The following is a 203721-nucleotide window of genomic DNA, read 5'->3' as shown; positions in this document are numbered from 1 at the left end:
GTGGATCACCTCCGCACCCTGCGACTGGATGATGCGGCGCATGATGTTGATGGCCGCGTCGTGGCCGTCGAACAGGCTCGCGGCGGTGACGAAACGCAGGGGGCGGGTTTCCGCCTGGGCGGCGCTGGCGGGAACGTGCTGGGCGGGGGAACTCATGGGGACTCCAAGACTGCGTATGCGTCGAGTTCCCGATTTTAGTGGATGGTTACGTTCGGAACATGTTGCGGCGCAGAGCAGCCCTGGTTCACGACGGTTTGGGGGCCGTTGCCGCAGCGACCGTGCGCACGAGTATCGTGCGCGCCTCAGGCGTCGCCGAATGGCAGGTTCGGCGACGACACCACCCGTTCGCCCACCGTCTCGCCACGCAGGAAAGCGAGCGAGGCGTCGATCACTTCCGGCGCGTCCAGCACATGGTGATGTCCCAGCCCCTGCGTGGTGAGCAGGCGCGCGCCGTGCCAGTGGCGCGCGTAACGTTCGCCTTCGGCCCAGGGCACGTCGCGGTCGTCCAGGTCGTGCACGATCAGCGCCGGCTGGCCGAGCGAATGCAGGTGGCGGTGTACCTGCAGGTCGTGGATGTTGGTGCCGGTCATGCTTTCGAGGCTGTCGTGCAGGCGCTCCCGCAGATGCTCGCCCAGGTGCACGAATCGCGTGAAGCGTTGCGTGGCCGCCACCGGATCGGCCGCCGGTGCGATCAGGATGAGTTTGTCCGCACGCCACGCATCGCCCTGTGCCAGCGTCACGGCGGCGCCGCCCAGCGAGTGGGCAATGGTCAACGCGGCATTGCCGAAATGCCGCCCGACATCGCGCACCGTGTTGACGAAATCCGGCAGCGAACAATAGCGGCCGCCACTCTTGCCATGCCCCGGCTGGTCAAACGCCACCAGCGCATAGCCCTGCGCGCGCAGCGACGCCACCCACGGCAGGTAGCGCAGGCCAAAGCTCGACCAGCCGTGCACCAACAAGGCGTAGGGCTGGCGTGCGGGGTCGCCCCATACATAGGTGGCAATGCGCTGGCCGCCGATGTCCAGCTCACCCTGCAGCATGTCCTGGCTGGGCTGGGCGCGCTGGGCACGCGCACGGCTGCTGGCAAACGGCGTGACGAACAGGCGCACCGCCTGATCCACCGTGCGCGCCGGCGCCAAGCGGCTGCCGAGCGCAAAACCGACGCGCACGGCCCCCAATTTCAACGCTTGCGAGGCCGGATGGCGTTTGGCGGCGTTGGGCGTGGCGTGGCGATTCATGGCGCAGTGCTCTTGACGGGTGGGATGCCATAGCTGGCAAGCAATCGCTCGAAGCCCACCTGCGCGTGACGGCTGGCTTCGTCATAGCCGAACAGGCCGGCGTCGTGATGCAGGCACAGCATCAGCGCATAGATCTCGAAAGCGAGCTGGGGCGCATCGGTGTCGGCGCCGAGTTCGCCGTTCTCCACCGCATGGCCGATGGCGCGGCACAGCTCATCACGCCAACCGTGCTGCTGCTGTACCACGGCGTCGTGCAGCGGGCCTTCGCGGCCGTCGTATTCACCGGTGGCGGTGAGCAGCACGCAGCCGCTGGCATAGTCGTGCCCCCACTTGATCCAGTTGGCCACCATGGCCCGCAGTCGTGGCAGCCCTCGCGGCAACGTCAGCGCCGGCCACTTCACGTTCTGCAGGAAGCGCAGCTGGGCCGCCTTGAGCACGGCCAACTGCAGATCCTCGCGGGAGCCGAAGTGGGCAAACACGCCGCTCTTGGACATGCCCACCCGCTGCGCGATGACGCCGATGGAAAGCCCCTCCAGCCCCTCGACGCGGGCCAGTTCGAAGGCGTGGTCAAGAATCAGCTCGCGCGTGGTGGCGCGCTTGCCCTGGGGCGCGATGGTGCTCATGGCGCATAAATAGCACGACCGTTCGTTCTTTTCCAGGAGCGTCGATTTATGAACGAGAAGCGCAACTTCCCCCGCCCGAACCTGAACAAGCCTGCCCCTTGGGGTCAACTGAGCGTGAAAACTCTCGTTTCCCGCCATGAGGCCGCAGCGTGCGGCAACCACCAGGAGAACGTCATGCAGAGCATTACCCGCAAACTCGCCCTGCTTGCTGCACTGGGTATCGTCAGTGCCGGCGCCGTGTATGCCCCGACCGCCGCGGCCGGCGTTTCGGTGGCGGTGGGCATCAACGTCGCGCCGCCCGAGCCGCCATACGAAGCCGTGCCGCCGCCGCGCCCGGGCTATGTGTGGGCGCCGGGCTATTGGCGCTGGGAAGGCCATCGCCATGTATGGGTGAGCGGCTACTGGATTCCCGCCCGTCCGGGCTTCGTCTATCACCACGCCCGCTGGGAACAGGCCCATGACGGCTGGCATTTCCACGAAGGTTATTGGGGCCACTGAGCCGGCAGCGACTTGCGGCCGTCGCCCGGCCTCCCATCGCCTGCCGGGCCAGGCACATAGCGCAAGCGGACCGGCCGGCGGCGCGCAAGTGACTCGACCGGCATTCGCAAGTCCTTGCTAGTCCTGCCAAAAGGGGGACATCGCGGCACGCTCCAGGAAAGGTAAGCCTCAGCAAGTCACGGCATCTTCTCGCGGTACTACTCTCTCTTTCACAAAGGCAGCTTCCCCTATGTCGATTCGTCTAGTCGCCCTTTGCGCGATCACCTTGATGGCCAGCGGTTGTGTCGTCGAGCAGCCCGCCCCGCGCCCCCGCCCGGTAGTGGTGGAGCGCGAGCCCGCCCCGCGCGAATACGTGGAGGTGGTCGCGCCGCAGCCGCCGCCGGTCGAGATCGTGGAAACCGAACCGGCGCCGCGCCCGGGCTATATCTGGGCCCGCGGTTACTGGCACTGGAACGGCCGCCAGTACGTGGCTGCGCGTGGTCACTGGGAAGCCGTGCGTCCGGGCTACCACTACGTGCACCCGCACTATGAGCACCGCAGCGATGGCTGGCACCTCAATGTCGGCGTGTGGGTGGCTGGCTAAAACCACCACCCGTCGCCATGGACGCCCCGCACTGCGGGGCGTTTTTTTGCCCGGGCGGCCGCCATACGGAAGCGACTTGCTGCGCCGCGGCAGCAGTTTGCCCCGGCGCGTATTAGAATTGCCGACTTGATTCATCGCCCCAGCCCCGCTGGGGCGTTTGAGTTTCAGGCCGTTTCAAGCCTTGGCGGGACCGCGCTGGACCGTTCCCGCCTCCATTCCAAAGCGCCGTCCCCAAGGCGCTCAAAACGTGGAGTCACCGTTCCAATGATTTTCGAAACCATCGCCAAAACGGGTCACGAAGAAGTCGTCTTCTGCCACAACCAGGACGCCGGCCTGAAGGCCATCATCGCGATCCACAACACGGTGCTGGGCCCTGCGCTCGGCGGCCTGCGCATGTGGCCGTACAAGAGCGAGCAGGACGCGGTGAACGACGTGCTGCGCCTGTCACGCGGCATGACCTACAAGAACGCCGTGGCCGGCCTGAACCTGGGCGGCGGCAAGGCCGTGATCATCGGCGATCCGAGCAAGGACAAGTCCGAGGCGCTGTTCCGCGCATTCGGTCGCTTCGTCAACTCGCTCAACGGCCGCTATATCACTGCCGAAGACGTGGGCATCGACGTCAACGACATGGAATACGTGTTCCGTGAAACCGAATACGTCACCGGCGTGCACCAGGTGCACGGCGGCTCGGGCGACCCGTCGCCGTTCACCGCGTTCGGCACGCTGCAGGGCCTGATGGCCGCGCTGCAGGTCAAGCACGGCAACGAAGACGTGGGCAAGTACAGCTACGCCGTGCAGGGTGCCGGCCACGTGGGCAGCGAGTTCATCAAGCTGCTGCGCGAACAGGGCGCCAAGGTGTTCGTCACCGACATCAACAAGGATGCCGTGCAGCGCTGCGTGGATGAGCTGGGCTGCGAAGCCGTGGGCCTGGACGAGATCTACGACGTCGACGCCGACGTGTACTCGCCGTGCGCGCTGGGTGGCACGCTCAACGAGCACACCATCGACCGCATCAAGGCCAAGATCATCTGCGGCGCGGCCAACAACCAGCTGGCCACCGACGCCATCGGCGACGAACTGCAGCGTCGTGGCGTGCTGTACGCACCCGACTATGCGGTCAATGCGGGCGGCGTGATGAACGTGTCGCTGGAAATCGACGGCTACAACCGCGAGCGCGCGATGCGCATGATGCGCACCATCTACTACAACCTGGGCCGCATCTTCGAGATCTCCAAGACCCAGGGCGTGCCGACCTACAAGGCGGCCGACCGCCTGGCCGAAGAGCGCATCGAAGCCATCGGCAAGATCAAGCTGCCGACCATGGGCAACCATGGCCCCCGCTTCGCCGGTCGCATGCGCGGCCAGTAAGCGGCAACAGCTTCACCTGGAAGCGCCGGCCCTGTGGCCGGCGTTTTCTTTTGGCGGGTATTGGCTCCCACTGGAGCGCGACAGCGCTTATGCTGGCGCGCATGTCTGCTGCCTCCCTCGCCGACCGCTGGCGCCACCTGCGCGGCTCTGACCGCTACCCCGAATGCCTGCGCGTATTGCTTGCGCTGGGTGGCGTGGTGACCTGGTGTTTCGCCACCGGCCATATCGATACGGTGATTTCCGCACTGCTTGGCGTGATCGCCTGCGCGCTGGCGGAAACCGAGGATCACTGGCGCAGCCGCCTGGGCACCCTGCTGGTGACGCTGGCCTGCTTCGCGGTGTCGTCGTTCGCGGTGCAGTGGCTGTTTCCCTACCCGCTGCTGTTCGCCATCGGCCTGCCGCTGTCCACCTTCGTACTGGTGATGCTTGGCGCCATCAGCGAGCGCTACGCCACGGTGGCGGGCGCCACGCTGCTGCTGGCGGTGTACACCATGATCGGCGCCGACCAAGGCGGCGCGACGCTCCATCCATGGCACCAGCCCTTGCTCCTGCTGGCGGGCGCCGCCTGGTATGGCGTGCTGTCGCTGCTGTGGAGCGTATTGGCGCCGCAACAGGCGGTTCGGCATGCGCTGGCGCGCCTGTTCGACGCACTGGCTGCGTATCTCGAAGGCAAGGCGGCGCTGTTCACCCCGGTGCATGGCGTGGATCGCGAAGCGCTGCAGCTGTCCCTGGCGATGCAAAACGAGCGCGTGGTGGAAGCGCTCAACGAAACGCGCCTGATGCTGATCGACCGCATCGGCTCGCGGCGTCCTCGCGGCGCCACCGCCGCTCGGCTGCGCTTGTATTTCATGGCGCAGGATATCCATGAGCGCATCAGCTCTGCGCATTATCCCTACGACGTGCTGGCCGAGGTGCTGTTTCATAGCGACCTGCTGTTTCGCTGCGAGCACCTGTTGCGCCTGGAGGCGCAAGCCTGTCGCCAGCATGCCGATGTGCTGCGCCTGCGCCGCGAAACACCGGTCACCAGCGACTCCCATGCGGCGGTGGAAGACCTGCGTGGTGCGCTGGCCGCGTTGCGCGAGCTGACGCAACCACCCGCCGCCCATCTGCTGCGTACGCTCGATGCCCTGGTGAGCAACCTGTCTGCCATCCAGGCGCAGCTGGCGGGCGAACCGCGCGCCGGCATGCCCGCCGCCGGCGCGGAAAGCGCGCTGCAAAACCCCGCCCCCCTGTCGCTCGGCGAGGCCTGGGGGCGTATTCGCATACAGCTGACGCCGCGCTCGTTCCGCTTCCGTCACGCGGTGCGGCTGGCCATCGCGCTGCTGGTCGGCTACGCCGTGCTGCATCTGGTCCATCCGCGCAACGGCTACTGGATTCTGCTGACCACACTGCTGGTTTGCCAACCCAGCTACGGAGCCACGCGATTACGGCTGTTGCAGCGGGTGAGCGGCACGGTGATCGGACTGCTGCTCGGCTGGATAACGCTGCGCCTGCTGCCATTCGGGCCATGGCAGATGCCGCTGATCGTGGCGTCGGGCGTGATGTTCTTCGCCACGCGCCTGCGCCGCTACCCCACGGCCACCGCCGCCATCACGCTGTTCGTAGTGCTTTGCTTCAACCAGGTAGGCAATGGTTACGACGTGATGCGGCCACGGCTGCTCGACACGCTGATCGGCGCCACCATTGCCGCGCTGGCGATGCATTTCGTGCTGCCCGACTGGCAGGGCCGCCGCTTCGATGAGGTGCTGGCCGACATGGTGCGCAGCGATGCGCGCTATCTGTCCCGCATCATCGCGCAGTACCTCGACGGCCGACGCGATGACCTGGACTACCGCGTGGCCCGCCGCGACGCGCACAACGCCAACGCGACACTGAGCACCGTGCTGGCCAACATGCTGCGCGAACCGGGGCAGCATCGGCGGGGCAGTGAAGTGCTGCTGCGTTTTCTGGCCGCCGCCCACACGCTGCTGGGCCAGCTCTCGGCGTTGGGCGTGAACCGGCAGGCCATCACGGCCGTCGCCGCGCGCGAGGCGGTGACACAGGCCGGGACGCTGGCCGTCGACGCACTTGAGCAACTCGCCGATGCGTTGGCCAACGGGCTCGACGCCATGCCGGTGGCCGGCAATGCCTCGCTCACCGGGGTGCTCGCCACCCAAGATGGTGACGACACCACCCGACTGGTGCTGGGCCAACTCGCCCAGGTGCTTGCCCAGCGCGACCGGCTGGCCGAGCTGGCGAACGACTTGCACGGCGGTTGAACTCGCGCGCCGCTTGGTGCGACGCGCAAAGGGTTGTCACGTCGGGCGCGTTACCATTCGCCCGATTCGTTTCTCTGGAGTACAAGGCATGCGTCCGTTCCCGCTGGGTGAAGAGCTCGATATGTTGCGCGAGAGCGTGCACGCATTCGCCGAAAAGGAGATCGCCCCGCGCGCGCATCACATCGATCGCGAAAACCAGTTCCCGCCCGACCTGTGGCGCAAGCTTGGCGAGATGGGCCTGCTCGGCATCACCATTCCCGAGGCCTACGGCGGCAGCGGCATGGGCTTTCTCGCCCACCTGGTGGCGATGGAAGAGATCTCGCGCGCGTCCGGCTCGGTGGGCCTGTCCTATGGCGCGCATTCGAACCTGTGCGTGCAGAACATCTTCCACAACGGCAACGAGGCGCAGCGCCGCAAGTACATCCCCAAGCTGTGCTCGGGCGACTACGTGGGCGCGCTGGCGATGAGCGAACCGGGCGCCGGTTCCGACGTGGTCGGCTCGATGAGCTGCAGGGCCGAGAAGAAAGGCGACGTGTGGGTCGCCAATGGCTCGAAGATGTGGATCACCAACGGCCCGGATGCCGACGTGCTGCTGGTGTACATGCGCACCGCCCCGCGCGCGGCCGGCAGCCGCTGCATGACCGCCTTCATCGTCGAGAAGGGCATGCCGGGTTTCAGTACCGCGCAGAAGCTCGACAAGCTCGGCATGCGCGGCTCCAACACCTGCGAACTGGTGTTCGAGGATTGCGAGATTCCCGCCGAGAACATCGTCGGCGAAGTGAACGAAGGCGTGCGCGTGCTGATGAGCGGCCTGGATACCGAGCGCCTGGTGCTCTCGGGCGGCCCCATCGGCATCATGCAGTCGGCCATGGATATCACCCTGCCCTACGTGCGCGAGCGCAAGCAGTTCAACGCGCCCATCGGCACGTTCGGGCTGATGCAGGGCAAGGTGGCGGACATGTACACCGCGCTGCAGTCGTCGCGCGGCTTTGCCTACATGGTCGCGCAGCAGTTCGACAGCAACGTGAGGTCGCGCATCGATCCCGCCGCGTGCCTGCTCAATGCCTCGCAGAATGCGGTGAAGGTGGCGCTGGAAGCCATCCAGGCGCTGGGCGGCAACGGCTACATCAACGAGTACCCCGCGGGCCGACTGCTGCGCGACGCGAAGCTCTACGAGATCGGCGCCGGCACCAATGAAATCCGCCGCATGCTGATCGGGCGCGAGTTGTTTCACGGCAAGGCGTAAGACCTTTTCCCCTCCCCCGAAAGGGAGAGGGGAAAAGCGGCGCGCCTAGAAATTCAGCCGGTAGTTGAGCATGCCCATCATGCCGTCGCCGCGTTGTCCGAAGTACTGGTCCATGCCGAATTGCAGGCTGGAGCGGGCCGACATGGTCCAGTCCAGGGTGAGTCCCGCCTGGCTCTGGTAACGCGAGAGGCCAATGCCGCCGACCGGTGCCCACTGGTCAACCCCGGTGAAGCTGGCGTCGAACACATCGCCATGCGTGGCAAACGCCTGCTGCCACTGCAACCGACCCTGCAGGCTCAGGCTGCCGCCACCGGCCAGCGACCAGGTATGTCCGGCACGCACGCCCACGCCAGCCTGCCAGCGCTCCACCGTCTGCGAGGCCGACTTCAGGCCAAATCCGTCGCCGCCGAACTCGTTGAAGCCATCGCGCTCGATGCGGGCGTACTGCAGATTGGCGAAGGGTGTGAACTGCACGCCACCGAGCGCAGCGTGGTAACCGCTTTCGCCATAGGCCACGTCATAGCGACCGTTGGTGTCGCTGGCGACACCCGCCACGTCGCTGCCCAGTTCGAGGTGGCGGCGCATGTCTTCGCGGTAGGTGCCCACACCAAGGCGTCCCATGGTGTACCAGGCATCCTGCACGAAGCCGGCATAGAGCATGCCTTCGACGGCGCGACTTTGCCCCTGGTCGGCGTATTCGGCCAGACGACCCAACCCCTGGCTTTGGCTGACCGCAAAACCGAACACGCCGTTGCTGCCGAAGCGGCGATCCTGGCCGACCATCCAGCCACTGAGGTCATAGCCCACATCGCCATAGCCGCTGCGGCTCATGCTGCCGTGATAGCCCAGGGTCTGCGCCCAGCCTCCCGTGGCGCGCGTGGTCACGAGATCATCGAAATGATCGGACAGCGCACGCGTGCCCGCGTCGATGGCCTCGAAGGTCATCTCCGCACTGGCGGCGTGTAACTGGCCCGAGAGGCTTTCCAGCGAGCGCTGCAATGCTGCGGTGGATGCGGTCTGTTGCAGGCTGGCAGCACTGTTGACGAAGCCGGTGGGCACGGGACCACCAACTCCGCCACCGCCGGCCTGCGCGACCTGCGCATTGATCTGGCTGAAGGCATTGTCCACGCGCTGGGCCGCGCCGAACGAGGCCGCGGTGTAGTTCATGCCGGCGACGGCGCTGGCCTGCACCTGGCTCACATTGAGCCACGCGCTGCTGCTGTTGTAGTTGAGCGTGGCGCTAAGCAGCACGCCCTGGGCAACATCGAGGCCCGAAAATTGCCCGGTCAATCCACCAGTAGCCGTCAGCACCTCGGTGTGCGCGTTGGCCACGTAGCCCTGCTTGGCGCCGATCACGTAGAGATCGCCACCGGCGAGGAACGCGTTGCCATCGACGCGCAAGGCCGAGCCCAATTCCAGCGCCAGTCGCCCATTCTGCGCATTGGTCGGGGCCAGTCCCTGGTAGTAACTGCCACTGACATGCACGTCACCACCGGCCACGACCAGCGTGCCGGTGTTCTGCACATCGGCGCCGAAGCTGTGCGCATCACGCATCACGGCGTCGACGTTGTCGATATACAACGGCCCGGGAATGGCCGGTGCCGACAGCGTGCCGTGCACGACGCGCGTGGTGCCCTGGTAGGTAAGCGTGTTGGTCAGCGTCAGCGTGCCGGTGCCATCCTTGATCAGGCCGCCCGCGCCGCTGATGGGGTTACTCCAGGTGGAGTTGGTATTGAGGATGACATCGAAGTCGCCCCAGTCGAACCGGCCCGGCCCCTTCACCGCCTTGCCCACGTCAAGCAGGCCATAGCCATACACCGGATCCACGCCGGGCGCGCCGAGATCGTCGGCGGTGCCCAGCAGGGTCTGACGAACCTGGTCGTTGGTGAAATACGGGAACGCCTGCCATACCAGCGCCGCCGCGCCCGATACCTGGGGGGCCGCCAGCGAAGTGCCTTCCACGATCCAATAGGTTTGCTTGCTGGCCGTGTCGTCCTTGCCGCTCACGATCACGTCGCCCGGCGCTGCCAGGCAGTAGTTCATGGCGACGCCGCACTGGTTGGAATAGCTCTCCAACTGGGTTGGATTGTTGCTGTTGACCGCCACCACGGTGAGCCAGCCTTTCTCGAGGTCGGCGGCGCCCTGGAGGCTGGGCAAGGCAGCGATCGTGCTGGGGTTGGCCTGCGAGTCATTGCCCGCGGCGAATACCACCAGCCCACCCCAGCTATTGATGTAGGTGCTGTAGGCGTCGTGGAAGCTTTGGGTGGTGGCCGTATCGGACGCACTCCAGGTGATGCCGCCCCAGGAGTTGTTCATGACCTTCACGCCGTTCTTGATGAGGTCGGCATTGATGGACTTGAACGGGGATGCATCGATGCTGGTAACCGTGGACGGCGGCGTCTTGCCATCATCATCGGGCGCCTTGTCCGAAATGATACGCGCCGACACCAGGCTGGCACCGGAGGCGATGCCGCCGGCGAACTTGTCGAAGGGCTTGCCCGCAGCGATTTCCGACACCCAGGTGCCATGGCCGATAACGTCGTCGATGGCCGTGTTGTTGGTGGACGGATCGATGTAGATCAGCTCTTTCGTCACCCGTCCGGCCAGCGCCGGATGGGTGCGCATGACGCCCGTGTCGACGATGCCGATGGTGATGCCCGTGCCATCGAAGCCTGCGGCATGCGCCGCATAAGTATGGGTGATCGACAGCTGCGCATCCGCCGGCGGCTGGTTTGCCGGCGGGGTGGTGGGTGGGCTGGTGGGTGGCGTGGTCGGAGGTGTAGTGGGTGGTGTTGTCGGCGGACTGGTCGGGGGCGTATAGCCGGATCCAGGGGGCGTATAGCCAGGGCTTGGCGGCGTATAAGGTTGCGACGGCTTGACGTTGCCGTTACCACCTCCACCGCAAGCGCTCAATCCCAGCGCCATCCATACCAACACGGAAACCTGGCGGTACCGCAGTCCGCCCAAGCTACTATCCATAGCCTTCCCCTGCGCCCATCCGGGCGATCCATTGCATCCTGGCGTGGCGTTTCCCTTCCGGGCTCCGCCCGCGCCTCCTGAGGATATGTTCGCACAACCTTGCGGGGAAAGTTTCCACGCCGGTTCGTATGGATTGAAGGGCAACAGGGGCCCGTACAACAGGAGCACTCGCCAGCCTGGGGCAGCCCAAGCCGGCCTATCGGGGCTTTATCGCGAGCCCTCCACGCTCCCCGTCGGGACGTGGAAGCAAGGCGTGTGGTGCCGTGTCAGAACGACAGGCGATAGTTCAGCGTGTCCATCTTGCCGTGGTCATGCTGGGCCACGTATTGGTCGAGGCCGAGTGACAGGGTGGAACGCCGCGACATGATCCAGTCCAGGCTCATGCCGGCATCGCCGCCATAGCGCGACAGGCCGATGCCGCTCACCGGCGCCCATTGGTTGAGCACGGCAAAGCTGGCATCGAGCACGTCGCCACGCATGCTGAAGGCGCGTTGCCACAGCAGATGCGTTTGCACGCTCAGGCTGCCGCCACCGGCCAGCGACCAGTCATGGCCGGCGCGCAGGCCGGCACCCGCCTGCCAGCGCTGCACTGTTTGCGAGGCTGCCTTGAGGCCAAAGCCGTCGCCACCCAGCTCATCGAAGCCATCGGTCTGGATATTCGCGTACTGCAGGTTGAGGTATGGGGTGACCTGCAGGCCACCCAGCGACAGGCGGTAGCCACTCTCGCCATAGGCGATGTCATAGCGCCCGTTGGTGTCGCTGGCCACGCTTTCCACATCGCTGCCCAGCTCGAGGTGGCGGCGCATGTCCTCGCGATAGCTGCCAACACCAAGGCGCCCCAGCGCGTACCACTGGTTCTCCACCAGGCCGCCGTAGAGCATGCCCTCGACGGCACGGCTCTGGCCCTGGTCGGCAAACTCATCGAGGCGCCCCAGGTTCTGGCTCTGGCTGACCGCAAAACCAAGCACGGCATTGCTGCCGAAGCGGCGGTCCTGTCCCACCATCCAGCCGCTCAGGTCGTAGCCGACATGGTCGTAGCCGCTGCGACTCATGCTGCCGTAGTCGCCGAGTGTCTGGGTCCAGCCGCCCACGGTCGATGCATCGCCGAGCTGGTCGAAACGGCTGGAAAGCGCGCGCGTGCCGGCATCCATGGCGTCGAAGGTCATGGCGGCGCTGGCTGCGTGCAATTGTCCCGAGAGGCTCGACAGCGACTGCTGCAGCGCGCTGGCCGTGGCGGTCTGCTGCAGGCTCGCCGCGCCGTTGACGAACGATGTCGGCACCGCTCCGCTGGTGGTGCCACCCTGCCCCGTCTGGGCATTGATCTGGCTGAAGGCCGCATCCACGCGTTGGGCTGCCGCGAAGGAGGCCGGGGTGTAGGTCGCCCCGGTCACCGCCGTGGCCTGTACCTGGCTGACGTTCAACCAGGCATCGTTGGCGTCGTAATTGAGCGACGCGGTGAGCAACACCCCCGTGGCCTCGTTGAGCGCGGAGAACGTACCGGTGAGGCCGCCTTTGGCCGTCAATACATCGGTATGTGCGTTGGCCTGGTATCCCTGGTTCGCGCCGGTGACGTACAGATCGCCCCCGGCAAGACTCGCCGTGCCGGTGACCTGCAACGCCGAACCCAACGACACGGCCAGGCGCCCCGCGCCCTGCTGGAGGTAATTGCCGCCCACGGTGACATTGGTACTGCCCACCGCCAGCACGCCCGCATTGGTGACCGAGCCACCGATCGTTGGCGTGCTGCTCAACACGCCTTGTGCGCCGATGCTCACGCTGGAAGCCAGCGAGTTGGCCACCAGCATGCCGCCCTGTACCTGGGTGAGGCCGGTGTAAGTGGAGGGCTGGGTGAGGGTCAACGTGCCGGTGCCTTGCTTGATCAGGCCACCCGCGCCGGAGATGGGGTTGTTCCAGTTGGACGTCCCGCTGAAGCTGACCGTGACATCGCCCCAATTGAATTGCTCGGGACCGTTCACCGCCTTGGCCACATCCAGTTCGCCATAACCGAAGGTGGGGTTGGGCTGCGAACCACCCAGCGGGTCGGCCGTGCCCAACAGGGTCTGTCGTACAAGGTCGTTGGTGAAGTAGGGATAGGCCTGCCACACCAGTGCGGCGGCACCGGAAACCTGTGGCGCGGCCAGCGACGTGCCTTCGACAATCCAGTAGGTCTCGTTGGCGGTGCTGGTGTCGCTCTTGCCACTGACGATGACGTCGCCGGGAGCCCCCAAGCAATAGTTCATCGCGACGCCGCACTGGTTGGAATAGCTATCCAGTTGCGTGGGGTTGTTGCTGTTGATCGCCACCACGGTCAGCCAGCCCTTCTCCAGGTCCGGCGCCAGGCTGGGCAGCGAGGCCAGCGTATTGGGATTGGCCTGCGAATCGTTGCCCGCGGCAAACACCACCAGGCCGCCCCACGAGTTGATGAAAGTGTTGTAGGCGTCGTGATAGCTCTGCGTGGTGGCGGTGTCGGTCGAACTCCAGTTCGCCACGCTCCAGGAGTTGTTCATCACCTTCACGCCATTGGCGATCAGGTCGGCGTTGACCTGGCTCAGTGAGATGTTGTCCGAGCTGGTCACCGTGGTCGTGGTGGTGGAGCCGTTATCGTCGGGCGCGTTGTCGTCGATGATGCGTGCCGAGACGATGTCCGCCCCCGGCGCGATGCCACCGACGAACTGCCCGAACGACGCACCCGCGGCGATTTCCGCCACATAGGTGCCATGTCCGTTCGCGTCGTCGACAGCGAGGTTGTTGGTCGTCGAATTGACGTAGGTCAATTCCTTGATCACCCGGCCCGCCAGCGCTGGCTGGGTGGCCATGACGCCGGTATCGACCACGCCGATGGTGACCCCGGCGCCGGTATAGCCGGCCGCATGCGCCGCACTGGCATGGGTGAGGGTCAGCTGGGCATCCACGGGAGGCTGGGCCACGCTGGACGACGAGGGTGGCGTCGACGGCGGCGTTGATGGCGGCGTCACCGGTGGTGTCGGCGGCGTCTGGGTCGATTTGACGTTGCCGCCACCGCCACCGCACGCGCCCAAGCCCAGCGCCAGCCACACCAGCACCGCCGCGCGGCGGTACCGCAAGCCCTGCATACCCATATTCATGGAGTCCCCCACCCCTCACCACGTAGCGTGGCAACCGTTCAAAAGCTCGCCCCTGGCCCTGCGACCCGGGCAGGCAAATAGTCGCACAACGAAATCGCAACTAAATGTCGGCAAGATCGCGCTGCTATCGCAAACAGCCCCGGTTTGCCCCTCCCGCGGGGGCACTGCGATAATTGACCGGTTATCAGCCGGGCAGCCCCTGCCCCATCAAGTACTTGCGGAGATCCCCATGTCGGACGTCAGCGTTGTCATCGTTGGTGCCAAGCGCACAGCCATCGGCTCCTTCCTCGGCCAGTTCACCGGCGTGCCCACTCCCACCCTGGGTGCCACCGCCATCCGTGCCGCACTGGAGCAGTCGGGCCTGGCACCGGCGGAGGTGGGCGAGGTCATCATGGGCTGCGTGCTGCCCGCCAACCTCGGCCAGGCCCCTGCCCGCCAGGCGTCGCTGGGCGCCGGCCTGCCGGTCGGCACCGGCTGCACCACCATCAACAAGGTGTGCGGCTCGGGCATGAAGGCGATCATGCTGGGCCATGACCTGATCAAGGCCGGTTCGGCCGCCATCGTGGTGGCCGGCGGTATGGAGTCCATGACCAATGCGCCGCACATGGTCAACGCGCGTACCGGCATCCGCTATGGCGATGGCACGCTGGTCGACCACATGGCCTGGGATGGCCTGACCAATCCCTATGACGGCAAGGCCATGGGCGTGTTTGGCGAGCTGTGCGCGGACAAGTACCACTTCACCCGTGAAGAGCAGGACAAGTTCTCCACCGAGTCGGTGGAACGTGCCAAGGCCGCGCAGCAGTCCGGCGCCTTCGCCGATGAGATCGTCCCGGTCACCGTCTCCAGCCGCAAGGGCGACGTGCAAGTGGACACGGACGAGCAGCCGGGCCGCTCCGACACCAGCAAGATCCCGACGCTGAAGCCGGCCTTCCGCAAGGAAAACGGCACCATCACCGCGGCAAGCTCGTCCAGCATCTCCGACGGCGCCGCAGCCGTCGTGCTGCTGTCGGCGGACGACGCCAAGGCCCGTGGGCTCAAGCCGCTGGCCCGCATCGTGGCGCATGCCACCCATTCGCAGGAACCGGAATGGTTCACCACCGCCCCGGTCGGCGCCCTGCACAAGGTGCTGGAGAAGGCCGGCTGGAAGGTGGGCGACGTCGACCTGTTCGAGATCAATGAGGCCTTCGCCGTGGTGGCCATGGCCGCCATGCGCGAGCTGGACATCCCCCGCGACAAGATCAACGTCAACGGCGGCGCCTGCGCACTTGGCCATCCGATCGGCGCCAGCGGCGCCCGTCTGGTGGTCACCCTGCTCAATGCACTGAAGACCCGCGGCCTCAAGCGTGGCGTGGCATCGCTGTGCATCGGCGGCGGCGAAGCCACGGCCGTCGCGGTGGAGCGTCTGGACTGATACGCTGTCACCGCGGCTGGTTGGCCATCCGCCCATGAAAGCGGGTTAACCGGTTTCGTCGCTTTACATACAAAGATGTGGCGCATTTTCCACGAAAGCGCTATTAATACGCCCGCCAAACGGCATTCCACGGCAAAGGAGATTCAACATGAAGTTCACGCGTACCCTACTCGCCTCCGCGCTCGTCGCGCTGCTGGCGGCTTGCAGCAACGGCGCGCAGGATTCCGCGCAGGATGCTCAGAAGTCCGCTGACCAGGCTCAGCAGGCTGCTGACCAGGCTCATCAGGCTGCTGCAGCTGCGACCGCTGCTGCCCCGGCTGCTGCTCCGGCCTCGACCGCTGCGGCTCCGGCTGCGGCTCCGGCCGAACAGCCGGCTCCGGCACCGGCTTCGACCGCCGCTGCACCGGCTGCTGCTTCGACCGCTGGTCACTAAGCAGTTCCGTGTACTTCCGAAAACCGGCCGCCTTGTGCGGCCGGTTTTTTTTGTGCGGCCGCCATGCTGCGTTGCCGATTTAGCCCGCGCACGCCGACCGCTATCATCCCGTTTTCTTTCGAACGGCAGCCCCCATGAGCGTCATCGCCTCGCAGATCGACCCGCGGTCACCCGATTTCCAGGCCAGCAGCACGCAATTGCGCGGCCTGGTGGAGGACCTGCAGCGCGAGCTGGCGCGTAGCGCCGAGGGCGGCGGCGACAAGGCCCGCGAGAAGCACACCGCCCGCGGCAAGCTGCTGCCGCGCGAGCGCATCCGGGCCTTGCTCGATCCGGGTTCGCCGTTCCTGGAGCTGTCGCCGCTGGCCGCCCATGGCATGTACGACGACGCCGCACCCGCCGCCGGCATCATCACCGGTATCGGCCGGGTGAACGGCCTCGAAGTGGTGGTGGTGGCCAACGACGCCACCGTAAAGGGCGGCACCTATTTCCCGATGACGGTGAAGAAGCATCTGCGGGCGCAGGAAGTCGCGCTGGAAAACCGCCTGCCGTGCATCTACCTGGTCGATTCCGGCGGCGCCTTCCTGCCGCTGCAGGACGAGGTGTTTCCGGACAAGGAGCATTTCGGCCGCATTTTCTACAACCAGGCACGCATGTCGGGCCTGGGCATTCCGCAGATCGCCGTGGTGATGGGTTCGTGCACGGCCGGCGGCGCCTATGTGCCGGCGATGAGCGACGAAACCATCATCGTGCGCGAGCAAGGCACCATTTTCCTTGGCGGCCCGCCGCTGGTGAAGGCGGCCACCGGCGAGGTGGTGGATGCCGAGGCACTGGGCGGTGCGGACGTCCATACGTCCGTCTCCGGTGTGGCCGACCATTTCGCCGAGAACGACGCCCACGCGTTGTCGATTGCCCGCGACATCGTCGCCAGCCTCAACCGCAAGAAAGCGATGCCCTTGGCGCTGCGCCCGCCCGTCGAGCCGCTGTATGCACCGGAAGAACTCTACGGCGTGATTCCGCAGGATACGCGCCGCCCGTTCGATATCCGCGAGGTGATCGCGCGCGTCGTCGACGGCTCGGAGTTCCATGAATTCAAGGCGCGCTACGGCAAGACGCTGGTGTGCGGCTTCGCGCATATCCACGGTTACCCGGTGGGCATCATTGCCAATAACGGCATCCTGTTTTCCGAATCGGCGCTCAAGGGCGCGCACTTCATCGAGCTGTGCAACCAGCGCAACGTGCCCTTGGTGTTCCTGCAGAACATCACCGGCTTCATGGTCGGCAAGAAGTACGAGAACGCAGGCATCGCCAAGGACGGCGCCAAGATGGTCACGGCGGTGGCCTGCTCGCATGTGCCCAAGTTCACCGTGGTGATCGGCGGCAGCTTCGGCGCGGGGAACTACGCCATGTGCGGCCGCGCCTATGGCGCGCGCTTCCTGTGGATGTGGCCCAACGCGCGCATCAGCGTGATGGGCGGCGAACAGGCCGCCTCCGTGTTGGCCACGGTGCGTCGCGACGGCATCGAGGCCAGCGGCAAGAGTTGGAGCGCGGAAGATGAGGAAGCCTTCAAGGCCCCCATCCGCGACCAATACGAACGCCAGGGCCATCCCTACTACGCCAGCGCTCGCCTGTGGGACGACGGCATCATCGACCCGGCGGATACGCGGCGGGTGCTCGGCCTGGCCATCTCGGCGTCGCTCAACGCGCCGATCGAGCTGCAGCGCTACGGCGTGTTCCGCATGTAAGCGCGTGGCCTAGGCAAGACTTTGCGCACTACCTATCACCGTCGCCTCGATACGGTGCAAGTCGAGCACCACGATGTCGTTATGCCCCTTGCGCAACCACGCGGCAGGGCAATACAGGCGTTGCTGCGGGCCGATGCGCCAGTAGCGTCCCAGCAACTGGCGATTGACCCAGACATAGCCTTTGTCCCAAGCGCTCATGTCCAGATAGCAATCGCCGACCTCGGCCAGCTCAAAGCCGACCCGGAAGAACAGGCCGGGTTGGCCGGTCGGCTCACGCAATGGGCGAAGCGCGGATAGACAATCCGGCGCCAGCGGCAAGCTGTGGACATCCCAGCCCTGCACGGCCTGCCCATCCACGCGGATGGCGCCGAGGATGCCCTTGCGGTCGGCCATCGCGGCGCCATAGCCCACGTGTCCGAAGCTATCCACCAGGATATCGAGCATGGCCTCGTCGCCAGGTGGCAGCGCGATCGGCGCCTGGGCCCGCAACCCCGGCTTCTGTACGCGCGACAGATAACCCAGATAGCGGCCACCATGGCTGATGGTCGCGTAGTCACGCACCCCGTCGACCTCCAACGTGGCGCCGCCACGCAAGCGGCGGCGATACAGCACCATGCCGTGGTCCTGCCCGAACAGCAGCTCGTTCGCCTCGGGCTGCTCGACATGGCGCGCCGCGGGCAGGTTGCCCCACAGCGAGGCCCATGGCTGCGCCTTCAACTCGGGTAGCTCGATGGCGGGTGGGGTCGAGGGAGGCTCGGGCAGGCGCTGGCCCAATGCCGCGCCGATCATCTTGCGGAATCGATGATAGTCGGCCGTGGCCGCGCCACGCTCATCGATCGGTGCGCCATAGTCATAGCTGGTGATCACCGGTTCGAAGTTGCCGTAGTCGCGATGGGCGTTGGCGCCGGCGCCGAAACCGAAGTTGGTGCCGCCGTGCACCACGTACAGATTGAACGAACGCCCCTGCTTGAGCAGTTGCTGCAACGTATCGACATAGTCGCCGCGCTGGAACGTGGCATCGCCCCAATGCGTCAGCCAGCCGGGATAACCCTCGCCCACCCACACGGGCGCATCGCCAGCGAAGTGCTGGGCCTGGGCGAAGTCGGTATCACCATCCAACCCTAACGCCGTGCCGGGCAGGTAGGTGCGTTCCTGGTTCAACTGGCTGAGGCCATCGGAGATGGCGAATGGACCTTCGATACCGCGCTCGCGCCACATCGAGCGCAGCTGCTCCAGATAGGCCAGGTCATGCCCGAACGAGGCGTACTCGTTCTCGATCTGCACCATCAGGATGGGGCCGCCGCGACTGGCCATCAGTGGCGCGATACGCGGAGCGATGGCATCGAAATAGCGCGTCACCGCCTGCATGTAGCGCGCGTCGTTGCGATCGCGCACACGCATATCCGGCTCGCGCAGCAGATAGGGCGGCAACCCGCCGTAGTCCCACTCGCCGCAGATATACGGCCCCGGCCGCAGGTAGACCCACATGCCGTGCGCGGCGCAGCGCTGAATGAAATGGGCGAAATGGCGGTTGCCGCTATCGAGATCGAACACGCCCGGCTGCGATTCCAGCGCGTTCCACATCAGGTAGATGGCGATGGTGTTGAGGCCCATGGCCTTGGCCATCTGGATGCGATGATCCCAGTAGTCGACCGGGATGCGGATCGGATGCATCTCGCCGCTGCGGATCTGGAACGGCTGGCCATCGAGCAGGAAATGCTGCCGGGACAACGCGAAGCGGTGTGGCCGTCCATCCGGCCTTGCATCGCTGACGGGGCCCAGCGGGGCCGTAGCGGCCATAAGGCGTTGCCCCATCGCCGCGAACGGCATCAAGGCGGTCAGGCGTAGAAAGTCCCGTCGCTGCACGGCTCGCTCCTTTTTCCGGCAGGTGTTGTCGTCTGAGTGGGGCAGCCACGCGTCTGCGCAACCGCCCCACTCCGTTCCCTTAGCTTCCCGAATCCGGCGTCAGCTCCAGGGTCATCACCTGGAACGGCGCCAGCGTCAGCGTGCTGGGTTGGTCCGCGTCCAGCTGCAACACCGGCTTGCCCGCTTCGTCCTGCCATGGACTGCGTGCGCTGAAGCGACGCGCGGTACCCGGCGGCAACTCCAGCTGGCGCGCAAGGTCCACCACCACCAATTGCGCCTTTGCGTCGGGGTTGCGCATGGTGATGATCGCCTTCTTCGGCGTCCATGATGCCCAACCATAGACATCCAGCCGCGCCGGATCGCCGCCGATCCAGTGAGTGTCGCGCAAGACATCCGCGTTGGCCCGTGACCAGCGCGCCGCCTCCGCCAGCACATCCCAGTCCTGCGTGCTGAGCAGGTCGGGCGTGATGTACATCTCCTGCAGCTGCGTGCCGCTGCCGAAATACGAGCGCACCTCGTTGGCGAAGTCATGACCCGGATCGGTGTTGAGCCGGCGATTCTCCTTCGCGTAGATGATGCCGTGGAGCATCAGCGAGTTCAGCGGATACAGCGGCCCCTTCACCACGATGTTGTGGTACGTCTCGCGGTCGCGATAGGTGATCCAGCGCTCGCGCTTGCTGCCCACGCCGGTGAGGTCATCGTCCTCGCCATCGCGCCAGATCGAGTCCGCATAGCGCAGCCAGAACGGCGAGGCGGTGGTGCCGGTGGTGAGGTTGATGAAGAGATCGGGCTTGGCGTCACGCAGGTCATCGATCAGCTGGATCGCCGCGTCGAAATCGCTGCTGAAGCGGCTGCCCGGAAATACCTTGTCGGCATTGCCGGTGCCGTCGAACTTGAACTGGTTGATGCCGTCGTTCTTCACCAGCTCCATGGTGGCGTCGTGGAAGCGCTGGTAGTACTTCGGCCCCGACAGGGCCAGGCCACCGTCGATGATTTCGTAGCCGGCCGCCTGCCCGTTCCTGACACGCTCCTGTTTGGGCGGCCCGTAACCGCCCCAGGGTGACAACCACATGCCCGGGGCGGCGCCGTACCTGGCCGCCGCGTCGCGCAGCGGGGCGAAGCCATGCGGAAAATCCTTGCTGAAGTGCCAGCTGCCGCTGCGATCGTCCCAGCCATCGTCGAACAGGTAGGAATCGAGCTTCACCCCGCGCTTGACGCTCAGCTCCTCGCCGAAGGCATGGATGCGATCCAGTGCCTGCGCCTCGGTATACGGCGTGAAGTAGCCAATGTCGTACCACGAGTTGTAGTGCAGGAAGGTGCGGTACGGATGAGCGCGCTCGCGCTCGATATAGGTAAGAAAGTCACGCCGCAGCTGGTTGTCGTGGGTCACGCCGACCACCGCCGAATAGGTGATCGATTGCCCCTTGAGCAGCGGCAGGCCGCGCTCGATCCACAGCCGCACCTGCCTGCCGTGCACTTCGCTCGACGAAAGCGGATGCTCGAAACCGAAGTAGTCATGCCCCGCCACCACCGGCGAGCCCTGCACGGTGCCCACCACCTCGGCATCGTCGGCCTGCGCCTGCAGCAGGGAAACCTTGCTGATGTTCTCGTCCTGCTTGAGCGCCGTGACGGTCACGATGGCGCGCAGATAGTCGGAACCCTCGCGCTGCACCCACTGCCAGTCGATACGGAAGCGCCCGTCGGCATCGCCGAAGGTCGCCTGCACGGCCCGGCCAGGTAGGCGTTCAGCCAGGCGCGAGGCCTTGGGATCGGCCTTCAATTTGATTTCTTTCGGTGGTGTCAGTACCCGCAGATCAGCCATGCCCAGCTTGCTGCCATCGGCCATGGTCAGCTCGATCGGCGCGGTCAGCGGCAGGGTCTGCCGATTGATGCGGTCTGTCACCGTCATATCGGCCACGCGACCGTCACTGAGCTTCCAGCTTGCCGCGATCGCGGCATTGCCGAATTGCCCGTCGGCGGCAAACGCCGGCGACATCGACGCCATGCATCCCGCGAGCAGTGCTGCTGTCAACGCGCGGCGCATGGGAGCATCAACGGCGCGCTGGAAAGAAACAGAAAACATGCCAGGACAACCTCTCGGGCAAGTCCGGTCGGATACGAAACACCCTAACCAACCGGAGTGGACATACACCGCAACCGACGGTCGCGGCCATGGAGTGCGGCGCCCGGGCGGGCGCCGCAGGGGGATTTACTGGAACGTATAGCGCAATACCAGCTGGGTCGTACGCGGCACCTGCCATGTGGCCGCCCCATAGCTCGGGTTGAGCGCCCAGACGCCATTGGTCGGCAGGCTGCCGGTGTCATAGATCTGGTTGGCGTCGATCTTGCCCTGGCGGTTGGTGATGTTCTGCACCTGCAGGTCCAGGCTCAGGTGATTGTCCGCATTGATCGCCCAATCGTAGCCAACGCCCAGGTTCCATTGCCAGAAGAGCGGCAGCCGGCCGGCGCTGCCCAGCGGCGCGGGCACGCCGTTGCAATAGTGGCTGGCCGCGCCATAAAGCTCGGCCGGATTATTGATGTCGGGATAGGTGCCCAGGCAGCTCAACGGCTCGCCGGTATGCATGTCGAGCGTGCTGCCCACGCGCAAACCGGAGCGGAAGTAATACACGCCGTTGATGTTGAGCGAGTGGCGGATATCGCCGGCCAGATCGCCGCTGCCGTACTCCATCAAGCCCGGAAAATCCCAATAGATCTGCTCGCCGGGGCCGGTGCCGGTACGCGTGCCCAGGTTCAACAGGCCATCGTCGTTGCCGTACAAATGCGCCCACGTATAGCTCACGTCGAGAAAGTAAGGCTCGTCGCTGGTGCGTTGATGGGTCAGCTCCAGCGTGAGGTGTCCATACTTGCGCTTGGGCGCGGGACCGAACACGTTGCCGGGAATGGTGAGCTGCTCGAGCTTGCCGTCACCGTTGTAGTCGCGGGTAAACACCTGGGCGATGCCCGGATTGAAGATGGGGCAGCCGCTCACATCGACGTAGTTGGGAAATCCATGGGCGTTGGCATAATCGGTGATGCCCTGGTCATAGCAGGTGTCGTCGATGATGCGCTTGAGCGAACTGAAGCCGACCTCGGCCTCGCCCGACCATGCACCGGCCAGCTGCTGCTGCAGGTACACCTGCAGCTCGTACTGGTAAGGCGCCTTGATGTTGGAGGTGGCCACGTTGTAGTAGGTCGGCGCCTGGCCGTTGATCAAGGTGGACTGCGGCCCGATCTGGGTCAGTCCGGTGGGCGCCATGGTGACCGGGTCCATGCCCGTGTAGGTGTAGTAACGATGCCATTCGTATACCGCACCGGCGGCACCGTTGTTGACGCTGGAGGGAATGGCCAGCGCGTACTTGCCCAGGTTCACGCCCAGCTTGGTCGAGCTGTCGCCGTGCACGTCCCACGCCAGGCCCAGGCGCGGCGAGGTGATCGGCATGCGCAGGAAGTTCTGTCCGTCGACGTTCTTGTTGATGAACGTGTCGAAGCGCGCGCCCAGGTAGATCACCCAGCGCTCGGCGACCTGCCAGTAGTCGTCGATGTAGGCCGCCTTGTTGACCGTTGAGAATGCACCGCCCGTGCGCTCGTAGAACTGGTCCACGTAGCTGCCGTTGGCGGGTGCGGGCGAACCGTTGGGCAGGATCGAACCGGGCCGGTCGTAGTAAGTCCACTCGCCGCCATCGGTGGTGGTGATGGTGTTGTTGATGTAGTGCTTGTAGTGCTCGGCACCGATGGTGATCTTGTGGTCGCCCAGGTTCCAGCTGAAGTCGCCCTTGAAGCCACGGCGGTAGTACTGGAACGGGAACAGCTGGTTCGGCGTGCTGGTGACGCCGATGTTGCGCGAGATGTTGGTGACCGGATCCACCTCGGTGACATAGGGCAAGCCGGTGCCGGAGTCCGACGTGGGGCTCAACGAAGACTGGCTGAGATAGCCGCCCATCAGGCGCAGGCTCATGTCCTCGTTGATCTGCCAGTGGTAGTTGCCGATCAGGAACTGGTTCTTGACCTTGGTCTGGTTCCAGCCGAAGTAGTCGCCCACCGAACTCGGGTCGTAATCGGTATCGAGCTTGTACTGGTTGCTGAAACTATTGTTCCAGTCCTTGTAGCCGGCAATGTTCAACGACTGGTTGTTGGTGATGTTCCAGGTCAGGTTGAGCAACGCATTCTTGTCGCGGTCGGTGGTAAGCGACTGGAAGTTCTGCGAGTACGTCGTGAACTGGTTGTTCGGGCTATTGCCCAGCATGGCGAAGAAGAACAGCTTGTCCTTCACTATCGCACCTGACGCCCACAGGTACTGGCCCGATGTGGCGGCCTGGCCCGAGGGCGTGCCCGGCGCCGGGCCCTGATAGCCGGGCGGCAGGCCCGTGACATTGGCGCCGTGCGTATTGGCCGAATCAAATTCGTAATAGCTGCCATCGGAGGCGAACGAATCGTGCCGGCGCGGATTCAGCAGGCGCGAGGTGGGCGGCGTGAAATACAGCGAGTAGCCCGCCTGGAAATCATTGCTGCCTTGCCGGATGGTTGCCGACATGATGCCGCCGGTGGCATTGGTCCAGCCGACGGAGCCATTGCTGCTGAGCACCTGCACCGAGCTCAATGCTTCGGACGGCAGCGACGTCGCCCCCAAGCCGTTGTAGTCGTAGGTGGTATCGAATTCGTTGAAGTAGTAGCGGTTCTCGGCCGGGCTGGCGCCGCCCATCTGCACCAGTCCGGTGGTCTGGTCGTCATAGCGCACGTTCGATTTCAGTCGCGCAATGCTTTCCAGGCTGCGGCCGGTCGGCAGCTGGTTGACCGTATTCATGCTGTAGATATTGGAAACTTCCGGCGTGCTGACGTCGATCGGCAACACCTCGGTATCGTGCGAGGTGGCACTGACCGTCACGCCGGAGAGATTGGTCGCGTTGGCACTGGCGGCTGCCGTGGCGGCGGCGGATATGGCCGGTACCGGCGACTGCACATTCGGATTCACTGTGACGGTACGCGTTCCTACGGCCTGACCGCCCTCGCTCACTGTCACCACGTACTTGCCGGGGTTGAGGCCGCCAAGACTGTAGCGGCCGTCATCGTCCGGCTGGATCTGCTTGCGATAACCCGTGGCGGGATTGCTCACCTCCACGGTAACGCCCTTGCCGGTTGGCTCCTTGCCGTAAAGGCCGCCCGTGATCGATTGCGCCTGGACCACCCCACCGAGCGCCAGCGCCAGCCCCAATGCCAGCACGGTCTTCCTGATACAGCGAGACTTGCTCCCCACTCCAGCTGCGTACATGCCTTGACCCTCATTTGTGTGTACTGGGCCACGCTGTCCGATGACTCTCCCCGACAGCGAAGCCCGCTACGAAAACGCCACGGATCACTCCTTCCCCGCGACCCCACATGGTTCCCGCCCGCCACGCGCCCGCTCCCGGCGCGCGACGTCCTGCTCACGCTCCCTGGCGTGTCACTTGCACACGTGCGCCGAGTGCCTCGACATCGGCCCGTCGTACGAATCCGGTTTCCTCGTTCATCGCATTGGCCGCGCCGCAGGCCACCGCCAGGCGCAGGGCCTGGTCGAACGGCAGGCCGCGCTGTTGTGCTACTGCGAGCCCGGCCAGGAAGCAGTCCCCCGAGCCCACCGCGTTTTCGCTATGCCGCAACGGCAGCGATGCATGCCACACCGCGTCGCCGTCGAAGCCCACGGCGCCCAGCGCACCCAGCGTCACCACCGGTCGCTCGGTGCCGCGCCCGTGCAGCGCGCGGACCAGCTCGGCAGCCTGTGCCACCGTGTCCACCGCCTTCCCGGCGAGCTGTGCGGCCTCGTCGCGGTTGGGCTTGATAAGCCATGCGCCGGCATCGGCCACATGGCGCAAAGCCTCGCCGCTGGCGTCGACCAGGCAGGGCAGCCCGTTGCCGCCGGCCTGGCGCACGATCTGCGCATAGGTATCGGCGTCGAAGCCGCGTGGAAGGCTGCCGGAAAGCACCACGGCATCACTACCATCGATGGCTCGCCACAAGGTATGCAGCAGTTGCCTGCACACGGCATCGGAAAGCAGCGGGCCCGGGTCGAGCACTTCGCTGATGCGCCCATCGCGCTCGCGCAGCGCCAGGCATTGGCGCAATTCACCGGTGGCCTCCACGCCGTGGAACAGCACGCCGCGCTCGCTCATGCGACGTGCGATGAAATTGCGATGCATGCTGTCGACCAGGCCCACCAGTTGCACCGGCTCACCGAGCGCGGCGATGGTCTGCGCCACATGCACGCCTTTGCCACCCGGGTAGCTGCGTACGGCGGTCGCGCGCTGCACGCTGCCCGGCTCCAGCACGTCGAGCGTCACCAGACGATCGATCGCCGTATTGAAGCCGCCCACGGTGATCACGGCGCGCCCCCGAGCAACTCGCGTACCTCGGCCTCGCTGCCCTGGCGAGCGGTGCCGCCGATGCCACGCGTGGAGAGCGAGCCACAGGCGCTACCCCAGCGCAGGCTGTCATGCAGCGACCTGCCGTGCCGCCACGCATGCAGGAAACCGGCATCGAACGAATCGCCCGCGCCGGTGCTGTCCACCACCTGCACCGCATGCGCGGGCACCGCCAGCAAGCTGTCGTCGTCCTGCAGGGTGATGCAGCCCTCGCTGCCGAGCTTCACCACGGTGCGGGTGTGACCGTTGGCCAGGGCACGCAGCGCATCCCGCGGATCGGACTTGCCGCTGATCGCGCAGGCCTCGCGTTCGTTGGGCAGGAACACGTCGACCAGCGGCAGCAGCGCAAGCAGTTCATCGCCCCAGCGCTGTCGCGGGTCGAAGCCAGGGTCCAGCGAGATGGTCAGTCCGAGCCCACGCGCACGGGCAAACAGCGCGTACAACCCGTCGCGCAAATGCTCTTGCAGGTAATACGACGACACATGCAGGTGACCGGCGCGCGCCAGCAGTTCGTCGCCCATGTGCTCGGCGCGCAATGCGCCGATGGCGCCGGCATAGGTCACCAGCGCGCGATCCTGGCGTGACGACAGCGCCACGGTGACGCCCGTCTGCAACGCGGCGTCCCGCGCGATGGGCGAGACGTCGATGCCCACGTCGCGCATCGCATCGACGCAGTAATCGCCCCAGCCATCCTGCCCCGTGACACCGGTGAAGACCACCGGATGACCCAGCCGCGCCAGGCCCATGGCACAGATCATCGACGAGCTGCCAGGCCCCTGCCGGAAACCCGTTGCGAGCACTTCACCGCCGAACTCGGGCAAGCGATCGCAACCGGTGAACACCAGGTCCACATTGATCTCGCCGGCCACCAGCATCGGCTTCACGCGCCCTGCTCCCCGCCATGGATGGCGAACGCCTGCACCACGCGGGTGAGCACGCCCTGCGCCGGTGCATCCGGTTGCTGCCCCAGCGCGAGACAGCGGAACAAGGCCAGCAACTGGCCCACCACCACATGCACCATCGCCTGCTGCACGTCATCCACGCGGGAAAGGCCGGGCAACTCGATGGCCAGGTCGCCAGCACCGATGACATCGGCGGGAATGCCGTCACCCACCACGATGCGCATGCCGCCCAGCCGCTTGCGCGAAATCTCGCGCAGCAAGTCGAGCTCATAAGCGCGCACGGCCGGCGTGCCGGAAAGGAACGCCACCACCGGGCATGGCCGGTCGAGCCACGACATCGGCCCGTGACGCAGGCCCAGATAGGTTTCGCACATCGCGCTGACTGCGCCGCCGGACATTTCCAGCATCTTCAGCGCCGCCTCGCGCGCGGCGCCGAACGAGCAGCCGCTGCCGAGATACAGCGCCGCATCGAAATCCGCCGCACCGGCCACGGCCAGCGCATTGCCGTAGCGTTCGAACACGGAGCTGGCGATATTGGCCGAAAGATCCGCCAACTCGACTGGCGTCTCGTCGGCAGCGACATGCAACAGGCCGGTGCCGGCCAGCAACAGGTTGGTGAAACTGCTGGTCATCACCAGGCTGCGATCGTTGGTGCGCGGCGACAACTGCAGCACGCGCACGCGCGGCTCGTGGCGATAGCGCGTCGCCAGCTGTCCCTGCGCGTTGCAGGTGATCACCAGGTGCCGGTAGTCCGGCTCCGCTTCCAATACCTGATCGACCACGCCCGCGCTTTCCGGGCTGTCGCCGGAGCGCGCGATCGACACCAGCAGGCCCGGTCCGCCCGGCAGCGTGCCGCGGCGATGCGTGAGCAAGCTGCCTGCGGCAATCGCCTGACTGGGAATGCCCAGCCCAGCCTGCAGCGCCGGTGCCAGGCATTCGCCCACATAGACCGAGCTGCCGGAGCCGGTCAGCACGAGATGCCGGGGCGGTGTCGCCAACAGCTCGCGCAGCATGCCGCGCGATGACGCGTCGGCCAGCCGCGACGCGGTATCGCGCCAGGTTTCGGGCTGCTGCAGCACCTCGCGCAGAGTGTCGGCATAGCCAAGCCGCTGCTGCTCGGCGGCCGGAGCGGCCTTGAGCGAATCGAGGGTTGGAACGATCACGGCGGGTTTGACAGGCATGGTCATCTGATGAAATATGATGTAAAACGAAATAACACGAAAGCTCACTACCAAGGTATTCGAAATGAAACACAACTTGCAAGCGCCTTCGTTTTCTTCCACCAAGCTGGCTTCGCTGGCCCTTTCGCATGGCAAGCGCACCCGCCTGTGGCGCCTGCTGTACGGCAGTGGCCCGCGCAACGGCTCGCTGCTGGTGCTGCCGCTGGACCAGGGTCTGGAACATGGCCCGACCGACTTTTTCCCCCACCCGCCGGCCGTCGATCCGAGCTATCAGTTCGAGCTCGCCGAGGCCGGTGGTTTTTCTGCCATCGCGCTGGGCATCGGCCTGGCCGAGAAGTACATGACCGAGTACTGCGGCCGCGTGCCGCTGATCCTCAAGCTCAACGGCAAGACCAATATCCCCAGCGATGCGGAAGCCACCTCGCCGCTGTTCGCCTCGGTGGAGGACGCCGTGCGCCTGGGCGCCGATGCGGTGGGCTACACCATGTACGTGGGCTCGCCGCGCCAGCACGACGAGTTCCGCCAGTTCGAAAAAGTGCGCCAGGACTGCGAGCGCTACGGCATGCCGCTGGTGCTGTGGTCATACCCGCGCGGCAGCGCGATCAACGGCAAGGGCGGCACCAACACGCTGTATGCGCAGGACTACGCGGCGCGCGTGGCGCTGGAGCTGGGCGCCGACATCGTGAAGCTGCACGAGCCCAACGACAGCGTGGCCAACGTGCCCACGCCCTACGACAAGCTGCATGAAGACGCCGCCGCCCGCTGCGCCCGCGTGGTGCGTTCGGCCGGCCGCACCATGGTGCTGTTCTCCGGCGGCGAGAAGAACGACGACGACGCGGCGGTGCTGCGCAAGGTGGAGTTCTACCTGCAGAGCGGCGCCAGCGGCGTGATGTTCGGCCGCAACATGTGGCTGCGCCCGTTCGACCAGGCGGTGGCTCTCACCCGCCAGGTGCACGCCATCATGGCGCGTTATCCGCGCTGAGCGGAGGGCCTGCGATGCTTCACGCAAGCCCACGTGACCGGCGTCGATTCGACCCGGAGCACCGCCATGCCCTCACCGTCACGCGTAGCGGCTGCGGCTGCTGCGCGCCGCCGATGCTGGCGGGCGGCAGTGGCAAGAATCCGCTGCAGACCGCATCGACGCCGCATGGCGAGGATCTGCGCCTCGCCGATTTCCAGCCGCGCAGCATGCTGCACCTGCCGGTGACGCGGGTGGAGAAGCCGGCCTTCCCGGTGATCGACGTGCACACGCACCTGAGCTGGATGAGCGAGACGCGCAGCGGCGTCTCGCTGGGCGAGGCCATGACCTATTTCGCCGATCCCGCCGAGCTGTTGCCGCTGATGGACCGCAAGGGCATCCGCACCATGGTCAACCTCACCGGCGGCACCGGTCGCGGGCTGGAGCAAACCATCGCCCGCTTCGACGCGGTGGCGCCGGGGCGTTTCCGCACCATGACGGAGCCGTCGTTCGCGCTGTTCGCGGAACCCGACTATCCGCGCCTGCAAGCCGAAGCGATCGAACACGCGCAGCGCATCGGCGCCGCCGGCCTGAAACTGCTGAAGACGCTGGGCCTGTACCTGCGCGAAGGCATCGACCAGGGTGCACTGGTGGGCGTGGACGATGCGCGCTTCGCCCCCATGTGGGAAACCTGCGCCGCGCTGAAGCTGCCGGTGTTCATCCACACCTCCGACCCGGAGGCCTTCTTCCTGCCGGGCGACAGCACCAACGAGCGCTACGAGGAACTGGCGCGGCATCCGGACTGGTCGTTCTATGGCCCCGAGTACCCGAGCCATCGCGACCTGCTGGCCGCGCGCGACCGGGTGATCGCGCGCCACCCGCAGACCACCTTCGTGCTGATGCACGTGGGCAACCAGGCCGAGGACCTGGCGACCATCGCGCAATGCATGGAGCGTTACCCGAACGTGCACGTGGACATCAGCGCACGCATCAGCGAACTGGGCCGCCAGCCCCGCGCGGCTCGGCGCTTTTTCGAGCGCTACCAGGACCGCATCCTGTTCGGCACCGACGCCGTGCCGGCGCCCTACGGCAACAACGTGCCGCAACAATTGCTCGGCGACGAGCTGTACGAGATCTACTATCGGTTCCTGGAGACAGAGGACGAATATTTCGATTACGCTCCAGCGGCCGTGCCGCCGCAGGGGCGCTGGTCGATCTACGGCGTCGGCTTGTCGCAAGAAATCCTGCGCAAGATCTATCACGATAACGCCGCCCGCTTGCTTGGAATGGACCCATGACGACACGACGCAAGGCTGCCCCGCCCCCGCCGAAACTGCTGGTGGAAGAGCGCCGGCGCCGGATCGTCGACATGGTTGCGCAGCACGGGCGTGTCACCGTCGATGAACTGGTGGCGCTGTTCGATATCTCGGCGGTCACCATTCGCGCCGACCTGGAGGCGCTGGACCGCGCCGGCGCCATCAGCCGCTCGCACGGCGGCGCCCTGCCCGCGGTGCCTGCGCAGCTGGATACGCCGCTCAACATCAAGGAAACGCGCCATCACGCGCAGAAGCGCCGCATCGGCCAGGCCGCCGCCCGGCTGATCGAGGACGGCGACACCATCATCCTCGACTCCGGCTCCACCACGGTGGAAATCGCGCGGCAGATCCGCCAGCAGAAATGGAGTTCGCTGACGGTGATCACCAACGCGCTGAACATCGCGATGGAACTGTCCGCGCTGCCCGCGGTGCGGGTGATGATGCTGGGCGGCCTGCTGCGCCAGACCTCCTACTCGCTGGCCGGCCCCGATGCGGAACAGGCGCTGTCGCGGCTTTCGGCCGACCGTTTGTTCCTGGGCGTGGACGGCCTCGATCCGGAGGTGGGCGTGACTACGCCCGACCCGCTGGAGGCCTCGCTCAATGCGCTGATGATCCGCGTGTCGCGACAGACCGTCGCCGTGCTCGACGCCAGCAAGTTCGGCCAGCGCAGCCTGTCGGTGATCGCGCCGGTAAGCAGCCTGGGGCTGGTGATCAGCGATACCGCCGCGCCCGCCGAATACGTGCAGGCGCTGGAGTCCCAGGGCGTCAAGACCCTGCTGGTGTAACCCAGCTCAGCGGGGCGGGCGCAACGCCGAATCGCGCAGCGCCGCCTCGTGCTCCACCTCGTCGTGCGCGGCGATGTCGAGGTTGTCCATCAGGCCGTGGCCCGGTGGATGGCGCGAGACAGTGGGAGGCACGGTGACCTCCGTACTGTCACCGTTCGACAACGAATCGTCCTCATGGGGCGTGGTGCGCATGGTCGGCTCCGACTGGGTCGGTGGATTTTAGCCAGCCCGCCGGCACCGTGCACAGCTTCCGCCGCGCAGCGCAGGCGGCATACACTGCACCTCTGACCTACAGGGGACCCGTCAAGGATGATCGTCGGTATCGATCTTGGCACTACGCATTCGCTGGTCGGCATGTACGGGGACGAGGGCCCCGTGCTGTTTCCCAATGCGCTCGGCGACTACCTGACGCCGTCGGTGGTCAGCGTGGACGACGACGGGCACGTCATCGTCGGCCAGGCCGCCCGCGACCGCATGGTGAGCCACCCCGGCGCCAGCGTCGCCACCTTCAAGCGCTGGATGGGCACCCCGCGCGAGACCCGCCTGGGTACGCGCAACTTCCGCCCGGAAGAACTCTCCGCGCTGATCCTGCGCTCCCTGATCGCGGATGCCGAGGCCGCCACCGGCCAGAAGGTCACCGAGGCCGTGATCAGCGTACCGGCGTATTTCTCCGACGCCCAGCGCAAGGCCACGCGCGCGGCCGGCGAGCTGGCCGGCATCCGGGTGGAACGGCTGATCAACGAACCCACCGCCGCCGCACTCGCCTATGGCTTGCAGGAGAAGCACGACGGCGCCCGTTTCCTGGTGTTCGACCTCGGCGGCGGCACGTTCGACGTGTCGGTGCTGGAAATGTTCGACGGCGTGGTCGAAGTCCACGCCAGCGCGGGCGACAACTTCCTGGGCGGCGAGGATTTCCTCGACGTGCTGGAGACGGCCTTCTGCGCCGAACAGCAGCTGGCCGTGGACGATCTTTCGCCGCAGGAGCGGGGCCAGCTGCGTCGCCGCCTGGAGCTGGCCAAGCGCGAATTGGGTGCGGGCAGCGAAGCACGCGTGGAATGGAAGCGCGGCGAGCAGGTGTTCGACTGGCGCATCGATGAAGAACGTTTCGCCAGGCTCAGCGAAAACCTGGTGCAACGCATGCGTACCCCGCTGGAACGCGCCATGCGCGATGCGCGGCTGCAGCCCACGCAGCTGGACGAGATCGTATTGGTCGGCGGCGCCAGCCGCATGCCGCTGGTGGCGCGGCTGGTATCGCGCATGTTCGGCCGGCTGCCGCTGCGCCACGTCAATCCCGACCAGGCGATTGCCCTGGGCGCCTGCGTCGCCGCCGGCCTGAAGGCGCGCGACACGCGCCTGGACGAAGTGATCCTTACCGATGTATGTCCCTACACGCTGGGCACCAAGGTGTCGCGCTGGGACGAAAACGGCAAGGAGCAACAAGGCTTTTTCGCGCCGATCATCCATCGCAACAGCACCGTGCCGGTGAGCCGCGAGCAGGTGTTCCAGCCCGTGCGCGATCACCAGACCAAGCTCACGCTCGAGGTGTACCAGGGCGAGAACCCGATGGTCGAACGCAACATCAAGCTGGGCGAGCTGGACATTCCACTGCCGCCCAAGCGCAGCGTGGCGGACAACGCCATGAACGTGCGCTTCACCTACGACATCAACGGCGTGCTGCAGGTGGAAGCCGTGCTGATCGCCACGCAGCAGCGCTATGAACTGGTGCTGGAACAGAACCCGGGCGTGCTCGCGCCGGCGGAGATCCGCGCACGCCTGCAAGCGCTGGAGAACATCAAGATCCACCCGCGCAACAAGCAGGAAAACGTGGCCATCATGGCGCGCGCCGAGCGCCTGTACGAGGAATACGTGGTCGCCCGCACCCAGCTGCAGCAATGGATCGCCCATTTCCGCGCCATCCTGGAGAGCCAGGACGACCAGTTGATCCGCGAGCATCGGCGGCAGTTCGGCGAGGCGATGGATGCGCTGGAGGCCAGCGTATGACCTCGCCGCTGGAGTGGTTTGGACTGCCCAGCGATGCGGACGAACGCGAGATCAAGCGGGCCTATGCGAAACGACTGAAGACCGTGCGGCCGGATACCGATCCGGCAGGCTTCCAGCAGTTGCACGACATGTACCAGCACGCGCTGGTTTGGCGGCAGCATGTGGTGGAGCGGGCTACCGCGGAGCCCATCCGCACCGAGCCGGAAGCGCCATCGCCGCCGCCGCAACCCGTCGCCCCGCCGACCGAGGCGCCCAGCCAACCGCGCGCGCCGTTGCCGCCCCAGCCTGCCCCACCCTCGGTGCCGCACCTGCCGCAAGCGCCCCAGGGCCAACGCCCTTCCCAGAGTTCACCTGTGCCGCCGCAGCCGTCGCCGGCGCCGCCATCGCTACCGCACGCGCCACGGCCGCCGCAGGCACCCGTGCAGCCATCCCCGCCGCCACGCGTGCCGGCGCCAGCTCCGCTGCCTCCCAAGACACCTGCGCCACCACGCGGCCAGTGGCATCCCGTGCAGTTCACCCAACCGGTGGCCGCCGAGCCGCCCGCGCCGCGTTTCGATCCGGATGCCTTCGTGGCGGACTATCTCGACGCCGCCGTCTGCGCCGATGCGGCGAACGTGCAGGGCTGGCTGCAACAACGCCAGGAGCTATGGTCGCTGCGCACCAAGCACGAAGCTGGCCGTGCCGTGTTGCAGCGGCTGTTCCGCGACCCGCCGCCGATCAGCATGAGCACCTTCGAGGCGACGCTGCAGTTCTTCGACCTCGACCACGCGCTCGCCGGCATCGATCCGCTGCAGCTACAGAAGCTTCGGGTCGCCATGCAGGAACGCCATGCGCTGGTAAAGAACATCGGGCCAGGCACTCAATCCTGGGGCGCCAGCCGGCAACGGCTGGACGTGACGCAGTTCTTCCACTGGTTCTGTGAAGTAGCGGAAGCGGGGCATCATGATGTACTGGCCGCCAACCTGTATGCGCAGCCCGCACTGCGTTCGCTGACGGTGCGGCAACAGGCGGCGCCACGCCTGCTCGAACGCCTGTTGCGCGAACGCCCGCCGATGCCGCAGGACTGCGCCAGCCTGCTGCTGAACGTATTCGGCCTGGGCCCGTTGCTGACGCAGCGCGGGCAGCACCCGGGCGAGCTGGTCGCCCACCTGCATATGCAATGGCTGACGCTGCCGCGCAATATCGGCAAGCTCACCCTGCAGGTGAAGGAGCCCGGTGAGCGCTTTGGCGATCCGGCCAAAGCCACTCGACGCCTGCGCTGGCTGCAGCGACCGTTCCAGTGGTGGTGGATCACGCTGGCCGCGCTCGTGCCCAAACTGCTCCACTCGATGGGACTGTTCGCGTGGCGGTTCAGTGGCGGCGTGCCGTCGCGGCTGGACGAGTTCTTCGATCCCAGGCTCACTCGCTTCTGCATCGCCACCGCCGACCGCAACCGCGTGACCCGGCAACGTGTATGGGTGGGCGCAGTGCGCTGCGCGCTGCTGCTACTGATAGGCGCAGGCATCACGGCGTGGATGCTCGCCTCCGGCGCCCCGACCGGCGACAGCGACGCGTGGATGCCGCTGATCATCGGCGGCGGCATCACGGCATGCTGGCTTTACTACCTGAGTTTCACCGCGCTATTGCTGTGGCAGCAACGCCCCGAGCAACCCGTGCAGCCGCGTCCACTGCTACGCCTGGGCTTGATCCCGGCGCTCGTGGCCGCAGGCCTCGCGCTGAGCCTGCTGGCCGACCAGCTCGTTGCCGCACAGGCCTTGCTGTTGTCGGTGGCCGCGCTCTCGTACCTGCGCTACCAGCGCCGCAATCCGCGGCAACGGCAGTTCAGTCCCATCACCAACGTGGTGGTGCTGATTTATATCGTCGGCATGGCCGCCTGGGTCGTGCTCCGCTTTCCCGTGGTATCGGCCGGCCTCGCGCTTGGATACTGGCTGGCCGACCTGGCGCGGCAACGCAAGCAACTGCAATTGCGTTATCGCCCACCGGCGGCCGCCTTGCCGGTTCCCGCCGACGCCGGCTAGGCGCTGATCCGCGAGGCTTGCCGCGGCACGGGTCAATGCATGGAGCAACTCATTGTCAGCCTCCCCCATTCGGACGTCCGGCGCTGCATTGCCCAGCGCATGCGATGGGAGTAGCGTGATTGCGCTGCATTTCCACGCAGACGATCGAGGTGCCGCCATGACGACGCGAAGGCTTTGGACGCTCTGTTTACGCGGTCTCCCGCTATCGCTGGGCATGGCCTTGGGGTCAGTCCACGCCAGCACGGATGTACCCCTGCCGACCATCCCCCTGGATACCCCCGTGGTGTCTGGCAAGGTGGTGAGCTATAGCGCCACGCCCGATGTCCCCAATAGCCGGAGCGACACCTTCAACACGCCCGAGGACGATGGCCGTCCCGGCGAGTACTTCTTCTATCTGGGCGCCCTGGCCAACCAGCGTCACGATTACGAGCACGCCATTGCCATGTACAAGGTTGCTGCCTCGTGGGCGTACAAGCCGGCCGAGTACAACCTGGGCGTGCTCTATCTCAACGGCCACGGCTCGCCGGTGGATCTGCCAAGGGCCATGGCGTGGTTCGCGCTGGCCGCCGAACGCGGTGAAAAGCAGTACGTGTACGCCAAGCAGCTGCTGTACGCACACCTGACACCGGAGCAGTTTGCGCAGGCCAATGAGATATGGCGCGAGCTGCTGCCTACCTACGGCGATGCAACGGCGCTGGTTCGCGCCAAGGCGCGTTGGCGCGAAGTGCGCTACTCCGCCACCGGCTCACGCGTGGGCTCGGCAGCCACCCATCTGGTTGTCGGCGGCATGGTAGGCATGGCCAACCATCAGGCACCGACCAACTATGACGTCGGCACCGGCGGCATGATTGCCACCACGCCAGGCGAAGTCACCGGCGTGCACCAGACCGATGGCGTCATCGCCTATCAGCAGCTGCGCGCGAGCGATGATCCATACGACCCGAAGTTCCAGAGCTACCTGTACTCGGGCACGGTTACCGTCGGCATCCTCACGCCAGTCAAGGTGAAGGACGCCGAGCTTCTCAGGGACAACGGCACCCCACCGCCGGATCATCCGTGAACGCCTGAAGCGTCATCGATGCCCCTTAACGGATGCATCGGACACGCCGTGGAGACGCCACGCCGGTGTACAAGACCGCTATCGCCATGACGCCGCGCCATGCAGCGCGATCGGCGCCTTGGCTTGCGCGCCCCGCGTTTGGTGACAACCATCACGCTTTGTCCGGCTGAAGCTGCATCGGATCTAAACGCAAGAACTTGCCGCCTCCAGCCGAAAAGTCGCTGTCATGCAACGACGCTTAGATCACGGCGGGTTACGGCGCAGGCATCGGGGAAAGCGTCGGCTCCATCACGCTCGTCCACCTCGCCGCTAACCAGGCTACGACGCATGCCAGCGGGCATGCGCGTCATTGATGGCACTCCAACGACAAGGGAATTCGTTTTATGGACATCCGCAACAGTTGGTCGGCAATTGCGCGAAACACCGCTTCCGCGGCTTTGCTCTGCATGAGCCTGTTCGGCGTCGCCGCCGGCGCACAGGCCGCCACGGCAACCACCACGCAGACGCTGATCGTCGAGCCCGACCAGGGGCTGACACCCATCTACAACCTGATCCAGTCGGCCACCAGCAGCATCGACATGACCATGTACGAACTGGTCGATACGCAGGCGCAGAGCCTGCTTTGCCAGGCCGCCGAGAACGGCATCGCGGTGCGCGTGATACTCGACCAGAACGATGAGTACTCCAACAACCTCAGCGCCTACAACCAGCTGCAAGACTGTGGCGCGAACGTGGTCTGGGCGTGGACGAAATACGAAGCCACGCACCAGAAGACCATCGTGGTCGACGGTAGCAAGGCGGCGATCCTGACGCTGAACCTGACCAGCCGCTACTACAGCACCTCGCGGGATTTCGCGGTCATCGATGTCGACGCCAACGACGTCGCCGCCATCGAGAGCACCTTCAATGCGGATTTCCAGGCCCAGAAGATCACCCCGCCAGTGGGCGACGACCTGGTCTGGAGCCCCACCAACGCCAAGACCCAGTTGCTGTCCGTGATCAACTCCGCCCAGACCAGCCTGCTGGTCGAAAACGAGGAGATGAGCTACAGCACCATCGTCAGCGCGCTGGAGAGCGCTGCCAAGCGTGGCGTCAAGGTGACCATCTGCATGACCAACGACGACAACGACTACAAGAGCGAATTCAACGCGCTCAAGAAAGCCGGCGCGCACATCAGCACCTATGCGGAGACGGCATCGCTGTACATCCATGCCAAGGCGATCGTGGCCGACTACGGCACCTCGACCGCGCGTGCGTTCGTCGGCTCGGAGAATTTCTCCTCGGCCTCGATCAACGACAATCGCGAACTCGGGCTGATCACCACCGATCCGACCATCCTCGCGCAGCTCAATACCACGCTCAGCAGCGACTACGCGGGCGGCACGGCCTGGTAAGACATGAGGTACGGCAGCCGGGGCGTGCAGAAACACGCCCCGGCTGTTTCGCGTACGGGATTCACTTGGCGCGCGGGCGGAATTCCAGCGGCTGGGCGTCATGCGCCGCAGCGGGGGGCTTGGGACCGCATGCACCACAGGTACTGCAGCCATCGCTGCAATTGCCGGTCGCCTGCTTCGGCTGCAGTCGACGACCCAGCGCGCGCTGCCAGGCCGCATGCGCGGGTTGATCCAGATGCAGCGCCATGGCCGCCAGCCAGCGATTGGTGAGCTGCGGCGCCAGCTTGCGGAAAGTGATCAGCGCGCTGACCAGCACCAGCACGCCGATGACCACGTATTGCGCGAGCAGCCCGGTACTCATGTCAGCAGGTTCGCGATCTGATAGGTGAGGAACGAGGCCACGTAGGCCACCGCGAACATGTAGCCGAACGAGATGGCCACGTTGCGCCAGGAGTTGGTCTCGCGACGGATCACCGCCAGCGTCGACATGCACTGCGGCGCGAACGCAAACCACACCAGCAGCGACAACGCGCTGGCCAGCGGGATATTGGCCGCCAGCGCCTGGGCCAGGCCGGCGCCGTCGGCGCCATCACCACCCACCGCATAGACCGTGGCCAGCGCCGCCACCGCCGTCTCGCGCGCGGCAAACGCGGGAATCAGCGACACGCTGATCTGCCAGTTGAAGCCCAGCGGCGCAAAGAGGTATTGCAGGCCACGCCCCATGTAACCGGCGAAGCTGTAGTCGATGGCGGGGCCGGTGGCGCCAGCCGGCGGCGACGGGAAGGTGGAGAGGAACCACATCAGCACGGTCAGCCCCAGGATCACGCCGGTGAGGCGCTTGAGGAAGATCATGCCGCGCTCCCACAGGCCGATCATCACGTCGCGCGGCTTGGGCAGGCGGTAGGACGGCAGCTCCATCAGCAGCGCATGCTCGCTGCGATCGCGCCGCAGGCGCTTCATCACCCAGCCCACCGCCATCGCGCCAAGCACGCCAGCCGCATACAGCGCAAACAGCACCAGGCCCTGCATATTGAAGATGCCGAACACGCGCCGGGTGGGAATGAACGCGCCGATCAGCAGCGCATACACCGGCAGCCGCGCCGAGCAGGTCATCAACGGCGCCACCAGGATGGTGGCGAGACGGTCGCGCGGATCGGTGATGCTGCGCGTGCCCATGATGCCGGGAATGGCGCAGGCGAAGCTGGAGAGCAGCGGGATGAACGAACGCCCGGTCAGGCCCACCGACACCATCAGCCGGTCGAGCAGGAAGGCCGCGCGCGGCAGGTAGCCGGATTCCTCCAGCACCAGGATGAAGAAGAACAGCACCAGGATTTCCGGCAGGAAGCCGATCACCGTGCCCAGGCCGCCGAACACGCCATCGACGATAAGACTCTGCAGCGGTCCGGCCGGCATCCAGGCCGTGGCCTGCGCGCCCAGCCAGCCGAAACCGTCGCCGATCAGGTCGGTCATCGGCTTGCCGGCGGCGTACACCGCCTGGAACACCAGGAACATCACCACCGACAAGATCGCCAGCCCGAACAACGGGTGCAGCGCCCAGCGATCCAGCGCATCATCCAGTTCGGCCGTGGCGCGCGGCATGCTTACCGTGGCCGCCAGCAGTTCGCGCACCTGCCCATGCAGGTCAGCGCGGCTGGCCGCATCGTCCGCCTGCACCGGCGCGGCCACCGGCATCTCGCCATCCACGCGCTCGATCAGCGCCTTCACGCCGTCACGGCGCACGGCTACGGTTTCCACCACCGGCATGCCCAGCCGGCGCGACAACTCGGGCACATCGATGACGATGCCGCGCCGCCGTGCCGCGTCCATCATGTTCAGCGCAAGCACCACCGGACGCCCGAGGCGTTTCACCTCGAGCACGAAACGCAGGTGCAGGCGCAGGTTGGTGGCGTCGGCCACGCAGACGATCAGGTCCGGTGCCGCCTCGCCGGGATAATTGCCTTCCAGCACATCGCGGGTGATCTGCTCGTCCGGGCTGTTGGCGTCAAAACTGTAGGTGCCCGGCAGATCCAGCAACTGCAGCACACGGCCGGACGGCGCCGTGAAGCGGCCCTCCTTGCGCTCGACGGTGACGCCAGCGTAGTTGGCCACCTTCTGGCGGCCGCCGGTGAGCTGGTTGAACAGCGCCGTCTTGCCGCAGTTGGGGTTGCCCACCAGGGCGATGCGCACGGTGCCCGCGCTCATGCCGCCAGCTCCGCACGCACGATCACCCGGGCCGCCTCGGCGCGTCGCAGCGCAAAGCGGGTCGAGCCGATCTGGATCAGCAACGGGTCGGCGCCCAGCGGCCCCACAGCCACCAGGCGAACCGGCTCGCCCGCCACAAAACCCAGGTCGCGCAAGCGCTGCGCGATCAGGTCGGAAGCATGAGCATCGTCCACTCGGTCCACCACGGCAGTTGCCCCTTTCGGCAGGTCGGACAGGCGCACTGGTCACCAACTCAAATAAGAATGGTTCGCATTGTACAGCAGTCTCACCGGGCCTGCAGCGCTCCCGGTGGGAAACAGGCTGTTTATGATGTGCGTCTTTTCCCGGGAGCCCCGCATGACCGACACCATCCACATCGCCGACCACGCCGGGGTCCGCCGCATCACGCTTGACCGTCCGCAAGTTCATAACGCCTTCGACGACGCGTTGATCGCGCAGCTGACCGCCGCGCTGGACCAGGCCGGCCAGGACGCCGGCGTGCGTGCCGTGGTGCTCAGCGGCGAAGGCGCAAGTTTCTCCGCCGGCGCCGACCTGAACTGGATGCGCGGCATGGCCCAGGCCAGCGAAGCCGACAATCGCGAGGATTCGCGCCGCCTGGCCCGGCTGATGCGCACGCTGCAATACCTGCCCAAGCCCACCATTGCCCGCGTCAACGGGGCGGCCTACGGCGGCGGCGTGGGGCTGATCGCCTGCTGCGACATTGCCATCGGCGTGGACAGCGCGCGGTTCGGCCTGACCGAGGTGAAGCTCGGCCTGGTGCCGGCGGTGATCTCGCCCTATGTCATTCACGCGATCGGCCTGCGCCACGCGCGGCGGCTGTTTCTTACCGGCGAACTGTTCGACGCGGCCACCGCCTTGCAGATCGGCCTGCTGCATCAATGCGTGACGGCCGGGCAGCTCGATGACGCCGTCGACGCCACGCTCAAGCTGCTGTCGAAAGCCGGCCCGTTGGCGCAGGCCGAAGCCAAGCAGCTGGCGCTGCGCGTGGCCGGTGCGGATGAAGCGAGTGCCGCGCAGCTGGATGAAGCCAACGCGGCGTTGATCGCGCGCCTGCGCGTGTCGGCGGAGGGCCAGGAAGGGCTCGCCGCCTTCCTCGGCAAGCGCGCGCCCGCCTGGTGCACGCAGGGCTAACCTCGGCCGCGACATACTCGACACGTTTCCGCCCATCGCCCAAGGAGCGAGGCCATGCTGGACCACGTGGGATTGCAGGTTTCCGGCTACGAACGCAGCCGCGAGTTCTATCGCCAGGTGTTGGCGCCGCTGGGTGGCGCGCTGGTGATGGAAGTCACCGCCGAGCAGACCGGCGACGGCGACCACGCCGGCTTCGGCATCGACGGCAGGCCTACTTTCTGGATCGGCACCTCGCAGCACGGCCATTCGGTGGGGCCGGTGCACATCGCCTTCAGCGCCGCCAACCGCGCCGCCGTCGATGCCTTCCACAAGGCCGCGCTCGCGGCCGGCGCCAAGGACAACGGCGCGCCCGGCCTGCGGCCGCACTACCACCAGCATTACTACGGCGCCTTCGTGCTCGATCCGGACGGGCACAACATCGAAGCGGTCTGTCACCAGCCGGCGTAACGGCAAGGCCAGGCCATCCTGTATGGGCAACCACGGCAGCCACCACCGACACCATGCCATATCCCATCATCAACATCGCCGACGTCGAACTGCAGCCCTTCCCGCCGGGCTTCGGCCCCAGCGGCGAGACCGCCGAGCGGTTCGAGGCGCGCATGGGGCGCTTCTCCGCCCAGTTGGGTGCGCAGAAGCTGGGCTACAACATCACCGCCGTGCCGCCGGGCAAGCGCGCGTTCCCGTTTCACTGCCATCGGGTTAACGAGGAGATGTTCTTCGTGCTCGAGGGCGACGGTGAAATCCGTATCGGCAAGGAGCGCTATCCGATCCGCGCGGGTGACGTCATCGCCTGTCCGCCCGGCGGTCCGGAGCATGCCCACCAGATCATCAACACGGGTACCCGCGAGCTGCGTTATCTCGGGGTGAGCACCAGGCAGTCGCCGGAAATCTGCGAGTACCCCGATACGGGCAAATATGGCGTGGCGGCGGACTATCCGCCGGCAGCCGATGGCACTCCACAGGGTTTTCGCATCATCAGCAAACCCGATATGACGGTGGATTACTGGGAAGGCGAGTAGCGCCAGCCCAGGCGGCTTTGCTGCGCCGCGCATCGGCTGCGGCGCGGCAATCTGCTAGGTTTAGCGACTTCGCACCGTCCCCGGAAGCCGCATGTTCGAGCGCGTACTCATTGCCAACCGCGGCGAGATCGCCTGCCGCGTGATCCGCACCTGCCGGCGCCTGGGCATACACACCATTGCCGTGTATTCGGAAGCCGACGCCAACGCCCAGCATGTGCGACTGGCCGATGAAGCCTGGCCGATCGGCGGCCCCCGCCCCACCGACTCCTACCTGCGCGGCGAGGTCATCCTCGACGTGGCGCGCAAGAGTGGCGCGCAGGCCATCCACCCCGGTTATGGCTTTCTCTCCGAGAACACCGCCTTTGCGCGTGCCTGCATCGAAGCCGGCATCGCCTTTATCGGCCCGCGCCCGGAAAGCATCGACGCGATGGGTTCCAAGGCGGCCGCCAAGGCGCTGATGGAACGGCACCAGGTGCCGCTGGTGCCGGGTTACCACGGCGCGGACCAGTCGCCCGACGTGCTCGCCGGGGAAGCGCGCCGCACCGGTTTCCCGCTGATGATCAAGGCGGCCGCCGGTGGTGGCGGCAAGGGCATGCGCATCGTGCGCAGCGAGAGCGAATTCGCCGACGCGCTCGCCTCGGCCCAGCGCGAGGCGGCCAGTGCGTTCGGCGATACGCGCGTGATCCTTGAACGCTACGTGGAGCATCCGCGCCACATCGAATTCCAGGTGTTCGGCGACACGCACGGCCACGTCATCCACCTCAACGAACGCGAGTGCTCGGCGCAGCGCCGTTACCAGAAGGTGCTGGAGGAAACGCCCTCGCCCTTCCTCGACGACGCGCGCCGCGCCGCCATGGGCGCCGCCGCGGTGGCCGCCGCCAAGGCGGTGAACTATGTCGGTGCCGGCACGGTGGAATTCATCGTCGGCCAGGACGGCGAGTTCTTCTTCATGGAAATGAACACGCGCCTGCAGGTGGAACATCCCGTCACCGAAGAAACGCTGGGACTGGACCTGGTGGAGTGGCAACTGCGCGTTGCCAGTGGCGAAGCGTTGCCGTTGACGCAGGCACAGGTCCATGCGCGCGGCCACGCCATCGAGGTGCGCCTGTACGCCGAAGACCCCGACCAGAACTTCCTGCCCGGCTCGGGCAAGCTGCTCAAGCTGCGCCTGCCGTCGCCATCGCGCCACGTGCGCCTCGATGGCGGCGTGATCGAAGGCGATACGGTGACAATCTTCTACGACCCGATGATCGCCAAGCTCATCGTATGGGATGAAAACCGCCCGCAAGCCCTGCAGCGCCTGCGCGACGCCTTGATGGCCAGCGAGATCGTCGGCCCCAAATCCAATATCGCCTTCCTCGAACGACTAGCGCGCCATCCGGTGGTGGTCGAAGGTCGCATCGATACCGGTTATCTGGATCGCCATCTCGATGAATTCCTCGCTGGCGACGCCACCCCGGACGCCGAGGTGTTGTTCGCCGCCACCGTCGCCGCGCTGCTGCACGATGAGCGCAGCGCGATCGCCAGCACCCGATCCGGCGCCGATCCGTTCTCGCCCTGGTCACGCGCCGACGCGTGGCGCGTGGGACATGCGGGCAAGCGCATCGTCGCGCTCTCGCTGCAAGGCCAGCGCCATGAAGTGGAAGCATACGGCCACGATGGCGACTACCGCCTGCGCCATGGCGATGCCCATGCCGAAGTGCACGGCGCGCGCCACGATGGCGACTGTCTCAGCGCACGCTTCAACGATGAGGCCCTGCGCCTGCCCGTGCGTGCCGACGCCGCGCGCGTCACCGTGCACGATGCCGCCGGCAACCGTTACGCTTTCGAACGCGCGGCCGCGTTTGCCTGGCAGTCGAAGGAAACCGGCGGCGGCAACCAGGTCACCGCGCCCATGCCCGGCCGCATCGTGCTGGTGAAGGCCGGCGCGGGCGATACGGTGGAAGCAGGCCAGGAGCTGCTGGTGATGGAAGCCATGAAGATGGAGCTGGCATTGAAAGCACCGCGTGCCGGCACCATCGAAAGCATCAGCGCCGCGCAAGGCGACTTCGTGGAAGCCGATGCGGTGCTGGTGCGCTTCGTCAGCTGACGCCCACCGCCATGTCAGCAGCGACCGGCTTGTTCGGCCTGGCGCTGGTTTGTGAAATGGGCTTCCATCCCTGGCCCCGGACACACCGACATGGCGCACGACGAGAATGACGAACGCTTCAAGCACTGCGAATCCTTGCACGCGAACATCCTGCCGTTCGAGGAACGCGTCCGGCAATTGAAGCGGCGGCGCCCCGAGTTGGCAGACAAGGACATGAGCTGCCTCGACCATATCGACATCGATGCCTTCCGGCAGCTGTTTCCGTTGCCCCCGACGCCGCCCATGGAGGACCTGATCGAGGCCGAGCACCGGGAAATGATGCGCCGCCTCAGCCTGCTTTCCGCCGAGGAACGCGAACGCTTGCTGTCCAGCGGCAAAGGGTTCATGTTGTGGGACTGACCTCAACCGCACCTAGCCAAAGCTCATGAATACCGACCATGTCCGCATCGTCGAAGTCGGCGCCCGCGACGGCCTGCAGAACGAAAAGACCCTGTTGCCGACCGACGTGAAGATCGCCCTGATCGACCGTCTCTCCAGCACCGGCCTGCAGAGCATCGAAGCCACCAGCTTCGTCAGTCCCAAGTGGGTGCCGCAGATGGCCGACGCGGCACAGGTCTATCAGGGCATCCGCAAGGTGCCGGGGGTGAGTTACCCGGTGCTGGTGCCCAATGAGCAGGGCTATGAGCGCGCACGCGCGGTGGGCGTCAACGAAATCGCCGTGTTCACCGCCGCCTCCGAGGCGTTCAACCGCAAGAACATCAATGCCTCCATCGACGAGTCGATCGAGCGTTTCATGCCGGTGCTGGCGCGCGCGAAGGCCGATGGCGTGAAGGTGCGCGGCTATGTCTCCACCGTGCTCGGCTGCCCCTACCAGGGCGAGGTGCCGGTGAGCGATGTGGTGCGCGTGGCGCGTCGCCTGCACGAGTTGGGTTGCTACGAAGTGTCGCTGGGCGACACCATCGGGGTGGGCACGCCGGCCAAGGCGCGCGCCATGCTGCATGCCGTGGCGCAGGAAGTGCCGATGGCGGCATTGGCCGTGCATTTCCACGATACCTACGGGCAGGCGCTGGCCAATATCCTCAGTTGCCTGGAAGAAGGCGTGCGTGTGGTCGACAGCGCCGTCTCCGGTACCGGCGGTTGCCCGTATGCCAAGGGCGCCACCGGCAATGTCGCCAGCGAGGACGTGGTCTACATGCTGCACGGCATGGGCCTGCACACCGGCATCGATCTGGACATCCTTATCGCCACCGGCGCCTGGCTGGCCGCGCAGCTGCACAAGGAAACCGCCAGCCGCGTCACGCGAGCGCGCACGGCCGCATAGCCCGCGCGGGCTGCCACGCGCCTGGATTCATCCCCTGCCCAGGCCATTTCGTCGCCGCCATCGCCGTTCCGTCGACGGGATGCCCACGGGCGCCGTGGGGCTGGCTATGCTCCTGCCCTGTCCAACGCATCCGGGGATCTGCACGTGATCAAGAGCCTGTTCTTCGTCGCCCGACTGGTGCTGGCGTGGTTCCTCGCCCTGCTGTTTGTGGCGCTGCTGGTCACCAACAGCGAGCCGCTTCGCGACAGCGATAGCGGCCCGATGGCGACGCTGCTGATCTTTATCGCCTTGATGCTGGTGGTGACCAGCGCGGTGTCGCATCTGCGCCGGGTGCGGTTGATCGCCGGCCATATCGACAGCGACACGCTGGGCAACCGGCAGCGGCGGCGGGTGGAGATTCCGTTCGAGGCCGACGAGGCCTTCGACCTGCTCGATGCCGCCATCCGCGAACTGCCGCGCACCGAGGACGTCGAAAGCGCGCGTGACAGCCTGCAGGTCCGCGCCAAGGTGGCGCGGCCCATACCCTACGGACGCAGCGCGTGGGGGCGGCTCAATCCGGGCACCTGGTTCGGCCATCTGCGCAACCAGATTTACGCCACGGTGACGCCGGGCGATGGCACCGGCAGCGTCACCCTGATCTGCGAACCGGAGGCTGCCGCATGGAGCGACTGGTTTCGCGTGGACGACGGCACCAACCTGGAGAATGCCGAGGCGATCACCCGCGCCATCACCCGCCGCGTGGCCGAGAAGCGGCGCCTGGAAAAGCTCCGCGCGACGCAGTCGGAGAGCGAGAAAGAGCGCACCGTGGCGCGCCTCAACCTGCTGCATGCGCAGGTCGAGCCGCACTTCCTCTACAACACGCTGGCCAGCGCGCAGTACCTCACGCGCACCGACCCGGTCCAGGCCGATCATATGCTCGGCCACCTGATCCACTACCTGCGCCACGCCCTACCGCTGACCGACGACGCGCTGTCGACGCTCGGCGACGAGCTGGAACGCACGCGCGCCTACCTGGAAATCATGCGGCTGCGCATGGGCCCGCGCCTGTCGCTGCAACTGGATGTGCCCGATGCCCTGCGCGCCGTGCCGCTGCCGCCGATGATGCTGCAAACGCTGGTGGAGAACGCGATCAAGCACGGACTGGAACCCAAGCCCGGCGGCGGCACGGTATGGATCAGTGCGCGCCGCGATGACGACGCCGTCGCCATCACCGTGGCCGATGATGGCCGTGGCTTCAGCGACGCCAGCAGCGGTACCGGCATCGGCCTGAAGAATGTGCGCGAACGCCTGCGCCTGATCTATGGCGCCGCCGCCTCGCTGTCGGTGGTAAGCAACGCGCCCGAAGGCGTGGCCAGCACCATCACCGTGCCGGTACGCGCCGCGTCCAGCCAGACGGGAAGCGCGCCATGACCACCGCGATCCTCGCCGAAGACGAGGCCCTGCTGCTCACCGCCCTGCGCGAGGCGCTGTCGCAGGCGTGGCCCGAGCTGGACATCGTGGCCGAGTGCGAGGACGGCGCCGGCGCGCTGGAAGCCATCGCCGAACGACGGCCGGACGTCGCCTTCCTGGACATCCGCATGCCCGGCCTCAGCGGCCTGGAAGTGGCCGCTGCCGCGGCCGAGGCCAGCCCGGCGACGCAGGTGGTGTTCATCACCGCGTATGACCAGTACGCCATCGACGCCTTCGAACGCGGCGCGGTGGATTACCTGCTCAAGCCCATTCGTGCCGAGCGGCTGGCCGCCACCGTGCAGCGGATCAAGACCCGCAGCGCGCCATCCACGGCCGATGCGGAAACGCTTGCGTCCCTGCTGCGGGAGCTGGCGCTGGAGCGGAACCAGAGCGCATCGCCGCTCACTTGGATCACCGCCAGCCATGGCCGCGAAACGCGCCTGATCATGGTGGACGACGTTGCCTACTTCCGCGCCGACAACAAGTACACGGTGGCCATGACGGCCGATGGCGAAGTGCTGCTGCGCACGCCGATCCGTGAACTGGCGGCGCGGCTCGATCCCACGCTGTTCAAGCAGATCCATCGTTCGACCATCGTCAACCTCAAGGCCGTCGCGTCCGTGGTGCGCGACGACACCGGCAAGGGCACGCTGCGCCTCAGGCAGCGCCCCGAGACGCTGGTGGTAAGCCAGCCCTTCATGGCCTTGTTCCGCAACATGTGAACCCCGCGAAACCGCTGCGCCTCGCGCAGCGCCGGAGACCGTCATGGAAAAACTGATCCTGCTGTTTTACCTGCTGCTGGCCGTTGCCGGCGGCGAACCTGGACGGACCGTGGTCACCCACGCCATCGTCGACGGCGAGGACGTGATCGACAGCCAGATCCAGATCATCGGCGAACTGGCCTCGTTTCACTGCCTGCGCAGCAAGACCGGCGTCTGCCACTACACCGTGTTGCCCAGCCGTTGCGCCACCACCGGCAACGGCTGCAAGCCGGCGCTCACCACGTTCAGCATGCGCGAAGGCGACACCCTGGTGGTCACCACCCTGCCAGCCGACTTCCGCAGCTGCGTGACGGCAAGCCCGGCCGCTCCCAGCGAATGCGCGCAACAGATGGCGAGCCTCACCCGCGCCACGCCCTGACCTGCGCCCTCGCCGCAGGACGCCCCGCCTCGCTAGAATCGAGGTTCGAGCAGGTGGGGAGCAGGCCATGCGGCAACATCGATGGATGAAGGGGGCGGGCGCGCTGGCGGCGTTGCTGCTGGCAGTGACGTCCAGCGCAATGACCGCCTCGCCCAAGGGCAATGTGCTGTTGCTCCCTGATCGCGTATGGACGGCCGACGGCGATACGTCCCACCCCGGCTGGGCCGTGCTGGTGCACGAGGACGTCATTGCCGCGGTGGGGCCGGAGGCCAGTCTCCATGCACCCGCCGGCACCCAGCGCATCGCCCTGCCCGGCACCACGCTGACGCCCGGCTTGATCGACCTGCACTCGCACCTGTTCCTGCACCCGTACAACGAAACCTTGTGGAACGACCAGGTGTTGAAGGAAGCGCAGGATTACCGCACGCTGGAAGCCGCCGCGCATGCGCGCGCCACCTTGCTCGCAGGCTTCACCACACTGCGCGACCTGGGCACCGAGGGTGCCGGCTTCGCCGACGTCTCGGTCAAGCGCGCCATCGACGAAGGCATGATTCCGGGGCCACGCCTGTTCGTGGCCACCCGCGCCATTGTCGCCACCGCCAGTTACGGGCCGGGGCCGCGCGGCTTTCGTCCGGACCTGGACCTGCCCGGCGGCGCGCAGGAAATCAGCGGCGTGGACGAGGCGATCCGCGCCACCCGCGAACAGGCCGGCCGCGGCGCCGACTGGATCAAGCTGTACGCGGACTACCGCGTCGGTGCCGACGGCAGCACCCAGCCCACGCTGTCACTCACGGAGATGAAGGCCATCGTCGATACCGCACACCTGTCGGGACGCCCCGTCGCGGCGCATGCCTCCAGCGACGAAGGCGTGCGGCTGGCGGCGGAGGCCGGCGTGGACAGTATCGAACACGGCTACGGCGCCAGCGAAGCCACCTTCCGCCTGCTCAAGCAGCATGGCGTGGCCTACGAACCCACCCTGACCGCCGTGGAATCGACCGCCGAATACTTCGAGCACTACGTACCCGGCCAGAGCGAACCCACCGCGCGCATGCGTGATGCCGAGCGTGCGTTCCGCACCGCGCTCAAGCTCGGCGTCATCATCGGCAACGGCAGCGACGTGGGCGTGTTCACCCATGGCGACAACTGGCGCGAACCGGCCAACATGGTGCGCGACGGCATGACGCCGACCCAGGCCCTGCACGCCGCCACCGACGTGGCCGCGCGCATCCTGCGCCAGCAGGACAGGTTCGGACGCATCACCCCGGGCCTGCGCGCCGACCTCGTCGCCTTCAACGGCGACCCGAGCACGCATATCGACGACCTGCAGCACCCCGCCTTCGTGATGAAGGACGGCACCATCTACCGCGCACCGCAAGCCACCCCATGACCGACGTCCTGATTCGCCCCATCGAAGCATGCGACAACCCCGCCGTCGCCTACATCATCCGCACCGTCATGCCGGAGTTCGGCGCCGATGGCCCGGGCTTCGCCATCCACGATGCCGAAGTGGACCGCATGTACGACGCGTACGCCCGGCCACGCAGCGCGTACTTCGTGGTGGAGCGTGATGGCATCGTGCTCGGTGGCGGCGGCATTGCGCCGCTGGAAGGCGGCGATGCGGACGTATGCGAACTGCGCAAGATGTATTTCCTGCCGGAAGCGCGCGGCATCGGCGCCGGCAGCGCGCTGATGCAACGCTGCCTGGACGCGGCTCGCGCACACGGCTTTGCACGCTGCTATCTCGAAACGCTGACCGGCATGGACGCCGCGCAATCGTTGTATCGTCGACATGGATTCACCACGCTGGATGCCCCCATGGGGGGCACCGGTCACTTCAGCTGCGACAAGTTTTTCATCCTGAACTTGTAAGAGGCACGGCATGGCCAGCCACGACGCTCGCATCGACGCTTACATCGCCAGGTCGGCGCCCTTCGCCCAACCGATTCTCGAGCATCTGCGGGCCGTGATCCACGAGGCCTGCCCGCAGGTCGAGGAAGACATCAAATGGGGCATGCCGTTCTTTGGTTACAAGGGCGCCCTGCTGTGCAACATGGCGGCATTCAAGCAGCACTGCAGCTTTGGCTTTTGGCAGCGCCGGGGCGTACTGGGCGAGACGGCCGAAAAAGGCATGGGCCAGTTCGGTCAGCTGACTTCGCTGAAGGACCTTCCGCCGAAGAAAACCCTCGTCGCCCACCTGAAGAAGGCCATGGCGTTGAACGAAGCCGGCATAAAGCCGAAACGCCCTTCGAGTGCGCCCAAACCTCCCGCCGTACTTCCCGAAGAAGTGGCGAGCCTGTTCGCACTGCGCGAGCATGCCGCCGCCCGCAAAACCTACGAGAACTTTCCACCCAGCGCCCAGCGCGAGTACGTGGAGTGGATCACCGAGGCCAAGACCGCAGCCACGCGACAGAAACGCATCGCCACCATGCTGGAGTGGCTGGCCGAAGGCAAGCGCCGCCATTGGAAATACACATCATGCTGAAAGCGCCGGTACTCCGTTTCGAGATCGACGACCCCGCCTCACCCGACGTCATACCGCTGATCCACGAGTTGGACGGCTATCTGTCCGAGCTTTATCCCACCGGCAATATCCAGCCGGTGGCGGTGGAAGCACTGCGCCAGCCCAACGTCACCTTCCTCACGGCGCGCGTGGACGATACGCCGGTCGCCTGCGGCGCCTGTGTGCAGCACGAGGACTATGTGGAAGTAAAGCGCATGTACGTACTGCCGGCCTGCCGGGGGCTGGGCCTGGGCAAGCAATTGCTGGAAGCGCTGGAATCACAAGTGGTCCGCACCGGTGGCAAGGTGGTTCGGCTGGAGACCGGCACAGCCCAGACCGAGGCGCTGGAACTGTACGAACGTGCCGGCTACCGTCGCTGCCCACCGTTCGGCGAACATCGCGCCAACCCGCGCAGCATCTGCATGGAAAAAAACCTCGCATGATCCGCATCGCCCATGCTGACGACGCCGCCGCCGTCCACGACATCTACGTACCGTCCGTGATCGAGGGCGTGGCCACGTTCGAGACCGAGCTGCCGGGTATCGAGGCGATGCGCGAGCGCATCGTCGGGCGCCTGCGCCAATATCCCTGGCTGGTCTGGGAAGAGCACGGCCGCGTGCTGGCCTACGCCTATGCCAGCCGCTTCCGCGAGCGTGCCGCCTATGACTGGATCGCCGAGACCTCGATCTACGTGCACGCCGATGCGCGCCGCCGCGGCATCGCACGCCGGCTCTACGCCGTGCTGCTGGATGCCATGACCCTGCAGGGCCTGAACCAGGCAGTGGGCGTGATCACCCTGCCCGGCGACGGCAGCGTCGCCATGCACGAAGCCATGGGCTTCGCCCCCGCCGGCGTCTGGCGCAGCGCCGGCTACAAGCTGGGCCAATGGTGGGACGTGGGCGTGTGGCAAAAGCAGCTGCAGGCGCCGGAAAACCCGCCCCGGCCCGTGCGTGCCTTCGAAAGCCTGCGCCAGGCCGGCGACTGGGCCGAGCTGCTGCGGCGCGTCAACGCCTGATCCCGCGCCAGCGACGGGGCGCCCGAGCGGCGCCCGGGGCTCCTCGGCTACCATTCCACTTTTGACTTACCCGGAAACTCCCCATGCAGCTCAATCAGGTCAAGGCGATCATCACCGGCGGCGCCTCCGGTCTCGGCCACGCCGTGGCGCAATTTGTCGTCGCCAACGGTGGCAAGGTCGCGCTGTTCGACGTCAACGAGGAGAAGGGCCAGGCCGCGGCCAAGGCGCTGGGCGGCCACTTCTTCCGTACCGACGTGACCTCCGAGGAAGGCGTCTACGCCAATGTCGCCGCGGCGCGCGATGCGCTGGGCGGCTTGAACGTGGTGGTGAACTGCGCCGGCATCCTGGGCGCCGGCCGCATGCTGGGCAAGGAAGGCCCAATGCCGCTCACCACCTTCGCCACCACCGTGATGGTGAACCTGGTGGGCAGCTTCAACGTGGCCAAGGCCGGCGCCAACCTGATGCAGGCCAACGAGGCCGGCGAAGACGGCGAGCGCGGCGTGATCATCAACACCGCCTCGGTGGCTGCCTTCGAAGGCCAGATCGGGCAGGCGGCGTACTCGGCCTCCAAGGGCGGCGTGGTCGGCATGACGCTGCCGATGGCGCGCGAGCTGTCGCGCTTCGGCATCCGCGTGGCGACCATCGCGCCGGGCATCTTCTGGACCCCGATGGTGGACGGCATGCCGCCGCAGGTGCAGGAGTCGCTGTCGGCCTCGATCCCGTTCCCGTCGCGCCTGGGCAAGCCCGAGGAGTTCGCCAGCACGGTGGGTTTCATCCTGGGCAACCGCTACATCAACGGCGAAACCATCCGCCTGGATGGCGCGGTGCGCTTGCAGCCGAAGTAATTCCTCCATCCACCTCATCGTCATGCCGGCGCGGGCCGGAATCCAGCACCTTTGCTTCGCCATTGAAGACACTGGATCCCTGCTTTCGCGGGGATGACGGCAACGAGACATCCCAACCATCCGGTCAGACATCCCATGAAAGCTTCCGACGTCAAGAAAGGCAATGTGGTCGAACACGAAGGCACCGTGTACCAGGTGCGCGACATCGAGCGCAGCGCGCCCACCGCGCGTGGCGGCAATGTCACGTTCCGCTTCACCATGTATTCGATCCCCGGCGGCCGCAAGTTCGACCTGAGCCTGCGCGCCGACGATGACCTCAAGGAAATGGACCTGGTGCGCCGCGAGGCGAACTTCTCGTATATGGACGGCGACGTGTTCGTGTTCATGGACAAGGAGGACTACACGCAATACCTGCTTTCGCCGGAACTGGTGGGCGACAACGCCGGCTATATCGTCGAGGACGTCGAGGGTTACTACGTGCAGCTGATCGACGACGCGCCGGTGGGCCTGCAGGTGCCGACCAGCGTGACGCTGACCGTGGTGGACACCGCGCCGGAACTGAAGGGCGCCAGCGCCACCAAGCGCACCAAGCCGGCCAAGCTCAACACCGGCGTCGAGATCCAGGTGCCCGAGTACATCACCAACGAAGAAAAGGTGTGGGTGAACACGCTCACCGGCGAGTTCGCCGGCCGCGCCTGATCCGCGCGCCTTCCGCAGCTTCCAGCGGCGCCCGTCCAAGGGCGCCGTTTTTTTTGCTTGACCATGGCGCGCCACTGCGGCAGCTTCGCGACATCATCCCCGCGCCATGACCGCCATGCCCTCCCTCACCCCACGGCGTGCGCTGCTGCCGTTGCTGCTGGCCCTGCTGGCCGGTTGCGCCCCGGTGCCGGTGCACAATCCAATCGCCCAATGGGTGCCCTCGCCGAACTTCGACCAGCGCCGACCGGTGCTGATCGTGCTGCACTTCACCAACGACGACTCGGCCGAACAGGCCCTGCAAACGCTGCGCACCCACAACAGCGGCGGTCCGGTCAGCTCGCACTACCTGATCGGCAACGATGGCCATATCTACCAATTGGTGGATGACAGCCAACGCGCCTGGCATGCCGGCGCCGGGCGCTGGGGCACCATCACCGACGTCAATTCGGCATCGATCGGCATCGAGCTGGACAACAATGGCGACTCGCCGTTTACCCAGGTGCAGATCGACAGCCTGCTGCGCCTGCTCGCCGACCTGACCGACCGGCTGCGCATCCCGCGCACGCAGATCATCGGGCACGAGGATCTCGCCCCTGGGCGCAAGGACGATCCCGGCCCGCTCTTCCCCTGGCGACAGCTGGCCAATGCGGGCTTCGGCTTGTGGCCGCGCGGGCCGCTGATCGATCCGCCGGCGGACTTCGACCCGTGGATGGCGCTGGGCCTGATCGGCTACCCCCTGGACAACCGCACCGCCGCGGTGCGCTCGTTCCACCACCATTTCCGCGGCATGGACGGCGATTCGCTCGATGCGCAGGACCTGCGCGTGCTGTATGCCCTGGCCCGCCAGTTGGGCGCAAGCTCGTAGCGGGTCATCCCATCGCGTTTCGTCGCATCCGCTTCAGCACGGCTGAGGCAAAATCAGCGAAACGTTTAGGAGCGAACGAAGCACCATGCCTGCCAGCGGCTACTCGCTACGCGCCACTGTCGTCGACAGCCTGATCACGGCCAAGCGTCCGGACGTGCCCGTGCGCGTGGTCGTGCGCAACACCGCTGCGGTGATCCTGCCGCTGGCCATCGGCATCGCCAGCGGCCATCCGGGCATCGGCCTGGGTATCGGCGCCGGCGCGCTGGACACCATGTTTTCGGACCAGCCCGGCCCGTATCGCCAGCGCATGACCCGACTGCTGCTGGCCTCGCTGGCGGCCGGCCTGGCCTCGCTGATCGGCTTCCTGATCGGCGACCAGTTGATCCCCATGCTGATTGCCACGGCCGCGTTCGGTTTCTGCGGCGGCCTGCTGGTGGTGTTCGGTGCCGACATGACCCGGGTGGGCATGACCAGCATGATCCTGCTGGTGGTCACGGCCGCCACCCCTCGCCCGCTGGGCGAAGCCCTGGGCGCGGCCAGCCTGATCTTTGCCGGCGGGCTGCTGCTCACGGTGTTCTCGGTGGCGGCGTGGCCACTGCAGCGCTACCGCCCCGAGCGCCACGCGCTGGCCGCGGTCTATCGCGGGCTGTCCATGCTGGCCCGGCAACAGGCGCACGACGATGCGGACGTGCCCGCGCTTACCGATGCCATGACCACGCTGCAGCACACCCTGCTGGGCCGGCACCATGCTCGTGGCCGCGCCATGGAAGCGTTCGGCGTGCTGCTGGAACTGGCCGAGCGCATCCGCCTGGAACTCACCGCCATGGCCGAGCTGCGGGCCAACCCCACCATCCACGCCATGTTCCGCGGCGACGCCGCGCGCGTGCTCGCCGCCGTGGCCGACGCCCTGGAAGCCGGCGACTCGCCCCAGCAGGCCGAGCACGCCCTGCAGACCCTGCAGGCCAGCGAGAACGCCCTGCTCGGCAACGGCGGCGACGCCGACGGCCTGGCCACGCACATCCATGCGCTCTCCGGCCAGCTCGCCGCTGCCGTGCGTAACGCCAACTGGGCCGGCAGCCGCGGCGAACTGCGCGCCGCCGCCGCCGAGACGCCGCTGCCGGCAGCCCTGCGCAGCAACTCGGCGCGGGCCACCTTGCGTGCCAATCTCACGCCGCACTCGGTAGCCTTCCGCCATGCGGTGCGTAGCGCGGTCACCCTTACCGCCACGCTGTTCGTGGCGCGCGAGCTGCAACTGCCGCATGGCTACTGGCTGCCGATGACCGCCGCCATCGTGCTGCGGCCGGACTTTGCCGCCACCTTCAATTTCGGCCTGCTGCGTGTGGTCGGCACCGTGCTCGGGTTGGTGCTCACCACCTTGCTGCTGCACATCACGCCACACGATGCCTGGGCGCATCTGGCCCTGATGGCGGTGCTGTGCATGGCGTTCCGATACCTCGCCACCGCCCACTACGGCGTCGCCGTGGCCGCGCTGACCGGTACGGTGGTGATCCTGCTGTCCTTCGAAGGCGTCAACTCCAGCGACGCGGTGATGGATCGCGTGATCAACACCGCCCTGGGCAGCGGCATGGCCCTGCTCGCCTATGTGTTGTGGCCGACCTGGGAACGGGGCCGCGCCCGCGCCGCGTTGTCGGACATGCTGGATGCCTATGCCGATTACCTGCACGCCCTGGCGCGCCCCGAGCGCCGCGACGGCCGGCGCGAAGCACGCACGGCCGCCCGCACCGCCCGCAGCAACGCCCAGGCCTCGCTGGACCGCATGCGTGCCGAACCGGCCACTCCGCCGGCCCTGCTGGAACTGGCCAACGCGCTGTTCGCCAACGGCAACCGCCTCGCCCGCACGGCAATGACGCTGGAAGCGCTGATCGACGACCACGACAGCCTGCCGGAGACGGCGGAGATGTGCGCGTTCGTCGATCATGCCGCCACCGCACTGCACGAAATCGCCGCGGCGCTACGCGCACAGCGCGCACCGGAACGGCTGCCCGATTTGCGCAGCCTGCAGCGTACCTATGCGGCGTTGCTCGGCATGGCGGAGGACCGCCAGGCGGCGGAGCTGCTCACCCGCATCAGCGATCGCCTAGTCGACAACGTCAACACGCTGGCGCATGTGACGGGACGCAATCCTCATCGGTCGACGGCGATGGTGTGATGCTTTGTGCGCCTGCTGCTTTTCGGCTGGCGACCACGCCCAAGAAGAAACGAAAGTCCCTGGTTCCCCGCTTTCGCGCGGATGACCAGCTAAAGCGCCCTCCGCGCCCAACGCGAATCAATCGCGCCGAGACGGCCAAGCCCCCCTTCCACCACATCGTGCCCCCCGCGACGCCCACGCGCACAAGACTTACACTCGGCGACATGCTGAAGATCGATACCCACGCGCACATCCTGCCTCGTGACTGGCCGAACCTTGCCGCCAAGTACGGGGACGACCGCTTTCCGGTGATGATCCATAACGATGGGCGGCATCGTATCTACAAGGACGGCAAGTTCTTCCGCGAGGTATGGGAATCGGCCTTCGATGCGCAGCAGCGCATCGACGATTACGCGCGTTTCGGCGTCGGCGTGCAGGTGGTTTCCACGGTGCCGGTGCTGTTCTCGTACTGGGCCCCCGGCTACCAGGCGCTGGAGCTGCATCGCCACCTGAACGACGAAACCGCGCGGCTGTGCGCCGATCATCCGCGCCATTACGCCGGCATCGGCACCGTGCCGCTGCAGTCACCCGACCTGGCCATCCGCGAGCTGGAGCGCTGCATCGACGAGCTGGGCCTGCAGGGCGTGCAGGTGGGCTCGCACTGCAATGACTGGAACCTGGACGCGCCGGAGCTGTTTCCATTCTTCGAGGCCGCCGCGGACCTGGGCGCCGCCGTGATGGTGCACCCGTGGGACATGATGGGCACGCCCAGCATGCCCAAGTACTGGCTGCCATGGCTGGTGGGTATGCCTGCCGAGCAGTCGCGCGCGGCCTGCTGCCTGGTGTTTGGGGGCGTGCTGGAACGGCTGCCCCGGTTGCGGGTGATGCTGGCGCATGGCGGCGGCAGTTTTCCCTGGACCATCGGCCGCATCGAGCATGGCTTCCGCATGCGCCCCGACCTGGTCGCCACCGACAACCCGCGCAACCCGCGCGAATACCTCAAGCGCCTGTATTTCGATTCCTGCGTGCACGACCCCCAGGCCCTGCGCTATCTCCTGGATGTGACCGGGGTCGAGCGCGTGATGCTGGGTACCGACTATCCTTTCCCGCTGGGGGAGCAACATCCGGGCAGTGGCATCGAGGCGCTAGGCCTGGATGACACCGACCGTGCGCAGCTCTTCCACGGTACCGCCCTGGAATGGCTGGGGCTGCCACGACACCGATTCGAACCCATCGCCCAGGAGCAGGCATGAGCTTCTTCCGCAACATGATCGTCGCCAGCGCCCTCGTGCTGGCTGGCGCGGCCCACGCCACCGACATCAGCATGGCCGGCGGCAGCGTCACCTTCAGCACGCCCGACCAATGGGTCGGCATCATGGAAACCCAGGGCGACCCGGAAGTACGCGTGTTCCAGGTGCCCGACCCCTCGCCCACCGCCAGCAGCAGTCTCGCCCGCGTCACCGTGACGGTGAAGCAGGTGGCCGATGCCAGTGGCTACCAGCAGTACGTGAACGGCGCCATGGGCAAGGCCAAGGGCCTTACCGGTTACCAGGCCGGGGCCGGCCAGGGCCCGGGCAACTTCACCTATACCGCGCAGGAAAACGGCGCCGACTACACCTATAGCGAGCGCTACTGGCTCAAGGACAACCATGCCATCCAGCTGCGCTGCGTGCGTCCGTCGCAAAGCCAGGCCGGCGCGGCCTGGAAGGCCAGCTTCGACAAGGGCTGCGATGCCATCGCGGCACGCCTGAAGTAACCTGTCGCACCGCGTCGCGCCCTCTGCGGGCGCGACTTCCCGCACGAGAGTCCCCGATGTCCGCACCGTACGAAGCCACCCTTGCCTGGGCGCAGGCCCAGGATGCCGCCGATCCGCTGGGCGGCTTCCGCGACCAGTTCCTGATCCCCCCGCACGAAGAGCGTGACAGCCATTATTTCTGCGGCAACTCGCTGGGCCTGCAGCCGCGCGCCGTGCGCCCCGCGATCAGCGCCGAGCTGGATTACTGGGGCGAACTGGGGGTGGAAGGCCACTTCAAGGGCCGCCTGCCGTGGATGGACTATCACGAGTTCGTGCGCGACGACCTCGCCGCCGTGGTGGGCGCACAGCCTTCCGAAGTGGTGGCGATGAACACCCTGGGCGTGAACCTGCACTTGATGATGGTGAGCTTCTATCGCCCGACGCCGGAACGCCACGCGATCCTGATCGAAGCGGGCTCGTTTCCCACCGATCGCTACGCGGTGGAGTCGCAGGTGCGCTTCCACGGCTTCAACCCGGCCAGTGCGCTGATCGAGCTGGAGAGCGACGAACCGAACGGCACGATCTCGCTGGATGCGATCGAGCGGACACTCGCCGAACATGGTTCGCGCATTGCCCTGGTGATGCTGCCGGGCATCCAGTACCGCACCGGCCAGGCCTTCGACCTGGCCGCCATCACCCGCCTGGCCAACCGCCATGGCTGCATGGTCGGCTTCGACCTCGCGCACGCGGTGGGCAACCTGCCCTTGCAGTTGCACGACAGCGGCGCGGACTTCGCCATCTGGTGCAGCTACAAATACCTCAACGGCGGCCCGGGCGCGGTGGGCGGCGCGTTCGTGCATGAGCGCCATGCGCGTACCGAGCTGCCACGCTTTGCCGGCTGGTGGGGCCACGACAAGACCACGCGCTTCCAGATGGGCCCACGCTTCGTGCCCACCTATGGCGCCGATGGCTGGCAGCTGAGCAACCCGCCCATCCTCGCCCTCGCCCCGCTGCGGGTGTCGCTGGAGATCTTCCGCCGCGCCGGCATGTCGCGTCTGCGCGAAAAGTCGCTGCGGCTCACCGGTTACCTGGAGTGGCTGGTGCAGAGGCAGCTCAACCACGTGCTGGAAGTAGTGACGCCCACCGACCCCGCGCGGCGCGGCGCGCAGCTTTCCATCCGCGTACTGGGCGGCCGGGAGCGGGGACGCGCGCTGTTCGAGTACCTGATGGAGCACGGCATCATCGGTGACTGGCGCGAGCCCGACGTCATCCGTATTTCTCCCACGCCGCTATACAACCGGTTTGCCGACTGCCTGGCGTTTGCCGAGGCCGTGAAAGCCTGGGCCGCCCTCGGCGCTTAAGCCGCCGACAGCCTGGCAGGAGCACGACCAGACGCGGACACGTGCCTGTCCGTCATCTGTCCGCGGACAGCCATCCCGCCAGAGGCTGGCGGTGTCTTATCTCGATAGATCAAGCGTCTGGCCGAATCCAGGCTGCTGGCACGCCGCTTGCTGCCAATTTCCGCGACACCCCAGACAAGGAACAGCCATGCACACGTCCACCCTGCAACGACTGGCCCTGATGATCACGCCGCTGCTGGCGATCTCCATGGCCCGGGCCGCAACGCCTGAGGACACCATCCCCACCGGCGATGAGCTGGTGCTCACCATCACCGCCCTCGACACCAAGGTGTTCGACGCCTACAACCACTGTGACCTGAAGACCTTCGGCGACTACTTCAGCACCGACGTGGAGTTTTTCCACGACAAGGCCGGACTGATGAACTCACGCGACGCCGTGGTGAATGCCACTCGCCAGTACATCTGCAACAAGGTGCGACGCGAGCTGGTCGGCACGCTCGAGGTGTATCCGATCAAGGGCTATGGCGCGATGGAAGTGGGCACGCATCGCTTCTGCCAGATCAGCACCGACAAGTGCGAAGGCGTGGGCAAGTTCCTCAACATCTGGCGCTACCAGGACGGCAAGTGGGAAATGACGCGAGTGATCAGCTATGACCACCGTGAGGTTGCCAGCACGCAAGGCAAATAGGCCAGCGGCGAACCGAAGTGCCGCGTCACCATCGTGACTGCGGCCCCCTCATGGCGAGGACGCCACGGCCTGCACGTTCCCGGACTCGCGCTTCCCTTCGTCGATGCGGATGGGAGTTCTCAGGTAGCGCTTGAGGTCAAGCGCAGGTCGTTCGACCAGACGCCATGAGGCGAAGGCACAGGCCAGCGTGATCGCCATCGAAACGGACAACGACAGCGCATACGCGTGGCGTATGCCGATAACGGCAATGACCGCCTGCTGGACCATATAGGCGTAGATATAAATGCCGTAGGACACATCGCCGTAACGGCCAGCCTCCCTGAGCAGGGGCGTGGAAAGGCTACCGAAGCCGATGACCACGAAGGGCAGCAGCACATAGACCGCGGCGTATTGGCGATCCAACACAACCAGTGCAGCTGCAAGCAGGGTCAGGCATGCCAGCGTCAGGAGGGGATGCCGTTCCCATACCTGCCGCCAGCGTTGCAGCAGCACGCCGTAACAGAAAAAGCAGCCGTACTCGCATCCGAAAGCGGGCAGCGGAAAGTTCGCGAGCGGATTGTGCTGCACGTCGAACACCCCAAAGATGTAGATGGCATACAGCAACACACCGGCCAGCAACACGTAGCGGGCGCGCCTGAGCAACAGTCCGCAAACGCAGGCAACGATCAGGATGGCGTACCACTTCACCTCGATGGGTATGGTCCAGAGCGAGCCATTGACTACATGCCAGGGATTGCTCTCGAACACGCCCGGCAAATAAAGCTCGACCCGAAGGCATAGCTGCAGCAGGTATTTCCACGTCATCTCCGACCGGAAGTACTCGCCCAGGGACAGCCGGGAAAAAACCGGCCCCACGCAAAACACCGTCAGCATCACCACAACGGCCAGGCCAGGCCAGATGCGCAGGAAGCGTCTCGCGGCGAAACGCCACGCATGCGGATCGCGGTCCCAGCTCTGCGCGACGAGATAGCCGCTGACCGAGAAAAATATCAGTACGCCGAGCGTACCCAGCGTAAACAGCCCGAAAGGGCGCGGCTCTGGCCTGAAGAGCAGCGCATACTGGTGCGAACAAAGCACCATCGCCGCCGCAGCAAGACGAACGAAATCGAAATTGTTTGCCGTATGCCGCGACGCCATATATCCGGATTGCCCCTGGACCATCCCAGCGTTATCGGGCATAGGCCCGATGGAAGTCAAATCCCCATGACCGGTGCTTTCCTACTGCTGGCCCAGACTGGTGGCGTGCCGTACCTGCCCCTCTCCGCGCACCACATAGCGCTCGATGGTGAGCGACTCCGCCCCCATCGGGCCATAGGCATGCAGGCGCGTGGTGGAGATGCCGATCTCGGCGCCCAGCCCCAGCTCGCCGCCATCGGAAAACCGCGAGGAGGCGTTGACCATCACCACGGCCGAGCGCAGCGACTGCACGAAGCGTTGCGCGGCGGCAGCGTCCCGGGTCGCGATGACTTCGGTGTGATCCGAGCCGTAGCGGCGGATATGGGCGATCGCAGCGTCCATGTCAGCCACCACGCGGGCCGCAAGAATCAGGTCGAGGAACTCGGCGGCGTAGTCATCTTCACTGGCGGCCTTGGCCTGCGGCACCAATGCACGCGTGCGCTCGTCGCCGCGCCATTCCACGCCACGCGCCAGCAACGCCTGCGCCGCCTGGGGCAGAAAATCCGCAGCGACATCCTGATGCACCAGCAGGGTTTCCAGTGCGTTGCACACGCCCGGACGCGAGGTCTTGCCATCGATCAGCAGGTTGAGCGCGAGCGCCAGGTCCGCCTCGCGGTCCACGTAAAGGTGGCACACCCCCTTGTAGTGCTTGATCACCGGTACGCGCGCGTGTTCGGTGACGAAGCGGATCAGGCCTTCACCGCCGCGCGGAATGGCCAGGTCGATGACGTCGGTGAGCTGCAGCAGCTCGACCATGCTCTCGCGCCGCAAGTCTTCGACCAGCGTGACCGCCGCCTCCGGCAGGCCATGCGCGCGCAATGCCTCGTGCAACGCCGCGGCAATGGCCGTATTGGAATGAATGGCCTCCGAGCCGCCGCGCAGGATCACTGCATTGCCCGCCTTGAGGCACAGCGCCGCGGCATCGGCCGTGACGTTGGGGCGTGCCTCGTAGATCATCGCCACCACTCCCAGCGGAATGCGCACGCGCTCTACCGCGATGCCATTGGGCATTGTCTCGCGGCGAGTGACCACGCCTACGGGGTCGGGTAGTTCGGCCACCTGACGCAAGGCCTGGGCGACGCCCGAAACTCGCGCCGCATCGAGGCGCAGGCGATCGAGCATCGCGCCCTGCACGCCTTTGTCGGCAGCCAGCTGCATGTCACGCGCATTGGCGGCAAGGATGGCCTCGACATGCCTTTCCAGCGCGGCTGCCATGTCGTTCAACAATTGGCGCTTGCCAGCCGTGTCGAGGGAGGCGATGCGCGGCGCCGCATCACGACAGGCGAGCGCCAGTGAATGAATGTCGCTCATGCGTTGACCTCTCCCGCCGTCTCGCTGTCGCCCAAGGTGACCAGGTCGTCACGGTGCACCACCTCGGCCCCGTAGCTGTAGCCGAGTGCTTGCTCGATCTCGCGGCTGTGCCGCCCGACCAGCCGTCGTGCCTCGCCGGCGCCGTACTGGCAAAGGCCGCGCGCCACCGGCATGCCGTCGACGTCGACAATCTCCACCAGGTCGCCGCGATGGAAGTCGCCATGGATCTCGACCATGCCACCGGGCAGCAACGAAGCGCGGCCGCCGGCCAGCGCACGCACCGCGCCGGCATCCACACGGATGCAACCGCCGGCAGCTGGCGCATGGCGCAGCCAGTACTTGCGCGCCTGCATGCGGCTTCGCCCCGCCGCTACCAGCGTGCCGCGCAGGACACCCTGCGCAAGCGCATCGACGGTGGCGGCCTCGCGGCCACTGAACAACGCGGTGGGAATGCCGGCCGCCGCCGCCTTGATCGCCGCCTCCAGCTTGGTACGCATGCCGCCGGTGCCCACGGCGCTGCCGCTGCCACCGGCCATCGCCAGCACGTCGGCGGTCAATGTCTCTACGTTGGCTATCGGCGTGGCGAGCGGATCGCGCCGGGGATCGGCGCTGTACAAGGCATCGATATCGGAGGCGATCAACAACACGTCCGCGTCCACCAGCGCCGCCACGATGGCAGCCAGGTTATCGTTGTCGCCCAGCTTGAGTTCGTCTACCGCCACCGTGTCGTTTTCGTTCACCACCGGCAGCACATCGAGGGCTAGCAGCTCGCGCAGCGTGGCGCGCGCATTGAGATAGCGTCGGCGGTTGCGCAGGTCGTCATGCGTCAACAGCACCTGCGCGACCGGACCGGGACTGAGCGACTGCCACAACGCGATCATCGGCGCCTGGCCCAGCGCCGCCAGCGCCTGGCGCGCCGCCAGGTCGCCGCCTGCTGGCACATGCTGCCTCAGCAGCGCGCGGCCGGCGGCCACCGCACCCGACGACACCAGCACCACCTGCCGCCCCGCCGCGCGACTGGCCGCGATAAAGCCGGCAAGCGCCTGGGCATAGCGGGTGGTCAAGCCGCCGCCATCGGCCGCCAGCAGGCTGCTGCCGACCTTCAGCACAGCCCGCCGCCAGGCGGGCAGCGCCTGCGCTTGCAGTGCGCGTGACGACACGCCGGCGCTCATGCAGTCACATCCAACGGTCTGGCCATATAGGGCGTGGAGACAACCATCATGCGAACGCCGCTACCTTGACCCCAACGGCCATGTTTGGCATTTCCCGCACTGATGGCTCCCACGCCTTTCACCGTTCAGCCATCCAGCTGGCTGAGTCTGGCGCGCAACTCATCCAGGCGCAGGTCATGCCCCGAACCGGGCGAGACGCGCGCCGCCAGGCTGGCTTCGGGCGTGCGGCCCGCGCCAGCGGAAGCCGCCGCATCCGCCGCGGCACGATAGGCATCGCGGAACGGCACGCCGGCCGCCGCCTGCTCGATCGCCACGTCGGTGGCGTACATGGCCGGCTCGATCGCCGCGCGCATGGCCGGCTCGTTCCACGCCATGCGCGCCAACAGGTCGGGCACCAGTTCCAGCGCGGCCAGGCCATGACGGCAACCGTGGAACAGCGAGCCCTTGGAGAACTGCAGGTCGCGCTGATAACCCGACGGCAGTGACAGCAACTGCTCGATCTCGGTGCGCGCGGCCGCCACGCTGGCGTAGCTGGCACGCAGCAACTCGACTACATCCGGATTGCGCTTGTTCGGCATGATGGAGCTGCCGGTGGTGTATTCGGACGGCAACTTCACGAAGTCGAACTCGGCCGTGGTGAACAGCGACAAGTCCCAGGCCAGCCGGCGCACATCCAGCAGCGCACCGGCAATGGCTTCCAGCACCGCCATTTCGAATTTGCCGCGCGACAACTGGGCATAGATCGGCGAGATCTGCATGCGCGCAAACCCCAATGCCGCGGTGGTGTGCTCGCGGTCGAGCTTGAGATTGACGCCGTAGCCGGCAGCCGTGCCCAGCGGATTGGCGTCGATCAACGCAACGGTCTGCCGTGCACGTAGAGCGTTGTCGATAAAGCCCTCGGCGAAACCGGCGAACCACATGGCCGTGGAAGACACCACCGCACGCTGCAGATGGGTATAGCCCGGCAGCGGGATAGCCGGCTGGGCGGCGCGATCGAGGCAGACGGCCGCAATGGCGCGGCAATGGTGCTCCAGCGCCGCCAGTTGGTCCTTCAGCCACAGGCGGGTCGCCACCAGGATCTGGTCATTGCGACTGCGGCCGGTGTGCACGCGACGGCCGGCATCGCCTAGGCGCTCGGTCAGGCGTGCCTCGATGGCCGAATGGCCGTCCTCGTAACGCTCGTCGAGCACGAACTTGCCGGCCTGGAAATCCTGGGCCAGCACGTCGAGCTCGCGCTTCAGCGCAGCCGCCTCATCGGCGCTGACCACGCCAATATGGGCCAGCCCTTCCACATGCGCCTTGCTGGCGGTGATGTCGTGCAGGAAGAACTCGCGGTCGAGCAGCACGTCGTCGCCGGCAAGAAACTTCATGATGCGGGCGTCGATCTTGATGTTGGATTTCTGCCACAGCGGCTGGGTCATGGGGTTGTGTCCTGCAAATGGAATGGTGCGCAAGTCTTTTGACCGTCATCCCCGCGAAGGCCGGGATGACGGTCAAGTGAGCGGGATGGCGGTGTATTCGTCCATGCCGATCGCCCGGTTGATGTTCTGCATGGCCTGGGTCGCCGCCCCCTTGAGCAGGTTGTCCAGCGTCGCCACCACCACCACGCGCTTGCCATCGGTCGAGACGGCAAAGCCGCCGATCTCCACGTGGTGCTTGTTGGCGATCTGGCTGACCCACGGCGCCTCGTCCAGCACGCGCACCAACTTCTCGCCTGCGTAGGCGCCCTGGAAGCGCGCCACGATGTCATCGCGCTTGACCGGGCGCGCCAGGTAGAGGTTGGTGGTGACGGTAAGCCCACGGAAATGCGGCGCTACATGCGGCATGAACTCCACCGGCAGGCCGAGATGGCGGCTGGCTTCCTTCTCGTGCATATGGCCGGTCAATGAGTACGGCATCAGGTTGTCGCGCAGCTTCTCGGGGTCGTTACGATCCGAGGGCGTGGTACCCGCGCCGGAATAGCCGGACACACCGAAGCTTACCGGCGGCGCCGCCAGCAGATCCTTCAGCGGCGCGATGGAAAGCTGGATGGCCGTGGCGTAGCAGCCCGGGTTGCTGATGCGCTTCTCGCCGCGCCAGCGCTGGCGGGTCAGCTCGGGCAGGCCGTAATACCAGCGCTCGTCGAAACGATAATCGGCGGACAGGTCGACGATGAGCGTCTCGGGCTTGGCCTGGTCGATCGCCTCCACGTAGGGCGCCGCCTTGCCATTGGGCAGCGCCAGCACCACCACGTCCGCGCCCTGCGCCGCCACCGCGGCGGGGTCGAGGTTCACGTAACGCAGTTCACCGCTAAAGCCGTCCACGTGATCGGCCACGCGCTGGCCATCCAGCTCGCGCGAGGATACGAAGGCCAGCTCCAGCGCCGGATGGGACGCCACCAGGCGGATCAGTTCGGCGCCGGTGTGGCCGCGCGCGCCCACGATGCCGATGCGTTGCTTGGCTATGCTCATGGCCTTAGTCCACCAGGGTCGGTTGCCGCGTGGCGCAGTGCGCGACGCAACGGGCAATCGTGTCGAAGTCGTCGATGCCGTACCAGAACACTTTCCAGCGCGGCTGCTTGAGGCAACCATCCGATTCGGCGTAATAGAAATGGTTGACCGAGTTGCCGTGGCGCGAACGCCAGAACAGCTGCGGATTTTCCTCTCGCATCACCTGCCACACGGCGCGCCCCAGGCCTTCGCCCTGGGCATCATCCAGCACCGCGAACTTGTCCAGATACGGCAGGCCGTCTTCCATGGTGAGGATCATCGCGGTGCGATAGTTCTCGCTCACGTAGATGCGGAACGGCCGGGTGCGCTCGAAGTAATCGGGCACCAGCGCGCGGCCGAAGCTCGACTCGATCAGCTCGCGCATGCGCGCCAGGTCGATGCCGTCCCACGACTCGAAACGCCGCACCTTCTCGCCGCGACGCACCAGCGTGCCCGAACCCTTGTGGGTGAACAGCTCCTTGGCCAGTTCGGACGGCTTGGTGATCGACACCGACGACGTCAACGGCAGGTCGGCCAGCAAATCGGCGATCTGCTCGATCTTCAAACGCATGCCGCCATTGATCCACGGCTGCGCCATCAGGTGCTCGAACTCGGTGCTGAGGTTGATCGAGTCGATGATCTTGCCTTGGTCGTCCAGCAGCCCGCCGGTACCGGTGAGGAACACGATCTTGTACGGCTGCAGCACACGCACCAGTTCGTTGGCGGCGAAGTCGGCATTGACGTTGAGGATCTGCCCTTCTTCCGTCTCGCCCAGGCTGGCGATCACCGGAATGGAGCCGGCACGCAGGCTCGCCTCGATCGGTGCCAGGTTGATGTGGCTGACCTTGCCGACCAGGCCGTAGGTGTCGCGATCCAGATAGGTAGAGGTAAAGACACCGGACGGTACCGAGGTGGCACGCGTATCCATGGTCTGCAGCGCCTCGACCAGGCGCAGGTTCTGCTGCTGGAACACCTTGCGCACGATCGCCAGCGCCTTGGGCGTGGTCACGCGCAGGCCGTTGACGGTCTGCTTCTCGATGCCGGCGGCCGCCAGCTCCTCATCCAGCTGCGGGCCGGCGCCGTGCAACACGATCGGCGTAAGACCCACCTGCTGCAGGAAGGTGAGCGACGAGGTGAGCGCCGGCAGGTCGTCGCGCAGCACTGCGCCACCGACCTTGACCACGGCGAAACGCTTGGCGTCGAGCTGGGAAAAGCGCTTGAGGTATTGCTGGATCTCCTTCGCGCTGCCCATGCTCGAAAGCAGGCGCACGATGGTTTTCCGGGTGTGCTTGTGGGCTTCCACGATGACTTAACTCTTGTCGATGATGCGGTAGATGGTTTCGGCGTAATGCTGCAGTTGGTCCAGCGCGACCCATTCGTCGGCGGTATGCGCCTGCGCGATGTCGCCGGGGCCATAGACAAAACTGATATAGCCGGCGGCGGAGAACAACGCGGCCTCGGTCCAGAAATCCACGGCGTTGCCAATGGGAATGTTCAACTCGTCGGCGAGGTCGCGCGCCGCAAGCCGGCGCGATTCCGCCGTGGCGGTATCGCCCGCAGGCAGCGAGTCACCGCGGAACAGCTCGGCGTACTCCACCGGCAATGGCTCGACGAGGGTACGGAACGTCTCCAGCAGCCACTCCGGCTTCATGGTGGGCAGCGGACGGAAGCCGAAGCGGATATCCGCCGTGGGCGCGATCATGTTGGCCTTGATGCCGCCTTCCACCTTGCCGATATTGAAGCGCAGGCCGGTAAGACCACCAAAGCGCTCGTGCGCCTGCTTGTCGACGAAATCGAGCGCGGCGTTGCCCCAGCGCATGGCCTGGTGCAGGGCACTGTCCGTCGGCTTCAACTCGCCCGAGGCATGCCCGGCGCTGCCCTTGAAACGCATCTGCACCGAATGGATGCCACGATGCGCCAATACTGCTTCACCCTTGGTCGGCTCGGCGACGATGATGGCGTCATAGACGGGCTTGTCCTTGAGAAAGCCCGCGATGCAACGGGGGTCGTTCGCTTCCTCATCGGTGGACAGCAGCAACGCCATGTCACCTTGGGTGACATTGGCCACCGACACCAAGGCCGCGGCCGCCCCCTTGATGTCGCAGGCCCCCAGGCCGATCGCGCGATCCCCGGTCACACGCAGCGTGTGCGGATCAGCGCTCCAGTGCGGCGAATCGGGCACCGTGTCCAGGTGCACGTTGAACAGTACCTTGGGCTGGCCACGCACCGCGTACAAGGTCACGGCGCCCGCGCCATAGTCGGTGACGCGGATATTGAAACCCGGCAGGTTGTCGCGCAGGTAGTCGAAGATGCCGCCGGTGCCGATCTCGCGCGGCGGATTGCGCGTGTCATAGCTGACCAGCGCGCGCAGGTGTCGGAGAGTGTCGTCCAGTAGTGCGTTCATGCGATCCGTCTTGTGTGGTTATCGCTTCAAGGTTTACCAGCACGTCATTCCCGCGAAGGCGGGAATCCAGTGTCTTTGCACGTCGCCGCGAAAGACGCTGGATCCCTGCATGCGCAGGGATGACGCGCAAAGATCAGCTGCGATTGACCTCGGCCCACAACGTGCTGCTCATGCCGAACAGCTTGATGAAGCCCTCGGCCTCGGCCACGCCCCAATCGGCCGACTGGGCATAGGTTGCACCCTTCGCATTGAGGATATGTGGCGAACGCACCTCCACCGCGGTGACCTGGGCGCCGGAGGTCTCCAGCACCACTTCGCCGTTGACGCAACGCTGGCTGGAGGCGAGATAGGCTTCCAGGTCGGTCTTGATCGGATCGTGGTAGAAACCCTCGTACACCACTTCCACCCACTTGCGCGCCACCTCCGGCTTGAAGCGGTTCTGCTGCTTGGTCAGTACGGCCTCTTCCAGCGCGCGATGCGCGGCGAGCAACGAAACCAGGCCCGGGGCTTCGTACACGATGCGGCCCTTCAGGCCGATGGTGGTGTCACCGGTGTACATGCCACGGCCCACGCCATAGGGCGCGAACAGCTCGTTGAGCTTGGCCAGCAGCTTGGCGCCCGGCAGCTTTTCGCCGTTGAGCGACACGGCTTCACCCTGCTCGAAGCCGATCGTCACCGACAGTTTTTCGGACGGCCATTCGGCGCGCGGCTTGCACCAGCCACGTGCGCCCTCGCCCGGGGTCTTCCAATGGTCGATCTCGCCGCCGGACAGCGTCACGCCCAGCAGGTTCTCGTTGATGGTGTAGCTCTTCTGCTTGGCGCGCACCTCGAAGCCACGCTCCTCCAGATAGGCCTGCTCGTAGGCGCGCGTCTGGGTATGCTCCTTCTGGATCTCGCGGATCGGCGCCACGATGTCGTAGTCACCCAGCGCCTTCACCGCCAGGTCGAAACGCACCTGGTCGTTGCCCATGCCGGTACAGCCATGCGCGATGGCCTTGGTACCCAGTTCCTTGGCGCGCGCGATGGCGGCATCCACGATCAGGTAACGGTCGGACACCAGCAGCGGGTACTGGCCCTGATACGCCTCGCCAGCCTGCACGAACGGCTTGACGAAGCCTTCCCAGATGGCCGGGCCACCGTCGACGGTGACATGGCTGGCCACGCCCAGCTCCTTGGCGCGCTGCTCGATATAGGCGCGCTCCTCGGCATCGACGCCGCCGGTATCGGCGAACACGGTATGCACGGCCCAGCCGCGCTCCTTGAGATAAGGCACGCAGAAGCTGGTGTCGAGGCCACCGGAGAAGGCGAGAACGATATCTTTGCTCATGGCTTGCAGATCCTGGATGGAAGGCTAAACGGAAGGAATGTCAGGCGGATTCAACGACGATGCGCGGTTCGCAGCGCACCGGAAAATTCACGGAATTGGCGATGAAACAGGCATGGTGCGCCGGCTCGTGGGCGGCCTCGGCCTTGGCCGGGTCGCTGGTGGCGCTGATGGTCACCACCGGGCGCAACACCACCTCGGTGAAACGGCCGCCGTGCGCGTCGGTTTCCATGCTGCCTTCGGCGCTATCGACGTAAGCGGTCACCACCATGCCCGCCAGCACGGCTTGATGCAGGTAGGACAGCATGTGGCAGGTGGACAGTGCGGTCACCAGCATGTCCTCCGGGTTGTGCTTGCTGGCATCGCCGCGGAAGGTAGGATCGGACGAACCCGCCAGCGTGGGCTTGCCGGCGACGCGAATCTCATGCTCGCGGCCATAGTCCCGATAGCCGCTGGTGCCGCTGCCGCGATTGCCGGTCCAGGTCACGTCCACTTGGTAGTGATGCGGATGTCCGTTGCTCACGGCCTGCGCTCCTCTATCAACGACATGAGATCGGCCAGCGCCGCGTCGCCACGCGCATCACGCTGGCGCAGGCCATCGATGACACCGGCGCGATTCGCAGCCGGATGGTTCTGGCTCAGCTTGAACTTGCCTTCGATGCGGTCGATGGTGATCTCCAGCCCGACGATGGCGCGCAGCAGTTTTTGCGTGTGATCCGCCGGTGCATCCGACACATGCCAGGGCCTGGGCTGATTGGCCTCATGGCGATCGGTGAGACGCTCCAGCAACTGGCGCAGCCAGTCGGCATCCTCGATCACCCGCAGGCGCCCATGCACATGCGCCACGGCGTAGTTCCAGGTGGGAACCTCGCGCCCCGTCTCATGCTTGCTCGGATACCAGTTCGGGCTCACATAGCCCTCGGGCCCACGGAAGATCACCAGCACCTCGGCTCCGTCGGCGCCGGCAAGCTCGTTGCCGCGCGCCACATGACCGTGCAGCGCCGTCTCGCCCGCCAGTTCCAGCGGCAGATGATTGGCGGACAGGCCACCCTCCCCCTGGATGACCAGGGTGGCGAAGGGATACGCGCGCATCAGCGCATGCAGCATGTCGCTGCGCGTTTCCCTGAAGGGCGCGGGCAGGTACATGGAAGGGCTCAGCCCTGGCCGATCAGCGAGGCCATCACCGCCTTTTGCACGTGCAGGCGGTTCTCGGCTTCGTCGATGGCGATGCAGGCCGGCGAATCCATCACCGCATCGGTGGCCTTCACATTGCGGCGCAACGGCAGGCAGTGGCTGAACAGGCCGTGGTTGGTCAGCGCCATCTTCGCCTCGTCCACGATGAAATGCTTGTTGGCCTCGCGGATCGGCTTCTCCTGCTCCCAGCGGCCGAAGAACGGCAGCGCGCCCCAGCTCTTGGCATAGACCACATCGGCGCCGCGGTAGGCTTCCTCGATGTCGTGGCTGACCTTGAGCGAACCGCCGTTCTCCTTCGCGTTCTGGTAGCCGAACGCCATGTAGCGCTCGTCCAGCACGTAGTCGGGCGTGGGACACAGCAGGGTCACATCCATGCCCATCTTGGTGGCGATCAGCAGCGCGGAATTGGCCACGGCGGTATTCAGCGGCTTGGGGTGGTAGGTCCAGGTGAGCACGTACTTCTTGTTCTGCAGGCTGCCCAGGTGCTCCTTCAGCGCCAGCGCGTGGGCCAGCTCCTGGCATGGATGGGTGATGGTCTCCATGTTGATCACCGGCACCGTGGCGTATTTGGCGAAGGCCTTGATCACGTTGTCCTGGCGATCGACGGCCCAATCCTGGAACTTCGGGAAGGCACGCACGGCGATCAGGTCCACATAGCGCGACAGCACGCGCGCCACTTCGGCAATGTGCTCCTCGGTATCGCCATCCATCACCGTGCCCACCTCGAACTCGATCGGCCACGCATCCTTGCCCGGCGCCAGCACGATGGCATGACCGCCCAGGTGGAACGCACCCAGCTCGAAGCTGGTGCGGGTGCGCATGGAGGGATTGAAGAACATCAGCGCCACCGACTTGCCGGCCAGCTGCTGGCCGCGCGGGGAGCGCTTGAAGGCGGCGGCCTGTTCGAGCAGCGCGTCGATCTCGGCGCGGCTGTAGTCCTGGGTGGTCAGAAAGTGGCGAAGCGTCATGAGGTTCAATGCCTTTGTCGAATCGTTCGGCCCTGGGGCCGGTGCTCTGGGCGGGCCATCCCGCATCAAATCAAAATCCGGAAACAAAAAAACCCGGCTGCAGGCCGGGTTTTGTCGTCGATACACATGAAACGCGTGCGACAGCCTACCCGGCCGAATGTCGGACCAGCGGTCGGCGCGCACGCGACGTCATGCCAGCGGCCATGCGGGCGCTGGTGAGTACGGTGGCGGTATAGACGGCTGCGGACATGGGTGTTCCGGGTGGTTGAACGCGCATCATGACGGGATTCTCGCTGCCGCGCAACAAGCAACGGGGCCCCGAAAGCAGACCGCCGCCCGAAGGCGGCGGTTCAAGGGGGTCAATCGGCCGGTGAGACGCTCACCCGGATCCGCAGGCGTTCGCCCGGGTCGTAGCTGAGCCGCGACAGGTACACCTCGCCCCGATAACGGTATTCCACGTCATAACCCATGATGCGGCGCTGCTCGCTGACGGCGGCTACCTGGCGGCAGTGGGTCTCGGTGGTCTGGTATTCGCCACCGCCACTGGCCGACACGCTGTTGCCCACCGCGCCACCGGCCACCGCGCCGGCCACCGTGGCGGCGGTACGGCCGTCGCCATGCCCGATCGTGCTGCCCAGCACACCGCCCACCACCGCGCCCAGGATGGTGCCGGCGGCGCTGCCCTGCGGCGGCGCGCTGCGCACCACCTGCTGGTCGTAGCACTCCTGCCGGGGCACTTCGGTGCGCGCCACGCCGTAGACGGGGTCCACGCGCAGCACGTCCGCCCAGCCGTAATGGGTGTTGTCGTCGTTCTGGTTTTGGTTCGGGCTCGGATTCTGGTTCGGGTACCGCGCATCCTGCGCAAACACGCTGGTCGCCATCAGGGCTAGCACCAACGCGGGGAACAACAATTTGGTCATTGCGACCTCCGCAAGGGGCGATTGGGGCGCATCTATGCGCCTCATACCATCCATTGCAACAAATTCACTCTGAATCGACGCTTAGAACTTCCACTAAAGCCCGCGCCCCGGCGGCCGCGGTTCATCCGCTCGCCCTCCCTGGGGCGGGCTGCCCCGGGGCGGCATGGCCTGCGGCAAGGCGCCGGGCTTGTTAAGATGCGCGACCGGCCTGCGCCTAGCCGCGCCTGCTCCCACCGCCCGGACCTCTTGCCGATGCCGATTTCGCTCCACAACAGCCTGACGCGCCGCGTTGAAACGTTCACGCCACTCGATCCCAACCGGGTGACGATGTACCTGTGCGGACCGACGGTCTACAACTACGTGCACATCGGCAATGCGCGTGGCCCGGTGGTGTTCGACGTGCTGGCGCGCCTGCTGCGCCGCCATTACCCGCACGTGGTGTACGCCCGCAACATCACCGACGTCGATGACAAGATCAACGCCGCGGCCCAGCAGCTGGGGGTGGGCATCGAAAGCATCACCGGCCGCTATACCCAGGCCTATCGCGAGGACATGGCCGCGCTGGGCATCGCCCCGCCGGACGTGGAGCCGCATGCCACCGCGCATATCCCGCAGATCATCACGATGATCGAGCGGCTCATCGCCGGTGGGCATGCCTATGCGGCTGAAGGCCATGTGCTGTTCGAGGTGGATTCCTTTCCGGCCTATGGCGCGCTTTCGGGCCGCGACCCGGAAGAGCTGCTGGCCGGCGCCCGCGTGGAAATCGCCCCGTATAAGAAAAGCCCCGGCGACTTCGTGCTGTGGAAGCCCTCCACGCCTGACCTGCCCGGCTGGGACAGCCCCTGGGGCCGAGGCCGGCCGGGCTGGCACATCGAATGCTCGGCGATGAGCGAAGCCCACCTGGGCGACACCATCGACATTCATGCCGGCGGCGTCGACCTGCAGTTCCCGCATCACGAGAACGAGATCGCTCAATCCACCTGCGCCCACGGCGGCAAGGTGTTTGCGCGCTGCTGGATGCACAACGGCATGCTGACCTTCAGCGGGCGCAAGATGTCCAAGTCGCTGGGCAACGTGATGCTGGTGCACGAGCTGCTCAAGCAGCATCCGCCGGAAGCCTTGCGCCTGCTGCTGTTGCGCGGCCATTACCGCCAGCCGCTGGACTGGTCGGAAAGCGCCGTCGCGCAGGCCATCAGCACGCTGGATGGCTGGTATCGGGTGCTACGCGACCTGGTCGATATCGAAGTCGACACCGGCCATCTGCCGATACCGGCCACGGTCGAGGCCGCGCTGTGCGACGACCTCAACACGCCGCAGGCCCTGGCCGAGCTGTCCCAGCTGGCCGACGCCGCCCGCCAGGCGGTTGGCGACGATGCCCGGCGCGAGGCCAAGGCGGCCCTGCTGGGCGCCGGCGCCCTGCTCGGCCTGCTGCAGCAGGATCCCGAAAGCTGGTTCAAGCAGGCCGGTGACGCCTCGGAAGTCGACGAGGCGCGCATCGAGGCGCTGCTGGAAGAACGCCGCGCCGCCCGCGCGGCCCGCGACTTCAAGCGCGCCGACGCGATCCGCGAAGAGCTGACCGCAATGGGCATTGCCATCGAAGACGGTGCACAGGGCACGCGCTGGAGCGTGGTGAAAGGGTGACGCCCGGCAAAACGCGCGATAATGCGCCCATGAATGCCATTGCCACATCCAGCGCCGAACAGGCGCAACAGGACATCGTCGACGAGTTTGCCTTCTTTGGTGACTGGACCGAGCGATACCAGTACCTGATCGACCTGGGCAAGCAGCTGCCGCCCTTCCCCGAGGCACTGAAGACCGAGGATCACCGCGTCCACGGCTGCCAGTCGATGGTCTGGCTGGTACCCAGCGGCAACGCGGAGCGGCTGCATTTCCAGGCGGCCAGCGACTCGGCCATCGTCTCGGGCCTGATCGCCCTGGTGCTGCGGGTGTATTCGGACCGCTCCGCCCGCGAGATCGTGGCCACCGAGCCGCGCTTCATCGAAGCCATCGGACTGGCCAAGCACCTGTCGCCCACGCGCTCGAACGGCCTGGCGGCCATGCTGGCCAAGCTCAAGGCATACGCCGCAGCCACGCTGGCCGGCTAAAAGCCATGAAAAACAAAGCCCCGCACGCTGGCGGGGCTTTGGCCTTGCATCCATGAGCGCGTTGCTCAGTCGCCCATCTGCTTCTGCAGATGTTCGCGACGCTCCTGCGCGTCCAGCGACAGCGTGGCGATCGGACGGGCGTCGAGGCGATCGATGCCGATTTCCTCGTCGGTCTCCTCGCAGTAACCGTAGCGGCCTTCCTCGATCCGGCGCAGGGCCTTGTCGATCTTGGAAATCAGCTTGCGGTAGCGGTCGCGCGTGCGCAGTTCAAGCGAGTTCTCGGTTTCGCGAGTGGCGCGCTCGGCTTCGTCGCCCACATCGCGCACTTCGTCACGCAGGTTTTCCATGGTCTGGCGCGACTCTTCCACCAGCTGATCGCGCCATTCGCGCAGCTTGTTGCGGAAGTAGGCCAGGTGCTTGGGGTTCATGTACTCCTCGTCGTTCGAGGGACGGTAACCCTTGGGCAGGTCGATCGTGGTGGTGGAAGGCAGCGCGTAGCGGCCGTCTTCGCGGGTGATGCCGTTATCGAGAGTTGCAGGATTGTTCATCGAGGACTGCTGGGCTATCTGCTTTTTGGGAGTGGTATGACGAGCGGTGGCACTGGCTACTTTACCCGTAAGCGGCAAGGGAGCGTGCTTGACCTGCCCGGTGGTCACCGGCACGGCCTTCGTCGCGGGTGCCGGCGCCGCCTGCTTGGCCGCGGTGGGCTTGGCGGGCGCTGCCTTGGCAACCGGCGCGGCCGGTGCTGCCTTGGCCGTCTTCACCGGTGCGGACACCGGCTTGGCAACGACCTTGGGTGGTTGTTTCTTGGCGGGCGCCACCACCTTGGTGGTGGGCTTGGCCACTTTCCTCACTGCCGCCTTACTGACCGTGGGTTTCTTGGGCGGCGCGGCTTTCTTGGCCGGCGGCTTCGGGGCGGTTTTTTTCGCAACGACGCGCTTGGCAGGGGCCTTGGCCGCTACCTTTTTGGCCACCGGCTTCTTCGCCACAGCCTTTTTGACCGCGGCTTTCTTGGCCGCCGGCTTCTTGGCCGGAGCCGACTTGGCCGCCGGCCTGGGCGCGGCAGCCTTGGCGCCACCTGCCTTCTTGCTAGCCTTCACGTCTTTCACCTTGCCGGCAGGCTTTCCTTTCTGCGGCTTGGTGGCTGTCGCACTACGCGTCGTTTTCGCCATTTCCCTTCACCATTTTGGCCTTGGCGGCCGGGTGTTATAGCCCATGTGCCTTACACCGGCAACCGTGCTTCTGGAATACTTGCAACACTACATGCCGCAAGCTGTTTCGGCAGCGTCAATCCGTCGTGACCCGACTCATACTTCTACTGCTTGGCTTCTACAAGCGCTGGCTAAGCCCCCTGCTGGGTCAGCGCTGCCGCTTCCATCCCAGCTGTTCCGATTATGCACGGATTGCCGTCGTGCGCTTCGGTCCCATGCGGGGAGGCTTGCTGGCGGGCTGGCGCCTGCTGCGCTGCCAGCCGTTGTGCGAGGGAGGGGAAGACCCCGTGCCCGAGCAGTTCACTTTCCGCCGTTGCCGTACCCCTGGAGAAAATCATGTCCACTGATTGGCTGATCAAGAACGCCGAACTGGTCAACGAAGGCCGCCGTTTCCATGCCGATGTGCGCGTGAAGCAGGGGCGCATCGACACCATCGCGGGCGACATCGACGCCCGTCCGGGCGAGCAGGTGGTCGACGCGAGCGGTCTGTGGCTGTTCCCCGGCATGATCGACGACCAGGTTCACTTCCGTGAACCGGGCCTTACCCAGAAGGCCGACATCGCCCACGAATCCCGGGCCTGTGCCGCCGGCGGCATCACCAGTTTTATGGAGATGCCCAACACCAAGCCGCCCGCGCTGGATCGCGAGACCCTGGAAGCCAAGTACGCCCGCGCGGCGGAAACCTCAGCGGTGAACTACGCGTTCTACATGGGCGCCAGCAACGACAACCTGGAAGCCATCCGCAGCCTGGATCCGCACGCTGCGCCAGGCATCAAGGTGTTCATGGGCGCCTCCACCGGCAACATGCTGGTGGACAACCCGGACGTGCTCGACGGCATCTTCCGTGAAGCGCCCACGCCGATCATCACGCATTGTGAAGACACGCCGATGATCGATGCAAACCTGGCCAAGGCCCATGCGAAGTACGGCGACGCCATTCCGGCCTGGGAACATCCGCTGATCCGCTCGCGCGAGGCTTGCATCAAATCCACGCGCCTGGCGATCGAACTGGCTAAGCGCCACAACAGCCGCCTGCACGTGCTGCATATCTCCACGGCCGATGAGCTGGCGCTGTTCCAGCCCGGGCCCGTCAAGGGCAAGCGCATCACCGCCGAAACCTGCGTGCACTTCCTGCATTTCGACGACCGCGACTATGAGCGCCTCGGCTTCCTGATCAAGTGCAACCCGGCGATCAAGACCGCTGCGGACCGCGAGGCGATCACCCAGGCACTGGCCGAAGGCCGCATCGACGTGCTGGCCACCGACCATGCCCCGCATCTGCTGGAAGAAAAGGCCCAGCTGTACGACAAAGCGCCCAGCGGCCTGCCACTGGTGCAGTTCGCACTGCAGGCGGCGTTGCAGCGCGTGTTCGAAGGCAAGCTGACGCTGGAACGCGTGGTGGAAGCCGTCACGCATGCGCCGGCCACCCTGTTTGACGTCAAGGAACGCGGCTTCCTGCGCGAGGGCTATGCGGCCGACCTGGTGTTGGTCGATCCCAACAAGCCGCATACCGTGCGTCGCGAGGAAGTGCTGTCCAAGTGCGCCTGGTCGCCGTTCGAGGGCTATACCTTCAACAGCTCGATTGCCGCCACCTTCGTCAATGGCCAGCGCGTATGGGACGGTGCGGCGATCGATCAGGGCGTACGCGGGCAGCGGCTGGCCTTCGTACGCTGAGTCCGCTAGCGGGAATCGCCATGCGCTGATCTGTTGGCCTGCATCTGCATGACGCAGGCCAACACACTGCTAAAGACTCACTGCCGCTGGCCGAGAACCTCCTTGCTCGTCTATAAGCGCAACGCTTCACTGGTGGCCATCTGCAACACCGGAGCTCATGGGCGGGCCTGTGTCCGTCCCCGAGGAACCGTCATGCGCAACAATCAGCCTGTCAGCCAGCACGAGTTCGAGGTGCCGGACGGCGCCACCTTGATGTCGACCACCGACACCCGCAGTCACATCACCTATGCCAACGCGGCATTCGTGCAGGTGAGCGGCTTCTCGCACGAGGAAATCCACGGGCAGCCGCACAACCTGGTGCGCCATCCGGATATGCCCGTGGAAGCCTTCGCGGATATGTGGGCCACCATCAAGGGTGGCGAGCCGTGGACGGCGCTGGTCAAGAATCGTCGCAAGAACGGCGATCACTACTGGGTGCGCGCCAACGCGGTGCCGGTGGTACGCGACGGCAACCAGGTCGGTTACATGTCCGTGCGAACCAAGGTAACGCGCGACGAAATCGCCGCAGCGGAAGCGTTGTACCGCGACTTCCGCGAAGGCAAGGCCGACCGCCGGCGCTTCCACAAAGGGTTGATCGTCCGTACCGGGTGGATGGCATGGACATCGCTGTTGCGTACCATGCCGGTGCGTTGGCGCATCCGCCTGGCGTGGCTGACGCTGGTACCGGCCATGACGCTGGGCGCAGCGCTGCTCGGTATCCATGGCACCACCCTGGCGGCGCTCGCCGGCATCTCGGCGCTGCTCGCCGCGCTGGGATGCTGGTGGCTGGAATCGCAGATCTCGCGTCCACTGGAGCGCGTGCAGCAGCAGGCGCTGCAGGTCGCCTCCGGCGCCCGCCATCATTGCGACCATCTCAACCGTGTGGATGAGATCGGCATGACCCTGCGCACCATCGGCCAGCTTGGCCTGATGTTCCGCTGGCTGATCGACGACATTGCCGAACAGGCGATCCAGGTGCGGACCGCCAGCAACGACATTGCCCGAAGCAATGTCGACCTGCGCGCGCGCACCGGCCAGGCCGCCACGAATGTGCAACAGACCGCCGCCTCGACGACACAGATGGCAGCGACCGTGGGCAGCAACGCCGAGACCGCGGCGCAGGCCAGCCAGCTTTCCGGCACCACCAACCTGGCGGCCAACCAGGGAGGCCGCGCCGTGGCCGACGTGGTCGACACCATGAATGGGATCAGCACCGGCTCACATCAGATCGCCGAGATCGTCAGCGTGATCGACAGCATCGCGTTCCAGACCAACATCCTCGCGCTCAATGCCGCCGTCGAGGCCGCCCGTGCCGGCGAACAGGGGCGCGGTTTCTCCGTCGTCGCCGGCGAAGTGCGCGCCCTGGCGCAGCGCAGTGCGCAGTCCGCGCGGGAGATCAAGCACCTGATCCATGCCAGCGTGGAGCAGGTCGAGTCCGGTTCGCGGCTCGCCGATGAAGCCGGCAAGGCGACCGACGACATCGTCGTGCAGGTGCGGCGGGTGAGCGAACTGTTGGCGGAAATCAGCGCGGCCACCGCCGAACAGAGCAGCGGCATCGCCCAGATCGATCGCTCAGTGAGCGATCTCGACCAGATCACGCGCCAGAACGCCGCGCTGGTGGAACAGGTCGCCACCGCCTCGGAAAGCCTGAAACAACAGGCAACGCGCTTGGCCGAGGCGGTCGGCGTTTTTCGCTGAGCCGCCCGGCGTCGTCGATTACGGCACGGCCTTGAGCGTAATGCTCACCGGTCCGTTCTCGCCGGAACGACCCAGCACGCTCACGCGCGTATCGTTGACGGCCAGCAATTTGTCGCCCTGCTGCAAGTGCACGTTGATGGTGAAATCCACGCCATCGCGCAGGTCGGCCGGGTCATAGCTCAGCATGAAATCCAGCGGCGATGCACCCACGGGCTGGATGCGTTCTTCCGCCACCGTGCGTGCGGCGACGTCCTGGCGACTGACGTCGGCCAGCGTCACGATTACCACGGCATCGGCCGGCACCCCAGCCGGCAAGTCGTAGCGCACGTCGCCCACCAACGTCCTCATCAAGGCCTGATGCACCGGGGCTGCCGGTGCGCTGGTCGTGGTCGTCGGCTGGGAAGCCGCTTCCTTGTGGTGGAACGGGAGCCACGAGCAGGCAGACAACGCAAGCGTGGCAACAGCCAGCAAGGAAAGACGGAACGACATGCGGATCTCCAGACGATGAAAGCCCGGCAACGGGCTTTCATCATGCTAACAGGGCTTGCTTGAACAAGCGGCTCAGGCGCAGCCCTTGCCCGCATAGCCACCGGCCACGCCCTTGCTGGCATAAGCGACGGCATCATGCGGATGCAGGCTTTCCTGGTGCTCCACGCGGATATGGAAATCACTGAGGCCGGCATCGGCGTCGAGCGCCTTCTGGATGCGACGCGCGGCGTCTTCGCAGAACATCAGGTTGCTGCCGTTGGCGAGCGCGAAGGCCTGTTCGTCCTCGCGCTTCACTGCCGTCTGTACCGGCGTGCCCAGGGCCTGTTCGGTCTGGTCGATCAGGCTGATCAGGTCGAAGTTGGCACCCTCGCTCGGCCGCACGCGCAGGCGCGCCACGCTGCGCTGCGCATGCGGGGTGGCCACGATGCCCTTCTCGCTGCCCAGCCAGGCCAGCACGGCGGCGTGGTCGACCGGCGAGGAAGCATCGAAATCCTTGGCGAACTGGTCCTGGATCAGCTGGCGCGAAAGCGCCGCCGACGCGGGACAGGTCGAGGAATAGACCACCTCGGTGCCGAACTCGAGCAGGAATTCATCGCCGACCAGGCTGGCCTCGATGCATACCGGGTAGGCGCGCCAGCCGCTGTTGCCGCTGCGCAACGCGGGGCGACGCACCAGGTGCTCGAAACGGATGCTCAGGCAGGCGCGGTCGGACAGGTCCTTGTGCGAATCGAGGAACCCGCGCAGCAGGTCGTGCAGCGAGTTGGCGCTGAGGGTCTGCGTGCTCAACGCCTGCTCCACCAGCAGGTACAGGCGCGACATATGGATGCCGCGCTTGTCCGGCCGGCGCAGGTTGACGAAGGCGCCGACGCGCGCGCTGGCGCGCTGCACATCGCCATCACCCGCATCGAAACGCACCGGCACCTCGATGCCGTCCATGCCGACCCAATCCAGTTCACCCACCAGGTGCGGCTGGGCGTGGACTGCCACGTCGGGCAGCAGGCGGGCGGTGTTTTCCTCGGTATACATGGGTAATCCTATGGTCCAACGGGCGGGCGGGCCGCCGCAGCGACATCAATCTTGGGGCAGCACGCCGGCCTCGCAATAGTCGCGTGACGGAAACGCTGTGGTTCAGCCGGCCTGGTTGCGCCAGGCGCGCGCAGCCTGCCAGGCCTGCCAGGCCACGGCCGGGCCCTGGCGCCCCTGCCCCTTGCGCAGCACCGCCAGCGGGTTGGCCGCCTTGCGCGCGCGATCGACCAGCGTGCGGCCGTGGCGGGATTCCAGCCCGCGGAACGCGCTGAGCGGCCCCGGCAGACGCTCGGACTCGCGCCAGGCGGCATCCAGGTCGTCCAGCTGGGCGCGAATGGCGTCCTCGCGGGCGGTGCTGGCCGTACGCAGCTCGGTGCGGCTCAGGCCGTAGCGGGCCAGCCTGGCCATCGGCAGCGGCAGGCGATCGCGCTCGGCGTCCTCTTCCAGCCGCAGCAGGGCAAACAGCAAGTGCGACAACGTCGCGACGCGGGCCGCACGCCCGGATGAGGCGCCCTCGCCAAACCACCAGGCGGTTTCCAGCTGGGCCAGCGCCCCATGCAACAGCGAGCCGGCGGCCAGCTGGGCCTGAAAATCGGCGGCCGTGCCCTCCTCCAGCTGGGCCATGGCGGCAAGCACCGGCGCCACCCACTGCTCGCCGGGCAACGCGTGGGCACGCTCGTCGTCGAACAACACCTTGGTCAGCGGATGACGCCCACCACTGGCGGCGGCCCCGGAAAGCTCCTCGGCCCACCAGTTGAGCTTGCTCGCCGCCACCTGCGGCTCACGGATGCCGTAGGCGGCCGCGAGCAGTTCCTGCTCCAGCGCGGCCAGGGCGATATGGCCCGGATAGGTGTCCGCATCGACGAAGGCCAGCGCGATACGCTGCTGCGGCTGTACCGCGAGCCACTTGTCGATATAGCTCTGCAGCGCGGCATCGCTCATGCGGTCACCCGGCATGGCTGCAGGCGAGCGGCCAGCTCCGATGGGTGATCGAGCACCAGATCGGCGCCCCACTGCGCCGGATCGCCGCCATCGAGATAGCCCCAGCGCACGGCCACCGTGTACAGGCCGGCGGCTTCGCCAGCAAGCACGTCGCGGCGATCATCGCCCACGAACAGGCAACGGGCCGGATCGAGCCCGGCGCGCTCGCAGGCGAGCAGCACTGGCGCAGGGTCCGGCTTTTTCACCGGCAAAGTGTCGCCCGACACCACCGCGGCCACCCGCTCACCCCAGCCGATGCGCTGCACCAGTTCGTCGGTGAGAAAGCCCGGCTTGTTGGTGACGATGCCCCAACTCAGGCCCTGGGTCTCGATCGTTGCCAGCAGCTCGTCGATGCCGTCAAAAGGATGTGTTTGATGCGCCATCACCGCCTGGTACAGATCCAGGTAGCGCGGCACCAGCGCCAGCAATGCGGCTTCTTCGATCGCAGGGAAGGCGCAGCGCAGGATGGCACGCGAGCCGCGCGATACCACCTCGCGCACGGGCTCGAACGCCGGCACCGGCACCTGCATTTCTTCGCACTGGGTTTTCAGCGCCGCGTAAAGATCGACGGCACTGTCGAGCAAGGTGCCGTCCAGATCGAACAGCACGCCCTGCACTTGATCGGGGAAGGACTTCATGCGGGCTTACGATCGCAGGGAGTCCCCGCGGGACGTGCGCTGATCAGGTAATTCACCGCCGTGAAGCGGCTGAGCCAGGCCTTGCGGTTGAGCGGGTTGTAGCCGAGGCCGGACACATCCTCCAGTTCCAGCCCGGCGTGGCGCATCAGGCGACCCAGCTCCGACGGCTTGAGGAACTGCGCGTAGTGATGCGTGCCGCGCGGCAGCATGCGGGTGATGTACTCCGCCCCCAGGATGGCCGCGCCGAAAGCCGCCGGCGTGCGGTTGAGCGTGGACATCACCACCACCCCGCCCGGCTTCACCATGCGCGCCAGGTCATGCACCAGCGCAGCGGGATCGGGCACATGCTCGATCAATTCCATGCAGCACACGGCATCGAAGCTGGCCGGTTCGGCGGCCGCCAGCTCGGCCGACGACTGCACGCGATAGTCGACATCCAGGTTCGGCGTTTCCAGCCGCGACTCGTGCAGGTGCAGGCGCGCGATCTCGATCACCTTCTCGCCCAGATCGATGCCGGTGACGTGCGCGCCCGCGCGGGCCAGCGCCTCGCTGAGCAGGCCACCACCGCAACCGACGTCGGCCACGCGGGCGTTGCGCAGGTCCACCCGCGCGGCCACGTAAGCAGCACGCACCGGATTGAGGTCATGCAGCGGACGGGACTCGCCATCCGGGTCCCACCAGCGCGCGGCCAGTTTGCCGAAACGGGCGATTTCCTCGGGGCTTACATTGGCTGCGGCTTGCATCGAAAGCATCCTTAAAACGTTGCGCAGAGCTTAACGCGCCTGCCATTCGTAGACCGTGATATCCCAGCCGCCACTCACATGGGCCGGGTCTTCATGCGCGATCGCCAGCGCTTCGTCCATGTCGTTGGCGAGCAGCAGATAGGCGCCACCGGACTTGTCGCTGAAACCGCCGGACATTTCCAGGCGTCCGCCTGCACGCAGGCCCTCCAGGAAATCCTTGTGCGGCTGCACGATCGCCGGGTCGAAATGGGGGCGGCGCATGGCCATGACCAGATAACGATTCATAAGAACCTCAACCCACGTCGATCGCGGCAATACGCTCGCGCCAGGCATGCGTCTTGGCCAGCACCGCGTCGGCATCGATGTCGGTAAGCACGCGACCGGCAAGCTTGCGCACGCCATGGATCCACACGTCGCTGACCTGGTGACGGCCGGTGGCATAGGCCAGCTGCGAGGCGATATGGAACAGCGGCTGCGTCTCCAGGTCGGACAGGCGCACGGCGGCGAGGTCCGCCTGCTTGCCCACCTCGATCGAACCGATCTTCGACTCCAGCCCCATCGCGCGCGCGCCATTGAGCGTGGCCGCACGCAGCGCATAGGCCGCGTCGAAGGCGGCGGCGTCGCTGGCCACGGCCTTGGCCAGCAAGGCCGCCGTGCGCATCTCGCCGAACATGTCCAGGTCGTTGTTGGATGCGCAGCCGTCGGTGCCCAATGCCACGTTGACGCCGGCCTGGCGCAGCTTCTCCGCCGGGCAGAAGCCCGAGGCCAGCTTGAGGTTGGATTCCGGGCAATGCACCACCGACACGCCCGCTTCCGCGCAAGCGGCGATTTCGCCGTCGGTGAGCTGGGTCATGTGCACGGCGATCAGGCGGTCGTTGACGATGCCGAGCTGCTGCAGGCGCTGGAACGGGCGCAGGCCGCTCTTGGCCTTCTCCTCCTCCACCTCGTGCGCGGTCTCGTGCGTATGCAGGTGTACCGGGATGTCGAGCTGGTCGGACAGCACGCGGATGCGTTCGAAGCTCTGGTCCGACACGGTGTACGGCGCGTGCGGCGCGAACGAGGTGCCCACCAGCGGGTCGCCGATAAAGCTGTCGTGGACCTCGATGGCGCGATCGAAGTATTCGTCCTGCGTCTTGGCCCAGGCGGTGGGGAACTCGATCACCGGCAGGCCGACCACGGCGCGAAAACCCATGCGCCGATAGGTGGCGCCGATCACGTCGGGGAAGAAATAGTTTTCGTTGGCGCAGGTGGTGCCGCCGCGGATCATCTCGGCCACGGCCAGCTCGACGCCGTCGCGCACGAATTCCGGCCCGATCACCTGGCCTTCCACCGGCCAGATGTGCTTCTGCAGCCACACCATCAGCGGCAGGTCATCGGCCAGGCCGCGCAGCAGGGTCATCGGGTTGTGCGTATGCGTGTTGACCAGGCCGGGGATCAGCGCATGCTCGGCCAGCACCACGCGTTCGCGCGGCGCATAGGCGGTGCGCGCTTCGCCGAGGGGCAGCAGCGCCACGATGACGCCCTTGTCGACGGCCACCGCATGGTGATCCAGCACGACGCCATGGGGTTCCACAGGCACGACCCAGCGCGCTTCGATCAGCAGGTCGATGGGTTGCGGGGTGGTCTGGCTCATCCTGGGCTCGCTTTTCGAAAGTGGGATACGACATGGGGCGGATCACCTTGCGGTGGCCGCCCCATGGTTGCCTATCGGCGTGACGAATGATCGCTCGTCATTCCTGTCTTCGCAGGTCTGGCGAACTGGCAGCGGCACGGGCGATGCCCGCGCGCCAGTTCATCACTTCACGCGGCTGACGTATTCGCCGGAACGAGTGTCGACCTTGATCACTTCGTCCTGGTTCACGAACAGCGGCACGCGCACCACGGCGCCGGTCTCGAGCTTGGCCGGCTTGCCGCCGCCGCCCGAGGTGTCGCCGCGCAGGCCCGGATCGGTCTCGACGATCTTCAGCTCGACGAAGTTCGGCGCCTGCACCGAGATCGGACGGCCGTTCCACAGCGTGACCACGCACTCTTCCTCGCCCTTGAGCCACTTGGCGGCATCACCGGCGGCGGCCTTGTCGGCCTGGTGCTGCTCGAACGACTCCTGGTGCATGAAGTGCCAGAACTCGCCGTCGCTGTAGAGGAACTGCATGTCGGTATCGACCACGTCGGCGCCTTCGAAGGACTCGCTCGACTTCAGGGTCTTTTCGGTGGTGCGCCCGTTGAGCAGGTTGCGGATCTTGATGCGGGTGAACGCCTGGCCCTTGCCCGGCTTGATGAACTCCGCTTCGACGATGACGTAAGGGTCGCCGTCCACGATGATCTTCACACCGTTCTTGACGTCGTTGAGACCGTAACTGGCCATGCAATGTGCTCCAAATGGGTAGGCTCGGCGGCGGAGGCCCGGATCTTTCCGGAGGAACCTTCGCTCGCCGCGAACAACGGCTAAAATAAACAGTTTGACGGGCACTGGCCCGACACAGGGCCACATATGATAACCGCAAGCCCCGGCGCCCGCACGACACCCGCCACAACGCACCAGGCCGATTGGCGCCAGCTATGGCGCGAGGCCATCACCGACGCCAACGCATTGCTGGCCATGCTGGGCCTGGAGCACCTGGCCAGCCGCCTGCCGGCCGATGATGCCGGCTTTGCCCTGCGCGTGCCGCGCGGCTTCGTGTCGCGCATGCGGCCGGGGGACGCGCGCGACCCGCTGCTGCTGCAGGTGCTGCCGCAATTGGCCGAACTGGACCAGGTCCCCGGCTTCAGCACCGACGCCGTCGGCGACATGGCCGCGCGCTCGGCCCAGGGCGTGCTGCACAAATACGATGGGCGCGCGCTGCTGATCGCCAGCGGCAGCTGCGCCATCAATTGCCGCTACTGCTTCCGTCGCCATTTCCCCTATGGCGACGAGATGGCCGCCGCCGGCCAGTGGCGCAAGGCGCTGGAGCACGTGCGCCAGGACACCTCGATCCGCGAGCTGATCCTGTCCGGCGGCGACCCACTGTCGCTGGCCACCGCCAAGCTGGAAGAGCTGACCCAGGGCCTCGCCGAGCTGCCCCACGTGATTCGCCTGCGCATCCACACCCGCCTGCCGGTGGTGCTGCCCGAGCGCATCGACACCGCATTCCAGCGCTGGCTGGCCGACCTGCCGCTGCAGAAGGTGGTGGTGCTGCACGCCAACCACGCCAACGAATTCGACCCCGGCGTGGACGCCGCCTGCGCCCGCCTGCGCGACGCCGGCGCCACGCTGCTCAACCAATCGGTGTTGCTGGCGGGCATCAACGACGACGCCGAGATCCTGGCCGCCCTGTCCGAGCGCCTGTTCGCCGCCGGCGTGCTGCCCTACTACCTGCACCAGCTCGACCGCGTGCAGGGGGCCGCGCATTTCGAGGTGGACGACACCCGTGCCCTGGCCCTGCTCGAAGCCCTGCGCCAACGCCTGCCCGGCTTCCTGGTACCCAAGCTGGTGCGCGAAGTAGGCGGCGAAGCCTCCAAGCGGCCGCTGTAACAGCCCGGCGCTACAGTTGCGGGTTCGGTCACTTCCGGAATATTTCCGCTGGCAGTGACCTGCGGAATCCGCTACAACCACGAATGGCCCGCGCCCTGCTGTCACGGCAGGTTTTACCCTCAGCAGCGGCGAACAATGGAAAGCTCGACGTGCCTATGAAAACAGACCAGGTCATCAAGATCCTTTTCATCGAAAAATCGGTCGAGGATGCGGAACAGATCATCAGCCTGTTGCGCAACAGCGGCATTGCCGTGCGTCCGGCCCGCGCCACCAGCGCCGAGCAGATCACCGCCGCGCTGGACGAGCTGGGTCCCGACATCGTGCTGTTCGATCCCGCCATTGGCTCGCTCGACCTGCGCGAAGTGGCGCGCATGCTCGACGCCCACGGCCGCGACCTGTCGCTGATCGCGCTGGTCGGCCAGGTGGACAACGCCATCATCACCGACCTGTTCGTCAGCGGCGCGCGCGCCGTGGCGCTGCGGCCGCAACCCAAGCAGCTGATGGCGGTGATCCAGCGCGAGTTCGACGCGCTCAACGCACGCCGCCAGCTGCGCCGCCTGGAAAACGCGCTGCGCGAATCGGAGCGCCGCTGCGATGCGCTGCTCGACTCGTCCACCGATGCCATCGCCTACGTGCATGAAGGCATGCATGTGCGCGCCAACCAGGCCTACCTGGATACCTTCGGCTATACCGACTTCGACGACCTGCTCGGCCTGCCCGTGCTGGACATGGTCGGCCCTACCGACGCGGAAGAATTCAAGAGCACGCTCAAGGGCCTGTCGCGCGGGGAAAAGCCGCTGGGCCCGATCGAACTGCAGGCACGCCGCGCCGACGCCACCAGCTTCAAGGCCAGCGTGGAATTCGCCCACGCCACGTTTGAAGGCGAGCCCTGCCTGCAGGTGGTGTTCCGCCGCCAGCAGGTCGACGCCAACATGATCGAGCAGTTGCAGCGCGACCCGGTCACCGGCCTGTTCAACCGCGCGCGCATGCTGGAATGCATCGACCAGGCCGTGGCCGCCGCCACCGAAGGCACCAAGGGCCAATCGCTGCTGCTGATCGAACCGGACAACTGGCAGGCCATCGTGGCGGGCGTCGGCCTGGCCAAGGCCGACGAGCTGCTGGCCGCCTTCGCCTCGCGCGTGGAAGGCCAGCTTGGCGCCCACGACACCGCCGGCCTGCTGGCCGAGCACACCGTCGGCGTGCTGCTGCATACCCGCAACGACGAGGGCATCAAGCAGTGGATCGCCGGCCTGCAGCAGGCCATCGCCAGCGGCATCTTCGACCTGGGCACCCGCTCGATCACGGTCACCGCCAGCATCGGCGGCAGCCTGCTGGGCGAGAAGAACGCCAACACCGAACTGCTGCTCAACCAGGCCAGCCAGGCCCTGCGCAACGCGCAGAGCCAGGGCGGCAACCGCAGCGACCTGCATGACCCCGCCGCGCGCGAGAAGGCCGACGAGGAGCGCGAGCGCTACTGGCTCGGCGTGCTGCAGGAGGCGCTGACCCAGAACGACTTCGTGCTCTACCACCAGCAGAGCATCAGCCTGCAGGATGCCGAAGGCGAGTTCTCCGAGATCCTGCTTCGCCTCAACGGCCCGCAGGGCGAGGTGTTGCCCGGCTTCTTCATGCCGATCGCCGAAAAGCACAACCTCACGCCGGCCATCGACCGCTGGGTGCTGAACCAGACCATCGAGGCGCTGCGCGCACGCGACAAGATGGGCTCGCCCTCCACCTTCTTCGTCAAGCTCACCTCCGGCTCGCTGCATGACGCCGCGTTGCTGCCTTGGCTGGAGGAGCGCCTGAAGAAGGCCGCGCTCAAGCATGGCCAGCTGGTACTGGAAATGACCGAGAGCAAGGTGGTGACCTCGCTGCGCCCGGCGCAGGAATTCATCCAGGCCTGGAAGAAACTCGGCGGCCAGTTCGCGCTGGAACAGTTCGGCTCGGGCCTGAATTCATTCCAGTTGCTCAACCACATCGAAGTCGACTACCTGAAGATCGACCGCAGCTACATGGCCGACCTGCCGCAGCAGCCCGAAAGCCAGAAGAAGGTGGCGGAGATCTGCCGCCAGGCGCGCGAAATGAATAAGCAGACCATCGCCGAATGGGTCGAGGACGCCGCCAGCACCTCGCTGCTGTTCGCCTGCGGCGTGGATTTCGTGCAGGGCAACTTCCTGCAGGAGCCGCAGCGGTTGATGTGATCTCCGGTTGCCCCTTTCCGGCGGACCTGATTGGCAAGCCCCGTCGTCATTCCCGCGAAAGCGGGAATGACGAGCAAATAACGGCCAGCCATACCTCACCCTCTCCCCCGAAGGAGAGGAAGAGAAGACAAACAAAAACCCCGCGGATCGCTCCGCGGGGTTTTTGTGTTGCATCGGTGTCGCGCCGGAATTACTCGGCAGCGGCAGCCTTCTTCGCGGCCTTGGCGGCGGAGACGGCGGCGATGTCTTCCTTGATGCGGGCAGCCTTGCCTTCCAGGCTACGCAGGTAGTACAGCTTGGCGCCGCGGACCTTGCCCTTGCGCTTCACTTCCAGCGAGTCGATGGCCGGGCTGTGCGCCTGGAACACGCGCTCCACGCCGGTGCCGTGCGAGATCTTGCGCACGGTGAAGGCCGAATGCAGGCCGCGGCTGCGCTTGGCGATGACGACACCCTCGAACGCCTGGACGCGCTCGCGGTTGCCTTCCTTCACCTTCACGTTGACCACCACGGTGTCGCCAGGGCCGAATTCCGGCAGCTGGCGGGTGATCTGCTCGGCTTCGAACTGTTCAATGAGTTTGTTCATGGCAACACCTGTTTGATAGCAATTGCTGCAGTCACGGTTCGACTGCATCGTTGTGCCGCGTCTGCGATCGTGCATGCTCGCGGCGGAATTCATCCAACAGCGCTCGGGATTCTGCATCCAGCGCGCGCTGCGCCAAAAGGTCGGGACGTCGCAACCAGGTTCGTCCCAGCGATTGCTTCAGGCGCCAGCGGCGAATGGCCGCGTGATCACCGGAAAGCAACACATCCGGTACATCGCCCAGTGCGTCATGCACCGGTTTTGCATAGTGCGGGCAATCGAGCAGGCCATCCGAAAACGAATCCTGCTGCGCCGATTGCGCGTCGTTCAACGCGCCTTCCTGCAAGCGGCCCACGGCATCGATGATCACCGCGGCACCCAGCTCACCACCAGACAGCACATAATCGCCGATGGAGAGCTCCTCGTCGACCTCGTGCGCCAGCAGACGCTCGTCCACACCTTCGTAACGCCCGCAAAGCAAAGCGATGCGCGGCAACTTGGCCAGCGCTTCCACCCTGCCCTGCGTCAGCCGCGCTCCCTGCGGACTGAGGTAAATCACATGCACCGGTTCCGGTGCCGCCTCGCGCACGGCCTTCAAGGCCGCCCGCAAGGGCTGGATCAGCATCACCATCCCGGGCCCGCCGCCGCAGGTGCGGCCGTCCACGGTGCGGTAATTGTCGGTGGCGTAGTCGCGCGGGTTCCAGGTTTCCACCTGCAGCAGCTCACGCTGCTGGGCCCGCCCCACCACACCCACGGCAGCACACTGACGCATGAAGTCGGGAAACAGCGTGACGACATCGATGCGCATGATCCTCAACCCTTGGTGCCGCGCCAGGCGCGCTCAGAATTCAGGATCCCAGTCCACCACCATGCGCCCGCCGGACAAATCCACCGAACGCACATAAGAACCCTGGACGAAAGGAATCAGCCGCTCGCGCGATTCATCCCTTACCACCACGACGTCGTTGGCACCGGTGGCGAACAGGTGAGTGACCCGTCCCAGTACCACGCCTTCCGTGGTGACGACCTCAAGACCTTCGAGGTCGACCCAGTAATACTCGTCCTTGCCGGGAGGTGGCAGCAGCTCGCGGGCGACATAAATGTCTTGCCCCACCAGCGCCGCCGCCGCGTCGCGGCCATCCACTCCAGGAAACTGGGCGATAAGCCCCTTGCCCTGCGGACGACCTTTCACTCCCGCGATCTCGGTTGCCACATCCGGCGCCGTTACGAGCTGCCAGGGTTGGTAACTGAAGATCCGCGTGCGGGGCTCGGTCCAGGATTCGATCTTGAGCCAGCCCTGCACGCCATACAGCCCGACGATGCGTCCGACCAGGACGCGCCGACCGGCTGCCGTCATGCTCAGGCCGCCTGCTGCTTGCCGGCTTCCTTGACCAGGGCGGCGACCTTGTCGGTCAGCTGCGCGCCCTTGCCCACCCACTCCTGCACGCGGGCGAGGTTCAGCTCAAGGCGCTTGTCCTTGCCCGAGGCTACCGGGTTGTAGAAGCCCACGTTCTCGATGCTACGACCGTCGCGCTTGCTGCGCTGGTCGGTGACAACGACGTGGTAGAACGGACGGCCCTTGGCGCCGCCGCGCGAAAGACGAATCTTGACCATAAGTAAAAGCTCCAGAATTGCCGGGATGCCGGCAGCACGCACGAGGCCGTGCGCGGTAAACGCGGCATTTTAATGAATTTGTAGAAAAAAGGAAGACCTGGCAGGCAAAAACCGGCCACCAGGACCGGTCGGGCCGTTCAGCCTCAGCGCATCGGCGGCAAACCGCCACCCATGCCGCCCATGCCCTTCATGGCGCCGCGCATCTGCCGCAGCAGGCCCTTGCTGCCGCCCTTGGACAGCTTGGACATCATCTTTTCCATCTGCATGTACTGCTTGAGCAGACGGTTGACGTCCGCCGGCTGGGTGCCCGAACCGCGTGCCACGCGGGCGCGGCGCGAGCCGTTCAACAGATCCGGATGGCGGCGTTCCTTCTTGGTCATCGACTGGATGATCGCGACCATGCGCTTGATCTCACCGTCGTTGACCTTGGATTTCACGCTATCGGGCAGGCCCGACACGCCCGGCAGCTTGTCCATCAGGCCGGCCAGGCCGCCCATGTTGGTCATCTGCTCGAGCTGGTCGCGCATGTCGTTGAGATCGAAGCGCTTGCCCTTGATGACCTTCTCGGCGAGCTTCTGCGCCTTTTCCTGGTCGACCTTGCGCTCCACTTCCTCGACCAGCGACAGCACGTCGCCCATGCCGAGGATGCGCTGCGCCACGCGGTCGGGATGGAACGGCTCCAGCGCATCGGTCTTCTCGCCGGCACCCAGGAACTTGATCGGGCGGCCGGTGACATAGCGCACCGACAGCGCGGCGCCGCCGCGGGCGTCGCCATCGGTCTTGGTCAGCACCACGCCGGTGAGCGGCAGCGCCTCGGCAAAGGCCTTGGCGGTGTTGGCCGCGTCCTGGCCGGTCATGGAGTCGACCACGAACAGGGTTTCGACCGGGGTGATCGCGGCGTGCAGCGCCTTGATCTCCGCCATCATCGCCTCGTCCACGTGCAGGCGGCCGGCGGTGTCGACCAGCAGCACGTCGACCACTTCGCGGCGCGCGGCGGCGATGGCGTTCCTGGCGATATCGACCGGGTTCTGCCCCGCCTCGGACGGGAAGAACTTCACGCCCACCTGCTCGGCCAGCGTGCGCAGCTGCTCGATGGCGGCCGGACGGTACACGTCGCAGCTCACCACCATCACCTTTTTCTTCTTGCGCTCGGTGAGGAAGCGGGCCAGCTTGGCCACCGTGGTGGTCTTGCCCGCGCCCTGCAGGCCGGCCATCAGCACCACCGCCGGGGGCTGCTGGGCCAGGTTGAGCTCGGTATTGGCCGTGCCCATCAGCGTGGTCAGCTCGTCGCTGACCACCTTCACCAGCGCCTGGCCCGGCGACAGGCTCTTGAGCACTTCCTGGCCCACCGCTCGCACCTTCACGCGCTCGATCAGCGCCTGCACCACCGGCAGGGCCACGTCGGCCTCCAGCAGGGCGATGCGCACTTCGCGCAGCGACTCGCGGATGTTCTCCTCGGTCAGGCGACCGCGCCCACGCAGGCGGTTGACGGTGGCGGATAAGCGTTGGCTGAGCGACTCGAACATAGGGATGCGGCGACGTAAGAGGATCGCAGAGTATAGCGGAGGTCGGCCCGCGGGCCCGCATCGCCCGCCAAACCGCGTCAGATGGCCGCCCGCTGCACAGCCACCCGGCTTACCCCCTACACTTCTCGGTCATGGCCACCACTCTCTTCGCCCTGCTCGCCATCGTGCTCTACCTCACCGCTGCCGGAGGGCTGGCGCGGCCACTGCTGAGCGGCGGGCAGCCACTGAGCCGCTCGGCCCTGTCGCTGGCCGGCGCGGCGGTGCTGATCCACGCGGGCATCCTGCTGAGCATCCATCGCGGCGCGCTGGATCTGCATTTCTTCGCGGCGTTGTCGCTGGTGGCCTGCGTGGTATCGGCACTGACCCTGGTGGTGAATATCTGGCGCCCGGTGGCGGCATTGGGCGTGATCGTTTTTCCGCTCACCGCGCTGCTGCTGGCACTGGATACCTTTGTGGCGCAGCCAACCTCGCCGCAGCCGCTGGAATGGCAGATCAAGCTGCACGTGACGGTGGCGTTGTTCGCCTTCAGCGTGCTGTCCATCGCCGCCGCGCTGGCCATCCTGCTGGCCATCCAGGAGCGCGCGCTGCGCCACCGGCAGCTCGGCCCCTGGCTGCGCGCGCTGCCGCCGCTGACGTTGACCGAAACGCTGCTGTTCCGGCTGATCGGCGCCGGCTTCCTGCTGCTGTCGCTGACCTTGCTCACCGGCATCCTGTTCGTGGACAACCTGTTCGGCCAGCATCTGGTGCACAAGACGGTGCTGTCGATCATCGCGTGGCTGGTGTTCGGCGCCCTGCTCTATGGTCGCTGGCGGCACGGCTGGCGAGGGCGTAGCGCGGTGAACCTCACATTGATCGGCATGGGCGTCCTGCTGCTGGCCTTCTTCGGCACCAAGGCGGTGCTGGAACTGATCCTGCATCGCACGCCCTGAGCGCCATGGCCGCCGACCAGTACGTGCTCACCCTGTCCTGCTCCGATCGCGCGGGCATCGTGGCGGCGGTGTCGGGGCATCTGGCCGGGCGCGGCTGCAATATCGTGGAGGCGCAGCAGTTCGGCGATGCCGAGACGCAACGCTTCTTCATGCGCCTGGTGTTCGAGTCCACCGGCCTGTCGCCGGATGTCTTGCGCGCGGGCTTTGCCAGCGTCGCCGATGCCTTCGCCATGCAATGGACGCTGCGCAACCGCACCCGGCATCGACGGGTATTGCTGCTGGTGTCGAAGTTCGACCACTGCCTGGCCGACGTGCTGTATCGCTGGCGCATCGGCGAGTTGCCGATGGAGATCGTCGGCATCGTGGCCAATCACCCGCGCGACACTTATCGCCACCTGGACTTCGATGCCATTCCGTTCCACCACCTGCCCACCAGCAAGCACGACAAGCCGGCGCAGGAAGCACGGCTATGGGCACTGATCGAGCAAAGCGGTGCCGAACTGGTGGTGCTTGCCCGCTACATGCAGGTGCTGTCGAGTGAGCTGGCGAGCCGGCTGTCCGGCCGCTGCATCAACATCCACCACTCCTTCCTGCCCGGCTTCAAGGGCGCGCGACCGTATCACCAGGCGCATCGGCGCGGCGTCAAGCTGATTGGCGCCACCGCCCATTTCGTGACCGCCGACCTGGATGAAGGCCCGATCATCGAGCAGGACATCGAGCGGGTAAGCCATGGCGATACGCCCGATGACCTGATCCGCATCGGCCGGGATATCGAGCGTCGCGTACTGGCGCGCACGCTGCGGCTCTATCTCGACGATCGCGTGCTGCTCAACGGCGGCAAGACCGTGGTGTTCACTTCCTGAGCTGGAGACCTCCGTGGAACTGATCGGCATGCTTGACTCGCCCTACGTGCGCCGCGCCGCGATTTCGCTGCGTTTGCTGGGCATTCCGTTTACGCATCGCTCGTTGTCCGTGTTCCGCAACTTCGACGCATTCCAGTCGATCAACCCGCTGGTGAAGGCGCCCACCCTGGTGCTGGACAACGGCACGCAACTGGTGGACTCCAGCCTGATCATCGACTGGGCCGAGAACACCAGTGATCGTCCCAGCCTGATGCCACGCGAGCCCGCCGCACGACTGCGCGCACTGCGCCTGATCGGCCTCGCGCTTGCCGCCAGCGAGAAGAGCGTGCAGATCGTGTACGAGCGCCAGCGCGCGCAGGACAAGCGCGACGAGGATTGGCTGCGGCGCGTGCGCGGCCAGTTGCACGCAGCCTATGACCTGCTCGAGCGCGAACTGGATGGCGTCGAAGGCTGGCTGTTCGGCGATGCACCAAGCCAGGCCGACATCACCATTGCCGTGGCATGGGGTTTTACCCAGCTGGTGGTCGCGGATACCGTCGATGCAGCGGCCTATCCGCAATTGGTGGCGTTCTCGGCGCGCGCCGAGCAGCATCCGGATTTTGCGGCGCTGCCACCGGTGTAAGCGCCTCACTCCCGCTTCCTTCTGGAGAGCGGGAGTGAAAAACACTAACGGCAGGCGTCGATGCCCTGCGAGAGCCGCTCCACCGCCACCACTTCCATGTCGCCCACTTTTCCCTTCTTCGGCGCATTGGCCTTGGGCACGATGGCGCGCAGGAAGCCGTGATGCGCCGCTTCCTTCAGGCGTTCCTCGCCATTGGGCACGGGACGGATTTCGCCGGAAAGGCCTACCTCGCCGAACGCGATGGTCTTCTCGGGCAGCGGTCGATCACGCAGGCTGGACAGCACCGCCAGCAGCACCGGCAGGTCGGCTGCGGTTTCCTGCACGCGGATGCCGCCCACCACGTTGACGAAGACGTCCTGGTCATACGCGGCCACGCCGCCATGTCGATGCAATACCGCCAGCAGCATGGCCAGGCGGTTCTGCTCCAGGCCCAGCGCCACGCGCCGCGGATTGCCCAAGGAGGATTGATCCACCAGCGCCTGCACTTCCACCAGCAACGGACGCGTACCCTCGCGCGTCACCATCACCGCGCTGCCCGAGGTCGGGCCGCTGTGGGCGGACAGGAAGATCGCAGAGGGATTGGGTACTTCGCGAAGTCCCTTCTCCGACATGGCGAATACGCCCAGCTCGTTGACTGCGCCAAAGCGGTTCTTGAACGCACGCAGCACACGAAAGCGGCTGCCCGATTCGCCTTCGAAGTACAGCACCGCGTCCACCATGTGCTCGAGCACGCGGGGACCGGCGATACCGCCCTCCTTGGTCACATGGCCGACCAGGAACACCGACGTCCCCGTTTCCTTCGCAAAACGCGTGAGCTTGGCCGCCGACTCGCGTACCTGGCTCACCGAACCCGGCGCGGCGGTGAGCAGTTCGGTCCAGATGGTCTGGATGGAGTCGATCACCAGCACGCGCGGGCGATGGGCCAGCGCCTGCTCGATGATGCGTTCGATGCAGGTTTCCGCCAGCGCATGCAACGGCGCCAGCGGCAGATCGAGCCGCTGCGCGCGCGACGCCACCTGGGCCAGCGATTCCTCGCCGGTGACGTAGACACTGGGCAGCTGCGCGCCGAGCGTACCCAGCATCTGCAACAGCAAGGTGGACTTGCCGATACCCGGGTCGCCGCCGATCAGCACCACCGACCCATCGACCAGCCCGCCGCCCAGCACCCGATCGAGCTCACCGATGCCGGTGAGCGTGCGCGACTCGGCCGTGAGCGCCACCGACGTCAACGGCGTCACCTTGGGCGAGCCCGCCGCGGCCCCGGCGTAACCACTGGTGCTACGCGCGGCGCCCGCGGATTTCACCGCCGGCTGCACCACGAATTCGCTCAAGGTATTCCAGGCGCCGCACTCGATGCACTGGCCTTGCCACTTGGAATGCTCCGCCCCGCAATCGGTACAGACGTAGGCGGTCTTGGCTTTGGCCATGTGGATGTCCCAGGAAGGTGGCGCAATTCGAGCAAGCTTAGCGGGCGTGCATCGCAAACAGCGAGACGCCCTGGCCGCGGTCAGTGTTCGTCTTCGACAAACAGCACGCGACGGGTCATGCCGCAGGTGAGGTCATAGGAGATCGTGCCCGCCCGTGCGGCGATGATCTCCACCGGCAGCTCGGGCCCCCACAAGGTGACGCGGTCGCCCACCTTCGCCTCGGATGCCTGGCGCAGGTCCAGCGTGATCAGGTCCATCGAGACGCGACCGATCAACGGCACCAGCTGATCGCCCACCAGCACGGGCGTGCCGGCGGCCGCGCTGCGTGGATAGCCATCGCCATAGCCCACCGCCGCCACGCCCACCGGCATGTCCTCGGGGCAGGTCCAGGTGCCGTTGTAGCCGATGTGCTCGCCCTTGGCGATGCGATTGATCGCGATCAGCCGCGTGCTCAAGGTCATGGCCGGGCGAAAGCCAAAATCCGCCCCTGTCTTGCCATCCACCACCGAGAGCCCGTACAGCAGGCCGCCGGTACGCACCCAGTCACCGCGCGCCTCGGCCCAGCCAAGCACGGCAGCGGAATTGGACAGCGAACGCGGCCCGCGCAGGCCATGCGTCGCCTCGGCAAAACGGGCGATCTGCGCCAGGGTCTGCGAGCCGCCGAAAACTTCCGACTCGGCGAAATGCGTGAGCAGGCCGATCTCCGGATCGATACCCGGCATCGCCGCCAACTGCCCATGTACGAACGCCACCGCCTCCGGCGCGAAGCCGAGCCGATGCATGCCGCTATCCACCTTGAGCCACACGCGCAGCGCGCCACGTGCCGGCGATGCCTCGTTCAGCCAGTGCAGCTGCGCTTCGTGATGGATCGCCGCATCGAGGTTCAAGCGCTGCATTTCCGCGATATCGCTGGCGCGATCCGGGCCGGATAGCACGACGATGCGCTGGCGATGGCCCGCCGCGCGCAGGCGCAGGCCATCACCCAAGGCGGCCACCGCGAAGGCGTCGGCAGCGCCATCGAGCGCACGCGCCACGCGCTCGAGTCCGTGCCCATAGGCATCGGCTTTCACCACTGCCATCACCTTCGCCGGCGCGGCCAGCTCCTTGATGCGAGTGAGGTTATGGCGCAGCGCGCCCAGATGGATGGTGGCGACAGTTGTACGACTCATGCCTGCTTGGCGCGGAACGACGGCGCGATAGGTAACTTGAAGGGAACGGGCCTGCCAGCCCGGGCGTGGCATGAAGCTTAGCAGCCGCGCCCGATCCTGGCGGACTCAACGGAGCAGCAGCGTAAGTCGCGGGGACGACATGCCCCGGGCACGCTCATGGCAATCTCCGGGCGACTGGCCACGCATCCCTCAATGGTTATCGCGGCTATCGCAGCGCTCGATAGCGACGCGACGAGCCTTGTCGTACTCCGGCCGGGTCATGGCGCCCGAGGCCAATGCGTTCTGCAAATCCGTCATCTGCTTGCCGCAGGTGTCGTTGTTCTGCACGACCCGGGTACTGCTGCCGCAGCCGGCCAGCGCCATGCAGGAGCCCATCAAGCACGTCAGGATCAATGATCTGTTCATGGCAGCACCCGGTCAGATGACACCCATCACCAGCAACACGATGAGGACGATGAGAAGTACGCCCAGCCCACCGCTGGGCCCATAACCCCACGAACGGCTATATGGCCACGCAGGCACGACACCAAGCAGAAGCACCACGATCACCAGCAGCAGGATCAGCGACATGTGTTTTACCTCGTTGGGAAAATCGCCTACGAGGCTGCGCCCAGGCATGTGAATCTCCCAGGTGCATGATGTGCACGGCGTGCATAGAGCGCCCCTGGTACAGGCGGGATTCCGCAAGCGGAATGGTGCCTAAACCCATCGGCACGGCATCGCGGCCACTCCACCGTGGTGGAATGGCACGCCGGATCGTCGTGCGGATCGCCAGCTTATTCGAAGGCGCCGACAAAGGAGTCGGGCGCGTAGTTCTCGAACTTGGTGTAGTGCCCCAGGAAGGTGAGCTTCACCGTGTCGGTCGGGCCGTTACGCTGCTTGCCGATGATGATTTCGGCGAGGCCCTTGTCCGGCGATTCCTTGTTGTAGTACTCGTCGCGGTAGATGAACATGATCACGTCCGCGTCCTGCTCGATAGCGCCCGATTCGCGCAGGTCGGACATCATCGGGCGCTTGTCGGCGCGCTGTTCCAGCGAGCGGTTCAACTGCGACAGTGCGATCACCGGACAGTTGAGTTCCTTGGCCAGGCCCTTCAGCGAGCGCGAGATCTCCGAGATTTCGGTCGCGCGATTTTCCTTCATGCCCGGCACCTGCATCAGCTGCAGGTAGTCGATCACGATCAGGCCAAGGCCGCCGTGCTCGCGATGCAGTCGACGCGAGCGCGAGCGCATTTCCACCGGCGAGAGACCGGGCGTATCGTCGATGAAGATCTTCGCCTCGGAGAGCAGCGCGATGGCGTTGGTGACGCGCGGCCAGTCCTCTTCGGCCAGGTCGCCGTTACGCAGGTGCTGCGCGTGGATGCGGCCGACCGAGGAAATCATGCGGAAGGCCAGCTGCGAGGCCGACATTTCCATCGAGAAGATCGCCACCGGCTTTTTGCCACGCATGGCGACCGCTTCGGCGATGTTCACCGAGAACGCCGTCTTGCCCATCGAGGGACGCGCCGCGACGATGATCAGGTCGGAGGGCTGCAGGCCCGAGGTGAGCTCGTCCAGATCGGAAAAGCCGGTGGAAACGCCGGTGAGCTGGCCCTTGTTCTCGAAGCGCTCGGACAGGATGCGGAACGCGTCCTTGACCGCCTCGCGCATCGACACCGTATCTTTCTTGCCGCGGGCGCCCGACTCGGCGATCTTGAACACCGCCTGCTCGGCGCGTTCGAGCACCTCCTGCACGCCCATCCCTTCGGGCCGATAGCCGTCCTCGGCGATGCCCGTGCCGGCGTCGATCAGCTGGCGCAGCACCGACTTCTCGCGCACGATTTCCGCATAGGCGGCAATGTTCGCCGCGCTCGGCGTGGTGTTGGCCAGTTCGATCAGGTAGGAGGCGCCACCGATCATCTCGCCCAGGCCGTTGGCCTCGAACCAATCGCCCAGGGTCACCGCATCGCACGGCATGCCCTTGCCCGCCAGCTCGGTGATGGCGCGCCAGATCAGGCGGTGGTCCTTGCGGTAGAAGTCCTGCTCGCTCAGGCGATCGGCCACCTTGTCCAACGAGTCCGGGGACAGCATCAGGCCACCCAGCACGGCCTGCTCCGCGTCGACCGAATTCGGCGGCACGCGCAGCGCGTCGATGTTGGAAGGAGGCTTGCGCTCGGAACGACCGCGGCGCTCCGGGCGATCGGAACGATCAGAAACGAAGGGCATCAAGATTCCTCGCAGCGGACCGGCACGCATTCGCCGGTGGCATGACGTTGGGTACAGAGCATACGCGGCGCCATCTCAGGTCGCGAGACCATAACTCTGTGGATAAGCTGTGTGCAGCAGTGGATAAGTACTGGCACAAAAGCAGACGGGCGCCCAGGGGCGCCCGTCCGGGTACAGCATTGGCGATGGGACGGCTTACTTTTCGCCGACCACGATCACCGCGACCTGGGTCTGCACGTCGGCGTGCAGCGCGATCACGGCGGTGAACTCGCCGGTGTTGCGGATCGGGCCTTCGCCCTGGATCACTTCGCCCTTGTGGACGTCGTGACCGGCGGCCTGCAGGGCCTCGGCGATTTCGCGCGGGCCGACCGAGCCGTACAGCTTGCCTTCCGGGCTGGCGTTCGCGGTGATCGTCACCGAGACGCCTTCCAGCTTGGCCTTGCGGCCTTCGGCGCCCGACAGCTGGGCGTGGGCCTTGGCTTCATACTCGGCGCGACGCTTCTCGAAGGCTTCGAGGTTGGCGGCGGTGACCGGCACGGCCTTGCCCTGCGGCAGGAGGTAGTTACGGCCGTAACCCGGCTTCACATTGACCTTGTCGCCAAGGTTGCCGAGGTTGCGGACTTTCTCGAGAAGAATGAGCTGCATGATGGTTCCTTTTCGTTAGCACCGGTGTGGCCCGGCGCAGCCGTGGACGGTTGTCCGAAGAGTTGAATCACGCCCGGCTTTCGGCCGGGCGTGAGCCACGATCAGACGTCGTGGTTGTCGGTGTACGGCAGCAGGGCCAGGAAGCGAGCGCGCTTGATGGCGGTCGCCAGCTGACGCTGGTAGCGGGCCTTGGTGCCGGTGATGCGGCTGGGAACGATCTTGCCGTTCTCGGTCACGTACTGGCGCAGGGTGTTGAGATCCTTGTAGTCGATCTCTTTGACCTTTTCGGCCGTGAAGCGGCAGAACTTGCGGCGGCGGAAGAACTTGGACATGTCTGTGCTCCTGATCAGTCGTCGCTGTCGCGATCGTTGTCACGGTCATCGCGGTCGCGACGGGCCGGACGCTCATCACCATCGCTGTCGTCGTCGCGACGGCGCGAGGACTTGGCGTCATCCTTTTCCTTGCTCTTGAGGATGAACGACTGCTCGGTGTCGGCCTCGTCGCGACGGATCACGAGGTGGCGCAGCACGGCGTCGTTGAAGCGGAAGCCCGACTCCAGCTCGTTCAGCGCGTTCTGGCTGACTTCGATGTTGAGCATGACGTAGTGAGCCTTGGCCAGGTTCACGATGGGGTACGCCAGCTGGCGACGGCCCCAGTCTTCCAGGCGGTGGATCTTGCCGCCGTCGGTCTCGATCAACGCCTTGTAGCGCTCGATCATCGCCGGAACCTGCTCGCTCTGGTCAGGGTGGACCAGAAACACGACTTCGTAATGTCGCAGGGACATTGTTGGGTAACTCCTTGTGGATGCGGCCGTTATGGCCTCGCAGCCTCCCGCCCTATGCGGTGAGGCAAGGTTCCATCCGGTCCCTTGGGGAACGGACAGAAGCGGAATTGTAAGGTAGTTAAGAGGATGGAGGCAAGTGGTTGAAAAACCGGGGCTTACCTAGCGCCGCGCGGGCCGGTGCGAAACGGGCCGCCTCAGCCGACCGTAAAGCTCTCGCCGCAGCCGCACTCGCCGGTGGCGTTGGGGTTGTGGAACACAAAGGCCGCGTTCAACCCCTGGCGCTGGAAATCGATCACCGTGCCGTCGACCAGCGGCAGGCTCTTGCCGTCCACGATGAGCGGCACGCCGTCCACGTCGACCAGCTGATCGCCCTCGCCCACGGCGTCGGCCAGATCGACCACGTAGCCGAAACCCGAGCAACCCGTGCGCTTGACGCCAAAGCGCACGCCCGCGGCGCCGGGGGTACCGGCAAGGAAATTGCGCATGCGTTCGCTGGCGGCGGGGGTGATCGTGATGGTCATGGGCAGTGCAACTACCGGTGGTTTCGATGGTCGGAGTCGGGTGCGAAGGGTCGCTACCTGAACGATGCGTACATTATCATGCCGAGTTCGTCTTACGCGTCCGATATGCGGCGCCCAGCAGGAGTTTCAATCCATGACGGTGGTTAGCGTCAAACAGGCTCTCTCCGGCAGCATCGAAGCCGGCAGCATCGTGACGGTCCGTGGCTGGGTCCGCACCCGGCGCGATTCCAAGGCTGGCCTGTCCTTCGTGAATGTGAGCGACGGCTCCTGCTTCGACCCGATCCAGGCCGTGGTTACCGACCAGCTGGCCAATTACGAGAGCGAGGTGAAGCACCTCACCGCCGGCGCGGGCGTGATCATCACCGGCACGCTGGTGGCCTCGCAGGGCAAGGGCCAGCGTTTCGAGATCCAGGCCAGCGACGTGGTCGTTACCGGCTTCGTGGACGATCCGGAAACCTACCCGATCCAGCCCAAGCAGCATTCGATGGAGTTCCTGCGCGAAGTGGCGCACCTGCGCCCGCGCACCAATCTGTTCGGCGCGGTCACCCGCGTGCGCCACACCATGATGACGGCGATCCACCGCTGGCTCACCAGCCAGGGCTTCTTCTGGATCAACACGCCGATCATCACCACCTCCGATGCCGAAGGCGCGGGCGACATGTTCCGCCTGTCGACGCTGGACCTGGCCAACCTGCCGCGCACCGAGAACGGCAAGATCGATTTCCGCAAGGATTTCTTCGGCCGCGAAGCCTTCCTTACCGTGTCGGGCCAGCTCAACGTCGAGGCCTACTGCCTGGCGATGAGCAAGGTATATACCTTCGGCCCCACCTTCCGCGCCGAAAACTCCAACACGCCGCGCCACCTGGCCGAGTTCTGGATGGTGGAGCCGGAAATCGCCTTTGCCGATCTCAATGCCGACGCCGATTGCGCCGAGGGTTTCCTCAAGGCGATCTTCAAGGCCGTGCTGGAGGAGCGCCCGGACGACATGGCGTTCTTCGCCGAGCGCGTGCAGCCCGATGCCATCAGCCGCCTCGAAGCCTTCATCGCGCAGCCGTTCGAACGCATCGACTACACCGAGGCGGTGGAGATCCTCAAGAAGTCCGGCCAGAAGTTCGAGTTCCCGGTCGCCTGGGGCATCGACCTGCAGACCGAGCACGAGCGCTATCTGGCCGAGAAGCACGTCGGCCGCCCGGTGGTGGTGATGAACTACCCCGAGCAGATCAAGGCGTTCTACATGCGCCTCAACGACGACGAAAAGACCGTCGCCGCGATGGACGTGCTGGCCCCGGGCATCGGCGAGATCATCGGCGGCAGCCAGCGCGAGGAGCGCCTGGACTATCTCGACCGCCGCATGGTCCAGTTCGGCCTCGATCCGGCCACCTACGGCTGGTATCGTGACCTGCGCCGTTACGGCACCGTGCCGCACGCGGGCTTCGGCCTCGGCTTCGAACGCCTGCTGGTCTATGTGTGCGGCTTGTCCAACATCCGTGACGCCATCCCCTATCCGCGCGCGGCGGGGACGGCGGAATTCTGATCCGCACGACCCTCTTATGCGCTATCGCCTGATCGCTGCCACCGCCCTCGTCTTCGTCGCCGTTTTCATCGGCGGCTGCCACAGCGTGAAAGCGCTGGTGCCGCCGAACCTGCGGCCCCCCGAAGACAGCAGCACCAGCCTCGACCAGGCCAAGGCCAAGTTGCAGCAGGCCACCCCCTGCTGCACCACGTTTGCGGATTTCTCGTTCCAGAACACGCTGCCCTGGCAGCCGAAGAAATTCGTCCTGGGGCCGGGCAGCATGGTCGCCAACCTCAATGGCGAGCGCAGCTATTTCCTCGCCTTTGCGTTGCCGCGCGAAACCCAGTTTCCCTATCGCATCGCCTTCAAGTCGGAATTGAACGGGCGCTGGCTGCGTGCAAGCTATCTGTTCGCCCCCACGGCGGTGGTGCTGGACGATGCATTCCAGCCGATCAACACACAGGACGTAGGCCTGTGCGAGCACATGGGCTGGACCGATGAAAGCACCGGCGCGTTCGGCAGCATCGAAGTCACCGACAAGCGCGCGCGTTACCTGGTGCTGTACAGCTCGGCCAAGCAGCAGGCGGGCAGCACCTACTGGGAGCAATCCCCGGCGGCGTTCTCCGCCGAAGCGCCGGTAAAGATGGCGGCGGCCGGCACCTTCAAGGTGCCGCATGGCCCGGATGGCACCGTATGGCTCGGCATGATGGACAAGACCTACAAGGATGCCGTCGACAACGCCATCTGTGCCAAGCCCGCGCCGGGCAACGGCGTGCTGAGCACGCTGCGCAACGTGATTCCGCTGCCCGGCGCGTCGGGCAGCGGCAACGACAGCAAGACCGATACGTCCAACGGCACGGACAAGAACAGCAACCCTCCGTCGGACGCTGGCAGCTCGTCGAAGAGTTGACGACGCCACTCCCGGCCCACCCAAGACAGGCACGGCATGATCGCGTTTTACCTGACACTTCTGATGGCCGGCGTCGCCTGCTTTCTGCTGCATTTCGCGGCGCAGTACCGCGTCGCTTCGCTGCTGCGCCGCAAACATCCGCACGAGTGGCAGATCATTGCCGAAGCCGATGGCCAGAAGGCCAGCCTGCTGCGCACCTGGATGCGCCTGCAGCTGGCGTTGCGCTCGCCGGTGTTGCCCGCGCTGGAAGACCACGCCGTCACGCGCTGGCGACTGGCCTGGCGCTACAGTCTGTGGGTGGCCTGGGCCTGCTGGTTCGGTGCGCTCGGCATCCAACTCAACGCACGCTAGTTTCACTCCCCTAAGGAGCCCGTCATGTTGCTGGACCTGAGTGGACGTCATGCCCTGGTATGCGGTGCTTCGCAGGGCATCGGTCGCGCCAGCGCGATCGAACTGGCCGAGCTGGGCGCCAGCGTCACCGTGCTGGCCCGTTCGCCCGATGCGCTGAAGGCCGTGGCCGATGCCCTGCCCCATCGTCACGGCCAGCGACACCGCTGGTTTGCGGTGGACATGCAGCAGACGGACAACCTGCGCCTGGCGCTGGCCGACATCGTGGCCGATCAACCGATCGACATCCTGGTCAACAACACCGGCGGTCCGCCGGCCGGCCCGGCCTATGCCGCCGACACGGAAGCCTTCGAGACAGCCTTCCGCCAACACCTGCTGGCCGGCCAGACGCTGGTGCAGGCACTGCTGCCCGGCATGAAGGCGAGTGGCTACGGGCGCATCGTCAACGTCATCTCCACCTCGGTGAAGGAGCCGGTCGCCGGCCTGGGCGTGTCCAACACCGTGCGCGCGGCCGTAGCGGCGTGGGCCAAAACGCTTGCGGGCGAACTGGCGGCCGATGGCATCACCGTCAACAACGTGTTGCCCGGCTACACCCGCACCGCCCGGCTGGATAGCCTGCTCGCCGCGCAGGCGCGCAGCAGCGGCCGCAGCGAAGACGAGGTGGCGCAGGCCATGCTGTCCACCGTGCCGGCGCGCCGCTTCGCCGAGGCGGCGGAAGTGGCCTCGGTGGTGGCGTTCCTGTGCACGCCGGCGGCCGCTTACGTCAACGGCGTGAGCATTGCGGTGGATGGCGGACGGACGCGCTCGCTGAGCTGAGCGCGCCAGGATACGCCTGCGTCCGGTGCAATTGGCCGGCACTGGCCTTAAGCTTGCGCCGATGCCAAACCTGCGCCTCGCCAACCTGATCGACGGTCGCCTGCAGGCGCCACGCAATGATCGCTGGCTGGACGTGTTCGAGCCCGCGATCGGCCGGGTGTTTGCGCGATGCCCGGACTCTTCGCCTGACGATGTCGCCGATGCCGTGGCCGCTGCGCAGCGCGCCGCTCCCGGCTGGGGCGCCACGCCCGCCGAGCAGCGCGCCCGCTTGCTGCACCGGCTGGCCGACCTGATCGAGGCACGCCTGGAGGATTTCGCGGCGCTGGAGTCGCGCGACAACGGCAAGCCACTGAGCCTGGCGCGCAGTCTCGATATTCCACGCGCCGTGTCCAACCTGCGCTACTTCGCCGCCGCCATCGTGCCGTGGAGCAGCGAATCGCACGCGATGGAAATCGGCGCGATCAACTACACGCTGCGCCAGCCGCTGGGCGTGGTCGGTTGCATCAGCCCGTGGAACCTGCCGCTGTACCTGTTCACCTGGAAAATCGCACCGGCACTCGCGGCCGGCAACGCGGTGGTGGCCAAGCCGTCGGAGATCACGCCCTGCACCGCCGCCCTGTTGGGTGAGCTGAGCATCGAAGCAGGCTTCCCGCCCGGCGTGCTGAACATCGTGCAAGGCCGTGGCCCCAGTGTGGGTCAGGCCATCGTCGAACACCCGGCGGTGAAAGCGGTGTCGTTTACCGGCAGCACGCGCACCGGCGCGCAGATCGCCACCGCCGCGGCGCCGCAATTCAAGAAACTGTCGCTGGAACTCGGCGGCAAGAATCCTGCCGTAGTGTTCGAAGATGCGGAGCTGAGCGATGCGAACCTCGACACCATCGTGCGCTCGGGCTTCGCCAACCAGGGCGAAATCTGCCTGTGCGGCTCGCGCCTGCTGGTGCAGCGCTCCATCTACGACGCCTTCCGCGAGCGCTACCTGGCCCGCGTGCAGGCGCTGCGCGTGGGCGATCCGCATGACAGCGCCAGCGATCTCGGCGCGCTGGTATCGCGGGAGCATTTCGACAAGGTCCTGGGCTGCATCGCGCAGGCGCGCGCCGAAGGTGGCCGCGTGCTGTGCGGTGGCCATGCGGTGACGGTGCCCGATCGCTGCGCCGAAGGCTGGTTCGTGGCGCCCACGGTCATCGAGGGCCTGGGCAATGATGCCGTCACCAATCAGCACGAAATCTTCGGCCCGGTGGTCAGCCTGATCCCGTTCGAGGACGAGGACGACGCGCTGGCCATCGCCAACGGTTCCGGCTATGGCCTGGCCGCCTCGGTGTGGACGCGCGAGCTGTCCCGCGCGCACCGCTTCGGCGCGCAACTGGACTTCGGCATCGTGTGGATCAACTGCTGGCTGCTGCGCGACCTGCGCACGCCCTTCGGCGGCACCAAGCAATCCGGGCTTGGCCGCGAAGGCGGCACGGAAGCGCTGCGCTTCTTCACCGAACCGAAAAACATCTGCATACGCTATTGAGAATACCGCCGTGAAAAGCCCGCTACAGAACCTGATCGACAGCAACCGTGCATGGTCGGCCGCCGTGCGCGCGCAGGACCCGCGATTCTTCGAACGCCTCGCCCAGCAGCAGGCGCCGAAGTACCTGTGGATCGGCTGCTCCGATTCGCGCGTGCCGGCCACGCAGATCGTGGATCTGCCGCCGGGCGACATCTTCGTGCAGCGCAACGTCGCCAACGTGGTGTCGCATACCGACCTCAACTGCCTCAGCACCATCCAGTTCGCCGTCGACGTGCTCAAGGTCGAGCACATCCTGGTGGTGGGCCACTATGGCTGCGGCGGCGTGCAGGCGGTGCTGGACGAACGCCGCCTCGGCCTGGTCGACAACTGGCTGCGCCATGTCGGCGACGTGGCGCAGAAGCACTCCACGATGCTGTCCTCCATCGACATGATGCACCTGCGCAACAGCCGCCTGTGCGAGCTCAACGCGATCGAGCAGGTGGTCAACGTCTGCCATACCACGATGGTGATGGACGCCTGGGAGCGCGGCCAGAAACTGTCCGTGCACGCCTGGTGCTACAGCCTGTTCGACGGCCACGTGAACGATCTGGGCATGCACGTCAGCGCACGCGAGGAGTTGTGGCCCGCCTACCAAAGCGCGCTGCAGCGCCTTGGCACCGTGCCCGAGTTCAATCGATGAGCGATGTCGTACGCACCGAACAGGCGCCGGCGCCGGTCGGTGCCTATCCACACGCACGGCGCGTGGGCGACCTGCTGTTTCTCTCCGGCGTGGGTCCGCGCACGCCGGGAACCAACGTCATTCCCGGCAATGTGCATGATGCCCAGGGCACGCTGGTCGGTTACGACATCGAGGCACAGTGCCGCCAGGTGTTCGCCAACGTCCGCGCGGTGCTGGAAGCCAGTGGCGCGCGCTGGGAGGACCTGGTCGACGTGACGGTGTTTCTCACCGACATGGCACGCGACTTTCCCATCTACAACCGGCTTTACGCGGAGTACTTCGCCGGCGTCGATGCCTGCCGCACCACGCTGGGCATCACTGCGCTGCCCACGCCGATTGCGATCGAACTCAAGTGCATCGCGGCCTTGCGCCGCTGAGCCGATGCGCAAACAAAAACCCCGACGTGGTGGCGTCGGGGTTTTGCGCAACCGGGCTGATCGAAGATCAGTGGCTGGCCGTGGTGGCCGGCAGCGTGGCCTTGGCCGACTTCTTGGCGGACTTGCCGCCCGGCTGACCGTTGGTGGTGGTGTTCTTGTTCTTCTTGTGATGCTTGCCGGTAGAAGCACTGGCCGGCTGGGCCGAAGCCGACTTGGTCGCGGGCGCCGCCTGCGGGGCAGCGTCCTGAGCCAGCACGGAACCAGTAAGGGCAACACCCGCCACAAGCAGGGAAGCGATCGCGAACTTACGCATGTTGATTAGCCTCGAACGTCTGATGCCGCGGACCCGGCCGGAACCCGGCTGACACGGGTGGCGCGACAGCTAAAACATGGCATGTTTCAGCGCACTTCGAAACCGGGTTGATCATCGCCGGAAGCGAGATTCCCGCGCGGCGGAGCTTGACTTTGCAACTCCCTAACGCCGCTCGAAGCTTCTTGCGCTCAACCCAGACACGCGCGTAGCAGTTGTTCGATGGTCTGCTGCAACATGGCCGCCTTGGCTTCGTCGTAGGCGAAGCTGTCCTCGTCCATGTAGTTGAGCTGCGCAAGCTCCAGCTGCACCGCCTGCACGCCGGCCTGCGGGCGCCCGTAGTGGCGGGTGATATAGCCGCCCTTGAAGCGTCCGTTGACCACGAAGCTGTATCGGGACTGGCCTTCCAGGATGGACTGCAACTTCGCCTGCAACGCGGGCGTGCAACTGGCGCCATCGGCCGTGCCGAGGTTGAAGTCGGGCAACTGGCCTTCGAACAGCATGGGCACGCGACTGCGGATGGAATGCCCTTCCCACAGCACCACGCGGCCATGCTCGGCGAGCAGGCGATCAAGTTCTTGCGATAGCGCGCCATGATAAGGGCGCCAGAATTCGTTTACCCGCCGTTGAATTTCGTCCGCCGAAGGCTCGGCGCCATCGCGATAGAGCGGCTGCCCGTCGAAACCGATGGTTGAAACAAGGCCGGTTTCGCGCCGCCCCGGGTACAGCGCCTGACCGTCGGCTGGACGGTTGAGATCGATCACGTAACGCGACGCCACCGGCCGCAGCACGCTGGCACCCAGGGCGTCGGCCAGCGGCTGGTAGAGGCGGCCGACATGCCAATCGGTATCCACCGAGCGCTGCGCGGCCGGAAGCATACGGGCGCTGATCGCGTCGGGAATGGCACTGCCATCGTGCGGCAGGCTGATCAGTAGCGGCGCGGTGCCGCGATGCAGGGTGTAGGTGCTCATGAGGGAAGTCTAACGGTGTCGAGGTCTACGACATCAGCACCAGCTCCTCGGCGGAGCTGGGATGAATGGCCACTGTGTGGTCCAGGTCGCGCTTGCGCAGGCCCAGCTTCATCGCTACCGCGAAGCCCTGCAGCATTTCATCCGCGCCCAGGCCCAGCACGTGCATGCCTACTACTTGCTCGTCATCGCCGACGCAGATGATTTTCATCAGGCTCGGTGCCTTGCGACCCGCCACCGCCCACTGCAAGGGCGTGAAACGGGCGCGATGCACACGCAGCTGATCACCGTGGCGTTCGCGCGCCTGGGCCTCGGTGAGGCCCAGCTTCGCCATCGGCGGTTCGGCGAACACCACGCTGGGAATGTTCTCGTAGTCGAGGCGACTCTCCGGTTGCCCGCCGAACAGGCGATCGGCCAATCGCCGACTGGCAGCCACGGCCACCGGCGTGAGTGCCTGGCGCGCGGTGACGTCGCCTATCGCGGAAATGCCGGGGACGCTGCTGCTCTGCCAGGCATCGGTGACCACGTGGCCCTCTTCATCCACCTGCACGCCCGCAGCATCCAGGCCAAGCTGGTCGCTATTGGGTACCCTGCCGACGGCCCACAGCACCGCGTCATAAGGGCCGCAGCTGCTGTTCACGCCGTTGTCCAGCACCAGGCCATCCGTGCCGCGATGCAGGCCGCCCGCCACCACCTGACGGGTGATCTCGATGCCCTGCCCGCGGAGATGTTCTTCCAGCGCGTCCACCAGTTCCGCATCGAAACCCGACAGCAGGCGGTCGCGCACGTGCAACGTCACTTCACTGCCCAGCGCACGCAGCAGGCCGGCGAATTCCACGGCGATATAGCCGCCGCCGACGATGGCGATGCGCTGCGGCAAGGCCCGCAGGGCAAAGATATCGCTCGACACCATGCCCAGGTCGAAACCGGGTACGTCGAGCCGACGCGGCCGGCTGCCGGTGGCGATGATGATTTGTCTGGCGCGCAGTTCGCGGCCGCTGGAAGTCGCCACCGTATCCGGCGCGACAAAGCGGCCATGCTCGGCAAGCACCTGGATGCCGGCGTCGGCCAGCCGGCTCGCATAGCGTTCCCGAATGCCGCCGATATAGGCCTGCCGCAGCTGGCGGAAATGCTCCCAGTCGAGCGGCCCCGGCGTGGACGCGAAACCATAGTCCAGCGCCAGCCGTTGTCCCTGCGCCAGTTGCGCGGCAGACCACAGCGCCTTCTTGGGCACGCAGCCGACATTGACGCAGGTGCCGCCGAGCGCGCCGGGTTCCAGCAGGGCCACGCGCGCGCCATGGTGGGCAGCGCGCAGGGCCGCCGCCAGCCCGCCCGAGCCGCCGCCAAGTACGATCAGATCGAAGGTGTCGGCCATGCTTGTCTTCCTGGTGGCTGGCTAGCTTGCAGCTTGAGGGTTACACGCCGAAGCGTGCTGGCGCGTAAGGCGCGGGATCGATCATGGGAGTGCCGCCACGCAGCTGTGAAGCCACCAACTCGCCGGTGGCTGCCGACATGCTCACGCCGAGCATGCCGTGCGCCGTGGCATAGGTCAGGTTGGACCAGCGCGTACTGGGGCCGATGATCGGCACCTCGTCCACGCTCATCGGCCGCCAGCCCCACCACTCTTCCAGCAGTTGCGGCCCCTCGGGCTGGTACAGCCCATCGGCGGCACCGCGGCGCAGGGCATCCAGGCGGGTGCGATTGAGTCCTTCGGCATAACCGGAGAATTCCATGGTGCTGCCCAGGCGGAATCCGCTGTCCCAGGTGGTGACGCATACCGACGCCTCGCGCAGCACCAGCGCATGACGCGGCGCCAGCGTTGGGCGCGTGTAGGTGAGCGAATAGCCCTTGCCCGGCTGCATGGGCAGATGCAGGCCCAGCAGCTTGCCCATCAGGGGCGACCACGCGCCCAGCGCCATCACCACGCGGTCGCCGCGGAAGACGCCGCGCGTGGTGCGCACATGGTCGATGCGTCCGTCCTGGGTGCCGAAGTGATCGATGCGCGCGGCGGTCTCGATCGAGCCACCCAGCTCCACCACGCGTCGCGCCAACTCCGCCGCGTAGCGGTCGGGGCGCAGACGGGCGTCGCCCGGATGGAACAGGCCACCGACCACGCCGGGCTTCAGCGCCGGCTCCATCGCTTCCACCTCGTCGCCATGCAAGCGCTGGACTTCCACGCCGAGCCGATCGAGTACCTGCGCGTGATGGTGCTCATCCGCCTGCAGCGCGCGGTCGGTGCGGTAGACGTAGAGCACGCCGCCTTCGCCGAACTCGCAGTCGAGCCCCTCGTCCCTCACCAGCCCCGGCAACAGGGCGCGTGAGTGCTGCAGGATGGCCGAGCGCGCCTGCGCGGCTTGTTCGAAGTCGCGCCAGTTGCAGTGCCGGGCAAAACCCAGCAGCCAGCGCAGGCGGCGTCCATCGAAACGGGGATTGATATAAAGCGGCGCATCGGCGCGGAGCATCGAGCGCAACGCCACGCCAAGCATGCCGGGCATGGCCAGGGGCGGGGCATGGCTGGGGGTGATCGTTCCGCAATTGCCGTGCGAACTGCCGCAACCCGGGGTACCCTGCTCCAAAACCCGCACGGTAGCTCCGGACTTTCGCAGGTAGTAGGCACAGGCCAGGCCGACAACGCCGCCGCCAAGAATCAACACATCACTGCGTGAAGCATCCATGAGGCTATTCTAGCGTCGCTGTGCCCAACCCTCACCCTGGGGAGTGAGCGATGTACAGGTATGTGGCGAAGTCCGACAGGATAGTCAGCGCTTGGCGCATGGCGGCAGCCGGTGCCGTGGCCTGTGCCTTGGGCCTCTCACCGAATCTCAGGGCGGCGGGCCAGCAACATCCCGCCACGGCGTCTTCGGAGATGCAGGTCTCGCGCGACCTGTTCACCGAGACGGCGCACATCAAGAACGAACTGGCGCGCTACCTGTATCTGCGCGAAGTCATGCCGACCCTGACCCGGGCCGATCGCATGATCGACCAGCAGCTGCTGGCTTCCCTGGAGGACGAACTGGGCCTGTACGACGAGGCCATCATCGATTTCCCGTTCGACAACCGGGTGCAGACGCCGGTGCCCTTGCCCGCGCCCAACGACTGGCAGGCCAACGATGCGGCCGAGGAAATCGCCAAGCTGGCGACCAACCGCCGTATCGTGATGATCAATGAAGCGCACCACGATGCGCACACCCGCGAGCTCACGCTCGCCCTGCTGCCCAAGCTGCGGGCGGAAGGGTTTACCTATTTCGCCGCCGAGGCGCTCAACAACACCGACACCGGGCTGATGGCGCGCGGCTATCCCACCACCAGCTCGGGCAGCGAGTATCTGCACGAGCCACTGTATGGCGACATCATCCGCGAGGCGATCCGGCTGGGCTTCCAGGTGGTGGCCTACGAATCGGACGCCGATGCGCTGGCCGATCGCGAAGCCGGGCAGGCGCAACTGCTTTATCGCAAGGTGTTCGCCAAGGACCCCAAGGCGCGGCTGTTCGTGCATGCCGGCTACGCGCACATCGACAAGGCGCCGGGCAACCTCGGCGGCACCATCCAGCCCATGGCGATGCAGCTCAAGCAGCTCAGCGGGTTCGATCCGCTGTCCATCGACCAGACGCGCTGGCGCGACATCGGCCCGATGCCCAGCACCGACCTCTATCGACAGCTGATCGTGCAGTTTCCGGTGGACCGCCCTTCCGTCCTGGTCAGCCGGGAGAGCGGCAGCGTATGGACGTCGGACCCGTCGCGCCACGACGTCGATGTGGTGCTGCCCCCGGCCGGCCACCAACGCCGGCCGCACTGGCTCGGCCTGATCGGCGACGTACGCCAGGCCAGGGTGATCTCCAGCGAGATGTGCCAGCGCCAGCTGCCGTGCGTGGTCGAGGCGCGTTACGCCAGCGAGAGCGATGACGCCATCCCGGCCGACCGCTACGTGTTTCTCACCCAGGACAGCATGAACACCCTTTACCTGAGACCGGGGCAGTACAAGCTGACCGCCTGGGATCGGGACGGCCACAACTTGAGCCTGCGCAATCTCACCGTCGATCGACCCGGCTCATGAAAACGCGAGACCCCACCTCGCGTAGTCGCTAAGAACTTTCTTCCAACTTATTGATTTGCTAACCTCGGCCGCGACCCATGCCGAGGGGATGCATGATGTACCCGGGTGCCGCCGATCCGTCCTTATGCTCGCCAGCACCGTGGCGTGTTGCGCGCCATGTGCTGCTGGGCGTAACGGTCCTGTTGCTGGCCGCCTGCGCCAGCAGTGCCCGGCGGCCGGAGCCCACCTATAAGGATTCCCGCTCCTCGCTGGCTGACCTGCCGGCACGGGCGCCCTCGGGCAGCGCGGGTACCGCCAACGACGTGCTGTTCCGCGCCATTGCCCTGGTCGGCACGCCTTATCGCTGGGGCGGCAATACCCCCGATGGCGGTTTCGACTGCAGTGGGCTGGTCGATTACATCTATCGCAACGCAGCCGGCCTGATGCTGCCGCACAGCTCGCGCGAGATGTCGCAGATAAGCGGCCAGCGCGTCCGCACCATGACCGACCTGGTCAGTGGCGACCTGGTGTTCTTCGGCGGCAACGACGGCATCAGCCATGTGGGCGTCTACGTGGGCAAGGGCCGCTTCGTGCATGCCCCCAACAGCGGCGGCACGGTGCGCCTGGACGATATCGACGGCCCGTACTGGCGCGATCACTTCGCCTTCGGCAAACGCCTCCTAGACTGAGCCATGGCCCGAAAGGCGGCGGCTATCGTTGCCATTGGAAAATTGAATTGTACACAATTTAATTTTGCGCTTACCATTTACCCCATGAAACGGAAGCCCACCCCTGATCAACTGCTGCTGGACCAGCAACTGTGCTTTGCGCTGTACGCCGCCTCGCGCTCCTTTACCGGGCTCTACCGCCCGTTGCTGGAACCGCTGGGGCTGACCTACCCGCAATACCTGGTGATGCTGGTGCTATGGGAGCAGGACGGCCTCACCGTCCGCGAACTGGGCCAGCGCCTGCAGCTGGATTCGGGAACGCTCACGCCGTTGCTGAAACGGCTGCAGACGGCGGGGTTGATAAGCCGCCAGCGCCGCACCGAAGACGAGCGCGAAGTGGATATCCGGCTCACCGAAACAGGGCTTGCCCTGCGTGAACCGGCCAGCGCCATACCCGCCTGCATCGCCGGGCACCTGAATATGTCGCTAGGCCAGATGCAACAACTGCGTGATCAACTGAAACACCTTGCGCGGCAACTCCAACACTCCACCACCGAGGATTGACCCATGAGCATCAGCAACATTCTCTATACCGCCACCGCCACCGTCACCGGCGGCCGCGAAGGCCACGCCAAGAGCGACGACGGCGTGCTCGACCTGCAGTTGGTCGTGCCCAAGGGCCTGGGTGGCCCGGGCGGCGCCGGCAGCAATCCGGAACAGCTGTTCGCGGCCGGCTATGCGGCTTGCTTCGAGGGCGCCGTGCGCTTCGTCGCCCGCCAGAAGGGCGTCACCCTGAAGGACGCTTCGGTGACGGCGCATGTGGGCATCGGCCCGCGCGAACCGACCGGTTTCGGCATCGCCGTGAAGCTGGACGTCAGCCTGCCGGGCCTCGACCGTGCCGTGGCGCAGGAGCTGGTGGACGTGGCACATCGCGACATCTGCCCGTACTCGCACGCCACGCGCGGCAATGTGGATGTGCAGATCACGCTGGTGTGAGCTGACCCGCAGGGACAGAAACGACAACGGCGCCGTGAGGCGCCGTTGTCGCGTTGCATGAAGGGTTCAGTGAGCCTCAGCGCCCGGGGGATGGGCGTGGCCGTGCTGGATCTCTTCCTCGGTGCCTTCGCGCACTTCGTTGAGGGTGACATCGAAGTTCAGCGTCTTGCCGGCCATCGGGTGGTTGAGGTCCACGTCGACCGTGGTCATGCCCACTTTCTGCACCACCACCACGCGGTGACCGCCTTCCTTCAGCGCCAGCACCGTGGTCATGCCCGGCTTGAGCTTGGCGGCCTGCTGGAAGTACTTCTTCGGCACGCGCTGGACCATGCCTTCCTGGCGCTCGCCGTAGCCTTCGGCCGGGGCCACCTCGACCTGCAGGCTGTCGCCCGCGACGTGGTCTTCCAGGGCCTTTTCCAGGCCGGGGATCAGCTGGCCATGGCCCAGCAGCACCCACAGCGGCTCGTTGCGATCGAGGGAGCTCTCGACCTTTTCACCGTCCACCGTCAGCGTGTAGTGGAGCGAGATGACCTTGTCCTTGCCAGCCTTCATTGCATGTCTCGTGATGGATCAAAACGGGGATTCTAGCAGTCCATCCGGCTAGCCGCCCGCCTTGGCGGCTGCCCGCCCGAAGCGCACGCCATGGGCCTCGGGCCCCAGCCAGGCCAGCCCGGCCAGCAGCACCGCCACCACGGCGATCCACAGCGACATGGCAAAGGCCAGGTCGCCGCCATGCCGCTGGGCGATCCACAGCTGGGCGTTGGCGGTGACCGCCGCCAGCAGGTTGCCGGTCTGGTAGGCAAAACCGGGCAGCGTGCCGCGCACCTCGTCGGGCGACAGCTCGTTCAGGTGGGTCGGCACCACGCCCCAGGCCCCCTGCACCATCACCTGGATCAGGAACGCCCCCAGCGCAAGCAGCAGCAGGGAACCGCCGTGGGTCCACAGCGGGATCACCGGTATCGCCAGCAGCGCGGCCAGGATGATGGCCCGGCGCCGGCCGATGCGCTCGGACAGCGCGCCGAAGAACAGGCCGCCCACCAGCGCGCCCAGGTTGAGCATGGCCACCAGCATGAAGGCCGCGCCGGAGCCGGTGGGCAGGTGCAGGCTCACTTCCTCGAAGGTGTGGTACAGGTCCTGCGAGCCGTGGCTGAACATGTTGAACGCCATCATCAGCAGCATCAGGTAGATGGCGAGCTTCCAGCGGCCGCGCATGGCCTCGAACAGGCCGCGCTTCTGGCGTACGGCCTGCCCTTGCCGCCATACCTCCGACTCGGGCACGGTGCGGCGGATATACAGCACCAGCAGCGCCGGCACGGCGCCGACCACGAACAGGCCGCGCCAGCCGATGTGGTCGATCAGCAGCCAGTTGGCCAGCGCGCCCAGGAAGAAGCCGCATGGGTAACCACTCTGCAGCAGGCCGGAGACCAGGCCGCGCGCCTTCGGCGGAATCGACTCCATCGCCAGCGAGGCGCCAATGCCCCATTCGCCGCCCATCGCCACGCCAAACAGGAAGCGCAGCACCAGCAACATGGTGAGCGAGGTGGAAAACGCGGTGGCCAGTTCGAACAGCGAGAACAGGATCACGTCGAGCATCAGGATCGGCCGCCGGCCGTAGCGATCCGCCAGCCGCCCGAACAGCAGGGCGCCGAGGGGACGTGCGGCCAGCGTCAGGAACAGGCCGTAGGTGACATCCTGCTTGTCGGCATGAAACTCCTGCGCCACCGCCACGATCACGAAGGTAAGCAGGAAATAATCGAACGCATCCAGTGTCCAGCCCAGGAAGCTGGCCAGCACGGTATGACGCTGGGTGGTACTGAGCTCCCGCAAGGGCGCGAACGGCGACATGTGCAGCTCCATCACGATGATCGTGTCCGCCCGCGCGGCACGCTGGGCGCCAAGCGAACCATCATGACCGTTGCGACGCAAGAGCGACCATGGGCGCGGATAGCGCCATGCCGGCCCCCATACCGGGCTTCACGCCGCACAGTCATGGCGTCGGCTGACATGGCGACCATGGATGTCACCGCCCATCGACGCATTGCCGCGTCTTACGATCACCGGCTCCAGCGCCGCTACGTCATGCGCAAGCTCACTAGGGACCCCGCGTATGCCGCCACTGCCGAACTGATCGCCGAGCGCCCGATGCCGTTGTTCGATATCGGCTGCGGCATCGGCCTGCTGGGGCAGTACCTGCACGCGTGCGGCGTCACCGCGCCTTACCTGGGCGTGGATCACGACCCGCGCAAGATCGAGGCCGGCCTGCGCGCGCTGCGCCGGTCGGGACTGGAAGGGACGCTGCGGCTGCTCCAGGGCGATGGCGCCGTCGCGCAGGCGTGCCACGGCCATGTCGCATTGATCGACGTGCTGCACTACCTGCCCAAGGCGGGCCAGCGCGCCGTGCTGGAGAACGCCGTCGCGCACCTCGCCCCACGGGGCCGGCTGATCGTGCGCAACGTGCTGCGCGAATCGAGCTGGCGCTTCCACCTCACACGCGTATCGGAGTTTTTCCTGCGCATCAGCGGCTGGATGAGCGTTGGGGCGCAGCACTATCCCAGCGCCGCCGAGTTGCGTGCCACCCTGGAAGCGGCAGGGCTGCAGGTGAGCATACGGCCACTCCACGGCGACATGCTGTTCGACAGCTATCTGGTGGTGGCCCAGCGCCCGCCCTGAACGGCAGGCACAAGCCAGCAGGCGCGGGCGCCCCGATTGCGCTATACTGCGCGGCACGGCATCTCGCCGTCCCTCCCTCATTGAATACTGCAACGCGGTTCGAAGAACGCTCCGGGTTGCTCAGGAGCTTCCATGTCTTTCGAATCGCTGGGCCTTGCGCCCGCGTTGTTGCGCGCGCTTGCCGATCAAGGCTACGCCACCCCCACTCCCATCCAGGCCGCGGCCATTCCGATCGTGCTCGAAGGTGGCGACCTGCTGGCCGCCGCACAGACCGGCACCGGCAAGACGGCCGCGTTCGCGCTGCCGCTGCTGCAGCACCTTTCCAACGCCGGCGCCACGCAGACGCGCCGTCCGCGCGCCCTGGTGCTTACCCCGACCCGCGAGCTGGCTGCCCAGGTGCATGACAACCTGCGCGACTACGGCAAGCACATGCGCATCAGCAGCACCACCATCTTCGGTGGCGTCAGCATGGGCCCGCAGATGCAGGCGCTGCGTCGTGGCGTCGATGTCGTCATCGCCACCCCGGGCCGCCTGATCGACCACATGCAGCAGCGTTCGATCGACCTGTCCGGCGTGGAAGTGCTGGTGCTGGACGAAGCCGACCGCATGCTCGACATGGGCTTCCTGCCGGCGCTCAAGCGCATCCTGGCCGCCGTGCCGCGCCAGCGCCAGACGCTGCTGTTCTCGGCCACCTTCGCGCCGCCGATCAAGGCGCTGGCGATGCAGTTCATGCATCAGCCGCGCGAAGTGTCGGTGACGCCGGCCAACTCGGTGGCCACCACGGTGACGCATCACGTGCATCCGGTCGACGCCGCCAAGAAGCGCGACCTGCTGCTGCATGTGCTGTCGCAGGACAGCCGCCGCCAGACGCTGGTGTTCAGCCGCACCAAGCACGGCGCCGACAAGCTGGTGAAGTCGCTGGAAATGGCCGGCCTGCGCGCCGCCGCCATCCACGGCAACAAGAGCCAGAATGCGCGTACCCGTGCGCTCAGCGATTTCAAGACCAATCGCATCACGGTGCTGGTGGCGACCGATATCGCCGCGCGCGGCATCGACATCGACCAGTTGCCGATCGTGATCAACTTCGATCTGCCGATGGTGGCCGAAGACTACGTGCACCGCATCGGCCGCACCGGTCGCGCCGGCGCCGACGGCATGGCGGTGTCGCTGGTGAGCCATGAGGAAGCCGGCCTGCTGCGCGACATCCGCAAGCTGCTCAAGCAGGACATCGCCATCAGCGACGTGCCCGGCTTCGAGCCGTCGCATCCGCTGCGTACCGATGCCGCCGCACCGAAGCCGGTGCAGGGCCAGCGCCAGGCACGTCCGCCGCAGCGCCAGGGCAAGCCGTCGTCGTCGCATCGTCCGCATGGCCATGGCTATGGCCAGTCGCAGGGCGGCGATCGCCCGGTCGAAGGCAACCGCAATCGCCAGCGCAGCCGTCGTCCGGCCGCCAAGGCCTGATGCACCGCCCTTCCCTCTGGGCCTGATTTGGCGCCGGATCTCGGCCGGGCGCTTTGCTTGTCATTCCCGTGAAAGCGGGGATGACGGCGTGCCGGCCGAAACACGACGCTAACCGGGCACCGGGGGAGGGAAATCAGTCCGCGCGAATGCGTGAGGTGAGGACGTGGTCCTCCCACACGCCGGCAATCTGCAGGTAGCGCCTGGCATAGCCTTCGCGCTCGAAGCCCAATCGTTCCAGCAGGCGCCCGCTGCGTTCGTTGCGCGGCATGTAGTTGGCCATCACGCGGTGCAGGCCCAACTCGGTGAAAGCCCACTGCAACGCCCCATCCAGTGCTTCCTGCATCAGTCCCTGCCCTTGCCGGTGCGCGGCGATGCTGTAGCCCAGATGGCTGGCCTGGAACGCACCGCGCACGACATTGGCGAAGGTGAAGCAGGCGATGATCTCGCTTCCCGCCAGGTCCAGCACGAAGAACGGGTAAGCCCGATCGAAACGGATCGCCGCGCGCGATTCGGCCAGTGTCTGCACGCAATGCGCCAGGGTGTAGTACGACGCCTCGCGCAGCGGCTCCCACGGCGCCAGGTGCTCGCGGTTCTGTTCGCGATAGTGCAGCAGGTACGAGGCGTCCGAGGCATCCGCCAGGCGGACCAGGCATCGTGCCGTGGTGATCGGATGAAACACGCTCACAGGCGACCCAACGCCCTGGCGTGATGGCGCAGATGGTCATCGATAAAGCTGGCGATGAAGTAGTAGCTGTGGTCGTAACCGGCATGCCGGCGCAGCAGCAGCGACTGCCCGCCTTCGGCACAGGCCTGGTCGAACAGTTCGGGCTTGAGCTGGGCGGCGAGGAAACCATCGGCCTCGCCCTGGTCGATCAGGATGGTGCCGTCGAAGCCGCCCCGCCGCACCAGTTCGCAGGCGTCGTAGTCCGCCCACGCCGCCGGGTCGCCGCCCAGATAACGCGGCAGCGCCTTCTGCCCCCACGGCACCTGCGTGGGCGCGACGATCGGCGCAAACGCGGATACCGAGCGGTATTGCTGCGGATGACGCAACGCGATGGTCAACGCGCCATGCCCGCCCATCGAGTGGCCGGTGATGCCGCTGCGCTCGCGATCCACCGGAAAGTGCCGCGCCAACAGCGCCGGCAATTCCTTGGCGACATAACTGTGCATGCGAAAGCGCGATGACCAGGGCGCTTGCGTGGCATCCACGTAGAAACCCGCGCCCTCGCCAAATTCCCAGTCACCGGTGGCGCCGTCGAAGCCGGTATGGCGCGGGCTGGTGTCGGGCATCACCAGGATCAGCCCCAGCTCGGCGGCGAGGCGCTGCGCGCCGGCCTTGATGGTGGCCGTCTCCTCCGTGCAGGTAAGGCCGGCCAGGAAGTACAGCACGGGACAGACTTCATGCGCCGCCTGCGGCGGCTGGTAGAGCGCAAAGCGCATCGGCCCGCCACAGCTTTCCGACTGATGCCGGTAGAACCCTTGCACGCCGTCGTGGCAGCGCTGTTCGGAGATCGTTTCGATCTCTGTCATGGCCGTTCTCCCTGTCATGGCACAAACGACGATGATAGAGGCAGCGGCTGAACTCAGCGTTCCTGATCCGTGGGACGGATCAACACTTCGTTGATGTTGACGTGGGCGGGACGCGACACGCAGAACACGATGGCATCGGCCACGTCGCTGCCTTGCAGTTGGCGCATGCCTTCGGCCCAGGCATTGGTGGCGGCCTGCACCTGCGGGTCGCCGATATGTTCGCGCAGCTCGGTCTCCACCACGCCCGGCTCGATCACCGTGACGCGGATGTTGTGCTGGTAGACCTCGCGCCGCAGCCCCTCGGAGAAACCCACCACGCCGAACTTGGTGGCCGCATAGCCGGCCGCGTTCGGGTTGGCGACGCGCCCCGCCGTGGAGGCGATGTTCACGATATGGCCGTCCCGTCGCGCACGCATGCCCGGCAGCGCCGCCTGGGTGGCCGCGATCAGGCCAAGCACGTTGAGTTCCAGCATATGGCGCCAACGACCCAGGTCGGCCTCGGCCACCGGCTCCAGGTACATCACGCCGGCGTTGTTCACCAGGATATCCAGCCGGCCGTAGCGCGCCTCCGTCTCGGTCACCACGCGCCGGGCCTCGGCCTCGGAACTCAGGTCGGCCACCAGCACGGTCGGCGCGGCGCCCAGCGCCTGCAGTTTCGTCGCCAGGGCTTCCAGCCGGTCGCGCCGCCGGGCGACGATCGCCACGCTGGCGCCCTCCTCGGCCAATGCCAGCGCAGTGGCCTCGCCAATGCCGGAAGAAGCGCCGGTGACCAGCGCAACACGACCCTGAAGACGTCGAGACATGGGTTTTCCTCTCCTAGGGGGGATCGAGGCTGAACAAAAAGCCCGGCTTATGCGGGGCAGCCTGTTACAATAGCCCCATTCTCCCGCATGCCGCTGTGCATGCCATGTCGAGGTTCCCCCATGTCCTCCCCGTCTTCCGATTCCCAGCCGGCAGCCGTCGGCTTTGCCGCGCTTGGCCTGCAACCCGAAGTGCTGCGCGCGTTGTCCGATGTCGGCTATGAATCGCCATCACCCATTCAGGCCGCCACCATTCCCCCGCTGCTGGAAGGGCGCGACGTGCTCGGCCAGGCGCAGACCGGCACCGGCAAGACCGCCGCGTTCGCGCTGCCGATCCTCTCGCGCATCGACCTCAAGCCCGGCAAGCCGCAGGCGCTGGTGCTGGCACCCACGCGCGAATTGGCCATCCAGGTGGCCGAAGCGTTCCAGCGCTATGCCGCCCATATGCCCGGCCTGCAGGTGCTGCCGATCTACGGCGGCCAGAGCTATGGCCCGCAGTTGCACTCGCTCAAGCGCGGCGTGCAGATCGTGGTGGGCACGCCCGGCCGCGTGATCGACCATCTTGAGCGCGGCACGCTGGATCTGTCCGAGCTGCGTTTCCTGGTGCTCGACGAAGCCGACGAAATGCTGCGCATGGGCTTTATCGACGACGTGGAAAAAGTGCTGCAGGCCACGCCGCCGCAGCGCCAGGTGGCGCTGTTTTCCGCCACCATGCCGGCGCCGATCCGCAAGATCGCGCAGCATCATTTGAAGGAGCCGGTGGAGGTGACGATCAAGTCGTCCACCACCACCGCCGCCAACATCCGCCAGCGCTACTGGTTCGTCAGCGGCATGCACAAGCTCGACGCGATGACGCGCATCCTCGAAGCCGAGCCGTTCGACGCGATGATCATCTTCGCGCGCACCAAGCAGGCCACCGAGGAACTGGCCGAGAAGCTGCAGGCACGGGGCCTCGCCGCCGCGGCGATCAACGGCGACATCGCCCAGCCGCAGCGCGAGCGCGTGATCCAGCAGCTCAAGGAAGGCAAGCTCGACATCCTGGTGGCCACCGACGTGGCCGCGCGTGGCCTGGACGTGGACCGCATCAGCCACGTGATGAACTACGACATTCCGTACGATACCGAAAGCTACGTGCACCGCATCGGCCGCACCGGCCGCGCGGGCCGCAGCGGCGAGGCGATCCTGTTCGTGACGCCGCGCGAGAAGGGCATGCTGCGCGCGATCGAACGCGCCACCCGCCAGCCCATCGAGGAGATGAAGCTGCCGACCGTGGAAGCGGTCAACGACGTGCGTATCGGCAAGTTCAAGCAGCGCATCAGCGACACGCTGGCGGTCGGCGAGCTGGAGCTGTTCCAGCAGTTGATCGAACAGTACGAGCAGGAACACAACATTCCCGCCATCGAGATCGCCGCTGCGCTGGCGCGTATCGCCCAGGGCAACCAGCCCCTGCTGCTGACGCCGCCGCCCAAGCGCGAGTTCGCGCCGCGTGAGCACGCCCCGCGCGAGCATGCCGACGCCCGTCACGCCGCACGCGAACACAAGCCGCGCGATCGTGACAGCGCCCCGCGCGAGTTCGTCGCCCGCCCGGTGCGCCCGCACCACACCGAGGAAGGCAAGCGCACCTACCGCATCGAAGTGGGCCATGAGCACGGCGTGAAGCCGGGCAACATCATCGGCGCGATCGCCAACGAGGCGGGCCTGGAGAGCGGCTTCATCGGACGCCTCAGCATCCGCGGCGAATACAGCCTGATCGACCTGCCCGATGGCATGCCGGCGGAAGTGTTCCAGCACCTGCAGAAGGTGTGGGTAAGCCAGCAGCAGCTGCGCATCAAGGAATGGGACGGTGACGACAGCGGCGCCAACGAGGCCCCGTCGCGCAAGCCCGGTGGCTATCGTCCTGGCGGCTTCAAGAAGCCGCACGGCGGCAAGCCGCGTCCACACGGCACGGGCAGCAGCGGTGGCAAGCCGCCGCGCCGCGCCAAGTAACACCCCAGCGGTACAACCCGTCATTCCGGCGCACCCGGAATGACGGGAGGCGTGACCATCGTTCGACTGGCGTGACGCATCGTTCACCGCGCGCACGCTGCAATTTCGCGCCGAGCCCATACCCTAGGGCGGTCCCCCGAGGTAACCGCCATGACCGCCCTGCCCAGCCTGTACATCTCCCACGGCTCACCGATGACCGCGATCCAGCCGCGGCAGGTGGGCGAGCGCCTGGCTGAACTGGCACGCGCGCTACCGCGCCCCAAGGCCATCGTGATCGCTTCCGCGCACTGGCTGGCCCGTGAGCCGCAGGTGGGCGGCGCCACGCGACCCGAGACGATCCACGATTTCTACGGCTTCCCGCAGGCGCTGTTCGAGATCCAGTACCCCGCCAAGGGCGACCCGGCGCTGGCCGCACGCGTCACCGAGCTGCTCGACCAGGCAGGGCTGCCCACCACGCTCGATCCCACCCATGGACTCGACCACGGCGCCTGGGTGCCGCTACGCCTGCTCTACCCGGCCGCCGATATCCCGGTGGTGCCGCTGTCGATCCAGCCCCAACTGGGACCGGCGCACCAGTATGCGGTGGGTCGTGCGCTGGCGCCGCTGCGTGACGAAGGCGTGCTGGTGATCGGCTCGGGCAGCATCACCCACAACCTGCACGATTTCCGCGCCGGCTACAGCGAGGAACGCGAGGCGCCCTACGTGCGTCCCTTCATCGAGTGGATCGAGCGCAAGCTGGCCGAAGGTGACGTAACCGCCCTGCTCGACTACCGCCGCCAGGCGCCGTCCGCCGAGCGCGCGCACCCCACCGACGAACACCTGCTGCCGTTGTTCGTGGCGCTGGGCGCCGCGGGCGAGTCGGCCCAGGCGCAGCGCATCAATGCCGGTATCGAGTACGGCCTGCTCGCGATGGATATCTACCGCTTCGACAGCAAGGCCCGCTGAGCGATCAACCCGCGCCTTCGGATGACGGGCCCAGGCCAAGCCAGTCATCGGGCGTGAGCGGGGCCATGGCATGCGCGATGCGCGCCTTGTCGCATTGCGGACTGGCCGCACCGAACTCCCACGACGGTTGCACCTCGCGGCACACCGAGGGCCGCTGCTCGTAGATACCGCAATGGGCCGCCTCGCCTACCGTGCCCACCAGCGCGGTGCAGCGCGGCCGGGAGGCTTGCGTGCCGCGCATCACCAGGCGATGCGGGTCGAGTGTCTCGGTCAAGGCCGGCGGCACCACGCCGCCCAGGGCGGCATCCGCCTCGGACCAGTGGAAGGCCACGCGAAAATAGGCGCAGCAGGCGCCGCAACGCAGACACGGATGCAACATCGAGGTCGTTCAGAGCGCACCCCAAGGCGCGCAGCCCCGCTAGTTTAGAACCACAACGTGGCCTCTGCGTCCCCGCTCTATGGCTCGCCAGCGAAGGTATTGCAGCTGGCCATGTCGCCGCTGTCGAAGCCGGCGCGGAACCATTTCACGCGCTGGGCCGAGGTGCCATGAGTGAACGAATCGGGCACCACGCGCCCCTGCGCCTGCTGTTGCAAGGCGTCGTCGCCGATCTTGCTGGCGGCGTTCAACGCGGACTCGATGTCACCGGGCTGCAGCCACTGCAGGCGCTGCTGGCTGTGGTTGGCCCAGATGCCGGCGAAACAGTCGGCCTGCAGTTCCTGCCGTACCGACAAACCGTCCGCGCCTTCCATGCGCGCGCCACCGCGACGTGCCTGTTCCACCTGATCGAATACGCCGATCAGCTTCTGCACGTGATGCCCCACCTCGTGCGCGATCACGTAGGCACGCGCAAAATCGCCCGAGGCGTGGAAGCGATCCTGCAGCTCCTGGAAGAACGCCACGTCCAGGTACACCCTCTGGTCACCCGGGCAATAGAACGGCCCTACCGCCGTCGACGCCGAGCCGCAAGCGGTATTCACGCCGCCGCTGAACAGATCGAGCTTGGGATCGACGTACTGCTGGCCATGCGCGGCGAAGATGTCGCCCCAGGTCTTCTCGGTGGAACCGAGGATGGCGCTGACGAAATCCTTGGTCTGCGGGTCGACCTGGGCCGGTTCACCCGTGGGTGCGGCCACCTGCCCGCCACTGTCCACCTGGCTGAGCAAGGCCGTGGGGTCCTTGAAGAACACCAGCCCCAGGATCGCCAGGATCACGATGCCGCCCAGCCCCAGGCCGCGTCCTCCGCCAAAGCGTGGACCGCCGCCACCGCTGTCGACCTCGACGTTCTCACTGCGCTCGCCCTTCTGCCAATCCATATGACGGCCCTCGCTCGCGCACCATGGCGGTGCCACCGGCTGACGATACCGCCTTGCCCCCTCTCCCGCCACGTGCCGTCGCTGGCTACAGTGAGCCACCTTTTTCGCGAGCCCCGCCATGACCCAGCACCTTCCCGCCATCGTTGTCCTGCTTACCATCCTGCTGCAGGTCGGCACCCTCTGGGCCAGCGGACGCGCGCGCGAGAAGTACGGCATCAAGGCGCCGGCCATCAGCGGCCACGAAGGCTTCGAACGGGCCTGGCGGGTGCAGATGAACACGCTGGAAGCCACGGCGATTTTCCTGCCCACGCTGTGGCTGGCCACGCAGTACGGCTTTCCGCTGTGGGGCGGCGTGGCCGGGCTGGTGTGGGTGTTCGGTCGCGTCTGGTATGCGCTGGCCTATCTGCAGGACCCGGCCAAGCGCGGCCCGGGCTTCATGGTGGCGAGCGCGGGCTGGCTGGCGCTGCTGGTGCTGGGACTCTGGGGCCTGCTGCGGGCGCTGCTGGCAGGCTGAGGCGAATCGGGCCGGACCGGCCCGGATCACTCGACCGGACGGACCCGCAAGCGCTCGATGCGCGCGCCATCCATCGCCGTCACTTCGACATGCAAGCCTTCGCTGGTGAAAGTGTCACCCACGTTGGGCAGACGGCCCAGCTGCTGCAGTACATAGCCAGCCAGGGTGGAGAAACTGTCGTCGCCGCTGAGCTTGAAACCGAGCAGGTGTTCGACGCGGCGCAGATCCAGGCTGGCGTCCAGCAGCCAGCTGCCATCGCCTTCCTGCACGGCGGATGGATCACTGCTTTCCTCATCGGGAAATTCACCGGCGATCACTTCCAGCACGTCGGTGGGGGTGACCAGACCGAGCACGCTGCCGTACTCGTCCACCACCAGCGCCACCTGCAGGGGTGAGCGGCGGAATTCCTCGATCAGCCGCAGCACGCTGAGCGATTCGAGCACGGTCAGCGGCTTGCGCACGACCTGTTCCACGTCGATGTGGCCGTGTTCGAGCAGGCTGGCCAGCAGGTCGCGCGAGGACGCCACGCCCACCAGCTGATCCAGGTCGTCGCCGGCCACCGGCAACCACGCGTGGCTGGAGGCCATCACTTCGTCACGCAATTGCTCCGCGTTTTCGCGCGGGTCGATCCAGCTGATTTCGGGGCGCGGCGTCATGATGGAGCGCACCGGGCGGTGCGCCAGATCCAGCACGCCCTGCACCATGGCCAGCTCGTCCTTGCCGAACACCGCCACGGGGCTGTCGGTGGTGGTCGCCGTGGCCTTCGATGCATCCGCGTCGTCGTCGCTACCGGCGCCGCCCAACAGGTTGATCACCGCCATCGCGGTGCGGTCGCGCAGCGTGCGGGCGCTATTGAACAGGCTGCGCCGACGATTGCGCCGCATGGTCTGGTTGAAGGCCTCGATCATGATCGAGAAGCCGATCGCCGCGTACAGATAACCCTTCGGGATATGAAAACCGAAGGCTTCGGCCACCAGGCTGAAACCGATCATCAGCAGGAACGACAGGCACAGGATCACCACCGTGGGCCGTGCGTTGACGAAGTTGGTGAGCGGCTTGCTCGCGCTGATCATCAGGATCATCGCGATCACCACCGCGACCATCATCACCGACAGGTGATCGACCATGCCCACGGCGGTGATGACCGAGTCGAGCGAGAACACCGCGTCGAGCGCCACGATCTGCGCCACCACCAGCCAGAAACGGGCCGGCGCGCGCTTGGCGGCGTCATGCTCGTCGCCGGCCTCGAGCCGCTCGTGCAACTCCACCGTGGCCTTGAACAGCAGGAACGCGCCACCCAGCAACAGGATGATGTCGCGCCACGAGAACGAGATGCTGCCCCACTGCACGATGGGCGCGGTGAGCTTCACCAGCCAGGACATCGCCCCCAGCAAGGCCAGGCGCATGACCAGGGCCAGCGAGAGGCCAAGCACGCGGGCCTTGTCGCGATCCCGCGCCTGCAGCTTGTCGGCGAGAATGGCGATGAAAACCAGGTTGTCGATGCCGAGCACGATCTCCAGCACCACCAGGGTGAGGAGACCGGCCCACGCCGTAGGGTCGGCCAGCCAGTCGAATGCAAACATGGGTCGGCGCCTGGGCGCCCGCTTCCTCCTTGGGACTGCCCGCCACTATACAGGGCGACTTTGTGAACGAGGCGACAGCCAACCCCTACCGTGCCAAAGGGCAGGATTGCGCGGGCGCGGCGGCAACGGCTAGCGTGTAAGCGTCGGGTGTCGAGCGCGCTGCGCCTGGCGGCCATCCTTCAAGCACGTGCAACCGCAGGACCCGCCCATCGATGGATGCGACCCGCCAGAACCCCGCCTCCGTTTCGCCGTCATCCACTGCGCTGGCGTTACCGGCACCGGGCATCTGGCACGCCCTCGGCCTGATCGCGCTGTACTTCGCGCTGCAACTGGCGGTGGCGGGAACGATCAGCCTGACGGCGGGCTTGTGGTCCGTCCTGCGCGACGGCGACGGACTCGCCGCGGTGATTACGCAAGGCCGCGCCTGGCTGGCCCATTCCAATGCAAGCGCCATCGCAGTGATGATCACTCTGCTGATCTCGGCGTCGCTGATCCTGTACCTGGTCCGCCGCAGGTGGCCGGCGCTGTGGACCCGTCCGGACCCGCCCGGGTTCGGCTTCGCCCCCTCGCCCGAGCCCCAGCTGTACTTCGCCGCCATCGCGCTGGGCGTGATGCTGCCGTTCGTCGGCGGCATGCTCACGCAGTGGCTGGCGCATGGCCACGAGGTGAGCCAGGACATCAAGCAGCTGGGCGCCAACATCTCGCTGGGCTTGCGGCTACCGCTGGCGCTGCTGGTGGTGAGCCTGGGCCCGCTGGTGGAGGAGCTGCTGTTCCGCGGCGTCCTGCTGTCGTCGCTGGCCCGCCACCTAGGCAGTGGCTGGGCCATCGTGCTCACCGCGGCGATGTTCGCCTGCGTGCACCTGCCGGACCTGTCCTTCCTCTGGTACGCGCTGCCCAACCTGGCGTTGCTCGGCCTGGTGCTTGGCTGGCTACGCGTGCGGTCAGGCTCGATCTGGCCAGCGGTGCTGGCCCACGGCGTGAACAACCTGCTCGCGGTGGTTTCCTGGTTTGTAATGGCGCCGACGCATTAGAAAGGAGCGGTCGCTCAGGCGTCGATCAGCGAACGCGCACGCAACAGTCGCGCGGTTTCGAACACCGGCAAGCCCATCACGCCGGAATGACTGCCATCCAGGTGCTCGATCAACTTGGCTCCGTGGCCCTGGATCGCGTATGCGCCCGCTTTGCCGAAAGGCTCGCCCGTGGCGATATAGGCGGCGATGGCCGCATCGCTCAGCTCAGGCATGCGCACGCGTGAAAGGCTGGTGTCGCTCCACTCCCCGGCATGGCTGACCAGCCACACGGTGGAGATCACCTCGTGCACGCGACCGCTCAGGCGGCGCAGCATGCCGGCGGCGTCCGCCGCGTCGACCGGCTTGCCGAAAACCTCGTCATCCAGCACCACCTCGGTATCCGCGCCCAGTACCACCGCGTGTGGATCGTCCAGCGCGGCCAACCCTGCCCGGGCTTTCTCCCGGGCCACCCGGCTGACGTATTCGCGCGGCGTTTCGGCCAGCGCGCGGTGCTCCGGCACATCCACGTCGACGACGCGAAAGTCCACGCCGATCTGCTCCAGCAACTGGCGACGGCGCGGCGATTGGGAGGCGAGATAAAGCATGTGAAACGATCCGGGCGACGAAACGGATGCCTACGGTCGCATATCCCCAGTGTCGAGGAAACGCTGGTGCCAGGAAAGCGCCTCGGCCAGCAGGTGCGGCGTATGTTTGCCACGGCTGTCGCGCATGGCGCGGTCGAAATAATCCTGCAGCAGCGGCTGGTAGCTGGGATGCGCGCAGCGCTCGATCACCACCTTGGCGCGCTGGCGCGGCGACAGGCCGCGCAGGTCGGCCAGTCCACGTTCGGTGACCACCACGGCAACATCGTGCTCGGTGTGGTCCACATGGCTGACCATCGGCACGATGCACGACACCGCGCCATTCTTGGCCGTGCTGGGGGTGAGGAAACACGACAGGAAACCATTGCGCGCGAAATCGCCCGAGCCACCGATGCCGTTGATGATGCTGGTGCCAGCGACATGGGTGGAGTTGATGTTGCCGTAGATGTCGGCCTCGACCATGCCGTTCATGGCGATGCAGCCGAGCCGGCGCACCAGCTCCGGATGGTTGGAGATCTCCTGCGTGCGCAGGATGATGCGCTTGCGGAAGAAATCGATATTGGCCAGGAAGCGTTCGATGCCGGCCGGGCTGAGCGAGAACGAGGTGGCCGAGGCCACCGTCAGCACCTCGTTGGCGAGCAGGTCGAGCATGCCGTCCTGGATCACCTCGGTGAACGCGGTCAAGCCGCTGAAACCGCCGTCGCGCAGGCCCGCCAGCACCGCGTTGGCGATATTGCCCACGCCCGACTGCAACGGCAGCAGTTGCGGACTGAGGCGGCCCTTGGCGATCTCATGGCGGAAAAACTCGATCAGGTTCCCGGCAATATCGCGCGAGGTGTCGTCGAGCGGGGCAAACGCGCTGTTGCGATCGGGCGCGTTGGTTTCCACCACCGCGATGACCTTGTTGGGGTCCAGTCGCAAGTAGGGCTCGCCGATGCGGTCGTCGGGCTTGAGCAATGGAATGGGCTTGCGATGCGGCGGCAACGCGGTGCCGTAGTACACGTCATGCATGCCGTCCATTTCGATCGGCTGCCAATGATTGACCTCGACGATCACCTTGTCGGCCAGATCCAGCCAGGTCTTGTTGTTGCCCACCGAGGAGGACGGCAGCAGGCTGCCATCGGGCATGATGGCGGTGGCCTCGACGATGGCGAGGTCGAGCTTGCCGAAGAAGCCGAACCAGGCGTATTGCGCGACGTGGCTGAGATGGATGTCCAGGTAATCCATCTCGCCGCGATTGATGCGGGCGCGCAGCTCCGGATCGGACTGGTACGGCAGGCGCAGGTCGATGCCATTGGCGCGCGCCAGCGCACCATCCAGTTCGGGGGCGGTCGAGGCGCCGGTAAGCACGCGTACGCGGAACGGCTCGCCGCGCTCATGGGTCGCCACCATCCTCGCGGCGAGCGACTGCGGTACCGCCTTGGGGTAGCCGGCACCGGTAAAACCGCTCATGCCGATCGTCATGCCCGGTTCAATCAGTTCGGCCGCCTGTGCCGACGTCATGACCTTGCTGGCGAGGCCCGCGTGGCGGATACGCTTGTCCATGGTGGTTTCTCGTGCGTGACAATCCCACCATGGTAACGCCGTGCCACGTCAAACTCTTGGCAAGCTAGACGATGGTCTGATGCGGGAACCGGCCTAAAACGCGAGGCTGTACCCGCGGAACTGCTCGTCACGCTTCCAGCCCAGCGATTCGTACAGCCGCTGCGCCGCTGCGTTGGTGTGGGCGGTGGACAGCGACATCCCCACCGCGCCGACCGCGCGCGCGTAATCCACGGCTTCATGCATCAATGCCGCAGCCACTCCACGCCGACGCGACGCAGGTGCGACAAAAAGATCATTGAGCAGATAGGTACGCGCCGCGCGCACCGAGGAGAACAACGGATAAAGCTGGACGAAGCCAGCCCCCTCGCCTGTCTCGTTCACGGCCAGCAGCACCACCGATTCGTGATGCTGGAAACGCTCACGCAAAAAGCGTTGCGCCGCGCCAATATCAGCCGGCTGGCCGTAGAACTGCCGATAGCCGTCGAACAGCGGCGCAATAAGGTCGAGATCATGGATGGTGGCCTGGCGCACCGTGATGGACATGCCCGGTTCCTTGGGATTGGCGAAGATGCGGCGAGTATGCGGCAGCAGTGGCATGCGGGCACATGACCACTTTGTTTGTTGCCGAACTGCATCCCGTGCGCGACCACGGGAGAACCCCTCAGGCGCGGTGGTACGGGTGACCGGCCAGCAAGGTGGTGGCGCGATACAGCTGTTCGGCCAGCACCAGCCGCACCAGCATGTGCGGCAGCGTGAGCGGCCCCAGCGACCATGTCTGGTCGGCGCGCGCGAGCACGTCGGGCGCGTGACCGTCCGGTCCGCCAATAAGAAAGGCCAGGTCGCGCCCGGACATGCGCCACTTCGCCAGCTGTCCGGCCAGCTCTTCGCTCGACCAGGTCTTGCCGCGTCCATCCAGCGCCACGACGTGGATGTCGCGCGGCAGCGCGGCAAGAATCGCCGCACCTTCGTCCAGGATGGCGCGCGCATCGTCACGGCCCTTGCCGCGCACGCCGGGCTTGAGCTCGACCAGCTCCAGCGGCAGCTCGTGCGAGAGCCGCTTGCGATACTCGGCAAAGCCCTCCGCCACCCACGCGGGCATGCGTTCACCGACGGCGATCAGGCGTGCACGCATGAAGGAAAACGGGTGAGTAGGGAAACAACCGACACGTTCACGCGCGCGCCAATGGCGCGCGTGACGGGTACCGCCAGCACACGGGCCATCAGCCCACGCTAACGGCTTCGGCGTCGATGTCGCGGTCGCCCACCGTCCACAGCCTTTCCAGGCCGTAGAACTCGCGGATGCGCGGCAGCATGACGTGCACGATCACGTCACCCAGGTCCACCAGCACCCATTCGGCTTCCTGCTCGCCTTCCACGCCGAGCGGCATCACGCCCGCCTTCTTGGCGAACTTGACGACTTCGTCGGCGATGGATTTGACGTGGCGCGCGGAGGTGCCGGAAGCGATGACCAGCAGATCGGCGATGGAGGTTTTGCCACGGACGTCGATTTCACGAACATCCTTGGCCTTCAGTTCGTCGAGCGCGTCGATGACATGCTTGCGAACGACCGCCGTGGTGGCGGGTTTGGTGCTGCGCTGGGAGATCTGACTCAAGTGCGGTTGCCTCGATGCGGGATCGATACGCGGGATGGCGCGGGCGCAGTATAACGCCCTGGCTTGAAGCCCACGTCAAGCGAGGCGGTGACGGGCCTGGGCATACTCCTGTAACAGGGTCGTCACCAGCGCGGCGGCCGGCATGGGGCGCGACAGGGTGGCGGCCTGCCCGCACCATTCCGAGATCAGGTCGCCCCGCCCTGCGGCAGCGGCGGCACGGCGCAGCGGGGCGGTCAGGGCATTCATCACCGGATAGGCCGGAAGCCTTGCCTCGTAAGGCTTCATGGCCTCGACATAGTGGTTGCGCAGGCCGCGCGCCGCGCGCCCGGAGAAGCTGCGAATAGTGGTGATGCGTACGTCGTCGGCCTGCGCCAGATCCTGTTTCCAGGCCTGGGCCGCCGACGATTCCGGGCAGGCCAGGAAGGCCGTGCCGAGCTGGCTCACCGTGGCGCCCAGCAGTTCGGCCGCCAGCATGCCGCGGCCATCCATGATGCCGCCCCCGGCGATCAGCGGAATATCCACGGCGCGCGCGGCCAGCGGCAGCAGGGCGAACAGGCCGATCATGGCCTCCTCCGGCTCGTGCAGGAAGGTACCGCGATGGCCACCGGCCTCGGCGCCCTGCAGGCTCACCGCATCGGCGCCCAGCTCGGCCCAGGCGCGCGCTTCCGCCACCGAGGTGGCGGTGCCGACCACGGTGATGCCCCGTCGCTTGAGTTCACGCAGCTGCGCTGGCGTCAGCAGGTTGAAGGTGAAACTGGCCACCGCCGGGCGCGCCTCGCATAGCGCGGCAAACTGGTCGGAAAAGCGCGGCGCCCAGCGTTCGGGAAGGCTGCTGCGTATGGCCAGCCCTTCGCGCTCCATCAGCGTGTCGAGCGTGGCGCGGGCGAAGTCGATCGCCGGCTCGTCTTCGTGGAAGTCATCGGGCAGCACGAACAGGTTCAGCGCGAACGGCCGGTCGGTCAGCGCGCGGATTTTTGCGGCGTCGTCCAGGATCGCCTGCGGTGCGAGATAACCCGCGCCATGCGAACCGAGTCCGCCCGCACTCGATACGGCGGCCACCAGCGCAGGCGTGGATGCGCCCGACATGGGCGCGAGAACCAGCGGCTGGGTCACGCCCAGGCGCTCGAGGAACAGGGAGGACATGGTGTCAGGTCCGCTACGCATCGCAGCGCATTACACCACGTCCCACGGCAAGGCTCTCCTGGCAGGGAGAGCCTTGCCGATCAGAGGCGCTCAGTGGCCGCTGGATGAAGCTTCCGCAGGCTTGCTGGTGGTGCTGTGCTTCTTGTGATGCGTGGTGCTCTTGGTGGCGTCGCTGGTCGTGCCCTTGGCGTCGCTCTTCATCGCATCGCTGCTGGACTTCATGGCGTCCGAGCTGGACTTCATGGCGTTCTGGCTGGCGTCCTGGGCGGACTGCGGCGGGGTCGCGCTCTGCGCCATGACCGGCGACATGGCCACACCGAAGACGACGGCGGTCGCAAGAGCGAGTACGGCGTAACGGGAAACTTTCATAGGTACGTATCTCCTGAAGCGGTAGGGTAACCGTGCGGCAAGGCCGCACTTCCATGGAGCAACCGTGGCCGCCCTTCCCGGGCGGCTCCGGCGATCCGGCACCGGCTTGCGCCAGCGCCGGCCATGCCACATCAGCAGTCCTGCCCGATGCGAACGGGTCGTCCCTGATCCGTGAAACCACGACCCGGGCGCGTGCGGCTCACTGCTCAATCGCGCCCCTCATCGGGGCAAGCGTATACCCGTGCACGGCACGGGAATGTGTCATGCCGCAATGCTCATTCAGCATCAATATCGGCAAGCCGGAAGGATTGCTGCGCTGCTTCAAGCGCCGCCGTACCGCTCATCAGCCGCGACTTGGAATAGCCCATCCCATGGCCTGATTGAGTTCGAACGATCATCGTCATGATCGCCGCGCGATGGCTCGCCGACATCAGCGTGTTGCGTCGCAACAGCTCATCCAAGCCCATCACCTGGGCTGCAGCAGGCGGCCGCCCATGGCGGCATTGACGGCAACCACGATGGCGACGGCCAGCGCATGCATCATCAAATCGGTGGCAGTCGAGTCGAAGGAATGACAGATCTCCAGCAACCCGGCCGATGCGGCCGCGCTGGCCAAACCGATCATCACCGCCGTAAGCACCGGCCGCAGCGGACAAGCCCGACGCAGCAACAGGATCAGCAGCGCCGACAGCGGTATCGAGAAACTGATGATAAAGACCAGGCAGTCGTTCGCTTCGGGCAGGCTGGCCACGTGCGTGGCCGGTGCCACCCATTGGCGCAGGCAGCCCATGCCGCTGGCGCTCACCCAAAGCAACAGGCCCGGCAGAGGCAGCCAGGCCCAGCGTGCCGAACGCCCCGGCACGCCAAGCGCGAAAGCAGCCCAGGCGGCGCACACGGCGGTGATCACGGCGCCGATGCCGGCCATGGCCAGGTCCGGCGTGCCGCTCCAGCGCCGGAGCATGCCGGCGATGCCATAGTGCGCCAGCAGCCAGGTCGCAATCGCCGCGACGGCCAGCAGCCAGCCCGCCGTGCGCAGCCACGGTGGCGGCAACCGCCGCACCGGCGTGAGCTGTTCGCCCAGCGACTGGATCAGTGACTCGGTGAGTCGCGGCTCGGACATGATGCTCAGGGATCTCCATGGAAACGGGTGCGCAGCGCCTTCAGGGCGCGATGCAGGTTCACTTTCAAGGCACCCGACTGGCGCCCGGTAATGGCAGCGGCTTCGGCCAGCGAGCGCTCCTTGAGGCCTAGTTGTTCGACGGCCTCGCGCTGTCCTGGCGGCAGTGCCGCAATGGCCTCGCGCAGGCGGCGTGCGTCTTGTTCCCGCTCGGTCGACGCGGTGGCGTCATCCACGTCGGCATGCGTATCGAACGCATGCTCGTCATGCAGTTCGCGCCGCCCCCGCCGCCCCTGGCTGCGCAAGGCGTCGACCGCGCGCCGGCTGGCGATGGCGCTGAGCCAGGCATCGTAGGAACGGGCCGGATCATAGGTGTGACGGACGCGATGCACGGCGAGCAGGGTTTCCTGCACCACATCATCCACATGATCGATCGGCACGCCCTGGCGCCGCGCGGCAGCACGAATCAACGGCACGGACTCGGCCAGCACCCGCTCGTAGGCGCGCCGGTCGCCCGCTTGCGCCTCCGCCATCCACGCTGCGCGTCGTCGTTCCGGCGAATCGCTGGCGCTGGTGGTGACGTCGCTCACGGCAGCATCGGTCCTTGCCCATACGGGAAAGACGCTATCTAGAACCATTGTGCCGGTAGTGGTCAAGCTGGGAGGCATGGGCGCAGGTGTTGGCGGGTCTTCCTGGTATTCGCGCCGGTCGGCCCATGCGTTACTTCCGCCAGACAGGTAACCGCCAGCCGGTAGCCATCGAATAAGCCCACGAACCCTCAAAGGATGTTGCTGCATGCTTGTGCTGATCCTCGCCTACCTCGGTGGTGTGCTGACCATCCTCAGCCCGTGCATCCTGCCGGTATTGCCCTTTGTGTTCGCCCGGGCCGACCGTCCGTTCGCGCGCAATGGCCTGCCCATGCTGCTGGGCATGGCGCTGACCTTCGCCCTGGTCGCCACATTGGCGGCGGTGGGCGGCGGCTGGGCCATCCGCGCGAACCAGTACGGCCGCATCGTCGCCATGGTGGTACTGGCCATCCTCGGCCTCACCCTGCTCTCCAGCCATCTGGCGGAATGGATCAGCCGCCCGTTCGTGGCGCTGGGCAACAAGCTCACGCAACGCTCGGATGCCGAGGGCGATTCGGTGTGGTCCGCCGCGGGCCTTGGCGTCGCTACCGGCCTGCTGTGGGCGCCGTGCGCGGGACCGATCCTCGGGCTATTGCTGACCGGCGCAGCGCTCAATGGCGCCAGCGTGCAGACCACCTTGCTGCTGCTCACCTATGCCGCTGGCTCGGCAACCTCGCTGGCGCTGGCGCTGATCATCGGCGGACGGGTGTTCGCCTTGATGAAGCGCTCGCTGGGTGCCGGCGAGTGGCTGCGGCGTGCGCTTGGCGTGCTGGTGCTGGCTGGTGTGGCGATGATCGCGCTAGGTGTCGATACCGGCTTGCTGACGCGCGTGTCGCTGGCCAGCACGGGCGGTATCGAGCAGAAGCTGATCGACGCCACACGTCCCGCACCGGCAGCGCAGCCGGTGGTGCAGGCTGGCGAACCGCTGCCGATCGAGGGCGAGCTGCCGTCGCTGGCGGGTGCCACGCAATGGCTCAACAGCCCGCCACTGACGGTGCAGTCGCTGCGCGGCAAGGTGGTGCTGGTCGATTTCTGGACCTACTCCTGCATCAACTGCATCCGCGCGCTGCCCTACGTGCACGCCTGGGCCGACAAGTACAAGGACCACGGCCTGGTGGTGATCGGCGTGCATGCGCCGGAGTTCGCCTTCGAGAAAGAACCGCAGAACGTCATCAAGGCCGTGAAGGATCTGGGCGTCGACTATCCGGTCGCGCTCGACAACGACTACGCCATCTGGAAGGGCTTCAACAACGAGTACTGGCCCGCGCATTACTTCATCGACACGCAAGGCCGTATCCGTCACCACCATTTCGGCGAAGGCGACTACGCGCAGAGCGAGGACGTGATCCGCCAGCTGCTCACCGAGGCCGGCCAGAAGAACCTGCCGGGCGGTTATGTGCAGCCGGGTGCGCAGGGTGCCGAAGCGGCGGGCTCCGGCGATGCGACACGCTCACCGGAAACCTACGTGGGCTATGCCCGCGCGGAGAACTTCGCCGGTGGCCGGGTGGCCCACGATGACGCGTGGACTTATCACGCGCCGGCCACGCTGATGACCAACCAGTGGGCGCTGGACGGCCGCTGGACGGTGCGCGACGAGAACGCCGTGCTCGAACGCGCCAACGGCCGCATCGTCTATCGCTTCCGCGGACGCGACCTGCATTTGGTGCTGGGCCCTGGCAACGACGGCAAGCCGGTGCGCTTCCGCGTGTCGATCGACGGCAAGGCGCCCGGCGCCGATCACGGCATGGACACCGATGCCGACGGTAACGGCACCGTTACGGCGCAGCGCCTGTACCAGCTGGTGCGCCAGGCCCATGGCACCGGCGAACGCACCTTTGAAATCACCTTCCTCGACCCGGGCGTACAGGCCTACGCCTTCACCTTTGGTTGATCCACGCATCCTACGTGTTGGAGGTTTGCCATGTCCCGTACCCAGGACATCGTAAGGCTGGAACGCCGCCGCTTTCTGCGTGCGGCGATCACCGGAGGCGCCATGGCGGCCGTGGGTGGCTTGCTGCTGCCACGCCTGTTCGGGCGCGCGCCATGGATTGGCGATGCCATGGCGGCGGCGCCAACGACACTCGCCGCGCAAGGTCAGGACGTGTTGCTGGAGTGCTTCGCCGACGATGGCCGTCACCTGGGGTCATGCCATGTGCGCAAGCTGGTACTCACCGAGGCGCAGTGGCATCAGCGGCTGTCGGATGACGCTTTCTATGTCATGCGCCGCGACGGCACCGAGCGCGCTTTCAGCGGACAGCACGAAAAACCCGCGGTGCCAGGCCTGTACCGCTGCCCGGGCTGCGATACCGCGTTGTTCGATGCCGCCACCCAGTTCGACTCGGGCACCGGCTGGCCCAGCTTCTGGCAGCCCATCGCCAAGACCAATGTGATCGAGAAGCTCGATACCAGTTTCGGCTGGGAACGCACGGCGGTGAGCTGTGCCGGCTGCGACAGTCACCTCGGCCATGTGTTCGACGATGGCCCGCCGCCGACGGGCCTGCGCTATTGCATGAACTCGGTGGCGCTGCGTTTCGTGCCGCACCGGTCCTGAGCGACGCCATGGCCGAGGGCGCTCAGGCGTTTCGGTACGGCGCCAGCACCGCCGGGTCGTCAAACAGGCCGCAAGGCAACAGGTAGCGAGGGTCGCGTCCCTCGGCCAGCAATTCGCGCACGCGCGTGGCGGAAATCTCCAGCGGCGTCACCGCCAGCTCGATCACCTTGCCGGCCGGCAGCGCATGCAGCATGGCGGGGTCCACGACGCGGCGCGACGCCGCTTCCTGTTCAAGCACTTCAGGCAGGGCTGCGTCGACGCCGGGACGACTGAGCACGCCGATATGCGCCACATCGAACAGCTCGCGCCAGCGATGCCATGACGGCAGGCCGGCGAAGGCATCGGCGCCGATCAATAGCAACAGGGGCCGATCGCCCTGCTCCGCGCGCAGTTCGAGCAAGGTATCGATGGTGTAGGACGGGCCGGTGCGCGCCAATTCACGTGTATCCAGCGAAAGCCGCGATTGCTTCTGCAGCGCGGCGCGCAACATGGCCACGCGCTGCGCCGCGCTGGCGATCGGTGCCGGGCGATGCGGCGGCACGCTGGCCGGCATCAGGCGCACTTCCGCGTCGAGCAGCTCGGAGGCTTCCCACGCCACGCTGAGGTGACCCAGGTGCACGGGGTCGAAGGTGCCGCCGAAAATGGCGAGGGGACGCGTCATGAAAGGGCTTGCGCGGCGCGCGGCTCGGCCATGGCGGCAATCAGGCGCTCGGCCTCCAGCCACGGATCGCCCTGCTCGCGGCCCTTGGCCATGCGATCGATTCGCGCGGCGCGGGCCAGGCATTGCAGCCAGTGTTCGCGTGGCGCGCGACGCAGCGCCTTGCGGAAAAGTTGCTCGCGCGCCGGCCACAGGCGTTCGGCGCGCGCCTGCGCGGCAAAGTCACGCGCATTGGCCAGGCGCAGCGCCAGTTGCAGCTGATTGACCAGCCAGCCCATCAGCGCGATGAGTTCGTCGCCTTCCGCATGCAGGCCATGCAGGATGTGCAGGGCACGGCCGCCATCGCCGGCGAAGGCGGCATCGGTGAGCTTGAAGGCGTCGTAGCGTGCGCTGTCGGCGACCAGGTTTTCCATTTCCGCCGCGTCGATCTTGCCCTGGCCGTGCAACACGACCAGCTTGTCGATCTCCTGCGCAGCGGCCAGCAGATTGCCTTCCACGCGTTCGGCCAACAGAGCCGCGGCATCGGGCGTGGCGGAAAGACCACGCGACGCGAGACGCGCGCCGATCCAGCCGGCCCACTCATTGGGACGCGGCGCATTGAACACCACCAGTGTGCCGGCGGCGTCGAGGTTCCTGGTCCAGGCGCCTTCGTGCTTGCTGCTCCACTCGGTGGCGGTGATCAGCAAGGTCACATCCGGTGGCGGGTTGGCGCAGAACTCGTTGATGGCCTTGGCGCCTTCGGTACCGGGCCGCCCGGTGGGCAGGCGCAGGTCCAGCAAGCGTCGCGTGGCGAACAGCGACATGCCGGCGGCCGCGCGCGCCAGATCATCCCAGTCGAAATGGTTGCCGACGTCGAGCACTTCGCGTTCGGCATAACCGAGCTTGCGGGCCTGCGCGCGCAAGGCATCGGCCGCCTCCAGCACCAGCAGTTCTTCACCGGCCAGCAGGTAGACCGGGCGAAGCTGGTCGGCCGTCAGCGACTTCTGCCATTGCATGGCATTGAGCGGCATCTCGCAGCGTGCTCGATCAGTGCGTGCTGGACGCCGGCGCCGGCTGTGTTTCCTGCGCCGCCTGTTCGACTGCGGACTGCGCCGTCTTTGCCGGATGCCGGCCGGCGGCCTGCAGGCGGAACATGATGGCCTGCACCGCATCGTCGTTCAGGCTGGCGTGGATCGCATCGATCTGTGCCTGCGTACCGATCGTATTGGTCGCGTCGTAGCTGAATTCGCGCTGCAGGTCGATGCGCTGGCGCGGCACGATCGGCTGGCCGGTTCCGTCATGCACTTCGAACTGCACCTGGTAGCGCACCGTGTATTCGGTCACTGCCGCCGCTCCGTTCACCGACAGCGTATCGGTGCTGAACGCCGCCACCGGCACATTCAACTCGGCGACGCCGGTGGCCGCGTGTTCTTCCACGGTGGTGCCCGAGGCCGCCAGCGTGCGCGAAAGCATGCGCTGCAAGTCGTTGTTGCCGCCAGCCACGGTCACATGGACGCTCTGCATGCCCGGCGGCAGCGCCACGCTCTGGCGCAAATGGAATCCGCACGCCACCAGCGCGAGGGTGGACATCAACAACAGCGAAGCTTTGAACACACGACTCATGGATTTCATCCTGCGACGATGTTGACGATCTTGCCCGGTACCACGATGACCTTGCGCACGCTCTGCCCTTCGAGGAAGGCGACGACCTGCGGATGCGCACGGGCCAGCGCCTCGGCCTCTTCCTTGGACGCGTTGGCGGCGACCTCGATGGTACCGCGCAGCTTGCCGTTGACCTGAACGGCCAGCGTCAGCGAATCGCGCACCAGCGCGGCGCTGTCGACCTGTGGCCAGGGCTGGTCTTCCAGCACCGACTCCGGATGGCCCAGCACCTGCCACAGCGCATGGCTGACGTGCGGCACCACCGGGTTGAGCAGCAGCACCATGGTTTCCAGCGCCTCGTGGCGCACGGCGCGGCCTTGTTCGCTCTGGTCGCTGAACTTGTTCAGCGCGTTGAGCAGTTCCATCAGCGCGGCAATGGCGGTGTTGAAGGAGTGGCGGCGACCGAAATCGTCGGTGACCTTCTGGATGGTTTCATGCACCTGGCGGCGCAGCGTCTTCTGGCCGGCATCCAGCTTGGCCACATCGACCACCGGATGATCCGGCTGCGAGGCATGCGTGGTCACTTCGCGCCAGAAGCGGCGCAGGAAGCGGGCCATGCCTTCCACGCCGGCCTCGCTCCATTCCAGCGACTGCTCCGGCGGCGCGGCGAACATGGAGAACAGGCGTACCGTGTCGGCGCCGTACTTGTCCACCATCGCCTGCGGATCGATGCCGTTGTTCTTGGACTTGGACATCTTCTCGGTGCCGCCGATCTTCACCGGCTGGCCGTCCGCCTTGGAACGCGCACCGATCACGCGCGCCTTGTCGTCGCGCTCGATCTCCACGTCGGCCGGGTTGATCCACGTTTTCGACAGGCTGACGGTCGTCGAAAGCGTGCCGTCTGGCCGCACTTCCCTGGACTCCACTTCTTCCTCACGATAGAACGTCTCGGCGATCACCATGCCCTGGCACAGCAGGTTGGTGGCCGGTTCGTTCGCCTGCACCAGGCCCGCGTCGCGCATCAGCTTGTGATAGAAGCGGAAGTACAGCAGGTGCAGGATGGCGTGCTCGATGCCGCCGATGTACTGATCCACCGGCAGCCAGTAGTTGGCGCGCTGGTCGACCGGGTCTTGCGCGCCGGGACTGGTGTAGCGGGCGTAGTACCAGCTCGACTCCATGAAGGTGTCGAAGGTGTCGGTTTCGCGCTCGGCCGGGCCGCCGCACTGCGGGCAAGTGGTCTGGCGCCAGGCGGGGTCAGCCTTGATCGGCGACTGCACGCCGGAGAACGCGACGTCCTCGGGCAGCACCACCGGTAGCTGGTCTTCCGGCACCGGCACGGCGTCGCACTTGGCGCAATAGATCACCGGGATCGGGCAGCCCCAGTAGCGCTGGCGGCTCACGCCCCAGTCGCGCAGGCGCCAGTTGACCCGACGCGCGCCCTTGCCTTCGCGCTGGAAGCGCGCGGCCATGGCTTCGAAGGCCTGGTTGTAGTCCATGCCGTCGAATTCGCCGGAATTCACCAGGTAGCCGCGTTCGGTGAAGGCGCTGTCTTGCTGGATGCTCTGTTCGAACGATTCGATGAGCTGCACCGCCGCCGATGTTTCGTACGCATCCACGCTGCCGCCACCCAGCGCCGCGCGCACGGGATCGGCGCCCACGCCCTTGGACAGGTCGTGCTGGATCGCGGCCACCGCGTCGAGCACGGCGCGATCGACCACCACCATCTTGATCGGCAGGCTGTATTTCTGGGCGAATTCCCAGTCGCGCTGGTCGTGGCCAGGCACCGCCATCACCGCGCCGGTGCCGTAACCCATCAGCACGAAGTTGGCCACGAACACCGGGATCTTCTCGCCGGTGAGCGGATGGATGGCTTCGATGCCGGTATCCATGCCGCGCTTTTCCTGCGTCTCCAGCTCGGCCTCGGATACGCCGCCGTGCTTGAGTTCTTCCAGGAACGCGGCGAGCCTGGGGTTGCTGTTAGCGGCCTTCAGCGCCAGCGGATGCTCGCCGGCGATGGAGACGAAGGTGACGCCCATCAGCGTGTCGGGGCGCGTGGTGAACACGGTGAGCGGCTCGCTCTCGCCCGGCACCTCGAAGTGGATTTCCAGGCCTTCGCTGCGACCGATCCAGTTGCGCTGCATGGTCTTCACCGCATCGGGCCAGCCCGGCAGCGTGTCCAGGCCGTCGAGCAGTTCTTGCGCGTAATCGGTGATCTTGAGGAACCACTGCGGGATCTCGCGCTTTTCCACCAGCGCGCCGGAGCGCCAGCCACGGCCGTCGACCACCTGCTCGTTGGCCAGCACGGTCTGGTCGACCGGGTCCCAGTTCACCACCGCGTTCTTGCGGTAGGCCAGGCCCTTCTTCATCAGCCGGGTGAACATCAGCTGTTCCCAGCGGTAGTACTCCGGGCGGCAGGTGGCGAACTCGCGGGTCCAGTCATAGGCGAAACCCATGCGCTGCAGCTGCCCGCGCATGTGTTCGATGTTCTGGTAGGTCCACTTGGCCGGCGCGGTCTTGTTCTTGATCGCGGCATTCTCGGCCGGCAGGCCGAACGCATCCCAGCCCATCGGCTGCAGCACGTTCTTGCCGTTCATGCGCTGGTAGCGGCTGATGACGTCGCCGATGGTGTAGTTGCGCACGTGGCCCATGTGCAGCGCACCCGACGGGTACGGCAGCATGGAGAGGCAGTAGAACTTGGGGCGCGAGGCGTCTTCCTTGACCTCGTAGGCGCGCTGGTCGCGCCAATACTGCTGCGCGACGGTTTCGACCGCCTGCGGCTGGTAGCCCTGCTCGTTGCCCTCGTGGGAACCCTGATCCTGAATGTCCTGCATGTGTCCGGCGCCATGTGTGTTGCGGGCTGCCACCGGCCTTTCCGGTGGCAGCTGGGGGAACGCGGCAGACTAGCAGAATTGAGGCTGGGCCAGCGCAAAAAGCCGGTCCAGCCGATCTAACGCGGCGCGCGAACAGCCCGTGGAACGACAACGCCGCGATCGCGCACGGGGCGCCGCGCCACGAAGGTCAGGGGCAGGCCGGATGCTGGCCGGCCGCCAGCGCCTGGGCCACCGCACCGATCTGCCCGGCCAGCTGCGCCATGGCACGCTGATGTCCCTCGACCAGGCTGTCGTAGCCGCCGCTTACCGGCTCGCTGATGCGGCTGGTGCAGGTCAGCGCATCGCCGCCCTTGAGCGGACGCACGCTCCAGGCGGCATCGACGAAAGCGTAGCCGCCCGGCACCGAATCGAACCGGCGCACGTCCAGCTTGATCCGCAGCGAGTCCTTGCCACTGCTCGGCAAGCCGGTGACATCCTGGGCATGGAAGCCGCGCATCAGGTCGGCCGACAACGCCCCACGCAGCTCATCGCCCAGGGGGGCGATCCAACGCTCGCCCTGCAGCACGGCCACGCCCTGCCCGCCCTGGCGCACGACCAGGGCCGGCTGGTCGACCTGGGCCGGCACGGAAACGGGCAGCAGCTCGAACAGGAAGCCGGCTGGCGTGGCCGGCTCCACCACTTCACCCGCCGGCGGCACCAGCGTGTAGAAGTGCGTCGGCGGCTTGGACCCGCAAGCGCCCAGGGCCAGGGCGGCGACGCAAGCGGCCACGATCAGGTATCCCGCGCGAATCATGGCTTGCTCCCTTGTGGCGGCTGGCTGGCTGGTGGGGTGGAAACGGGCGGCGCCTGCTCCACTGGCTTGGCATCGGCACGGCGGCCGCGCAACAGCGCGTCCGGATGGTCGCCCAGGTAATCGGTCAGCACACGCAGCGAACGCGCGGCGCGCTGCAGTTCCTGCAGGGTGCCGCCCAGGTTCTGCTGCAGCGGGGAGTCGGGCGACAGCGCGTTGTTGGCGCTGCCCAGCGTCTGCTGCGCCCCCTGCAGGGTGCTCTTCATTTCCGGCAGCACGTCGGTGTTGACCTGCTTGAGCGTGCGGTTGAGCTCGGCCAGCGACTGGTCGAGGTTCTTGCCGATGCTGTCGAACGGGATCTTCTGGACCTTGCCCACGATATCGGCCAGCTGCTCCTGCAGCTTGTCGAAGCTGCCTGGCGCGGTGGGAATTTCCAGCGGCTTGGCAGTGCCGTCGAAGGCCACCTTGGGCGCCTTGGGCAGGAAGTCCATGGCGATATACAGCTGCCCGGTCAACAGGTTGCCGGTACGCGCCTGCGCACGCAGGCCATGCTCCACCAGCCGCCCCATCATCTGCGACATCCGCTCGTCGTCGCCACGCGACTTGGCCAGGGCCACCAGCTTGTCGTGCGCCTTGCCCAGGCGGGCCGGATAGACCACGGCGCCCACCACGGTGGAGAACGCCTGGGTCTTTTCATCGAAATCGAGGTTGACCGACACCACCCGCCCAAACGGCACGCCGAGGAACTCCACCGGCGCATCCACCGCCAGCCCACGCATGGACTGGTCGAAACGCATGCGGATGTAGTGCGGCTCGCCATCGGGCGGCGCCATCGCGGTGCCACGGTCGTTGAACAAGGTGTAGGCGGCGTTCTCGTCGGCAGGCGTCGCGTCGTGCGGGCCCGGTGGATCCTGGAACGCCACGCCACCGGCCAGCACCGTGGCCAGCGACTGCGTGTTGACCTTCAGGCCATCGGCGCCCAGCGACACGTCCACGCCGCTGGCGTTCCAGAAGCGCGTCGACTTGGTGACGAACTGGTCGTTGGGGGCATCCACGAAGATCTGCACCGAGACACTCTTGCCGTCGCTGTCCAGGTGATAGGACGACACCCGCCCCACCTGGATGCGGCGGTAGTAGATGGGCGAACCGATATCGAGCGAGCCCAGGTCATCCGCATGCAGCTCGTAGGTCTTGCCCGGCGCGCCATGCGTCACCGTGGGCGGAGCCTCCAGGCCGGTGAAATTGTCCTTCGGCTCCTGCGACTCGCCCACGTCGGCCCCGATGAAGGCACCCGACAGCAACGTATCGATGCCCGACACGCCGCCCAGGCCGATGCGCGGACGCACCACCCAGAAGCGCGTATCGGCCGTGGCGAAGCCCTCGGCACTCTTCTCCAGCGCCACCTTGGCGACCACGCGGGAGCGGTCCTCGCTCAGGCGCACGGCGGTCACGCGGCCGATCACCACGTTCTTGTACTTCACCGGCGTCTTGCCCGGGTCCAGCCCCTCGGCGCTCTGGAAGCTGATGCTGATGGTGGGACCGGCCTGGATCCAGGCATGGATCACCAGCGAGAGGCCCACCAACGCGGCCAGGATCGGCACCAGCCACACCAGCGACGCATTGATGCGCGGGCGCTGCACCACCGGCTCGGGCAGGTCGGCGTCGGTGATCGGCTTGTTTTCGTCAGTCATCGAAGTCCCTGCCATCCCAAATCAGTCGAGGGTCGAACGTCATCGAGGCCACCATGGTGATCACCACCGTGAGGCCGAAGAACACCACGCCAGGCAGCGGTTCCACCTGGCTGAAGAAACCGAACTGCACCAGCGCCGTCAGCAGCGCCACCACGAACACATCCAGCATCGACCAGTAGCCGATGAACTCCACCAGCCGGTACAGCCTGCCGCGTTGGCGCTGCGCCCACTGGCTGCCGCGCTGCGAACTGATCAGCAGCAGCCCCAGCGCGAAGAACTTCAGCACGGGCACCACGATGCTGGCGGTGAACACGATGATCGCCAGGTCGGGCGACCCCTTCACCCACAGCTCGATGATGCCGCTGAGGATGGTGTTGTCGTCCACGTCGCCCACGCTCACCGTGCGCATGATAGGCAGCACATTGGCGGGTATATAGAAAAAGAACGCCGCCAGCAGCAACGCCCAGGTCCTGGTGTAACTGGCCGCCTTGCGCCTGTGCAGCGCCGAACCGCAGCGCGGACAGGCGGCGTCTGGCACCTTGATGTCACGGCACACCAATCCGCAGACATGGCAGCCGATCAGGCCGAGCTCGCCGGCGCGCGGCAGCGGATTCATGCCCCACGCTCCCGGGTGAGATCCCACAGCCCGCGCACGTCGATGCTGGCGAACGCCGTGATGACCAGCATCAGCACGCCATAGGCAAAGATGCCGGGATTGGCGATCACCTCGAAATACATGTGCGCCTTGACGATGGCCACCAGCGTGCCCAGCACGAACACCTCGCTCATCGTCCAGGGACCAATGTGGTATAGCGTCACCATGGCCAGCCGGAACCCCGGCGCACGCTCACCCTTGCGCGCATAGAGCAGCACCCAGCCCAACAACAGCATCTTGCCGATCGGAAAGAAGAACAGCGTGCAGGCGGCGATCACCGCCACCACCTGCGAATGCTCCCGCCACATCATCACGATGCAGCCCCACAGCGTGGTGCTGATCAGCTGGCCATTGAGCCCCAGCGTGACGATCGGCCAGATGTTGGCCTGCAGGAAGGCGATCATGGCCGTCAGCACCAGCGCCAGCATGCCCCGCACACCCAGCGCATGATGACGTGCCAGGATGGCGTCGCAGCGGGCACACCGGGCCACTTCACCCCACGCCAGCACGCGCCGGTGATAAACCGTGTCGCAGTGCTCGCAGATCCACAGCATGGGAGGAGCGATGTCGGGTTTGATGCCTGGGGCTGGCATGGTCATCGGGGGATTTTCGCAAATATCGCCGCCAAGCGCTGATCGGTCTTTCGGCACAGACATCTTGCGTTCGGCCCCCCGCTGTTCTGGCCGATGACCTCGACGCCCTTGATATGCTGGGCAACGCCCTGATCTGTGGGCCATTCGTCAACGGGAGTTCCCAGTGAGTGCCACGACCGCCCAGGCGCACGTTTTTGAGGTGCGCGAGGACAATTTCGAAGCCGAGGTGCTGCAAGCCTCACTGACCACGCCGATCCTGGTGGACTTCTGGGCAACCTGGTGCGGCCCCTGCAAGACGCTTGGCCCCATGCTGGAAAAGCTTGCCGCGGAGTTCAACGGCGCGTTCCGCCTGGCCAAGGTCGACGTGGACAAGTCGCAGCAGCTGGCCGCCATGTTCGGCATCCGCAGCATTCCCACGGTGATGCTGGTCAAGGACGGACAGGTGCTGGACGGCTTTGCCGGCGCCCTGCCGGAGGGACAGCTGCGCGAATTCCTCACGCGCCATATCCAGCCGCTGGACGGCGCGGGCGATGCCGAGGCTGAGCCTGCGGTGGCCGAATCCCCCGAGGAAGCCATCAACCGCCTGCAACAAGCCATCGCCGCCGAACCGGACCGTTCCGAACTGAAACTGGACCTGGCGCTGGCCCTGATGCAGGCCGGTCACGTCGAGGCTGCCGAGGCCGAACTCACCGCGCTTCCCGCCAACCTCGCCACCGAGGCTCGCGCCGTGCGCCTGCGCAGCCAGTTGGACCTGGCCCGTGCCCTCAAGGGTGCGCCGTCGCTGGCGGAACTGCAGCAGCGCGTACAGGCCGATGGCACCGACTGGGCCGCCCGCGACCTGCTCGGCGTGCGCCTGTTGCTGGAAGGCGATGCCGCCGCCGGCCTGGATCAATTCCTGGCGATCCTGGAACGCGCCCGCGACTGGAACGACGGCCAGGCCAAGAAGCGCCTGCTTGCTGCATTCACCACGCTGGATGATGGCGAACTGGTGGGGCGGTATCGCCGACGGATGGCGTCGCTGCTGTTCTGAAGTCCGCAATGCGGACACGACACGGCCCCCCCATGGGTGGGGCCGTGTCAAAACGTCAGTTCACCGCAGGAGGCTCAAGGCGAGCCGATGGCAGGGCCGGCACCCTGCCCGATATTGCGATCCAGGAACTGCGTCACCCGCTGGAACAACTCGGCGGTATTGGCCTCGTCGTAGAAGCCATGCCCCTCGTTGGGCTTGTACACCCATTCGTGCGCGATCCCACGGCTTTGCAGGGCGGCATGCAGGCTCTGCCCCTGCCTGGGCGGCACACGCACATCCGCGCCACCCACGACCAGCATCACGCTGGCCTTGAGCTTGTCGAGCTGGTTGACTGGCGAGTGCGAGGCCAACTCGGCCGGATCGGTGCCGAGCGCCATGCGTAGATAACTCTTGCCGACGGTGCGATCGGAAATATCGCCATCGGTATACATCATGGACAGGTCGTAGACACCCACGTAGCCGATCGCGCAGCGATAAAGGTCAGGCTCCTTCACGGCCCCTTCCAGCGCGGCGTAGCCGCCATAGCTGCCGCCAAAAATGCAGATGTGGCCTGGCGTGGCAATGCCTTGTTCAATCGCCCAATGCGTCGCATCGGTAACGTCGTCCTGCATTTTGCCGCCCCATTGGCGGAAACCGGCATGCTCAAAGTCGTGTCCGTACCCGCCCGATCCGCGGTAGTTGACCTGCAGTACGGCATAGCCACGCGTGGCCAACATCTGCACGTAAGGATCGAACTGCCATTCGTCACGCACGCCGAATGGACCGCCGTGGATATACATCACCAACGGCAGGTGTTTCGCCTGCTCCTTGCCCGGCGGCATGCTCAGGTAGCCATGCAGGGCGAGGCCATCGCGAGCCTTGAACTCGACCGGCTGCATCGCCGCCATCTGGCTCGGCTTGATCCACGAGGCGCGCTGCAACAGGGGCGTGGCTTTCCCGGTCGCCGCGTCCCACAGGTAGAACGTTCCCGGGTCCATGTCCGACGACGCCAGCGCCACGGCTTTGCTGCCGTCCTTGGTGGTGGAGACGATGTGCACGCTTTCGCCGGGCAAGGCGTGCGACAACGTAGCGATCGCCTTGATTGAGTCCGCACCGGCAACGATGGCCTCGACCGCCGGGGTCGAAGGCATCGAGTACACGCCAACGACGTCCCGCCGGTCCAGGCTATGAACCAATCCGGTCATGTCGGTGCTGGCGCTGCTCCACACGGGCGACTGCATCGTCTTGGTCGCCGCATCCCAAGGACATAGCGCGCTGACCTTGCCGGCATCCGCGCATGACATGTACACGAGGGTGTCGTCTTGATTGAACGTCATCGGGTAGGCGACGCCGCGCTCTCCGTCACCCTGGAACAGCAGCGTCCACGGCTTGCCGTCTCCCTCGCGGTAATAGACCTGCTCGTAGTCATGGCTGTCCACGCCCGAGGCGAACCGCACCACGCCGTGATGATCGGCCAGCAATGAAGCGTTGCGCACAGGCGCCGTGGCGACCTGGTGCTTGGTGCCGTCACGGACGTCCATCAGGTAAACCTTGGTGAAGGCACCATCCGCACCGCTGTCCCAGGGACTGACGCCAATCAGCACGTGGTTGGGGTCGTCGCGCAGCGTGGAGATCAGCTCGGCGCTCGCGCGCTCGGATTCCGTACGCTGGATGTGCGAGCCGGTCGAGCCTGCTCCCCCTGCCCGGTAACCAAACAGTATGTCGGCGCCGCTTCCATCGGCATTCACGCCGAAGATCTCGCCGGTGGAGAACGGCCGATCGAAACCGGAGACCTCGGTGCCTTCGGTGTAAAGCACCCGGTGATCGTTCACCCACCAGAAATCGACGATCTGGTTGCCTTCGCGTGGATGAATCATCCCGCCTTTCTTGTTGATCAGGTCGATCAAGGCAAGAAGTGGCTTGCCGTCGACAACGGTCGTCGCGGCAAGATAGCGACCATCATCGGAAATCTTCACCGCACCGTATTGCTCATGGCGCGCGAGGTCGGCAAGCGGCACCTGTTCCGCGAACGCGGAACACGTCAAAAGACAAAGCACGCAGCCCACTGCGCGCCTAAGCAGCTTTTTCATGAACTCCCCCGTTTGGACGCGGCGTCCCTCGCGCCGTCGTTTGCGCAGGAGTATAGCCGCGAAATTTTGCGTTCCATAATGAGCACTGGCCGACCCTGCGAGTGGGCTCCGTAGGAATCTAGCGATGCCCGGCCGACTTAGGCGCACCATCCATACGCGGCAGTATGTCTGGGTTATGCTGGCCGCCTCTCCTCAAGAAATCCGTCATGCGCGCATCCACCTTCCGCCGGCTGATGAACCTGTGGCCGCCGTTTTTCTTCAACAGCATCCGTGTGCAATACGTTGCGGAGGACTGGTCCGAAGTCCACGTCGTGCTGCGCCTGCGGCCGTGGAACCGCAACTACGTACGCACCCAGTTCGGCGGCAACCTGTTTGCGATGACCGATCCGTTCTGGATGCTGCTGGCCATGCACCAGTTGGGCGATGACTACTATGTGTGGGACAAGGCGGGCGCCATCGACTTCGTGTCGCCGGGCAAGCAGGACGTGTACGCCCGCTTCAAGCTCGAGCCGGCCGTGGTGGATGAGCTGCGCGCCGCGGCGGCGGGAGGCGAAAAAGTCCTGCGCTGGTTCGAGGTCGCGGTGAAAACCGCCGGCGGCGACGTGGTGGCGCTGGTCCGCAAGCAACTCTATGTGCGGCTGAAGCCCAAGGCGCGGGCGGGCGCCTGATGCACCCGCCTCAATCCTGCTCGAAGCGCGCCAGCTCCTGCAGCTCGGCCTGCGCACGCTGTACGCTGCCGCCGGCGGCCTGACGGCTCAAGACATTGGCCATCCGCTCATGCCCGGGACGGCGCGACCAGGCGATGATTCCGCCGAACACCAGCAGGCAGGCCACGCCGCTGGCGATGAAGCTCCAGACCACCACCGGCGCGCGCACCCACAGGTCCACGCCCCACCAGTGGTCGAACGACACCAGTGCCAGCGGAATCCAGACAAAGCAGCCGAGCGCGCCGAACACCGGCGCCTCCACGCCCACCCGCCATGCCCGCAAAGCCGCCAGGCGCTTCTGGATGACCAGCACCGGCAAGCCATAGTCGACGCGACCGATCAGGTAGAGGTTGCGTGCCCCTGCCAGCACGAGCATGAGGCCATAACCATGCAGCATCAGCCCGCACGCCAGCAGGTGCGGGTTGTCGCGGCGGGCGCTCCAGAAGCCCGCGGCCAATACGATCAACGCCACCCCGCCAGCCATCTGCAGAAGCTGGCCGAACCACAGCGGACGCAAGCGCCGCCGCGCGCGCGTCGCGGCCGTGGTCTGCAGCCACTGCAGGTTGAGCGCATGTTGCTGTTCGAGCCGGCGATCGATCTGTTGCCAGGCCAGTTTGAAGTCATCGAGTTCCATGGTCAGGTCTCCTCGCTAAGCGCCATCTGCGCCGCCTGCTCGCGCAGCTTCTGTTTCACACGGCTGATCTTGGTCGCCACGTTGGTCTCGCTGATGCCGAGCACGTAGGCGATCTCGGCATAGCTGCGGTCTTCCAGGTACAACAGGATCAGCGCCCGGTTGAGCGGATCGAGCTGGCCGATGAAGCGGTACAGCGCGGCAAGGCGCTCGTCCGGCTCATCGATGGCATGACCGCCGATGCTGTCCAGGTGGTGTGCCTCCAACGGTTCGAAGTACACCTGGGCGCTGCGGACGCGTCGACGCTGCGAGATCGCCACGTTCAACGCGATGCGGTACATCCAGGTGGAAAAGCGCCCAAGCCGCTCGTCGAAGCTGGAGAAGGCACGCCAGAGCTGGGTGCAGATCTCCTGGGCCAGGTCATTGCGCTCCTCTCTGTCGCGGGCATAGGCACCCGCCACCTTGAGCACGATGCCCTGGTGTTCGCGCAACAGCGCCTCGAACCGTTGTTGGTATTGCCTGTCCGTCATGACCATCCGCACCTTGTCGCTAACCGATGATTCGCGCCACGCCGGGGAAAATCACAGCCCGTCCCCGGCAAGGGCCACCCAGCCCCGGTCAGCGTCTCGCCTACAATGCGCCCTCCTTCCCCCGGTTCCCCCAAGCCATGCCGCGCCTGCGCCTCAAACGTTATCTGTTCACCGGCCTGCTCACCGTCATCCCGCTATGGGTGACCTGGGTGGTGTTCAAGTTCGTGCTGGGCATGTTCGCCGGCGTCGGCGCACCGCTGGTCACGGCCCTGCTGGCGACGTTCTCGCCCAGCTCACCCAAGGCCGCGGCCGCGCTCAACAGCGACGTGATCCTGTTCGTGCTGGCCCTGCTGCTGACCCTGGTGGTGCTCTACGGTATCGGTTGGCTGGCCAACCGCATGATCGGCAAGCGTCTTATCGATGGGTTCGACGCGGTGCTGGCACGCATCCCGGTGGTGCAGACCATCTATGGCGGCACCAAGAAGTTGATGGCGGTGCTGCAACAGAAACCCTCGGGCGTGCAGCGCGTGGTGTTGATCGACTTTCCACGTCGCGGCATGAAGGTGGTCGGCTTCGTCACCCGCGTGATGGTGGAGGAAGGCAGCGGCCGCGAGATGGCGGCGGTGTATATCCCCACCACGCCCAACCCGACGGGCGGCTACCTGGAAGTGGTGCCGGTGGACGAACTCACCCCCACCGACTGGACCATGGACCAGGCCATGGCATTCATCATTTCCGGTGGCGCCGTCGCGCCTGATACCTTGCCGGCTTCGCCTGCCAGGCTGCGCGACCACGACCAGGACCCTGCATGAAGCCACGTCAGCTTTTCCTTTCGACCCTGCTGGGACTTGCCGCCATGGGCTCGCACGCAACCGACTGGACCACGCCCGCCGAAGCCGCGCACTTTCGCACCACGCCGGACATGGTCACCACGCTGGACTACCTGCAGCGATTGGCCCAAGCCGCGCCAGGCAAGATCAAGCTGGAGACCTACGGCACCTCGCCCGAAGGGCGTCCGATGACGGTGGTGATCGCCAGCGGCGACGGCAGCTTCGACCCCGCCGCCGCGCACGCCAAGGGCAAGCCGGTGGTGCTGCTGCAGGCCGGCATCCATCCGGGCGAGATCGAGGGCAAGGACGCGGGCCTGATGCTGCTGCGCGACTTCGCCGTTACCGGCAAGCTGCCGCACCTGCTGGACAAGGTGGTGCTGGTCTACATCCCGGTGTTCAGCGTGGATGGCCATGAGAATTCGTCGCCCTATCACCGCATCAACCAGAACGGGCCCGAAAGCATGGGTTTTCGCGGGCAGTCGCAATACCTCAACCTCAACCGCGACTACATCAAAGCCGATGCGCCGGAAATGCTCGACTGGTTGAAGCTGTGGCAGCGCTGGCAGCCCGACCTGTTGATGGACATCCATACCACCGACGGCGCGGACTACCAGTACGACCTGACCTGGTACCTGGAAGACCCGCACAAGCTCGACCCGGCGGTGAGCGCATGGCAGCAGGACCTGTTCGTCAACAAGGTGATGCCGGCGTTCGAGCGGCGCGGCCACCTGCCGTCGATCTACCTGGAACTGAAGGACGGCCGCGACCCGCGCAAGGGCATCGAGAACTTCGGTTCGGGCCCGCGCTTTTCCACCGGCTACGCGGCGCTGCAGAACCGCCCGGCGCTGCTGGTCGAGACGCATATGCTGAAGTCGTACGAGAACCGCGTGCGTAGCACCTACGACCTGGTGGAACTGACGCTGGAACAGGTGGCGCGGAACGCGGACACGCTGCTCGCCGCCAACCGCAAGGCCAATGCCGATGTAATCGCCCGCGCCGCCGATGCGCACGCCAGCGTGCCGCTCACCTTCAAGGCCGATCCCGCGTCCACGCCTTACGAGTTCAAGAGCTACCGCTTCAGCATCACGCACAGCGATGTCTCCGGCAGCGACTGGATCCAGTACGACCCGAGCCACAAGCAGAGCTACACCATCCCGAACTGGAACGGGCTGCTGCCGGACCTGTCGATCACGCCGCCGGCGGCGTACGCGATTCCGGTGCAATGGACGGCGATCATCGGCAAGCTCGACGCGCACGGCATCGCATACCAGCGCACCACCCGGCCGCTGACGATGCATGCGGGTGCCTACCAGTTGGACAACCCCCAGTGGGCCTCCAAGCCGTTCGAAGGCCACCTGATGCTGCGCGACTTCACGCTCAGCGAAACCACGCGCGACGTGGTGCTGCCGGCCGGCTCGGTGATCGTGCCGCTGGACCAGCGCGACGCCAACGTCGCCATCCAGCTGCTGGAACCGCAGGCGCCCGACTCATTGCTGCGCTGGGGTTTCCTCAACGCGATCTTCGAGGCGAAGGAATACGGCGAACCGCGCGTGGTGGAAAAGCTGGCGCGCGAGATGATGGCCAAGGACCCGGCGCTGAAGGCCGCATTCGAGCAGAAACTGCATGACGATGCCGCGTTCGCCGCCAGCCCGGAGGCGCGACTGATGTTCTTCTTCGAACGTTCGCCGTGGTACAGCTCGCAGCACGTGGGCGAGTATCCGGTGTTGAAGCTGGATGCCGACGCGTTGAAGCAAGCCCAGCAATAACACAAGGTAACGAACGCCTCTGGATCCCCGCATTCGCGGGGATGACGAGGGAGGTCGAGGTACGTCAGGCCACGACTTCAAACGGCCGCATCATCTCGTTGGACGCGTGCTCCAGCAGGTGGCAGTGCCACACATAGCGCCCGGCATAACCTTCGAAGGTGATGATGTAGCGCGTGACCATGCCCGGATACACCTGCGCCGTGTCCTTCCAGCCGGCCTCGTGCGGCGGCGGTGGCTGCGCCGGCCCGAGGTAGCGCAGGGTCTTCGATGCCACGTACAGGTCCACGTCGAACGGCCGGCGATCGAGGATCTGGAAGCGCACCAGGTGCAGATGAATCGGATGGGTGTCCTCGGTCAGGTTCACCAGGCTCCAGATTTCGGTGGTGCCCAGGCGTGGCTTCTCGCTCACCGGATCGTGCCAATGCTTGCCATCCAACAGCATCAGCATCGGATCGGACACGCAATTGGCGTATTCGTCGATGGTCAGCACGCGGGTCTGCGTTGCCTTGGACTCCGCTATGCGCGGCACGTCGCGCAACACCGCCGGCACGCGGCTGGCGTCGCTCACCGTGCCGGCGGCCACCTGGAAGCGCATCAGCGGCAGGCTGTCGTTCATCAGCTCGATGGCGCCACCGGCCAGCGCGGCAAAATCGATCACGAGGTCGGCCCGCTCGCCCGGCGCAAGGAACAGGCTGGTCTGGCTCGCCGGCGCCGCCAGCAGGCCCTGGTCGCTGCCGATCTGCAGGAACGGCCGCTGCCCGCGCAGGCTCAGGTGGAAGAAGCGTCCGTTGGCGGCGTTGAGCACGCGGAAACGGTAGCGGCGCGGCTGCACGTCATGCCGCGGCAACAGCGCGCCGTTGACCAGCATCGCGTTGCCGAATACTTCGGGCACCCACGGCGCATCGCTTACGCCCGACGTCGGGTAATAGAGCTGGCCATCCTCGGTCAGCAGGCGATCGCTCAACACCAGCGGCAGTTCGTGTTCGCCATCGGGCAGGCCCAGCGACAGTTCGTGCTCGTCGCGCAGCAGGAACATGCCAAACAGGCCGGCGTAGAGATTGAGCCGCTCGATGCCCATGGTGTGGTCGTGATACCACAGCGTCGCCGCGTCCTGGCGGTTGGGATAAGTCTGCCGCCGCGACTGTCCGGGCACCAGCCAGTCCGTGGGATAACCGTCGTCGGCCGCGGGCACGCGCGCGCCGTGCACATGGACCACGCCACGCACCTCCGGCTGATCGGCCTCGGCGCCGCAGATATGGTGATCGATCGGCAGGAAGTGCCTGTCCGGCAGGCGGTTGATCCATTCGACATGCAACGGCTGGCCGCTGCGCGCCTCGATGGTCGGCCCGGGCATGCAGCCGCCGTATGTCCATAGCCGCGTGGGCGGCAATTGGCGATGCAGGCGTTGTTCGCTTTCGCGCATCGCGATGCGCAGCGTCGCGCTAGGGTCGGCACGCAACACCGGCGGCACCGGCAGGGGGTCGACGAACGGAGTCAGCCGCGTGGGATCGAGCAGGCGCGGCACGCTGGTCTGATCAGCGACCGGATGCTTGCAGAGTGCGCCGCCACCCGTGCCCGAAGGCATCGCCATGGGCATCTGTCCGGCATAGGCACGCCAACCGAGCGGCAACACGCCGGCGCTGACACCCCAGGCCATGCCCTTGAGAAAACGTCGACGTGCGGGATGCAAGCTCGGCAGCTCCTTTCGCGTGAATCCTGACGACAACGCCCCGGACACTGTCCGGGGCGTGCGAAATGCCAGTGGTTCGCTCAGCCGTGCGGCGTATGCGGCTGGCTGGCCCACGGCCAGGGCGACGGCTGCTGCTGCGGCTGGCCGGTCTGTTCGTCCAGGATCAGCTTGCGGCGCGCCGGTAGCGGCTGGAAGAAGTCGAACATATGTTCCAGCGAGCCGGCGATGGCATCGAACGAACCACCGCCGATGCGCTTGCCGTGCAGCCAGTTGTCCTCGACGAAGCGCGTGATGGACGACTGGTCGGTCAGCGTGTGGTCGACGAAGTTGCTGCGTGCCCACGGCGAAACCACCAGCAGCGGCAGGCGCGGACCGTGGCCGCAACGGCCCTGCACCGGCTTGCCATTGCTGGCGATGCCGGGCAGCGTGCTCGGCGCCTTGCACACCCCCGCGCCATCCAACGCATCGGAAGCGGTCGCCGACGCATTGATGCGCGGCGCGGCCTGGTGGTCGTACCAACCGTCGGAGTCGTCATAGGCGATCACCACCGCGGTATCGCGCCACTCCGGCTGCTGCTGCAGGAAGTTGATCACGTGCACCACGAACTGCTGCTCGTCCAGCGGATCGGAATAGCCGGCATGCCCATCCTGGTAGCCCGGCGCCTTGAGGAAGCTCACCGCCGGGAAGTTGCCCGCGCTCACCGCCGCGTAGAAATCGTTGATGTCGTACTGGTGATTGGCCGCATCGCCCTGGTGGCCAATGGTTGCCACCGAGGTCGGCCGCACGTGGGTGGGGTTGGCGGTGGACGGGTAGTACTGGAACGGCTGGTGGTGCGGGATGTAATCGCTCTCGCTCACCTGGGTCACCGTGGAAAGCGTCTTGCGCTTGCAGCCCGTGCTGCCGTTGGTGTTCACCTGGGTGAGATCGAAGCCACCCTCGAAGAAGCCCCAGGTTACGCCCGCATCATTCAGCAGGTCACCGATATTGCGGCCGCCGAACTGCACCTGGTTGCCGGTGGGCGAGGAGCACACGTCACCGATCGGATCGGCATCGCCGAACAGGGTCAGGCCGCCCTGGCCATCGTTGACCTCGTTGGCGGTGCCGTTGAGCGTTTGCGTCACGCCATTGGTCTGGCCGGAAACCAGGTTGATCGCGCCCGGCGTCGACGGACCGAAGGTAGTACCGTAGCTGTTGTCGTTCAGCGCAAACCACTGCGCGTAGTTCCACATCGCGGTGACGGTGTTGCCGTCGTAATACCCCATCACCTGGCCGGCGCCGTCCTCGTCCGCGGGCGCGCCCGGCAACGTTTCACCCGAACCGGTGAACTTGGGGAACAGATCCATCGCGCCGCCGTCGAACGCCTGCTGCTCCGGGCCATAGGCATGATCCTGGTCGGCGGTGGCCGCCTGCGTGCGATCCAGGCGGAACGGATTGATCGCAGCGCTGCCGTTGGCGCTGTTGGCCTTGGTCGGGTTGCTGGTAAGCAGGCTGGCGCTCAGGCCATTCACGTGCGGCGTGAACGGACGTGCATAGAAGGCCGGCTCACCCGGAAGGTTGGCGGCGTTGGGATAAGTGCCGAAGTAGTGATCGAAGGAGACGTTCTCCTGGAAGATCACCACCAGGTGCTTGATCGGGGTGGCCGTTCGACCGTCCTTGCCGGGCCAGCCCGCCGCATCGGATGCGGTTTCGGCATGAACGGGGATCTGCGCAAGCGAAATAGCGGAAAGGCTCAGAATACACGCGGCAAGACAGACTGCGAGTTGGTGTCGCATGGAAGGCTCCCTACGGTCGCGGGTTGTGCGCTTCCCCTCAAGCGCTGGAAGCCCGGACGATAGGCGGCCAAGGTGACAGGCGAATAACAGCCGGCAGGCGCATTTTCCTGCGCCCTTCACTGCTTTGCGGCTTAGCGCAGCAGGCTCGCCAGGGTCGGCGCCAGCAATACGTTGAGAAGTCCCGCCAACACCATCGCCAGGCTCGCCACGCTGCCCTCTTCCGTGCCCACGTCATAGGCCTTGGCAGTGCCGGCACCATGCGCGCCCACACCGAACAGCGCGCCACGCGCCAGCGCCGAACGCAGCGGCAGGCAACGCAGCAACAACTCGCCCAGGGCAATGCCCGCCACGCCGGTGATCACCACGAACAAGGCGGTGAGTTCCGGCACGCCACCGATATCCGCCGATACCAGCATGGCCAGCGGCGTGGTGATGGAGCGTGCCAGCAGGCTGCGCCTTACCGAATCATCCAGCCCGCACCACGTGGCCAACACCCAGGCGCTGGCAATCGCCATGGCGCTACCGCCCAGCACACCCGCCATCAGCGCGGGCCAGTGGGCGCGGATCAACGCGCGGTAGCGGAAGATGGGCAACGCGAACGCCGCCGTGGCCGGCCCGAGCATCAGCACCAGCCAGTGCGTGTCCTGGATATAGACCGGATAGTTCATGCCCAACGGCAGGCCGAGCAGCGCCAGCAACAAGGGCACGGTGAGCAGGGGCGAGGTCCACCAGCGCGGATGGCGGCGATAGACCGGCTTCAGCGCGTAATAGCCGCCCACGGTGACGGCCAGCCAGACCAGCGAGAGCAGCTCAGCGCGCATGCCGCTGCCTCCAGCGGAACATCAGGTCGACCAGCAACGCGGTAGTGCCCATCACCAGCACCGTACCCACCACGATCACCACGAAAATGCGCACACCCTGCTGCCGCAGCAAAGGCAGGTGCTGCCATACCGCCATCACGGCGGGAATGAAGAACAACAGCATCTCCGCCAGCAACCAGTCCGCGCCGCGACGCAGCCCCACGGCCGGCACCACACCGCTGAGCAGCAGGAGCAGCAACAAACCCAGCGCCAGCACGCTGCCGGGCACCGGCACATGCAGCCGGCGCACGCATTGGTCGCAGGCAAACCAGAGCAGCACGATCAACCCCACCTGGCTCCAGCGGGCCAGCCGGGGCCGGTGCCAGCTGAGCCAGCGCAGTCGGACATGCAGGGTAGTCATGTGGCAAGGCTAGTCCCGGCCAAACTATGATGGAAATGAATTGTTTCCATCACTTCCATTCCCAATAGGCATACCCATGGACTTGCGCAGCCTGCGCTATCTGGTCGAGGTGGTGAGGCACGGCGGCTTCGCCCGCGCGGCCGGGCATGCCCATGCCAGCCAGCCCACCTTGAGCAAGTCCATGGCCCAGCTTGAGGACGAACTGGGTACGCGCCTGCTGGAGCGCGGCCGGGGTGGCGTGCGCCTCACTGCCGCGGGCGAGGTGGTGCACCGCCATGCGCTGGCGATGCTGGCCGAATCGGCGCGCCTGCACGAAGAACTGGACGCGCTGCGCGGCCTCAAGCGTGGCGAACTTCGGCTGGGCCTTCCGCAGCTGGGCAGCAGCGTGCTGTTCGCGCCCCTGCTGGCACGCTATCGCCAGCAGCATCCGCATATCGACATCCACCTGCGGGAACAGGGCAGCCGACGGCTGGAACAAGCGGTGCTGGCAGGTGAACTGGAAGTAGCCGCCACCCTGCTGCCCGTCGGCGAAGGACTCGACCATCAGTCGGTATGCAACGAGCCGATGTACGCGCTGCTGCCGCGGACACATTCGCGCGCACAGGCCAAGCGCTTCCGCCTGGCATGGTTGCGCGAGACGCCGCTGATCCTGTTCGAGGAAGGCTTTGCGCTCAACCGGCTGATCCGCGAAGCCTGTGCCCGCCATGGCGTGGTGCCAAGGGAAACCGTGCGCAGCGCCCAGGTCGACTTCATCCTGGCGCTGGTGGCGGCCGGCGCCGGCATCGCCCTGCTGCCGCGGCTGACCATCAAGGAGCGCTCCCTCAGCGGCCTGGTGGCGTTGCCGCTGGCCGCCAGCGACCTGCGCTGGAAATTGGTGCTGGCCTGGCGCCAGGGCACCACCCTCTCTCCGGCCGCCCGCGCCTGGCTGGATCTGGTGGCAGGGGTTGCACCGCGCCCCTGACCTTTGACACTGTCCCGGGCATGACTTGCGGCATAGCCTGAAAAGTCGTTCTTGCGATCCCGTGGTCACGGGGGCTTCGCGATCGCGTTCACCATCGGCCGCCCATGCGGGCGCAGCACAACAGAGGGAAATCCATGACCAAGCCGTATATGAAGCCCATTGCGCTCGCAGTGAGCCTTGCCTTGTCGCTCAGCGCCTGTGGCAAGCATGAGCAGGCCGAACAGGCCCCGGCCGCCAGCAGCACCGCACCGGCCGCTGCCAGCACCACCGCCGCCGCCCCGGCCGCGCCCAAGAGCGTGTTCGACATCAGCGAGCTGGACAACGGCATCCAGGCCTGCCAGGACTTCAACGGCTTCGTCAACGCCAAGTGGGTCGCCGCCAACCCGATCCCGAACGACCGCAGCCGCTGGGGCGCGTTCGACAAGCTGGCCGACGACAGCCTCAACACGCAGCACGAGATCGTCGACGCCGCCGCCAAGGATGCCGCCAACGCCAAGGCCGGCTCCATCGAGCAGAAGATCGGCTATCTGTATGCCGCGGGCATGGACGACGCCGCCATTGAGAAGGCCGGCTTCGACCCGATCAAGCCCAAGCTCGACGCCATCGCCGCGCTCAAGAGCGGCAAGGACGTCGCCGACTACATCACCAAGAGCTTCGCCGATGGCGACATGCAGGTGTTCCAGTTCGGCTCCGGCGCCGATTTCAAGGACGCCAAGATGCAGATCGGCTACGTCTACCAGAACGGCCTGGGCCTGCCGACCAAGGATTACTACCTCGATCCGAAGTACCAGGAAATCCGCGACGCCTACGTCGCGCACATCGCCCAGGCGCTGCAGCTGACCGGCGTGTCCGAGGCCGACGCGAAGAAGCAGGCCGGCCAGGTGCTGGCGTTCGAAACCGAGCTGGCCAAGGCCTCGCTGGCCCCGGTGGAGCTGCGCAAGCCGGAGAACCAGTACCACTTCGTCAGCGTCAAGGACGCCGACAAGGTCACCCCGCACTTCAACTGGGATGATTTCTTCAAGGCCCAGGGCGTGACCATCGACAAGGGCTTCTCGCTGTCGCAGCCGAAGTTCTTCGCCGAGTTCGACAAGCTGCTGGCCAGCGGCCCGATCGACCAGTGGCAGGCCTACCTGCGCTACCACACCATCGACGACGCCTCGCCGTTCCTCAGCAAGGCATTCCAGGACAACAAGTTCGACTTCTACGGCAAGACCCTCGCCGGCCAGCCGGAGCAGAAGCCGCGCTGGAAGCGCGTGCTCGGCGGCGTCAACGAGTCGATGGGTGAAGCGCTGGGCCAGCTGTACGTGGCCAAGGTGTTCACGCCCGAAGCCAAGGACCGTGCCAAGGAACTGGTCGACAACGTGCGCAACGCGCTGAAGGCGCGCATCCAGAACCTCGACTGGATGAGCGACGAGACCAAGGCCAAGGCCATCGCCAAGTGGGATACCTTCCTGCCCAAGATCGGCTACCCGGACAAGTGGCGTGACTGGTCGGGCCTGGACGTCAAGCCGGGCGACTACTACGGCAACGTGGAAGCCGCCGCCAAGTTCAACTACCAGTACGACCTGGCCAAGATCGGCAAGCCGACCGACCGCCTCGAGTGGGGCATGACCCCGCAGACGGTCAACGCCTATTACAACCCGACCGACAACACCATCAACTTCCCGGCCGCGATCCTGCAGCCGCCGTTCTTCTATGCCAACGGCGACGACGCGATCAACTACGGCGGCATCGGTGCGGTGATCGGCCACGAAGCCAGCCATGGCTTCGACGACGAGGGCAGCCAGTTCGACGGCGAAGGCAACAATGTCAACTGGTGGACCAAGGACGACAAGGCCAAGTTCGAGGCCCGCACCGCCAAGCTCGTGCAGCAGTTCAACGACTACACGCCGATCAAGGACAAGCCGGATGCGCACGTCAACGGCGAGCTGACCCTGGGCGAGAACATCGCCGACCTGGGCGGCCTGAACGTGGCCTACGACGCGCTGCAGGAAGCGTTGAAGAAGAACCCGCAGGAAGCCGGCGAGAAGATCGACGGCTACTCCGAAGACCAGCGCTTCTTCCTCAGCTGGGCCCGCGTGTGGCGCGGCAGCGTGCGTGAGAAGGAGGCCTTGCTGCGCCTCAACACCGACCCGCATGCACCGGCCTCGCTGCGTGCGATCGGCGCGCCGTCCAACATGGAAGCGTTTGCCTCGGCATACCAGTGCAAGCCGGGCGACGCCATGGTGCGCCCGACCGACAAGCAGGTGAAGATCTGGTAAGCCACTGACCGCCACAGCGGTTGCTTGAGAAGGCGTCGCGCGCAAGCGCGGCGCCTTTTCTTTTGCCTGTTGCCTCCTCCCCTTTGAACCTGCTTTGCGAACGCCCTATGACCCGGCATCCCCGCGAAAGCGGTGATGACGACGTGCCCGAAGGATTCGCAGCCGAGAGTCAACGCCAATCAGGCCCGGAGGGAAGAGGAAGCCAGAGCGATCAACCGCTACGCGCGCGCCTCGCCTCATACGCCTTCAAATGCGCATAGGCCAGGCGCAGCATGGCCAATTCATCCGGCGCAGCACCCGATCGCGCCAGCAGATCACCCACCACGTGATCCGCCTCGATGGGAGCCCCCTGCTCAAGGTCGCGCATCATCGATGCGCTCAGTGTCGAGCCGGTTTCCGTCAACACGCCCAACGCGCGGGAGAGCACCGAATCGCTCGGCTCGTGACCGTTGTGCGCGGCGACCGCACGGCAGTCATCGAGCAGCCGCAGCGTTGCCTGCAACCCGCCAGGGGCTTCCAGGATATCGCCCACCGGTGCGCGCATCAGGCAAGTGATGCCCGCCAGCGAGGCGAGGAAGACCCACTTGTCCCACATGTCCTGCAGGATGGTGGTGCTCAGGCGCGGCTCGAAGCGGGCCCCCGACATCGCGTTGAAAATGGTCTCTGCACGCGGTGAACGCGATCCGTCGCGCTCGCCGAAAGTGAGGCCGTGCGACTGGTTGAGATGCCGCACCGTACCCTGCGCGTCCAGCGTGGCGGCGATCACGCATTGGCCGCCCAGCACACGATGCGCGCCGAAACGGGCGTCGAGCAGATCCAGGTGCCGCATGCCGTTGAGCAAGGGCACGATCGCCGTGTTCGTCCCCACCGCCGGCGCCATGTCCTCCATCACCTGCGACAGGTGATACGCCTTGCAGCTGAGCAGGATCAGGTCATAAGGCCCACCCACCTCGCCGGCCTGCACGGTGGGCGGTGCTGGCAAAACCGCATCGCCCAGGCTGCTGCGGATGACCAGGCCGTGTTGTGCCAGTTGTGCCGCGCGGCCCGCGCGTACCAGGAAGGTCACGTCCTGGCCGCTTTCCAGCAGGCGCCCGCCAAAATAACCGCCGGTCGCGCCAGCGCCGATCACCAGAATTCTCATCGCACGGTTCTCCCTGACACCAGGCGATCAAGGCTACCTCAACCGCCGTGCCCCGCCCTCCCTGCCACGGGCCATGCCCAGGAAAGGTGTTGCAAATCATTCTCATTAAAAATAACATTTGCTAAATGATTGGCGGCGTCAGGGGGCGCCCACACGCGACCGTTGCACGGCACCCGCCATGCAGCACACCGCGCGCCGCCAAGCACCACCCACGAACCCATCCGGACGAAGCCCGCTATCGCCAGCTCGTCATGCCGGCCGTCAGCGGATGGTCGCCGACGGCTCCATCCCTTTTTCCACGAGCTTTCCATGGCCCATATCAAGAGTCGCAAGCATCCCGTCACCCGCACTGCCCTGAGCGCAGCTACCGCCGCCACCCTGATGACTGGCTTGGCGATGGCGCAGCCTGTACGGGCCGCGGACACGACACCGGATAGCACCACGACCACCACCACGACGGATACCAAGAACCTGCCCGGCGTGCAGGTCGAGGCAACAGCGGTGAACGATTACAAGGTCGACAAGGTCGCCTCGCCCAAATTCACCCAGCCGATCCTCGATACCACGCAGACCATCAACGTGATCAGCAAGGACCTGTTCCTGGAACAGGGCGCCACCACGCTGACCGAAGCGCTGCGCAACAGTCCCGGCGTGGGTACCTTCTACGTCGGCGAGAACGGCACCACCTCCACCGGTGACGCCATCTACATGCGCGGCTTCGATACCTCCAGCAGCATCTTCGTCGACGGCGTGCGCGACCTGGGCAGCATTTCGCGCGACGTGTTCAACACCGAGCAGGTGGAAGTGATCAAGGGTCCTGCCAGCACCGACAACGGCCGCACCGCGCCGACCGGCGCGATCAACATGGTCAGCAAGCAGCCGGAGCTGGGCAGCGGCGTCACCGCCTCGTTCTCCTACGGCAGCGCCGACCAGCGCCGCACGACCGCCGACTGGAACCAGGCGATCAGCAACACCTCGGCCTTTCGACTCAATGTGATGGGCCAGGACAGCGGCGTGCCCGGCCGCGACGAGGTGGAAAACAACCGCTGGGGCGTCGCCCCGAGCCTGGCGTTCGGCCTGGGTACCGCCACCCGCGTTTACCTCGACTACCTGCACGTGAAGCAAAACAACGTGCCCGATGGCGGCGTGCCGACCATCGGCCTGCCCGGCTACAGCAGCCCGGATCCGACGCGCCCCTTCCTCGCCAGCGCGCCCGAAGTCGACTCGTCCAATTTCTACGGCACCACCGCCGACCACGACCATGTCACCGCCGACATGTTCACCGCCCGCGTGGAACACGATTTCACCAGCGACGTCGCCTTGCACAACACGCTGCGCTGGGGCCGCACCGCCGAGGATTATCTGCTCACCTCGTTCATGGGCAGCGCCGCCAACCTGCTGACGCCCAACCCCAGTGATCCGTCCACCTGGACCATCGCGCGCAGCAACCCGACGTTCAAGCACCAGGACAACCGCATCATCACGGACCAGGCCAACGTCACCGCGAATTTCGACACCGGCGCCGTCACCCACAACCTCAGCACCGGCATCGAGCTGACCCAGGAGAAGGCCACCACGGTAGGCCTGGCGGCCCTCAACGGCAGCGCCTGGCCGGCGGCCAGCCTGTACGACCCGAACGAAAACGTCAGCGGCCTGATCTATGGCCAGACCGGCGCCTACAGCAATGCCAAGACCAACACCGCATCGGCGTATGTATTCGACACGTTGAAATTCGCCGAACGCTGGCAGGTGAACGCCGGCATCCGCCTGGACCACTACGACACCGACTACTACAGCACCGTGCAGTGCGGCGCCAGGGGCAACCCCGCGTGCGGCCCCCTGCCTACCGGCAGCATCGTGCCGGGCCTCGACGCGAAAACGGGCGACAACCTGTTCAACTGGAAGCTCGGCGTGCTGTACAAGCCGGCCCCCAACGGCACCATCTATGCCAACTTCGCCGTGTCGGCCGAACCGCCGGGCGGCAGCACGCTGGCACTGAGCAGCTCCGCCAACAGCCTGGACAACCCGAACCTGCAGCCGGAGCGCGCACGCACCACCGAGCTGGGCACCAAATGGGAAGTGCTCGACAGCCGCGTGCTGCTCACCGGCGCGCTGTACCAGACCACCGTCACCAACGACCTCGTGCAAGACCCGGTCACCCTGCTGTACTACCAGATCGGCAAGAAGCGCGTGCAAGGCGTGGAACTGAGCGCCGTGGGCAAGCTCACCGACAACTGGTCGGTGACCGCCGGCTTCACCACCATGAACGCCAGCGTGGTCAGCGGCACCGCGGTGGCCGAGGACGGTTCGTCCGACCTGGCCTATACGCCGAAGAAGGCCTTCACCAGCTGGACCAGCTACCTGTTGCCGTTCGGCCTCACCATCGGCGGCGGCGCGCGCTACTCCGGCGAAATGCAGCGCGGCACCGACAGCGCCATCGGCACACCGGCGTATACCCAGGCCTACTGGGTGGTCGACGCCATGGCCTCCTACCCGATCAACAAGCACTTCGACCTGCGCTTGAACCTGTACAACCTGTTCGACAAGGACTATGTCGCCGCCATCAACAAGAGCGGCTACCGTTACACCCCTGGCGCTCCGCGTTCGGCGATGATCACGGCCAATATCCGGTTCTGATCGACAGGCCACCGGCAGATCACGGAAGCCTTCCCCTTACGGGGAAGGCTTTCCTGTTTCACAGAGGTCACCATGCTGCTGCACGTCCCCAACATCCTCGACCGCGAACAGGTAGCCCGCTTTCGCCAGGCGCTGGACCAGGCGAACTGGACGGACGGCCGCGAAACCGTCGGCCCCCAGGGCGCCAAGGTGAAGCGCAACCTGCAGCTGCCGGACGCTTCGCCACTGCGCGAACAACTCGGCCGTGAAGTACTCGACGCCCTCGCCCGCCATCCGCTCTACCACGCCGCCACCTTGCCGCTGCGCACACTGACACCGCGCTTCAACCGCTACGAAGGCGGCGGGCAATATGGCTTCCATGTCGACGGCGCGGTGATGGCACTACCCAGCGGCGAACAACTGCGCAGCGACATCTCCTGCACGCTGTTCCTCGCCGAGCCGGAGGAATACGACGGCGGCGAGCTGGTCATCAGCGACACCTACGGCGAGCACGAAGTCAAACTGCCCGCCGGCGACATCATCATCTACCCCTCCAGCAGCCTGCATCGCGTCACGCCCGTCACGCGCGGCGCACGCATCGCGGCGTTCTTCTGGGTGCAAAGCCTGGTGCGCGATGACAGCAGGCGGCGCATGTTGTTTGAACTGGATACAGCCATCCAGACGCTTACGCGCACCGGTGCCGACGCGCAGGCGGTGGTGCAGCTGACGGGGGTTTATCACAACCTGCTGAGGCAGTGGGCTGAGAGCTGAAGCCCGGCGACCAGGCCGCACACACCGCGACGCAAGAAAAGACGAGTCGATGCGCAAAAACTTGCACGCCATTCTTTGAACTCAATCACTTGTCGCTGACGGAAGGCGCCAATTTTCCGACGGACGGCCATTCAATTACTCGCCCCGCTTGCCCAAAATAATAACGCGCTCGTCAGTTTAGAGACTGCTGCCGATCCATCACTGGCAGCACCTTTGATGTGATGCGTGGGGAATCCAAGGGGTCGCGGGACGTCGTCCAGCGAAAACACATAACGGCTTTATTGATGCCTTACGGGGGACACGATGCGTAAGCGTCGCGGGCAGGCAGCCGGGTACACGCTCATCGAAATGGCCGTGGTGGTAGTCATCGCCGCCATCATCCTCGCCTATGCCATTCCCGCCTACAAAAGCCTGCTGGCCGAAAACCGGATGAGCAGCGAGATCAATGATCTCCTCAACGACGTTGAGCAAAGCCGGTCGGCGGCCATCAAACAGGGCGTGCCTGTCGTGATCTGTCCCTCGAGCAATCCTACGGCTGCAACGCCCGGCTGCAGCGGAAGTGCCAGCTGGGGCACGGGCTGGATCGTGTTCACCGATATCGCACAGAACCAAACCTTCGCCACCTCGTCCGGCGATACCCTGCTGCGAGCGCATGCTGCTCTTCAAATGGGTGACACCATGACCGGTACCGTCGGCTCGAAAGCGACCGGCCCTTTTGCAGGCACGCTCACCTATCTCTCGTTTAATCGTATGGGTGCGGCATCGATCGCCGATGCTTCGAATTTTGCAGCCATAAGCATCCACGATGCCAGCAACACGGCGGGCTGGCGCCGCTGCTTGGTGGTTTCCCTGGTCGGAACCGCCACGCTGAACGCAGATCAAACCTCAGGGGTATGCCCATGATCCTGATCTCTCGATCCACGAACCGCGGCTTCACCCTACTGGAAGTACTCGTGGCGCTAGTCGTGATTTCCGTTGGCCTGCTCGGCATCGCAGCCATGCAGGCTTCCGCCATTACGAACACACATGCGTCACAGATGGAATCACTGGTTGCCATCGAGGCGCGCAGCATGGCTGACGCCATGCAAGCCAACCAGGCCTATTGGAATACCAACGCGGTTGCCAATGTCGCTGTCAGCAGTTCCGTCATTAGCGACAGCACGCTCGCGGGTTATGCATCAACTTACAATTGCGGCGCGGTGGCATGTTCGCCGGCCCAGTTGGCTGCCTACGACCTGAAGGCCTGGGGTAGCCAATTGTCTGCGCAGGTACCAGGCGCGACAGCGAATATAGCGTGCGCAATCGCCTCGCCCTCCGAATGCACCATCAAGATCACCTGGCAGCCAAAGACGGCCGTGGCCATAAGCCAGGGTACGCAGAGCACGGTTCCGACTACGGCAACCAACCTCACCTACACGCTGGTCAACCAGTTTTGATTGCTATGCGAACCCATACCCATCATCAACGCGGTGTAGGCCTGATCACTTTGCTGGTCGCACTGACGATCGGCTTGTTCCTTCTCGCTGGCCTGTTTCAAATCTGGTTGCAGACGCGCCAAACGTTCGGGGCACAGGGCCAGCTGGCGAAACTGCAAGACGACGAGCGCATGGTGCTGACTACCATGGCCAACACCATCCAGACCGGCGGCTATTACCCTGTCTACCTGAACTACTCGGCCACGCCACCCGCAACGCCCTATACGTCATCCTCGTTTACCAACACCGGTGTTTTTGCCGCTGCATCCGGGCAGTTCCTTTACGGAACACACTCCACCACGCCGCCGGGTGACACCCTGTACGTGCGATTCATTGCCGACAGCACTAGTACAAACAGCAACAACACCACCCTCGACTGCCAGGGACAAACCGAAACCACGGGCACGATCGTTACCAACATCTATCAGGTCAGAAGTGGTCAGCTGCAGTGCTCCACCGATAACGGAACGACCTGGCAACCGATTATCGGTGACGGTATCTACAACATGGAAATCGTCTATTGCGTGGACACGCTCGGCGATCAGACCCAAATGGAGTACCTCACCGCCGACAACATGACCACCAGCGACTGGACCAAGGTGGTATCGGTCAACGTCCAGCTCACCTTCAACAACCCGCTGTACGGACAACCGGGACAGCAGGCCCAGCTCAATCCACAGCTACTGCCCATCAACCGCATCGTCGCTATCAACCAGACACAGCAATAAGCCTCGCCACCCACAACATGACGAAGCCAGCGAGCCCTCCCATGAATTCCATTCAATGCCCCCCTCATTCTCAGCAGCGCGGCTATGTGTTGATCGCCAGTCTCGTGATGTTGCTGGTGCTAACCTTTCTGGCCGTCAGCATGTACCACAGCTTCAACGCGCAGGAGAACATGGCGGCGAACAGCAAGGAGAAATCGCGCGCATTCCAGATCGCGCAGAGCACGCTTCAATACGGTGAATACCTGCTCGCCGGAAACGCCTCATTCGTGCAGGGCAATAGCTGTGCTACGACGACCCCGCTAACGACGCCGACGATTTGCACCAACGCAGTGAACATCTTGCCTGCGACGGCCAGCACGCCGATGACGCTATCCAACGGACTGCCGTACACAACCATGTCGCCCGCGCTCACCATCAGCACCAGCGGAGGCGCGCCCAATACGTACTACGCGTACCCGCAGCTCTACATTCAATTCCTCGGTGTTGCGCCGGATGCAACGGGCCAGCTTTATCAGATCACAGCGCTGGCCTACGGTGGCAATCAGAATGCCGTGGCCGTGGTGCAAAGCACGTTTGAGACATCCACCGGCGTCCATAACCTAGGGGGGCTGTGATGAAGCTCAGGTATTCCACTTCGAACCGGTTTGTACTGCTGCTTGGCGCGGTCATTACCATCGCCGCATCGGGGATATCTCCCGCATTAGCGCAGACGTCGACATCGGGCAACGTCATCCAGGATAGCTTCACTGGTGGACAGGCTCAGCTGCCTTGGCAGCCATTGGGTAATGCGTGCCTGACAGCAGGCAGCAGTTCCAGCAGCGGCGTTGGGCAGATCCCAGCCTGTACGACCATCACTGACAACGCTGGCTACGGCGCGCTGCGCCTCACCGACGCCGCCAACAATGAAGCCGGTGCGGTCATCGACACCACCGCCTACCAGCCCAGCCAGGGCCTGGAGGTCACGTTCACTACGTACACCTACGGCGGCAATTCAGGCGGCAACAACGCTGACGGCGCGGATGGCATCGGCTTCTACCTGATCGATGCCACCAAGAGTCAGCCATCGTCCACATGGCATGTGGGCGCGTTCGGCGGAAGCCTTGGCTACAGTTGCTCCAACGTCAACAACAACACTGCCACCGGTACCGGCTACGATGGCCTCGCCAACGCCTATCTTGGCCTTGGTATGGATGAATTTGGCAACTTCCTGAATGCAGGCGACAACACCGGCACCGGTGACCAGGGTAACGGCACCAACGGTAACAGCACCACGGGCAGCATTGCCTCCGGCTCTGGTCCTGAGTATCAGCCCGGCCGCATCGGCCTGCGTGGCTACGGCAATATAACCAAGGCGGCGTTAACCGCAATCAATGCATCAGCCACGGATAACGATGTGAAGGCCACCTGCGCCAATGGTGGCACGTATTATTACAACCCCTACACTTACTACACAGTGTCCAGCACCGGCGCCAGCTACACGGGCACGCTCTATACCAAAAGCGGTTATTACTACAATTACTCGTACACTCAATACAACGGCAACTCGGCCAACTGCGACGGAACCTGCTATGGCAAATCTGGCAATAACTACGTTCAGCTGACGAGCAACACGGGCTATAGGAACAGCTCCACCCTTGCGGATTACGCGGCTATTCCTGGCGCTTTCGCCATTCTTCCCAACAACAAGCCTATCGCCTCGGAAACCGCCTCAACACGATCACAGGCAGTACCCATCACGTACCAGCTAAAGATCACGTCCGATGGCAACCTGAGCCTGAAATACAGCTACAACGGTGGCAACTACACCACAGTACTTCAGCCGACACCTATCACTAATTCGAACGCGAGCGTACCGACGAGCCTGTATTTCGGCTTTGGCGGATCCACCGGCGGCAGCAACAACGTGCATGAGATCACTTGCTTCGAAGTGACACCGGCCGACCAGTCGGCCAGTTCAGCCGGCCTCAATGTGCAACAGGCAGGCGAGTGGAAAACCACCACTCAAGTTTACTTGGCTTCCTACCACACCAATGGCTGGTGGGGCGAACTCACGTCGCAGAACCTAGTTGTCAACGGCAACACGCTTTCGATCAGCCCAAACATCAACTGGGATGCATCATGCGTGCTCACCGGAGGCGCGTGCAGCGCGACCAACGGCACGAACACGGCCCAGGCCACACGCAACTTGCTCACCTGGAACGATGCCACCGGCGCCGCCGTACAGATGGCCTGGGACAATCTCAGCTCCACTGAAAAGAGTGCTCTCAACGCCGGTGATAGCCAGGGTCAGAACCGCCTCGCCTACTTGATGGGCGATCGCAGCAACGAGATTCCCGTTGCCACCGGCCAGGCCACCGGCACCCAGATCTTCCGCGATCGCACCAGCGTGCTAGGCGACATCATCGACTCCAGTCCGACCTGGGTTGGCCCCCCAAGCGCGCCTTATCCGGCAGTATGGAAGGACCTGTTGTACCCGACTGCATCAATGAGCGAAAACGCCACGAACGCCGTCACCTATCCGACTTTCGCCAGCAACAATGCCACACGCCTCAACGTGGTCTATGACGGATCGAACGATGGCTTCATGCATGGCTTTGAGGCTGGCTCGTATGATGACAACGGCAACTACGTCAATACGTACAATGACGGTGCCGAAGTCATCGCTTATATGCCGGCCACGGTGATGGAGAGCATGCACAACGCCGCCAATGCCAGCACAAACACCGATTTCAGCTATTACAGCTACGCGCACAACTACTTTACGGATGCCACGCCCGGCACCGGCGACCTTTTCTACAACAATAGCTGGCACACCTGGCTGGTCAGCGGACTTGGGGCCGGTGGTAGCGCGATCTTCGCGATGGATATCACCGATCCGACCCAGTTCAGCAGCACCAATACCAGCGTGATCCTCGGCGAGTGGAACAGCACCACGCTGACCTGTGCCAATGTCACCAATTGTGGCAATAACCTTGGACAGACCTGGGGTACGCCGCAGATCCGTCGACTGCACAATGGCGAATGGGGCATCATCTTCGGCAATGGCCTCAGCAGCAGCACGGGCCACGCTGGCATCTACATCATGACCATCAGCGGCACTGGCACGCTGGATAAGGTCTACTTCCTCGATACCGGTGTGAGCGGCACGGCATCCAACCCCGACGGCATTGCTTACGTGACACCGGTGGACCTTGATGGCGACCACATCACCGACTACGTCTATGCGGGTGACGCCTACGGCAATGTTTGGCGCTTCGAACTGACCGACTCCAACCCCTCGAACTGGATTGTCTCCACTTATGGACAGACGGCGCCTACGCCGCTGTTCACGACACCAACCACCAAAACAGTGACTACGACGCCAAGCTCCGGTTCGCCGACCAGCACAGTGACCAGCGCTCCGGTGACGGTTGCCAGCCAGCCCACTACGCCTGATGGCTCGACGACCAGTGGCAACAAGACGACGACGGTTACCAACCAGCCAATCACCACGCAGCTGACGGTGCTGGCCGTGTCTCCCACCTCGACCGGTCAGCCCCGAATCATGATCGAGTTCGGTACGGGATCCACGGTGCCACAGTCATCCTCCGCAGCGGTCCAGTATGCCCCCGGACAGCAGGCCCTTTATGGCATATGGGACTGGTACATGGGACAAACGGGCAAGGTAAACGCACAGTTCGGCGGCTTAATCGGATCCACTGGCGCCCCCACCTCGCAGATCACGCTGTCCCAACTGCAGCAGCAGACGGTGACTGGCACGTATAGCGCTGCCCAGTCCGGTATCGGCCAGGGTGCGCGCACGGTCAGCAACAATGCCGTCTGCTTTGTTGGCATGACCTGCGCGACGACCAGCTCCAATGGCACCACCACGACGGCGGCCGGCACGATGCTTGGGTGGTACCTGAACCTTCCAGGCTTCAATGGCGTGTCCGGCGTGGGCGGCGCCAACCAGACAGAGCAGGTCATCTATAGTCCGCTCGAGACGGATGGCGCCTTCATTGTGAATACCGTCGTGCCTTCCAACAGCTCACCACTGACGTGCACCAGCACCAGCGCACAGGGCTGGACAATGGCACTGAATCCCGCCACTGGCGGCGCCTTCCTCACTTCCTTCTTTGCCGACAGCGCGGGTAGCTTCGTCAACGTGAATGGCCAGCCAGTCAGCGGCGTGGCACTCAATGGCACGGGTTCGCCTTCCGTGGTGACCTACAACAACCAGTACTACCTGGTGAGCCAGACGGTGAACGGTGCTGGCGTAGTCAACGAGATCCATCCGCCCGGCACGCTCTATACCAAACGCCTTACCTGGCTCCAGATCCACTAATGAATAGGCCAGCAACCATGTCGACCTGTCATACGCCCCAGTCTGGGACTGCGGCTCTCCAAGTGGCAAAAGGCGCGTTGCGTCTACGCCAATCGCCCTCCGGCAAACGACGCCTGTTCAGCGGCAAACCCGGCGGCTTCACGCTGATCGAAGCACTGATCGTGGTGGCCATCATGGCCATCCTCGCGGCCATTGCCTTGCCGACCTATCAGTCATACGTTCGGCGATCGCGACGCACTGCCGCCAAGACCACATTGCTCGATGTGGCACGGCGCGAGGAAGCGTACTACTCCACCAACAACAGCTACACGACGCTGGACAAATTGGGCTATTCCGGCCTGGTCGGCGGCTCGATTCCGGCACCGAGTAGCAACCAGGACTACTACAACGTCACCATCACGCTGCCCGACCCCAACTCACAGGTGACCGGCGCGAATGCGAGTTTTCTGGTGACCGCCACGCCCCAGGCGCTGGGTGGCCAAAATCAGGATACATGTGGCACCTACACCCTCACCGACCTGGGCATCCAGGGCAACACGGGTAATACGGATACCAATTGCTGGTGATGTATCCATGAAGCTGCAGTGGTCACGCAGCGCACTTCGACACGTGGGCTCCCCGGCGGCGAGGAGCCCATTTTCGTTAAGGCATGGTCAATGCCGGCCACACAGCGGATAATCGCGCTCTCTGTACCCAGCTGTAGCCCCTCATGTTCGTACCCGGTCAACGATGGATCTCCACCGCCGAGCCTGAGCTCGGCCTCGGCACTGTGCTGCGCGTCGAAGGACGGGGGGTGCAGGTGCTGTTTGCCAAGGCGGGGGTATTGCGGCCCTACGCCATCGACTCGGCGCCGCTGGTGCGCGCAGAGTTCCGGCCGGGCCAGCGCGTGGCTGGCAAGGGCATCGCCTTCTTGGTCGAGCGCGTGGAGGTTCGCGAGGAGCTGCTGGTTTACCGTGGCGAGGGCCGCGAGCTGGAGGAAGGCCAGCTCGATGACGAGCAAAGCGTCAGCCAGGCCGATGACCGCCTGATCGGCGGCCGTACCGACCCCGTCGCGCACTTCGAGCTGCGCCTGGAAGGCCTCAAGCGCCGCGCCGATGCGCGCCGCTCGCCTGCCTGGGGCCTGGGTGCCGCGCGCATTGGCCTGGTGCCGCACCAGCTGCGCGTGGCCGGCATTGCTTCCGCACGCCGGCCGCCCCGCGTGCTGCTGGCCGATGAAGTGGGCCTGGGCAAGACCATCGAGGCAGGCATGATCATTGCCCGCCAGCTGGCCACCGGCCGCGCCGGCCGCGTGCTGGTGCTATTGCCGGACACCCTGGTCTACCAGTGGTTCGTGGAGCTGCTGCGCCGCTTCAACCTCAGCTTTGCCATCTACGACGAAGAACGCTGCGAAGCGCTGGAGCAATCCGGCGACGGCAGCAATCCGTTCGAGGATGAGCAACTGGTCATCGCCGACTTCGGTTTTCTCGAGCAATCGCCCAAGCGCGCCCAGCAGTTGCTGGAAGCCTCGTGGGACTTGCTGGTGGTGGACGAAGCCCATCACCTGGCCTGGAGCCCCGAGGCCGCCAGCCCGCGCTACACGCTGGTGGAACAGCTCGCCGCCGCCACGCCAGGCGTGATCCTGCTCACGGCCACGCCCGAGCAACTGGGCCGCAGCGGCCACTTCGCGCGCCTGCGCCTGCTCGATCCGCAGCGTTATCACGATTTGGACGTCTATCTGTCCGAATCCGACACGTTCCAGAACCTGTCGAAGATCGCTGATCGCCTGCTCGCCGGCGAACCGCTCGACGACGTCCAGCGCAATACCTTGCGCGACGCGTTCGCCGGTGATGAAGCCCTGCAGGCCCCGCTGGCCGACACCACCAAGCCGGAGCATGCGCGCGACATCCTCGCCGCGCTGATCGACCGTCACGGCACCGGCCGCGCCATGTTCCGCAATCGCCGCGCCAGCATAGGCGGGTTTCCCAAGCGCCTGCCGGTGTGGCACCTGCTCGACGCCGATACGCTCAGTGACGCCGGGCGCCAGAGCCTGCTGGCCGAGTTCCATGCGGACATCCAGCAGCCGTCGCCGGCCATGGAGATCGACTACAGCGCCGACCGGCGCATCGACGCGCTGGTCAGCCTGCTCGAAGCCCATCCGCAGGACAAGTTCCTGTTGATCTGCCGCAGCCAGGCCAAGGTGCTGGCGTTGGAAGAGGCCCTGCGCACGAAGAGTGGCGTCGGCATCGCGCGCTTCCACGAAGGCCTAGGCATCGTGCAGCGCGACCGCAACGCGGCCTACTTCGCGCAGCCCGATGGCGCGCGCCTGCTGCTGTGCTCGGAGATCGGCTCGGAAGGCCGCAACTTCCAGTTCGCCCATCGCCTGGTGCTGTGGGACCTGCCGCTCGATCCGGACCTGCTGGAACAGCGCATCGGTCGCCTGGACCGCATCGGCCAGAAGCACGACATCAGCATCCATATCCTCGCTGTTGCCGACAGCGCGCAGCACATGCTGGCCCGCTGGTACGACGAGGGCGTGGACGCATTCCGCTCCAGCCCTGCCGATGGCCGCGAACTGCTGCGCCGCTTCGGCGATTCGATCGCGCGGCTGGCCGACCAGCACGCGCGCGGCGACGACAACCGCGACCAGGAACTGGACGTGCTGCTGGCCGAAACGCGCGCCGGCCACGAGGAAATGGCCGCGCTCATCCGCGATGGCCGCGATCACCTGCTGGAACTCGCCGCCAGCCGCGACCTGCATGCGGACGAATTGCAGCAGGCCTTCACCCGCGAAGAACATGACCCGGGCCGCGACGCCTTCATCCAGGGCCTGCTGGAGCGCTTCGGCATCCATGCCGAGGAACTGGGTGGCCAGGTGCTGCTGCTCGACCCGCAGTATCTGTCCACCGACGCCCTGCCCGGCTTCACCGAAGGTCCGCAGGCCGTCACCTTTGCCCGCGAGGTGGCGCTGGCCCGCGAAGAGCTGCCGCTGCTGCGGCTGGATCATCCGATCGTGCTGGGCGCGCTCGACCTCGCGCTCACCAGCGAGCAGGGCAATGCCGCCTTCCTGGTCGATGACGTCCTGCCGCCGCGCAGCGCGCTGCTGCAGGCGGTGTTCGTGCTCGAATGCGTAGCCGACCGCAAGCTCGATGCGGAGCGCTTCCTGCCGATGCAACCGATCGTCGTCACCATCGATACCCGGCTCACCGAACGTCCCGACTTCCGTCCCAGCGATATCGCCCTGCGCAAGGCGGCGGACCGCAGCATCGAAGTGCCGCGCTACCGCAAGTTCCTCAACAAGCTGGTGCCGCCGATGCTGGAGAAGGCCGAGTCGCTGGCCAGCGAACGCGCGCAGGCGAGCATCGACGGGGCGCTGGCGCAGGCGACGGAGACACTGGATGCGGAACTGTCGCGCCTGCTGGCCTTGCGCGCGGTGAATCCGGCCATCAGCGAAACCGAAATCGGCGCCGTTGCCGATGAACGCACGGCGTTGCTCAAGGCATTGCCGGCATCGCGCCTGCGCCTGGATGCGGTGCGCTTCGTGGTCAGCGCGGATTTCCTGGCGCTGCGCTGATTCTGCCAGCCATGGGTAGGAACGCACTCTGTGCGCAACCAGCAACTTTTGCGACTCTATCAAGACGCAAGGCGAGCGGGGTCGCGCACAGGGTGCGCTCCTACAGGGAGATTGCCTCGCACTCAGGCGGCGGCCGGTAACGCATCCTGCATCACGATGCGCTGGCGCACACCAAACACCTTGTAGGTCACGCTCAGCAGTGCAATCCACGCCGCGCCCACGTAAAGCGCCACGCGCGTATCCGGGCTCACCCCCAGCATCACCACCACGAAGCCCAGGAAAGCCAGGCACAGCACGCCGGTGAACGGCCAGCAGCGCAGCCGGAACGCCGCCGGGGCCTCGCCTCGCTGGCGCAGCTGCCGGCGGAAGCTGTAGTGCGCCAGCAGCACCATGGACCAGGTCCATACGGTGTTGAACGACAGGATGGACATCATGATGCCGAACACCTTGGCCGGCAGCAGGTAGTTCAGCAGTACCGCCAGCAGCAGCACCATCAGCGTGATCAGGATCGCGCGCATCGGCACGCCATGCGTGTTCACCTTCGCCAGCACCGCCGGCGCCTGCCCCTTGCTGGCCAGGCTATATAACATGCGGCTGCCACTGAAGGTGGTGCTGTTGAAACCGGACAACGCCGCCGTGATCACCACGAAATTGATCAGCCCCGCCGCCTGCGGAATACCCAGCTTGGCGAACGTGGTCACGAACGGACTGCCGTGCTCGCCCAGGCCGGTCCAGGGATAGATCGCCATGATCACGAACAGCGCGCCCACGTAGAAGATCAGGATGCGCCACAGCACCGAATTCACCGCCCGCGGAATGGTGCGCTCGGGCTGCTCCGCCTCGCCCGCGGCGATACCCACGGTTTCCACGCCGCCGAACGAAAACACCACCACCGGCAGCGCCAGCACCATGCCGGTGAGCCCATGCGGGAACCAGCCGCCGTGCGACCACAGGTTGGACAGGCCGGTCGGCTGGCCGCCATTGCCCCAGCCCAGGAAGATGATGCACAGGCCGCCGGCGATCATCGCCAGCACCGTCAGCACCTTGATCAGGGTGAACCAGAATTCCATCTCGCCGTAGATCTTCACGGTGAGCAGGTTCAACCCGCCGATCATCAGCACGCTGCCCAGCACCCATATCCAGCGCGGCCAGTCGGGAAACCACTCGTGCATATAGGCGCCCACGGCGGTGGCTTCGGCCATGCCCACGCCGACCATCAGCAGCCAATAGTTCCAGCCGGTGACGAAACCGGCGAACGGTCCCAGATAACGCCGCGCATACACGCTGAACGAGCCGGCCACCGGATCGCGCACGGTCATCTCGCCCAGCGCACGCATGATGATGAAGATCATCACGCCGCCAAACAGGTAAGCGAACAGCACCGAAGGCCCTGCCAGCTTGATCGCATCGGCCGAGCCGAGGAACAGGCCCGCGCCAATGGCCATGCCAAGCGCCATGAAAGTGATATGGCGCGGCGTGAGCCGGCGCTGGAGATGCTGCGTCATGGAAACTGCCGAGTGATTGCGAACGTACGCTCAGCGCCAGAGGCGGCGCTGCGGCTTGATGGGCAATTTGCCCCGCCAGTACTGGATAAGGATAAAGCCGCCCAGCATGCCGCCCAGGTGGGCGAAATGCGCAATGCCGGCCTGCGTGCCGGTCACGCCCAGCACCAGCTCGAACAGCGCGTAGAGCGTGACGAACAGCCAGGCCGAGATGGGAATGGGCAGGAAGATCAGCATCATCTTCTCGTGCGGGAACAGCATGCCGAACGCCAGCAGGATGCCGAAGATGGCGCCCGAGGCGCCCAGCGTCGGATAGAACCCGCCGGTAAACCACTTCACCACCACCAGCTGGGCCAGCGCCGCCATCACCAGGCAGACGAAGTAGTACACGGTGAAATTGCGTGGGCCGAACACGCGCTCGATCTGCCCGCCAAACATGAACAAGGCGAGCATGTTGGAGAACAGGTGCAGCGTGCCGCCGTGCATGAAGGCGTAGGTCACCAGCTGCCAGGGGCGAAAGCCCACCGATACCAGGCCTTCGCTGCTTTGGGCGATCTGATCGGGCCCCCACGGCCACAGGGCAAAGTGCATCAGCAGGGTTTCACCCATCACCTGCTGCAACAGGAACACCAGCACGTTGGCGATCAACAGATTGCGGGTGACAGTAGGGAGATCAAACGGCATGTCGGGGCCATTCCATAAGGCAATCCGCCCAAGCGTAGCTGCACCGGCCCGGCGCCGCCATGTTTGCGCCGCCCCCAAGCCGATCCACGCGGACGCCCGGCAGCCCTTGGCGTCGAGGACAAGCTCTGGTCTGCCGGTAATTTCCTGCGGTACGCGACGCCTCGGCAGGCATGCCCTTTCGACGCGTTTGCTGGCAACATCGACAACAATATTCCGTGCTCCATGTCGTTGTGGAAGGGCTATGCGCCAGCTGTGGTCGATCGTCGTGTTGAGCTTCGCGCTCTGCGCTTGCCAGCATCATCAGACCAATACCGGTACCGATAGCAGCGCTGGGGTCGGCGCGCTGCCGGCGTATAACGATTTCTCTCCGGGCATCGTCATCGACGACATGACCCAGCACGTGAAAGCGCTCTCTTCCGATGCCTTGCTTGGCCGCACCACCACCGGCGAAGCCGAACAGCGCACCACCGATTACCTGATCCAGCAATTCACCCGCATGGGGTTGGCACCCGGCAACAACGGCAGCTGGTTGCAGTCCGTGCCCTATGTGGCAGCGACCCTGCAGCATGCCGAGCAGACGCAACTCAGCATCGACGCCAGCGATGGGCGGTCGACACTCGACTTCGGCAAGGACATGGTGGTGGGCACGCTCGACGAGCAGGCACACGCCGCGCTCGCCGCCTCGCCGGTGGTCTTCGTCGGCTATGGCATCGATGCGCCGGGCGAGCAGTGGAACGACTACACCGGTACCGACCTGAAGGGCAAGACGGTGATCGTGCTGGTCAACGATCCCGGCTGGGCGAACCAGGACCCGAAGCTGTTCAAGGGGCGCGAATATACCTATTTCGGCCGCTGGACCTACAAGTTCGAGGAGGCGGCGCGCCAGGGCGCCACCGCCGCCTTCATCGTGCACGATACGGATGCCGCCGGTTATCCATGGAGCGTGGTGCAACGCAGCTGGAGCACCGCCCGCCTGGATCTTCCCAAGGGCGAGGAAGGCACGCCGCGGTTGGCCGTGGCCGGGTGGCTCACCACCGACGCCGCGCGCCAACTGTTCGCCCGCGCGGGCGCTGATTTCGATACGCTGAAACGGCAAGCCGCGCAGCGTGGCTTCACCGCCGTGCCGCTGCAGGCGACGTTGAGCGTCACCATCGACAGCACGATCAGCCACGGCGAATCCCACAACGTGGTCGCACGTCTCAACGGCACCACGCATGCCGACCAGGCCATCGTCTATTCGGCGCACTGGGACCACGTCGCCGGCGCCAGCGATGCGCGACAAGGCACTGTCGACAACGCGACCGGCGTGGCCGGCTTGCTGGAGATCGCCGAAGCCTTCGCGCATCGCGCTCCCAAGCCACATCGATCGCTGCTGTTCATCGCCACTACGCTGGACGAATCCGGACTGCTCGGCTCGCGCTACTACGTGGCGCATCCGGTGGTGCCGCTGTCCCACACCGTGGCCGACATCAACCTGGACATGCTGCCGGTGGATGGCCCGGCCAGTGCCCTGTCGGTCATCGGCTTCGGGCAATCGCAACTGGACGACTACCTCGCCGCGGCGGCCCGTGCGCAGCGCCGCGACGTGCTGCCCGATCTTCAGCCGGAGCAAGGCTTCTTCTTCCGCTCGGACCAGTTGAGCTTCGCCCGCGCCGGCGTGCCGGTGCTGTATGCGCGCTCCGCCGCCACCCGACCGGATGCAGCACCCACCGGCGGCGATCTGCCGCCGAAGGACGACCGCTTCGATCCGCGCTGGAATCTCAGCGGCGCCGTGGAAGACACCCGCGCGCTGTTCATGGTCGGCAGCCGGTTGTCGATGGAGGAGCACTTCCCGCAATGGAAGCCCGGCAGCGACTACCAGCGCCCGGTAAGCATGCAGGGACTGTAGGCACCACGCGCACCTGCACCACCCGCGTAGAATGATCCCATGAGCGACACGCCACGCCATGTACTGCTCGCGGGTGCCACCGGCCTGACCGGCCAGGAGCTGCTTGCGCTGCTGCTCAACGATGCTGGCGTCGCGCACGTCATCGCGCCCACGCGACACGCACTGCCAGCGCATCCCAAGCTGGAGAATCCGGTGGGCGTGGTCAGCCATCTGGCCTCCCAGCTGCATGGCCCGGTCGAAGCGGTGTTCTGCTGCCTGGGCACCACCATCCGCCAGGCCGGATCACGCGAAGCCTTCCGCATGATCGACTACGACCTGCCACTGTCGCTGGGACGTCACGCGCTTGCGCTGGGCGCCAACCACTATGTGGCGATCAGCGCCCTGGGCGCGGATACATCGTCGCGGGTGTTCTACAACCGCACCAAGGGTGAGCTGGAAGTGGCACTGCAAAAGCAGGGCTGGCCACGCCTGACTATCGTGCGCCCCTCACTGCTGCTTGGTGCCCGTCGTGAGTTTCGACTGGGCGAAGTGCTGGCCGCGCCCCTTTCGCGCGTTCTCCCAGGGCGCTGGCGAGGCATCGAGGCCGCCACGGTGGCGCGCGCCATGTGGCGGCTCGCCTGCACGCCAGGAAGCGGCCTGCGCATCGTCGAATCAGACGAGCTGCGCGAACTCGGCGACTGAGCTTCTTCAGCGCATAAAAAAAGGCCGCCCAATGGGCGGCCTTCGACTGACGAAGCAAGCCGGTGGTCAGCTGCGGGCGAGTCCGCCCGGGCGCTTGGCGCCGGCGAAACGCTGCGCCCAGTACGACTCGTCCAGGCTGTCCACGCGCACCGTCTTGCCGCGCGAGGGCGAATGAATGAACTGGCCGTTGGCGATGTAGATGCCCACGTGCGAGATGCGACCCTGGCCACGACGGCCAGCGGTGCGGAAGAACACCAGGTCGCCCGGCTGCATGTCGCCACGATCGACCTTCAGGCCGGCCAGGAACTGCGAGGCCGAATTGGTCGGCAGCTCCAGGCCCACGGCATGGGCGAACACGTAGCGGACAAAGCCGCTGCAATCGAAACCGGTGGAGGGATCGTGGCCGCCGCGCACATAACGGATATCACGCAGTTGCATGGCCAGGCCGATAAGCGTCTTGCGCAGCGCGGAGGTGTCATTGGCCAGCGCGGTAACCGCGGCCACGCCCGCGTTGGGCATGCCGTCGGCATCGAGATCGTCGTCTTCCGTGCCCCAGCCCGAAGCGGCCGCCTTGGCCGCCGGCGCATTGGCGCCCGGCTGGGTGGGAATCGCGGCCTGTGCCAGCGCGGCAGCCGGTGCGAACACCGCCATCTGCCCCATCAGGCTGGAAGAGACATTCACGGGAGCCGGCACATTGGCGTTGCCGGCGAGGGGTTCAGCGAAGAGCGGAAGGGATACGAGCAGTGCACCAGCAAGCGCAGCAGCAGCAATCAATCGCTTTGTTGGCATCTGGGACAATTCCCTTTGCAGTTCATGGTTTAAGCCGTCGGCGGAGCCGCTGGCCGTGATGGAGACGTGAACTTAGCAAAGGGTTGCGGGTCGTATGTTCGATTGGGGTTAACTGTACCCTGTCGTTTCGAAACTTGGCACGGCCTATGCATTTACATCAACTACATGATTTATAAGAATAAATATACCTAACGTGATTATTTTTTGATCAATTAGTGAACTAATTATTACGTTCGGTACCGTATGTTTCAGGTTTGCCTGAACGACCACCGAAGATCGCCGTACCGATGCGTATCTCCGTCGCACCCTCGGCAATGGCCAGCGGAAAGTCGCCGCTCATGCCCATGGAAAGCCGCGGCAAATCATGGCCTTGGGTGCGAGAAGCGTCCCGCAGCCGGCGCAATTGGCGAAAGCAGGCGCGCACCGCTTCCGGGTCGTCCGATGGCACCGCCAACGTCATCAGGCCGCGCACGCGCAACGTGTCGTAGCCACGCAACGCATCGAGAAAGGCCGGCAGCTGCGCCGGCGGCAGGCCGTGCTTGCTTTCCTCGGGCGAGGTCTTCACCTCGACCAGCACGTCGATGACACGCCCTTCGAGCTGCAGCCGGCGATGCAACGCGTCGGCCAGCTCCAGCCGGTCCAGCGACTGCACTTCGCTGGCAAGGCGTGCGACATCCTTGGCCTTGTTGGTCTGCAGATGCCCGATGACCACCCATTCGATATCGGCGCCAGCCAGCGCCGCCGCCTTGCTGCGGATCTCCTGCACCTTGTTCTCGCCGAAGCGTTTCAAGCCCAGCGCCATCGCCGCGCGTACGACCTCCGGGCCGAAGGTCTTGCTGACCGGCAGGATGGAAACCTCGGCAACATCACGGCCTGCCGCACGGCAGGCGGCATCGACGCGCGCTCGCACGGCAGCCCAGTTGGCCGCGAGGTAGGCGTAGTCGTTGGAATCGCTATGCATGGGCTGCCCCTGCAGTGTCGGGCTGGTGGAAGCGAAAAGCGTCACCCCTCCCCAGCCCTCCCCTGCAAGCAGGGGAGGGCGTAGATGACGGCCCCTCCCCCTGCTCGCAGGGGGAAGTCGGGTGGGGTCAGCCCTTGGCGCCTTGCTGGTAGTGACGCGCCACCACATCGGCCACCACCATCGACACCTTCTTGCCGGTGGGGATATGCAGGAACTCGTTCGGGCCATGCGCATTGGAATGCGGGCCGAGCACGCCGGTGATGAGGAACTGCGCCTTCGGGAATTTCTCGCCCAGCATGCCCATGAACGGGATGCTGCCACCCTCGCCCATGTACGCCGCCGGCGCACCGAAATAGGCCTGCGAAGCGTCGGCCACCGCCTGCTCCAGCCATGGCGACAGCTGCGGCGCATTCCAGCCGCTGCCGTCCTTCTCCAGCTTGAAGCTGACCTTGGCGCCGTACGGCGGGTCCTTTTCCAGCAGCTCCTTGACGAACTGGCCGGCCTTGGCGCCCGACAGCGTCGGCGGCACGCGCAGGCTCAGCTTCACCGCCGTCTTGGGACGCAGCACGTTGCCGGCGCTTTCCAGCGGCGGCAGGCCATCGGCACCGGTCACCGCCAGCTGCGGACGCCAGGTGCGGTTGAGCACCAGCTCGGTGAGGTCCTCGGTGACCGGATGCATGCCTTCCACGAAGGGGAACTTGTCGTATATCGCCGTGCCCAGCACCTCGGCCGACTTGCGGGCCTGCTCGATGCGCTGCGGCGGGATGTCGACGTACAGTTCCTTGGGCTTGATCGTGCCGGTCTGCGGATCTTCCAGGCGGCTCAGCAAGTCGCGCAGGATGCGGAAGCTGGACGGCACCACGCCCGAGGCATCACCCGAGTGCACGCCCTCTTCCAGCACCTGCACGGTCAGCTCGCCGCCGGTCATGCCGCGCAGCGAGGTGGTGAGCCACAACTGGTCGTAGTTGCCGCAGCCCGAATCCAGGCACACCACCAACGAAGGATTGCCGATGCGCTCGGCCAGGTGGTCGACGTAATACGGCAGGTCGTAGCTGCCCGATTCCTCGCAGGCTTCGATCAGCACCACGCAGCGCGCGTGCGGCACGCCCTGCTCGTGCAGCGCCAGCAATGCCGCGAGCGAACCGAAGATGGCGTAGCCATCGTCGGCGCCGCCACGGCCATAGAGCTTGTCGCCCTTCAGCACCGGCGTCCACGGCCCCAGGCCGTCGGCCCAGCCGGTCATCTCCGGCTGCTTGTCCAGGTGGCCATACAGCACGACGGTATCGTCGCCGGTGCCCGGCACCTCGATGTAGATGAGCGGCGTGCGGCCTTCCAGGCGCACCACTTCCAGCGTGGCACCCGGCAGCGCCGGCAGCTTGCTGCGCGCCCAGCTCTCCATCAGTTTCACCGCGGCGTCCATGTAGCCGTGCTCGACCCACTTGGGATCGAACATGGGCGACTTGTTGGGAATGCGGATGTATTCGACCAGCTGCGGCACGATCTCGTCGTCCCAGAGTCCGCTGACGAAACGGTTGAGGCGAGCGGTATCCATGGGGCAACTCCTGCAGCGGGGGAAAGCGGCGATTGTATCAGTGCCGGCGCGAAGCCCGCCGCAGCCCACAGGCCAGCGCATGCACGCGCACAACGCGCTCGCGGCAAACCTCACCCTGATCTGCCCTGCCGGCCGACTGCTACGGCCCGCCTCCCGGGGCAGAGTCGGGGCCGCGGCCCAGCATTGGGGAGGCCGCTTTCACTCAACGGGGAGTACCACCATGCGCAACAAGATCGCTGCCTTGCTCGTCAGTCTGGCCCTGGCCCTGCCGGTCTTCGCCGCTACGCCGGTGAACGTCAACAAGGCCGATGCCGCCACCCTGGCTAAGTCGCTGGACGGTATCGGGCATACCAAGGCCGAAGCCATCGTGGCCTGGCGCGAAGAGCACGGGCCGTTCAAGAGCGTCGACGAGCTGACCCAAGTGAAGGGTATCGGCGCGGCCACACTGGAACGCAACCGTGACGCCATCCTGCTCAGCGACACCGCCGCCGACAGCAAGCCAGCCCCGGCCAAGGCCAAGCCCAAGGCAGCCAAGCCCGCCGGTGAATAATCAAACCCATCAGCTAGTTGCGTTTAGAAACAGGCCGCCGGCCGGCCCTGGCGACGCCGGCCGGTTGAGCCTACACTCGCCCGCCTTGCTATCCGTTCGGGCCGTCATGATCGTTCCGCGTTACCGTATTGCCGCGTCCGGCATCACCGGCGCTGGCCAGGGGCTGTTTCTCGAACAAGACGTCGCTGCCGGGCAGATCGTCACGGCACCGGACGCAATCGAGCGCACGTACCGCTACGACGAGCTGACTGGCTCGCCCGAGCTGGCAGCGCAGCTGTACGCAAGCGCTCGCTGGTTCGAGGACCGCTACACGGTGTCCCCGGATTGGCCGGACGAGTGCTACATCAACCACAGTTTTACGCCCACCGGGTTGTGGCATCTGGGTTTCGTGTTCGCCACACGCGACCTCCCCGCCGGCACCGAGATCACCGTGGATTACCGCCACCTGCTGCCGCCCGGCGAGGAGGAGGCGTTTGTCGACACCGCGACAGGCCAGAAGATCGTCGGCCTGCCCTGGATCGAAAGCCTGACCGCGAGCACCCATGCCCTGGCTGCCTTGCTCGATGGCACCCGACTTGCTTGCTGATGACCATGATCGACATACCCGTGATTGAAACGGCGCGCCTGCGCCTGACCGCCCTTGCCGAACGGCATTTCGACGACTACGCCGCCATGCTGGCCGACCCGGCCAGCACCCGCTGGGTGGGCGATGGCCAGCCACTGGACCGCACCAATGCCTGGCGCTCGCTGGCCATGCTGATCGGCCACTGGCAACTGCGCGGCTTTGGCATGTGGGCGCTGGAATTGCAGGCCACCGGCGAGTTCATTGGCCGTGCCGGCCTGATGCGCCCCGAAGGCTGGCCCGACCTGGAGCTGGGCTGGATGCTCAAGCCGGACTTCCGCCACCACGGCTATGCCACCGAGGCCGGCAATGCCATCCTCGACTTCGCCTGGCGCACGCTCAACGCGCCACGCGTCATCAGCCTGGTGAAGATCGGCAACGAAGCGTCCGACCGCGTGGCCGAGCGCCTGGGCGGCGAGCACATCGAGGACATGGATTTCTTCGGCGCCCACAACCACGTGTTCGCCTATTACCCGCCCTACCCCGAACAACGCCGCGCCTGGGCATGAGCCTGTTGCAGCGCCTGCCCAGCGACGCACTGCATGGCGCGCCCTGCTCCGATGGCAGCGCCGTCATCACGGAGATCGCCCGCAGCCACGGTGGCGATGACTGGCGCTGGCGACTGAGCATGATCGGCCTGGGGCCGCATGACGTGGCATTTCCGGCACATGACGACATGCGCCGGCAATTTGTGCCGCTGGATGCCCCCGTGGACGTCACCTTTCCCGATGGGCGCACGCAACACCTGGACAGGTTCGCGATTGCGCACTTCGATCATCTCAATGATCCAGCAAGCTGCCTACCGGCATCGCCTACCCGTACTTTCAACCTGAAGCTGCGCGGCGATACCCAGGGCGAGCTGATGGCACGTCCCCTCAACGGCGCGATGGTGCTGCTCGCACCCACCGGCTGGCGCTGGTTCGTGCTGCTGCTTTCCGGTCAGGCCAACGTGATCGCCGATCACCACTCGCAGGCCCTCTCAGCCAATGACATGCTGTGGATCGACCCGATCCCCGGCCAGCCGATACGTATCGAGGGCGGTGGCGAATTGGTGTTGGCGCGCCTTCCCGTCGACTGAATCTCGCAGTCCAACAAAAAAGCCGCGTATGGGTCCGCCCCTGCAGCGGACACCCGGTCAACTCATCAGCCCCGAACGCCGCGACGGACCGCCGAGCGAGCGCGCGACATCCGCCAGTGCGAACAACCGCGCCGTGCGCATCCACCCCAGCGTCGCCACCACCAGCTGGCTCAGCAGGAAGCCGAGCAGCAAGCCGTGGGTGCCCACGGCGAGCGTATGCACGCGGGCCCATCCCAACAGCATGGCGATCACAAAACCGAGCAGCGTGATCAGCAGATAGCTCGACAGCGTGGAAAAGGGGCGCCGCAACAGCTGCCCCAATCCACGCAGCATGGCCAGCGTGGCCGAGCGCAGGCCGCCATCGGCAATGAATGCCGCACGAGCCGACTCCACCCATGCCTGCGCGATGACAACCGCCGCGCCGGACAGCCACCACGCGATGTGCTGGGCCAGCATGGCCTGCGATTCCAGCGTGGCCAGATCGACCCGGTCATCGGCCTTGTCCAGGCACAGCTGCACCAGCCCGAACGCCGCGGCATAAGGCGGCAGCGACCACAGCAGCAGGCGAAACATGCGGCCGTATTCCAGCAGCCCACCCTGCAGCAGCTGTGCGAAGCCGAGTGCGCGCCCCGTCCTGCCGCTTGCCACCACCATGCCGTTGAGCCAGGGCAGCAACAGCAACGCCAGCAACAGGCTGGCCATCAACGCACCATGCAGCGTGGCGTGCTGCTGGCCAAGCGCGGGTATGACATCGCTGAACATCAGCGCGTCGAACTGGCGCGCCCAATCGTGCGCATGCGTGGAGTGGTCGAGCAACCCACCCAGGGCCTGCATCAAGGGCAACGCGGCCACCGCCACCGGCAATAACAACAGCACTACCCACAGCAACAGCAGCCGCCACTGCAATGCGGCAAACGGCGCACTCGCCACCGCCGCCAAGTCGACACGTCGTGAACTCTTGTAGGCCATCACAGGGTCACCAGGAATGCGTAGAAAGCCTGCAGCACGGCGGCCACGTCGGCCGTCCAGCGCCGCGAGGCGGAGGTATCCGGCTTTACCGTGCGGCTGTCGTTGAGCTTGTTCGCATCGAGCAGGAGCTTCCGCTCGGGATCCAGCTCGGCCGATACCACCTTGGCCGGGCGCGTGAACACGAAGCGGGCCCAGCGGCGGTCGTCATCCCAGTGCAGGTCTTCGTGGCTGCCATCGGCGAAGGTCACGCGCAGCACCTGCGGCACCGGCGCACCATCGCGTACCACGGTGACGATGCTGCGCCACGGGAACGGCCCCGCGCCGCCCTTGCCGGCATCGGGATGGGATGTTTTCCAGGCTTCGCGTTGCTTGTCGACCGCCGTGTCACGATCGTCAGCCACCACTTCGCTACGCTCGCCCCGCTTCACCCAGCTGCCCGCCAGCGGCACCACTTCCTGGGTATCGATGGCGTCGACGCGATCGTCGATACGCGCGGTGCCATACACGTACTGGTCAAAGACCTCGTTGACGGCGCGGGCATTGCCGGAGACGTCGATCAGCACCGCACGCAGGTCGGCCACCGACGGGTGCCGGAAATGCCAGCGCCGGTAGTACTCGCGGAAGGCGCGCTCCATCACATCCTTGCCCAGGCGCTCTTCCAGGTCATGCATGGCGGTGGCCGTGCGCGAATACACCGTGCCGTAGCTGGAGCTGGAATAGCGATCCCAGCTGTTCTGGCCCAGCGGATCGTACGGTCGCGCCAGTCCGGCGCTCAGGCGCTCGAACGCAAACACATCCATCGATGGCGTGATGCCCGCGCGGCGCAGCCATGAACTGGGCACCAGGATGCGCTGGTTGCGCTCGCGCAGCATGCGCTCGTCCCAGTACTCGTTGATGCCCTCGTCGAGCATCGGCTCCTCGAACTCGTTCGAGGCCAGCAGGCCATAGAAGTAGCCATGGCCGAATTCGCGGATGGTGACAAAGTCGATGTCCCACTGGTCATAGGTCGCCGGATCGATCTTCGAATAACCCTCGGCGGTGAAGAACGTCGGGTACTCCATGCCGCCGGCTTCATCCGCGTTGAAGGGCGGCACCACCGCGGTGACGGTGCGATATGGATAGGCGCCCAGCGTGCGCGAGAAGTAGCCGAGCGAGTCGATGGTGGCCTTGAGCACAGGTGCCGCGCTCGCCGCGTATTCGGGCGGATAGATCACCTGCACGGCCACCTTGGGGCTGCCCGGCCCCTGCCAGCTGCCCTGCAGCACCTTGTAGTCCTTGGCGGCCACCCAGGCGAAGTCGTGCACGTCGCCCTGCACGAAGTGATAGGTGGTCTTGCCACCGGCGTCCTCGGGCTCCTCCTGCAAGGCGCCCACGGCGCCGACGGTGTAGTCGGAGGGCACCGTCAGGCGCACGTCGAAGTTGCCGAAGTCGGCGTAGAACTCACTGTTGAAGTGGAACTCGTGCACGTTCCACTGCACCTGGGTGGCGCCACGCTCACCGGGCAGTTCCAGCACGCCGATCTTGGGGAACCACTGCGCCACCAGGTTGAAATTCCCGAACCAGCCGGTGCGCTCGACCACGCGCGGCAGCTGGCTGACAAAGTCGATATCCAGCGTGAGCGTACCGCCGGCCGGCACCGGCTGGGCCAGGTCCACGCGCACCACGGTCTGGTCGGTGGCCGGGCCATCGTCGGGATGCACGAAGGTCCATTTCAGCGCGGTGGCTCCCTGCTGCACGCTGTTGAGGTCGATCCAGCCCCATTCGTTCTTTTTCAGCGCCGCCGCGCCACGCGAGTGGCCGTGCGCGGTGAGCACGCTGCGCTCGGTAAAGAACGTGCTGCCCTCGTTCTGGAATGCGTTGAGATACAGGTGCAGATAGATCTTGTCGACGGCGCGATCGCTGCGGTTGCGCCAGCTCAACTGCTCGTTGCCCTTGACGCTATGCCTGGCCGCATCCAGTTCGGCATCGATGCGGTAACTCACTACGCGATCGGACAAGGTCGGCTCATGGCCGGTGCGCTCGCCACCCCAGGCATCGACGGCACTGGCCTGGCGCGGTGCGTCGGCATGCGGCCTGGCCAGCGCAATCGGTTCCGGCGCGGCGGCAGGCGCCGCCGTCGACGCCGCCGAAGAGGGGGCATCCTGCGCGAACGCGGCCCACGAAAACGCCAGACACCACACCAGGGCCGGCCAGCGGCCCACCCGGCTTCCCATCGCTTTCCCCATGATGCCCTCCCCCGAAGGAACGCCCAGCGTGAGGCATCAGCGCGCCGCGCTCCTATAGGCCAAAGGTCATGGTTTTCCGTGCACCTGCCCTCGCTCCGGGAGCGACGAAAACGCAAGGCGGCAGGCTGCTCAGTACACGTCGCGGCGGTAGCGGCCGTCGTCGCGCAGGCGCTCCACCATGGCGTCGCCAAGCACCTCGCGAAGTACCGCATCGACACCCGGCGCCATGCCGTCAAGGCTGCCGCACACATAGATGGCGGCGCCCGCGTCCACCCAGGAACGCAGCTCGGCGGCGGCTTCGCGCAGGCGATCCTGCACATAGACGCGCACGGCGCCGTCACGCGACCAGGCAAGATCCAGGCGCGCGAGCTGGCCATTGCGCTGCCATTGCGTGATGTCGTCGCGATGGTAGAAGTCGTGCGCTGCCTGGCGCTCGCCGAACAGCAGCCAGTTGCGCGAGTGGCCCGCCGCGATGCGCGCCTTGAGCAAGGCGCGCAAACCGGCCAGGCCGGTGCCGTTGCCGACCAGGATCAATGGCCGTCCATCCGCCGGCATGTGGAAGCCGGCGTTCGCACGAATGCGCAGCGCAATCTCCGCGCCCGTTGCCGCATATTCGGTCAGCCAGCCCGAACCCACGCCCGGCGTACCGTCCGCGCGCTGCATGCGGCGCACCAGCAATTGCAGCGAGCCATCGGCGGGCAGCGACGCAATGGAGTATTCGCGATGCGGCAAGGCCTGCAGGCTGGCTACGAGCTCGGTTACGGATAGACCTCGCGCATCTTCGACGGCTGGCAGATGGCTGCCCGCCAGCCATTCCCGCAAGCTAGCGCGGCGGCCTTCATGCTCCACCCATGCCTCACCATCGAGCGAACTTTGCGTCAGCCAGCGTGCCACCTCGGCAGGCGCGTGCCGCGGCCCGATCTCCACCAGGTCACCGGCCTGCCACGCCGGGCTGCCTTCCAGCGGGCGCAGGGCCAGGTGGAAACACGGGCCGCCCAGGCTGCCGGGGTTGAGCAAGCGGCGTTCGAGCAGTTGCCAGCGCTGGTAGTCGGGGCGCTGCCAGTCCGGCAACTCGGTGGCGCCCGACAGCAGCGAGAGATGATGTTGCCAGTGGCGTAGCGCTGCCGGATCGCCGTTGTCCACTTCGACGGCATCGAACAGCGTCAGTGCGCCGCCCTGCTGCAGCCAATGCCGCAGCTGCCGGCCGAAACCGCAGAAGTCGTCGTAATCGTGATCGCCCAGCGCCAGCAGCCCGTAGTGCAGGTGCGCCAGCGGCAACGGCGCGCGCATGCAGCGAGTGACGAAGCGCATGGCGCCATCGGGCGCATCGCCTTCACCGGTGGTGCTGACCACGAACAGCATGCGACGCGCCTGTACCAGCGCATCGGCATCGAGTACGCCCAGATCGATCAGGCGCGCATCCATGCCGGCCAGCTGCAGACTCTGCACGGTTTGCCGCGCCAGCTGCTCGGCCGTGCCGGTCTGGCTGGCGTAGGCGACCCACAGGGGATCACGTTCGAAGGACGCACCCGGGGCCATCGCCGGCATCGATAAATGCCTTGCCTGGCGGCCACGCCACCACCCCAGCCATGCGGTGAAACCGAGCCACGCCAGCAGCACCGCACCAGCCGCCAGCCAGCATGCGGCGCCCGGATCGTGCCATTCCCACTCGCCCGCATGCAGGGTGGCCAGCCCACCAGCGATGATCGCCAACATGGCGCACAGCAGCGGGTTGCCCCACGCCATGCGCGTCGACGATGCGCCCGGCTGGCTCACGCGGCGAGCGCTGCGGCGAAGGCCGGCGAAAGACGTTCTTCCAGGCCGTGCTCGCCATGCAGGATAAACAGCACCGCCAGCCCGCGTTCGCGCGCGTAGGCAAGGCCGTGCTCGGGGCCCAACACAGTCATCAGCGTGCCCATCGGATCGGCCTGCATCGCACTGCCGGCCAGCACGCTGACGGAAGCGACCCCATGCGGCACCGGCCGTCCGGTGCGCGGATCGATGTGATGCGAGAAAGACCTGCCCGCCGCTTCGAAGTGCCGGCGATAGTCGCCGGAGGTGGCGATGGCGCGACCGCTCAACGTCACCACCTGGCTCAGCTGGTCCATGCGCTCCACCGTGCCCGTCGCGGCGCCCGGACGTTCGATGCCGATGCGCCAGGGGCGGCCATCGGGCTTCATCCCCTGCCCTTTCATCTCGCCGCCGACCTCGACCAGCCACGCGCCGATGCCGAGGCTATCCAGGTAGCGCCCCACCAGATCCACGCTGTAGCCCTTGGCCACCGAGGAAAGATCCAGGTACACGCCGCCGGGCTGATACAGGCTCTGGGTGGCGGCATCGAGCTTGAGCTTCCACCAGCCGATGCGTGCGCGCGCCACGGCAATGGCATCGTCCGAAGGCGGCTCGCGCCGGGCCGCTTCCGGGCCGAAGCCCCACAGGTTCACCAGCGGCCCCACCGTCGGGTCATACGCGCCGCCGCTGTTGCGCGCCACCTGCAGCGCATGGGCCACCACCTCGAAACACTCGGCGGGCAGCACCTGCCAGGTACCGGCGGGTGCGCGGTTGAAGCGCGACAACACCGACTGCGGCTTGTAGGTGCTCATCTGCTCGTCCACCCGATCCAGCCGCGCCTGGATGCCATCGTGCAGGGCGTGCAGCAAGGCATCGCTGGACAGCACCACACGCACGGACCAGGTGGTGCCCATGGTCTCGCCTTGCAGGCTCCGCACGGCAAGCGGCAATGTCATCGATGGCGTGAGAGTGAACATGACGCGACCACGTGGCGACGCATTACTGCGGCAGCACTTCCAGGGTGGCGGCATAGGACAGGCGACGCTGCCTGGCCGGCTTCACGCTGGCCTTGTCGTCCTGCGCGCTGGCGTTGATCCAGTACATGCCCGCGTGCGGCCAGTTGAGGCTGAACTTGCCGTCGTTGCCGGTGGTGACGTCGACTTCTTCCTGGGCATTGCGATAGCGCGTTTCGCCCGCGATTGCGCTGACCTTCAGGCCCGCTGCCGGCTTGCCGTCGAGCAGCAGTTGGAAGGTGGCCGGCTCGCCCACGGCCAGGTCGGTGAACTGCGTCACCGGCATCAGCTCAAGCCCCTTGCCCGTGGGCTTGAGTGCCACGGCGCTGGGCTTGCCGTTGGTGACGAAGGTTTCCACGCGATTGATCGACTCGGACACATCCAGGTTCTTGGCGCCGGCGGGAATCTCCCTGGCCAGGCTGGCCGCATCGCCGCGCCAGCGCTTCTTCTGGCCATCGAGGTCGTAGCTGGCGAACAGGCCGCCATTGACCACGGCAATCTTGTAGGTGCCCTGCTGGGTCAGATGCACGTCGAACACGCTGCGGTACTGGCCGGTAAGCGCGTTTTCCACTTTGGCCGTCTGGCCGTCCGGCGCGGTGATCACCACGCGATCGAGCGCTACCGGCATATGGTCGGGATAGAACAGGTCATTGGACACCGCGGCGTCCACCGTCACCCACGGGTCGGCGCCCGACACATTGGTGGCCGACGGCACCATCCACATCTTGTGCGCCTGCGCGGCCAGCGGCAGGGAGAGAGCCAGCACCAGCAGGCTCCCTTTCATCGAATGCTTGATCATGGTTTTCTCCCGTTATGGCGCAAGGTCGAGCTTGACGGCACCCAGTTCGCTGTTGCCCTGTGCGGCGAGTTCCTGCGGAGCGGTCGCCGGCCAGGTGAACGGCACGCGCACCACTTCGCGTCCACCTACTTCGCGCGCCGCCTCCACCACCAGCTCGTACTTGCCGGGGGCCAGTTGCCCCAGCGGCGCCTTGCCTTCGTGAAAGCTCAGCTTCTGGTCGCCGGCCGGGCGCGTGGCACCGGATACGCCATCGACCGGCATCTGCAGGTCGCGGCCGCCGCGACGCCACCACTGGCGCAGCTCGGGCAGCCACTTGGTGCCGGCGCCCTCTTTCGATTCCTTCTGCGCGTACCACACGGCCAGCTGCGCGGCGACGCTGTGGTCCTCGCGCTCCACCCACACGGCGGTGTACGGGCGGTGATACTCGGCCACATCGAGCTGGGGAATCTGCACGGTGACGTTGAGGTCGGCCGCCACCGCAGGCGCGGCGAGCAGCAGGGCGGGCATGGAGAGCAACAGGCGGCGCATGGGCATTCCCCGTCAATGGATGAAGATCAAGGCCAGCAACAGCGGCAGCACCAGACCCAAGGCCACCAACGGCCAGGTGGCGCCACGCTGGGCGGCGTGCATTTTGAGAAGCAGCAGGCCGGTGACCGAAAAGATCACACAGGCCAGCGCAAACACATCGATAAACCAGCTCCAGGCGGCGCCGGCATGACGCCCCTTGTGCAGGTCGTTGAGGTAGGCGATGACGCCGCGCGTGCTGCGCTCGTATTCCACCTTGCCGCTCTCGCGGTCGATGCTGAGCCAGGCGTCGCCGCCCGGTCGCGGCATCGAAAGGTAGATCTCGTCCGTCGACCAGTCGCCGGTGCGGCCGGCCACGTCCACATCCAGCGTGCCGGCGACCCAGTCGGCCACGGCGGTGGGCAAGGCCACGCCCTTGCGCTCGTCGTCGCCCGCCAGCGCATGCAGCAGGGGCGCCGGCAGCTGCGCATTGCGATGCACCGTCTGCGCCTTGGCCTCGATCTGCCCGGCATGGTTGAGCGTGAAGCCGGTGATGGCGAACAGCAGCATGCCGACCAGACACAGCGCCGAGCTGATCCAGTGCCATTGATGCAGTTGCTTGAGCCAGAATGCGCGCTGGACGCCAACCCGGTTCGCACCAGCCAAGTTTTCGCGCGACCGCGTCGCAGATTCCATGCCGTGCTCTTGCCTGTCCGATCCGCGCGGATTCTGCATGACGCGCCATGCAACGATGGCGCGCTCAAGCTGTCCCAGCACCTTGCCAGGGCGCTAAGCTGCCCGCTTGGGCGGCTTTCCCTGGCATCTGAGGCCGGGATCTTGCCACAAATGAGAATCACTCGCAATTTAGCGATTCCATTCAAGACCCTGCCGCAGCGTCCGGCCCCTACCCTCACTGGAAACCACATGCGCATATTGATTGCCGAGGATGACCCTTCCATTGCCGCTGGCGTCAGCGCGTCGCTGCGCCAGGGCGGCCACGCCGTGGATTGCGTGACCGATGGCGCCAAGGCCGATGCGGCCCTGCGCGACACGCCCTACGACCTGCTCATCCTCGATCTGGGCCTGCCCAACCTGGACGGCGCCGACGTGCTGCAACGCCTGCGCAAGCGCGGCACCGGCCTGCCGGTACTGGTGATCACCGCACGCGAGGGTTTGCGCGAGCGCGTGCGGGTATTGGACCTGGGTGCCGATGACTACCTGGTCAAACCGTTCGCCCTGGCCGAGTTCGAAGCGCGCGTGCGCGCCCTGCTGCGCCGCTATACCTCGCAAGGCGCGCCCGAACTGACCCTCGGCCGCCTGCGCCTGGACCTTCCCGGTCACCGCGCCTGGATCGACGACGCCCCGCTGGAACTGACCGCACGCGAATTCGGCCTGCTCGAAGCCCTGGCCGCGCGCCCGGATCGCGTCACCAGTCGCGCGCAACTGGTCGAGGCGCTGTGCAGCTGGGACGAGGAACTCACCGACAACGGCCTGGACATCGCCATCTACCGCCTGCGCCGCAAGCTGGTCGATTCGGGCACGCAGGTGCGCACCATCCGCGGCCTCGGCTACCTGCTCGAAGAATTGAAGGAAGGCGAGGAAAGCAAGGCATGAGCGACATGGCGCCCGAGCTGGATCGCTCCTGGCTGTACCGGATGATCGAACCCGACGGGCGCCCCAGCCTGCGACGCCGGCTGCTCTCCTCGCTGCTGGTGCCGTTGATGCTGCTGCTGGTGGTGGAAAGCCTGGTCACCTACAGCGGCGCGCTGATCTACTCCAACCACGTGCACGACCGCGACCTTGCCGACGACGCGATGACGCTGGCGCAAATGCTCAGCCAGGAAGACCTCGGCGGCCAGATCTCGCCGCAGGCGCGTTTCCTGCTCGAATACGCGCCCGAGGGCCACAATTACTTCAACGTCAGCAGCAGGAAACATGGCCTGCTGGCCGGTACCGCCGAACTGCAACCAGCCTCGCTGTCCGCCGCCACGCTGGATGGCGACCCCGCGCTGTACAGCACCACGCTGTACACCCATACCCAGAAGCGCCGCGACCTGCGCGCCGCCACCGTGCGCATTCCCAACCTGCGCGATCCCAGCGACCAGCTCACGGTCACCATGGCCGAAACCTTCCACGATCGCCACGAGCGCGCGCGGGAAATCCTGCTGTTGACCATACCCGCGCAAGCGATCCTGATCGCCAGCGTGTTCGTGCTGGTGCTGTATGGCGTGCGCGTGGGCCTGCGCCAGCTCGATCCGCTCACCGCGCGCCTGGCCGCGCGCGAACACGACCTGGCCCCCATCGGCGACGCCGATGTGCCGGTGGAAATCCTGCCGCTCACGCGCACCATCGACGGCCTGTTCGCACGCCAGCGCGGCATGCTGGCGCTGCAGGAACGCTTCATCGCCGACGCCGCGCACCAATTGAAGACACCGCTGGCCGGCCTGCGCGTGCATGTGGAACGCGCCCAGGCCGACCCCAGCAAGGAAACCGTCAACGACGCCCTGCAACACATCCTGCGCCTCACCCAGCGCGCCAGCCGCACCTCCAGCCAGCTGCTCGCGCTGACGCGGGCACAGTCGCCGGAACTGAGCGAGGCCAGTCCGCCCTGCCTGCTGGACCTCGCCCGCCTCGTACCCGAATTGCTGGGACTGCGCGTACACGACGCGATCGCCGCGGGCGTGGACCTCGGCTACGAGGGACCGCAGGAGCCGGTGTGGATCGACGGCGACCGCATCTCGCTGCAGGAAATGCTGGACAACCTGATCGACAACAGCCTGCGCTATGCGGGCCGCAACAGCATGCTGACGGTGGGTGTGGCGGTGGTCGCCAGCGGGGTCTGCCTAAGCGTGGAAGACAACGGCCCCGGCGTTCCGCCCGCCTTCCTCGAACGCCTGGGCGAACGCTTCTTCCGCGTGCCGGGCATGACCGAGGAGGGCACCGGGCTGGGCCTGGCGATCGTGCAGCGCATTGCCGAGCGTCATCAGGCGCAGGTGCATTACCTCAGCGGCAGCCAGGGCGGGCTGCGGGTGGAGATCGTGTTTCCGCCGGCGCGGACCTCGAAGGCGTAGCCGGAAGTGTTACAGGCCTGGCGCGCCGTCGCATTCGATGCGGGCATTCCCGTTACGCGCATGCGGTCCTACGTTCGATGCGCCGTACCTCCGAAATGGAGGTACGGCGCCATGTGTTGCTAGAACTGCTTCTTCACCCCGAGCCTGATCATCTGATCGTGCGCGTGCGGCTGGGTCAGGTAGTCGTATTCCGTGGTGATCAGCCAGTCGCCATGCAATTGCGCATCGCCGCCGAAACCGACCTGCATGCTATTGCCATTGGCGCTATAAGGATTGGTCAGGACATCCCAGGAACCGGCCGAGGGGATCTGGGCATAGCTCAGGTCCGTATGGGTTGCACCCTGGAAATCGTGGCCGAATTCCATGCGGAAGTGCGGAATCAGCAGACCCCAGCTCTCCTTGTATTCGCCACTCGCACGCACTCCCAGGATGGTCTTCGAGGTACGCACCAGCTCGCTTCCATAGCTGAGCGCTTCGGTGACGTCGCCGCGCTCCGAGAAGCCGTTCAGGCGTGACAGCGACCACTGCAGGCCGCCGTAGGGCGAGAGCAACCAGCTATTCCATTTGTACTCATAGCCACCGGTCAAGGAGGCGAACCATTGGTCGCCATCGCGGTGGCCAATCAGGTAGTCGCCCTTGTTCGAACCATAGCGTTGACTGTTGAAGCTCAAACCACCGCCGCCCAGTACGCCGTCGATAAAGGTGTGCGCCGACGGCGCGAAGCTGCCGTACATCGCCGCGCTGTAGCCCTGCGCAACGCTGCGGGTGCCGTCATTCGCGATGTCGCTGTCGTCATGGTTGTAGCCCAGGCTCAAGCCAAACACGCCCTGTGTGCCGATGCGCTGGTCGACACCGGCGGTCACGGCAATATTGTTCGAATCGAAGCCGGCCGCCTGGCGATAGGCATCGAAGGAACCGAAATTCGCCGTACCGCTGATCCAGACACCCAGCCCCTGGGGACCCTGCACTGTGCTGGTCGATGCATGGCTGCTTTGCGCATCCGGCGATGGTGACGTGCCGCCCACCGCGTCCGCCGCGCCGATGCCTGGACGCATAAAGCCCGTCGCCTGCGGCCACGACGCACTTCCTGGCGCGGCGCCATTCTGCGCCTGGCCCGGCGCGCCGTTGCCGCCCATGCCGCCACTCAAGGCTTTGCCATTGACGCTGAACGACAACGAGTTGCTGAAGAGCGCGCTGCCGCCGTCATGCAAGTTCTCCAGCCGGCCACGAATATTGTCGAACTGACTCTGCGCAAACATCTCCGCTTCAGTCGTCTGTGCATTGATCAGTCCAAGCACGTCCGGATTCTTGGAAGGATCCGGCTGCTTGCTCACCAGCACCAGGACATCGACCGTCACCGGACTGCCCGAAGCGGATGTCAGCAAGGCCGTGATCTGCACGAGTCCGGTGAACGTGCTCGACGGCGTATACGTCAGTGCCGTCGGCTGATTGAGCGAAACGCTGCCCGAGCCGCCGGGCGAAAGACTCAGCAGGGTCGATGCGGTATAGCCGCCCGCAACGATGCTGCCCAGATCCACCGATACCGGTGTGCCAGGCGTGGTGACGACCGTCTTCGTATGGCCTGCAGCACTGCCCGCCGCCGTAACAGTGACGGTGATGGTCGCTGCCTGCGAATGACCGAAGTTGTTGTCTACGACATAAGTAAACGTGTCGGTGCCCACGAAACCGCTCGCCGGCGTATAGGTGATCTGCTCACCGCTCGCTGATGCACTGCCGTGGGCAGGCTGCGAGGCAACGCTTATGCCGACGAATGGTTGCGGTCCTGTGGCACCGACTTGGGCATCAATCAGTACGGGTGTACCCGTCGTCGTCGCAACGGTGTGCGCGGCCGCGACCGGCACCGCAGAGGGCACCACCGTGATGGTCACCGTGGCAGGCGCGGATGTCCCACCCGGATTGGTCGCGGTGTAAGTGAAGCTGTCGGTGCCGCCATAGAAGCTGGACGATGGCGTGTAGGTCACGCTGTTGCCCGATACGGTAGTGCTGCCATGTTGCGGCACCTTCACGATCGCCACCGAGGTGACGTCGATGCCTGCGATCGCGCTGCCTAGATTGATGGTGGTCGCCGCGTTGTAGTTGGTATTCGCATTGACGTTGCTTGCCGTGGGCGGCGGCGGGTTGCTGATCGCCACCGCCAGGCTGACCGGTAGCGCGGCGACGTGGCTGCCATCGCCGGCCTGATTCGCCAGGACCGTGCATGTCCCCGCCGAAAGCGTGGTGACCGTGGCGCCCTGGATCGAGCACACCGCGCTTGACGAGGCGGCGATGGCAAACGCAAGCGGACTGCTCGAACCCGTGCCCGTTGCGGACACCGTGAAGGTGCCGCTCGGCTTGAACACCGGCGCCGCCGGGTTGGCGGCAAAATTCGTGATTGCGCCCACGGCCTTGGGCGTCACGCTGTTGGATGCCGCGGACGGTGCACTCGTGCCTGCCGCATTGGTGGCCGTCACCGTAAAGGTGTAGGCCGTGCCATTGGCGAGCCCGGTCACCGTGCAAGGGGATGCGGCGCAGGTTCCGGCCAGGCCACCCGGGCTGCTGGTTGCGGTGTAGCCCGTAATGGAATCTCCGCCGGTCACCGTCGGCGGCGTAAACGTCACCGTCGCCTGCGCATTGCCGGCGGTTGCCGTGCCGATGCCCGGCGCGGCGGGTGCCACACCAGCGATGGCGAACGACTGGCTCACCTGCGGCGCGGCCGGGTACGCATTGTTGCCGGCCTGGTTGGCATTGATGGTGCAGGTTCCCGGCGTCACCGGCGTCAGCACGCCGCCGCTGGTGATCGTGCACACAGCCGCCGTGCTCGACGAGAACGTCACCGGCAATCCGGATGTCGCGCTGGCCGTGAGCGTCGGCGTGGTGCCGAAATTCTGCGGACCCGGATTGGCGAAGTTGATCGTCTGGCTGCCTTTCGGCGTCACGGCATTCGATGCGGCAGACGGACTGCCAGTGCCAACCCCGTTGGTCGCCGTCACCGTGAAAGTGTACGCCGTGCCATTGGTAAGGCCGCTCACGGTACAAGGCGTATTTGCGCAAGTACCGGTGACGTTGCCGGGGCTGCTGGTGGCGGTATAACTGACGATCGGCGAGCCGCCCGACGTGGTCGGCGCGGTGAAATTCACCGTCGCCTGCTGGTTGCCCGCCGTCGCCGAGCCGATGGTGGGAGCGCCCGGCACGATCCCGTTGACGCTGAACGACTGACTCACCTGCGGCGCGGCCATGTACGCGCCATTGCCGGCCTGGTTGGCATTGACGGTGCACGTACCCGCCGTGATGAATGCAAGTACGCCGCCACTGGTCACCGTACACACGCTTGTCGTGCTCGACGAGAACGTTACCGTCAAGCCAGATGTGGCCGTGGCCACAAGCGTCGGCGTGGTGCCGAAGTTCTGCGTGCCCGGGTTGGTGAACGTAATCGTCTGCGCCGCCTTCGGCGTGACACTGTTTGATGCCGCCGATGGCGCGCCCGTACCTGCCGTATTGGTCGCGGTCACCGTGAAGGTATACGCCGTGCCATTGGTAAGGCCGGTGACGACGCAAGGCGTATTGGCGCAATTCCCCATCAGCCCACCCGGACTGCTGGTGGCGGTATAACTGACGATCGGCGAGCCGCCCGACGTGGTCGGCGCGGTGAAATTCACCGTCGCCTGCTGGTTGCCCGCCGTCGCCGAGCCGATGGTGGGAGCGCCCGGCACGATCCCGTTGACGCTGAACGACTGGCTCACCTGCGGCGCGGCCGTGTACGCGCCATTGCCGGCCTGGTTGGCATTGATGCTACACGTGCCGGCCGTGATGAACGTAAGCGCGCCACCGCTGGTGACGATACATACGGCCGTCGTGCCCGACGAGAACGTCACCGGCAATCCGGATGTCGCGGTGGCCACAAGCGTCGGCGTGGTGCCGAAGTTCTGCGTGCCCGGGTTGGTGAACATAATCGTCTGCGCCGCCTTCGGCGTGACACTGTTCGATGCCGCCGATGGCGCGCCCGTACCTGCCGTATTGGTCGCGGTCACCGTGAAGGTATACGCCGTGCCATTGGTAAGGCCGGTGACGACGCAAGGCGTATTGGCGCAATTCCCCGTCAGCCCACCCGGACTGCTGGTGACGATGTACTGGGTGATCGACGCACCGCCCGTGAAGGCGGGTGCCGTGAAGCTGATCGATGCCTGCCCTGCGCCCGCCGTCGCTGTACCGATGGTAGGCGCCCCAGGTACGACTGACCCGACCGCGAACAACTGGCTCACCTGCGGCGCTGCCGTGTACGTGCCATTGCCGGCCTGGTTTGCATTGATGCTACACGTGCCGGCCGTGATGAACGTAAGCGCACCGCCGCTGGTGATCGTGCATACCGCCGTTGTGCTCGACGTGAACGTTACCGTCAAGCCAGATGAGGCCGTGGCCGTAAGCGTCGGCGCCGTACCGAAGTTCTGCGGGCCTGGGTTAGCGAAGGTAATCGTCTGCGTCGCCTTCGGTGTGACGCTATTCGATGCCGGTGACGCCGTCCCGTTGCCGTCCGCATTGGTCGCCGTGACGGTGAACGTATAGGCGGTGCCGTTGGTAAGCCCCGTGATCACATGATTGAGCGCCGTCGAACCGGCGTTCGAGTCAACGCCGCCGGCGGGACTGGAGGTCACCGTGTAGCCGGTGATCGGCAAGCCGCCGTTACTGCCAGGTGCGGTGAACGTCACCGTGGCTTGCGCATTGCCGGCCGTGGCGGCAACGCTGGTCGGCGCGCCGGGCACGGTCGATGGCGTGACACTGTTGGACGCGCTCGACGACGAACCCGTACCCACAGAATTGGTGGCGGTAACGGTGAACGTATAGGCGGTGCCGTTGGTAAGGCCGTTCACAACACATGGCGAGCTGGCACAGGTGCTGGTCAGACCGCCGGGACTGCTGGTGGCCGTGTACTGCGTGATCGTGGCACCGCCGTTGCTGGCGGGCGCGGTGAAGGACACGCTGGCCTGCGCATTACCGGCCGTGGCGCTCACGCCAGTGGGCGCGCCCGGCACGGATGCCGCCGAGGCAATCGATACGTTGACAGTGATCGCGTTGCCGTTGCTGTCGGCAAAAGTGAATGAGTCGCTGGCGACCCCGTCGCCGTTATTGGTGTAGGTAACGGCATCGTTGAGGCTGTTCGCGGTCGCCGATCCATGCGATGGGTTCGAGACAATCCCGCCGATCCCAACAAGGCCGGGATCGGAATCGCAGGCCGTTGCGTTGATGCTGATCGTGCCGCCGGAGGCCATCGGCGAAGTGGACGGCGTGGTGTTGGCGTCGGGTACGTTGAAGTTAGGGCACAGCACCGGGCCGCCGGCATGCGCCAGGCCTGACCACATAAGCGCAATGCACAATAAAACCTGTACGCCATGCCAGCTCCACTGACGAACGCCACGGCGCGACATCGCCGATCCATGCGACCAAGAACGCTGCTGCATATTGTCACCCCTGTGCGGCACCCACCCCGTCATGGTGGCGGGCGCACTGACCTAGCGCGAAACAGTCGTTCAATCGTCCGTATGCGAATGCGTGTACACGCAAGGTGAAGCCGGCGTATGCGGACTAGAGACACGTCACGATCGCGTCACATCGTAGGATAAACATGGCTGCCATGTCAGCAAATGCTTGCCAAGCGGCCGTGGATAGGATCAGATTCGCGAGGTAGCAGCGGCTCGCCCTCATCGCCTACACCAGGGGGAAATTTCATGGCAGAAGTTTTTGTGGGGCAAGTCATGCCCAGCGGATACGCATTTGCGCCCAAGAATTTCGCGCTATGCAATGGACAAACCTTGCCCATCATGCAGAACCAGGCGCTGTTCGCCTTGCTTGGCGTGCAATTTGGCGGCAATGGCACCACCACTTTCATGTTGCCGGACCTGCGCGG

Annotated in this window: 190 protein-coding genes (1 of these 190 cut by a window edge); 90 read left to right on the top strand and 100 right to left on the bottom strand. The window is 66.0% G+C overall.

All coding sequences use genetic code 11. From position 1 onward, the window contains the following. Window positions 1–302: 302 nt before the first annotated feature. Window positions 303–1241 carry an alpha/beta fold hydrolase gene (locus MJ606_RS12530; protein WP_243049851.1) on the bottom strand — a complete coding sequence of 313 codons (939 nt, stop codon included), beginning with the start codon at window positions 1239–1241 and terminating at the stop codon, window positions 303–305. Continuing rightward, entirely contained in the window at window positions 1238–1864 is a 627-nt protein-coding gene (locus tag MJ606_RS12525; protein ID WP_243049850.1) for a TetR/AcrR family transcriptional regulator, read from the bottom strand. Before MJ606_RS12525 ends, MJ606_RS12530 begins: the two co-directional genes overlap by 4 nt. 174 nt (window positions 1865–2038) lie before the next feature. On the opposite strand from MJ606_RS12525, the gene MJ606_RS12520 reads away from it, so the two are divergent. The 5 genes from MJ606_RS12520 to MJ606_RS12500 all read left to right on the top strand — a co-directional run bounded on the left by MJ606_RS12520 (window position 2039) and on the right by MJ606_RS12500 (window position 7817). Then, complete coding sequence (locus MJ606_RS12520) at window positions 2039–2362, top strand: YXWGXW repeat-containing protein (RefSeq protein ID WP_243049849.1); 324 nt, start codon at window positions 2039–2041, stop codon at window positions 2360–2362. Between the two features lie 229 nt (window positions 2363–2591). Further along, the gene (locus tag MJ606_RS12515) at window positions 2592–2945 is read left to right on the top strand and encodes a hypothetical protein (RefSeq protein WP_243049848.1); all 354 of its coding nucleotides are present in this window, start codon (window positions 2592–2594) and stop codon (window positions 2943–2945) included. Window positions 2946–3209: 264 nt separating this feature from the next. Next, window positions 3210–4313, top strand: a complete 1104-nt coding sequence (locus MJ606_RS12510) for a Glu/Leu/Phe/Val dehydrogenase dimerization domain-containing protein (protein WP_243049847.1) — start codon at window positions 3210–3212, stop codon at window positions 4311–4313. 101 nt (window positions 4314–4414) lie between these two features. Next, a complete protein-coding gene (yccS, locus tag MJ606_RS12505; RefSeq protein WP_243049846.1) occupies window positions 4415–6571 on the top strand; it encodes a YccS family putative transporter in 2157 nt (718 codons plus the stop codon). Between the two features lie 88 nt (window positions 6572–6659). After that, window positions 6660–7817 (top strand): isovaleryl-CoA dehydrogenase, encoded by a 1158-nt coding sequence (locus MJ606_RS12500; RefSeq protein WP_243049845.1) that lies wholly within the window; start codon window positions 6660–6662, stop codon window positions 7815–7817. A 45-nt stretch (window positions 7818–7862) separates the two neighbouring features. On the opposite strand, the gene MJ606_RS12495 is transcribed toward MJ606_RS12500, so the two are convergent. Continuing rightward, the gene (locus tag MJ606_RS12495; protein ID WP_243049844.1) at window positions 7863–10796 is read right to left on the bottom strand and encodes an autotransporter serine protease; all 2934 of its coding nucleotides are present in this window, start codon (window positions 10794–10796) and stop codon (window positions 7863–7865) included. A 266-nt stretch (window positions 10797–11062) separates the two neighbouring features. After that, window positions 11063–13900, bottom strand: a complete 2838-nt coding sequence (locus tag MJ606_RS12490; RefSeq protein WP_243049843.1) for an autotransporter serine protease — start codon at window positions 13898–13900, stop codon at window positions 11063–11065. Window positions 13901–14129: 229 nt separating this feature from the next. Between MJ606_RS12490 and MJ606_RS12485 the strand changes: the two genes are divergently transcribed. The 3 genes from MJ606_RS12485 to MJ606_RS12475 all read left to right on the top strand — a co-directional run bounded on the left by MJ606_RS12485 (window position 14130) and on the right by MJ606_RS12475 (window position 17489). Next, entirely contained in the window at window positions 14130–15314 is a 1185-nt protein-coding gene (locus tag MJ606_RS12485; protein ID WP_243049842.1) for an acetyl-CoA C-acyltransferase, read from the top strand. A 148-nt stretch (window positions 15315–15462) separates the two neighbouring features. Further along, a complete protein-coding gene (locus tag MJ606_RS12480; protein WP_243049841.1) occupies window positions 15463–15747 on the top strand; it encodes a hypothetical protein in 285 nt (94 codons plus the stop codon). A gap of 134 nt (window positions 15748–15881) precedes the next feature. Next, on the top strand, window positions 15882–17489 hold the full coding sequence (locus tag MJ606_RS12475) for a carboxyl transferase domain-containing protein (protein WP_243049840.1): 1608 nt from the start codon (window positions 15882–15884) through the stop codon (window positions 17487–17489). 9 nt (window positions 17490–17498) lie between these two features. Here MJ606_RS12475 and MJ606_RS12470 read toward each other — a convergent pair whose 3' ends face one another. The 6 genes from MJ606_RS12470 to MJ606_RS12445 all read right to left on the bottom strand — a co-directional run bounded on the left by MJ606_RS12470 (window position 17499) and on the right by MJ606_RS12445 (window position 27830). Further along, entirely contained in the window at window positions 17499–19355 is a 1857-nt protein-coding gene (locus MJ606_RS12470; RefSeq protein WP_243049839.1) for a beta-galactosidase, read from the bottom strand. A gap of 79 nt (window positions 19356–19434) precedes the next feature. Continuing rightward, the gene (locus MJ606_RS12465; RefSeq protein ID WP_243049838.1) at window positions 19435–21438 is read right to left on the bottom strand and encodes an enterotoxin; all 2004 of its coding nucleotides are present in this window, start codon (window positions 21436–21438) and stop codon (window positions 19435–19437) included. A 126-nt stretch (window positions 21439–21564) separates the two neighbouring features. After that, window positions 21565–24573: a carboxypeptidase regulatory-like domain-containing protein gene (locus MJ606_RS12460; RefSeq protein WP_243049837.1), complete on the bottom strand. Its 3009-nt coding sequence runs from the start codon at window positions 24571–24573 to the stop codon at window positions 21565–21567. 202 nt (window positions 24574–24775) lie between these two features. Continuing rightward, window positions 24776–25708, bottom strand: coding sequence for a 1-phosphofructokinase family hexose kinase (locus MJ606_RS12455; RefSeq protein ID WP_243049836.1), 933 nt, complete (start codon window positions 25706–25708; stop codon window positions 24776–24778). Further along, window positions 25705–26622 (bottom strand): carbohydrate kinase family protein, encoded by a 918-nt coding sequence (locus tag MJ606_RS12450; protein ID WP_243049867.1) that lies wholly within the window; start codon window positions 26620–26622, stop codon window positions 25705–25707. Before MJ606_RS12450 ends, MJ606_RS12455 begins: the two co-directional genes overlap by 4 nt. A 5-nt stretch (window positions 26623–26627) precedes the next feature. After that, window positions 26628–27830 (bottom strand): tagatose-6-phosphate ketose isomerase, encoded by a 1203-nt coding sequence (locus tag MJ606_RS12445; RefSeq protein WP_243049835.1) that lies wholly within the window; start codon window positions 27828–27830, stop codon window positions 26628–26630. A 64-nt stretch (window positions 27831–27894) separates the two neighbouring features. Between MJ606_RS12445 and MJ606_RS12440 the strand changes: the two genes are divergently transcribed. From MJ606_RS12440 to agaR, 3 genes are read left to right on the top strand one after another with little or no spacing between them, the layout of a single operon-like run. Further along, window positions 27895–28812, top strand: a complete 918-nt coding sequence (locus MJ606_RS12440; RefSeq protein WP_243049834.1) for a fructose-bisphosphate aldolase — start codon at window positions 27895–27897, stop codon at window positions 28810–28812. 14 nt (window positions 28813–28826) lie between these two features. Further along, on the top strand, window positions 28827–30086 hold the full coding sequence (locus MJ606_RS12435; RefSeq protein ID WP_243049833.1) for an amidohydrolase family protein: 1260 nt from the start codon (window positions 28827–28829) through the stop codon (window positions 30084–30086). Continuing rightward, window positions 30083–30889 carry a transcriptional repressor AgaR gene (gene agaR / locus MJ606_RS12430; RefSeq protein WP_243049832.1) on the top strand — a complete coding sequence of 269 codons (807 nt, stop codon included), beginning with the start codon at window positions 30083–30085 and terminating at the stop codon, window positions 30887–30889. The genes MJ606_RS12435 and agaR overlap by 4 nt, the downstream gene beginning before the upstream one ends. 6 nt (window positions 30890–30895) lie before the next feature. Here agaR and MJ606_RS12425 read toward each other — a convergent pair whose 3' ends face one another. Further along, the gene (locus tag MJ606_RS12425) at window positions 30896–31081 is read right to left on the bottom strand and encodes a hypothetical protein (protein ID WP_243049831.1); all 186 of its coding nucleotides are present in this window, start codon (window positions 31079–31081) and stop codon (window positions 30896–30898) included. A 117-nt stretch (window positions 31082–31198) separates the two neighbouring features. Here MJ606_RS12425 and MJ606_RS12420 point away from each other — a divergent pair, with 117 nt between their 5' ends. From MJ606_RS12420 to MJ606_RS12405, 4 genes are all read left to right on the top strand, one after another. After that, entirely contained in the window at window positions 31199–32890 is a 1692-nt protein-coding gene (locus MJ606_RS12420; protein ID WP_243049830.1) for a molecular chaperone HscC, read from the top strand. Next, window positions 32887–34908, top strand: a complete 2022-nt coding sequence (locus MJ606_RS12415) for a J domain-containing protein (protein ID WP_243049829.1) — start codon at window positions 32887–32889, stop codon at window positions 34906–34908. Before MJ606_RS12420 ends, MJ606_RS12415 begins: the two co-directional genes overlap by 4 nt. A 280-nt stretch (window positions 34909–35188) precedes the next feature. Beyond that, a complete protein-coding gene (locus tag MJ606_RS12410; RefSeq protein ID WP_243049828.1) occupies window positions 35189–35968 on the top strand; it encodes a sel1 repeat family protein in 780 nt (259 codons plus the stop codon). Between the two features lie 446 nt (window positions 35969–36414). Further along, window positions 36415–37362, top strand: a complete 948-nt coding sequence (locus tag MJ606_RS12405; protein WP_243049827.1) for a phospholipase D-like domain-containing protein — start codon at window positions 36415–36417, stop codon at window positions 37360–37362. Between the two features lie 61 nt (window positions 37363–37423). Here MJ606_RS12405 and MJ606_RS12400 read toward each other — a convergent pair whose 3' ends face one another. From MJ606_RS12400 to MJ606_RS12390, 3 genes are read right to left on the bottom strand one after another with little or no spacing between them, the layout of a single operon-like run. Then, window positions 37424–37723: a DUF6587 family protein gene (locus MJ606_RS12400; RefSeq protein WP_243049826.1), complete on the bottom strand. Its 300-nt coding sequence runs from the start codon at window positions 37721–37723 to the stop codon at window positions 37424–37426. Then, window positions 37720–39564 carry a ferrous iron transporter B gene (locus MJ606_RS12395; protein ID WP_243049825.1) on the bottom strand — a complete coding sequence of 615 codons (1845 nt, stop codon included), beginning with the start codon at window positions 39562–39564 and terminating at the stop codon, window positions 37720–37722. The genes MJ606_RS12400 and MJ606_RS12395 overlap by 4 nt, the downstream gene beginning before the upstream one ends. After that, the gene (locus tag MJ606_RS12390) at window positions 39561–39806 is read right to left on the bottom strand and encodes a FeoA family protein (protein ID WP_243049824.1); all 246 of its coding nucleotides are present in this window, start codon (window positions 39804–39806) and stop codon (window positions 39561–39563) included. Before MJ606_RS12390 ends, MJ606_RS12395 begins: the two co-directional genes overlap by 4 nt. Before the next feature lie 115 nt (window positions 39807–39921). Between MJ606_RS12390 and MJ606_RS12385 the strand changes: the two genes are divergently transcribed. The 22 genes from MJ606_RS12385 to MJ606_RS12280 all read left to right on the top strand — a co-directional run bounded on the left by MJ606_RS12385 (window position 39922) and on the right by MJ606_RS12280 (window position 59591). Next, on the top strand, window positions 39922–40716 hold the full coding sequence (locus MJ606_RS12385) for an enoyl-CoA hydratase/isomerase family protein (RefSeq protein WP_243049823.1): 795 nt from the start codon (window positions 39922–39924) through the stop codon (window positions 40714–40716). A gap of 54 nt (window positions 40717–40770) precedes the next feature. Continuing rightward, entirely contained in the window at window positions 40771–41163 is a 393-nt protein-coding gene (locus MJ606_RS12380; protein ID WP_243049822.1) for a VOC family protein, read from the top strand. A gap of 53 nt (window positions 41164–41216) precedes the next feature. Beyond that, window positions 41217–41735 (top strand): cupin domain-containing protein, encoded by a 519-nt coding sequence (locus MJ606_RS12375; protein WP_243049821.1) that lies wholly within the window; start codon window positions 41217–41219, stop codon window positions 41733–41735. Between the two features lie 91 nt (window positions 41736–41826). Continuing rightward, window positions 41827–43824 carry a biotin carboxylase N-terminal domain-containing protein gene (locus MJ606_RS12370; protein WP_243049820.1) on the top strand — a complete coding sequence of 666 codons (1998 nt, stop codon included), beginning with the start codon at window positions 41827–41829 and terminating at the stop codon, window positions 43822–43824. A gap of 90 nt (window positions 43825–43914) precedes the next feature. Then, on the top strand, window positions 43915–44223 hold the full coding sequence (locus MJ606_RS12365; RefSeq protein ID WP_243049819.1) for a hypothetical protein: 309 nt from the start codon (window positions 43915–43917) through the stop codon (window positions 44221–44223). Between the two features lie 25 nt (window positions 44224–44248). Further along, a complete protein-coding gene (locus MJ606_RS12360; protein ID WP_243049818.1) occupies window positions 44249–45145 on the top strand; it encodes a hydroxymethylglutaryl-CoA lyase in 897 nt (298 codons plus the stop codon). 144 nt (window positions 45146–45289) lie between these two features. Beyond that, window positions 45290–46555, top strand: coding sequence for a histidine kinase (locus tag MJ606_RS12355; RefSeq protein WP_243049817.1), 1266 nt, complete (start codon window positions 45290–45292; stop codon window positions 46553–46555). Continuing rightward, window positions 46552–47316, top strand: a complete 765-nt coding sequence (locus MJ606_RS12350) for a LytTR family DNA-binding domain-containing protein (RefSeq protein ID WP_243049816.1) — start codon at window positions 46552–46554, stop codon at window positions 47314–47316. Before MJ606_RS12355 ends, MJ606_RS12350 begins: the two co-directional genes overlap by 4 nt. Before the next feature lie 43 nt (window positions 47317–47359). Beyond that, window positions 47360–47734, top strand: a complete 375-nt coding sequence (locus MJ606_RS12345) for a hypothetical protein (RefSeq protein ID WP_243049815.1) — start codon at window positions 47360–47362, stop codon at window positions 47732–47734. A gap of 67 nt (window positions 47735–47801) precedes the next feature. Next, window positions 47802–49121, top strand: a complete 1320-nt coding sequence (locus MJ606_RS12340) for an amidohydrolase family protein (RefSeq protein WP_243049814.1) — start codon at window positions 47802–47804, stop codon at window positions 49119–49121. Next, on the top strand, window positions 49118–49603 hold the full coding sequence (locus MJ606_RS12335) for a GNAT family N-acetyltransferase (RefSeq protein ID WP_243049813.1): 486 nt from the start codon (window positions 49118–49120) through the stop codon (window positions 49601–49603). Before MJ606_RS12340 ends, MJ606_RS12335 begins: the two co-directional genes overlap by 4 nt. 10 nt (window positions 49604–49613) lie before the next feature. Beyond that, window positions 49614–50216 carry a YdeI/OmpD-associated family protein gene (locus MJ606_RS12330; protein WP_243049812.1) on the top strand — a complete coding sequence of 201 codons (603 nt, stop codon included), beginning with the start codon at window positions 49614–49616 and terminating at the stop codon, window positions 50214–50216. Next, complete coding sequence (locus tag MJ606_RS12325; protein ID WP_243049811.1) at window positions 50210–50677, top strand: GNAT family N-acetyltransferase; 468 nt, start codon at window positions 50210–50212, stop codon at window positions 50675–50677. The genes MJ606_RS12330 and MJ606_RS12325 overlap by 7 nt, the downstream gene beginning before the upstream one ends. Next, window positions 50674–51249, top strand: coding sequence for a GNAT family N-acetyltransferase (locus MJ606_RS12320; RefSeq protein ID WP_243049810.1), 576 nt, complete (start codon window positions 50674–50676; stop codon window positions 51247–51249). The genes MJ606_RS12325 and MJ606_RS12320 overlap by 4 nt, the downstream gene beginning before the upstream one ends. A gap of 83 nt (window positions 51250–51332) precedes the next feature. Next, window positions 51333–52094 carry an SDR family NAD(P)-dependent oxidoreductase gene (locus tag MJ606_RS12315; protein ID WP_243049809.1) on the top strand — a complete coding sequence of 254 codons (762 nt, stop codon included), beginning with the start codon at window positions 51333–51335 and terminating at the stop codon, window positions 52092–52094. Between the two features lie 135 nt (window positions 52095–52229). After that, entirely contained in the window at window positions 52230–52793 is a 564-nt protein-coding gene (gene yeiP, locus MJ606_RS12310; RefSeq protein WP_243049808.1) for an elongation factor P-like protein YeiP, read from the top strand. 115 nt (window positions 52794–52908) lie between these two features. After that, window positions 52909–53658, top strand: coding sequence for an N-acetylmuramoyl-L-alanine amidase (locus MJ606_RS12305; protein ID WP_243049807.1), 750 nt, complete (start codon window positions 52909–52911; stop codon window positions 53656–53658). Window positions 53659–53743: 85 nt separating this feature from the next. Beyond that, window positions 53744–55828, top strand: a complete 2085-nt coding sequence (locus MJ606_RS12300) for an FUSC family protein (RefSeq protein WP_243049806.1) — start codon at window positions 53744–53746, stop codon at window positions 55826–55828. A 203-nt stretch (window positions 55829–56031) separates the two neighbouring features. Next, window positions 56032–57060 carry an amidohydrolase family protein gene (locus tag MJ606_RS12295; protein WP_243049805.1) on the top strand — a complete coding sequence of 343 codons (1029 nt, stop codon included), beginning with the start codon at window positions 56032–56034 and terminating at the stop codon, window positions 57058–57060. After that, the gene (locus MJ606_RS12290; RefSeq protein WP_243049804.1) at window positions 57057–57563 is read left to right on the top strand and encodes a hypothetical protein; all 507 of its coding nucleotides are present in this window, start codon (window positions 57057–57059) and stop codon (window positions 57561–57563) included. Before MJ606_RS12295 ends, MJ606_RS12290 begins: the two co-directional genes overlap by 4 nt. A 56-nt stretch (window positions 57564–57619) precedes the next feature. Further along, window positions 57620–58903, top strand: a complete 1284-nt coding sequence (gene kynU / locus MJ606_RS12285; RefSeq protein WP_243049803.1) for a kynureninase — start codon at window positions 57620–57622, stop codon at window positions 58901–58903. A gap of 187 nt (window positions 58904–59090) precedes the next feature. After that, entirely contained in the window at window positions 59091–59591 is a 501-nt protein-coding gene (locus MJ606_RS12280) for a nuclear transport factor 2 family protein (protein ID WP_243049802.1), read from the top strand. Between the two features lie 48 nt (window positions 59592–59639). Here MJ606_RS12280 and MJ606_RS12275 read toward each other — a convergent pair whose 3' ends face one another. From MJ606_RS12275 to MJ606_RS12220, 12 genes are all read right to left on the bottom strand, one after another. Next, complete coding sequence (locus MJ606_RS12275) at window positions 59640–60728, bottom strand: acyltransferase (RefSeq protein ID WP_243049801.1); 1089 nt, start codon at window positions 60726–60728, stop codon at window positions 59640–59642. A gap of 81 nt (window positions 60729–60809) precedes the next feature. Then, complete coding sequence (locus MJ606_RS12270; protein WP_243049800.1) at window positions 60810–62078, bottom strand: glutamate-5-semialdehyde dehydrogenase; 1269 nt, start codon at window positions 62076–62078, stop codon at window positions 60810–60812. Then, complete coding sequence (proB, locus tag MJ606_RS12265) at window positions 62075–63250, bottom strand: glutamate 5-kinase (protein ID WP_243049799.1); 1176 nt, start codon at window positions 63248–63250, stop codon at window positions 62075–62077. The genes MJ606_RS12270 and proB overlap by 4 nt, the downstream gene beginning before the upstream one ends. Window positions 63251–63375: 125 nt before the next feature. Beyond that, window positions 63376–64671 carry an argininosuccinate lyase gene (gene argH, locus MJ606_RS12260; RefSeq protein WP_243049798.1) on the bottom strand — a complete coding sequence of 432 codons (1296 nt, stop codon included), beginning with the start codon at window positions 64669–64671 and terminating at the stop codon, window positions 63376–63378. Between the two features lie 72 nt (window positions 64672–64743). Further along, window positions 64744–65700 (bottom strand): N-acetyl-gamma-glutamyl-phosphate reductase, encoded by a 957-nt coding sequence (gene argC / locus MJ606_RS12255; protein ID WP_243049797.1) that lies wholly within the window; start codon window positions 65698–65700, stop codon window positions 64744–64746. A gap of 4 nt (window positions 65701–65704) precedes the next feature. Further along, on the bottom strand, window positions 65705–67021 hold the full coding sequence (locus MJ606_RS12250; RefSeq protein WP_343214817.1) for an acetylglutamate kinase: 1317 nt from the start codon (window positions 67019–67021) through the stop codon (window positions 65705–65707). A 6-nt stretch (window positions 67022–67027) separates the two neighbouring features. Next, window positions 67028–68122, bottom strand: coding sequence for an acetylornithine deacetylase (locus MJ606_RS12245; protein WP_243049796.1), 1095 nt, complete (start codon window positions 68120–68122; stop codon window positions 67028–67030). 133 nt (window positions 68123–68255) lie between these two features. Next, window positions 68256–69449 (bottom strand): argininosuccinate synthase, encoded by a 1194-nt coding sequence (locus MJ606_RS12240; RefSeq protein WP_243049795.1) that lies wholly within the window; start codon window positions 69447–69449, stop codon window positions 68256–68258. 40 nt (window positions 69450–69489) lie between these two features. Then, the gene (locus MJ606_RS12235; RefSeq protein ID WP_243049794.1) at window positions 69490–69969 is read right to left on the bottom strand and encodes an OsmC family protein; all 480 of its coding nucleotides are present in this window, start codon (window positions 69967–69969) and stop codon (window positions 69490–69492) included. After that, window positions 69966–70592 carry an FMN-binding negative transcriptional regulator gene (locus tag MJ606_RS12230; protein WP_243049793.1) on the bottom strand — a complete coding sequence of 209 codons (627 nt, stop codon included), beginning with the start codon at window positions 70590–70592 and terminating at the stop codon, window positions 69966–69968. Before MJ606_RS12230 ends, MJ606_RS12235 begins: the two co-directional genes overlap by 4 nt. Before the next feature lie 8 nt (window positions 70593–70600). After that, window positions 70601–71608, bottom strand: a complete 1008-nt coding sequence (locus tag MJ606_RS12225; RefSeq protein ID WP_243049792.1) for an N-acetylornithine carbamoyltransferase — start codon at window positions 71606–71608, stop codon at window positions 70601–70603. Between the two features lie 359 nt (window positions 71609–71967). Further along, the gene (locus MJ606_RS12220) at window positions 71968–72528 is read right to left on the bottom strand and encodes a glycine zipper 2TM domain-containing protein (protein ID WP_243049791.1); all 561 of its coding nucleotides are present in this window, start codon (window positions 72526–72528) and stop codon (window positions 71968–71970) included. 252 nt (window positions 72529–72780) lie between these two features. Between MJ606_RS12220 and cysS the strand changes: the two genes are divergently transcribed. Further along, the gene (gene cysS / locus MJ606_RS12215) at window positions 72781–74169 is read left to right on the top strand and encodes a cysteine--tRNA ligase (protein ID WP_243049790.1); all 1389 of its coding nucleotides are present in this window, start codon (window positions 72781–72783) and stop codon (window positions 74167–74169) included. A 29-nt stretch (window positions 74170–74198) separates the two neighbouring features. Next, a complete protein-coding gene (locus MJ606_RS12210) occupies window positions 74199–74633 on the top strand; it encodes a SufE family protein (protein ID WP_243049789.1) in 435 nt (144 codons plus the stop codon). Window positions 74634–74698: 65 nt separating this feature from the next. On the opposite strand, the gene dksA is transcribed toward MJ606_RS12210, so the two are convergent. Further along, complete coding sequence (gene dksA / locus MJ606_RS12205) at window positions 74699–75733, bottom strand: RNA polymerase-binding protein DksA (RefSeq protein ID WP_243049788.1); 1035 nt, start codon at window positions 75731–75733, stop codon at window positions 74699–74701. Window positions 75734–75930: 197 nt separating this feature from the next. On the opposite strand from dksA, the gene yidD reads away from it, so the two are divergent. From yidD to MJ606_RS12190, 3 genes are all read left to right on the top strand, one after another. Continuing rightward, entirely contained in the window at window positions 75931–76191 is a 261-nt protein-coding gene (gene yidD, locus MJ606_RS12200) for a membrane protein insertion efficiency factor YidD (protein ID WP_243049787.1), read from the top strand. Beyond that, window positions 76181–77518, top strand: a complete 1338-nt coding sequence (locus MJ606_RS12195; protein WP_243049786.1) for a dihydroorotase — start codon at window positions 76181–76183, stop codon at window positions 77516–77518. Before yidD ends, MJ606_RS12195 begins: the two co-directional genes overlap by 11 nt. 192 nt (window positions 77519–77710) lie before the next feature. Further along, the gene (locus MJ606_RS12190; RefSeq protein WP_243049785.1) at window positions 77711–79255 is read left to right on the top strand and encodes a PAS domain-containing methyl-accepting chemotaxis protein; all 1545 of its coding nucleotides are present in this window, start codon (window positions 77711–77713) and stop codon (window positions 79253–79255) included. 18 nt (window positions 79256–79273) lie between these two features. Here MJ606_RS12190 and MJ606_RS12185 read toward each other — a convergent pair whose 3' ends face one another. The 8 genes from MJ606_RS12185 to efp form a co-directional block, all read right to left on the bottom strand. Beyond that, window positions 79274–79744 carry a YbaY family lipoprotein gene (locus MJ606_RS12185; protein ID WP_243049784.1) on the bottom strand — a complete coding sequence of 157 codons (471 nt, stop codon included), beginning with the start codon at window positions 79742–79744 and terminating at the stop codon, window positions 79274–79276. A 72-nt stretch (window positions 79745–79816) separates the two neighbouring features. Further along, entirely contained in the window at window positions 79817–80770 is a 954-nt protein-coding gene (gene folE2, locus MJ606_RS12180; protein WP_243049783.1) for a GTP cyclohydrolase FolE2, read from the bottom strand. A gap of 102 nt (window positions 80771–80872) precedes the next feature. Then, window positions 80873–81712 carry a squalene/phytoene synthase family protein gene (locus MJ606_RS12175; RefSeq protein ID WP_243049782.1) on the bottom strand — a complete coding sequence of 280 codons (840 nt, stop codon included), beginning with the start codon at window positions 81710–81712 and terminating at the stop codon, window positions 80873–80875. Further along, window positions 81709–82389 (bottom strand): phosphoglycolate phosphatase, encoded by a 681-nt coding sequence (gph, locus tag MJ606_RS12170; protein WP_243049781.1) that lies wholly within the window; start codon window positions 82387–82389, stop codon window positions 81709–81711. The genes MJ606_RS12175 and gph overlap by 4 nt, the downstream gene beginning before the upstream one ends. Further along, window positions 82386–83132, bottom strand: a complete 747-nt coding sequence (gene ubiG, locus MJ606_RS12165) for a bifunctional 2-polyprenyl-6-hydroxyphenol methylase/3-demethylubiquinol 3-O-methyltransferase UbiG (protein WP_243049780.1) — start codon at window positions 83130–83132, stop codon at window positions 82386–82388. Before ubiG ends, gph begins: the two co-directional genes overlap by 4 nt. A 30-nt stretch (window positions 83133–83162) precedes the next feature. Beyond that, complete coding sequence (locus MJ606_RS12160; RefSeq protein ID WP_243049779.1) at window positions 83163–83417, bottom strand: YciI family protein; 255 nt, start codon at window positions 83415–83417, stop codon at window positions 83163–83165. Window positions 83418–83424: 7 nt separating this feature from the next. Continuing rightward, on the bottom strand, window positions 83425–84765 hold the full coding sequence (locus MJ606_RS12155; protein ID WP_243049778.1) for a TRZ/ATZ family hydrolase: 1341 nt from the start codon (window positions 84763–84765) through the stop codon (window positions 83425–83427). A 162-nt stretch (window positions 84766–84927) separates the two neighbouring features. After that, the gene (gene efp / locus MJ606_RS12150; protein ID WP_243049777.1) at window positions 84928–85494 is read right to left on the bottom strand and encodes an elongation factor P; all 567 of its coding nucleotides are present in this window, start codon (window positions 85492–85494) and stop codon (window positions 84928–84930) included. A 126-nt stretch (window positions 85495–85620) separates the two neighbouring features. On the opposite strand from efp, the gene epmB reads away from it, so the two are divergent. Together epmB and MJ606_RS12140 are read left to right on the top strand one after the other, a co-directional pair. Continuing rightward, on the top strand, window positions 85621–86640 hold the full coding sequence (epmB, locus tag MJ606_RS12145; protein WP_243049776.1) for an EF-P beta-lysylation protein EpmB: 1020 nt from the start codon (window positions 85621–85623) through the stop codon (window positions 86638–86640). A 155-nt stretch (window positions 86641–86795) separates the two neighbouring features. Further along, entirely contained in the window at window positions 86796–88838 is a 2043-nt protein-coding gene (locus MJ606_RS12140; protein WP_243049865.1) for an EAL domain-containing protein, read from the top strand. A gap of 190 nt (window positions 88839–89028) precedes the next feature. On the opposite strand, the gene rplS is transcribed toward MJ606_RS12140, so the two are convergent. The 5 genes from rplS to ffh form a co-directional block, all read right to left on the bottom strand. Next, the gene (gene rplS / locus MJ606_RS12135; protein ID WP_243049775.1) at window positions 89029–89421 is read right to left on the bottom strand and encodes a 50S ribosomal protein L19; all 393 of its coding nucleotides are present in this window, start codon (window positions 89419–89421) and stop codon (window positions 89029–89031) included. A gap of 31 nt (window positions 89422–89452) precedes the next feature. After that, window positions 89453–90226 (bottom strand): tRNA (guanosine(37)-N1)-methyltransferase TrmD, encoded by a 774-nt coding sequence (gene trmD / locus MJ606_RS12130; RefSeq protein WP_243049774.1) that lies wholly within the window; start codon window positions 90224–90226, stop codon window positions 89453–89455. 33 nt (window positions 90227–90259) lie between these two features. Continuing rightward, a complete protein-coding gene (rimM, locus tag MJ606_RS12125; RefSeq protein WP_243049773.1) occupies window positions 90260–90775 on the bottom strand; it encodes a ribosome maturation factor RimM in 516 nt (171 codons plus the stop codon). A gap of 2 nt (window positions 90776–90777) precedes the next feature. Beyond that, the gene (gene rpsP / locus MJ606_RS12120; protein ID WP_199096083.1) at window positions 90778–91032 is read right to left on the bottom strand and encodes a 30S ribosomal protein S16; all 255 of its coding nucleotides are present in this window, start codon (window positions 91030–91032) and stop codon (window positions 90778–90780) included. 143 nt (window positions 91033–91175) lie between these two features. Next, window positions 91176–92558 carry a signal recognition particle protein gene (gene ffh / locus MJ606_RS12115; RefSeq protein ID WP_243049772.1) on the bottom strand — a complete coding sequence of 461 codons (1383 nt, stop codon included), beginning with the start codon at window positions 92556–92558 and terminating at the stop codon, window positions 91176–91178. A 131-nt stretch (window positions 92559–92689) separates the two neighbouring features. Here ffh and ccsA point away from each other — a divergent pair, with 131 nt between their 5' ends. From ccsA to MJ606_RS12100, 3 genes are read left to right on the top strand one after another with little or no spacing between them, the layout of a single operon-like run. Next, window positions 92690–93487 (top strand): cytochrome c biogenesis protein CcsA, encoded by a 798-nt coding sequence (ccsA, locus tag MJ606_RS12110; RefSeq protein ID WP_243049771.1) that lies wholly within the window; start codon window positions 92690–92692, stop codon window positions 93485–93487. Between the two features lie 5 nt (window positions 93488–93492). Further along, window positions 93493–94350: a formyltetrahydrofolate deformylase gene (gene purU, locus MJ606_RS12105; protein WP_243049770.1), complete on the top strand. Its 858-nt coding sequence runs from the start codon at window positions 93493–93495 to the stop codon at window positions 94348–94350. A 13-nt stretch (window positions 94351–94363) separates the two neighbouring features. After that, window positions 94364–94972, top strand: coding sequence for a glutathione S-transferase (locus MJ606_RS12100; protein ID WP_243049769.1), 609 nt, complete (start codon window positions 94364–94366; stop codon window positions 94970–94972). A 44-nt stretch (window positions 94973–95016) separates the two neighbouring features. Here MJ606_RS12100 and radA read toward each other — a convergent pair whose 3' ends face one another. The 9 genes from radA to MJ606_RS12055 all read right to left on the bottom strand — a co-directional run bounded on the left by radA (window position 95017) and on the right by MJ606_RS12055 (window position 101722). Further along, on the bottom strand, window positions 95017–96399 hold the full coding sequence (radA, locus tag MJ606_RS12095; protein WP_243049768.1) for a DNA repair protein RadA: 1383 nt from the start codon (window positions 96397–96399) through the stop codon (window positions 95017–95019). An 80-nt stretch (window positions 96400–96479) separates the two neighbouring features. Beyond that, the gene (alr, locus tag MJ606_RS12090) at window positions 96480–97568 is read right to left on the bottom strand and encodes an alanine racemase (protein ID WP_243049767.1); all 1089 of its coding nucleotides are present in this window, start codon (window positions 97566–97568) and stop codon (window positions 96480–96482) included. A gap of 189 nt (window positions 97569–97757) precedes the next feature. Then, a complete protein-coding gene (locus MJ606_RS12085) occupies window positions 97758–97973 on the bottom strand; it encodes a YgdI/YgdR family lipoprotein (protein ID WP_243049766.1) in 216 nt (71 codons plus the stop codon). A gap of 12 nt (window positions 97974–97985) precedes the next feature. After that, window positions 97986–98138: a DUF3309 family protein gene (locus MJ606_RS12080; protein ID WP_243049765.1), complete on the bottom strand. Its 153-nt coding sequence runs from the start codon at window positions 98136–98138 to the stop codon at window positions 97986–97988. 206 nt (window positions 98139–98344) lie between these two features. Continuing rightward, window positions 98345–99772, bottom strand: coding sequence for a replicative DNA helicase (locus MJ606_RS12075; protein WP_243049764.1), 1428 nt, complete (start codon window positions 99770–99772; stop codon window positions 98345–98347). 195 nt (window positions 99773–99967) lie between these two features. After that, window positions 99968–100417: a 50S ribosomal protein L9 gene (gene rplI / locus MJ606_RS12070; RefSeq protein WP_243049763.1), complete on the bottom strand. Its 450-nt coding sequence runs from the start codon at window positions 100415–100417 to the stop codon at window positions 99968–99970. A 101-nt stretch (window positions 100418–100518) separates the two neighbouring features. Beyond that, window positions 100519–100749 (bottom strand): 30S ribosomal protein S18, encoded by a 231-nt coding sequence (gene rpsR / locus MJ606_RS12065; protein ID WP_017462785.1) that lies wholly within the window; start codon window positions 100747–100749, stop codon window positions 100519–100521. Window positions 100750–100763: 14 nt separating this feature from the next. Further along, window positions 100764–101201, bottom strand: coding sequence for a 30S ribosomal protein S6 (gene rpsF, locus MJ606_RS12060; protein WP_243049762.1), 438 nt, complete (start codon window positions 101199–101201; stop codon window positions 100764–100766). A gap of 194 nt (window positions 101202–101395) precedes the next feature. Further along, window positions 101396–101722 carry an iron-sulfur cluster assembly accessory protein gene (locus tag MJ606_RS12055; RefSeq protein ID WP_243049761.1) on the bottom strand — a complete coding sequence of 109 codons (327 nt, stop codon included), beginning with the start codon at window positions 101720–101722 and terminating at the stop codon, window positions 101396–101398. Between the two features lie 133 nt (window positions 101723–101855). Here MJ606_RS12055 and asnS point away from each other — a divergent pair, with 133 nt between their 5' ends. The 7 genes from asnS to MJ606_RS12020 all read left to right on the top strand — a co-directional run bounded on the left by asnS (window position 101856) and on the right by MJ606_RS12020 (window position 107917). Further along, on the top strand, window positions 101856–103256 hold the full coding sequence (gene asnS / locus MJ606_RS12050) for an asparagine--tRNA ligase (protein ID WP_243049760.1): 1401 nt from the start codon (window positions 101856–101858) through the stop codon (window positions 103254–103256). Between the two features lie 16 nt (window positions 103257–103272). Then, window positions 103273–104145 carry a MalM family protein gene (locus MJ606_RS12045; RefSeq protein ID WP_243049759.1) on the top strand — a complete coding sequence of 291 codons (873 nt, stop codon included), beginning with the start codon at window positions 103273–103275 and terminating at the stop codon, window positions 104143–104145. A gap of 36 nt (window positions 104146–104181) precedes the next feature. Beyond that, the gene (locus MJ606_RS12040; RefSeq protein WP_243049758.1) at window positions 104182–104496 is read left to right on the top strand and encodes a hypothetical protein; all 315 of its coding nucleotides are present in this window, start codon (window positions 104182–104184) and stop codon (window positions 104494–104496) included. A gap of 24 nt (window positions 104497–104520) precedes the next feature. Further along, window positions 104521–105309: an SDR family oxidoreductase gene (locus tag MJ606_RS12035; protein ID WP_243049757.1), complete on the top strand. Its 789-nt coding sequence runs from the start codon at window positions 104521–104523 to the stop codon at window positions 105307–105309. Window positions 105310–105370: 61 nt separating this feature from the next. Beyond that, the gene (locus MJ606_RS12030) at window positions 105371–106822 is read left to right on the top strand and encodes an aldehyde dehydrogenase (protein ID WP_243049756.1); all 1452 of its coding nucleotides are present in this window, start codon (window positions 105371–105373) and stop codon (window positions 106820–106822) included. Window positions 106823–106832: 10 nt separating this feature from the next. Next, entirely contained in the window at window positions 106833–107501 is a 669-nt protein-coding gene (gene can, locus MJ606_RS12025; protein WP_243049755.1) for a carbonate dehydratase, read from the top strand. After that, window positions 107498–107917 carry a Rid family hydrolase gene (locus tag MJ606_RS12020; protein WP_243049754.1) on the top strand — a complete coding sequence of 140 codons (420 nt, stop codon included), beginning with the start codon at window positions 107498–107500 and terminating at the stop codon, window positions 107915–107917. Before can ends, MJ606_RS12020 begins: the two co-directional genes overlap by 4 nt. Before the next feature lie 67 nt (window positions 107918–107984). Here MJ606_RS12020 and MJ606_RS12015 read toward each other — a convergent pair whose 3' ends face one another. From MJ606_RS12015 to MJ606_RS12000, 4 genes are all read right to left on the bottom strand, one after another. Beyond that, window positions 107985–108230, bottom strand: coding sequence for a hypothetical protein (locus MJ606_RS12015; protein ID WP_243049753.1), 246 nt, complete (start codon window positions 108228–108230; stop codon window positions 107985–107987). A gap of 188 nt (window positions 108231–108418) precedes the next feature. After that, on the bottom strand, window positions 108419–109198 hold the full coding sequence (gene hutG, locus MJ606_RS12010) for an N-formylglutamate deformylase (RefSeq protein WP_243049752.1): 780 nt from the start codon (window positions 109196–109198) through the stop codon (window positions 108419–108421). Window positions 109199–109223: 25 nt separating this feature from the next. Continuing rightward, window positions 109224–110570 (bottom strand): glutathione-disulfide reductase, encoded by a 1347-nt coding sequence (gorA, locus tag MJ606_RS12005; protein WP_243049751.1) that lies wholly within the window; start codon window positions 110568–110570, stop codon window positions 109224–109226. A gap of 40 nt (window positions 110571–110610) precedes the next feature. Then, window positions 110611–111870 (bottom strand): FAD-dependent oxidoreductase, encoded by a 1260-nt coding sequence (locus MJ606_RS12000; RefSeq protein WP_243049750.1) that lies wholly within the window; start codon window positions 111868–111870, stop codon window positions 110611–110613. A 98-nt stretch (window positions 111871–111968) separates the two neighbouring features. Here MJ606_RS12000 and MJ606_RS11995 point away from each other — a divergent pair, with 98 nt between their 5' ends. The 4 genes from MJ606_RS11995 to MJ606_RS11980 all read left to right on the top strand — a co-directional run bounded on the left by MJ606_RS11995 (window position 111969) and on the right by MJ606_RS11980 (window position 114892). Beyond that, window positions 111969–113249, top strand: coding sequence for a hypothetical protein (locus tag MJ606_RS11995; protein WP_243049749.1), 1281 nt, complete (start codon window positions 111969–111971; stop codon window positions 113247–113249). Between the two features lie 95 nt (window positions 113250–113344). After that, on the top strand, window positions 113345–113917 hold the full coding sequence (locus MJ606_RS11990) for a C40 family peptidase (protein ID WP_243049864.1): 573 nt from the start codon (window positions 113345–113347) through the stop codon (window positions 113915–113917). Between the two features lie 84 nt (window positions 113918–114001). After that, entirely contained in the window at window positions 114002–114460 is a 459-nt protein-coding gene (locus MJ606_RS11985) for a MarR family transcriptional regulator (protein ID WP_243049748.1), read from the top strand. A 3-nt stretch (window positions 114461–114463) separates the two neighbouring features. After that, entirely contained in the window at window positions 114464–114892 is a 429-nt protein-coding gene (locus tag MJ606_RS11980) for an organic hydroperoxide resistance protein (RefSeq protein WP_243049747.1), read from the top strand. A 66-nt stretch (window positions 114893–114958) separates the two neighbouring features. Here MJ606_RS11980 and MJ606_RS11975 read toward each other — a convergent pair whose 3' ends face one another. After that, window positions 114959–115444, bottom strand: coding sequence for a peptidylprolyl isomerase (locus MJ606_RS11975; RefSeq protein WP_243049746.1), 486 nt, complete (start codon window positions 115442–115444; stop codon window positions 114959–114961). A gap of 48 nt (window positions 115445–115492) precedes the next feature. Next, on the bottom strand, window positions 115493–116737 hold the full coding sequence (locus tag MJ606_RS11970) for an MFS transporter (RefSeq protein ID WP_243049863.1): 1245 nt from the start codon (window positions 116735–116737) through the stop codon (window positions 115493–115495). A 159-nt stretch (window positions 116738–116896) separates the two neighbouring features. On the opposite strand from MJ606_RS11970, the gene MJ606_RS11965 reads away from it, so the two are divergent. Continuing rightward, window positions 116897–117562, top strand: a complete 666-nt coding sequence (locus MJ606_RS11965; RefSeq protein WP_243049745.1) for a class I SAM-dependent methyltransferase — start codon at window positions 116897–116899, stop codon at window positions 117560–117562. Between the two features lie 132 nt (window positions 117563–117694). Continuing rightward, window positions 117695–119023, top strand: coding sequence for a DEAD/DEAH box helicase (locus MJ606_RS11960; RefSeq protein WP_243049744.1), 1329 nt, complete (start codon window positions 117695–117697; stop codon window positions 119021–119023). Between the two features lie 133 nt (window positions 119024–119156). Here MJ606_RS11960 and MJ606_RS11955 read toward each other — a convergent pair whose 3' ends face one another. From MJ606_RS11955 to MJ606_RS11945, 3 genes are read right to left on the bottom strand one after another with little or no spacing between them, the layout of a single operon-like run. Next, complete coding sequence (locus tag MJ606_RS11955; protein ID WP_243049743.1) at window positions 119157–119708, bottom strand: GNAT family N-acetyltransferase; 552 nt, start codon at window positions 119706–119708, stop codon at window positions 119157–119159. Continuing rightward, window positions 119705–120553, bottom strand: a complete 849-nt coding sequence (gene fghA / locus MJ606_RS11950; protein ID WP_279236813.1) for an S-formylglutathione hydrolase — start codon at window positions 120551–120553, stop codon at window positions 119705–119707. Before fghA ends, MJ606_RS11955 begins: the two co-directional genes overlap by 4 nt. 53 nt (window positions 120554–120606) lie before the next feature. After that, window positions 120607–121356 (bottom strand): SDR family NAD(P)-dependent oxidoreductase, encoded by a 750-nt coding sequence (locus MJ606_RS11945; RefSeq protein ID WP_243049742.1) that lies wholly within the window; start codon window positions 121354–121356, stop codon window positions 120607–120609. Between the two features lie 120 nt (window positions 121357–121476). Between MJ606_RS11945 and MJ606_RS11940 the strand changes: the two genes are divergently transcribed. After that, the gene (locus MJ606_RS11940) at window positions 121477–123339 is read left to right on the top strand and encodes a DEAD/DEAH box helicase (protein ID WP_243049741.1); all 1863 of its coding nucleotides are present in this window, start codon (window positions 121477–121479) and stop codon (window positions 123337–123339) included. Window positions 123340–123489: 150 nt separating this feature from the next. Then, complete coding sequence (locus tag MJ606_RS11935) at window positions 123490–124284, top strand: class III extradiol ring-cleavage dioxygenase (RefSeq protein ID WP_243049740.1); 795 nt, start codon at window positions 123490–123492, stop codon at window positions 124282–124284. A gap of 4 nt (window positions 124285–124288) precedes the next feature. On the opposite strand, the gene MJ606_RS11930 is transcribed toward MJ606_RS11935, so the two are convergent. Beyond that, window positions 124289–124663, bottom strand: coding sequence for a YkgJ family cysteine cluster protein (locus MJ606_RS11930; RefSeq protein WP_243049739.1), 375 nt, complete (start codon window positions 124661–124663; stop codon window positions 124289–124291). Between the two features lie 77 nt (window positions 124664–124740). Then, the gene (locus MJ606_RS11925) at window positions 124741–125598 is read right to left on the bottom strand and encodes a neutral zinc metallopeptidase (protein ID WP_243049738.1); all 858 of its coding nucleotides are present in this window, start codon (window positions 125596–125598) and stop codon (window positions 124741–124743) included. A gap of 118 nt (window positions 125599–125716) precedes the next feature. Here MJ606_RS11925 and MJ606_RS11920 point away from each other — a divergent pair, with 118 nt between their 5' ends. After that, a complete protein-coding gene (locus MJ606_RS11920) occupies window positions 125717–126112 on the top strand; it encodes an MAPEG family protein (protein ID WP_243049737.1) in 396 nt (131 codons plus the stop codon). 26 nt (window positions 126113–126138) lie between these two features. On the opposite strand, the gene MJ606_RS11915 is transcribed toward MJ606_RS11920, so the two are convergent. Next, window positions 126139–127695, bottom strand: coding sequence for a TerC family protein (locus MJ606_RS11915; RefSeq protein WP_243049736.1), 1557 nt, complete (start codon window positions 127693–127695; stop codon window positions 126139–126141). Between the two features lie 212 nt (window positions 127696–127907). On the opposite strand from MJ606_RS11915, the gene MJ606_RS11910 reads away from it, so the two are divergent. Further along, entirely contained in the window at window positions 127908–128726 is an 819-nt protein-coding gene (locus tag MJ606_RS11910; protein WP_243049735.1) for a type II CAAX endopeptidase family protein, read from the top strand. 14 nt (window positions 128727–128740) lie between these two features. On the opposite strand, the gene MJ606_RS11905 is transcribed toward MJ606_RS11910, so the two are convergent. The 10 genes from MJ606_RS11905 to MJ606_RS11860 form a co-directional block, all read right to left on the bottom strand. After that, complete coding sequence (locus tag MJ606_RS11905; protein ID WP_243049734.1) at window positions 128741–129310, bottom strand: nucleoside triphosphate pyrophosphatase; 570 nt, start codon at window positions 129308–129310, stop codon at window positions 128741–128743. A gap of 30 nt (window positions 129311–129340) precedes the next feature. Continuing rightward, a complete protein-coding gene (locus MJ606_RS11900) occupies window positions 129341–130852 on the bottom strand; it encodes an acetyl-CoA hydrolase/transferase family protein (protein WP_243049733.1) in 1512 nt (503 codons plus the stop codon). Between the two features lie 93 nt (window positions 130853–130945). Then, on the bottom strand, window positions 130946–131395 hold the full coding sequence (locus MJ606_RS11895; RefSeq protein WP_243049732.1) for a GNAT family N-acetyltransferase: 450 nt from the start codon (window positions 131393–131395) through the stop codon (window positions 130946–130948). Window positions 131396–131513: 118 nt separating this feature from the next. Further along, window positions 131514–131984: a 23S rRNA (pseudouridine(1915)-N(3))-methyltransferase RlmH gene (gene rlmH, locus MJ606_RS11890; protein ID WP_243049731.1), complete on the bottom strand. Its 471-nt coding sequence runs from the start codon at window positions 131982–131984 to the stop codon at window positions 131514–131516. Window positions 131985–132072: 88 nt separating this feature from the next. After that, window positions 132073–132465, bottom strand: a complete 393-nt coding sequence (gene rsfS, locus MJ606_RS11885; RefSeq protein ID WP_243049730.1) for a ribosome silencing factor — start codon at window positions 132463–132465, stop codon at window positions 132073–132075. A gap of 75 nt (window positions 132466–132540) precedes the next feature. After that, entirely contained in the window at window positions 132541–133608 is a 1068-nt protein-coding gene (locus tag MJ606_RS11880; RefSeq protein WP_243049729.1) for a nitronate monooxygenase, read from the bottom strand. A gap of 90 nt (window positions 133609–133698) precedes the next feature. After that, window positions 133699–133977, bottom strand: a complete 279-nt coding sequence (locus MJ606_RS11875; protein ID WP_243049728.1) for a hypothetical protein — start codon at window positions 133975–133977, stop codon at window positions 133699–133701. Window positions 133978–134252: 275 nt separating this feature from the next. Then, window positions 134253–134438, bottom strand: coding sequence for a hypothetical protein (locus MJ606_RS11870; protein ID WP_243049727.1), 186 nt, complete (start codon window positions 134436–134438; stop codon window positions 134253–134255). 5 nt (window positions 134439–134443) lie between these two features. Beyond that, window positions 134444–135097 carry an NrsF family protein gene (locus MJ606_RS11865; RefSeq protein WP_243049726.1) on the bottom strand — a complete coding sequence of 218 codons (654 nt, stop codon included), beginning with the start codon at window positions 135095–135097 and terminating at the stop codon, window positions 134444–134446. A 5-nt stretch (window positions 135098–135102) separates the two neighbouring features. After that, complete coding sequence (locus tag MJ606_RS11860; RefSeq protein WP_243049861.1) at window positions 135103–135627, bottom strand: sigma-70 family RNA polymerase sigma factor; 525 nt, start codon at window positions 135625–135627, stop codon at window positions 135103–135105. A 262-nt stretch (window positions 135628–135889) separates the two neighbouring features. On the opposite strand from MJ606_RS11860, the gene MJ606_RS11855 reads away from it, so the two are divergent. Further along, window positions 135890–137611: a cytochrome c biogenesis protein DipZ gene (locus MJ606_RS11855; RefSeq protein WP_243049725.1), complete on the top strand. Its 1722-nt coding sequence runs from the start codon at window positions 135890–135892 to the stop codon at window positions 137609–137611. Window positions 137612–137641: 30 nt separating this feature from the next. Further along, complete coding sequence (msrB, locus tag MJ606_RS11850) at window positions 137642–138271, top strand: peptide-methionine (R)-S-oxide reductase MsrB (protein WP_243049724.1); 630 nt, start codon at window positions 137642–137644, stop codon at window positions 138269–138271. A gap of 22 nt (window positions 138272–138293) precedes the next feature. On the opposite strand, the gene nadD is transcribed toward msrB, so the two are convergent. The 8 genes from nadD to MJ606_RS11810 all read right to left on the bottom strand — a co-directional run bounded on the left by nadD (window position 138294) and on the right by MJ606_RS11810 (window position 147076). Beyond that, window positions 138294–138932, bottom strand: coding sequence for a nicotinate-nucleotide adenylyltransferase (gene nadD / locus MJ606_RS11845; RefSeq protein WP_243049723.1), 639 nt, complete (start codon window positions 138930–138932; stop codon window positions 138294–138296). Then, complete coding sequence (holA, locus tag MJ606_RS11840) at window positions 138929–139939, bottom strand: DNA polymerase III subunit delta (protein ID WP_243049722.1); 1011 nt, start codon at window positions 139937–139939, stop codon at window positions 138929–138931. Before holA ends, nadD begins: the two co-directional genes overlap by 4 nt. 16 nt (window positions 139940–139955) lie before the next feature. Further along, the gene (gene lptE / locus MJ606_RS11835) at window positions 139956–140531 is read right to left on the bottom strand and encodes an LPS assembly lipoprotein LptE (RefSeq protein WP_243049721.1); all 576 of its coding nucleotides are present in this window, start codon (window positions 140529–140531) and stop codon (window positions 139956–139958) included. A 5-nt stretch (window positions 140532–140536) separates the two neighbouring features. Continuing rightward, window positions 140537–143341 carry a leucine--tRNA ligase gene (leuS, locus tag MJ606_RS11830; RefSeq protein ID WP_243049720.1) on the bottom strand — a complete coding sequence of 935 codons (2805 nt, stop codon included), beginning with the start codon at window positions 143339–143341 and terminating at the stop codon, window positions 140537–140539. Window positions 143342–143528: 187 nt separating this feature from the next. Next, window positions 143529–144134, bottom strand: a complete 606-nt coding sequence (locus MJ606_RS11825) for a PqiC family protein (protein ID WP_243049719.1) — start codon at window positions 144132–144134, stop codon at window positions 143529–143531. Continuing rightward, window positions 144131–145822: an MlaD family protein gene (locus tag MJ606_RS11820; protein ID WP_243049718.1), complete on the bottom strand. Its 1692-nt coding sequence runs from the start codon at window positions 145820–145822 to the stop codon at window positions 144131–144133. The genes MJ606_RS11825 and MJ606_RS11820 overlap by 4 nt, the downstream gene beginning before the upstream one ends. Beyond that, window positions 145815–146438 carry a paraquat-inducible protein A gene (locus tag MJ606_RS11815; RefSeq protein WP_243049717.1) on the bottom strand — a complete coding sequence of 208 codons (624 nt, stop codon included), beginning with the start codon at window positions 146436–146438 and terminating at the stop codon, window positions 145815–145817. Before MJ606_RS11815 ends, MJ606_RS11820 begins: the two co-directional genes overlap by 8 nt. Further along, window positions 146435–147076 carry a paraquat-inducible protein A gene (locus MJ606_RS11810; protein WP_243049716.1) on the bottom strand — a complete coding sequence of 214 codons (642 nt, stop codon included), beginning with the start codon at window positions 147074–147076 and terminating at the stop codon, window positions 146435–146437. The genes MJ606_RS11815 and MJ606_RS11810 overlap by 4 nt, the downstream gene beginning before the upstream one ends. A gap of 157 nt (window positions 147077–147233) precedes the next feature. On the opposite strand from MJ606_RS11810, the gene trxA reads away from it, so the two are divergent. After that, window positions 147234–148100 (top strand): thioredoxin, encoded by an 867-nt coding sequence (trxA, locus tag MJ606_RS11805; RefSeq protein WP_243049715.1) that lies wholly within the window; start codon window positions 147234–147236, stop codon window positions 148098–148100. A 74-nt stretch (window positions 148101–148174) separates the two neighbouring features. On the opposite strand, the gene MJ606_RS11800 is transcribed toward trxA, so the two are convergent. Next, entirely contained in the window at window positions 148175–150169 is a 1995-nt protein-coding gene (locus tag MJ606_RS11800) for a S9 family peptidase (RefSeq protein WP_243049714.1), read from the bottom strand. Between the two features lie 206 nt (window positions 150170–150375). On the opposite strand from MJ606_RS11800, the gene MJ606_RS11795 reads away from it, so the two are divergent. Beyond that, the gene (locus tag MJ606_RS11795) at window positions 150376–150837 is read left to right on the top strand and encodes a DUF4442 domain-containing protein (RefSeq protein WP_243049713.1); all 462 of its coding nucleotides are present in this window, start codon (window positions 150376–150378) and stop codon (window positions 150835–150837) included. Between the two features lie 10 nt (window positions 150838–150847). Here the strand turns inward: MJ606_RS11795 and MJ606_RS11790 are convergent, their stop codons facing one another. Continuing rightward, complete coding sequence (locus tag MJ606_RS11790) at window positions 150848–151510, bottom strand: hypothetical protein (RefSeq protein WP_243049712.1); 663 nt, start codon at window positions 151508–151510, stop codon at window positions 150848–150850. A 2-nt stretch (window positions 151511–151512) separates the two neighbouring features. Then, window positions 151513–152037 carry a sigma-70 family RNA polymerase sigma factor gene (locus MJ606_RS11785; protein ID WP_243049711.1) on the bottom strand — a complete coding sequence of 175 codons (525 nt, stop codon included), beginning with the start codon at window positions 152035–152037 and terminating at the stop codon, window positions 151513–151515. A gap of 137 nt (window positions 152038–152174) precedes the next feature. Between MJ606_RS11785 and MJ606_RS11780 the strand changes: the two genes are divergently transcribed. Then, window positions 152175–152849 (top strand): DUF502 domain-containing protein, encoded by a 675-nt coding sequence (locus tag MJ606_RS11780; RefSeq protein WP_243049710.1) that lies wholly within the window; start codon window positions 152175–152177, stop codon window positions 152847–152849. Continuing rightward, window positions 152846–154633, top strand: a complete 1788-nt coding sequence (locus MJ606_RS11775; protein ID WP_243049709.1) for a M14 family metallopeptidase — start codon at window positions 152846–152848, stop codon at window positions 154631–154633. Before MJ606_RS11780 ends, MJ606_RS11775 begins: the two co-directional genes overlap by 4 nt. A 64-nt stretch (window positions 154634–154697) precedes the next feature. Here MJ606_RS11775 and MJ606_RS11770 read toward each other — a convergent pair whose 3' ends face one another. The 4 genes from MJ606_RS11770 to MJ606_RS11755 form a co-directional block, all read right to left on the bottom strand. Next, window positions 154698–156323, bottom strand: a complete 1626-nt coding sequence (locus MJ606_RS11770) for a multicopper oxidase domain-containing protein (RefSeq protein WP_243049708.1) — start codon at window positions 156321–156323, stop codon at window positions 154698–154700. Window positions 156324–156403: 80 nt separating this feature from the next. Beyond that, complete coding sequence (locus tag MJ606_RS11765; protein ID WP_243049707.1) at window positions 156404–158095, bottom strand: alkaline phosphatase family protein; 1692 nt, start codon at window positions 158093–158095, stop codon at window positions 156404–156406. A 131-nt stretch (window positions 158096–158226) separates the two neighbouring features. Next, complete coding sequence (locus MJ606_RS11760; RefSeq protein ID WP_243049706.1) at window positions 158227–158916, bottom strand: LrgB family protein; 690 nt, start codon at window positions 158914–158916, stop codon at window positions 158227–158229. Continuing rightward, on the bottom strand, window positions 158906–159316 hold the full coding sequence (locus tag MJ606_RS11755; RefSeq protein ID WP_243049705.1) for a CidA/LrgA family protein: 411 nt from the start codon (window positions 159314–159316) through the stop codon (window positions 158906–158908). The genes MJ606_RS11760 and MJ606_RS11755 overlap by 11 nt, the downstream gene beginning before the upstream one ends. A 76-nt stretch (window positions 159317–159392) precedes the next feature. Between MJ606_RS11755 and MJ606_RS11750 the strand changes: the two genes are divergently transcribed. Together MJ606_RS11750 and MJ606_RS11745 are read left to right on the top strand one after the other, a co-directional pair. Beyond that, entirely contained in the window at window positions 159393–160277 is an 885-nt protein-coding gene (locus tag MJ606_RS11750) for a LysR family transcriptional regulator (protein ID WP_243049704.1), read from the top strand. 134 nt (window positions 160278–160411) lie between these two features. Beyond that, window positions 160412–162538, top strand: a complete 2127-nt coding sequence (locus tag MJ606_RS11745; protein ID WP_243049703.1) for a M13 family metallopeptidase — start codon at window positions 160412–160414, stop codon at window positions 162536–162538. 211 nt (window positions 162539–162749) lie between these two features. Here MJ606_RS11745 and panE read toward each other — a convergent pair whose 3' ends face one another. Beyond that, window positions 162750–163679 (bottom strand): 2-dehydropantoate 2-reductase, encoded by a 930-nt coding sequence (gene panE, locus MJ606_RS11740; RefSeq protein ID WP_243049702.1) that lies wholly within the window; start codon window positions 163677–163679, stop codon window positions 162750–162752. Window positions 163680–163988: 309 nt separating this feature from the next. On the opposite strand from panE, the gene MJ606_RS11735 reads away from it, so the two are divergent. The 9 genes from MJ606_RS11735 to rapA all read left to right on the top strand — a co-directional run bounded on the left by MJ606_RS11735 (window position 163989) and on the right by rapA (window position 177143). Then, entirely contained in the window at window positions 163989–166316 is a 2328-nt protein-coding gene (locus MJ606_RS11735) for a catecholate siderophore receptor Fiu (protein WP_243049701.1), read from the top strand. A 72-nt stretch (window positions 166317–166388) separates the two neighbouring features. Then, window positions 166389–167066: a Fe2+-dependent dioxygenase gene (locus tag MJ606_RS11730; RefSeq protein ID WP_243049700.1), complete on the top strand. Its 678-nt coding sequence runs from the start codon at window positions 166389–166391 to the stop codon at window positions 167064–167066. Window positions 167067–167369: 303 nt separating this feature from the next. Beyond that, the gene (locus MJ606_RS11725) at window positions 167370–167969 is read left to right on the top strand and encodes a GspH/FimT family protein (RefSeq protein ID WP_243049699.1); all 600 of its coding nucleotides are present in this window, start codon (window positions 167370–167372) and stop codon (window positions 167967–167969) included. Continuing rightward, window positions 167966–168502, top strand: coding sequence for a type IV pilus modification protein PilV (pilV, locus tag MJ606_RS11720; RefSeq protein ID WP_243049698.1), 537 nt, complete (start codon window positions 167966–167968; stop codon window positions 168500–168502). Before MJ606_RS11725 ends, pilV begins: the two co-directional genes overlap by 4 nt. A gap of 5 nt (window positions 168503–168507) precedes the next feature. Continuing rightward, window positions 168508–169269 carry a PilW family protein gene (locus MJ606_RS11715; protein WP_243049697.1) on the top strand — a complete coding sequence of 254 codons (762 nt, stop codon included), beginning with the start codon at window positions 168508–168510 and terminating at the stop codon, window positions 169267–169269. Window positions 169270–169310: 41 nt separating this feature from the next. Then, a complete protein-coding gene (locus MJ606_RS11710) occupies window positions 169311–169883 on the top strand; it encodes a PilX N-terminal domain-containing pilus assembly protein (RefSeq protein ID WP_243049696.1) in 573 nt (190 codons plus the stop codon). Further along, on the top strand, window positions 169883–173593 hold the full coding sequence (locus MJ606_RS11705; RefSeq protein WP_243049695.1) for a PilC/PilY family type IV pilus protein: 3711 nt from the start codon (window positions 169883–169885) through the stop codon (window positions 173591–173593). The genes MJ606_RS11710 and MJ606_RS11705 overlap by 1 nt, the downstream gene beginning before the upstream one ends. A 77-nt stretch (window positions 173594–173670) precedes the next feature. Continuing rightward, window positions 173671–174159 carry a type IV pilin protein gene (locus MJ606_RS18320; RefSeq protein ID WP_279236811.1) on the top strand — a complete coding sequence of 163 codons (489 nt, stop codon included), beginning with the start codon at window positions 173671–173673 and terminating at the stop codon, window positions 174157–174159. Window positions 174160–174302: 143 nt separating this feature from the next. Continuing rightward, window positions 174303–177143, top strand: coding sequence for an RNA polymerase-associated protein RapA (rapA, locus tag MJ606_RS11690; RefSeq protein ID WP_243049694.1), 2841 nt, complete (start codon window positions 174303–174305; stop codon window positions 177141–177143). A 122-nt stretch (window positions 177144–177265) separates the two neighbouring features. Here the strand turns inward: rapA and MJ606_RS11685 are convergent, their stop codons facing one another. Together MJ606_RS11685 and MJ606_RS11680 are read right to left on the bottom strand one after the other, a co-directional pair. Continuing rightward, complete coding sequence (locus MJ606_RS11685; protein WP_243049693.1) at window positions 177266–178648, bottom strand: amino acid permease; 1383 nt, start codon at window positions 178646–178648, stop codon at window positions 177266–177268. Between the two features lie 30 nt (window positions 178649–178678). Next, window positions 178679–179329 carry a rhomboid family intramembrane serine protease gene (locus MJ606_RS11680; protein ID WP_243049692.1) on the bottom strand — a complete coding sequence of 217 codons (651 nt, stop codon included), beginning with the start codon at window positions 179327–179329 and terminating at the stop codon, window positions 178679–178681. 241 nt (window positions 179330–179570) lie between these two features. Between MJ606_RS11680 and MJ606_RS11675 the strand changes: the two genes are divergently transcribed. Together MJ606_RS11675 and MJ606_RS11670 are read left to right on the top strand one after the other, a co-directional pair. Continuing rightward, entirely contained in the window at window positions 179571–181217 is a 1647-nt protein-coding gene (locus MJ606_RS11675; protein WP_243049691.1) for a M28 family metallopeptidase, read from the top strand. Window positions 181218–181256: 39 nt separating this feature from the next. Next, on the top strand, window positions 181257–181898 hold the full coding sequence (locus tag MJ606_RS11670) for an oxidoreductase (RefSeq protein ID WP_243049690.1): 642 nt from the start codon (window positions 181257–181259) through the stop codon (window positions 181896–181898). A gap of 66 nt (window positions 181899–181964) precedes the next feature. Here MJ606_RS11670 and MJ606_RS11665 read toward each other — a convergent pair whose 3' ends face one another. The 3 genes from MJ606_RS11665 to MJ606_RS11655 all read right to left on the bottom strand — a co-directional run bounded on the left by MJ606_RS11665 (window position 181965) and on the right by MJ606_RS11655 (window position 185200). After that, window positions 181965–182687, bottom strand: coding sequence for a C40 family peptidase (locus tag MJ606_RS11665; protein WP_243049689.1), 723 nt, complete (start codon window positions 182685–182687; stop codon window positions 181965–181967). Between the two features lie 220 nt (window positions 182688–182907). Further along, window positions 182908–183648: a YggS family pyridoxal phosphate-dependent enzyme gene (locus MJ606_RS11660; protein WP_243049688.1), complete on the bottom strand. Its 741-nt coding sequence runs from the start codon at window positions 183646–183648 to the stop codon at window positions 182908–182910. 127 nt (window positions 183649–183775) lie between these two features. Then, window positions 183776–185200: a M20 family metallopeptidase gene (locus MJ606_RS11655; protein WP_243049687.1), complete on the bottom strand. Its 1425-nt coding sequence runs from the start codon at window positions 185198–185200 to the stop codon at window positions 183776–183778. 220 nt (window positions 185201–185420) lie between these two features. On the opposite strand from MJ606_RS11655, the gene MJ606_RS11650 reads away from it, so the two are divergent. The 4 genes from MJ606_RS11650 (at window position 185421) to MJ606_RS11635 (ending at window position 187450) form a co-directional block, all read left to right on the top strand. Beyond that, complete coding sequence (locus MJ606_RS11650) at window positions 185421–185750, top strand: helix-hairpin-helix domain-containing protein (protein WP_243049686.1); 330 nt, start codon at window positions 185421–185423, stop codon at window positions 185748–185750. A 106-nt stretch (window positions 185751–185856) separates the two neighbouring features. Then, window positions 185857–186336, top strand: a complete 480-nt coding sequence (locus MJ606_RS11645) for an SET domain-containing protein (RefSeq protein ID WP_243049685.1) — start codon at window positions 185857–185859, stop codon at window positions 186334–186336. Between the two features lie 5 nt (window positions 186337–186341). After that, window positions 186342–186881: a GNAT family N-acetyltransferase gene (locus MJ606_RS11640; RefSeq protein WP_243049684.1), complete on the top strand. Its 540-nt coding sequence runs from the start codon at window positions 186342–186344 to the stop codon at window positions 186879–186881. Then, window positions 186878–187450: a HutD family protein gene (locus MJ606_RS11635; RefSeq protein WP_243049683.1), complete on the top strand. Its 573-nt coding sequence runs from the start codon at window positions 186878–186880 to the stop codon at window positions 187448–187450. Before MJ606_RS11640 ends, MJ606_RS11635 begins: the two co-directional genes overlap by 4 nt. A gap of 57 nt (window positions 187451–187507) precedes the next feature. Here MJ606_RS11635 and MJ606_RS11630 read toward each other — a convergent pair whose 3' ends face one another. The 7 genes from MJ606_RS11630 to MJ606_RS11600 form a co-directional block, all read right to left on the bottom strand. Then, on the bottom strand, window positions 187508–188419 hold the full coding sequence (locus MJ606_RS11630) for a hypothetical protein (RefSeq protein WP_279236810.1): 912 nt from the start codon (window positions 188417–188419) through the stop codon (window positions 187508–187510). Continuing rightward, window positions 188419–190644, bottom strand: coding sequence for a M1 family metallopeptidase (locus MJ606_RS11625; protein WP_243049681.1), 2226 nt, complete (start codon window positions 190642–190644; stop codon window positions 188419–188421). Before MJ606_RS11625 ends, MJ606_RS11630 begins: the two co-directional genes overlap by 1 nt. 129 nt (window positions 190645–190773) lie before the next feature. Then, window positions 190774–192420 carry a flavodoxin domain-containing protein gene (locus MJ606_RS11620; RefSeq protein WP_243049680.1) on the bottom strand — a complete coding sequence of 549 codons (1647 nt, stop codon included), beginning with the start codon at window positions 192418–192420 and terminating at the stop codon, window positions 190774–190776. Further along, window positions 192417–193412 (bottom strand): FAD:protein FMN transferase, encoded by a 996-nt coding sequence (locus MJ606_RS11615; RefSeq protein ID WP_243049679.1) that lies wholly within the window; start codon window positions 193410–193412, stop codon window positions 192417–192419. Before MJ606_RS11615 ends, MJ606_RS11620 begins: the two co-directional genes overlap by 4 nt. A 22-nt stretch (window positions 193413–193434) precedes the next feature. Further along, a complete protein-coding gene (locus MJ606_RS11610) occupies window positions 193435–194232 on the bottom strand; it encodes a DUF4198 domain-containing protein (protein ID WP_243049859.1) in 798 nt (265 codons plus the stop codon). Window positions 194233–194259: 27 nt separating this feature from the next. Continuing rightward, the gene (locus MJ606_RS11605) at window positions 194260–194775 is read right to left on the bottom strand and encodes a DUF2271 domain-containing protein (RefSeq protein WP_243049678.1); all 516 of its coding nucleotides are present in this window, start codon (window positions 194773–194775) and stop codon (window positions 194260–194262) included. 12 nt (window positions 194776–194787) lie between these two features. Further along, window positions 194788–195447, bottom strand: coding sequence for a PepSY-associated TM helix domain-containing protein (locus tag MJ606_RS11600; protein ID WP_243049677.1), 660 nt, complete (start codon window positions 195445–195447; stop codon window positions 194788–194790). Window positions 195448–195675: 228 nt separating this feature from the next. Between MJ606_RS11600 and MJ606_RS11595 the strand changes: the two genes are divergently transcribed. Further along, the gene (locus MJ606_RS11595; protein ID WP_243049676.1) at window positions 195676–196365 is read left to right on the top strand and encodes a response regulator transcription factor; all 690 of its coding nucleotides are present in this window, start codon (window positions 195676–195678) and stop codon (window positions 196363–196365) included. Between the two features lie 41 nt (window positions 196366–196406). Beyond that, complete coding sequence (locus MJ606_RS11590; protein WP_243049858.1) at window positions 196407–197822, top strand: sensor histidine kinase; 1416 nt, start codon at window positions 196407–196409, stop codon at window positions 197820–197822. Between the two features lie 119 nt (window positions 197823–197941). On the opposite strand, the gene MJ606_RS11585 is transcribed toward MJ606_RS11590, so the two are convergent. After that, window positions 197942–203176 (bottom strand): fibronectin type III domain-containing protein, encoded by a 5235-nt coding sequence (locus MJ606_RS11585; RefSeq protein WP_243049675.1) that lies wholly within the window; start codon window positions 203174–203176, stop codon window positions 197942–197944. A gap of 366 nt (window positions 203177–203542) precedes the next feature. On the opposite strand from MJ606_RS11585, the gene MJ606_RS11580 reads away from it, so the two are divergent. Continuing rightward, a protein-coding gene (locus tag MJ606_RS11580) for a tail fiber protein (RefSeq protein WP_243049674.1) crosses the window boundary here: on the top strand, window positions 203543–203721 show its beginning. 328 nt of this gene lie beyond the right edge of the window; the window shows 179 of its 507 coding nt (coding positions 1–179); its start codon is at window positions 203543–203545; its stop codon lies beyond the right edge, outside the window.

The sequence above is a fragment of the Dyella sp. RRB7 genome (assembly GCF_022761115.1).
GTDB lineage: Bacteria > Pseudomonadota > Gammaproteobacteria > Xanthomonadales > Rhodanobacteraceae > Dyella.
Note: the sequence above shows the minus strand (reverse complement) of the source record. Positions and strands in the feature narration are given on the sequence as shown.

Coding starts and splice junctions, on each gene's coding strand:
- MJ606_RS12530 (WP_243049851.1), bottom strand. CDS start 1,241: ATGAATCGCCACGCCACGCCCAACGCCGCCAAACGCCATCCGGCCTCG.
- MJ606_RS12525 (WP_243049850.1), bottom strand. CDS start 1,864: ATGAGCACCATCGCGCCCCAGGGCAAGCGCGCCACCACGCGCGAGCTG.
- MJ606_RS12520 (WP_243049849.1), top strand. CDS start 2,039: ATGCAGAGCATTACCCGCAAACTCGCCCTGCTTGCTGCACTGGGTATC.
- MJ606_RS12515 (WP_243049848.1), top strand. CDS start 2,592: ATGTCGATTCGTCTAGTCGCCCTTTGCGCGATCACCTTGATGGCCAGC.
- MJ606_RS12510 (WP_243049847.1), top strand. CDS start 3,210: ATGATTTTCGAAACCATCGCCAAAACGGGTCACGAAGAAGTCGTCTTC.
- yccS (WP_243049846.1), top strand. CDS start 4,415: ATGTCTGCTGCCTCCCTCGCCGACCGCTGGCGCCACCTGCGCGGCTCT.
- MJ606_RS12500 (WP_243049845.1), top strand. CDS start 6,660: ATGCGTCCGTTCCCGCTGGGTGAAGAGCTCGATATGTTGCGCGAGAGC.
- MJ606_RS12495 (WP_243049844.1), bottom strand. CDS start 10,796: ATGGATAGTAGCTTGGGCGGACTGCGGTACCGCCAGGTTTCCGTGTTG.
- MJ606_RS12490 (WP_243049843.1), bottom strand. CDS start 13,900: ATGAATATGGGTATGCAGGGCTTGCGGTACCGCCGCGCGGCGGTGCTG.
- MJ606_RS12485 (WP_243049842.1), top strand. CDS start 14,130: ATGTCGGACGTCAGCGTTGTCATCGTTGGTGCCAAGCGCACAGCCATC.
- MJ606_RS12480 (WP_243049841.1), top strand. CDS start 15,463: ATGAAGTTCACGCGTACCCTACTCGCCTCCGCGCTCGTCGCGCTGCTG.
- MJ606_RS12475 (WP_243049840.1), top strand. CDS start 15,882: ATGAGCGTCATCGCCTCGCAGATCGACCCGCGGTCACCCGATTTCCAG.
- MJ606_RS12465 (WP_243049838.1), bottom strand. CDS start 21,438: ATGTTTTCTGTTTCTTTCCAGCGCGCCGTTGATGCTCCCATGCGCCGC.
- MJ606_RS12450 (WP_243049867.1), bottom strand. CDS start 26,622: ATGCTGGTGGCCGGCGAGATCAATGTGGACCTGGTGTTCACCGGTTGC.
- MJ606_RS12445 (WP_243049835.1), bottom strand. CDS start 27,830: ATGCCTGTCAAACCCGCCGTGATCGTTCCAACCCTCGATTCGCTCAAG.
- MJ606_RS12440 (WP_243049834.1), top strand. CDS start 27,895: ATGAAACACAACTTGCAAGCGCCTTCGTTTTCTTCCACCAAGCTGGCT.
- MJ606_RS12435 (WP_243049833.1), top strand. CDS start 28,827: ATGCTTCACGCAAGCCCACGTGACCGGCGTCGATTCGACCCGGAGCAC.
- agaR (WP_243049832.1), top strand. CDS start 30,083: ATGACGACACGACGCAAGGCTGCCCCGCCCCCGCCGAAACTGCTGGTG.
- MJ606_RS12425 (WP_243049831.1), bottom strand. CDS start 31,081: ATGCGCACCACGCCCCATGAGGACGATTCGTTGTCGAACGGTGACAGT.
- MJ606_RS12420 (WP_243049830.1), top strand. CDS start 31,199: ATGATCGTCGGTATCGATCTTGGCACTACGCATTCGCTGGTCGGCATG.
- MJ606_RS12415 (WP_243049829.1), top strand. CDS start 32,887: ATGACCTCGCCGCTGGAGTGGTTTGGACTGCCCAGCGATGCGGACGAA.
- MJ606_RS12405 (WP_243049827.1), top strand. CDS start 36,415: ATGAGCCTGTTCGGCGTCGCCGCCGGCGCACAGGCCGCCACGGCAACC.
- MJ606_RS12400 (WP_243049826.1), bottom strand. CDS start 37,723: ATGAGTACCGGGCTGCTCGCGCAATACGTGGTCATCGGCGTGCTGGTG.
- MJ606_RS12395 (WP_243049825.1), bottom strand. CDS start 39,564: ATGAGCGCGGGCACCGTGCGCATCGCCCTGGTGGGCAACCCCAACTGC.
- MJ606_RS12385 (WP_243049823.1), top strand. CDS start 39,922: ATGACCGACACCATCCACATCGCCGACCACGCCGGGGTCCGCCGCATC.
- MJ606_RS12380 (WP_243049822.1), top strand. CDS start 40,771: ATGCTGGACCACGTGGGATTGCAGGTTTCCGGCTACGAACGCAGCCGC.
- MJ606_RS12375 (WP_243049821.1), top strand. CDS start 41,217: ATGCCATATCCCATCATCAACATCGCCGACGTCGAACTGCAGCCCTTC.
- MJ606_RS12370 (WP_243049820.1), top strand. CDS start 41,827: ATGTTCGAGCGCGTACTCATTGCCAACCGCGGCGAGATCGCCTGCCGC.
- MJ606_RS12365 (WP_243049819.1), top strand. CDS start 43,915: ATGGCGCACGACGAGAATGACGAACGCTTCAAGCACTGCGAATCCTTG.
- MJ606_RS12360 (WP_243049818.1), top strand. CDS start 44,249: ATGAATACCGACCATGTCCGCATCGTCGAAGTCGGCGCCCGCGACGGC.
- MJ606_RS12350 (WP_243049816.1), top strand. CDS start 46,552: ATGACCACCGCGATCCTCGCCGAAGACGAGGCCCTGCTGCTCACCGCC.
- MJ606_RS12345 (WP_243049815.1), top strand. CDS start 47,360: ATGGAAAAACTGATCCTGCTGTTTTACCTGCTGCTGGCCGTTGCCGGC.
- MJ606_RS12340 (WP_243049814.1), top strand. CDS start 47,802: ATGCGGCAACATCGATGGATGAAGGGGGCGGGCGCGCTGGCGGCGTTG.
- MJ606_RS12335 (WP_243049813.1), top strand. CDS start 49,118: ATGACCGACGTCCTGATTCGCCCCATCGAAGCATGCGACAACCCCGCC.
- MJ606_RS12330 (WP_243049812.1), top strand. CDS start 49,614: ATGGCCAGCCACGACGCTCGCATCGACGCTTACATCGCCAGGTCGGCG.
- MJ606_RS12325 (WP_243049811.1), top strand. CDS start 50,210: ATGCTGAAAGCGCCGGTACTCCGTTTCGAGATCGACGACCCCGCCTCA.
- MJ606_RS12320 (WP_243049810.1), top strand. CDS start 50,674: ATGATCCGCATCGCCCATGCTGACGACGCCGCCGCCGTCCACGACATC.
- MJ606_RS12315 (WP_243049809.1), top strand. CDS start 51,333: ATGCAGCTCAATCAGGTCAAGGCGATCATCACCGGCGGCGCCTCCGGT.
- yeiP (WP_243049808.1), top strand. CDS start 52,230: ATGAAAGCTTCCGACGTCAAGAAAGGCAATGTGGTCGAACACGAAGGC.
- MJ606_RS12305 (WP_243049807.1), top strand. CDS start 52,909: ATGCCCTCCCTCACCCCACGGCGTGCGCTGCTGCCGTTGCTGCTGGCC.
- MJ606_RS12300 (WP_243049806.1), top strand. CDS start 53,744: ATGCCTGCCAGCGGCTACTCGCTACGCGCCACTGTCGTCGACAGCCTG.
- MJ606_RS12295 (WP_243049805.1), top strand. CDS start 56,032: ATGCTGAAGATCGATACCCACGCGCACATCCTGCCTCGTGACTGGCCG.
- MJ606_RS12290 (WP_243049804.1), top strand. CDS start 57,057: ATGAGCTTCTTCCGCAACATGATCGTCGCCAGCGCCCTCGTGCTGGCT.
- kynU (WP_243049803.1), top strand. CDS start 57,620: ATGTCCGCACCGTACGAAGCCACCCTTGCCTGGGCGCAGGCCCAGGAT.
- MJ606_RS12280 (WP_243049802.1), top strand. CDS start 59,091: ATGCACACGTCCACCCTGCAACGACTGGCCCTGATGATCACGCCGCTG.
- MJ606_RS12275 (WP_243049801.1), bottom strand. CDS start 60,728: ATGGCGTCGCGGCATACGGCAAACAATTTCGATTTCGTTCGTCTTGCT.
- MJ606_RS12270 (WP_243049800.1), bottom strand. CDS start 62,078: ATGAGCGACATTCATTCACTGGCGCTCGCCTGTCGTGATGCGGCGCCG.
- proB (WP_243049799.1), bottom strand. CDS start 63,250: ATGAGCGCCGGCGTGTCGTCACGCGCACTGCAAGCGCAGGCGCTGCCC.
- argH (WP_243049798.1), bottom strand. CDS start 64,671: ATGACCCAGCCGCTGTGGCAGAAATCCAACATCAAGATCGACGCCCGC.
- argC (WP_243049797.1), bottom strand. CDS start 65,700: ATGAGCATAGCCAAGCAACGCATCGGCATCGTGGGCGCGCGCGGCCAC.
- MJ606_RS12245 (WP_243049796.1), bottom strand. CDS start 68,122: ATGAACGCACTACTGGACGACACTCTCCGACACCTGCGCGCGCTGGTC.
- MJ606_RS12240 (WP_243049795.1), bottom strand. CDS start 69,449: ATGAGCAAAGATATCGTTCTCGCCTTCTCCGGTGGCCTCGACACCAGC.
- MJ606_RS12230 (WP_243049793.1), bottom strand. CDS start 70,592: ATGTACCTGCCCGCGCCCTTCAGGGAAACGCGCAGCGACATGCTGCAT.
- MJ606_RS12225 (WP_243049792.1), bottom strand. CDS start 71,608: ATGACGCTTCGCCACTTTCTGACCACCCAGGACTACAGCCGCGCCGAG.
- MJ606_RS12220 (WP_243049791.1), bottom strand. CDS start 72,528: ATGACCAAATTGTTGTTCCCCGCGTTGGTGCTAGCCCTGATGGCGACC.
- cysS (WP_243049790.1), top strand. CDS start 72,781: ATGCCGATTTCGCTCCACAACAGCCTGACGCGCCGCGTTGAAACGTTC.
- MJ606_RS12210 (WP_243049789.1), top strand. CDS start 74,199: ATGAATGCCATTGCCACATCCAGCGCCGAACAGGCGCAACAGGACATC.
- MJ606_RS12195 (WP_243049786.1), top strand. CDS start 76,181: ATGTCCACTGATTGGCTGATCAAGAACGCCGAACTGGTCAACGAAGGC.
- MJ606_RS12190 (WP_243049785.1), top strand. CDS start 77,711: ATGCGCAACAATCAGCCTGTCAGCCAGCACGAGTTCGAGGTGCCGGAC.
- MJ606_RS12185 (WP_243049784.1), bottom strand. CDS start 79,744: ATGTCGTTCCGTCTTTCCTTGCTGGCTGTTGCCACGCTTGCGTTGTCT.
- folE2 (WP_243049783.1), bottom strand. CDS start 80,770: ATGTATACCGAGGAAAACACCGCCCGCCTGCTGCCCGACGTGGCAGTC.
- MJ606_RS12175 (WP_243049782.1), bottom strand. CDS start 81,712: ATGAGCGATGCCGCGCTGCAGAGCTATATCGACAAGTGGCTCGCGGTA.
- gph (WP_243049781.1), bottom strand. CDS start 82,389: ATGAAGTCCTTCCCCGATCAAGTGCAGGGCGTGCTGTTCGATCTGGAC.
- ubiG (WP_243049780.1), bottom strand. CDS start 83,132: ATGCAAGCCGCAGCCAATGTAAGCCCCGAGGAAATCGCCCGTTTCGGC.
- MJ606_RS12160 (WP_243049779.1), bottom strand. CDS start 83,417: ATGAATCGTTATCTGGTCATGGCCATGCGCCGCCCCCATTTCGACCCG.
- MJ606_RS12155 (WP_243049778.1), bottom strand. CDS start 84,765: ATGAGCCAGACCACCCCGCAACCCATCGACCTGCTGATCGAAGCGCGC.
- efp (WP_243049777.1), bottom strand. CDS start 85,494: ATGGCCAGTTACGGTCTCAACGACGTCAAGAACGGTGTGAAGATCATC.
- epmB (WP_243049776.1), top strand. CDS start 85,621: ATGATAACCGCAAGCCCCGGCGCCCGCACGACACCCGCCACAACGCAC.
- MJ606_RS12140 (WP_243049865.1), top strand. CDS start 86,796: ATGAAAACAGACCAGGTCATCAAGATCCTTTTCATCGAAAAATCGGTC.
- rplS (WP_243049775.1), bottom strand. CDS start 89,421: ATGAACAAACTCATTGAACAGTTCGAAGCCGAGCAGATCACCCGCCAG.
- trmD (WP_243049774.1), bottom strand. CDS start 90,226: ATGCGCATCGATGTCGTCACGCTGTTTCCCGACTTCATGCGTCAGTGT.
- rimM (WP_243049773.1), bottom strand. CDS start 90,775: ATGACGGCAGCCGGTCGGCGCGTCCTGGTCGGACGCATCGTCGGGCTG.
- rpsP (WP_199096083.1), bottom strand. CDS start 91,032: ATGGTCAAGATTCGTCTTTCGCGCGGCGGCGCCAAGGGCCGTCCGTTC.
- ffh (WP_243049772.1), bottom strand. CDS start 92,558: ATGTTCGAGTCGCTCAGCCAACGCTTATCCGCCACCGTCAACCGCCTG.
- ccsA (WP_243049771.1), top strand. CDS start 92,690: ATGGCCACCACTCTCTTCGCCCTGCTCGCCATCGTGCTCTACCTCACC.
- purU (WP_243049770.1), top strand. CDS start 93,493: ATGGCCGCCGACCAGTACGTGCTCACCCTGTCCTGCTCCGATCGCGCG.
- radA (WP_243049768.1), bottom strand. CDS start 96,399: ATGGCCAAAGCCAAGACCGCCTACGTCTGTACCGATTGCGGGGCGGAG.
- alr (WP_243049767.1), bottom strand. CDS start 97,568: ATGAGTCGTACAACTGTCGCCACCATCCATCTGGGCGCGCTGCGCCAT.
- MJ606_RS12085 (WP_243049766.1), bottom strand. CDS start 97,973: ATGAACAGATCATTGATCCTGACGTGCTTGATGGGCTCCTGCATGGCG.
- MJ606_RS12080 (WP_243049765.1), bottom strand. CDS start 98,138: ATGTCGCTGATCCTGCTGCTGGTGATCGTGGTGCTTCTGCTTGGTGTC.
- MJ606_RS12075 (WP_243049764.1), bottom strand. CDS start 99,772: ATGCCCTTCGTTTCTGATCGTTCCGATCGCCCGGAGCGCCGCGGTCGT.
- rplI (WP_243049763.1), bottom strand. CDS start 100,417: ATGCAGCTCATTCTTCTCGAGAAAGTCCGCAACCTCGGCAACCTTGGC.
- rpsR (WP_017462785.1), bottom strand. CDS start 100,749: ATGTCCAAGTTCTTCCGCCGCCGCAAGTTCTGCCGCTTCACGGCCGAA.
- rpsF (WP_243049762.1), bottom strand. CDS start 101,201: ATGTCCCTGCGACATTACGAAGTCGTGTTTCTGGTCCACCCTGACCAG.
- MJ606_RS12055 (WP_243049761.1), bottom strand. CDS start 101,722: ATGACCATCACGATCACCCCCGCCGCCAGCGAACGCATGCGCAATTTC.
- asnS (WP_243049760.1), top strand. CDS start 101,856: ATGACGGTGGTTAGCGTCAAACAGGCTCTCTCCGGCAGCATCGAAGCC.
- MJ606_RS12045 (WP_243049759.1), top strand. CDS start 103,273: ATGCGCTATCGCCTGATCGCTGCCACCGCCCTCGTCTTCGTCGCCGTT.
- MJ606_RS12040 (WP_243049758.1), top strand. CDS start 104,182: ATGATCGCGTTTTACCTGACACTTCTGATGGCCGGCGTCGCCTGCTTT.
- MJ606_RS12035 (WP_243049757.1), top strand. CDS start 104,521: ATGTTGCTGGACCTGAGTGGACGTCATGCCCTGGTATGCGGTGCTTCG.
- MJ606_RS12030 (WP_243049756.1), top strand. CDS start 105,371: ATGCCAAACCTGCGCCTCGCCAACCTGATCGACGGTCGCCTGCAGGCG.
- MJ606_RS12020 (WP_243049754.1), top strand. CDS start 107,498: ATGAGCGATGTCGTACGCACCGAACAGGCGCCGGCGCCGGTCGGTGCC.
- MJ606_RS12015 (WP_243049753.1), bottom strand. CDS start 108,230: ATGCGTAAGTTCGCGATCGCTTCCCTGCTTGTGGCGGGTGTTGCCCTT.
- hutG (WP_243049752.1), bottom strand. CDS start 109,198: ATGAGCACCTACACCCTGCATCGCGGCACCGCGCCGCTACTGATCAGC.
- gorA (WP_243049751.1), bottom strand. CDS start 110,570: ATGGCCGACACCTTCGATCTGATCGTACTTGGCGGCGGCTCGGGCGGG.
- MJ606_RS12000 (WP_243049750.1), bottom strand. CDS start 111,870: ATGGATGCTTCACGCAGTGATGTGTTGATTCTTGGCGGCGGCGTTGTC.
- MJ606_RS11995 (WP_243049749.1), top strand. CDS start 111,969: ATGGCGGCAGCCGGTGCCGTGGCCTGTGCCTTGGGCCTCTCACCGAAT.
- MJ606_RS11990 (WP_243049864.1), top strand. CDS start 113,345: ATGTACCCGGGTGCCGCCGATCCGTCCTTATGCTCGCCAGCACCGTGG.
- MJ606_RS11985 (WP_243049748.1), top strand. CDS start 114,002: ATGAAACGGAAGCCCACCCCTGATCAACTGCTGCTGGACCAGCAACTG.
- MJ606_RS11980 (WP_243049747.1), top strand. CDS start 114,464: ATGAGCATCAGCAACATTCTCTATACCGCCACCGCCACCGTCACCGGC.
- MJ606_RS11975 (WP_243049746.1), bottom strand. CDS start 115,444: ATGAAGGCTGGCAAGGACAAGGTCATCTCGCTCCACTACACGCTGACG.
- MJ606_RS11970 (WP_243049863.1), bottom strand. CDS start 116,737: ATGTCGCCGTTCGCGCCCTTGCGGGAGCTCAGTACCACCCAGCGTCAT.
- MJ606_RS11965 (WP_243049745.1), top strand. CDS start 116,897: ATGGCGACCATGGATGTCACCGCCCATCGACGCATTGCCGCGTCTTAC.
- MJ606_RS11960 (WP_243049744.1), top strand. CDS start 117,695: ATGTCTTTCGAATCGCTGGGCCTTGCGCCCGCGTTGTTGCGCGCGCTT.
- fghA (WP_279236813.1), bottom strand. CDS start 120,553: ATGACAGAGATCGAAACGATCTCCGAACAGCGCTGCCACGACGGCGTG.
- MJ606_RS11945 (WP_243049742.1), bottom strand. CDS start 121,356: ATGTCTCGACGTCTTCAGGGTCGTGTTGCGCTGGTCACCGGCGCTTCT.
- MJ606_RS11940 (WP_243049741.1), top strand. CDS start 121,477: ATGTCCTCCCCGTCTTCCGATTCCCAGCCGGCAGCCGTCGGCTTTGCC.
- MJ606_RS11935 (WP_243049740.1), top strand. CDS start 123,490: ATGACCGCCCTGCCCAGCCTGTACATCTCCCACGGCTCACCGATGACC.
- MJ606_RS11930 (WP_243049739.1), bottom strand. CDS start 124,663: ATGTTGCATCCGTGTCTGCGTTGCGGCGCCTGCTGCGCCTATTTTCGC.
- MJ606_RS11925 (WP_243049738.1), bottom strand. CDS start 125,598: ATGGATTGGCAGAAGGGCGAGCGCAGTGAGAACGTCGAGGTCGACAGC.
- MJ606_RS11920 (WP_243049737.1), top strand. CDS start 125,717: ATGACCCAGCACCTTCCCGCCATCGTTGTCCTGCTTACCATCCTGCTG.
- MJ606_RS11915 (WP_243049736.1), bottom strand. CDS start 127,695: ATGTTTGCATTCGACTGGCTGGCCGACCCTACGGCGTGGGCCGGTCTC.
- MJ606_RS11910 (WP_243049735.1), top strand. CDS start 127,908: ATGGATGCGACCCGCCAGAACCCCGCCTCCGTTTCGCCGTCATCCACT.
- MJ606_RS11905 (WP_243049734.1), bottom strand. CDS start 129,310: ATGCTTTATCTCGCCTCCCAATCGCCGCGCCGTCGCCAGTTGCTGGAG.
- MJ606_RS11900 (WP_243049733.1), bottom strand. CDS start 130,852: ATGGACAAGCGTATCCGCCACGCGGGCCTCGCCAGCAAGGTCATGACG.
- MJ606_RS11895 (WP_243049732.1), bottom strand. CDS start 131,395: ATGTCCATCACGGTGCGCCAGGCCACCATCCATGATCTCGACCTTATT.
- rlmH (WP_243049731.1), bottom strand. CDS start 131,984: ATGCGTGCACGCCTGATCGCCGTCGGTGAACGCATGCCCGCGTGGGTG.
- MJ606_RS11880 (WP_243049729.1), bottom strand. CDS start 133,608: ATGTCCTCCCTGTTCCTCGAGCGCCTGGGCGTGACCCAGCCGCTGGTT.
- MJ606_RS11875 (WP_243049728.1), bottom strand. CDS start 133,977: ATGAAAGTTTCCCGTTACGCCGTACTCGCTCTTGCGACCGCCGTCGTC.
- MJ606_RS11865 (WP_243049726.1), bottom strand. CDS start 135,097: ATGTCCGAGCCGCGACTCACCGAGTCACTGATCCAGTCGCTGGGCGAA.
- MJ606_RS11860 (WP_243049861.1), bottom strand. CDS start 135,627: ATGGCGGAGGCGCAAGCGGGCGACCGGCGCGCCTACGAGCGGGTGCTG.
- MJ606_RS11855 (WP_243049725.1), top strand. CDS start 135,890: ATGCTTGTGCTGATCCTCGCCTACCTCGGTGGTGTGCTGACCATCCTC.
- msrB (WP_243049724.1), top strand. CDS start 137,642: ATGTCCCGTACCCAGGACATCGTAAGGCTGGAACGCCGCCGCTTTCTG.
- nadD (WP_243049723.1), bottom strand. CDS start 138,932: ATGACGCGTCCCCTCGCCATTTTCGGCGGCACCTTCGACCCCGTGCAC.
- holA (WP_243049722.1), bottom strand. CDS start 139,939: ATGCCGCTCAATGCCATGCAATGGCAGAAGTCGCTGACGGCCGACCAG.
- lptE (WP_243049721.1), bottom strand. CDS start 140,531: ATGAGTCGTGTGTTCAAAGCTTCGCTGTTGTTGATGTCCACCCTCGCG.
- leuS (WP_243049720.1), bottom strand. CDS start 143,341: ATGCAGGACATTCAGGATCAGGGTTCCCACGAGGGCAACGAGCAGGGC.
- MJ606_RS11825 (WP_243049719.1), bottom strand. CDS start 144,134: ATGATTCGCGCGGGATACCTGATCGTGGCCGCTTGCGTCGCCGCCCTG.
- MJ606_RS11820 (WP_243049718.1), bottom strand. CDS start 145,822: ATGACTGACGAAAACAAGCCGATCACCGACGCCGACCTGCCCGAGCCG.
- MJ606_RS11815 (WP_243049717.1), bottom strand. CDS start 146,438: ATGAATCCGCTGCCGCGCGCCGGCGAGCTCGGCCTGATCGGCTGCCAT.
- MJ606_RS11810 (WP_243049716.1), bottom strand. CDS start 147,076: ATGACCATGCCAGCCCCAGGCATCAAACCCGACATCGCTCCTCCCATG.
- MJ606_RS11800 (WP_243049714.1), bottom strand. CDS start 150,169: ATGAAAAAGCTGCTTAGGCGCGCAGTGGGCTGCGTGCTTTGTCTTTTG.
- MJ606_RS11795 (WP_243049713.1), top strand. CDS start 150,376: ATGCGCGCATCCACCTTCCGCCGGCTGATGAACCTGTGGCCGCCGTTT.
- MJ606_RS11790 (WP_243049712.1), bottom strand. CDS start 151,510: ATGGAACTCGATGACTTCAAACTGGCCTGGCAACAGATCGATCGCCGG.
- MJ606_RS11785 (WP_243049711.1), bottom strand. CDS start 152,037: ATGACGGACAGGCAATACCAACAACGGTTCGAGGCGCTGTTGCGCGAA.
- MJ606_RS11780 (WP_243049710.1), top strand. CDS start 152,175: ATGCCGCGCCTGCGCCTCAAACGTTATCTGTTCACCGGCCTGCTCACC.
- MJ606_RS11775 (WP_243049709.1), top strand. CDS start 152,846: ATGAAGCCACGTCAGCTTTTCCTTTCGACCCTGCTGGGACTTGCCGCC.
- MJ606_RS11765 (WP_243049707.1), bottom strand. CDS start 158,095: ATGCGACACCAACTCGCAGTCTGTCTTGCCGCGTGTATTCTGAGCCTT.
- MJ606_RS11760 (WP_243049706.1), bottom strand. CDS start 158,916: ATGCGCGCTGAGCTGCTCTCGCTGGTCTGGCTGGCCGTCACCGTGGGC.
- MJ606_RS11755 (WP_243049705.1), bottom strand. CDS start 159,316: ATGACTACCCTGCATGTCCGACTGCGCTGGCTCAGCTGGCACCGGCCC.
- MJ606_RS11750 (WP_243049704.1), top strand. CDS start 159,393: ATGGACTTGCGCAGCCTGCGCTATCTGGTCGAGGTGGTGAGGCACGGC.
- MJ606_RS11745 (WP_243049703.1), top strand. CDS start 160,412: ATGACCAAGCCGTATATGAAGCCCATTGCGCTCGCAGTGAGCCTTGCC.
- panE (WP_243049702.1), bottom strand. CDS start 163,679: ATGAGAATTCTGGTGATCGGCGCTGGCGCGACCGGCGGTTATTTTGGC.
- MJ606_RS11735 (WP_243049701.1), top strand. CDS start 163,989: ATGGCCCATATCAAGAGTCGCAAGCATCCCGTCACCCGCACTGCCCTG.
- MJ606_RS11730 (WP_243049700.1), top strand. CDS start 166,389: ATGCTGCTGCACGTCCCCAACATCCTCGACCGCGAACAGGTAGCCCGC.
- MJ606_RS11725 (WP_243049699.1), top strand. CDS start 167,370: ATGCGTAAGCGTCGCGGGCAGGCAGCCGGGTACACGCTCATCGAAATG.
- pilV (WP_243049698.1), top strand. CDS start 167,966: ATGATCCTGATCTCTCGATCCACGAACCGCGGCTTCACCCTACTGGAA.
- MJ606_RS11715 (WP_243049697.1), top strand. CDS start 168,508: ATGCGAACCCATACCCATCATCAACGCGGTGTAGGCCTGATCACTTTG.
- MJ606_RS11710 (WP_243049696.1), top strand. CDS start 169,311: ATGAATTCCATTCAATGCCCCCCTCATTCTCAGCAGCGCGGCTATGTG.
- MJ606_RS11705 (WP_243049695.1), top strand. CDS start 169,883: ATGAAGCTCAGGTATTCCACTTCGAACCGGTTTGTACTGCTGCTTGGC.
- rapA (WP_243049694.1), top strand. CDS start 174,303: ATGTTCGTACCCGGTCAACGATGGATCTCCACCGCCGAGCCTGAGCTC.
- MJ606_RS11685 (WP_243049693.1), bottom strand. CDS start 178,648: ATGACGCAGCATCTCCAGCGCCGGCTCACGCCGCGCCATATCACTTTC.
- MJ606_RS11680 (WP_243049692.1), bottom strand. CDS start 179,329: ATGCCGTTTGATCTCCCTACTGTCACCCGCAATCTGTTGATCGCCAAC.
- MJ606_RS11675 (WP_243049691.1), top strand. CDS start 179,571: ATGCGCCAGCTGTGGTCGATCGTCGTGTTGAGCTTCGCGCTCTGCGCT.
- MJ606_RS11670 (WP_243049690.1), top strand. CDS start 181,257: ATGAGCGACACGCCACGCCATGTACTGCTCGCGGGTGCCACCGGCCTG.
- MJ606_RS11665 (WP_243049689.1), bottom strand. CDS start 182,687: ATGCCAACAAAGCGATTGATTGCTGCTGCTGCGCTTGCTGGTGCACTG.
- MJ606_RS11660 (WP_243049688.1), bottom strand. CDS start 183,648: ATGCATAGCGATTCCAACGACTACGCCTACCTCGCGGCCAACTGGGCT.
- MJ606_RS11655 (WP_243049687.1), bottom strand. CDS start 185,200: ATGGATACCGCTCGCCTCAACCGTTTCGTCAGCGGACTCTGGGACGAC.
- MJ606_RS11650 (WP_243049686.1), top strand. CDS start 185,421: ATGCGCAACAAGATCGCTGCCTTGCTCGTCAGTCTGGCCCTGGCCCTG.
- MJ606_RS11645 (WP_243049685.1), top strand. CDS start 185,857: ATGATCGTTCCGCGTTACCGTATTGCCGCGTCCGGCATCACCGGCGCT.
- MJ606_RS11640 (WP_243049684.1), top strand. CDS start 186,342: ATGATCGACATACCCGTGATTGAAACGGCGCGCCTGCGCCTGACCGCC.
- MJ606_RS11635 (WP_243049683.1), top strand. CDS start 186,878: ATGAGCCTGTTGCAGCGCCTGCCCAGCGACGCACTGCATGGCGCGCCC.
- MJ606_RS11630 (WP_279236810.1), bottom strand. CDS start 188,419: ATGGCCTACAAGAGTTCACGACGTGTCGACTTGGCGGCGGTGGCGAGT.
- MJ606_RS11625 (WP_243049681.1), bottom strand. CDS start 190,644: ATGGGGAAAGCGATGGGAAGCCGGGTGGGCCGCTGGCCGGCCCTGGTG.
- MJ606_RS11615 (WP_243049679.1), bottom strand. CDS start 193,412: ATGTTCACTCTCACGCCATCGATGACATTGCCGCTTGCCGTGCGGAGC.
- MJ606_RS11610 (WP_243049859.1), bottom strand. CDS start 194,232: ATGAAAGGGAGCCTGCTGGTGCTGGCTCTCTCCCTGCCGCTGGCCGCG.
- MJ606_RS11605 (WP_243049678.1), bottom strand. CDS start 194,775: ATGCGCCGCCTGTTGCTCTCCATGCCCGCCCTGCTGCTCGCCGCGCCT.
- MJ606_RS11600 (WP_243049677.1), bottom strand. CDS start 195,447: ATGGAATCTGCGACGCGGTCGCGCGAAAACTTGGCTGGTGCGAACCGG.
- MJ606_RS11595 (WP_243049676.1), top strand. CDS start 195,676: ATGCGCATATTGATTGCCGAGGATGACCCTTCCATTGCCGCTGGCGTC.
- MJ606_RS11590 (WP_243049858.1), top strand. CDS start 196,407: ATGATCGAACCCGACGGGCGCCCCAGCCTGCGACGCCGGCTGCTCTCC.
- MJ606_RS11585 (WP_243049675.1), bottom strand. CDS start 203,176: ATGTGGTCAGGCCTGGCGCATGCCGGCGGCCCGGTGCTGTGCCCTAAC.